The 230686-nt window shown below is 61.4% G+C and carries 200 protein-coding genes, 1 rRNA gene, 1 pseudogene and 1 riboswitch (1 of these 203 cut by a window edge); of the genes and pseudogenes, 84 read left to right on the top strand and 118 right to left on the bottom strand.

The genetic code is table 11. From position 1 onward, the window contains the following. On the top strand, positions 1-173 hold the final stretch of the coding sequence (locus tag KHO23_RS08340; protein WP_211610535.1) for a LysR substrate-binding domain-containing protein. The gene continues 715 nt to the left of window position 1, outside the view; the window shows 173 of its 888 coding nt (coding positions 716-888); its start codon lies beyond the left edge, outside the window; it ends in the stop codon at positions 171-173. A gap of 238 nt (positions 174-411) precedes the next feature. After that, a complete protein-coding gene (locus KHO23_RS35395; RefSeq protein ID WP_268963881.1) occupies positions 412-534 on the top strand; it encodes a hypothetical protein in 123 nt (40 codons plus the stop codon). 6 nt (positions 535-540) lie between these two features. Here the strand turns inward: KHO23_RS35395 and KHO23_RS08335 are convergent, their stop codons facing one another. After that, positions 541-2034 carry an MDR family MFS transporter gene (locus KHO23_RS08335; protein WP_211610534.1) on the bottom strand — a complete coding sequence of 498 codons (1494 nt, stop codon included), beginning with the start codon at positions 2032-2034 and terminating at the stop codon, positions 541-543. Between the two features lie 248 nt (positions 2035-2282). On the opposite strand from KHO23_RS08335, the gene KHO23_RS08330 reads away from it, so the two are divergent. The 8 genes from KHO23_RS08330 to KHO23_RS08295 all read left to right on the top strand — a co-directional run bounded on the left by KHO23_RS08330 (position 2283) and on the right by KHO23_RS08295 (position 9596). Then, a complete protein-coding gene (locus KHO23_RS08330; protein WP_211610533.1) occupies positions 2283-2543 on the top strand; it encodes a DUF1488 family protein in 261 nt (86 codons plus the stop codon). A 306-nt stretch (positions 2544-2849) separates the two neighbouring features. After that, the gene (locus KHO23_RS08325; RefSeq protein ID WP_211610532.1) at positions 2850-3353 is read left to right on the top strand and encodes a lipocalin-like domain-containing protein; all 504 of its coding nucleotides are present in this window, start codon (positions 2850-2852) and stop codon (positions 3351-3353) included. 254 nt (positions 3354-3607) lie between these two features. Then, positions 3608-4759: a porin gene (locus tag KHO23_RS08320; protein WP_211610531.1), complete on the top strand. Its 1152-nt coding sequence runs from the start codon at positions 3608-3610 to the stop codon at positions 4757-4759. Positions 4760-5007: 248 nt separating this feature from the next. Next, positions 5008-5316 carry a DUF4148 domain-containing protein gene (locus KHO23_RS08315; protein ID WP_211610530.1) on the top strand — a complete coding sequence of 103 codons (309 nt, stop codon included), beginning with the start codon at positions 5008-5010 and terminating at the stop codon, positions 5314-5316. A gap of 445 nt (positions 5317-5761) precedes the next feature. Further along, the gene (locus tag KHO23_RS08310; RefSeq protein ID WP_211610529.1) at positions 5762-6397 is read left to right on the top strand and encodes a carbonic anhydrase; all 636 of its coding nucleotides are present in this window, start codon (positions 5762-5764) and stop codon (positions 6395-6397) included. Positions 6398-6615: 218 nt separating this feature from the next. Further along, positions 6616-7299 carry a type 1 glutamine amidotransferase domain-containing protein gene (locus KHO23_RS08305; RefSeq protein WP_211610528.1) on the top strand — a complete coding sequence of 228 codons (684 nt, stop codon included), beginning with the start codon at positions 6616-6618 and terminating at the stop codon, positions 7297-7299. A gap of 123 nt (positions 7300-7422) precedes the next feature. Continuing rightward, positions 7423-8322: a DMT family transporter gene (locus tag KHO23_RS08300; RefSeq protein ID WP_211610527.1), complete on the top strand. Its 900-nt coding sequence runs from the start codon at positions 7423-7425 to the stop codon at positions 8320-8322. A gap of 326 nt (positions 8323-8648) precedes the next feature. Further along, complete coding sequence (locus tag KHO23_RS08295) at positions 8649-9596, top strand: DUF4148 domain-containing protein (RefSeq protein ID WP_211610526.1); 948 nt, start codon at positions 8649-8651, stop codon at positions 9594-9596. Between the two features lie 90 nt (positions 9597-9686). Here the strand turns inward: KHO23_RS08295 and KHO23_RS08290 are convergent, their stop codons facing one another. Then, complete coding sequence (locus tag KHO23_RS08290; protein WP_211610525.1) at positions 9687-10427, bottom strand: LrgB family protein; 741 nt, start codon at positions 10425-10427, stop codon at positions 9687-9689. Beyond that, positions 10424-10795 (bottom strand): CidA/LrgA family protein, encoded by a 372-nt coding sequence (locus KHO23_RS08285; protein WP_211610524.1) that lies wholly within the window; start codon positions 10793-10795, stop codon positions 10424-10426. Before KHO23_RS08285 ends, KHO23_RS08290 begins: the two co-directional genes overlap by 4 nt. 170 nt (positions 10796-10965) lie before the next feature. On the opposite strand from KHO23_RS08285, the gene KHO23_RS08280 reads away from it, so the two are divergent. Beyond that, positions 10966-12126, top strand: coding sequence for an epoxide hydrolase family protein (locus KHO23_RS08280; protein WP_211610523.1), 1161 nt, complete (start codon positions 10966-10968; stop codon positions 12124-12126). Positions 12127-12505: 379 nt separating this feature from the next. After that, positions 12506-13870: a sigma-54 dependent transcriptional regulator gene (locus KHO23_RS08275; RefSeq protein WP_407946039.1), complete on the top strand. Its 1365-nt coding sequence runs from the start codon at positions 12506-12508 to the stop codon at positions 13868-13870. A gap of 189 nt (positions 13871-14059) precedes the next feature. On the opposite strand, the gene KHO23_RS08270 is transcribed toward KHO23_RS08275, so the two are convergent. Together KHO23_RS08270 and KHO23_RS08265 are read right to left on the bottom strand one after the other, a co-directional pair. After that, the gene (locus tag KHO23_RS08270) at positions 14060-15145 is read right to left on the bottom strand and encodes a TIGR03118 family protein (RefSeq protein ID WP_211610522.1); all 1086 of its coding nucleotides are present in this window, start codon (positions 15143-15145) and stop codon (positions 14060-14062) included. 121 nt (positions 15146-15266) lie between these two features. Continuing rightward, entirely contained in the window at positions 15267-16670 is a 1404-nt protein-coding gene (locus tag KHO23_RS08265) for an aminotransferase-like domain-containing protein (protein WP_211610521.1), read from the bottom strand. Positions 16671-16976: 306 nt separating this feature from the next. On the opposite strand from KHO23_RS08265, the gene KHO23_RS35390 reads away from it, so the two are divergent. From KHO23_RS35390 to KHO23_RS08255, 3 genes are all read left to right on the top strand, one after another. Then, positions 16977-17099, top strand: a complete 123-nt coding sequence (locus KHO23_RS35390) for a hypothetical protein (protein WP_268963880.1) — start codon at positions 16977-16979, stop codon at positions 17097-17099. Beyond that, positions 17099-18328: an NAD(P)/FAD-dependent oxidoreductase gene (locus tag KHO23_RS08260; protein WP_211610520.1), complete on the top strand. Its 1230-nt coding sequence runs from the start codon at positions 17099-17101 to the stop codon at positions 18326-18328. Before KHO23_RS35390 ends, KHO23_RS08260 begins: the two co-directional genes overlap by 1 nt. A 131-nt stretch (positions 18329-18459) precedes the next feature. After that, the gene (locus KHO23_RS08255; protein ID WP_211610519.1) at positions 18460-19605 is read left to right on the top strand and encodes a branched-chain amino acid ABC transporter substrate-binding protein; all 1146 of its coding nucleotides are present in this window, start codon (positions 18460-18462) and stop codon (positions 19603-19605) included. Positions 19606-19637: 32 nt separating this feature from the next. Here KHO23_RS08255 and KHO23_RS08250 read toward each other — a convergent pair whose 3' ends face one another. The 3 genes from KHO23_RS08250 to KHO23_RS08240 form a co-directional block, all read right to left on the bottom strand. Next, positions 19638-20402: a YkgJ family cysteine cluster protein gene (locus KHO23_RS08250; protein ID WP_211610518.1), complete on the bottom strand. Its 765-nt coding sequence runs from the start codon at positions 20400-20402 to the stop codon at positions 19638-19640. 98 nt (positions 20403-20500) lie between these two features. Further along, entirely contained in the window at positions 20501-21403 is a 903-nt protein-coding gene (locus KHO23_RS08245; RefSeq protein WP_211610517.1) for a patatin-like phospholipase family protein, read from the bottom strand. A 125-nt stretch (positions 21404-21528) separates the two neighbouring features. Next, positions 21529-22479: a LysR family transcriptional regulator gene (locus KHO23_RS08240; RefSeq protein ID WP_211610516.1), complete on the bottom strand. Its 951-nt coding sequence runs from the start codon at positions 22477-22479 to the stop codon at positions 21529-21531. A gap of 136 nt (positions 22480-22615) precedes the next feature. On the opposite strand from KHO23_RS08240, the gene KHO23_RS08235 reads away from it, so the two are divergent. The 4 genes from KHO23_RS08235 to KHO23_RS08220 all read left to right on the top strand — a co-directional run bounded on the left by KHO23_RS08235 (position 22616) and on the right by KHO23_RS08220 (position 26670). Further along, on the top strand, positions 22616-22951 hold the full coding sequence (locus tag KHO23_RS08235) for an ArsR/SmtB family transcription factor (protein ID WP_211610515.1): 336 nt from the start codon (positions 22616-22618) through the stop codon (positions 22949-22951). Between the two features lie 78 nt (positions 22952-23029). Next, on the top strand, positions 23030-23677 hold the full coding sequence (locus KHO23_RS08230) for a glutathione S-transferase family protein (RefSeq protein ID WP_211610514.1): 648 nt from the start codon (positions 23030-23032) through the stop codon (positions 23675-23677). Between the two features lie 10 nt (positions 23678-23687). Continuing rightward, a complete protein-coding gene (locus tag KHO23_RS08225) occupies positions 23688-23924 on the top strand; it encodes a hypothetical protein (protein ID WP_211610513.1) in 237 nt (78 codons plus the stop codon). A gap of 571 nt (positions 23925-24495) precedes the next feature. Further along, entirely contained in the window at positions 24496-26670 is a 2175-nt protein-coding gene (locus tag KHO23_RS08220) for a M1 family metallopeptidase (RefSeq protein ID WP_211610512.1), read from the top strand. 167 nt (positions 26671-26837) lie between these two features. Here the strand turns inward: KHO23_RS08220 and KHO23_RS08215 are convergent, their stop codons facing one another. Both KHO23_RS08215 and KHO23_RS08210 read right to left on the bottom strand, forming a co-directional pair. Further along, positions 26838-27572, bottom strand: coding sequence for a hypothetical protein (locus KHO23_RS08215; RefSeq protein ID WP_211610791.1), 735 nt, complete (start codon positions 27570-27572; stop codon positions 26838-26840). Between the two features lie 120 nt (positions 27573-27692). After that, entirely contained in the window at positions 27693-27884 is a 192-nt protein-coding gene (locus KHO23_RS08210; protein ID WP_211610511.1) for a hypothetical protein, read from the bottom strand. A gap of 232 nt (positions 27885-28116) precedes the next feature. Here KHO23_RS08210 and KHO23_RS08205 point away from each other — a divergent pair, with 232 nt between their 5' ends. The 4 genes from KHO23_RS08205 (at position 28117) to KHO23_RS08190 (ending at position 31685) form a co-directional block, all read left to right on the top strand. After that, positions 28117-29073 carry a metallophosphoesterase family protein gene (locus tag KHO23_RS08205; protein ID WP_211610510.1) on the top strand — a complete coding sequence of 319 codons (957 nt, stop codon included), beginning with the start codon at positions 28117-28119 and terminating at the stop codon, positions 29071-29073. Positions 29074-29105: 32 nt separating this feature from the next. Further along, positions 29106-29450, top strand: a complete 345-nt coding sequence (locus KHO23_RS08200; RefSeq protein ID WP_211610509.1) for a cupredoxin domain-containing protein — start codon at positions 29106-29108, stop codon at positions 29448-29450. Between the two features lie 386 nt (positions 29451-29836). After that, positions 29837-30580 (top strand): hypothetical protein, encoded by a 744-nt coding sequence (locus tag KHO23_RS08195; RefSeq protein WP_211610508.1) that lies wholly within the window; start codon positions 29837-29839, stop codon positions 30578-30580. Next, entirely contained in the window at positions 30540-31685 is a 1146-nt protein-coding gene (locus tag KHO23_RS08190) for a GGDEF domain-containing protein (RefSeq protein ID WP_211610507.1), read from the top strand. Before KHO23_RS08195 ends, KHO23_RS08190 begins: the two co-directional genes overlap by 41 nt. Before the next feature lie 23 nt (positions 31686-31708). On the opposite strand, the gene KHO23_RS35545 is transcribed toward KHO23_RS08190, so the two are convergent. Beyond that, positions 31709-32011 carry a DUF1289 domain-containing protein gene (locus KHO23_RS35545; RefSeq protein ID WP_211610506.1) on the bottom strand — a complete coding sequence of 101 codons (303 nt, stop codon included), beginning with the start codon at positions 32009-32011 and terminating at the stop codon, positions 31709-31711. Between the two features lie 231 nt (positions 32012-32242). On the opposite strand from KHO23_RS35545, the gene KHO23_RS08180 reads away from it, so the two are divergent. After that, positions 32243-33082: a phytochelatin synthase family protein gene (locus KHO23_RS08180; protein ID WP_211610505.1), complete on the top strand. Its 840-nt coding sequence runs from the start codon at positions 32243-32245 to the stop codon at positions 33080-33082. 69 nt (positions 33083-33151) lie between these two features. Here the strand turns inward: KHO23_RS08180 and KHO23_RS08175 are convergent, their stop codons facing one another. From KHO23_RS08175 to KHO23_RS08165, 3 genes are all read right to left on the bottom strand, one after another. Next, positions 33152-33799, bottom strand: coding sequence for a glutathione S-transferase family protein (locus tag KHO23_RS08175; protein ID WP_211610504.1), 648 nt, complete (start codon positions 33797-33799; stop codon positions 33152-33154). 172 nt (positions 33800-33971) lie between these two features. Further along, positions 33972-35444: a sodium:solute symporter family protein gene (locus KHO23_RS08170; RefSeq protein ID WP_211610503.1), complete on the bottom strand. Its 1473-nt coding sequence runs from the start codon at positions 35442-35444 to the stop codon at positions 33972-33974. Beyond that, the gene (locus KHO23_RS08165; protein WP_120294974.1) at positions 35441-35656 is read right to left on the bottom strand and encodes a DUF3311 domain-containing protein; all 216 of its coding nucleotides are present in this window, start codon (positions 35654-35656) and stop codon (positions 35441-35443) included. Before KHO23_RS08165 ends, KHO23_RS08170 begins: the two co-directional genes overlap by 4 nt. Before the next feature lie 347 nt (positions 35657-36003). Here KHO23_RS08165 and KHO23_RS08160 point away from each other — a divergent pair, with 347 nt between their 5' ends. After that, positions 36004-36681 carry a MarC family protein gene (locus tag KHO23_RS08160; protein WP_120294975.1) on the top strand — a complete coding sequence of 226 codons (678 nt, stop codon included), beginning with the start codon at positions 36004-36006 and terminating at the stop codon, positions 36679-36681. A 135-nt stretch (positions 36682-36816) separates the two neighbouring features. Further along, the gene (locus KHO23_RS08155; RefSeq protein WP_211610502.1) at positions 36817-37650 is read left to right on the top strand and encodes a class II glutamine amidotransferase; all 834 of its coding nucleotides are present in this window, start codon (positions 36817-36819) and stop codon (positions 37648-37650) included. A 32-nt stretch (positions 37651-37682) separates the two neighbouring features. On the opposite strand, the gene KHO23_RS08150 is transcribed toward KHO23_RS08155, so the two are convergent. After that, the gene (locus KHO23_RS08150; RefSeq protein WP_211610501.1) at positions 37683-39434 is read right to left on the bottom strand and encodes a cobaltochelatase CobT-related protein; all 1752 of its coding nucleotides are present in this window, start codon (positions 39432-39434) and stop codon (positions 37683-37685) included. Between the two features lie 37 nt (positions 39435-39471). Then, positions 39472-40698: an AAA family ATPase gene (locus KHO23_RS08145; protein ID WP_211610500.1), complete on the bottom strand. Its 1227-nt coding sequence runs from the start codon at positions 40696-40698 to the stop codon at positions 39472-39474. 92 nt (positions 40699-40790) lie between these two features. Here KHO23_RS08145 and KHO23_RS08140 point away from each other — a divergent pair. Beyond that, positions 40791-41195: pseudogene (locus KHO23_RS08140) on the top strand (porin); the annotation flags it as partial. A gap of 318 nt (positions 41196-41513) precedes the next feature. Then, entirely contained in the window at positions 41514-43592 is a 2079-nt protein-coding gene (gene tkt, locus KHO23_RS08135) for a transketolase (protein ID WP_211610499.1), read from the top strand. Between the two features lie 32 nt (positions 43593-43624). Here the strand turns inward: tkt and KHO23_RS08130 are convergent, their stop codons facing one another. Further along, the gene (locus KHO23_RS08130; RefSeq protein ID WP_211610498.1) at positions 43625-45946 is read right to left on the bottom strand and encodes a PAS domain S-box protein; all 2322 of its coding nucleotides are present in this window, start codon (positions 45944-45946) and stop codon (positions 43625-43627) included. A 4-nt stretch (positions 45947-45950) separates the two neighbouring features. Beyond that, positions 45951-46073: a hypothetical protein gene (locus KHO23_RS35385; protein WP_268963879.1), complete on the bottom strand. Its 123-nt coding sequence runs from the start codon at positions 46071-46073 to the stop codon at positions 45951-45953. A gap of 554 nt (positions 46074-46627) precedes the next feature. Between KHO23_RS35385 and KHO23_RS08125 the strand changes: the two genes are divergently transcribed. Both KHO23_RS08125 and KHO23_RS08120 read left to right on the top strand, forming a co-directional pair. Then, positions 46628-47086: a response regulator gene (locus tag KHO23_RS08125; RefSeq protein WP_211610497.1), complete on the top strand. Its 459-nt coding sequence runs from the start codon at positions 46628-46630 to the stop codon at positions 47084-47086. Between the two features lie 621 nt (positions 47087-47707). Further along, on the top strand, positions 47708-49876 hold the full coding sequence (locus KHO23_RS08120) for a hybrid sensor histidine kinase/response regulator (protein ID WP_236066746.1): 2169 nt from the start codon (positions 47708-47710) through the stop codon (positions 49874-49876). A 64-nt stretch (positions 49877-49940) separates the two neighbouring features. Here the strand turns inward: KHO23_RS08120 and KHO23_RS08115 are convergent, their stop codons facing one another. Both KHO23_RS08115 and KHO23_RS08110 read right to left on the bottom strand, forming a co-directional pair. Next, the gene (locus tag KHO23_RS08115) at positions 49941-50960 is read right to left on the bottom strand and encodes a class I fructose-bisphosphate aldolase (protein WP_211610496.1); all 1020 of its coding nucleotides are present in this window, start codon (positions 50958-50960) and stop codon (positions 49941-49943) included. Between the two features lie 43 nt (positions 50961-51003). After that, on the bottom strand, positions 51004-51324 hold the full coding sequence (locus KHO23_RS08110; RefSeq protein ID WP_211610495.1) for a thioredoxin family protein: 321 nt from the start codon (positions 51322-51324) through the stop codon (positions 51004-51006). A 272-nt stretch (positions 51325-51596) separates the two neighbouring features. Between KHO23_RS08110 and KHO23_RS08105 the strand changes: the two genes are divergently transcribed. The 4 genes from KHO23_RS08105 (at position 51597) to KHO23_RS08090 (ending at position 55433) form a co-directional block, all read left to right on the top strand. Next, entirely contained in the window at positions 51597-51977 is a 381-nt protein-coding gene (locus KHO23_RS08105; protein WP_211610494.1) for a DUF2628 domain-containing protein, read from the top strand. Positions 51978-52132: 155 nt separating this feature from the next. Then, positions 52133-53455 (top strand): sugar efflux transporter, encoded by a 1323-nt coding sequence (locus tag KHO23_RS08100; RefSeq protein WP_211610493.1) that lies wholly within the window; start codon positions 52133-52135, stop codon positions 53453-53455. Between the two features lie 220 nt (positions 53456-53675). Then, positions 53676-54713, top strand: a complete 1038-nt coding sequence (gnd, locus tag KHO23_RS08095; RefSeq protein WP_211610492.1) for a phosphogluconate dehydrogenase (NAD(+)-dependent, decarboxylating) — start codon at positions 53676-53678, stop codon at positions 54711-54713. Positions 54714-54728: 15 nt separating this feature from the next. Continuing rightward, a complete protein-coding gene (locus tag KHO23_RS08090) occupies positions 54729-55433 on the top strand; it encodes an HAD family hydrolase (RefSeq protein ID WP_211610491.1) in 705 nt (234 codons plus the stop codon). Between the two features lie 37 nt (positions 55434-55470). Here the strand turns inward: KHO23_RS08090 and KHO23_RS35380 are convergent, their stop codons facing one another. After that, positions 55471-55596 (bottom strand): hypothetical protein, encoded by a 126-nt coding sequence (locus KHO23_RS35380; RefSeq protein ID WP_268963878.1) that lies wholly within the window; start codon positions 55594-55596, stop codon positions 55471-55473. Positions 55597-55909: 313 nt separating this feature from the next. On the opposite strand from KHO23_RS35380, the gene KHO23_RS35375 reads away from it, so the two are divergent. Together KHO23_RS35375 and KHO23_RS08085 are read left to right on the top strand one after the other, a co-directional pair. After that, on the top strand, positions 55910-56032 hold the full coding sequence (locus tag KHO23_RS35375; RefSeq protein ID WP_268963877.1) for a hypothetical protein: 123 nt from the start codon (positions 55910-55912) through the stop codon (positions 56030-56032). Positions 56033-56064: 32 nt separating this feature from the next. Next, entirely contained in the window at positions 56065-56271 is a 207-nt protein-coding gene (locus tag KHO23_RS08085; RefSeq protein ID WP_211610820.1) for a hypothetical protein, read from the top strand. A 126-nt stretch (positions 56272-56397) separates the two neighbouring features. Here KHO23_RS08085 and KHO23_RS08080 read toward each other — a convergent pair whose 3' ends face one another. Together KHO23_RS08080 and KHO23_RS08075 are read right to left on the bottom strand one after the other, a co-directional pair. Next, a complete protein-coding gene (locus KHO23_RS08080) occupies positions 56398-56667 on the bottom strand; it encodes a BON domain-containing protein (protein ID WP_211610490.1) in 270 nt (89 codons plus the stop codon). Positions 56668-56726: 59 nt separating this feature from the next. Beyond that, a complete protein-coding gene (locus tag KHO23_RS08075) occupies positions 56727-57938 on the bottom strand; it encodes a D-amino acid dehydrogenase (protein WP_211610489.1) in 1212 nt (403 codons plus the stop codon). 174 nt (positions 57939-58112) lie between these two features. Continuing rightward, a riboswitch (glycine riboswitch) is annotated at positions 58113-58206 on the bottom strand. Positions 58207-58366: 160 nt separating this feature from the next. Here KHO23_RS08075 and KHO23_RS08070 point away from each other — a divergent pair. Next, the gene (locus KHO23_RS08070) at positions 58367-58999 is read left to right on the top strand and encodes a LysE family translocator (protein ID WP_211610488.1); all 633 of its coding nucleotides are present in this window, start codon (positions 58367-58369) and stop codon (positions 58997-58999) included. Positions 59000-59085: 86 nt separating this feature from the next. Here the strand turns inward: KHO23_RS08070 and KHO23_RS08065 are convergent, their stop codons facing one another. Together KHO23_RS08065 and KHO23_RS08060 are read right to left on the bottom strand one after the other, a co-directional pair. Next, complete coding sequence (locus tag KHO23_RS08065; RefSeq protein WP_211610487.1) at positions 59086-59613, bottom strand: GNAT family N-acetyltransferase; 528 nt, start codon at positions 59611-59613, stop codon at positions 59086-59088. A gap of 12 nt (positions 59614-59625) precedes the next feature. After that, positions 59626-60198, bottom strand: coding sequence for a helix-turn-helix domain-containing protein (locus tag KHO23_RS08060; protein ID WP_211610789.1), 573 nt, complete (start codon positions 60196-60198; stop codon positions 59626-59628). A 236-nt stretch (positions 60199-60434) separates the two neighbouring features. Between KHO23_RS08060 and KHO23_RS08055 the strand changes: the two genes are divergently transcribed. Beyond that, positions 60435-61127 carry a YceH family protein gene (locus KHO23_RS08055; RefSeq protein WP_211610486.1) on the top strand — a complete coding sequence of 231 codons (693 nt, stop codon included), beginning with the start codon at positions 60435-60437 and terminating at the stop codon, positions 61125-61127. Between the two features lie 96 nt (positions 61128-61223). Here KHO23_RS08055 and KHO23_RS08050 read toward each other — a convergent pair whose 3' ends face one another. The 8 genes from KHO23_RS08050 to KHO23_RS08015 form a co-directional block, all read right to left on the bottom strand. After that, positions 61224-62147 carry a hypothetical protein gene (locus KHO23_RS08050; RefSeq protein ID WP_211610485.1) on the bottom strand — a complete coding sequence of 308 codons (924 nt, stop codon included), beginning with the start codon at positions 62145-62147 and terminating at the stop codon, positions 61224-61226. Positions 62148-62405: 258 nt separating this feature from the next. After that, complete coding sequence (locus KHO23_RS08045; protein WP_211610788.1) at positions 62406-63203, bottom strand: MipA/OmpV family protein; 798 nt, start codon at positions 63201-63203, stop codon at positions 62406-62408. 80 nt (positions 63204-63283) lie between these two features. Next, positions 63284-64171 carry an alpha/beta hydrolase gene (locus KHO23_RS08040; RefSeq protein WP_211610484.1) on the bottom strand — a complete coding sequence of 296 codons (888 nt, stop codon included), beginning with the start codon at positions 64169-64171 and terminating at the stop codon, positions 63284-63286. Positions 64172-64174: 3 nt separating this feature from the next. Next, positions 64175-64945 (bottom strand): DUF4118 domain-containing protein, encoded by a 771-nt coding sequence (locus KHO23_RS08035; protein ID WP_211610483.1) that lies wholly within the window; start codon positions 64943-64945, stop codon positions 64175-64177. A 448-nt stretch (positions 64946-65393) separates the two neighbouring features. After that, a complete protein-coding gene (locus KHO23_RS08030) occupies positions 65394-65912 on the bottom strand; it encodes an SLATT domain-containing protein (RefSeq protein ID WP_211610482.1) in 519 nt (172 codons plus the stop codon). 72 nt (positions 65913-65984) lie between these two features. Continuing rightward, positions 65985-67238, bottom strand: coding sequence for an acyl-CoA dehydrogenase family protein (locus KHO23_RS08025; protein WP_211610481.1), 1254 nt, complete (start codon positions 67236-67238; stop codon positions 65985-65987). A gap of 126 nt (positions 67239-67364) precedes the next feature. Further along, positions 67365-68408 (bottom strand): rod shape-determining protein, encoded by a 1044-nt coding sequence (locus KHO23_RS08020; protein WP_211610480.1) that lies wholly within the window; start codon positions 68406-68408, stop codon positions 67365-67367. A gap of 122 nt (positions 68409-68530) precedes the next feature. Continuing rightward, positions 68531-68941, bottom strand: coding sequence for a hypothetical protein (locus KHO23_RS08015; protein WP_236066745.1), 411 nt, complete (start codon positions 68939-68941; stop codon positions 68531-68533). Between the two features lie 288 nt (positions 68942-69229). Here KHO23_RS08015 and KHO23_RS08010 point away from each other — a divergent pair, with 288 nt between their 5' ends. Genes KHO23_RS08010 through KHO23_RS08000 form a run of 3 tightly spaced genes read left to right on the top strand, consistent with a single transcriptional unit; the run spans position 69230 to position 72731 of the window. Next, on the top strand, positions 69230-70393 hold the full coding sequence (locus KHO23_RS08010; RefSeq protein WP_211610479.1) for a GNAT family N-acetyltransferase: 1164 nt from the start codon (positions 69230-69232) through the stop codon (positions 70391-70393). 59 nt (positions 70394-70452) lie between these two features. After that, positions 70453-71130: a heavy metal response regulator transcription factor gene (locus KHO23_RS08005; RefSeq protein WP_153140771.1), complete on the top strand. Its 678-nt coding sequence runs from the start codon at positions 70453-70455 to the stop codon at positions 71128-71130. Continuing rightward, positions 71130-72731 (top strand): heavy metal sensor histidine kinase, encoded by a 1602-nt coding sequence (locus tag KHO23_RS08000; RefSeq protein WP_211610478.1) that lies wholly within the window; start codon positions 71130-71132, stop codon positions 72729-72731. The genes KHO23_RS08005 and KHO23_RS08000 overlap by 1 nt, the downstream gene beginning before the upstream one ends. Here the strand turns inward: KHO23_RS08000 and KHO23_RS07995 are convergent. The 3 genes from KHO23_RS07995 to KHO23_RS07985 are packed head-to-tail and all read right to left on the bottom strand — an operon-like array spanning position 72712 to position 78796. After that, on the bottom strand, positions 72712-74232 hold the full coding sequence (locus tag KHO23_RS07995) for an efflux transporter outer membrane subunit (protein WP_211610477.1): 1521 nt from the start codon (positions 74230-74232) through the stop codon (positions 72712-72714). The two genes, KHO23_RS08000 and KHO23_RS07995, sit on opposite strands and share 20 nt — an antisense overlap. A gap of 27 nt (positions 74233-74259) precedes the next feature. After that, positions 74260-75531 carry an efflux RND transporter periplasmic adaptor subunit gene (locus KHO23_RS07990; protein ID WP_211610476.1) on the bottom strand — a complete coding sequence of 424 codons (1272 nt, stop codon included), beginning with the start codon at positions 75529-75531 and terminating at the stop codon, positions 74260-74262. A gap of 19 nt (positions 75532-75550) precedes the next feature. Further along, complete coding sequence (locus tag KHO23_RS07985; protein WP_211610475.1) at positions 75551-78796, bottom strand: efflux RND transporter permease subunit; 3246 nt, start codon at positions 78794-78796, stop codon at positions 75551-75553. A 313-nt stretch (positions 78797-79109) separates the two neighbouring features. On the opposite strand from KHO23_RS07985, the gene KHO23_RS07980 reads away from it, so the two are divergent. After that, on the top strand, positions 79110-79409 hold the full coding sequence (locus tag KHO23_RS07980; protein WP_211610474.1) for a DUF4148 domain-containing protein: 300 nt from the start codon (positions 79110-79112) through the stop codon (positions 79407-79409). Positions 79410-79876: 467 nt separating this feature from the next. Here KHO23_RS07980 and KHO23_RS07975 read toward each other — a convergent pair whose 3' ends face one another. From KHO23_RS07975 to KHO23_RS07960, 4 genes are all read right to left on the bottom strand, one after another. Continuing rightward, positions 79877-80638 carry a cobalamin B12-binding domain-containing protein gene (locus tag KHO23_RS07975; protein ID WP_236066744.1) on the bottom strand — a complete coding sequence of 254 codons (762 nt, stop codon included), beginning with the start codon at positions 80636-80638 and terminating at the stop codon, positions 79877-79879. 180 nt (positions 80639-80818) lie between these two features. Beyond that, positions 80819-83320: a TonB-dependent siderophore receptor gene (locus KHO23_RS07970; RefSeq protein ID WP_211610473.1), complete on the bottom strand. Its 2502-nt coding sequence runs from the start codon at positions 83318-83320 to the stop codon at positions 80819-80821. 124 nt (positions 83321-83444) lie between these two features. Continuing rightward, on the bottom strand, positions 83445-84458 hold the full coding sequence (locus tag KHO23_RS07965) for a FecR domain-containing protein (RefSeq protein WP_211610472.1): 1014 nt from the start codon (positions 84456-84458) through the stop codon (positions 83445-83447). A 19-nt stretch (positions 84459-84477) separates the two neighbouring features. Further along, complete coding sequence (locus tag KHO23_RS07960) at positions 84478-84990, bottom strand: sigma-70 family RNA polymerase sigma factor (RefSeq protein ID WP_211610471.1); 513 nt, start codon at positions 84988-84990, stop codon at positions 84478-84480. A gap of 546 nt (positions 84991-85536) precedes the next feature. Here KHO23_RS07960 and KHO23_RS07955 point away from each other — a divergent pair. After that, positions 85537-86478 carry an alpha/beta fold hydrolase gene (locus KHO23_RS07955; protein WP_211610470.1) on the top strand — a complete coding sequence of 314 codons (942 nt, stop codon included), beginning with the start codon at positions 85537-85539 and terminating at the stop codon, positions 86476-86478. 8 nt (positions 86479-86486) lie between these two features. On the opposite strand, the gene KHO23_RS07950 is transcribed toward KHO23_RS07955, so the two are convergent. From KHO23_RS07950 to KHO23_RS07940, 3 genes are read right to left on the bottom strand one after another with little or no spacing between them, the layout of a single operon-like run. Next, positions 86487-87389 carry a metal-dependent hydrolase gene (locus KHO23_RS07950; protein ID WP_211610469.1) on the bottom strand — a complete coding sequence of 301 codons (903 nt, stop codon included), beginning with the start codon at positions 87387-87389 and terminating at the stop codon, positions 86487-86489. Between the two features lie 28 nt (positions 87390-87417). Then, on the bottom strand, positions 87418-89217 hold the full coding sequence (locus KHO23_RS07945; RefSeq protein WP_211610468.1) for an SDR family oxidoreductase: 1800 nt from the start codon (positions 89215-89217) through the stop codon (positions 87418-87420). A gap of 11 nt (positions 89218-89228) precedes the next feature. Beyond that, a complete protein-coding gene (locus KHO23_RS07940) occupies positions 89229-90101 on the bottom strand; it encodes a M24 family metallopeptidase (protein WP_211610467.1) in 873 nt (290 codons plus the stop codon). Positions 90102-90431: 330 nt separating this feature from the next. On the opposite strand from KHO23_RS07940, the gene KHO23_RS07935 reads away from it, so the two are divergent. Next, positions 90432-91073 (top strand): TetR/AcrR family transcriptional regulator, encoded by a 642-nt coding sequence (locus KHO23_RS07935; RefSeq protein ID WP_211610466.1) that lies wholly within the window; start codon positions 90432-90434, stop codon positions 91071-91073. Next, positions 91070-92317, top strand: coding sequence for a glycosyltransferase (locus KHO23_RS07930; RefSeq protein WP_211610465.1), 1248 nt, complete (start codon positions 91070-91072; stop codon positions 92315-92317). The genes KHO23_RS07935 and KHO23_RS07930 overlap by 4 nt, the downstream gene beginning before the upstream one ends. A gap of 194 nt (positions 92318-92511) precedes the next feature. Here KHO23_RS07930 and KHO23_RS07925 read toward each other — a convergent pair whose 3' ends face one another. Further along, entirely contained in the window at positions 92512-93345 is an 834-nt protein-coding gene (locus KHO23_RS07925; protein WP_211610464.1) for an oxidoreductase, read from the bottom strand. A 166-nt stretch (positions 93346-93511) separates the two neighbouring features. On the opposite strand from KHO23_RS07925, the gene KHO23_RS07920 reads away from it, so the two are divergent. Together KHO23_RS07920 and KHO23_RS07915 are read left to right on the top strand one after the other, a co-directional pair. Further along, positions 93512-94423, top strand: coding sequence for an AraC family transcriptional regulator (locus KHO23_RS07920; RefSeq protein ID WP_211610786.1), 912 nt, complete (start codon positions 93512-93514; stop codon positions 94421-94423). Between the two features lie 407 nt (positions 94424-94830). Continuing rightward, the gene (locus KHO23_RS07915; protein WP_211610463.1) at positions 94831-95319 is read left to right on the top strand and encodes an SRPBCC family protein; all 489 of its coding nucleotides are present in this window, start codon (positions 94831-94833) and stop codon (positions 95317-95319) included. A gap of 189 nt (positions 95320-95508) precedes the next feature. Here KHO23_RS07915 and KHO23_RS07910 read toward each other — a convergent pair whose 3' ends face one another. Continuing rightward, entirely contained in the window at positions 95509-96081 is a 573-nt protein-coding gene (locus KHO23_RS07910) for an AAA family ATPase (RefSeq protein WP_211610462.1), read from the bottom strand. A 602-nt stretch (positions 96082-96683) separates the two neighbouring features. Here KHO23_RS07910 and KHO23_RS07905 point away from each other — a divergent pair. Next, complete coding sequence (locus KHO23_RS07905; protein WP_211610785.1) at positions 96684-97346, top strand: dihydrofolate reductase family protein; 663 nt, start codon at positions 96684-96686, stop codon at positions 97344-97346. A 341-nt stretch (positions 97347-97687) separates the two neighbouring features. Here the strand turns inward: KHO23_RS07905 and KHO23_RS07900 are convergent, their stop codons facing one another. Continuing rightward, positions 97688-97945, bottom strand: coding sequence for a hypothetical protein (locus tag KHO23_RS07900; RefSeq protein ID WP_211610461.1), 258 nt, complete (start codon positions 97943-97945; stop codon positions 97688-97690). Positions 97946-98230: 285 nt separating this feature from the next. Between KHO23_RS07900 and KHO23_RS07895 the strand changes: the two genes are divergently transcribed. Beyond that, a complete protein-coding gene (locus KHO23_RS07895) occupies positions 98231-99397 on the top strand; it encodes a DUF4382 domain-containing protein (RefSeq protein ID WP_211610460.1) in 1167 nt (388 codons plus the stop codon). Between the two features lie 51 nt (positions 99398-99448). Then, the gene (locus KHO23_RS07890) at positions 99449-99616 is read left to right on the top strand and encodes a hypothetical protein (RefSeq protein ID WP_211610459.1); all 168 of its coding nucleotides are present in this window, start codon (positions 99449-99451) and stop codon (positions 99614-99616) included. A gap of 51 nt (positions 99617-99667) precedes the next feature. Here KHO23_RS07890 and KHO23_RS34970 read toward each other — a convergent pair whose 3' ends face one another. Further along, positions 99668-100072 (bottom strand): hypothetical protein, encoded by a 405-nt coding sequence (locus KHO23_RS34970; protein WP_236066743.1) that lies wholly within the window; start codon positions 100070-100072, stop codon positions 99668-99670. A gap of 1085 nt (positions 100073-101157) precedes the next feature. On the opposite strand from KHO23_RS34970, the gene KHO23_RS07885 reads away from it, so the two are divergent. Next, positions 101158-102531: a glycoside hydrolase 5 family protein gene (locus tag KHO23_RS07885; protein WP_211610458.1), complete on the top strand. Its 1374-nt coding sequence runs from the start codon at positions 101158-101160 to the stop codon at positions 102529-102531. A 527-nt stretch (positions 102532-103058) separates the two neighbouring features. Here the strand turns inward: KHO23_RS07885 and KHO23_RS07880 are convergent. Beyond that, the gene (locus KHO23_RS07880) at positions 103059-103664 is read right to left on the bottom strand and encodes a TetR/AcrR family transcriptional regulator (RefSeq protein ID WP_211610457.1); all 606 of its coding nucleotides are present in this window, start codon (positions 103662-103664) and stop codon (positions 103059-103061) included. Between the two features lie 173 nt (positions 103665-103837). Here KHO23_RS07880 and KHO23_RS07875 point away from each other — a divergent pair, with 173 nt between their 5' ends. Continuing rightward, the gene (locus tag KHO23_RS07875; protein WP_211610456.1) at positions 103838-104608 is read left to right on the top strand and encodes an alpha/beta hydrolase; all 771 of its coding nucleotides are present in this window, start codon (positions 103838-103840) and stop codon (positions 104606-104608) included. 231 nt (positions 104609-104839) lie between these two features. Here KHO23_RS07875 and KHO23_RS07870 read toward each other — a convergent pair whose 3' ends face one another. The 4 genes from KHO23_RS07870 to KHO23_RS07855 all read right to left on the bottom strand — a co-directional run bounded on the left by KHO23_RS07870 (position 104840) and on the right by KHO23_RS07855 (position 106918). After that, positions 104840-105082, bottom strand: a complete 243-nt coding sequence (locus KHO23_RS07870) for a helix-turn-helix domain-containing protein (protein WP_328821951.1) — start codon at positions 105080-105082, stop codon at positions 104840-104842. A gap of 208 nt (positions 105083-105290) precedes the next feature. Further along, positions 105291-105500, bottom strand: a complete 210-nt coding sequence (locus KHO23_RS07865) for a hypothetical protein (protein ID WP_211610455.1) — start codon at positions 105498-105500, stop codon at positions 105291-105293. A 2-nt stretch (positions 105501-105502) separates the two neighbouring features. Next, on the bottom strand, positions 105503-106348 hold the full coding sequence (locus KHO23_RS07860) for an urea carboxylase-associated family protein (protein ID WP_211610454.1): 846 nt from the start codon (positions 106346-106348) through the stop codon (positions 105503-105505). A gap of 75 nt (positions 106349-106423) precedes the next feature. Further along, positions 106424-106918 carry a GNAT family N-acetyltransferase gene (locus KHO23_RS07855; protein ID WP_211610453.1) on the bottom strand — a complete coding sequence of 165 codons (495 nt, stop codon included), beginning with the start codon at positions 106916-106918 and terminating at the stop codon, positions 106424-106426. Between the two features lie 368 nt (positions 106919-107286). Here KHO23_RS07855 and KHO23_RS07850 point away from each other — a divergent pair, with 368 nt between their 5' ends. Next, on the top strand, positions 107287-108207 hold the full coding sequence (locus tag KHO23_RS07850; protein ID WP_211610784.1) for an SOS response-associated peptidase family protein: 921 nt from the start codon (positions 107287-107289) through the stop codon (positions 108205-108207). 15 nt (positions 108208-108222) lie between these two features. Here the strand turns inward: KHO23_RS07850 and KHO23_RS07845 are convergent, their stop codons facing one another. The 5 genes from KHO23_RS07845 to betC all read right to left on the bottom strand — a co-directional run bounded on the left by KHO23_RS07845 (position 108223) and on the right by betC (position 115892). Further along, the gene (locus tag KHO23_RS07845; RefSeq protein WP_211610452.1) at positions 108223-109860 is read right to left on the bottom strand and encodes a methyl-accepting chemotaxis protein; all 1638 of its coding nucleotides are present in this window, start codon (positions 109858-109860) and stop codon (positions 108223-108225) included. Positions 109861-110135: 275 nt separating this feature from the next. After that, the gene (locus KHO23_RS07840) at positions 110136-111461 is read right to left on the bottom strand and encodes an MFS transporter (protein WP_211610783.1); all 1326 of its coding nucleotides are present in this window, start codon (positions 111459-111461) and stop codon (positions 110136-110138) included. 480 nt (positions 111462-111941) lie between these two features. Further along, a complete protein-coding gene (locus KHO23_RS07835; protein ID WP_211610451.1) occupies positions 111942-113090 on the bottom strand; it encodes a porin in 1149 nt (382 codons plus the stop codon). A 269-nt stretch (positions 113091-113359) separates the two neighbouring features. Continuing rightward, complete coding sequence (locus KHO23_RS07830) at positions 113360-114313, bottom strand: choline ABC transporter substrate-binding protein (RefSeq protein WP_211610450.1); 954 nt, start codon at positions 114311-114313, stop codon at positions 113360-113362. A gap of 40 nt (positions 114314-114353) precedes the next feature. Further along, complete coding sequence (gene betC, locus KHO23_RS07825) at positions 114354-115892, bottom strand: choline-sulfatase (protein ID WP_211610449.1); 1539 nt, start codon at positions 115890-115892, stop codon at positions 114354-114356. A 152-nt stretch (positions 115893-116044) separates the two neighbouring features. Between betC and KHO23_RS07820 the strand changes: the two genes are divergently transcribed. The 4 genes from KHO23_RS07820 to purU all read left to right on the top strand — a co-directional run bounded on the left by KHO23_RS07820 (position 116045) and on the right by purU (position 118687). Beyond that, on the top strand, positions 116045-116959 hold the full coding sequence (locus KHO23_RS07820) for a choline sulfate utilization transcriptional regulator (RefSeq protein WP_211610448.1): 915 nt from the start codon (positions 116045-116047) through the stop codon (positions 116957-116959). Between the two features lie 59 nt (positions 116960-117018). Further along, positions 117019-117336 carry a type II toxin-antitoxin system RelE/ParE family toxin gene (locus KHO23_RS07815; protein ID WP_211610447.1) on the top strand — a complete coding sequence of 106 codons (318 nt, stop codon included), beginning with the start codon at positions 117019-117021 and terminating at the stop codon, positions 117334-117336. A 3-nt stretch (positions 117337-117339) separates the two neighbouring features. Beyond that, positions 117340-117639: an addiction module antidote protein gene (locus KHO23_RS07810; protein ID WP_211610446.1), complete on the top strand. Its 300-nt coding sequence runs from the start codon at positions 117340-117342 to the stop codon at positions 117637-117639. Between the two features lie 172 nt (positions 117640-117811). Beyond that, positions 117812-118687: a formyltetrahydrofolate deformylase gene (gene purU / locus KHO23_RS07805; protein ID WP_211610445.1), complete on the top strand. Its 876-nt coding sequence runs from the start codon at positions 117812-117814 to the stop codon at positions 118685-118687. An 82-nt stretch (positions 118688-118769) separates the two neighbouring features. Here the strand turns inward: purU and KHO23_RS07800 are convergent, their stop codons facing one another. The 10 genes from KHO23_RS07800 to KHO23_RS07755 all read right to left on the bottom strand — a co-directional run bounded on the left by KHO23_RS07800 (position 118770) and on the right by KHO23_RS07755 (position 131337). Continuing rightward, the gene (locus tag KHO23_RS07800; RefSeq protein ID WP_211610444.1) at positions 118770-119627 is read right to left on the bottom strand and encodes a glycine betaine ABC transporter substrate-binding protein; all 858 of its coding nucleotides are present in this window, start codon (positions 119625-119627) and stop codon (positions 118770-118772) included. 137 nt (positions 119628-119764) lie between these two features. Further along, entirely contained in the window at positions 119765-121024 is a 1260-nt protein-coding gene (locus KHO23_RS07795; protein WP_211610443.1) for a hybrid-cluster NAD(P)-dependent oxidoreductase, read from the bottom strand. 33 nt (positions 121025-121057) lie between these two features. Further along, positions 121058-122368 carry an aromatic ring-hydroxylating oxygenase subunit alpha gene (locus tag KHO23_RS07790; RefSeq protein ID WP_211610442.1) on the bottom strand — a complete coding sequence of 437 codons (1311 nt, stop codon included), beginning with the start codon at positions 122366-122368 and terminating at the stop codon, positions 121058-121060. A gap of 73 nt (positions 122369-122441) precedes the next feature. Beyond that, positions 122442-123233: an electron transfer flavoprotein subunit beta/FixA family protein gene (locus KHO23_RS07785; RefSeq protein ID WP_211610441.1), complete on the bottom strand. Its 792-nt coding sequence runs from the start codon at positions 123231-123233 to the stop codon at positions 122442-122444. Then, entirely contained in the window at positions 123230-124408 is a 1179-nt protein-coding gene (locus KHO23_RS07780) for an electron transfer flavoprotein subunit alpha/FixB family protein (RefSeq protein ID WP_211610440.1), read from the bottom strand. Before KHO23_RS07780 ends, KHO23_RS07785 begins: the two co-directional genes overlap by 4 nt. Positions 124409-124412: 4 nt before the next feature. Further along, positions 124413-126326: a (Fe-S)-binding protein gene (locus KHO23_RS07775; RefSeq protein ID WP_211610439.1), complete on the bottom strand. Its 1914-nt coding sequence runs from the start codon at positions 126324-126326 to the stop codon at positions 124413-124415. Positions 126327-126328: 2 nt separating this feature from the next. After that, positions 126329-128392, bottom strand: coding sequence for an NADH:flavin oxidoreductase (locus KHO23_RS07770; RefSeq protein WP_211610438.1), 2064 nt, complete (start codon positions 128390-128392; stop codon positions 126329-126331). Positions 128393-128442: 50 nt separating this feature from the next. Next, a complete protein-coding gene (locus KHO23_RS07765; protein WP_211610437.1) occupies positions 128443-128979 on the bottom strand; it encodes a DUF5943 domain-containing protein in 537 nt (178 codons plus the stop codon). Positions 128980-129060: 81 nt separating this feature from the next. Beyond that, positions 129061-130032, bottom strand: coding sequence for a dipeptidase (locus tag KHO23_RS07760; protein WP_211610436.1), 972 nt, complete (start codon positions 130030-130032; stop codon positions 129061-129063). Positions 130033-130062: 30 nt separating this feature from the next. Next, the gene (locus tag KHO23_RS07755) at positions 130063-131337 is read right to left on the bottom strand and encodes a serine hydroxymethyltransferase (RefSeq protein WP_211610435.1); all 1275 of its coding nucleotides are present in this window, start codon (positions 131335-131337) and stop codon (positions 130063-130065) included. Between the two features lie 419 nt (positions 131338-131756). Here KHO23_RS07755 and KHO23_RS07750 point away from each other — a divergent pair, with 419 nt between their 5' ends. Continuing rightward, a complete protein-coding gene (locus KHO23_RS07750; protein WP_211610434.1) occupies positions 131757-132755 on the top strand; it encodes a GlxA family transcriptional regulator in 999 nt (332 codons plus the stop codon). Between the two features lie 141 nt (positions 132756-132896). Here KHO23_RS07750 and fdhA read toward each other — a convergent pair whose 3' ends face one another. Continuing rightward, the gene (gene fdhA, locus KHO23_RS07745; RefSeq protein ID WP_201080680.1) at positions 132897-134096 is read right to left on the bottom strand and encodes a formaldehyde dehydrogenase, glutathione-independent; all 1200 of its coding nucleotides are present in this window, start codon (positions 134094-134096) and stop codon (positions 132897-132899) included. Between the two features lie 252 nt (positions 134097-134348). On the opposite strand from fdhA, the gene betI reads away from it, so the two are divergent. The 3 genes from betI to betA are packed head-to-tail and all read left to right on the top strand — an operon-like array spanning position 134349 to position 138133. Further along, the gene (gene betI / locus KHO23_RS07740; protein ID WP_211610433.1) at positions 134349-134936 is read left to right on the top strand and encodes a transcriptional regulator BetI; all 588 of its coding nucleotides are present in this window, start codon (positions 134349-134351) and stop codon (positions 134934-134936) included. A 30-nt stretch (positions 134937-134966) separates the two neighbouring features. Next, a complete protein-coding gene (gene betB, locus KHO23_RS07735; RefSeq protein WP_211610432.1) occupies positions 134967-136436 on the top strand; it encodes a betaine-aldehyde dehydrogenase in 1470 nt (489 codons plus the stop codon). Between the two features lie 11 nt (positions 136437-136447). Then, positions 136448-138133, top strand: coding sequence for a choline dehydrogenase (gene betA, locus KHO23_RS07730; protein WP_211610431.1), 1686 nt, complete (start codon positions 136448-136450; stop codon positions 138131-138133). Positions 138134-138148: 15 nt separating this feature from the next. On the opposite strand, the gene KHO23_RS07725 is transcribed toward betA, so the two are convergent. The 7 genes from KHO23_RS07725 to KHO23_RS07695 form a co-directional block, all read right to left on the bottom strand. Beyond that, positions 138149-139567, bottom strand: a complete 1419-nt coding sequence (locus KHO23_RS07725) for an MFS transporter (protein ID WP_211610430.1) — start codon at positions 139565-139567, stop codon at positions 138149-138151. Positions 139568-139765: 198 nt separating this feature from the next. Then, positions 139766-140029, bottom strand: a complete 264-nt coding sequence (locus KHO23_RS07720; protein WP_211610429.1) for an SET domain-containing protein — start codon at positions 140027-140029, stop codon at positions 139766-139768. Between the two features lie 64 nt (positions 140030-140093). Continuing rightward, complete coding sequence (locus tag KHO23_RS07715) at positions 140094-140750, bottom strand: sarcosine oxidase subunit gamma (protein ID WP_211610428.1); 657 nt, start codon at positions 140748-140750, stop codon at positions 140094-140096. Beyond that, positions 140740-143742, bottom strand: coding sequence for a sarcosine oxidase subunit alpha family protein (locus tag KHO23_RS07710; protein WP_211610427.1), 3003 nt, complete (start codon positions 143740-143742; stop codon positions 140740-140742). The genes KHO23_RS07715 and KHO23_RS07710 overlap by 11 nt, the downstream gene beginning before the upstream one ends. Continuing rightward, positions 143739-144065: a sarcosine oxidase subunit delta gene (locus KHO23_RS07705; protein ID WP_211610426.1), complete on the bottom strand. Its 327-nt coding sequence runs from the start codon at positions 144063-144065 to the stop codon at positions 143739-143741. The genes KHO23_RS07710 and KHO23_RS07705 overlap by 4 nt, the downstream gene beginning before the upstream one ends. Before the next feature lie 37 nt (positions 144066-144102). After that, positions 144103-145347 (bottom strand): sarcosine oxidase subunit beta family protein, encoded by a 1245-nt coding sequence (locus KHO23_RS07700; protein ID WP_120295063.1) that lies wholly within the window; start codon positions 145345-145347, stop codon positions 144103-144105. 62 nt (positions 145348-145409) lie between these two features. Further along, complete coding sequence (locus tag KHO23_RS07695) at positions 145410-146804, bottom strand: L-serine ammonia-lyase (RefSeq protein WP_211610425.1); 1395 nt, start codon at positions 146802-146804, stop codon at positions 145410-145412. A gap of 303 nt (positions 146805-147107) precedes the next feature. Between KHO23_RS07695 and KHO23_RS07690 the strand changes: the two genes are divergently transcribed. Next, positions 147108-148190, top strand: coding sequence for a GlxA family transcriptional regulator (locus tag KHO23_RS07690; protein WP_211610424.1), 1083 nt, complete (start codon positions 147108-147110; stop codon positions 148188-148190). Positions 148191-148308: 118 nt separating this feature from the next. On the opposite strand, the gene KHO23_RS07685 is transcribed toward KHO23_RS07690, so the two are convergent. The 4 genes from KHO23_RS07685 to KHO23_RS07670 all read right to left on the bottom strand — a co-directional run bounded on the left by KHO23_RS07685 (position 148309) and on the right by KHO23_RS07670 (position 152455). Then, positions 148309-149244, bottom strand: coding sequence for a choline ABC transporter substrate-binding protein (locus KHO23_RS07685; protein ID WP_211610423.1), 936 nt, complete (start codon positions 149242-149244; stop codon positions 148309-148311). A gap of 122 nt (positions 149245-149366) precedes the next feature. After that, positions 149367-150365 (bottom strand): GlxA family transcriptional regulator, encoded by a 999-nt coding sequence (locus KHO23_RS07680; protein WP_211610422.1) that lies wholly within the window; start codon positions 150363-150365, stop codon positions 149367-149369. Positions 150366-150372: 7 nt separating this feature from the next. Further along, complete coding sequence (choW, locus tag KHO23_RS07675; RefSeq protein WP_211610421.1) at positions 150373-151284, bottom strand: choline ABC transporter permease subunit; 912 nt, start codon at positions 151282-151284, stop codon at positions 150373-150375. Then, positions 151277-152455 carry a quaternary amine ABC transporter ATP-binding protein gene (locus tag KHO23_RS07670; RefSeq protein ID WP_211610420.1) on the bottom strand — a complete coding sequence of 393 codons (1179 nt, stop codon included), beginning with the start codon at positions 152453-152455 and terminating at the stop codon, positions 151277-151279. Before KHO23_RS07670 ends, choW begins: the two co-directional genes overlap by 8 nt. Positions 152456-153215: 760 nt before the next feature. Here KHO23_RS07670 and KHO23_RS07665 point away from each other — a divergent pair. Continuing rightward, entirely contained in the window at positions 153216-153542 is a 327-nt protein-coding gene (locus KHO23_RS07665) for a hypothetical protein (protein WP_211610419.1), read from the top strand. A gap of 66 nt (positions 153543-153608) precedes the next feature. Here the strand turns inward: KHO23_RS07665 and KHO23_RS07660 are convergent, their stop codons facing one another. Then, positions 153609-154739 (bottom strand): VIT1/CCC1 transporter family protein, encoded by a 1131-nt coding sequence (locus KHO23_RS07660; protein ID WP_211610418.1) that lies wholly within the window; start codon positions 154737-154739, stop codon positions 153609-153611. Positions 154740-155068: 329 nt separating this feature from the next. Here KHO23_RS07660 and KHO23_RS07655 point away from each other — a divergent pair, with 329 nt between their 5' ends. Next, positions 155069-155350, top strand: a complete 282-nt coding sequence (locus KHO23_RS07655; RefSeq protein ID WP_211610417.1) for a hypothetical protein — start codon at positions 155069-155071, stop codon at positions 155348-155350. Between the two features lie 143 nt (positions 155351-155493). Here the strand turns inward: KHO23_RS07655 and KHO23_RS07650 are convergent, their stop codons facing one another. Together KHO23_RS07650 and KHO23_RS07645 are read right to left on the bottom strand one after the other, a co-directional pair. Further along, entirely contained in the window at positions 155494-156789 is a 1296-nt protein-coding gene (locus KHO23_RS07650; protein WP_211610416.1) for an MFS transporter, read from the bottom strand. A gap of 111 nt (positions 156790-156900) precedes the next feature. Continuing rightward, complete coding sequence (locus KHO23_RS07645; RefSeq protein ID WP_211610415.1) at positions 156901-157998, bottom strand: tartrate dehydrogenase; 1098 nt, start codon at positions 157996-157998, stop codon at positions 156901-156903. A gap of 161 nt (positions 157999-158159) precedes the next feature. Here KHO23_RS07645 and KHO23_RS07640 point away from each other — a divergent pair, with 161 nt between their 5' ends. The 7 genes from KHO23_RS07640 to KHO23_RS07610 all read left to right on the top strand — a co-directional run bounded on the left by KHO23_RS07640 (position 158160) and on the right by KHO23_RS07610 (position 165533). Beyond that, on the top strand, positions 158160-159071 hold the full coding sequence (locus tag KHO23_RS07640) for a LysR family transcriptional regulator (protein ID WP_211610414.1): 912 nt from the start codon (positions 158160-158162) through the stop codon (positions 159069-159071). A 485-nt stretch (positions 159072-159556) separates the two neighbouring features. After that, on the top strand, positions 159557-160648 hold the full coding sequence (locus KHO23_RS07635; RefSeq protein ID WP_211610413.1) for a porin: 1092 nt from the start codon (positions 159557-159559) through the stop codon (positions 160646-160648). A gap of 270 nt (positions 160649-160918) precedes the next feature. Beyond that, a complete protein-coding gene (locus KHO23_RS07630; RefSeq protein WP_407946045.1) occupies positions 160919-161782 on the top strand; it encodes a branched-chain amino acid ABC transporter permease in 864 nt (287 codons plus the stop codon). A gap of 8 nt (positions 161783-161790) precedes the next feature. Beyond that, on the top strand, positions 161791-162801 hold the full coding sequence (locus KHO23_RS07625; RefSeq protein ID WP_211610411.1) for a branched-chain amino acid ABC transporter permease: 1011 nt from the start codon (positions 161791-161793) through the stop codon (positions 162799-162801). Further along, positions 162794-163558 carry an ABC transporter ATP-binding protein gene (locus tag KHO23_RS07620; protein WP_211610410.1) on the top strand — a complete coding sequence of 255 codons (765 nt, stop codon included), beginning with the start codon at positions 162794-162796 and terminating at the stop codon, positions 163556-163558. Before KHO23_RS07625 ends, KHO23_RS07620 begins: the two co-directional genes overlap by 8 nt. Next, positions 163545-164252 carry an ABC transporter ATP-binding protein gene (locus tag KHO23_RS07615; RefSeq protein WP_211610409.1) on the top strand — a complete coding sequence of 236 codons (708 nt, stop codon included), beginning with the start codon at positions 163545-163547 and terminating at the stop codon, positions 164250-164252. Before KHO23_RS07620 ends, KHO23_RS07615 begins: the two co-directional genes overlap by 14 nt. A 96-nt stretch (positions 164253-164348) precedes the next feature. After that, the gene (locus tag KHO23_RS07610) at positions 164349-165533 is read left to right on the top strand and encodes an ABC transporter substrate-binding protein (protein ID WP_211610408.1); all 1185 of its coding nucleotides are present in this window, start codon (positions 164349-164351) and stop codon (positions 165531-165533) included. Between the two features lie 119 nt (positions 165534-165652). Here the strand turns inward: KHO23_RS07610 and KHO23_RS07605 are convergent, their stop codons facing one another. The 5 genes from KHO23_RS07605 to KHO23_RS07585 all read right to left on the bottom strand — a co-directional run bounded on the left by KHO23_RS07605 (position 165653) and on the right by KHO23_RS07585 (position 172063). Beyond that, positions 165653-166558, bottom strand: a complete 906-nt coding sequence (locus tag KHO23_RS07605) for an SDR family oxidoreductase (RefSeq protein WP_211610407.1) — start codon at positions 166556-166558, stop codon at positions 165653-165655. A gap of 86 nt (positions 166559-166644) precedes the next feature. Then, on the bottom strand, positions 166645-168201 hold the full coding sequence (locus KHO23_RS07600; RefSeq protein ID WP_211610406.1) for a class I adenylate-forming enzyme family protein: 1557 nt from the start codon (positions 168199-168201) through the stop codon (positions 166645-166647). After that, positions 168198-169913: a long-chain fatty acid--CoA ligase gene (locus KHO23_RS07595; RefSeq protein ID WP_211610405.1), complete on the bottom strand. Its 1716-nt coding sequence runs from the start codon at positions 169911-169913 to the stop codon at positions 168198-168200. Before KHO23_RS07595 ends, KHO23_RS07600 begins: the two co-directional genes overlap by 4 nt. Positions 169914-169975: 62 nt before the next feature. After that, complete coding sequence (locus KHO23_RS07590; RefSeq protein WP_211610404.1) at positions 169976-171193, bottom strand: acyl-CoA dehydrogenase family protein; 1218 nt, start codon at positions 171191-171193, stop codon at positions 169976-169978. Positions 171194-171289: 96 nt separating this feature from the next. Continuing rightward, the gene (locus tag KHO23_RS07585) at positions 171290-172063 is read right to left on the bottom strand and encodes an SDR family oxidoreductase (RefSeq protein ID WP_211610403.1); all 774 of its coding nucleotides are present in this window, start codon (positions 172061-172063) and stop codon (positions 171290-171292) included. A 265-nt stretch (positions 172064-172328) separates the two neighbouring features. On the opposite strand from KHO23_RS07585, the gene KHO23_RS07580 reads away from it, so the two are divergent. Then, positions 172329-174134, top strand: a complete 1806-nt coding sequence (locus KHO23_RS07580; RefSeq protein WP_211610402.1) for an acyl-CoA dehydrogenase — start codon at positions 172329-172331, stop codon at positions 174132-174134. A 42-nt stretch (positions 174135-174176) separates the two neighbouring features. Here KHO23_RS07580 and KHO23_RS07575 read toward each other — a convergent pair whose 3' ends face one another. Both KHO23_RS07575 and KHO23_RS07570 read right to left on the bottom strand, forming a co-directional pair. Further along, complete coding sequence (locus KHO23_RS07575; protein ID WP_211610782.1) at positions 174177-175010, bottom strand: IclR family transcriptional regulator; 834 nt, start codon at positions 175008-175010, stop codon at positions 174177-174179. 163 nt (positions 175011-175173) lie between these two features. Then, the gene (locus KHO23_RS07570) at positions 175174-176430 is read right to left on the bottom strand and encodes an MFS transporter (RefSeq protein WP_211610401.1); all 1257 of its coding nucleotides are present in this window, start codon (positions 176428-176430) and stop codon (positions 175174-175176) included. A gap of 238 nt (positions 176431-176668) precedes the next feature. On the opposite strand from KHO23_RS07570, the gene KHO23_RS07565 reads away from it, so the two are divergent. Continuing rightward, on the top strand, positions 176669-177031 hold the full coding sequence (locus KHO23_RS07565) for a BON domain-containing protein (RefSeq protein ID WP_211610400.1): 363 nt from the start codon (positions 176669-176671) through the stop codon (positions 177029-177031). A gap of 291 nt (positions 177032-177322) precedes the next feature. Here KHO23_RS07565 and KHO23_RS07560 read toward each other — a convergent pair whose 3' ends face one another. From KHO23_RS07560 to KHO23_RS07535, 6 genes are all read right to left on the bottom strand, one after another. Then, on the bottom strand, positions 177323-178471 hold the full coding sequence (locus KHO23_RS07560; RefSeq protein ID WP_211610399.1) for a DUF1501 domain-containing protein: 1149 nt from the start codon (positions 178469-178471) through the stop codon (positions 177323-177325). Between the two features lie 5 nt (positions 178472-178476). Continuing rightward, the gene (locus tag KHO23_RS07555) at positions 178477-180024 is read right to left on the bottom strand and encodes a DUF1800 domain-containing protein (protein WP_211610398.1); all 1548 of its coding nucleotides are present in this window, start codon (positions 180022-180024) and stop codon (positions 178477-178479) included. Positions 180025-180098: 74 nt separating this feature from the next. Then, positions 180099-180632, bottom strand: coding sequence for a periplasmic heavy metal sensor (locus tag KHO23_RS07550; protein WP_211610397.1), 534 nt, complete (start codon positions 180630-180632; stop codon positions 180099-180101). Continuing rightward, the gene (locus tag KHO23_RS07545; protein ID WP_211610396.1) at positions 180629-181048 is read right to left on the bottom strand and encodes a hypothetical protein; all 420 of its coding nucleotides are present in this window, start codon (positions 181046-181048) and stop codon (positions 180629-180631) included. Before KHO23_RS07545 ends, KHO23_RS07550 begins: the two co-directional genes overlap by 4 nt. After that, complete coding sequence (locus KHO23_RS07540; protein ID WP_211610781.1) at positions 181045-181647, bottom strand: RNA polymerase sigma factor; 603 nt, start codon at positions 181645-181647, stop codon at positions 181045-181047. The genes KHO23_RS07545 and KHO23_RS07540 overlap by 4 nt, the downstream gene beginning before the upstream one ends. A 251-nt stretch (positions 181648-181898) precedes the next feature. Next, complete coding sequence (locus tag KHO23_RS07535) at positions 181899-182219, bottom strand: YXWGXW repeat-containing protein (protein ID WP_211610395.1); 321 nt, start codon at positions 182217-182219, stop codon at positions 181899-181901. 368 nt (positions 182220-182587) lie between these two features. Between KHO23_RS07535 and KHO23_RS07530 the strand changes: the two genes are divergently transcribed. Both KHO23_RS07530 and KHO23_RS07525 read left to right on the top strand, forming a co-directional pair. Further along, complete coding sequence (locus KHO23_RS07530) at positions 182588-183277, top strand: HAD family hydrolase (RefSeq protein ID WP_211610394.1); 690 nt, start codon at positions 182588-182590, stop codon at positions 183275-183277. Between the two features lie 207 nt (positions 183278-183484). Beyond that, positions 183485-183733: a hypothetical protein gene (locus tag KHO23_RS07525; RefSeq protein WP_211610393.1), complete on the top strand. Its 249-nt coding sequence runs from the start codon at positions 183485-183487 to the stop codon at positions 183731-183733. Between the two features lie 87 nt (positions 183734-183820). On the opposite strand, the gene KHO23_RS07520 is transcribed toward KHO23_RS07525, so the two are convergent. The 10 genes from KHO23_RS07520 to KHO23_RS07475 all read right to left on the bottom strand — a co-directional run bounded on the left by KHO23_RS07520 (position 183821) and on the right by KHO23_RS07475 (position 201546). Continuing rightward, positions 183821-183991 (bottom strand): hypothetical protein, encoded by a 171-nt coding sequence (locus KHO23_RS07520; protein WP_211610392.1) that lies wholly within the window; start codon positions 183989-183991, stop codon positions 183821-183823. A gap of 108 nt (positions 183992-184099) precedes the next feature. Further along, complete coding sequence (gene cysS, locus KHO23_RS07515; protein ID WP_211610391.1) at positions 184100-185494, bottom strand: cysteine--tRNA ligase; 1395 nt, start codon at positions 185492-185494, stop codon at positions 184100-184102. Positions 185495-185884: 390 nt separating this feature from the next. Beyond that, entirely contained in the window at positions 185885-187312 is a 1428-nt protein-coding gene (locus KHO23_RS07510; RefSeq protein WP_211610390.1) for a mannose-1-phosphate guanylyltransferase/mannose-6-phosphate isomerase, read from the bottom strand. Positions 187313-187372: 60 nt separating this feature from the next. Then, entirely contained in the window at positions 187373-188056 is a 684-nt protein-coding gene (locus KHO23_RS07505) for a GNAT family N-acetyltransferase (protein WP_211610389.1), read from the bottom strand. Positions 188057-188083: 27 nt separating this feature from the next. Next, a complete protein-coding gene (locus KHO23_RS07500; RefSeq protein WP_211610388.1) occupies positions 188084-189421 on the bottom strand; it encodes an aminotransferase class I/II-fold pyridoxal phosphate-dependent enzyme in 1338 nt (445 codons plus the stop codon). 42 nt (positions 189422-189463) lie between these two features. Continuing rightward, positions 189464-190378, bottom strand: coding sequence for a UDP-3-O-acyl N-acetylglycosamine deacetylase (locus tag KHO23_RS07495; RefSeq protein WP_211610387.1), 915 nt, complete (start codon positions 190376-190378; stop codon positions 189464-189466). Continuing rightward, positions 190378-198027 (bottom strand): type I polyketide synthase, encoded by a 7650-nt coding sequence (locus tag KHO23_RS07490; protein WP_211610386.1) that lies wholly within the window; start codon positions 198025-198027, stop codon positions 190378-190380. The genes KHO23_RS07495 and KHO23_RS07490 overlap by 1 nt, the downstream gene beginning before the upstream one ends. After that, positions 198024-199559 (bottom strand): LTA synthase family protein, encoded by a 1536-nt coding sequence (locus KHO23_RS07485; RefSeq protein ID WP_211610385.1) that lies wholly within the window; start codon positions 199557-199559, stop codon positions 198024-198026. The genes KHO23_RS07490 and KHO23_RS07485 overlap by 4 nt, the downstream gene beginning before the upstream one ends. After that, positions 199560-200345: an SDR family NAD(P)-dependent oxidoreductase gene (locus KHO23_RS07480; protein ID WP_211610384.1), complete on the bottom strand. Its 786-nt coding sequence runs from the start codon at positions 200343-200345 to the stop codon at positions 199560-199562. Then, positions 200338-201546 (bottom strand): capsule biosynthesis protein, encoded by a 1209-nt coding sequence (locus KHO23_RS07475; protein WP_211610383.1) that lies wholly within the window; start codon positions 201544-201546, stop codon positions 200338-200340. Before KHO23_RS07475 ends, KHO23_RS07480 begins: the two co-directional genes overlap by 8 nt. Before the next feature lie 459 nt (positions 201547-202005). Between KHO23_RS07475 and KHO23_RS07470 the strand changes: the two genes are divergently transcribed. The 4 genes from KHO23_RS07470 to KHO23_RS35540 are packed head-to-tail and all read left to right on the top strand — an operon-like array spanning position 202006 to position 205924. Beyond that, entirely contained in the window at positions 202006-203160 is a 1155-nt protein-coding gene (locus KHO23_RS07470) for a hypothetical protein (protein ID WP_211610382.1), read from the top strand. Positions 203161-203170: 10 nt separating this feature from the next. Beyond that, the gene (locus KHO23_RS07465) at positions 203171-203962 is read left to right on the top strand and encodes an ABC transporter permease (RefSeq protein ID WP_268963876.1); all 792 of its coding nucleotides are present in this window, start codon (positions 203171-203173) and stop codon (positions 203960-203962) included. Next, on the top strand, positions 203959-204612 hold the full coding sequence (locus KHO23_RS07460; protein ID WP_211610380.1) for an ABC transporter ATP-binding protein: 654 nt from the start codon (positions 203959-203961) through the stop codon (positions 204610-204612). Before KHO23_RS07465 ends, KHO23_RS07460 begins: the two co-directional genes overlap by 4 nt. Before the next feature lie 22 nt (positions 204613-204634). After that, entirely contained in the window at positions 204635-205924 is a 1290-nt protein-coding gene (locus KHO23_RS35540; RefSeq protein WP_211610379.1) for a glycosyltransferase family 4 protein, read from the top strand. A 1-nt stretch (position 205925) separates the two neighbouring features. On the opposite strand, the gene KHO23_RS07450 is transcribed toward KHO23_RS35540, so the two are convergent. The 7 genes from KHO23_RS07450 to cysC all read right to left on the bottom strand — a co-directional run bounded on the left by KHO23_RS07450 (position 205926) and on the right by cysC (position 215726). Next, the gene (locus KHO23_RS07450) at positions 205926-207047 is read right to left on the bottom strand and encodes a glycosyltransferase family 4 protein (RefSeq protein WP_211610780.1); all 1122 of its coding nucleotides are present in this window, start codon (positions 207045-207047) and stop codon (positions 205926-205928) included. Between the two features lie 95 nt (positions 207048-207142). After that, on the bottom strand, positions 207143-208177 hold the full coding sequence (gene gmd, locus KHO23_RS07445; RefSeq protein WP_211610378.1) for a GDP-mannose 4,6-dehydratase: 1035 nt from the start codon (positions 208175-208177) through the stop codon (positions 207143-207145). A 90-nt stretch (positions 208178-208267) separates the two neighbouring features. Beyond that, positions 208268-209002 (bottom strand): hypothetical protein, encoded by a 735-nt coding sequence (locus KHO23_RS07440; protein ID WP_211610377.1) that lies wholly within the window; start codon positions 209000-209002, stop codon positions 208268-208270. Positions 209003-209005: 3 nt separating this feature from the next. After that, positions 209006-211243: a glycosyltransferase gene (locus KHO23_RS07435; protein WP_211610376.1), complete on the bottom strand. Its 2238-nt coding sequence runs from the start codon at positions 211241-211243 to the stop codon at positions 209006-209008. Then, complete coding sequence (locus KHO23_RS07430; RefSeq protein ID WP_211610375.1) at positions 211243-213111, bottom strand: DUF4214 domain-containing protein; 1869 nt, start codon at positions 213109-213111, stop codon at positions 211243-211245. Before KHO23_RS07430 ends, KHO23_RS07435 begins: the two co-directional genes overlap by 1 nt. 359 nt (positions 213112-213470) lie before the next feature. Beyond that, a complete protein-coding gene (locus KHO23_RS07425) occupies positions 213471-214637 on the bottom strand; it encodes a polysaccharide biosynthesis/export family protein (protein WP_211610374.1) in 1167 nt (388 codons plus the stop codon). Positions 214638-215087: 450 nt separating this feature from the next. Beyond that, complete coding sequence (cysC, locus tag KHO23_RS07420; protein ID WP_211610373.1) at positions 215088-215726, bottom strand: adenylyl-sulfate kinase; 639 nt, start codon at positions 215724-215726, stop codon at positions 215088-215090. Positions 215727-216184: 458 nt separating this feature from the next. Between cysC and KHO23_RS07415 the strand changes: the two genes are divergently transcribed. After that, complete coding sequence (locus KHO23_RS07415) at positions 216185-217333, top strand: glycosyltransferase family 4 protein (RefSeq protein ID WP_211610372.1); 1149 nt, start codon at positions 216185-216187, stop codon at positions 217331-217333. Beyond that, a complete protein-coding gene (locus tag KHO23_RS07410) occupies positions 217334-219388 on the top strand; it encodes a capsular polysaccharide export protein, LipB/KpsS family (RefSeq protein ID WP_211610371.1) in 2055 nt (684 codons plus the stop codon). 58 nt (positions 219389-219446) lie between these two features. Here KHO23_RS07410 and cyoD read toward each other — a convergent pair whose 3' ends face one another. The 5 genes from cyoD to KHO23_RS07385 form a co-directional block, all read right to left on the bottom strand. Then, positions 219447-219788 carry a cytochrome o ubiquinol oxidase subunit IV gene (gene cyoD / locus KHO23_RS07405; protein ID WP_211610370.1) on the bottom strand — a complete coding sequence of 114 codons (342 nt, stop codon included), beginning with the start codon at positions 219786-219788 and terminating at the stop codon, positions 219447-219449. Beyond that, entirely contained in the window at positions 219789-220394 is a 606-nt protein-coding gene (cyoC, locus tag KHO23_RS07400; RefSeq protein WP_211610369.1) for a cytochrome o ubiquinol oxidase subunit III, read from the bottom strand. Then, positions 220394-222382 (bottom strand): cytochrome o ubiquinol oxidase subunit I, encoded by a 1989-nt coding sequence (gene cyoB / locus KHO23_RS07395; RefSeq protein WP_211610368.1) that lies wholly within the window; start codon positions 222380-222382, stop codon positions 220394-220396. The genes cyoC and cyoB overlap by 1 nt, the downstream gene beginning before the upstream one ends. 3 nt (positions 222383-222385) lie before the next feature. After that, a complete protein-coding gene (gene cyoA, locus KHO23_RS07390; protein WP_211610367.1) occupies positions 222386-223285 on the bottom strand; it encodes a ubiquinol oxidase subunit II in 900 nt (299 codons plus the stop codon). Positions 223286-223657: 372 nt separating this feature from the next. Beyond that, positions 223658-225211 (bottom strand): NADH-quinone oxidoreductase subunit M, encoded by a 1554-nt coding sequence (locus tag KHO23_RS07385; protein WP_211610366.1) that lies wholly within the window; start codon positions 225209-225211, stop codon positions 223658-223660. Positions 225212-225899: 688 nt separating this feature from the next. Here KHO23_RS07385 and KHO23_RS07380 point away from each other — a divergent pair. The 3 genes from KHO23_RS07380 (at position 225900) to KHO23_RS07370 (ending at position 230498) form a co-directional block, all read left to right on the top strand. Beyond that, positions 225900-226649: an ABC transporter ATP-binding protein gene (locus KHO23_RS07380; RefSeq protein WP_211610365.1), complete on the top strand. Its 750-nt coding sequence runs from the start codon at positions 225900-225902 to the stop codon at positions 226647-226649. Continuing rightward, complete coding sequence (locus KHO23_RS07375) at positions 226639-229209, top strand: FtsX-like permease family protein (RefSeq protein WP_211610779.1); 2571 nt, start codon at positions 226639-226641, stop codon at positions 229207-229209. Before KHO23_RS07380 ends, KHO23_RS07375 begins: the two co-directional genes overlap by 11 nt. A gap of 221 nt (positions 229210-229430) precedes the next feature. Then, positions 229431-230498 carry a lipocalin-like domain-containing protein gene (locus KHO23_RS07370; protein WP_407946038.1) on the top strand — a complete coding sequence of 356 codons (1068 nt, stop codon included), beginning with the start codon at positions 229431-229433 and terminating at the stop codon, positions 230496-230498. 86 nt (positions 230499-230584) lie between these two features. Here the strand turns inward: KHO23_RS07370 and rrf are convergent. After that, a 5S ribosomal RNA gene (gene rrf, locus KHO23_RS07365) occupies positions 230585-230686 on the bottom strand; the annotation flags it as partial.

The following is a 230686-nucleotide window of genomic DNA, read 5'->3' as shown; positions in this document are numbered from 1 at the left end:
CCCGGCTCACCGCCGGGGACGCATTGACGAGCGGGCGCGTCGAGATCTTGCCGCAGGTGCCGGGATTCGCGCTCGCGCCGCTCTGGTTGATGCGTTCGGCCCAACCGGCGCGCTCCGCGGCGGTGGATGCGGTCTATGCGTGGATGATGGGGCTCTGCCGGGGCCGTGATTGACGCGCGGCCGTGCCATCCCGCGCCCGGAAAAATTTCTAAAGCTCTTGCACCATCTTCCGCCGCTGAGGCCGCTATCCTGGCGCCAAGATCAAGCCCGGCACCGAACGCGATGAATCGGATGCTCCCCATTCGCAAGGACTAACCATGCTTCGTTCATGCTGTGCCGCGCTCGCGTCGTGTTCGGCGGCGTTGTTGTGGGCGAGCGCCGCCGTGCCGGCAGATCCTGCTTCCCGGCGCGATGGAACGTCTTGCGACGATCTGCAAGGACAATCCGGGTGTCGATCGCGACGCGGTGCATGCGCAAACGGCCAAACGGGCGCTCGACTTCTTCGCCACCGCCTTGCGCGCGGGCGGCGCTTAGCGAAGCTCAGTCCTTAAGCGGCGACAACGTTTCTAGCGGGACCTTCTTCGCGGGTCCGATATTGACCGCAGGCACGAAGCCCAGCAGCACGACCACAAAAATCGCAATCGCGAAGATCGAGATGAAGGTCAGATGCAGCGACTGATGCAACACCATGCGAATCATGTCGCTGTCGGCGAGACTCGCCACCTGATTCTGCAGCAGCGCTTTCAGTTGATCCGAGGTGACCACGGCGACGTCCTTCGAGTGACTGAGCCCGAAGTTGAGCACCGCGCCGAACAGCGTCGCGCCCAGCGTGCTGCCGAGATTGCGCGAAAAGAGATTCGATGCGGTGGCGCTGCCGCGCTCGTTCATCTCGACGATTTCCTGAATCAGTACCAGCGAGCTGACACTCGACGTGCCCATGCCGAAGCCCATGATGAGCGAGCCGAACGCCGCGACGAGCGGCGAGCCGCCAGGCTGCAGGAACACGAGCAGAAACGCGCCGAGCGGCACGAATGCGCTGCCGCCGATCAGAATGCGCCGCAAGCCAATGCGGTGAAACGATTTCGCCGCGAGCGTCGCGCCCGCCGGCCAGCCCACCATCATCATCGTGAGTGCCAGACCGGCGACCACGGGCGAGCGGTGCAGCACGCCCTGAACATACATCGGCAGGAAGGTGGTGGCGCCCATCAGGATCATGCCGGACAGCACGGTGGCGGCATTGCACGCGGCAATCGGCCGGCGGCTCCAGAGTGCGAACGAGATCATCGGCTCGGCCGCGCGGCGCTCCTGGAATACGAACAGCAGCAGGCACAGCGCGAACGCGCCGCCCGCGAGCGAGGCACGGGCCATGTCGTCGTCGCCGGCGTAGGTCAGCGCCATCATCAGTGCCGCGATGGCCGCCATGAACAGCGCCGCGCCCGCGAAGTCGATCGACGGACGCGCATGCCGCTCCGATTCGCGCAGGAACGCAATGAAGCCGGCTGCGGAGGCAAGGCCGATCGGCACGTTCATCCAGAAGATCCACGCCCACGACAGGTTGTGAATGATGAAGCCGCCCACCATCGGCCCGACCACCGCTGAAATGGCCCACACGCTGGCAAGATAACCCTGCACCTTGCCGCGTTCGCGCGCCGGATAGAGATCCGCGACGATGGTCAGCGTGACCGGCTGGATCGCGCCAGCGCCGATGCCTTGAATGAGGCGGAACACGATCATGGCGGGCATCGACCAGGCGAAGCCGGCCAGCACCGAGCCGAGCAGAAAGATTGCGATGCCGGCGAGCATGACCGGCTTGCGCCCATAGAGATCGGCTAGCTTGCCGAAGACCACGGTCATGGCGGTTTGCGTCAGCAGGAACGACGAAAAGACCCAGCTGTACAAATGCAGATCGCCGAGTTGCGCGACGATCTGCGGCATCGCGGTGGACACGATGGTGGCTTCGATGGCGACCATCGCCATTGAGGCCATGACTGCGGCAATGACTAAAGGACGCGACAATTGCGGGCTGCGGGACATGGGGCGGTAGTATTAGGATGTTGGAAGCGTCCGGCGGTGTGACAGGTGACTGCCATGCCGGGACGCAAAAAGCGCGGCCGTCAGAAGGCGGCCGAGGTCGAGTATGCACCTTGCGGAGAATATGCGCTGAACGCGGACAGTGGTGGCCGGGCTAAAGCGCGAAGTTAAAGCGGAGTTAAAGCAACGCTAAAGCGCCCTGGCACAGGTTTCGCCCATTCAGCGTGAATTTCGCCAAATGGAGGGTCATTATGAGGATCGAATTCACCGGACGCCGTGAAGTGGTGGCAGCGGCGCGCGTCGCCTTCGAAGCCAATGTCGATGGGACTGACGTCTGGTGCAGCGTGTCGCTGGACGCGCTGAACGACCATTTTGGCAACGAGGGTCCCTCGGCCCACGATCTGGTCGGGACCTTTGAAGCCAATCGCACGCGGATTGAAAATGCGACGCGCCGGGTCCTCGAAAAAAATGGGGGGAAATCCGTGGAGCTGGAAACCGGGGATTTCAACTGAGGCCCGAGCGGCCTGGATCCTGACCTGGGAGGGCGGGCCGGCATGTGGGCGCCGGGCCCGCTCCCATAGCTTTTCGCCAGCAAACCACCTACGCTTCAAAGCACCCGGCCACAATCCCCATTTTATTTTGTCTCGCCCGACATCGTCGCCTCCACGCGAACGTGGACGCCGGTACGCGGTCGAGTCCCGGAACGGCGCGCCGTGCAATCGGACGGCGGATCGGCGGATCGGCCAATCTTTACGCAGGTGCTGGCGAAGCGCGACGGATTCGTCTGACTTCACGTCCTCGCGCGCGTGGAGAACGTCATGAAACCAACGCAGCAGTTTTTCGCCGCCATCGCGCTGGCGCTCGTAGCATTCTGCGTGCCGGTGCCAAAAGCTGTTGCTCAAGCGGCGGACAGCCTCGTGGGATCGTGGTCGCTCGTCTCGCTGACGGTGGCAAAGAGCGGCAACGAAATAGAATTGCTTGGCCCGCATCCGCAAGGGCAACTCATCTTCGGCAATGACGGCCGCTACGTGCTGCTCGTGCTGAGTGCCGACCTGCCGAAATTCACGTCCGGGGACCGGCAGCAAAGCACAGTGGAAGAGAACGCAAAGGTCGCCCGCGGCAATGTCGCGCATTTCGGCTCGTATACCGTGGACACGGCGGCGCAGGTTATCGTCTTTCACATTAAAAAGAGCACCTTCCCGAACTGGGACGCCGAGGTTCAGCGTCGCCCATTCACGCTCGACGGCGACCGGTTGACGTACTTCACGCCGGGCGCCTTCGGCTATGGATCCTCGAAAGTCGTGTGGCAACGCATGAAATAGCGCATCTCGCCGGCAACCCGGCGTGTTGTTCGCACGCAACCTGACCTGCGGCGCCAGCGCGCCGGTCAGGGCCTTCTGGTGGTCAAAACATCGCGCCCGGTCGCATCGCGTCTGGATTGCTGCATGTTGATGAACGATTGTTTCCCAATCTATAAAGGACTGCTCCAAAGCTCAGCCAGTCGTTTTACGGCTGCGGGTTTTTATACTTCGCGTCGCTGTTCAAAACCAGACCTCAGCTACGCAGGAGCATTACCGTGAAAAAGATTTCTGCCGCAGTCGCGGCGTTCGCAGGACTTGCCGCTACCGCGGCGAACGCACAAAGTTCGGTCACCCTCTATGGCCTCATCGATGCGGGCGTGATGTATACCAACAACGTCAAGAAGGGCGGCACGCAGGGTGCGCTTATTCAGGCGACGAGCGGCAATATCAACGGCAGCCGCTTCGGCTTGCGCGGCGGCGAGGATCTCGGCGGCGGCATGAAGGCCATCTTCGTGCTTGAAGATGGCTACAACGTGCAGAACGGCAAGCTCGGCCAGAACAACCGCATGTTCGGCCGTCAGGCGTTTGCCGGCCTGAGCAGCACGCAGTTCGGCACGCTCACGCTCGGTCGCCAATACGATTCGCTCGTCGATTTTGTCGCGCCGCTATCGGGCACGGCCGGTACCTTCGGCGATACAGGCTTCGCTCATCCGTTCGACAACGACAACCTGAACCACTCGGTGCGGATGAGCAACGCCATCAAGTACACGAGCGTGAACTACGGCGGGCTGACGTTCGGCGGCCTCTACGCGTTTTCCAACAACACCGGCTTCGCCATCAATCGTGCCTACAGCGCGGGGGTGAGCTATAGCAACGGTCCGTTCAAGGCGGCCGCGGGCTACCTGCAGATCAACGGTTCCAACTCGACGACGAACACCGGCGGCGCGGTCGATCTCGCGGAATCGACGGCCAACGGCACGGGCGGTTTCCAGCTCGGCGCCGATGTTCAGCGCACGGCCGGGGCTGCCCTGAGCTACGGTTTCGGACCGGTGACGACGGGGTTTGTCTACACGCATAGCCAGTTTGAGAATACGGCGTCGTTTGGCGCGACGCATGGGTCCATGCGTTTCGACAACTTCGAAGTGAATGGCAAGGTTGCGGTGACGCCTGCACTGAGCCTCGGTGCTTCGTACACGTACACGAACGCGCATGTGGGCGGCACGTCGACGTTTGGTTCGGATCCGAAGTGGAATCAGGTGAATCTGCAGGCCGTCTACGCGTTGTCTCGACGCACGGACGTGTACGCCGAGGCGATGGTTCAGCACGTGAGCGGCGAGGGCTACACCGCCTTCATCAATACGGCCGGCGGCGCGTCTTCGACCGGCAACCAGGTGGTGGGCACCGTGGGTCTACGCACGCGCTTCTGATTGCGGTACGCGCAATCATGCGGCGAGTTATGTAGCAATCGCGAAGTTTGCGTTATTCGTGCGGCCGTGCGCTGTCGATTCGAAACGGTGACAGGGTGCGGCCGGCGCGATTTCTCCAGACTCAACAACAATCCCTTCGATGTGCGACCGTTTTTCCCAGAGGAATCGGCGCCTATATTAGGTCTGCGGTCACGGAGCGCATCACGCGACAGACCGCAACCCATTACTCACCGGAGGTTGTTTTTATCATGAAGTCTTTGATCAAGGCTGTCGTTATCGTTGCTTCGCTCGCTGCTTCGGCCGCCGTTTTTGCGCAATCGAATTCCCGCATCACACGTGAGCAGGTGCGTGCCGAACTGGTTCAACTCCAGCAGGCGGGATATCGCGTCGGTGACGGCGACGAGGCGCATTATCCCGACGCGATCCAGGCCGCGCAAGCACGGATTGCCGCGCAAAACAGCAGCATGAGCGGCTACGGCGGCAGCGTTGCAGGGGCATCGCAAAGCGGACGCCCGGCGGTTTCCTCTGCCGACTGGAACGCGATGTATAGCCGTTAATCCGCTAGCTTTGCCGAAGGCGCAGTCAGTGGCGATCGACCCGGTTGTGTTGCGCTTATGCGTGCAGCGAAGTGACGGCGCGCATTAGCGCAACGCGATTGGGTTCGAGCCACGAAGCGGGCGAGCGGTGGAAAGGATTCTTCCAGTCTCGCGTATATATCCGCTTCGTCCGCGCAGGTACAGTACTGATGCACGCACGGTTTCCGGTGTGCGAGCGAGAGAGTTGGCCCCGGCTGGCAACAGCCGGGGTTTTTTTGTCTTCGGCGTTGGAATGTGCAGGCGTAAAGTTTGTGCTTCAGAATCGACCTCAGGTTTGACGTGTCGCCCGACGAAGGATGAAGCCGTGACCGCGGCTGCGGTATAGTCGCGCGAACCGATCGCAGACACGCCTTGGACCTTTGCCGAAGGGTCGGCTGGCTGAGGCTTTGACTATCCGGAGAACGTCGTGCAGGAAATCATAGAAGGGTTTATCCGCTTTCAACGCGAAGTCTTCCCGCAGCAGAGCGCATTGTTCAAACGTTTGTCGGCTGCGCAAAGTCCGCGCACGCTGTTCGTGACCTGCTCGGACAGCCGTGTCGTTCCCGAATTACTGACTCAGGTGGAGCCGGGCGCGCTGTTCGTCATCCGCAACGCGGGCAACATCGTGCCGTCATACGGTCCGGAGCCGGGCGGGGTATCGGCGACCGTCGAATACGCGGTGGCGGTACTGGGCGTGCGGGATATCGTGATTTGCGGTCACTCCAATTGCGGGGCGATGACGGCGATCTGCACGTGCAAGAACCTCGACCATTTGCCGGCGGTGGCGGGGTGGCTCCGTCACGCCGACGCGGCGAAAGCGATCAACGCGTCACGAACCTACGCATCGGATGCCGAGCGCCTCGACGCTCTGGTCAAAGATAACGTGATGGCTCAACTCGCGAACATTCGAACGCATCCGTCGGTGGCCGTGGGCCTTGCGAGCAAAACGCTGCGACTGCACGGCTGGATTTTCAACATCGAAAGCGGCACGATGCTGGCACTCGATGGCAGCACAGGGCAGTTCTTGCCCCTGGTGGAGAACCCTGAAATTTATGCTGGCTGACGCGGCGTTGTGATGTGACGCGCGCGGCCGTTCGGCGAATCTTGCTAGCCGCCGGCGCGCTGCGGCTGTTGGCTGCACGCCGCGAAGGGCGCGCGTAGCAAAACCGGAAAACATCTTCTGCGTTCTGGATAGCCGCCTATACTGCCAGAACGCCTTGCGCCGGAGACTCCGCTCGACGGCTCGATGCAGCGCGAATTGAACTTGCTCGCGAGGTTTCCATGAAGATTCTGGTGGTACTGACTTCACATGACCAACTCGGCAACACAGGCCGGAAAACCGGTTTCTGGCTCGAAGAGTTTGCCGCGCCCTATTACGTGTTCAAGGATGCGGGCGTCGAGATGACGCTCGCTTCACCCCAAGGCGGCCAGCCGCCGCTCGACCCGAAGAGCGACGATCCCGATGCGCAGACCGACGCGACCCGCCGGTTCAGGAAGGACGCACACGCGCAAGCCGCGTTGGCGAGTACGGCGAAGCTTGCCACCGTGTCGGCTGCGGACTATGACGCGGTGTTCTATCCCGGCGGTCACGGACCGCTATGGGATCTTGCCGAAGACCCCCATTCAATTGCCCTGATCGAAGCGATCTATGCCGCGGGAAAGCCCGTCGGCGCGGTGTGCCACGCACCAGGTGTGCTACGCCATGCCAAAGCGCCGGATGAAACGCCTCTCGTGCGCGGTAAGCCGGTTACCGGTTTCTCCAATGCCGAGGAAGCAGCAGTCGGTCTTACCGAGGTGGTGCCTTTCCTTGTCGAGGATATGTTGAAGAAGAACGGCGGCAGGTATTCGAAGGGGCCCGATTGGCAATCGCATATCGTGGTCGCGGGCAATCTGATCACGGGGCAGAATCCCGCGTCGTCGGAAGCAGCGGCCAACGCACTGCTCACGAAACTCGGCGTGACGTGAGCGCACAGTTTTTCCAGTCGATCAGTCGAGGCGCTACAGGCATAATCCGTTTTCCGATTACTTCACCCTTTCATTGGGGGTGATATCAAAGCGGCGCGCTGCTCCGCGCGCCCAGGAAAGCTTATGCCGCCCATCACCGCTGTCCGGAATACAGCCGTGCCGCAGCGCAGCGTCGCGCTGATCCTCGTTTCCATGTTCTGCTTCGCGCTCGTCGATGCGCTGGCGAAATCCGTGGCGCTCGCCTATCCGGCCAATGAAGTGACATTCTTCCGGATGGTGTTCGGCTTGCTGCCTGCGATTGCGGTTTGCCTGCGCGGCAAGCCGCTTATCGAGCGTCTCAGGCATATGGATGTACGCGGGCAGACCTTGCGCGCGCTGACGTTGCTCGGCGCCTCGGGGCTGTTCTTTGCAGGGCTGCCTTATGTCCCGCTGAGCGAGGCGGTGGCGATCGTCTACTCGGAGACCTTGCTGGTCATCGTTCTTGCACCGCTCCTTCTGAAGGAAACGCTCAAGCCGCGCGACGCGCTTGCTGCCGCGGCCGGTTTTGTCGGCGTACTTTTCGTGGTGCGCCCGGACGGTTCGCATTCGAGCTGGCTCGGTCCGGTGCTGCTGATGTCGAGCGCATTTTTCGGCGCGCTGTCGATCATTCAGATCAAGCGGATTCGCGCCACCGACGATTCGGGCACCACGGTGCTGTATTTCACGGTGATCGGCACCATCGTCACCGGGGCATCGCTGTTTTTCGCGTGGCGCACGCCTTCTATCCAGGCACTCGCGGTGATGGCGTTGCTCGGCGGATTTGCCACGGCAGGACAGTTGCTGATGACCATGGCATTTCGACAGGCCGATGCCGGGGCGCTCGCGCCGTATAACTACACCAGCATCGTGTGGGCTACGTTATTCGGCTATATCGTGTGGGGCGAGACGATCGGCAGCATGTCGCTGCTCGGTATCACGTTGATTGTCGGAAGCTCGATTGTGGTTGCCGTGCGCGGCAAGCAGACCGAGGGGCCACTTGTGTAGGCACGCGTTGCATGCGCCGAATTCAAACGCTGAATTCAAACCCTCTTTTCATTGATTCGCAGTTCAAACAATCGTCCTAGGAAGGCCAGGCCAGCAAGCAGGCTTTTTCGGACAACACGCCCATGCAAGCGGACGAATTGACGTTTGGCGACTATAAATAAAACATAGCACGCATCCAGCTTGCACTCTGATTCGTAGATGACTGTATCGGCCGAACTCGCGGTCGTTGCGGCGGCATCGATTGATTCGCTGTGAACTCTCTGATGAATTCGGGCACGTTTGCGATGCCGCGAACGCGCATGTCCGCGAATAGAGAGGGAGGCGTCATGGTCAGCGAACCCAGGAAGATCGTTCTCACGAGCCTTTTTGTCGGCGCGCTCGCGATCGCGGCGTATGTTTCGCAGTCGGGCAAAAGCGGGTTGCCGGCGGACGAACTCGGCCTGGAGCACGACAACGCGTCGGCTCATTACACCCGCGGCAACACGATAACCGGTTCGGTGAGTTCCGGGCCTGTCGTTGCAAGCAGCGAATCGGCAGCGGCCATTGCCGGGAATCTTCGGGCGGCGCGCCGAAGTTTGCAGCGCAACGATCTTGCCGCCGCGCAAGCGCAACTGGACGCGATACGACCGGCCCACCCGGACGACGAACAGGTTCTCGCGCTCCAGAAAGAGGTCGAGGCGCGCACGGAGCAGGCGCAGCACGCACCGGCTGCCATGCATGCGGAAAAGCTGGTGCAGCAAGGGGGGAAATCGGCACGGCTTGCGTCGCCGTCTTCCTCGAAAACGGGCCGGCTCCACGCAAACCACGTTGCAATTCGCGAGCACTCAAACCGTTACGCGAAGACCTCGCGAGCTCCCGAAACCGCTGTTAGCGCGGCAAGTGTGCCGGGCGGGAGAGCGAATGGTGTCGGCGCACCCGCTGTTGCGAGTTCGTCAGTCGCTGTGCCGGCCGAAGCGAAGGTCATCTCTAACGTAACCAGTGTATCGGCTGTCATCCAGCCGATACAGCCGATACAACAGGCGCCGGTAGCGCCGCCAGGCCCGCAAGCCCAGCCAAACCCGCAAGCCGCGCCCGCGCAGTCGACACCATGGCCACCTCAGTTCGCACCCGCCATCGAGACGCCTTTGAGGTCAGAGAGCGGCCCAAAAACACGCGCACAGGTGCGCGCGGAAATCGCCCGCGCTCGCGCCGATGGCAGTCTCCCCGCGTTCGGCAATCCGGACCCGGCTGGACCCGGCGGCGCACCGAGCCTGACCAACGCGCCGCGTCCGTGAAGCGGTGTAGGCCGCCGTTTAGCGCAACGCTTCAGCGAGCTGCGCATAAGTGGGTTCGTCCGTGCGACCGAACGCTAGCCCCTCAAGCTTTCAAGCCAACAACCAGCGCGCCGCGAGCGGGATCAGCACCGGCACGACGAATGCGGTAAAAATTCCGTTCAGGCCCATGCCGAGGCCGGCAAATGCCCCCATTTCTTCGCTGACCTGGAAAGCCCGCGCCGTGCCGATGCCGTGCGACGCAACCCCGAGTGCGAATCCGCGAACCTCCGGCTCGACGATGCGCAGCGCGTTCAGAATGAAACGCGCAAAAACGGCGCCGAATACCCCGGTGGATATCACGAGCACCGCGGTCAACGACGGAATGCCGCCAATCTCGGAGGCGACCGCCATCGCAATCGGCGTGGTCGCTGACTTCGGTGCAAGCGACGCGACAGTTTGATGCGAAGCGCCGAACAGCGCTGCCACGCCGACCGCCGAGACGATAGCCGTCAACGACCCGGCAACGAGGCCGCCGATCAGCGGCAAGGCGGACCGGCGCAGTTTGGGCCACTGCCGGTAGAGCGGCAGCGCTAGCGCGACCGTCGCCGGCCCGAGCAGAAAGTGGACGAATTGCGCGCCTTCGAAGTAGGTGGCATACGGTGTGTGCGTGATTTCGAGCAGCGCAACCAGCAGCGCCACGGCGATCAGCACCGGATTGGCGAGTGGATTGAAGCGTGCCTTCGCGTAGATGGACTGGGCGATCAGGTAGGCGACCAGCGTAATGGTCAGGCCGAGCAAGGGGCTCGCGGCGAGATAAACCCAGATGGCGCCGAGCTTGGGAATGGCGGTCACGACACGGCCTCCGAGGTGGCAGGATCCCGGCGTTGGCGCCGCATCAACGCACGGGTGACGAGCGCGGCGACGGCGATCGCCAGCGTCGTGCTGACTGCAATGGAGACGATCACTGCCACAGCGTCGCCGCGAATCTGGTTCGCCGACACCATGATGCCGACGCCTGCCGGCACAAAGAGTAAGGACAGATGGCGCAGCAATTCGAGCGCGGTCGGCTCGATCGCATCGGCGGCCCGCGGGCGCAGCATGAGGAAACCGAACAACAGCAGCATGCCGATCACCGGACCTGGCACCGGCAGATGGAACACATATGACACGCCTTCTCCAAGGCATTGAAAGATGAGTAGAGCCGCGAGCGCTGCAAGCATGGTGGTCTCCGGGACGCAAAACGGGAAATCCGCCCATTGTGTACCATGCAGAATTGCTGCGTACGCTCCGTGCCTGTTTTGAAGCTTCGCTCCCCCGCTGAATTGCCGGGACCGGCGCTATCGAATCCTGAGCGCCCGTTATCCCCACATCTTGCGCCGGATGAACTGACATGCAGATCGAACCGTTTCAGATTGCCGTGCCGGAAGCCGAGATAGACGATCTTCGCCGGCGTATTCGCGCGACACGCTGGGCACCGGCTACGCCGTCGCCCGCCTGGCAGCAAGGCACCGATTCAACCTGGCTGCGCGAACTCGCGCAGTACTGGGCCGAGCGTTTCGATTGGCGCGAGGCCGAACGCAGGCTGAATCTGCAACCGCAATTTCTCGCCGAGGTCGATGGTCAGCGCGTGCACTTCGTGCATCGGCGCGGCGTCGGCCCGACGTCTTATCCGCTCGTGATAACGCATGGCTGGCCGGGATCGTTTTTCGAGTTCCACGCGCTGCTCGAGCGCTTATGCAATCCGGCCGCCTTCGGCTGCGATCCGGCCGATGCGTTCGACGTCGTCGTTCCGTCGCTGCCCGGCTTCGCGTTTTCGGCGGCACCCGCGGCGCCTGCCACTTCGGCGTTTCAGGTGGCGGATTTATGGGCTTCGCTGATGCGTGGCCTCGGTTATGAACGCTTTGGCGCTCAAGGCGGCGATCTGGGCGCGGGTGTCTCGATCGCGCTCGCCGCACGGCATCACACGGTTGTCGACGGTATTCATCTCAACTTTCTGCCGAGCTCGTACGAGCCCGCAAGCGGCGCCGCGCAGATGCCGCTCACGCCCGCAGAGGAGGCCTATTTGCGGGAGAAGAGTGAGTGGGCGGCTCTCGAAGGCGGCTATGCGCATCTGCACGCCACGAAACCGCAGACTGTGGCGGCGTCGCTGAACGATTCGCCGGTGGGGCTTGCTGCGTGGATCGGCGAGAAGTTTCGCGCATGGAGCGATTGCGACGGCGAGATCGAGCGCGTGTTTTCGAAAGACGAGTTGCTCACCAACATTTCGCTTTACTGGTACACGCAGAGTATCGGCCCAGCGATGCAGATGTATTGGGAAAACCGCTTGCAGCCCATGCGCTTCGCCGAGGGGCAACGCGTCCTGCCGCCGGTCGGATTTGCGCAGTTTCCCAAGGAGATCCACCATCCGCCGCGCACTTGGCTCGAACGGACTTTCAACGTCGTGCAATGGACCGACATGCCGAGCGGTGGCCATTTCGCCGCGATGGAAAAGCCCGATATGCTGGCTGCCGAGATCCGCAAGTTCTTCAGAAAACTGAGGCGCGAGGCATAGTCTCAAAGGCCTGACCGGCTCTGCGACAGGTTTAACCAGCTAACGTGGGCAGAGGCAGCAGAGGCAGCAGAGGCAGCAGAGGCGGCAGAGGCGGCAGAGGCCATGCCGAACTCAATCATCAAATATAGTCAGGGCGCGTCGCAGCAAGCCGGCAGCCGCGTATGATCGGCTGTCGTTATCGCATCCGGCTTCTCTCCAGCCAACGTTCGCAGCGCTGTCGGCTTGATGGAACCCGATGCATCATGAAATGGCAGCCCCTGGTACGCGCCTGATTTGCGAGGACAGGCATCCGCGTTCACGGGGCAACTGGAACAACGCAGCGGCGAGGCACCTGAGCACAACGCGTCTCAGAGCGGGCTCTGCGGGAAAATAAAAAACAATGCACAAAATCAAGGCCATTACGCGGCGTGTCATCTACTTCACGCGCGACCCTTCGCCGGAGCTATTGGCGAGCTTCGAAGAGCGTGATTGGGAGGTTGAGGTCGCCGGTTCGGTTCGTGATGTCCGGCAAGCCGTGGATGACGGCTCGCTGGCTGGCGGACTGGTCGATCTGTCGAGCGTGTTCGATGGCCATGACATGGCCGCGCTGGAAGCCTGCGTGGCAATGCCGAACGTCGGCTGGGTGGCGATGACCGCGGCGCCGGAGTTCGATGACGCCGCCGTACGCCGACTGGTGCGCGACTACTGCTTCGACTACGTGACGCTTCCCGCCACGAACGCCAGGATTGTCGATACGGTAGGCCATGCCTGCGGCATGATCTCGCTCGGCGAACCCGCGTTAGTCGATACGTCCGCGGCGGAAGGCGAGATGATCGGCAACTGCGATGCCATGCTCGCGTTATTCCAATCGATCCGCAAAGTCGCGACAAACGACGCGCCCGTCTTCGTTTCCGGTGAATCCGGGACGGGCAAGGAGTTGACAGCGGCGGCGATTCACGCGCGCTCGGCGCGTCGTGACGCGCCGTTCGTCGCCATCAACTGCGGCGCGATTCCGCCGCACCTGCTGCAGTCCGAGTTGTTCGGCTACGAGCGCGGCGCCTTCACGGGCGCGAGTCAACGCAGAATAGGGCGCGTGGAAGCGGCTCACGGCGGCACCGTATTTCTCGATGAAATCGGCGATCTGCCGTTCGAGAGTCAGGCGAGCCTGCTGCGTTTCCTGCAGGGAAGCACCATCGACCGCCTGGGCAGCAACGGTTCGATTAAAGTCGACGTGCGCATAATTTCCGCGACTCACGTCGATATGGAGGCCGCGATCGAAGACGGACGCTTTCGCGCGGACCTGTACCACCGCTTGTGCGTACTGAGAATCGACGAACCGCCGCTTCGCGCGCGCGGCAAGGACATCGAACTGCTCGCGCTGTACACGCTGGATCGTTACAGAAAGGATGCAAGCCGCCGGCTGTACGGTTTTTCGCCGGGCGCGATCGCAGCGATGCATCAATACGATTGGCCTGGCAACGTGCGGGAACTGATCAACCGGGTTCGTCGCGCCATTGTGATGTCGGAAGGGCGAACGATCAGCGCGGACGACCTCGAGCTTTCCGCTTACGTCGCGGTTGTGCCCGTGACCCTCGCCCGGGCACGCGAGACGGCGGAGCGGCAAGCCATTGAACTCGCGCTGCTGCGGCACCGCGGGCGACTCGGCGACGCCGCGCGCGAGCTCAGCATTTCACGCACTACGCTGTACCGTTTGCTCAGCTCGCACGGCATGCGATACGAGCAGGACAGCACTGCTGAACGTTGACGCGAAAATTACACCGCGTCCAGCTAACGTACCCACTTAAAGCAGCCAGGTAAGAGATTCAGAGTGTGGAACGTCTCGCCACGCTGTCCGCTTACGCCTGGCGTAGCGTGAAGAGTTAGCCGTTCAGTTCATACCACAGTTGATGGCGCGCGTTCGCCGTTTCGCCGCCAACGCGCGCGCGGCCGCCGTTCACATTTTCACGTCGATGCGGCCATAAACCCCGTCTGCTTCGTCATTAGGTCCCGCAGCAAAAAACAGCGTGTTAACCGGCTGATTATCGAGCCCGTTGCCGAACGCGATACCCCAAAGCCCCGCTTGCACAAACGTGGTTCCGTTCTGCAGTTTGACGCTGCCGAGGGATAGCCCACTTGCCGGATCGAAGGCGTTGATCGTGCCGTCGCCAAAATTGCCGATCAATATGTCGCCGCTGAAGCGGCCAAAGTTGCCCGGCGCCTGGGCGACGCCCCACGGTGCGTTCAGCGCACCGGCCGACGCGAAGTGCTGCAGCAGATTCCCGCCCATATCGAATACGTCGACGAAGCCGAGCCCGGCACCGGCGAGATTGTCATGTGCAACCGCGTTCTGTTTGGCATAGGTCACGAAGAGTTTCGAACCGATCGCCTGAATGCCGAACGGCGCAAAGCCTGCCGGCAGCGAAGTGTCCTGAAACTTGCCGGGCAGCGCGACCTTCGCGAAGTTCTTGTCGAACACGTCGATCTTGTTGTTATGGAAGTCGGTGGCATAGAGAAAGTTCGCCGCGCCATTGCTGGCGAGCGCGAGCCCCTTGTAGACCGCGCCACCCGTACCGTCGTCGAACATGACGATCGCGGTCGTGGGCGCGACCGCCGGCGCCCACGTGGTGATCGTGCCGCCTTCGCCGGAAAAGATAAAGACGCCCACGCCGGTCTTGCCGCCCTGAGTGACCGAAAAATCCGTGGTGCCGTTGAACACGATGCCGGTCGGATTCGCCGGTCCGCTGATTCTATTCGGAATGCTGACGACTAGCGATTGCGGCACGCCGTTGCCATCATAGAGTGTGGCGACGGAGGTCCCGTTGTCGGCAACCCAGACAAAGCCCTTTGGATTGAACGCGATGCCCCACGGTTTTTTCAGATTTGCGTCGGTGTGGGGGGCGGAGACCGCGCCGTCGGAGACCAGCGCGCTGGCCGCATACGACTGAGCGGTGATCGATCCCGAACCGCCCCCGCATGCGACAAGACTCATCAATGCCACGCCGCCCGCCATGGCGCTCAACACGTTAAGCACAGACTTCATGACCGCACCTCGCTTATGACCGATGGTCGTTGCGGTGAATGAACGTGCCGCGTGGCGGGTTTATTCCTTTGGCCGTTGAAGAATTTAATTCGATTTGAAGCGGATTCGAGATGTCCTGATTTCAGATCGTACCGAACAGCGCGCGGGGACGATCCTTCAGCGTGCCCGTCAACAGTCGTAACGCACTCACGAGCTGATCGCGGCTCGTCGCGCATGCGAGGTTGATCCGTACGCCGTGCTCGATCTCCGACCTGTCCACGGCAAACGCAGACGAAGGCATCACCACCACGCCACGCGCTTTCGCATTCGCCGCGAAGTCGTCGGCACGCCACGGCGGCGGCAGCTTGAGCCACACGAACATGCACGCCGGATCGGTCTGCAGCAATTCCTGCGGCAGCAACTCGCGCGCCAGATCCTGCCGCGCGCGAATTTCGGCTAGCTGTGCGTCCATGATGTGGCGCGCCGTGCCGTCCTCGATCCAGATCGAAGCGATCAGCATCGACATCGGCGCGGGCATCCAGGCGGTGGTGCGCACCGCCTCCGCACACAGCGCGGAACTGTGCGGCGGACTCAGCAGGTAACCGAGCCGCAGGCCGGGCGCGAGAATCTTCGAGGTCGCCGCGAGATGGAACGTCAGTTCCGGGCACAGGCTCGCGATGGTGGGCAGCCGGTGCGAAACCAGGGGGCCGTATACATCGTCTTCGATGATCGCCACGCCATGCCGGCGCGCGATGTCGACGAGCGCCATGCGCCGCTCCAGACTCATCGTCGTCACGGTTGGGTTCTGCAGATTGGGTACCGTGAAGATGGCCTTGACCGGCATGCGCCGGCAGGCAAGTTCCACCTCGTCGGTCAGGAGTCCATCGCGGTCGCTCGGAATGCCGACGATCTCGAACTGGAACACGGGAGCGAGTGCTTTCAGCCCGTAGTAGGTGAGTTGATCGGCGAGGATCACGCCGTCCGTACCGATCAGGCTGTTCAGCACCGCATACAAGCCGTGCTGCGCACCGCTCGTGACGACCACGTGCTCGGGCGTCGGCGTGAAGCCCGGCGCGGCCATCCAGCGGGCGCCGGCGGCGCGCGCCCAGGCCGGTCCTTGCGGCGGCTGGTATTCCTGCAATTGCGGGTAACGCGGATCGCGCGGCAATTCCGCCAGCGTGCGCGCGAGGCAATTCAGGAATTCGCCGGTGGCCGGCCGGTTGACGGTCAGGTCGATCGCCGCGTTGCTGGCCGGCTGCGCCGGTTCGACGCTCGGCATCGCGCCGCCGGTGACGAGCGACCCGCGCCGTTTGCTGCCGATCACCAGCCCGCGCAACTGCAATTCCTTGTACGCGCGGGACACGGTCGACACGTTGATGCCCAGTTCGGTCGCCAGTTGCCGCTGCGGCGGCAGGCGGCTGCCCGGCGGATAGACGCCGCTGCGAATCTCGTTCTCGATCGAGCTGGACACCTCGACATACGTGGAGCGCTTCGTCTGCGCCGGCGCGCCATTGGCCCCACGCGCTATGTCTTTGCCAGAAGCCATAAGAACAGATGTCTCCATACAAAATCGACTTTGTCCGCGATTGTGCGGAATTTTGCCGATTCTATACCAGACAAGCGGCTGCGCCACGCTAAAAAACGCTGTGCCGGAACGACTAATCTCCGGCCCGCCGACGTCCGCAAGGATTGCGCCATAGACCATCCAGGGAAAATGCTAGGGCCACACAATGTGAGTTTTAATTGCACACAAAAAAATATTGTGTGATTCTGATTGCCAGAGTTTGTCTGGTGGCGTGCGTATCGCGGTGTCGCCGGACAGCGTCCAGAATCTGTCTGAAGGAGTGTCCCGATGCGTTTTCTTCCGTCCCCGCACGCCCCGTCCGCGCCGAAACCCGGCACGCAGGCAATGGGGCGGGATGTCGCGATGAGCGGGCCGTACGGTATCGGTGGCGCAATGGAAGGGCGCAAGTAATGTCGGAGATTGCCATCATCGGTGCGGGATTCATCGGCCTCGCGAGCGCTGCGGCGCTGATGCGCGACGGCCATCGAGTCACGCTGTTCGATCCGGCCGGTGTGGGGCAGGGCGCGTCCTTCGGCAACGCGGGGACCTTCGCGCACTATGCGTGCATTCCGGTCAACAACCCCTCCGTGTTCCGCGATTTGCCGCGCTTTCTGTTATCGAACGACAGTCCGTTCAGGTTGCGTTGGGGATACTTGCCGCACCTCGCGCCATGGCTTGCGCGTTTCATGATGAGCTCGCTGCCGCGGCGCTACGAAAAAAGCGCGGGCGCGCTCGCCGCGCTGCTCGATCGCGCGCATGACGGTTATGCGCCTTTGCTTGCGAACGCGGAACTGGCGCGTTTTGTCCGGTCCCGCGAATGTCTTTATCTCTATTCGAATGCTGCTTCTTTCGACGCCGCGCGTCCGGCACTCGATCTGCGCCGACAGCTAGGCGTTGCGTTCAACGTGCTCGGCGGCAGCGAGATCCGTGCGCTTGAACCGTCGCTCGCGCCGATATTCGAACGCGGCGTGCTGTTCGCCAATAGCTGGCATTTCTCCGATCCGCACGGTTTTCTGCAGACGCTTTACGGGCAGCTTGCCGCGCAAGGCTTGACACTTGTGCGGTCGAGCGTCCACGCCGTGGAACCTTCGGCTGACGGCGCGGCGCTGAGCGTCGACGGCGCCACGCGACGTTTCGCTCACGTGGTGATCGCAACGGGCGCGCGTTCGGCCCAGTTCGCCAAACAATGCGCCGACCCCGTTCCGCTCGATACGGAGCGCGGTTATCACGTCCGTTTTCCGGGCGCGCAGCAACTGGTTTCGCGGCCGGTCGGCTGGGCCGAGCGCGGCTTCTACATGACGCCGATGAGCGATGGCCTGCGCGTCGCGGGCACGGTCGAACTGGCGGGTTTCGGCGAGACGCGCAACCGCTCGCTGATCGATCTGCTGACGTTTTCGTCGAAGCGCGCCTTGCCCGCGCTAGATACGCCGGATAGCAGTTGGCTCGGCTTGCGCCCGACGTTGCCGGACGGCGTGCCGGTACTCGGACGCTCGCGCGCGAGCGAGCGCGTGATCTACGCATTCGGCCACCAGCACCTCGGCTTGACGCTAGCCGGGGTGAGCGGACGCATCGTCGCCGATCTGATCGCGCAGCGTGCGCCGCCGCTCGATCTCGCGCCTTATTCGGCAGCGCGCTTTTGACTTTCATAGAGGCTTTGACCGTGCCGGTTTTCTTGCTTCACGACTAGCATCGCAGGACGGATTCGACGCGTCGCGCATCGGATCGGCCAACCTACACATCGCGCGACGTTATCTCTCGCAAGGAGCGCATCATGAATCGCCGCTATTGGCTGTTGAGTGTCGCCGTTGGCGCACTCGTCACGACTCTGCCGTCCGCATGGGCGGCCGATCCTGAAGTCGTCAAGATCGGTTTCGTCGGACCGTTGACGGGCCCGGTTGCACGAGTTGGCAAGGACCTGCAGTACGGCGCTCAATTAGCGCTCGATGAAGAGAACGCCAGGCATCCGGTGATTGGCGGAAAGCCGGTCAAATTCGTGCTCGACGTGCAGGACGATCAGGCGGACCCCCGCGTGGCGATTCAGGTCGCGCAGAAACTGGTCGACGACGGCGTGGTCGGCGTAATCGGTCACTACAACTCGGGGTGCAGCATTCCGGCGTCGACGGTGTATCACCAGGCCGACGTCGCGATGATTACGCCGGGCTCGACCAATCCGCAACTCACCAAGCAAGGCTTCAAGAACGTGTTTCGCACCATGGGGCACGACGGCATTGGTGGCGTAGTGGCAGGGCATTTCGTGGTGGAGCAGATGAAGGCGAAGCGCATCGGCATCATCGACGACCGTACGGCATTCGGGCAAGGGCTCGCGGATGCGTTCGAAAAAGGCGCGAAGGAAGCGAACGGCAACATAGTGGACCGCGAGTTCACGAACGACAAAGCGGTGGATTTTCGCGCCATCCTGACAACGCTCAAGAGCAAGAACGTCGATCTGATTTTCTTCGGCGGTCTGGATGAGCAGGGCGCGATGCTGGTCAAACAGATGCGCTCGCTGGGCATGCAGGCACAACTGTTCGGTGCCGGCGCGCTGAAGAGCAATGCTTTCCTGCAAATCGCCGGCACCGCGGGTGACGGTACGCAGGATCTGGAACCCGGCCCGGCGCTCGACAAGCTGCCTGCCGCGCAGGAGTTCGGCAAGCGCTACAAGGCGCGTTTCAATCAGGATGTCGAACTGTATGCGCCGTTTGCCTATGACGCCGCGCTCGCCATGATCAAGGCGATTCACGGCGCCGACTCGCTCGATCGGGCGAAGATCGTCGACAGCCTGTCGAAAGTGAAGGTCACCGGCGTGACCGGCAACATTACCTTTGACCCGTACGGCGATCTGATCAAGCCGCCCTACACGCTGTTCCAGGTCCAGCAAGGGCAATGGAAGAGCATCAAGACTGTAGGCGGGGTCTGACTGTTTGCGAGAAGGCGCCGGTGGATTCGCGTCTATGAGGGCGCGAAAAAACCGTGATACCGGAAATTGCCGGCAGCGGTGGGCTCAGCGAGGTGACCAGTGGCGCCTACCGATAGGAGCGTTTCAACGGTTTCGGCACGGTTCGACACGAAGGTCCACTGTGCGGCTTCCTGCGATTGAGCGGTCGCGTGAATCCGGCGCAGAGCGCTCAACAGTGCTTCGCTATCTGGCGAATACATGACAAAGCCTTCGTTCGCGAGCGCAGCGGTAGTCAGTCCCAGCTCGAGGCATACCTGCATGCGCAGCGGCGCCTCGAGCTGATTCGCGCGACGCGACTGCTCGATCTGTTCGACAGTCGTCGCGTCGACGAAGATACCCTGCCTTTGCAGCGGTTTGTTCTGCCACGCCTCGGAAGGACAGGCCTTGTTTTCCGGCACCAGCTCGACGAACGGATTGATCTCAGCGGGATAAATCCGGCAGACCAGCGGTCTTTGTTCATAGATACCGCAACGCATGTCGGCGCGCAGATTGGGACATGCCCCGTTGAATGCCGCGGCGAGAACGATCGAAATGCGCACCGGCAGGCTTCCGCTCATTGCCGGTGAGGACCGCGCCCGTTTGTACCCGGCTTGCGCATTGCCGGGCTCGGGCTCGACGGGCCACGGTATGGCCTCGCAGATCACTTCCATTTTCCCGCCACGCGCAAGCCAGGCGACGGCTTCGGCAATCGTCAGCGCGAGGCGCAAGTCGTGGCAGCATTTGCCGCATTCAGTACATTCGAAATTGATGTCATTCACCCTGGATTCCTCGCTGGCAGAGTCTACGCTGGCTTTAGTCGAGGCAGATCCGAAATTCTTACAAGGATCCGCAAAAAAAATTGAGGAGGTGGCGGGCGTTACTGTGTCGCATGCGAATGCTCGCGTAATTCGCCGGGAATGAAGGCGCGTTCAAGACCGCCGTCATCGAGCCAGGCGCGTGTTGTCCCGGCGGCAAGGTCGATCAGGCGATCGCACTGCGTGTAGTCGTAAGGTGAAATGTCGAGCGGACAAACCGGGGGCACCACGAAAATCTCGGTGTGGCGGCCGTAGTGCTCCAGATCGCGAACCAGCTGGCGTGCAATGACGAGCGTGAGGGCGTGTGTGGCCTGAGCGATTGCGCTGGTGGGCGGCGCTTCGAGCGCGCAGGCGAAACCCGCGGGCAGAACGATAATTCGGGTCGCGCCAAGCGCGACTGCTACGGAGATCGGGGTGTTATTGGCAACACCGCCATCGACGAGATCCCTGCCGTCGATTCGTACGGGCGGAAACACCCCGGGAATCGCCGCGCTTGCCAACACGGCGTCGACCACCGGGCCGGACGATATCACGATTTCGTTACCCGAAAGCACGTCGGTGGCGACAATATGCAAGGGCAACACCGCTTGTTCCACGCGCGCAAATGAAAGGTTCTTTTCGAGCAGCCTACGCAGTGCGGCCGGTTCTACGAGATGCGGCCGGCGCCGTAGCACGATGTCGAGCAGCGCAAACATTGAGAACGGCATGATGTCCTGCCGGCGGATCCGGCACCACAACGCCTCGAGCATGGCCACACCGTCACGATTCGGCATTCCCGCGAAATAGGCGGCATTGATCGCCCCCGCGGAGGCGCCGACTACGAAATCCGGATGGGTGCCCCGATTGAGCAGTTCCCGCAACATGCCGACTTCGATGGCCCCCAGACTGCCTCCGCCGGAAAACACGAAGGCGGTTAGCGGAGCGCGCGGCGGCAGATCCGACAGGGTGGATTCGATTGATGACATGTTGGCCTCCGCTTCTGCTGGTATCCGGATTGTTCTCGCGGTTTTCGGCGTTCGCGCTGCTTCTGCCCTAAGTGTGGCACGTCCGCAGGAAACCCGTGCGGATGACGCCGGCTCAGCGCAGGTCTCTAGCGCGCGTAGGCCGCGCGAGATGCACCGCCCTCGGGCAATTCCTCGCCGTTAAGGTCCGGATTATTCTGTGCAAGTTCGTGAACCCACTCGCTGAATATCCGCACGCACGTGCTCAGCCGACGATGCGGATACAGCAAGGAGAGTGGCAAACACGGGCGTGGATAGGTGCAAAGGATTTCGCGCAACGTGCCGGCCTGGATCGCCTTCGCGACCATGAAGCGCGGAACCTGAATGATCCCCAATCCTTCGATCGCGGACATGACATACACCAGTCCCTCGTTGACGGCGAGTATCCCGTTCACTGGCTTTCTGATCCACGCGCCGTCCACTTCAAGCTCGAGGGGATAGAGACGCCCCGTGCGCGCGGAAAAATAATTCACGGCCCGGTGGCGGTCGAGGTCGTCGGGTGTGGTGGGCTCGCCCATCTGGTCGAGATACGCCGGCGAGGCGCAGACGGTCGTGCGGACACCGCCGATCGGGCGCGCGACGAGATTTGAATCGTCGAGAACGCCGATCCGGATCACGCAATCCACGCCTTCCTGCACGAGATCGACATTGCGGTCGGCGAGTCCGAGCTTCACGGTGATGTCAGGAAAGCGCGCATTGAAATCGCGCATGGCGGGCAGCAGCACGTTGGCGGCAAACGTAGCGGAGGTGTCCACGCGAATCGTGCCGCGCGGGTTTAGCCGCTTGTTCGACAACGCGGACTCGGCGTCGGAGACCTCGGCCAGAATGCGTGCGCAGTATTCGTAGTAGAGCGCGCCGTCGTCGGTGACCTGCACGCTTCGCGTGGTGCGGTTCAGCAGGCGCACCCCCAGATGGCTCTCCAGATTCTGCACGAGCGTCGACACCGATGCGCGCGGTATTTCCAGCGAATCTGCCGCCTTCGAGAAGCTCGACGCGTCGACGACACGCTTGAATACCGCCATTCCTTGAAGAAGGTCCATACCGGGTTGTCCTCTCGACTGTGGTCGAACCGCAGTCTAGAACGGACTGGCGATACGCCGCAAACAGGATTCTGCGTAGGGTGAGCCGCTCACAAAAAGTCTTGACAGCGCTCGCGCTCCGCCTATAGTTCACCATATGGCAAAGTATCCAGTCAGTCAACTCGATCGTACGTTTTCCGCCCTTGTGGATCCGACACGCCGGGCCATCCTCGCTCGTCTCGAGCGGGAGCCTGGCCTGTCGATCACGGAAATCGCGCGACCACTGCCGCTCAAGCTCCCCGCGGTCATGAAGCACCTCGACGTGCTGAGCGACGCGGGTCTGGTGTCGCGTACCAAGAACGGGCGGACCGTTTCGGTCGATCTGGTGGCCGGGCCGATGGAGGAGGCGATGGCATGGTTGAGGCGCTATGAGCGCTTCTGGTCCGCGAGCCTCGACCGGCTGACCGATTTTGTGGAGGGACACGAGGAATGACCCAGGGTCAGCCTGCGCCTGATCGAAGAAGGAAGCTGACACGCATCGGATCGCATTCAACTCATGACGAGGTCGACTATGAAGCTCTATTACGCCGAAACGCTGGCCCCACGAAAAACGTGCGCAGTTGCAAAATATTTAGGCTTACCGATTGAATATGCTTTCGTCGATCTGAAAAAGGGCGAACACAAGAAGCCGGACTATCTGGCGATCAATCCGAACGGCAAGGTGCCGTGTCTCGTGGATGGCGGGAAAAGCCTCTGGGAAGCCGACGCCATCATCTGCCATTTCGCGCAGCGGGCGGAATCCGACCTCTGGCCGCGTGATGGCCGGCAGATCGACGTCATGCGCTGGCTGAGCTGGAACAGCCATCATTTATATCCGCATGCCGGTTCGCTTTACTTCGAGTCCATCATCAAGCCGGTGTTGGGACTCGGCGAACCCGATCCGGCGAAAGTTGCCGAGGAGCAGGGTTCATTTCGCAAGCTTGCCGCCTTGCTCGATCAGCACCTCAAAGGCCGTAAATGGCTGCTCGGCGACGGCCTGACGATCGCGGATTTTTCCGTTGCCGTGTCGCTGCCTTATGCCAAAAGCGCGGCGATCCCGCTCGACGAATTTCCGGAGGTACGGCGCTGGCACGATCAACTGAATGCCTTCGAGGCATGGCGCAATCCGTTTCCGGTGCGGCCCGTGACGCCCTCCGCAAACGCTGCACGCAACGCCTGAGGGTACGGCCATGTGTTGTGCGATCGTTGCGCTTTCCATGGCGTTGCTCGCCAGTTGGCGCAGTGTGTCGAGCACGCTGACCGGCCGGGCCGGGTGGCTGCGCCGGATCGCAATCGTGTTGATTGCGATTGGCGCCGCAACCGGCTCCGCGTTGGCGGCCGATCAATTCGCCAATGTGAGAAGCGGCGAGTCGTCGTTCTATACGCGGCTCAGCGCAATGCCGATTTGCGGACATTTCATCCGCTAACGGTTTGATTTATTTCGTGAACTCAACGGCTAGTTCATTTTAGAAACGCATGACGGCCGTCCCATCGCTTATCACACTCCGCACCGCAATAAAATAAAGTTTCCCGTAGAAATGGGTGCGCGTTCGACTGTTAGAGCCTCTTAGAGTATTAACTCGGGCGATTACGCTATCCATTCGATCTGCATACACGGTGCACGCGTTAAAGAAAGATTGTGAAAGGAAGTTGACACGGGAACGTTTGCCAAACTAGGCTACGCACTGTCGCTAAAAACTGATCTTGTTCCTGTCCACCTGCCCGGAGACGCAGGTAAGCCGCTGCTTTGTCCGTCAGTTAAGCGATCGCATCAAAACGCAGGAAAGCGGCTGACACCGTCTTTTCTGAAAGCTTTGTAATGATTTGGTGGGTCAATTTAAAAATCAGCCACAAGTGCTGAGGTAGTAACACGTCCATATATTCTCGCTAGCAATCCGGCGCTAGTGCGGGAGACCTTTTCGCTGAAAAAACAGAGAAACACAGCTTAAGCACTCAACGCACTTTCTTTATGCCGATTTTGTCAGTCGAGGATTAATAATGCGTATAAATTTCCGATTGCAGATACAGTGCCTGGCGTTAGCCGGAATAATGGTTCTGGCAGGTTGCGGCGGTTCAGATGGCTCGCCTACGCCGACGGGCAAATCCGCCCAGACACCCGCCGCCGCTTCCGAAGTGGCGCTCGCGCCGCCTACCGCGCCGATCGTTGCGGACACATCGATCAACAAGAGCGTGCCGCCGGTCGAATTGCCGGACACGGTCACGCCGATCAACTACAAGCTGTGGTTCCGGCCGAACCCGGCGCTGTCTTCCTTTGACGGCCGCGCGGACGTCCAGATCAAGGTGCTGAAGGCCGTCAACGCAATCACGATTGCCGGGCACCGTATCAAGTTCACAAACGGCACGATCACGCTGCAACCCGGCAACATCCAGTTGATCGCCACGCCGCAGGATGACGGCGATTTCTACCAGCTTCGGCCCGTGAGCGGGCAGATCGCCGCCGGCAACTACTCGCTGCACATGGAGTGGAGCGGCATCATCAACTTCAAGACTTATGACGATCCTGTCGCCAAAACCGGCGGCAGTTGTGGCAACGATCCCTATCCGGGGTGTTCCGCTGCGGAAGGCGTGTTCCGCGTCGATCTGAAGTCGACCGACGGCACGACAAGCGGCGCGATTCTCACGCAAGGGGAATCGAACCTCGCGCGACAATGGTTTCCCGGCTGGGACGAACCGGCTTTCCGGCCTACGTATGAGGTAAGCGCGGAAGTCCCGCAGAACTGGAACGTGGTGTCGAACGCGGCCGAGAAGCCGGCGGTGAACGTGGATAGCGGCTACAAGCTGGTGTCGTTCGAAAAGACGCCACCGATGCCTTCGTATCTGCTCTTCTTCGGCGGTGGTCAATTCGACATTCTCGAAGACGACTTCGCGAGCCCGCTGCCCGACCACAAGGGTCTGCATCTGCGTATCTTCACGCCACCCGGCATGCGTGACTGGGCGAAACCGGCGATGCAGCAGACCAAGCAGGCGCTCGATTACTACTATCGCTACACCGGTATTCCGTTGCCGCTCACCAAGTTCGACACGATCGCCGCGAACGACGCGTTCAAGGAGCAAAAGGATCTGAACTTCGGCGGGATGGAGAACTGGGGTGCGATTCTCGAATTCGCCGACGACATTCTGCCGGCGCCAGGCACCACCATGTCCGACTATGGCGTGACGGTCTTGACGCATGAAGCCGCGCACCAATGGTTCGGCGATCTGGTCACGCTCGACTGGTGGGACGATGTGTGGCTGAACGAATCGTTCGCGACATTCTTCGAGAACAAAACCAAGGTGCGCTTCTTCCCGGACCGCTTCAGCTTGGTCGACGACGTGAAGAACAAGTACGCGGTGATCAACGCCGATCTGAAGTCCACCTCGTTCCCGGTACAGCCGAACTTCAATGGCTGGGCCTCGAACGACTTCGTGCTGAGCGCCAGCGCCTTTACGTATGACAAGGGCGGCCATGTGCTGAAGATGCTGGAAAACTATCTCGGCGAAGACGTGTTGCGCAAAGGGCTGCAGTCGTATCTGGCCGACTATGCGCTCGGTAACGGCACGCCGAAGCGGTTGTGGGACGAACTGGCGAAGGCAAGCGGCGAGCCGATGGTCGCGATCGGCGACAGTTTCGTGCGGCAAACCGGCGTGCCTTTGCTTTCGCTCGACACCCAGTGCGATCTGACGACCAATCAGACCGTGGTGACGTTGAAGCAGCAGCCGTTCCCGAACCAGAACCCGTATCCTGGCACGCAGTGGACTATTCCGTTGACGCTCGCTTACGGCGACGGACTGACCTCGCGCAAGACGATTGCGATGAAAGATACGCAAACGCAGGTACGCCTGAACGGCTGTTCCGCCGTGCTTGCGGACCCGAGCGGTCTCGACTACTACGTGACGAACTACAGCAACAACGCGTGGAGTCAGTTGCTGGCGCAGGGTAACGCGCTGAAGGATCCGGTTTTGCTGACCAGTCTGCAACTCGAGGCCAAGCTGCTGGTGAAGAACGGTCTGGCCGATCCGTCGCGTGAAAGCAGCATTGGTTCGCTTGGCGCAACGGCCACGCCGCTCGCACGTCAGTTGTTGATGACAGCGCCGACGACGCAATCGCTGCGTCCGACGATCCGCTATCAAGGCAAGTTCAAACTGAAGCCGCAAGCGCAGTCGACGCAATGAGCGGTGTCAGCGGTATCGAGTCGTAGCGAACCGCAGTAGCAGGCCGTGGCCCGCATTCTCAGCGATGCGGGCCACGGCACGTTTGCATGCATTCGCGCGACACAACGCAACCGTTGATCAACCGGCCACGTCCCAACTGGAACGAAGAGATCGCCGCCGCCGTCGGGTCACGCCGAACTCGGCCGACGCTCCAGCCAGTTCCGCAACAAGCCCGCCAGAAGCGCGCTAACGATCACGACGAGGTAAAGCGTGACGAGATTGTGACGCCACGTATCGAGCGCAAGCTGGTGCGTCAGCAATCTGGAATCCGGCGCGGGGAGGACAGCATGCATGGCGACAACCGCTCGCTTCATCCGCAGAAAACCCACCGCGGATAGCAAGGGCAAAAGGACGAGCAGAGCAAGCAGTGCGGGCTTCGCGCGTTGCGCTGCCGCATGGTGACGCAATCGAAACCACACGCCGAGACAGCCATGGATCCAGCCCGGCGCGAGCAGCGCAAGCTGCAGACCCTGCGTGCCGCTCGTAATCAGCGATATGACGATCCGCTCGTAGTTCGGCTCGAAGCCATACAGCGACGCCGCGAGGCGCGTCGCCACGGCATGGCGGATGAGCAGCAAGGGCAGGCTGAGTCCCGCCCACAACCGGATCCATTCGGCGGCCGGGAGCGCCCAGTGGCGGCGCCCGTAAATCGTGCGTACAGCCAGCGTGAAATGCAGAAGAGCCGCCCCGTACAGCAGGATCGTGCCGGGCACGCTATGCCAGATCCACAGCGCGAACGTCAGTCCGCGTCCGGCCAGGTCGAGCGACCAGATGCCGAGCGCGTGATTGACCAGGTGCAAAAATAGATAAATGAGCAGCACCACGCCCGATCCGAGTTGCAGACGGCGCAGAACAGGCCGCAAGTCCGGTCGCACATTACCCTCCTTTCAATTCGTATACGCCGAAAAGTAGCCTCGGAGACCGCGGTCGAGCGGCATCGTGCGTGCCGCCGCGCCGGCCTGGTTTCACAACCGTCGTGCTCCTCACGCTCGGCGAGCGGGTGTGGCGGCGCGCTTCTGACGTCCGTGCTTTTGCACCGTCCCCTGGCGCACCGCTTCGGCAAATCGCTGTAGCGCGGATAGCGAGCCGCACACGCTCTGGTATTCCTCGCGGCCAATCCGGCCGTCGAGGATAACCGCCATGCCCGAGGCACGGGCCATGTCGATGATGTCCATGTTGGCTACTCCTTTCAGGTTCGCTCATCTGCAAGACTGCCGCCGCGGCACGGCTATTCCCGTTTGTTCCTGCACGAGACAGGTCAGTCCAGGCTGCCGGATTCACCGGTCGGCACAAATTTTCTCTTCCGGGAATAAAACCGGCAGTGCGTCAGTCTTGCTGGTGAACCGAGTCGTGTGGCCCGCCGGATGATCCCGCGGATTGCCTGCGAATCCTTATCGTGAGGTCAACATGTCGTCACATCATTCATCCGATCCCGCATTTAGCCCATCACGCCGCGGCGCGCTGAAGTGTCTCGCTTTCGGTGGCGTCGGCACGGTCTTCGTTCTTGCAGGCGGCATTCTCACGCCCGTGGAGCTGGCCCTCGCGGCCGACGCGAAATCATCCTCGGCGTCCATGGGTGTGCCGCTTTTCCTGCAGATCAGCGATTCGCATATCGGCTTCAATAAAGAAGCCAACCCGGACGTGGCGGGCACGCTCAAGCAGACGATCGACTACGTCAATGCTATGCCGGTCAAGCCTGCGCTGACCATCCACACGGGCGACATCACGCATCTTTCCAAGCCGGCGGAGTTCGATCTCGCGCAGCAGTTGATGTCGGGTCTGAATATCACGGAACTCCACACCGTGCCGGGCGAACACGACGTGACGGACGGCCCTGGAACCGAATACTTCAGCCGCTTCGGCAAGGCTTCGGACAACAAAGGCTATTACAGCTTCGACCACAACGGCGTGCACTTCGTCGCGCTCGTCAACGTCATGCATTTCAAGCCGAACGGATTGGGTGGTCTCGGCGACGATCAACTGGCCTGGCTCGAAAACGACCTGAAGGGCCGCTCGTCGAGCACACCGATTGTCGTCTTTGCCCACATGCCGATGTGGACGATCTACGAGCCGTGGGGCTGGGGCACGGGCGATGCCGGCCAGGCCATGAGTTATCTGAAGCGCTTTGGCTCGGTGACGGTGCTGAACGGCCATATTCACCAGATCGTGTCGAAGGTCGAAGGCAATATCACGTTCCATACCGCCCGCTCGACAGCCTATCCGCAGCCGACCGCGGGCAATGGTCCCGGCCCCGGGCCACTCACGGTAGCGAGCGATCAGCTTCCAAAGATGCTCGGCGTGACCAGCATCAGGATCAAGCAGCACCCGCTCAAGGCGACGCTTGCCGACACGACACTCGTTTGATTTCGGGATTCTTTTTTCGCAGGAGATCAGCAATGCAAAATAATGCTATTTGCCGCGCGTTTTTCGTACTGCTCGGAAGTTCGGCGCTCATTGCGGCATCAGCCGGGCTTTCCGTTGCACGAGCGGAGACACCCAACGCGGTGGTCATCAAGAATTTCATGTTTTCGCCGATGGCGCTCACCGTTAAAGCCGGCTCGACGGTGACATGGAAAAATCTCGACGGCGAGCCGCACACAGTCGTGAACGACGCGGGCATGTTTCGCTCCGCGGCGCTCGATCAGAACGACACGTTCCAGTTCAAGTTCGACAAGCCGGGTGTGTACAAGATTTTTTGCGGCATTCATCCGAACATGAAGGAAACGATCACCGTGCAATAGGTGCCGGATCCGGAGTAGGGCGCCTTGCGCCCTACTGGCATGCACGGCGTTTCAATCAATGGCTGAGAGGCGCCTTCCATATTGGTGTGTTTTTTGCATAGCAAAGAACCGCGGTGCAGGATGGCATCGCCGTCGTCCCGACTGATCGCGGAAGTGGCTTGCCAGCGCGCGCGGCACGCCCGGCGAATATACGCCACGTTGAATCTTTTACCTGCTTGACCGATGCGCGGCGGACTCGCAAAGCGGGCGTTTAAAGCGCAGCATTGCGGTATTGCCGTTTCCCGGCGAGCGGGATAAATTCTTCCAGGGACTCCAGATCGACCCGCTGAATCGTATGCATAAAATCTGCCGACATGTCAGATGTAAGGATTCCGGAGAGTATTGCGATGTTCAACGATCCCGACTTGCCAAGGTCTGCTGAAGAGCGTCCAGATACCGAATTCGATGCTGGCGTTGAACCGTCGTTCGAGGCTGGCGCTGAGCCGTTGGCTACGGCGCCGCCCGTGCGATTTGGCCGTCTTGCGCTGTTCGTCGCGGCGGCAAGCGCGCTGGCTTTTGGCGTGGTGGGGACGGTCGCCTACGGCGTCTGGTTCAATCACGACCAGCAAGCGTATGCCGAGGCCATGGCGGGCGCGCGGCAGGCGCTTGGCACGGCTGCGTCAGCGTCGGTAGGACAGGCGGTGGCGAAATCGAGTGCACCGCCTGGGCCGGCCATTGCCGCGGCAGCGCAGCGATCGGCAGCGGCAACAGCAACGGCAACGGCGGCGACCGCGACACCATCGGATGGAGAAGAGGGCGGGAAAGACGCCTCCTGGACTGGCCCGGTTACGCGAGTCCCGGGGCTTGCGTCGCGCCAGACAAGCGTGGCCGACGCAACACCCGCAGTGGCCGCGTCGTCTGTGCCTGCCGCTCAACTCGCGGCGCCGCCATCCAATCCTGCGGTGCAGCAATTGGCGTCCGGCCGGCCCGGCAAAGACGCGCGTCTCGCGCAGCAGGATCGTCGGTCTTCTTCGACGGCAAATTCAAGGCACAAGGGCAGTCTGTTCGCCCGCATCGGTTCGTTCTTTCGTCGCGTGAGCTATCGTCAGCATGGCACCGGAAGCCAGCAAGACAACTATTCCCATCCCTGAGCGGATTCGTACCCCACGCACCGCTCGTGGGCGCGCTTTCGCAAGCCGCTTCAGACTGGGCCCGGCTGCGATCGCCGCCGCTGCGCTGGTTTGCCTGCTGATCGGCCTTCTGTATCTTGCGCTGCAGATCCGGACAATCCTTTCCGATCAGTTGAAGCAGGAATATGCGGGGCTCGTTCTCGACGCGGTCGAACGGGCGGATAGCGCACGGAGTCAGGTCGGCATCTGGCAGCAACTGCCCGACGCCACGCAAGCCCGCGCCGCCGGGTATCGGCTTGCGCGAAACGAACTCGCCCAACACCTCGCGACACTCGCGGCGCTCGTGAATGCGAGTCCCGCGGCGGCGCCGCGCCTGCCGTCATCTGCGCTCACGCCCGGCGCCGATCTACGCGAGACGGATGCGGTGCTCAGTACGGTGTCGGCCTGGTGGCGCGCGCAGCGCGACGCCGACAGCGCCGACGTGCATGAGCGGATTGCCCACGTTGCGCGCACACTGATCGCCTCGGCGGCGTTGCTGTTCTGCATGCTGATCACCGCGCTGGGGATGTATGCCAAACGGAATCGCCTGCTGGCAGGTCAGTCGCACAGATTCGAATGGGCGGCGCTGCACGACGCGATGACCGGTTTGCCGAATCGGCGCACGCTGTTTGCCACACTTGAAACGGCGGCGACGAACCCGTCCGCGCGCGCGGCGCATGGCAAAATTGCCGTGCTGTATATCGATCTGGACGGATTCAAGCAGGTCAATGACTCGCTCGGCCACCGCGTCGGCGATGAATTTCTGATTGCGGTGTCGAAACGTTTTCGGGAGTCGGTGCGTAAGGCCGATGTCGTCGCCCGGATCGGCGGCGACGAATTCGCCATTCTGGTCCGTGAATTTTCAACGAATGCGGAACTGGGCGAAATCGCGAGGCGGCTCATCGCCTGCGTGGTTCGAACGGACAAGGAAATCGGAGTCGGACGGGTTCGCGCCAGCATTGGCATTGCGAGTTTTCCTGAACCTGTCGACGATTACCGTCGCCTCGTGGCCGCGGCCGACGAGGCGATGTACCGGGTGAAACGCAGTGGGAAGAACAGCTACGCGTTCGCTGACGAGGCTAACTGATCCATGCGTCTGACAATGCGCCTTTACGGCGTCTGCGCTTTCTCGGTTTCGAGCTTCGCTTTGCGCAGCGATAGCTCATCGATCATCTGAACGCGCAGGTCGTCGGTCATGTTTTTCCATCCGCGAATTTCGTCGCGTGTGCGCAGACAGCCGATGCACAAGCCTGTATCTCCATCGATTTTGCAGATATCGACGCAAGGCGACGGAACCGTCGCAACCGGTGCTGGCGCATCGGTTGCGCTGGATTGATCCGGTTCTTTATCGAATGCGCCCGCAGAGACAAGGTCGCATGCTGCGCCACGCGCAGCGCTTGTTAAGTCACTCATTTTTGAATCCGGTCCCCATGAATTTGCTGTGAGCGACGTCGATAAGTTGTTCAATCGCGCTGTCCAGAATATGCCCGCGGGAGTATAGCAAGCGGGTGAATAACCGCGCACCTCGCGCTCAATCTCACGCGCCGGTTTATTTCGTGTTAAAAAATCAGGGCTTGCCGATATGGGCTGAAATGCGTCGGCACGGCTGAAATCGTTCGGACTTCATCCGCAACGGAAGGGTTAATGACCAGATATTCGTTGATGCGCGCCATGAAGCGCGCAAGCCGGCCCGAGTGGATCGTTGCCGTCCTCGCGGCGACACTGGCGGCCTGTGCGCCGCTGCCACCGGCTGCCAATCAGGCTGCGGATCAAACCCCGCATCAAGCCCCGTACCAAGCCGCTGCATCGGGCACGGCGCGCCCAGCCGACGGGCCGCTGCCCGTACCTCCGAACCTCCTTGCGTTGACGCAACCGGCAGGCCAGAAACGGTTGATGACCACTGCCGATAACCAGTCGTACTGGCCGCTCTCGGAGTACTTCGAAACGCAGCGAAACGAGGCTTACTGTTCGGTGGCGACCTCGGTGATGGTGCTCAATGCGCTCGGCATCCGTCGCCCCGAATCGACGCTGTACCCGGATTTTCCATACTTCTCGCAAGAAGATTTCTTTCGCAGCGTCAATCCGCAGGTGGCCACCGCCGCGGGGGTATCGAAGGAGGGGATGACGCTCGACCAGCTCAGCGCGGCCCTCAGCGTCTTTCCTGTCGAGGTGAGGGCATTCCATGCGGGCGATCTGACGCTCGATCAGTTTCGCGATCTGATTCGCGACACGACGGGCCAAAGCAACCGCTTTGCGTTATTGAACTTCAGGCGCATGGAAATCGGCGAAACGGGTGGCGGCCATTGGTCGCCGCTCGCCGCATACGACGCAGCAAGCGATAGTGCGCTGCTTCTCGATGTTGCGCGCTACAAGTATCCGGCGGTCTGGGTGCCGGTCACGCAACTGTACGCGGGTGCGCTCGCGGCCGATAGCGTGAGCGGACTGTCACGCGGCATTGTGATCGTCGGCACGCGAACGAACTAGCCAGCTAGCGCTTGCAACGACCTGTCGGTCCCGCCCATCGCAGCCGGCCGGCAATGCGCCAGGCGCGCATCAATCGTCCTCGTTGCGCCATTCGGTGAGTCGCTCGCGCGCATTCAATTCGACGAACGAGGGCAGCGCGCGCAGCCCGCGGATATAGCGCGCCAGATGCGGCCAGCCGAGCGCCGGCCGCGGCATATTGCGTGTCCAGCGCATCAGCATGACCGCAAGGAAGTCGGCGGTGCTGAGCCTGCCGCCAACCAGATAGTCGCGTCCGTCGGCGAGATCGGCGTCGAGCCGGTCGCAGGCTTCTTCAATGCGCCGCCGCGCAAGCGCCTGGACCGCTTCGGCGCCGGCAGGATCGCCGTCGACGTCCGCGTAAAACCAGTCGCGCATGGCGGGCAGCAGCGTGTTGGCCAGATAGACCATCAGCTCCAGCCACGCCGCGCGATCGGCGGTTCCCGGCGCAGGCGCGAGGGCGGTTTCAGGATGCCGCTCGGCCAGCAGCATGAGCAACGCGGCCGACTCGTGACGCGGTGCACCGTCGACCACCAGCGTGGGAACGCGGCCCGAGGGATTGAGCCGCAGATAGTCAGGGTTCCGCTGATTGCCGGCGTCAATGTCGACGAGTCGGGCGTTGAACGGGATGCCCGTTTCTAGCAGCATCCAGTGAACGGCCATGCTTGCCGCGCCCGGCGAGTAGTAAAGAAGGTAATCCATTGATTCGCTCCGCATGCTTGCTCGATTCGATCGGCTTCAATTCCGGGCGTAGTCTAACGCGATCCATGAAAGCCACGTGTCCGAGAGACGCATGAAAAAAGGGCTGGCGCTCAAGGCGACCAGCCCCTTCAACCTCTGCTTTCAACCGCTATTCAGTCAGAGTCGAAAAACCTTAATGCACCGATGCGTGAGTCTGCTCGACCGGCCGAGGTTGCGTCACGGCGCTCACCACAGCAAAAACAATCACGTTCACCGCCAACGCGAGGAAGCCGATATTGACGTCCTTTAGTGCGTCAGGCAAAAACGGCATCAACTGTGCAACAGTCAGATGCAGGGTGGTCGTCAGGGTCACCACCCCAACGCCCGCAAGAATCCCGCAGAACGCGCCGTACTTTGTCGCCCGGTTATGCGGCAGCAAACTGCAGATCACCGCCGGAAAAAGCTGGGTCACGAAGCTGTAGCCCATTAGCAGCAATGCCACGATCGTCTCGCCGCCGTGCAGCGTGAAACCCACCGCCACGAGTGCCACCACCGGCACGAGGAAGCGCGCGAGCTTGGCCACCGTCGCATCCGACGCTTTGCGGTTCACCATGCCGCGATACACGTCGTTGGCGAGCAGCGTGGACGCCGACGTCAGGATCATCGATCCCGGCACCAGTGCGGTCAGAATCCCCGCCGCGCCGATCACGCCGACGAACCACGGGTCGAAAGTCTGCAACGACAGGCGGAACAGCGACAGGTCGATGTCGCCACCCTTCAGGCCGGGTACCTTCAGCGTCGCTGCAAAGCCCACAAAGAACACGAACAGCAAAATGAGTTGATACAGCGGCAGCACCGCCGCGTTACGCCGGAAAATACGCTCGTCCTTCGCCGTGAAAATCGAACCGAACGTGTGCGGCCACATGAAGAAGCCCAGCGCGGTCAGCAGCACGGTGGACTGGAACCAGGTCACGCTCGATCCTTTGGCCGGGAAGGTCAGAAAGCCCGGGCGCGCGGCGTCGATGGCGTGGAACATGTTGCTCAAGCCGCCGTAGTAGTGCAACGGCAGGTAGATGCCGAGAAACAGCACAATCGCCAGAATCAGCATGTCCTTCACCACCGAATTCCACGCCGCGCCGCGCACGCCGGAGACGATCACGTATGACGTCACCACCGCGGCGCCGATCCAGATGGCGGCAGTCGAAGAAATCACGCCATACGAGGCGGTTGCCACGATGATGCCAAGGCCCTTGAGTTGCAGGACGAGGTACGGGATCAGCGCGGCCACGCCGACCAGCGCGACGAGCGTGCCGAGCGCCGGGCTGTCGTACTTGCGCGCGAAGAAGTGCGGCTGCGAGACGAGGCGGTGATTTTTCGCGTAACGCCAGATGGGTGGAAGCATCCAGTACGAGAGGATGTACGCGAGCGTGCCGTAGGCAAGAATGTAGTAGACCGGTGCGCCCTTGCCGTAAGCAAAGCCGCTGCCGCCGAGGAAGGTGAAGGTCGTGTAGATCTCGCCCGCCATCAGCAGGAACACGAACGCGGTGCCGAAACTGCGGCCGCCCACGGTCCATTGTTCGAGACTCATGTCGTGGCCGCGCCGTGCGCGCATGCCCAGGTACAGCGCAAACAGCGTAATGGCCGCAATGATGACGAGTGCGCTCATGATCGGACCTCCTCGCCGTCCACAGCGATCTCACGGTTGCTCGGGTCCAGACGATAGACGATCGCCATGATGGCCGCACTCAGCACCACCCACATGACGATCCAGGCCAGCACGAACGGCATGCCGAGCACCAGTGGCTCGACACGATTCACAAACGGGACGCCGAGCAGAATGCCGACGAACGGCAGCGCAGCGAGTACACGAAGCAACATGGGGGCAACTCCTCGAACCGGTAAGTACGTCTCGTTGAAAGTGCAGCTTCGCTGAGGACTTTATGCCTGATGCTTTGACTACGTAAAGTAAGTCAAAAAAGTGTAGGCTTTCCGAAAGTTGCGTGCGCATCTTTCTGCGCTCGTCTGCTGCAGTGCAACGCCGCGCGCTGCTTGCATCGCCCCCTTTTTTATCAATTTGCGTGCCGCGCCGCGATATCATCTGACCCACGCAACGCGAGCATCAATCTGGACAGCCCGATGGCGTCCGGCACTTCAACTTAGCGCGGCGACGCGGTGGGCAGTCAGTCAATCAGCCCGACCGAGCCGCTGCCCGAAACGGATCGCATATGGTCGAAAGTCTGATCTCGGACGTTCTTTTTGGCTTCACCGGGCTGATCAGCATCATCAACCCAATCGGCATGGCGTTCGTCTTTCTCGACCGTACAGCATCGCTCACCACGGAAGACCGTACCGCGCTTGCCAAGAAAATCGCCTTCAACGTCATGTGCGTGATGCTCGTCGCGTTCTTTGTCGGCACGCCGATTCTCCATTTTTTCGGCATCTCCATGGAGGCGCTGCGTATCGGCGGGGGGCTCGCGGTTGCTGTGGGCGGCTGGCAGATGCTCAATGCGCCCGACACGCAACCGGCCGAGCAGCCGGCGGTCAAGCGGGTGGATTCGGATAACGCCATGTCGAAGGCATTTTTCCCCCTCACCATTCCCCTCACCACCGGGCCGGGGTCGATCGCCACCGCGATCGCGCTGACCGCGAACCGTACGCACAAGCTCTCAGCGTTCGTGCTGTCGAGCATCGCGTCGGTGGTGATCTCGATCCTGGTGGCCTTCACGGTCTACCTGATCTACAGCCGGGCCGTGGTTTTTGCCAAGTATCTCGGCGTGGACGGCACGAAGGTCGCCATGCGTGTCTCGTCGTTTCTGCTGCTGTGCATCGGCGTGCAGATTATCCTGACCGGTTTCTCGGAGTTCCTGATACCGATCGCGCAGATGCAACCCGTGGTCAAATAGCGGACGGCGGCGCGCGAGCCTGGTCGAGGCTGGGCGGGATCCGTCAGACAGTTCGTCGCATTTCTTTGCGGTTCGTCGCGTCTGGTCGCGCCTGATCGCGCCTGATCGTATTACGTTGCGATAGGAGAGAAACCCATGTGCCGCTGGCTCGCTTATACCGGCAACCCGCTTCACCTCGAAACGGTGCTGTTCAACGCCAAACACTCCCTGATCGACCAGAGCCTGCATTCGCGGCTCGGCCAGACCACCACGAACGGCGACGGATTCGGCATCGGCTGGTATGGTCATCCGACCGACATCCCATTTCGCTACCGCTGCATCCAGCCCGCCTGGAGCGACCGTAATCTGCGCGAGGCCGCGCGGGCGATCCGCGCGCCGCTGTTCGTTGCGCACATCCGTGCGGCCACCGGCACGCCGTCGCAGGAAACCAACTGTCACCCGTTCCGCTATGGCCGGTGGCTCTTCATGCATAACGGGCTGGTGCGCGACTATCCGATGGTCCGCCGTGATCTGATGCTGGCGATCGATCCCGAGTTGTTTTCGTCGGTTGAAGGCTCGACGGATTCCGAGGTGCTGTTTTTTCTCGCGCTGACCTTCGGTCTCGAACTCACGCCGGTTACCGCCCTTGAGCGGATGGTGGGTTTCGTCGAAGACGTCGGGCGCAAACACGGTGTCGCCGAGCCGCTGAACATGACCGTCTGCGCCACCGACGGCGAGCAGATCGTCACGGTTCGCTATTCGAGCGAAAGGCGGTCGCGCTCGCTCTTTCACAGCACCTCGTTCCGGCATCTGCACGATCTGTATCCGGACGATCCGCGCATCGCGGCGGTGGGTGAAGACGCGTTCCTGGTGTTGTCGGAGCCGCTCTCGGATTTGCCGGGCTGGTGGGAGGAAATTCCGGAGTGCACGGCCGTGGTCGCACGGGGCGGCGAGATCGAACAGTATCCGTTCGAACCCAAACTGGTGTAGCGCGTATCGCGGCGCTTGGTACGCTTGATGCGCTAGCGCGTCAGCAGCATCGAACTCAACACCGAAAACACCGTCGAGGGCAATTCCGCCAGGCGGCTCACCACCACGTTGTGCGGATAGAAATCCTCGACCGCATCGGTCAGCACGCCGATCCCCAGCAGTTCGATGCCGCGTTTCTGGATCGCCGCGACGCGTTCGCGCAGGTCGTGGCGCAGCACCTGCGGGTCGCCGTCGCCGGTCGACGGATAGCCGTCTGAGAACACGATCAGGATGCGCCGCCCGGCCTGATGATCCGCGAGCCGCGTCGCGGCCCAGGCCAGCGCCTCGCCATCTGGATTCTCGTTGCCGCAATCGATCTTTTCAATGCCGCTCAGATCCGTCGCACCGAAGCGCTTGTAGACCTTCAGATCGAGCCGCTCAACGAAGCGGTTATAGCGCCGCAAATCCGCGCCGGCCGCCAGTTGCCGTTCATAGAGTTGCTTCATCGGCGCGGACTCGAGCGAACAGTAGCCGAGCACTTCGCAATCGAACGACAACTGCGTCAGCGCATCGCACAGCGCGGTCGCGCACAGGCGCGCAAGCTCGATCTTGCGCCCGGCCATCGAACCGCTGCGATCGATCAGCAAGGTCACGGCAACGTCGCGCCCTTTGGCCGCCCGCTGGGTGCGAAACGGCGTACGGTAACCGGGCGACGTGGCGAGCTTCGCCAACGCGGTGCGATCGATTTCGCCGCGCTCCTGCTCACGGCGCCAGCGGGTGCGTTCGTCGGCGCTTAGCGCCCGTTCGAGTTTCTCCTTGAGCGGCGCGGTATCCGCGCGGGCTTGCGCGCGAAGCTCGCGCCATGTCGCGCTGTCGCCCTGAGCGGTGAGGTCGGTGATTTCGTCGAATTCGGTGGCGAGCGGAATCGATAGTCGCGCGCGAGCGGCGTCTGACGCCGCGCCGGCAACGCCATCGGAACGTGCCGATGGCTGCCCCGCGTCGGCCAGCGATTGGCCCATGCCCACCGCATTCTCCGCTTGCGCGCCGCCGCTTTTGTCGGAGGGCGGTGAGGCGGCGGTGTCCTGGTCGGGCAGGGCCGTGTCGTCATCATTGAACGGCGTGGACAAAGATGCGGCGGTTTCCGTGTCGATGTCTTCAACCGGATCCGCGGTGAAGACCATGCTGTTGACGTCACCCGCCGACAAAGCCCGCACGCGCGCCACCAGGGCCTGCGCCGCCGCAATGCTATGGGCGGTTGAACGGCTTTGCCGTGCCTCGTCCAGCAGATCCTGCGCGGCGTGCAGCGCGGCCAGCAGTGAGTGGCTCGCTTCGGTGAGGGTAGGCTGTTCGTCCCACAGCGCGCGCTCCACCAGCCAGACCAGCCGGTCGCGCCAATGCAGCTTTGGCCAGCGTTGCCGCGCCTGATCGGCGGCATGCGTACGCAATTTGCCGATGAACCAGCGCGCGCCCGGATACTCATCGAGCAGTTGCGCAGAGACGCGGCGGTCTTCGATCACCTGCGCCAGATTCGCCGCAACGCCGGCCGGCAGCGCCTCTATCTGCGCGAGCGACGAATGCTTGGCGCGCGCCACGAGCAGATCCAGATAGCCGATCAGCACGTCGCGCTCGACGCCGCCGTTCAACTCATAGTCGGGAATCACGATGCGGCCGGGTTCGACACGCGGACCATCCGGACTGAAGGCGACCGTCACGCCGTATTGCCCGGTCAGCACGCGCGCCACTTTGCTGAGCGTCGATTCGAACGCGAAGCCTCGGGTGTCGCGCGTGGGGTGCATGGCGCTCATGATGATCGTTGTGCCCGCTCGTTGTGCTCGCCTGACCTCAGGCGGCCGGCGCAATGTGATGGCGAACGATGCCGCGAAGCAACGCCGCGTCTTCGGGACTGACCTTCGCGTAAATCGCGGGACCGGCGGCGCGTTCAGGGTCGCCGGTGCGCAGCATCAGTTCGGCCCAGTCAAGCAGGCGCCGCGTGGAGAATGCGCTCGACAGGTCTTCTCGCGCGAACGCCGCGCGGCAGTCGGCGGCAATCGCGGCGAGCGTGGTGGCAAGCGTGCGTGTCATATGCGGAGCGAGGGTACGCATCAGCACGTCGGCTTCTTCCGCCGGTGTCAGATAGTCCAGCAGGTAGACACGCCAGCGATCGAGAAACGCCTCGTTCATCAGATTCGCGCCCTGATACAGATGGCGGAACTGGCTCATCGCACCCACCGCGTTCGCCGTGGCGAACAGCCGGAACGCGGGATGCGGCGCGACGATCTCATTGCCTTTTTCTTTCAGCACGAGACGGCCGTGCGGTTCGAGCACGGCGGTGAGGGCAGCGAGAATCGACGGTTCGGCGAAATCAATTTCGTCGACGATCAGCCAGAGCCCTTCGCGCATCGCCGTGGGCAGCACGCCGTCCACCCAGATCGTTTCGCCGCCCTTGACTGTCCAGAAGCCGACAAAATCGCCGACCGTGGTTTGCCCGTTCATGTTCGAGCGCAACACGCCGTGATGCGAGCGCGCGGCGACCTGTTCGATCAGGCTGGTTTTGCCCGCGCCAGTGTGACCGATCAGCATCACGCGGCGGTTCTCCACGATATCTTCAACAATGTCGTTAAAGCGCTCGGAGAAGAGATACGCTGGATTGACGCGCGGCACGAGCGGCGTGTCCACGCCGCAAGGCACGTCGACATGGCCGATGCGCACGGTTTTGTCCGTGCTCTCTACCTGCGCATGGCTTTTCGCCGCCAAGGCCAGCGCCGCAACGCGCTGCAATTCCGGCATGAAGGCCACGCTTTGCGCCGTGCCTGTTTCATCCGAAATATCGGGCGTATCGATTGCAAAGCCCTCGCGGCGCCACTTCTTCAGCTTCGCGCGCAAGTTTTCCGCGTCGACCACCAGATCGATATCGACCGATCCGGCACCCGTGCCGTCGTCGACCCCATGCTCGAGCCGATAGTTTTCCGGCCGGTCCGCCACGCTGACGCGCCACCATTCCGCGCCGGTTTCGGTTGCGCGTTGGTAAAGGCCAAGGTTTTCGTCTTCGGTCAATTCAGGCGCATTCATGGCGAGTGGCAATTAATGAAGGATCAAATGACGATTAATGCGTTTCGATTTGGCTGTGGCCAAATGACCGTCTATCTTATCGTGAGTGTGCGAATGTGCATTTCGACGCGGTGAAGATCCAGGGCGCCTATACGCATTACGCGGCGCCCGATTCGCCGGTGGGCGTAGCCGACAGTGCCGATCACTACTGGCTCGGCGCCACGTACGACATCCAGTCGCGCTGGGCCGTGACGGCGGGTGGCTACTACATCAAGGTCGGCGACGGCGGCGGCGATGCCGCGCACGATCCGTCCGGCCACGCCATGTTGTACGAGCTCGGCACCACTTATAACCTGTCGAAGCGCACCTTCCTGTATGGCACGGTGGCCTACGTGCGCAACGGCAGCAATTCGAATTTTTCGCTCGAAGCGTCGCCGCGCGATGCCGTCAATAACACGAGTCCGCTCGCGGGCGAATCGCAAACCGGCGCGTATGTCGGGATGTTGCATCAGTTTTGACGCAGCTTGAGCGGCGCGTCCCATGGCTGCTATCCGCCGCTGCGGCACAACTTCAAAGGATGCGCTTACAACACGCCGAATCACCATCAAAACCGCAAGCCGCCTGAAAGGGCGCGCTCCGATCATCGGTACAACATGGCGACGGATGTAAAGCGCCGTGCAGTTTTGCGCGCATCGGCGCATCATCGATGGGCCTTGCGGTGCCTATGCGCTCCTCATGCGTTATTTCGACGTTCTTCCACGCGAACACGGTTCGCCGGCCAAGCCGATACCGGGCGTCCCGGCGAAATTCCCAACCGCCGAACAAGGAGTGTCCCCATGCAAAACGATCCCGCCCTCGATCAGTTGTGCATCAATACGATTCGCACCCTATCGATGGACGCTGTGCAAAAGGCCAATTCCGGTCACCCCGGCACGCCGATGGCACTGGCGCCGGTTGCCTATCATCTGTGGCAAAACCACCTTCGCTATGACCCGGACGAGCCGCTGTGGCCGAACCGCGACCGCTTCGTGCTCTCGGTGGGGCATGCGTCGATGCTGCTGTACTCGCTGCTGCATCTGGCGAACGTGAAGGCCGTGGACCACGACGGCAAACCGACCGGCTCACCCGCCGTCTCGCTCGACGACATCGAACATTTTCGCCAGATCGGCAGCAATACGCCTGGCCACCCCGAGTACCGCCTGACCTCCGGCGTGGAAACGACCACCGGGCCGCTCGGCCAGGGCCTGGGCAATAGCGTCGGCATGGCGATGGCGGCACGCTGGTACGAAAGCCGCTTCAACAAGCCGGACGCGCCGCTGTTCGATTACCGCGTCTACGCGCTTTGCGGCGACGGCGACATGATGGAAGGTATCTCCCACGAAGCGGCGTCGCTCGCCGGGCATCTGAAGTTGTCGAACCTGATCTGGATCTACGACAGTAACCGCGTGACGATTGAAGGCCACACGGATCTTGCCTATAGCGACGACGTGGAAAGCCGCTTTCGCGGTTACAACTGGCACACCCTGCGCGTGAACGACGCGAACGACGCCGCGGCGCTGGAAGCCGCGTTTGTCGAAGCGAAAAGCATCACGGACAGGCCGACGCTGATCGTGGTCCACAGCATTATCGGTTGGGGGGCGCCGCACAAACAGGACACCTCTGCCGCGCATGGTGAAGCGCTCGGCGTCGAGGAAGTCGCGCTTGCCAAGAAGTTCTACGGCTGGCCCGAGGACAAGTTCTTCTATGTCCCGGACGGCGTGCACGAACGCTTCGCTCAGGGCATCGGCGCGCGCGGCAAGGCGGCGCGTGAGCAATGGCAGGCGAAGCACGACGCGTACGGTAAGCAATATCCGGAACTGTCGCGCGAATTCGCGCTGATGGAAGCGCACGAGTTGCCGGCGGGCTGGGACAGCGACATTCCCACATTCGATGCCGACCCGAAGGGCCTCGCCTCGCGCGACTCGTCGGGCAAGGTGCTCAACGCCATTGCCGCGCGCGTGCCCTGGATGATCGGCGGTGCGGCCGATCTTGCGCCGTCCACCAAGACCAATCTGAAATTTGAAGGCGCGGGCAGCTTCGAGCACGACAACTATGGCGGGTGCAATCTGCACTTCGGGATTCGCGAGCACGGAATGGGTGCGGCGGTGAATGGCCTCGCGTTGTCGAATTTGCGGCCGTTCGGCTCGACCTTCCTGATTTTCAGCGACTACATGAAGCCGCCGATCCGTCTGTCGGCCATCATGGAAGTGCCGTCCATTTTCGTGTTTACGCATGATTCGATCGGCGTCGGCGAAGATGGCCCGACGCATCAACCGATTGAGCAACTGGCGTCGTTGCGCGCCGTGCCGGGGCTGACCGTGCTGCGCCCGGGCGACGCGAACGAAGTCGCCGAGGTCTGGCGTGTGGCGATGTCGGATCCGAAGAGGCCGTCATGCATTGTCGTGTCGCGTCAGGCATTGCCGACCTTGGACCGCACGCGCTATGCGTCGGCCAAGGGCGTGCAGAAGGGCGCTTATGTGCTCGCCGATGCGCCTGATGGGCACAAGCCCGAGGTGATCCTGCTTGCCACGGGCAGCGAATTGTCGCTCTGCGTCGATGCCTACGAGAAGCTCAGGAGCGAAGGGATTGCGGCGCGGGTCGTGTCGATGCCGTCGTGGGATATCTTCGAGCGCCAGGACGAAGCGTATCGGGACGCCGTGCTGCCACCCGATGTGGATGCGCGCGTCGCGGTCGAACAGGCGGCAACGCTCGGTTGGGATCGCTATGTCGGGCGGCTCGGTGCGCAAGTGGTGATGCATACGTTCGGTGCGTCCGCGCCGTTCGCCGAGTTGAAGAAGAAGTTTGGCTTCACGTCCGAGCACGTGTATGACGCGGCGAAGCAGCAGATTGCGCGGGTGAAGGGGGCGGGCGGCTAGGCGCGGGGCGCGTGTTTGCGGACGTGCGCGTCCTAGCGGCTCAGAACCCGCTGCAATTCCCGCGGATCGACCGGCTTGGTGAAGTGATGGTCGAAGCCGGCCTCTTCGGCGCTCTGCTTGTCCTGCTGTTGGCCCCAACCGGTGACGGCGATCAGCAGAATGCCGGTGTCCTGACGATCGCGACGAATGTGCCGCGCCACTTCATACCCGTTCAGGAGTGGCAAGCCGATATCGAGAATCACCGCCTGCGGCGCGAATTCGCCGATCAGCCGGAGCCCGGCGACGCCGTCGCCGGCCGTGCGCACCTCGTGACCTTCGAGCTCGAGCACCATGGCGAGGCTTTCGGCGGCATCCGCGTTGTCGTCGACGATCACCACGCGTAAGCGCGCTGAGCACGGCACTTCGGATAGCGAACTATTTGCCGGCTCTGGAGCCGCCTTTGATAGCGGCAGACGAATCACGAACTCGCTGCCGCTGCCTGGACCGCCGCTGAACGCGGCCACGGTGCCGCCGTGAAGTTCGGCGAGCCCGCGCACCAACGCAAGGCCGATGCCGAGACCGCCTTGCGAGCGCTCCAGCGCCGGGGCGAGTTGCGAGAACATTTCGAACACACTGTCCAGATGCTCGCGCGGAATGCCGATACCTGAATCGCGCACGACGATCACGGCCTCATCGCCTTCACGCGACGCGGCAAGCGAGATGCTGCCGCCGGGCGGCGTGTACTTGGCGGCGTTGTTCAGCAGGTTCAGGATCATTTGCGACAGGCGCGTGGGGTCGGCGTCGAGGTAGAGCGCCTCGCGCGGCAACGTCACGCTCAGATGATGCGCCGACGCCTGGACGGTGGGCCGCGCTGCTTCCATGGCGGCCTGCATCGCACGTGCGAGTTCGAGCCGCTGCTTGCGCAATTCGAGCTTGCCCTGCGTGATGCGCGACACTTCAAGCAGGTCGTCGACCAGATGAGTCATGTGTTGCAATTGGCGGTCGAACACGTCGCGGGACCAGCTCAGTTGCGGGTCGGCGAAGTCTTTCAGACGCAGGATTTCAAGCACATTGCGCATCGGCGCGAGCGGATTGCGCAACTCGTGCGCGAGCGTGGCGAGAAATTCGTCTTTGCGGCGGTCGGCCTTCGAGAGTTCCAGATTCAACCGCTGCAATTGCTGTTCGGCACGCCTGCGCCCGGTGATGTCGCGGCTCACGCTGACCGCGCCGTAGATGTCGCCGCGCGCATTCGCCAACGGCTTGACCACCGTTTCACAGACGCCGTGTGTGCCGTCGCGCCGCACGAACGTCAGTTCGCTGCGCCACGTACCTTCGGCGGCGAGTGCGGCGAGCGCTTCCCGGCGAATGCGCAATGCGTCTTTGGGCGGCGTGAACATCGCAATCGGCTTGCCGAGAATGTCGCGCATCCGATAGCCCAGCATGCGCTCGCCGCCGGCGTTGAAATCGGTGATGTTGCCTCGTAGATCCGTGATGACGATGGCGTCGCTCAGGTGTTCGAAAATGGCCGCCTGGCGCAGCAGAACGGTCTGCGCGTCCTTGCGTTCGGTGATGTCGATGCCGAGGCCGTAGATTGTCAGCGGCTCGCCGTTGCGGTCGTAGGTGGCGCGGCCGCGCCCCTCCATCCAGCACCAGTCGCCGCTTGCATGCATGAAGCGGAATTCGGCGACGTAGTCGTCACCGCTTGCCACTGCATGGTCGACGGCTTCGGCGAGCGCGATCAGGTCGCCGGGATGAATCAGTTCGAAAAAGCCATCGGGCATTTTCGCGAAACGTCCCTCGGCGTAGCCCGCGAGTGCTTCGAGTTCGCGACTCCACCAGAATTTGCCTGACTTCGGTTCATGCGACCACGCACCCATGCGTGCCCCGCGCATGGCGAGGCTCAGCACGTCACGGCTCTCCTGCAATTCTTTTTGCGCGAGTTGATGCGCGGCGACCGAGGCTTCGGCGTTGCGGCGCGCGAGCAGCAGTTCCTGTTCGTATTTGTGACGATCCGGGACGATCAGCACCGCCACTTCGTGGTAGCTGCTTTCCCCGTGTTGGCGGCTCACTGCGTTGAGCAGCATCGGCACCAGGTGGCCGTCCCGATGCATCATGTTCAGTTTGACCTCGGCCACCGAACCCTGCATATGCAGCAGCGGCGACCAGTGCGTCTGATAGAACGTCTTGCCGCCGGCGGTCAGCAGATCCTGAATGCGCTTCACGTCGGCGAGCTCCGCCGCGCTAAAGCCGAGCCAGCCACAGAAGGTGGCGTTGACGCGCAGGATCCAGCCGTCAGGAGTCGTTACAAGCAGGCCGCACGCGGCGTGCTCGAACAGGGCATCGGAGGACGGCAATGGACGGTGCGTACTCTGCATCGTCTTACAGGCAGAGCGGTTCGAAGTTGCGCCCCACGTTCTGATCGCGGCCGAAGCCATGCGCCAGCACCATGCTCCACTTGCCGCTATCGAAAATCTTTACGTTATTGCGCTTGCTGCAGCTCATCGTCGAGTCCTGTTACTTGCCGGGATCGGCGGCGAAAACGCCAGGCCCGGCATCGATGGGGCATGTTACCGCAGTCTCGCCACAAGGCCGGGTTTGCACGGAGTCATCGGGACGCCGTGTGTTCCGCTCGCACGCCCGGTTCGCTTCGACGGCCCTGGGTGTTTTCCCGAACTCGCTACGACTATATCCGTTCGTATACAGCGGTCGATGATGCGCGAGGTGGACATGAAGTTATGCGCAATGCACGCAGCAAGGGCGGCATGCACGACGGAAGTGCGTTTCATCGATATTTCAACGCAATATCCCGTGTTTGCGCACGATGTATCGGGAGGCGTCAAGACAGCATAAATCAGGAAGCGGCAGTCCGCCCGCTGCGCTATGGTGTTGAGGTAGCGCGTGTGTAGCGGTGGATCGGGCGCGGCGTGGCGAAAACCGAAGCGTATGCCTCGCGCGCGATGGGGTGAAACAGACGCTCGCCGCGCGGTGGAGCGAATCTTGCACGCAGGGTCCTCGGTGCCCAATAACGGCACCATGAAGCAGCCAGGGAGAAGAGGGTGACGTTCGACAACAGAATGGACGAGAACGATGACGTCGTGGTCTGGCGGCCTATCCCGTATGCGATGGCATCGAACCGCCGCGTGCTCGTGGTCGACGATTACCGGGAAGCCGCAGAAGCTCTGCAGATGCTGCTGAATGCCGATGGTTTCGAGTGCCGTGCGCTGATCGATCCGCTCGCCGTTTGCGGGATGGCCTGTGAGTGGCAGCCGTTCGCCGTCGTGCTCGACATCAAGATGCCTGTCCTGGATGGTCTCGAGCTGGCTCGCCGTCTGCGCGCCAACCCATCGACTTCGGACATGCTGCTGGTGGCCTGTACGGCTTTTGCTTCGCGCGAAGACCGGGCGCGTGCCAGGGCCGCGGGTTTCGACGCGCATTGTGCCAAACCCCTGACGCCCGAACGCCTTTTACGCTTGCTCGAGTCGGCCGCCGCGCTGCATGCAATCGGGCCGCCGTGAATCATGCGCGATGCGTTAATTCTGCTGCGATGCCCTCGCTGGACATTCCTATAGCCGGATGGCCGGTTCAGCGGACGCGCTCCTGTCCCACGTCATTCCCGTCCCTATTCATCTTGTTCATCTCCACGGCGCACACGTCACGCAACACGTCACACGTAGTGCTTGTACGCCGTATTCAAGCATATTCAAGCGTTTCTCCGCGATTGCCCAAAGGGCGTGTTGCGCTTTGCGCAACGCGTATTCGATCGACTGGAAGAACCACTTACCTCTGACGAAAGCGAACGCCCCCGGCAATCTGGCGAAGTTAGGGCCTGGCGCGAGCACCAGCGGCCAGGTATGGCGTTTGCGCGATTCCGGATAGCTTTGCGTTCACGAGCCTTCACGAGCCGCAGCGCGCCTTCGCCGCGCTGCAACACGCAGCGGGCGGCAAATCGGTGGACGCCCCATCGCCGGCAATCCGTGTGCCAGGCTAGAACCCGGCACGTGAGTCGCTTTCATTGCCCGGCACGCTATGGAGAACGGCGGAAGTGCGGTAAATTCCGGTAGATTCGGGGAAAGGAAATAGCGCACGAACAACGTGGGCGCGTTGCTCACTGCCGGCCCAACCTGTACTCATCCTTCATGGAGATTGTGACCGTGCAACGTGCGGAGCGTGTCGCAGTCGATTTCCCTATGCCGTCGCGTAATTTCGCGGCGACGCGGCGCATGCTTCTGATCGTGCTCGCCGTTTCGATTGTGTTTCCTCTGGCCTGCCTCGCGGGCTATGGGTATTTCGATTATCAGCGCCGGATTGCCGATTCGAACGACATGATCGACCGGCTCGCGCGCGTGACCGAGGAACAGGCCGTCAAGGTGCTGGACCTCAACCAGCAGATGGCCTCGCGCATCGTCGACCTGCTCGGCAATGACGACGATGCGCGGATTCGCGCGCAGGAAGCCGGATTGCACGACCGTTTGCGGCAAATCGGCGGCGACTTTGCGCAGGTCGCGTCGATTTACGTGCTTGGCGCGAACGGCGATTTGCTGCTGTCGAGCCGGGCTTTCCCGGCGCCGGTCATGTCGACGAGTCGGCGCGATGACTTCACGGCCGCCAAGGCAATGCGGCCGCAGCCCTATTTTTCCGAACCCATGTTCGGGCCGCTGTCGCAGACCAATGTGTTCAACACCGCAACCGGCCGCTCTGGCGAGAATGGGCAATTTCTCGGTGTGGTGGCCGTGGCGATGCGCACCGAGTACTTTTCGCGTTTCTACCGTGAGCTGACTAATGGCGATACGTCGCTCTCGTTGGGGCTGTACCGCCAGGACGGAAGTTTGCTGGTGCGCTATCCGGCGTGGCCGGCCGGCGCGAAGCCCAGCCAGCAGAGCGCGTTTACCGCGGCAATGCGTGACAAGCAGCTATTCGGTCACATCCGTCTGACTTCAACGGTTGACGGCGTCGAACGATTGCTGGCGTTTCGGCGGGTCGGCGACTATCCGCTCTACGTCTTGAGCGCGTATGCGACTGACGCGATCGACGCCGCCTGGCGCCGGCATTTCATGGCGATCGCGGCGGTCACGGCCGTGCCTTGCCTGGCGATCTGGCTGCTGGTGTTTTTCTCGCTGCGTCAGCTCGCCCGCGAGCGTCGCGCGTGGGAACGCTGGCAAGGCGAAGTGGCCATGCGTCTTTCCGCGGAGGCGTCGAGCCGGCAATTGCAGCGCATGGGTGCGCTCGGCAATCTCGTCGCCAATGTCGCGCACGACTTCAACAATCTGCTGATGGTGGTCGCGGCCAACACCGAACTTTCGCGCCTGAAGCGCTATAACAACCTGGAAAAAGAGGTGCAAGCCATTGAACGCGCCACCGCCACGGCGGAATCGCTCACGCGCCAGCTCCTCAGCGTGGCGAAGAAACGGCCGCTCAAGCAGGAACCGGTCAACCTCGCCACCTGGCTGCCGAGCGCCGCACCGCTGATCGACGCTGCGCTCGGCGACAACATCGAAATGGCCTTGAACATGGTCGAGAACGTCTGGCAGGTACTGGCCGATGCGACCGACCTCGAATTCGCGATCATGAATCTGGCGGTCAATGCGCGCGATGCGATGCCGCGCGGCGGCCGCTTCGTGATTCGTTGCCAGAACAACCGCCTGGTGGGCAGCGATACCTTGCTGCCCGATGGCGAATACGTGCTCATCGCCTGCTCCGACGACGGCGAAGGCATGCCCGAAGCCGTCTCCCGCCGCGCGTTCGAGCCGCTGTTCACCACCAAGCTGCGCGGCTCGGGCACCGGCCTCGGCCTCGCCCAGGTCCTCGCCATGTGCGAACAGGCAGGTGGCACGGCCAAAATCGATAGCGTGCCGGGCCGCGGCACGACGGTCAGACTTTATTTGCCGCGCCATCGCGATCGGCAGAAGGCGATGGTGCCGGAGGTCGAAACAACGCAACAGCCGGTGCTGGTGCCGAAGGGCGTCGTGCTGTTAGTGGAAGACAACGAAGACGTGGCGGCGGGCGTTGCCGCCGTGCTCGAAACCTTCGGCTGCGAAGTGCGGCACGAACCGACCGCCGACCAGGCGCTCGACGTGCTGAGCGGCGGCGCGAAGTTCGAACTCGTGCTGTCCGACATTCAGATGCCGGGCCGGCTCAACGGTATCGACCTCGCGGAGAAGATACGCAGCGCGTGGCCCGCGCAAAAGATCGCACTGATGACGGGCTACGCCGACGAGCTCGAACGGGCGCGCAGGCTCGGCGTGGCGATACTTGCCAAACCCTTCAATATCGACGAACTGCACGCCCTGGTGGTGTGCGAACCGTAAGGCGCGCACCTTCGGATGCTTACCGGCAAGCGGCGGCACGCGTGGGTTGTGCTGACCGTAGGGGCTAGCCCTTTTCGTGCGCCGCGTCGTACTTGCCGAGCGCAGCCGCGCTGTTCAAACGGGCGCGCTTGAGCAACGCCGCCTGGGCTTCCTTGACGTTACTCGCCTGACCCCTCCACGCTTGCAGCGGCGGTTCCTGCAACGCGCGCCCATACGAGAAGCTCAGATTCCAGGGCAGCGGCCCGAGGCGATTCATGGCGTCGAGATTGGCCGTTGCCTCTTCCGGCGTTTGCCCGCCGGACAGGAATACGATCCCTGGCACCGCCGTCGGCACCGTGCGTTTGAGTATCCGCACGGTATGCGCCGCGATATCCGCGGTAGACGATTGCTGCGCATGTTCAGCGCCCGCCAGCACCATGCTCGGTTTCAGCAGGATATGTTCGAGCACCACGCGATGCCGGTGCAGCGCGTTAAAGACCTCGTGAAGGACGGCCTCGGTCACTTCCGCGCAGCGTCCGATCGTGTGGTCGCCGTCCATGAGCACTTCCGGTTCGACGATCGGCACAATGCCCGCTTCCTGCGAGATCGCCGCGTAACGCGCGAGGGCGTCGGCATTCGCTTCAATGGCGAGGCGGCTCGGCAAGCTCGCTGTGATGTTGTAGACCGCGCGCCATTTCGCGAAGCGCGCGCCTTGCCGCTTGTAGTCGACGAAACGCTTGGCGAGGCCGTCGAGACCTTCGGTGATTTCGTCACCGGGAGCGAGCGCGAGCGGAATCTTGCCGAGGTCCACTTTGATGCCGGGTACGATGCCATTTTTGCCGGCGAGTTGCGGGAAAGGCGTGCCGTCGTCCGCTTTCTGCCCGAGCGTTTCTTCGTAAAGGATCACGCCGCTCACGAATGCGCCGAGCCCTGGCGTGGTGAGCAGCAGGTTGCGGTAGGCGCGGCGGTTTTCCTCGCTGGATTCGAGACCGATCGTCTTGAAGCGTTTGGCGATGGTCGGGCCGCTTTCGTCGGCGGCGAGAAGACCTTTGCCGGGTTGGACCATCGCGTTGACGGTGGCTTGCAGCTCGCTACGGGTGTCCATGAGGTGTACTCCCTTTAAGCCGGTTTGCAGATGAAGTCTTGGTTCAGAGCGACGCAAAAGCCTCGGCGATGTCCGTTGCGCTTGACGGGCGCACGATACGTGCGACTTCGGCGCCGTCGCGCAAGAAAATCAACGTGGGCCAGAGTTTGACCTTGAAAGAGCGGCCGAGCGGGCGGCCGGGGCCGTCTTCGACTTTGAAATGCCTGACGCCGGCATGGGGTTCGAAGGCTTTCGCAATCAAGGCTTGCGCGCCCTGACAGAAACCGCACCAGTTCGTGCCGAATTCTATGACCGTGGTGCCGGGCAGGGCGTTGACTTCGGCTCGCGAGGGCGCTTGCGGGGAATAGGGTGTTTGGGTTGCCATGGATGCGGTGCTCCGATTGATTGCGTAAAGAGTAGCAGCTATGGCCGGGATCGTCAGTGACGCGGGCGAGGACGTTTTTGCGTGCACTGTGGGCTTTCATTGGCCTTATGGAATCAAAGCGTCGGTCCGAAATGCCAGGGTAACGCGGCTATCTCGCGCATTGCTCAACAGTGCTTCGCCGCGCGAATTTCACAGAAACTCATGTTCTTGTCAGCGTGACATGTTAAACGTCATGCTTCGCTCTAGAGGCATCATCGCGCTCAGGAAAGGAAATGGCAGAAAAGATCTACCTCCGGCACCCCGGCAAGGACGAAACCGTCGCGGTCGCCACTGGCTTCAGTTGGGGCGCGTTGCTGTTGGGCTTCATCTGGGCCATGTCGAAGAAAATGTGGTTCGCCACTTTCGTCATGCTGGCGGTCAATACGCTGCTGTTCTTCTCTGGCTTGTGGGGTGAAACGATCGGCACGATCGGACTGGTGCTGTCCGTACTGTTCGGTGTTGCGTGTGGCGCCTATGGCAATCAATGGCACCGCTGGACGCTCGAAAAACGCGGATACGTTGTCGTGCAGCCGGCGGGCGAGGGCAGTCTGGCGGGCGTGGATAGTGCTAAACCTCAAGCCGCGCGTGTCCGTCCTCCTGAGCAAACTCCCTGATTGTTCACAACGGCGCGCAACACAAAATTGGGATGCAGGGGGCGCAGGTTTACGCGCTCGCAAGCCAGGTCGATAATGCCCCGGTTGTTCCGGCCACGAAGTCGGCGGCGCGCATCGCGCGTCGCGGACCCGCTTTCCCTGACCCACCGCCATCCGTGTTGAAAACCGCCCGCTTTTTCGACCTGCTGCACATCCCTGGCTTCAAGCCGCTGGCCGCCGCCACCCTCATGCTCGGTGTGGCGATGTCGTTCACCGCTCCCTATCTGTCACTGTTCGGCGTCGAGCGTGCCGGCATGACGCCGCTCAAGCTTGGCATCTTCATGACACTGATCGCCGCCAGCGGGGTGCTCGCCAGCACCTTCGCCGGGCGGTGGAGCGATGCGAGCGGACGACATCGGCCTTTGCTGCTGGCGGCACTGGTGGCCGCCGCACTGGGCTATCTATGTTTATGCGTGGTGCGTGACTACCGGCTATTGCTGGCGGTGGGCATTGTCTTTATCGGCGCGGGCGGCTCGGCCATCTCGATGGTGTTCTCGTTCAGCCGCGCGGCGCTGCCCGTGCCGGACCAGGCGGAGCGAGCGTTCGCGAGCGCCACCTTGCGGACCATCCTCTCGGCGGCGTGGGTGTTCGGTCCGTCGGTGGGCGCGCTGGTGCTCGCCGGTGCCGGTTTCTATGGGCTCTTCCTGTTCGCGGCGGCGAGCTTCGGGGCCTGCGCGGCCATTGTCTGGCGCATGCGGGAGCCGCAAGGCCATCTGGGCGATCACACGGTGGAAGACACGGCATCGGAACCGTCCGCCGCGATCACCGTGCCGCCGCTGATCGCGCCCGGCGACGAGGCGCACGAGGACCTGCCGGGCGTCGCCTCGGCGAACGACATCCGCCGTGCCGTGGCGGCGCTCACCTTGCTCGGTCTCGCCGCGAACGCCACCATGATCGTGCTGCCGCTTTACATCGTGCATGGCCTGAGCGGCACGCATCTGGACGTATCGGTCATGCTCGGCCTTGGCGCCTTGACGGAAATTCCGATGATGCTCGCGCTCGGCGCGAAGTCGTCGAGCCTGCATAAGCCCAACTGGCTGGCCGCCTGCGCGGCGGTTCATGCCGCGTATTTCGTCGCGATGTCGCTGGCGGGGAGCGTTCAGGTGCTGATCCCGATGCAGATACTCAATGCGTTCGTGGTCGCCGTGACCTCGTGCCTCGGCATGACCTATGTGCAGGATCTGATGCCGCACGCGCCGGGCCGCGCGACCGCGCTGTTCTTCAATGCGGCGCGGGTCGGCTCGATTCTCTCCGGCGTGTTGTCGGGTCTGCTGGTGCAGGCGTTCAGCTATCGCGGCACGTTCCTGTTCTGCGGTTTGCTGGCGCTTTGCGCGCTGGTGCTGTTCGCCGTGCCGGGTTACCGCTATCCGCAGATGTGGCACGCGGCGCGGCGTTTTGCGCGCACGCAATACAGGAAGGGGCAAGCGCAACGGCGCTAGGGGTTCGCCGTTCTTGCAAAGAAGCGTATCGTCGTTCATTGCAGGCGGGGATGCCCGATTCACTGCACGGACGATCCGGGGCTGCTACCGTGTGTCAGCCGGATCACGTCAAACGCACCTAAAGTCAGGAGAGCCGCCTGCCACGGATGAAGCGTGCGGCAGGGCCCCAGTACGGCGAACCGGCTCGAAGAGCGCAACGAGACACTTTCCGGAGCGAGAGATGCAGCTAGGCATGATTGGATTGGGACGTATGGGCGCGGACATGGTGCGCCGCCTGACGAAGGGCGCTCAGCAATGCATCGCTTACGACGTGCAACCGGCCGCAGTGGAAAGGCTGAAGCAGGAGGGCATCGCGGGCGCTGCCTCGCTGGAGGACCTCGTCGCGCAACTGCAAAAACCGCGCGCGGTGTGGCTGATGGTGCCCGCCGCGGTGGTCGACAAGACGCTCGAGAACCTCGTGCCCTTGCTCGAACCCGGCGACATCGTGATCGACGGCGGCAACTCGTATTACCACGACGACATTCGCCGCGGCGCTGATCTGGCAAAGCGCCAGCTTCACTATGTGGATGTTGGCACGAGCGGCGGTGTCGCGGGCCGCGAGCGTGGCTACTGTCTGATGATCGGCGGTGAGACCGAGGTCGTGAAACGGCTCGAACCGATTTTCTCGACGCTCGCGCCCGGGGCGGGCTCGGCGCCCGCCACGCCGGGCCGCACAGCCGGCACCAGTACGGCCGATCAGGGCTTCCTGCATTGCGGTCCGCAGGGGGCGGGGCACTTTGTGAAGATGGTTCACAACGGCATCGAATACGGAATGATGGCCGCGTATGCCGAAGGCCTGAACATTCTGCGCCACGCCGACGCCGGCAAACACGCGCGTGAGGCCGATGCCGAAACGTCGCCGCTACGCCGCCCGGAGCTTTACCAATACCAGTTGAATCTCGCCGAGGTCACCGAGGTCTGGCGGCGCGGCAGCGTAATTGGTTCGTGGCTGCTGGACCTGATAGCAGGATCGCTTGTCAGCGACGCCGATCTGCAAAGCTACGCAGGACGCGTATCGGATTCGGGCGAAGGGCGCTGGACAGTCGCGGCGGCGATCGACGAAGGCGTGCCGACGCCGGTGCTGAGCGCAGCGCTCTTCGCGCGTTTCAGTTCGCGCGGCGACGCGGATTTTGCGAATCGGGTGTTGTCGGCGATGCGGCACGACTTTGGCGGTCACGTCGAGAAAGCGGCCACGCCGACGAACGGACAAACGGGCTAATTCAAGGGAGCCGCGATGCAAGCTGCTGACGCTACGCCTCACGACGTCGTGTTTCTGTTCGATTGCGATAACACGCTGCTGGACAACGATCACGTGCTGGCGGATTTACGTGCACACATGATCCGCGAGTTCGGCGAGCAGAACAGCGCACGGTACTGGGAAATTTTTGAAGACTTGCGCGCCGAGCTGGGCTACGCCGATTACCTTGGGGCGTTGCAGCGCTATCGGTGGGAACACCCGCGGGACACGCGCCTGTTGTTGATGTCGTCGTTTCTGATCGATTACCCGTTTGCGAACCGGCTGTATCCGGGGGCACTGGATGCGATCAAACACGTATCGAAGCAAGGCCCCGCGGTGATTCTGTCCGACGGCGACGTGGTGTTCCAACCGCGCAAGATCGCCCGCTCGGGCTTATGGGACGAGGTCGAGGGACGGGTTTTGATCTACATCCATAAGGAGCAGATGCTCGATCAGGTGATGGAGTGCTATCCCGCCCGGCAGTACGTGATGGTGGATGACAAGTTACGGATTCTGACGGCCATGAAGAAGGCCTGGGGAGAGAGGCTGACCACGGTTTTTCCTCGCCAGGGGCACTACGCGTTCGATCCCAGGGAGATTTCCAGCAATCCGCCCGCGGATGTGACGATCGAGCGGATTGGGGAGCTGGCCGATATCGACGTCAATATGCTTCTGAGCGGCGGGACGGCAGGAGGCGCTTAAGGGCCCCAAACGGGCCCCAACGGCCCCCAACGGCGCGCTAGCCAAGCCCCAGCAGTTTGACCAGCAGGCCGAACACGCCCACCAGAACGGCGACGCCGGCACACAACAGCACGAGCGAAACAACAAGAATCAGAGGCGCTTTGAGGCGGCTGGGTGTCGACATGATGGCCGTTCGGATGATGGGCGAGCAGGACAGGAGCGCCACATGCGGTCCGCCGTCGCGCATTTAGCATGAAAAGCTTAATCGCATTCACTTAATGCTGGCTTAAAGTCTAACGCAAGATCGGCGGCCGCTGGCGCGCCAAAGGCCCAATGCTCCAACAGCGTACAGACACGGCGGTCAATTGAGCGCATGATCCTTGCTTAGGGTGCGTCGCAACCCGGTCTGTTCAAAATTAGCCGCGCGCACAATCGGATGCCCGTCGTCACGTCGCAGGCGATCAAGCGCTGTGCGGCGGGCGGGCCAAGGAAAAATCATGACATCCGCAATCTGGGGCATCGTGGCCGGCCTGGCGCTGATGGTCGGTGCTTCGATGTACTTGCGTCAGCTTCGTCTCCTAAACCGCCCGGACCATCGCTGGACCGGCAAGAAACGTTGATCCGTTCCACATCCTCGAAAAAGGGAGGCACCATGTCGCAAATACCTTCTCCGCGGCGTTCGTCGTCGCCGTTGCGTCAGGCCGATTCGCCAGCCGCCGTGCGCGACCGGCGCGCCGAACTGGGTCGCGCCGATGAGGCGCGTGCCGAACAACGCGAGCGCGACGATGCGCGCAACGACCCCAGCGCCAGTAAATGGCGGTACCAGCCACCACAACGCAATGAGAAAGAGCCGGCGTAGCGCGTTCAGGTGAACGCCAACGAAGCTACTGTTGTGGAAGATGAAGCCGGCTCATACCTGCGAGGCGAGGCAGATCGCGAGGCATTGTCGAGCGATGCGGGTGCAGGCCGGTTCCAGTTCATGCCATTACGCTTTGATCGTGGTGTGGTCGAAGACGCCTGCTACGCCAAACAGGCGGGTGACGTCTTCGAGTGCCGCGGTTCTTTGCTGGTCACGGTGAAGTTCGCCGAGCAGCGTGATGCGACCGTGGGAGACTTTTACCTGGATGGCATTTTGAGGGACCGCTGCGTCCCACGCTAACCGCGTTTTGGCTTCAGCGGCGATCTGGCCGTCGGTCAGGCGCGTGTTGCCAGTGGCATGGCCTGCTCTGTGCTCAGCCGGGCGCGATTTAGGCATGTGGGCTCCATCGAGGTGCCGGTGTCCTTGCGGACACCGGGGCCTGCGGCAAAAAAAGCTTACTGAATCGCCCCCGCCAAGACCTGGGCCGTCGCTGCCGACAACGTCCAGCCCAGATGTCCATGCCCGGTGTTATAAAAAACACCGCGCCGTTTTCCGCGCCCGACCTTCGGCAACATACTCGGCAGCATAGGCCGCAACCCCGCCCACGGAATCACCTTCGAAGTCGTTACCTCAGGAAAATACCGTCGAGTCCAATCGACCAAAGGCGCAATCCGGTCCGACCGGATATCCCGATTGAATCCATTGATCTCCGCCGTCCCGGCAACCCGAAACCGATCCACGCCGAGCCGGCTGGTCACAATTTTCGCGCTATCGTCGAGCAGACTTACCCACGGCGCGCGCTGCTGGCTCACTTCATCATCAAGACAAACGGTGATCGAATACCCCTTAACCGGGTACACGTTCACATGATCGCCAAGCATCGCCGCGAAGTCGCGACTCTTCACACCGGCACACACCACGATCCGGTCAAAAGCAAACTGCTGCGGCTCACCAGCCAGATTCACGCTCAGCGAGAATCGCCCCTCGGCCGGCTGCTCGATCGCGGTAATCTCCGCGTCGTAATGAAACTCCACGCCATGCCGCACGCACGCATCGGCGAGCCCGCGTGTGAACTTGTGAATATCGCCAGTCGAGTCCGACGGTGTAAAGAACCCGCCGAAAAAATCACCCTGCAGCGTGGGCTCGATTGCGTGCAACTCGCTCGACGTCACCGGATTGCGATCCAGGCCGCCTTCGCGCAGTATTTCATTCACTTTGCTGGCCGAATCGAATTCCTTGCGTGTCTTGTAGATGTGCAAGATGCCGCGCCGCTCCAGATCGAAGTCGATCCCCTCGCGCTCGGCGATCGAAAACAGATGCTCGCGCGCCGCAATCGCGAGCCGCACCGTTTCGACGGTGTTCGCGCGATAGCGCGGAATCTGCCGCAGAAATTCGCCCATCCACGAATACTTGTGCCACGTGGGCATCGGATTGAGCAGCAGCGGGGCGTCGCGCGTGAGCATCCAGCGCAGGCCTTTCAGCACGGTGGCGGCGCTGTTCCAGACTTCGGCATTGCTGGCGGACAACTGGCCGCCGTTGGCGAACGAGGTCTCCATCGCCGCATAGCGATGACGTTCGAACACGGTGACGTAGTGGCCGCGCTGCGCGAGGGCGTGAGCAGTCGTGACGCCGGTAATGCCGGCGCCGATAATGGCGATTCGTGACATGACATGATCCAGAGTAGTTGAGCATCACCGGTGTCGATTTCGTTTCGAAACCGGCGTCGATGCCCCATCTGTCCATGTACCTGAGAGTTTCTTCCCGTGAGCCTACGCGTGCGATGCAAGCGGTATGCGGGGAATCCCCTTCGGTGGGCGCGCATGGCGCCGCTCTCCAGATGTTCCAGCTGCGCGGTCCTTTTGCCTGAGAGTTTCCGGGGCGGTTGCTCCGTCGGCGTCGTCACAACCCTCTGACGATCTCTCCCGCGCTGCATTGCAGAACGGCTCGACGATACCGGGCAATAAACTTCCCTGCAAGTGTTTCCTGTGATGCAGCGCCGAATGCCCATTTTTTATGTCCGGACTGAAGGCTTGAATTGACGGCATCGGCTATATTGGGCGGCACTGCCCAACTTTAATTCACAGAGGAGACCGCCGTGCCCGCTGCTACAACGTTGCTCGCCTTCGCCCTTGTCTCGCTCGGCATGGTGCTCACGCCCGGCCCGAACATGATCTATCTGATCTCGCGATCGCTTTGCCAGGGGCGGCGCGCCGGGCTCGTGTCGCTTGGCGGCGTTGCGCTTGGCTACGTGTTCTACATGTTTTGCGCGGCGTTCGGCATCACGGCGCTGCTGTTGACGGTGCCCTACGCGTACGACGCATTGCGTTTCGGCGGCGCGCTTTATCTTTTGTATCTGGCATGGCAGGCGGTCAAGCCGGGTGGCCGCTCGCCGTTCCAGGTGCGCGACCTGCCGCACGACAGCCGCCGCAAGCTCTTCACAATGGGCCTCATCACGAACCTCGCGAATCCGAAGATCGCCGTGATGTATCTGTCGCTGCTGCCGCAGTTCATTTCGCCGGCGCACGGCAGCGTGCTCACGCAGTCGATCGCGCTGGGCTGCGTGCAGATCGTCATCGCCGTCACGATCAACGCGCTGATTGCGAGCATGGCGGGTTCGATCGCCGGGTTTCTCGCCGGGCGGCCGGTGTGGCTGCTGGTGCAGCGCTGGCTGATGGGCACCGTGCTCGCCGGTTTGGCCGTGCGGATCGCGTTCGACGCGCGCCGCTAAATTCACCTATTGAAGACTCGCCTGAGCCCGCATCGCGGGCTTTCCGGCTACGCATCGCTCATCGTGCGCGCTTGCCTGTGCCACCCTCATGGCGCCTTGTACATGATGGTGGTCGAATCAAGCCGCTCCGACAGCGTGTCGCGGCAAAACTGCGGAATCACACCGACCGTCCTATAACCCAGGGCGGCATAGAGCGGCTCGGCCTTGTCGCCGGTACGGGTATCGAGCGTCAGCAGACTGCGCTGCAAGTGATGCGCACGGCGTTCCAGTTCCGTCATCAGCGCTTTCGCGACGCCCTGGCGGCGAAGCGCGGGATGAACCAACAGCTTGCGCACCTCGGCGCGGTGCCGCTGGTTCGGCATCGTGTCGTAATCCAGTTGCACGGTGCCGGCGATCGACTCGCCATGGCGCGCGACGAGCAGCACAAGCCCGCCCGCGCGTAGCGACGGCAGCACCTTGCCGCTCCAGAACGCCTCACTCTCTTCGACGCTATACGGCAGGACGAAACCGACGCTCGCACCGTCATGAACGCAGGCGCGCAGCAGCGTGCCGAGTTCGGGCAGATGGCGAAGGAGATCGTCGGCGGAAAAGGTCGTGATGGTGGTCGCGCTCATGGTCGCTCGAACTCAGATGATGAAGAGGATGTAGCGGGCCGCGCTGTGCGCGGGCGTGACGAAGGCACTGGGACCGAACAACTGGTAGCGCAGGCAGTCGCCAGGTTGCAGGTCGTGGCTCCGGCCGTCGACGGTGATCTGCAGTTGCCCTTCGAGCAGGATCAGATGATGTTCGAGGCCGGCTTTCGGCGATGCGTCGTAAATGATCCGCGCGCCGGCATCGAGTTCGCACTCCAGCGCCTCGCCGCTCAGCGCCTGGGCCGGTGGCGACACGGAGCGGCGCCGGAAGCCGACGCTCGCGTCGGTCCAGACCACCTGTGCCTCGCGCGGCACCAGCGGCACAAAGTCTTCTTCGACCATGCGCATGAGGCGCGACATCGGCAAGCCGTAGGCGACGCAAAGCTTGCCTAGCACGCTCGCCGTGGGGCTCACGGCGGCATTTTCGAGGCGCGACAGGGTGGCGCGACTGACGTTGCTGAGCTTCGCGAGATGGTCGAGGGACCAGTTGCGCTCGGCGCGGAGCTCTCGTAGACGCTGGGCGATACGGCGGTCGATGGCGTTGTCGTCGGAAGATGTGTGTTCCATATTCGGGAAATTATCTCGCATATGGAAAGTCGTCAATGAAACAAAAATGCGCCACAAGGGACGCGCACGCGAGCGGGGCGCGGCTGGCCATTGCGGAGATTCGTCCACCGCGAGCGGCCGGGGCGTTTATCATAGTGGCCACAAACTAAAACCCGCCGCCCGGCTGTGCAACAGGGCTGTGCGTCGATCAGGCACACCCTCCACGAGACCCGGCGGCGCTTGCCGCGACATCTTCTATGAACTCCACTCCCGACGCTGTTTCCCGTCCCTCCATCCGCGCTTTGACCTTGCTTGAAGGGCGCGTCCTCGGCGTGTTGGTCGAAAAGCAGCACACGGTGCCGGACAGTTATCCGCTTTCGTTGAACGCGTTAACTTTGGGCTGCAATCAGAAGACCGGCCGCGCACCCGTGATGAATGCGACCGAAGCCGAGGTGCTCACCGCCGTCGACGGGTTAAAGCGCCTGAGTCTGGTGATGGAGGGCAGCAGCAGCCGTGTGCCGCGCTTCGAGCACAACATGAATCGCGTATTGGGCTTGCCGAGCCAATCGGCTGCCTTGCTGACCACGTTGCTGCTGCGCGGTCCGCAGACCGCGGCCGAATTGCGCTTGAACAGCGCTCGCCTGCATGGGTTTGCCGACATCTCGTCGGTCGAGGCATTTCTCGACGAACTGGCTGCCAACGATCCGTCGCGGGTAGTGAAACTGGCCCGCACGCCGGGCGAGCGCGAAAATCGCTGGACGCATCTGCTTTGCGGCGAAGTTAGCGCGAGTGATCTTGCACAGCCGGGCGGGGAAGATGAGGTTGTGCCGCTGTCGGCGTTCGAGGCCGTGAAAGCTGAGCAAAATCGGCTCGCTGACGAGTTGAGCCGGCTTCAGGTTGTGGTGCGAAGGATGGCTGCGGAATTGGGGATCGAGGTGGGGGAGCTTTGAGCGCTTAAGCACCTTCGCCGTTCCCAGGCATCCTGAAACACGGCCATTCGCCGCGGCAGGCGAGGCCGCCTCGCACCGGCGAAGTGACAGCAGGTTTTACCAGGCCCAGTACACGCAAGCGGGTGGGCGCAAATGGCCATACAGGTGCGCGTCAGCCCGCAGATTGGAGAAATGGTTATTGGCGGCGCCGATGACCGTGAGGTATCTGGCGATGTCGACAAGTTCGCTCAGGTTACGCGCCGTAGTGAACGTGCGGATCGCGCTCTTCACCTTGCCGTCATGGCTCACCATGCCGGGCTGATCTTCCGGAATCGGATGACTGTGTTGCGACGGCCCCCCGGGCGTATCGACCCGGATACTGGTGCTCTTCAACTGGGGACGCTGACCGTCGGTGCCGACGACGACATTGAACCGAAAGAATGACTCACCGGGGAAGTTCAGACCTTCGTTGATGGATTTTTGCTCCATGCCGGCAACGATGCGCTTGCGGACAGTCGGGTTAGCACCAATCGTGTACTGTGCCTCGGCGGGTTGCGCGCCGAAGTGTTTATCCAGATGACTGAAAATCAGGTCCCCCCCGAAAGTCATGTCAACCGTATTGTCACGCCCGCCTGGCGGGGTCCAATTGCCATCGAAAACAACCTGATCGGTATTGCTTACGGACCACGCGAAATAGTCCTGGAGTTGCACCGGTTGGCCGGCCCGCCGGCCGATCAGCAACAATTCCTTGGTGGCGCCGTTGTCCGACCAGTAGAGATACCAGCCGTCGTTGTTGATGCGAGCAGCACCGACCGCTTTCCACACCTGCCGCATGTCAAGGCGCTGGCAACGCTGGTAGATCGGTGTCCACTGCAACTGTGGCAAGCGATGAAGGTTGGCGTTCTGATCCGGCGTCTGCAATGTGGTGACCGCCGCCGCCGCCGCGATGACGTTTGTGGCGAGCCCGAGGTCCGTGGCGAATTGAATCGACATGGGCATTTGCATTTGCCGGTCGAGAAATTCAGAGGCATGAGTGGGCATTCCCTATCTCCGTATCTTCAAGAATTTCCGCATGCGGTTTCCTGGCGGCTAAACGCATCGCCATGGGCCCCGCAAGATTGATATTTCAATCTCCGGCTGCAACGAGTATTGGTGATAAATCTGCAAACTGCAACACGGCCACACACGTGTGCGAGGGCGGTACAACGGGATCGAGATGAGCCGGCTGGGTTCGCCGCTCATTCGATATGCATTCCGAATAAATCCAGCCTTGTCCAACAACGTCGTGCAGGTTAAAACCTAAAAACGATAATTCACCGAAGCGAGTGTATTGAGCTCGAATCTTTTTTCGGTAATCGGGCTATTGGCTGCATCGTGCTCCAGTCGTCCGAACGTAGCGGAAACCGACCCATTCCAGTGTTTGGAAAAGTCGTAGGTCACCATGGCGTTCATATGGATGTCCCGCACGCCGGCACTGGTGCTGTACGTGGGCAAGCCCGACGCCGCGCTCTGCTGCCCGGACACGCCGAAGAACGTCCGCGTGTACGTCCCATTCGCCCAGGTGAAGCCCGGACCCACCGAGAACAACCAGCCGCCAACCGGCGCGGAAGCCACGAAATCCGTGCTGACCTGCGTCCCCTGGTGATGCCCGGCGATATCCTGGTACAACGCCACCGACCCGGTAAACGCCCACCACGTGTAGTCGGCGAATAGCTTCAGTTTCGGCCCGCCATACACATTGCCTAGGCCATGCAGTCGCGGATCGTCGGACTCCTTGCGAGTCTGGAAGTCGAAACTCAACGCCGCGCCCACGTGATAGGCCGGACCGCGCAGCACGTTGACGCCAAGCACGTCAGGGCCCTGCGAGAAAATCCGGTCGTCGTATGAGATATCCAGCGCAGGGAACGGGAATACGGTCAGCTGTCGTGACCCCGGGTACTTGGGCGTGATCACCACACCAGGACCCACGCCGATTTTCCATTTGCTCTCGGTGGCCGCGCCCGTACCTGCATCTGTCGTCGCGGCCGGACCTGCATCGTCTGCGTAGGCCGCGCGTGCCGTGCAAAGGCCGAGTGCAGCGGCGAGCAGCAATGACATGCGTGCGGGTCGACCAAACCTGAGCGTGGGGCGCAGCGACGCGCACGCGGCCTGGCCGTTTCTCTGCCCGGAATGCGCCGTCATGCGCGCTCCTTGCCAAGCGCCGCGAGTTGTCTGAGGCGCCGCGCCAAAGCCTTCGAGACGACCTGCTGCTTGCCGCTGTCGTCGCCACTGTGGGCCGCTTCGCTCTCGCGCAAAAATAGCGCGGTTTCACGCGCGACGATTTCGCGCTCGTTGTCCGACGTAATCATGTGATACGAATCATCCAGCCAGATTGTGCGTAAAAAGGCAGCGTCGATATTCGCGGCGACAAACCGGGCATTGCGAGGGCTCGACGTCTCATCGTCGATCGCATGGACAATCAGGCAATCGGTCTTGATGTCGCGCACCTGAGTGCGCACGCTCGCGGCGAGGCGGCTTGCCTGATGCAAGGCCGGCAATGAAATCGTCGACGGACCGACTTCGCTGAAGTCGCTGCGCTGCATCGCGCGGGCGATCTTCGCCCTGAGCGCTTCGTTGCGCAAACCGAACGGCGCTGCCTCGCGGTAGCGCCAGCGATTGCGCATCGGTGTGAAGTACGCCCAGTTGAGCAGGAAACGATACCAGGGGATCGCCCAGCCGTCGTAAGAGAGCGTTAGCGACAACAGCACGAGCGATCGTGCCGCTGGACGGCGATGCGCCAGCGCCAGCGCTAACGCCGCACCGATCGATAGCCCGCAGATCGAGACGTGTGTGAAGCGCGCGGCGAGCGCATCGTACTCGCGCACGGCGGCCTCGATCCAGGCCTCCATGGCCGTTTCTTTGGAGCCTGCGCTATAGCCCGGCAGAACCGGCGTGCAGGTCGTGAAGCCTTCCGCGTTCAGATAGCGCGCAAGAAAACGTAATTCGAGCGGCGAGCTCGACAGGCCGTGCAGCATCAGCACGGCATGATTGTCGCCGGGTAAGAAGAGACTCGTTGGCTGGCTCATGGATCAGGTCCCGATCCGCAGCACGAGGAAATCGCCGGCATGGGTGGTGAACCGTTCGCACACGCACTCGGTCAGCTTCGACACGCCATCGCCGCTTTTCAGGTGCACGCGATGGCTGCCTGGCCACAGCGCCTTGCTGAGACGCTGGATATCTTCGGAATCGACATCCGCAAAGCGGGGGCCCGGTGCAATCTCGTTGGGCAGACGGGGCAGCACACCTTGCGGTTTGATGTCGTCCATCGGTTGCAACGCGTTGCGCTCGAGCGCCTGAATGAAAATGAAGGTCCTGTGATGGTGCGAGAGATGGCGCAGCAGCCGGTGTGTTTCGTCGACGGCGCGGCGTGCGAGCATGCGTTCGTTGTCGTGGCGCAGCAGCATTTCATAGCGCGACTGCGCGACCGATGCGATCAGCTCCGCACGGAACTGCGAGCGGCGCAGGCGTTCGATCAGTATGATCACGAGCAGCGTCACCAGCGGGTACGAGACCAGCAGAAGCAGGTCGGCGCGGTCGAATACGGCGATGCTGGCGTACGGCGGGACGAACAGGTAGTCGGCGATACCGAGGCCGAACAGCATGACCGTGAACGCCGGCGCCAGTCCGCAAAAATACTCGACCAATGCCGCCGCGATACAGAACGCGGTGCCCGGCATGATCGGTCCGAGAAATGGATGGAGCAACATGCGCACCCCGCTGGCGATCGCCAATGCGGCGGCCGCGGTGAGCCAGACGCGTGTTCCCCGTGGTGCCCAGTGACGGGCGTTTTGGACTTCCATGATCTTTTTTTTAGGGAGCGATTGCGCTTCCCGATTGAGTGTGGCAATGCGCTTGAAAGCGCACGCCGGACAATACCATAGTCGGGCAGATGTAAAGGCTCAGAAACGCGTAAATACCGGCAGACCGGGCGGCCATATCGTGCGTCGAATGCCTTGGGAAAACCTGCTTTTGAATAGGGGTATTATCCCCGGCGTGTATTATGCGGGCCGTGTGCTTAAGTGACCCTTAAATGGCTGGAAGCGATCTATACCGAACCTTCAGCCGCTACTGCCGGAGCTTCCGCCGCCTTGCCCGGAACCGCGGCCGAACGCTGCTAGGGAAATCGCATGGGCCTATGACATGCCGCCGGGCTCCGCGCCTTTACATCAGCGGCTACATTGCTTCAATTGAAGTTAATGCAATTTACAAATGACACAGAACATTTACGACAACCCCGCGTTCCGACGCTTATGCATCGCGACTTCGTCGCGGTTCATCGGACAGGGTTCGCTGAGTGCGATAAAAGACGCGCGGCGGCACGTTCGGTGAATCTTCAGCAAGCCGGTCGAGTTCGTCGCGGATCGCGGTGAGATAGTGGCCGTCGCGCGCGTCGGCGTCACCGGCAAAGATCGCTTCCAGCCTGCGCCGCACCGCGCCGTAGCGCGCCCCGGCCGCACGATGTTTTTCCGCACGCTCCGCGTATCTGAGGAAGGTTTGCAACGCGGCGGAGACCGCCGCCGCAACGCTGACGAAGCCCACGAAAATCCTGAGCGCCGGAGAGACGGCGGTCGAACTCAACGAAGCGAAGACCGCTGTGCCCACAAAGGCGGTCAATGCGGTCACCAGCCAGCCGACGCTGCGGTCCCGCGCGGACAGCAGGTCGGCCATGTCGTAGTGGCTCATCTGGGATTCACGCGCGCGCCGGATCCACTTCAGCAGAAGCTGGTCTTCGTCGACCGGGGGCTCGTAGGCAGTCGGGTTCTTCATGTCGCTCGTCGGGCTGTCCAGTATCGCAAGCGTAGTGCATGCGCTTGACGATACTGTGCCACATGCGAGCGATCAGCTGAACGCGCTGGTGTTCACGCTAAACCGCTCGCTATGCGCGTTGCCGTTCAGATAGAAGTCACCGATTGCCGCTTCGCGGATGATGGCCGGATTGTGCGACGCCAGCACGCGTGCATTGCGCCAGTAGCGATCGAATCGGCGCGTCTCGCTGGTGGCCGATGCGCCGCCCACTTCGAACAGCAGGGTTGCGGCTTGCAGCGTCTGCTCGATGACGATCTGCTGTGCCTGGAAGGTCTGGATGTCCAGGTGGATATAGGTTTGCTCGTCGGTACGGCCTTCCTGCCGCGCCGCTGACACCGCATCGATTGCACGTGCGAGCGACGCGCTGATGCTCTGCGCGGAAAAAGCCAGGCTCGCGAGACGGCCGACCACCCGATGGACCAGCGGATTGTCGCGGGGGCTCGATTCACCGGGGATACCGAAAGTTCTCGTTTTGCTTTGCGTGAACGCCACCGCATCGCGCAGTGCCGCGCGGCTGATCCCCGCCAGGTTTGCGACGTGCAGCGCCTGGTAGTAGGCGGTCAGGAGGCTGTTGCGGCGTGGTTCGGCGGCGTTATAGCGCCGATACAGATTGTCGGGCGAGACCGGCACATGGTCGAAACGCGCCGTACCGCTGCCGGTAAGACGCTGCCCGAAGCCATCCCAGTCGTCGATCCGGGCGAGACCGGGCGCATCGCTCCTGACGAGTACGCGCACGTCGCTTTGCCCGTCGTGCGCGGTGACGTCGACCCAGTCCGCGTAGAGCGTGCCGGTGGTGTAGTACTTCTCGCCGTCGAGATGCCACGCGCCGTTGGTTTGGGTGAGGCGCACGCTGTTGCTGGTGACGCTGGTGCGCTCGGACACGGCGCCGCCGACGATCTGGCCTTGTGCGATACGCGTGAACCAGCGGTCGCGCAGCGGTTCGTCGTCGGTTTCCAGCAGCGATTCGATGAAGCCGCCGTGCACGCGCAGGATTTGCGGCAGATTCGAGTCGGCTTCGCCGAGACGTGTGGCCAAGGCGAGAAACGCAGTCAGCGTGACACCTTCGCCGCCGTAGCGTTTTGGCACGCGCAGCCTGGTGTAGCCGGCTTCGCGCAACCATTCCACGGCAGCGTAGGGGAGTTCTCGATTCTGTTCGCGCTGGACGGCGCCTTCCGCGATGCGGGCGAATACAGGCGCGAAACGACGGGTCAGGTCGTCTTCAGCGAACAGGTTTGCTGCGTCCGCGGTCAGGTAATCTGGGTTGGGGCGTGAATCGGTTGCTGGCATAAGTTCTCCGTGGCGGGGCCGCAAACTGAGAACGGTACGGGAGGCTTAGGGGTGCCAGCAACCAAGTATTTGGTCGATTCTTAGAAGGTGTAGTGAAATAGTTTTTTTGCCTGCGCGGCGCCACATTCACTCGTAGGAGAAAGCTCCGCCGAATTTATCCATCCGCTCCAGCGCCATTCCCGAACCGCGCACCACACAGGTCAGTGGCGCCTCGGCGACGAACACCGGCAGGCCGGTTTCTTCCGCGAGCAGGCGGTCGAGATCGCGCAGCAATGCGCCGCCGCCCGCGAGCATGATGCCGCGCTCGGCGATGTCGGCGCCCAGTTCCGGTGGCGTCTGTTCCAGCGCGATCTTCACCGCGGAGACGATCTGATTCAGCGGATCGGTGAGCGCTTCGAGAATCTCGTTGCTGGACACCGTGAAGCTGCGCGGAATCCCTTCGGACATATTGCGGCCTTTGACCTCCATCTCCCTGATTTCGGAGCCTGGAAACGCGGAGCCGATTTCCTTTTTGATGGCTTCCGCGGTCTGTTCGCCGATCAGCATCCCGTAGTTGCGCCGAATGTAGTTGACGATCGCATCGTCGAACTTGTCGCCGCCCACGCGCACCGAGCCTTTATAGACGATGCCGCCGAGCGAGATCACCCCCACCTCGGTCGTGCCGCCGCCGATATCGACCACCATCGAACCAGTCGCCTCGGATACGGGCAACCCGGAACCGGTGGCCGCGGCCATCGGTTCTTCGATCAGATAGACCTGCGAGGCGCCCGCGCTATGCGCGGCTTCCTTGATCGCGCGGCGCTCGACCTGGGTCGAGCCGCACGGTACGCAGATAATGATGCGCGGCGACGGCGCGAACATCCGCGACTCGTGCGCCATCTGGATGAAGCGCTTGATCATCTGCTGGGTGATGTTGAAGTCGGCGATCACGCCGTCTTTCATCGGGCGGATCGCCTCGATATTGCCCGGCACCTTGCCGAGCATCTGTTTCGCTTCCTTGCCGACGGCCAGAATGATCTTCTTGCCGTTCGGACCGCCTTCCTGACGAATCGAAACTACCGAGGGTTCGTCCAGCACGATGCCCTTGCCACGCATATAGATCAGGGTATTCGACGTGCCGAGGTCGATTGCCAGGTCGTTGGAAAAATAGCCGCGCAGAAAACCGAACATGCAAATTCCTGTCTCGCTGATGCCGGGCGCGTAAGCGCGCCGCTCGGGAATGCCGCCCGAAGGCGGCAGGCGACCAGGTGGTGGTCGGAAGAGAGGGAAGAATAACAGCTTCGGGCGCGAGGCTACTTTTGCGGGCGTGCTCGCAACAGGTTGTCAGCCTGCCATTTGATGCGATCGCAATTGCCCTTGAGCCGCGCCGCGAATTCCGACGGGGAATTGAGTCGCAGCGAGCGCATCTGGGTCACGTCGCTATTCCCGCGCTGCCAACCTGCCTGCCAGCGCGTATCGAACTGGCTGGCTTCGGTGAGAACATTTCTCAGCTTCTCCTTGTAGTTGGCCACATCCTGTGCGGATTCTCCGCAGAGTTCCTGGTCAAAGCGGGCACGTTGGCCTGCGACTTCCGCGCTGGCGTTGGCGCTGTCCTCGCTGGCTAACGCGGGGCGTGGTTGTCCCAGCAACAGAAGCGACGAAAGCAGCATCAGCGTCGGCGCCCACGCAAGCAGGGCATGATGGCAAAACCGGTTTTTATTCACGATTGGCTCCTTGTGGCTGTCCTCCGGCGCCGCAACGAATCGGGCGAGTGCTGCCGCGTATATTACCGTGTCGTTACCGTGTCCGGCTGAAGCCTCGGGCAGCCTCTACCGCAACATTGAAAACGGCACTGCGCCGCATGGCAGCGTGCGCCGCCGCACACACCTTAAAGACGCGTGAGTGCATGCTCGTTGCATGTGCTTCAGTCCGCGCCGGCCGCTTCTGCCCGCGTTTTTCCGCATTGACCGGCATGAGGACGAAGCACACCGCTCGGCTTCATGTGAGGCGATATGGACCAGGCAACACCGGCGACGCCGACAACGCGACGCTACGACATCATCAGCGACGAGGCGGAATTTTGGGCCTTGCAGACGGAATGGAACACGCTGTGGTCGAGGGCAAACGGCTACTACTACCAGTCGTTCAGTTTTTGCTGGCTGGCGTGGAAGCACGCAGCGAAGCCGCATGGCCACAAGCTCCAATGCATCGTGTGCCGGGAAGACGGGCAACTGGTCATGATCTGGCCGCTCGAGACCTACCGTCGTTGGCTCTGGACGTATCTCGTAGCGCTTGGGCCTGAAGGCGGGGACTACACGAGCGTGCTGGTGGAAAACAGCGCATCCGCTCCGGCCTTGATCGCCGGCGCCTGGGAGACCGCGCAGCGGCGTTGCGGCGCCGATTTTATTCGCGTTCAGTTTGTGCGGGACACGCTGCATCTATACCGGCTTGCGACCCAGGCCCGCAGGGTGTTGTTTGCCAAACCCCACAGCGCGTCTGCCGTGGCGTTGCGCAGCGAGAGCGACTGGGACCAGTATTGCCAGACGCTGGGCACGCTGTTCGGCAAACGGCCCGGCACCTTCACAAAACGTCTCTCCAAGCAAGGCAAGGTCGCCGTGCGCATCGTCGACCCCGTCGACGAAAGCGAAACGGTGTCGATCATTGCGTGGATGTTCCGCTGCAAACGCCTGTGGAGCGAGCGGGTCGGCAAACGCAACCCGTGGATCGATTCGCCCGAGTTCGAGTGCTTCCTCGGCAAGCTGATCTACTCGCCCGACGTGCCCTCGATGGCGCGCCTGATCGTGGTGACGGTGGATGAAGCGCCGGTTGCCGGCATCATCGTCAGTCTCGGCAACCCTTGCGCGAGCGCGATCTTTGCGGGTTACGACCCGTTCTACAGCAAATGCTGCCCCGGTTTGATCGCGGTGGAGCAATGCGTCAAATGGGCCTTCGAGAACGGCTTCGACCTCGACTTCGGCGTGGGAACGGAGCGCTTCAAGTCGTACTGGTCCCGCGGGGAAGCGTCCACCGCGTGGACCGTGCAGACCATCAACTCGCCGTGGGGCCTGCTGGCGATTGGCGGGCGGGGACTGCTGCGCGAGTTCATCGCCCGCGTGAAGCGGCTGCGCCATGAGGGTGTCAGATCGCCGTCCACAGCCAACATTACCGGATCGTAATCATCGCGCGCTCCGCTTGCCGGTATGATTTGACGGTCAAGCACAGCGGAGCACTCCCCATGCGAATCCTGGTGATCGAGGACGAGCTCAAAACAGCGGCTTATCTGAAGAAGGGCCTGGAAGAATCCGGCTACGCGGTCGACGTTGCGAACGACGGCCCACAAGGGCTGATCCTCGCGCAGGAAGAAGAATACGACGTGATCGTGCTCGACGTGATGCTGCCCGGCATGGACGGCTGGACCGTCGTCAAGACCCTGCGCAGCACGCGTACCACGCCGGTGCTGTTCCTCACCGCCCGCGACGACGTCGACGACCGCGTGCGTGGCCTCGAACTCGGCGCGGACGATTACCTCGTCAAGCCCTTCGCGTTTGTCGAATTGCTGGCCCGCGTGCGCACGCTGGCGCGCCGTGGACCGCCGCGCGAAAGCGAACTGATCAAGGTGGGCGACCTGGAAATGGACGTCAATCGCCGGCGCGTGAAACGCGGTGGCACGCGTATCGATCTCACGCCGCGCGAGTTTTCGCTGCTGCAGTTGCTCGCGCGCCGCCAGGGCGAAGTACTGAGCCGCACGCAGATTGCGTCCTATGTGTGGGACATGAATTTCGACAGCGACACCAATGTCGTCGAAGTCGCGATCCGCCGGCTGCGCACCAAGATCGACGACAACTTTCCCGTCAAGCTGATTCACACGGTGCGCGGCGTCGGCTATGTGCTCGAACTGAAGGACGCTGCTTGATGCGCGGCCGCTCGCTTGCCGCAACGCTCGCGCTTGCATTCGGTGTCACCACACTCGCGGTTTTCGTGCTCGTCGGGAGTTTTCTGTACCTTGCGCTGGAGAAGCAGATCAAGGCGCAGGACGATCTCGACATCGTGCTTGCGGCACGCCATGCGCGGCGGCTCGCCCAGGAACTCGATACGGCGAATGGGATTCGCGAGCACGGTGAGCGCTTGACCAGCACCGTGCTGGGCAATCAGGCGATGTCGATGGAGGTGTTCGGTCCCGATGGGCGCATGGCGATCGAGCACAACGCTGGGAAGACATTCCCGGCAACGGGCGGTACGGCCAGCAGCGCCGCATCTACGGTGTCAAATACACCTGATGCTTCCACTGCGCTCAATGCGGCAAGCGAAGCAGGCGACGCAAGCGACGTAAGCGACGTAAGCGACACAGGCGACCTCCATGATCCCGGCGAGACCACCGAATCCGGCGGCGTCGAAACGATCGCCGCGTTGCCGCCGCTCCCGCGTATTGCAGCTTCGGCACGCATTACCGATGCGGCTATCGGCGCCTGGAGCGGCCGCAACGGCGCACCGATCCGCGGCATTCTCGCGGACGCGCGGTTGCGCAACGGCGACACGGCGACCGTGCTGATCGCGCGCAACATGAGCGACCGCTGGCGGCTGCTCGACCGCTATCGCGACAAGCTCAACATCGCAGGCGCGGCCGGTGTGATTCTGGCCATGTTGCTGGGCTATCTGCTGATTCGCGCCGCCCTGCGGCCGTTGCGCGATATCGCGGAGAGTGCCGGCCGCGTCACGGTCAATCGCCTGAATACGCGGATCACGGTGGCGCGTGTGCCGAGCGAACTCGAAGCGCTGGTGAAAGCACTGAATGCCATGCTCGAACGCGTCGATCACGGCTTTCAGCGCCTGTCGCGTTTCACCGCGGATCTCGCGCACGATATGCGTACGCCGCTGGGCAATATGCGCGGCGCCACCGAAGTCGCGCTTGCCCGCCCACGCTCCACCGACGAATATGAAGCGGTGCTCGCGTCGAATCTGGAAGAGTGCGATCGTCTTTCACGGATGATCGAAAACGTGCTGTTTCTCGCACGCGCTGAACATCCGCAGTTCGTCAAACACATGCGCAAGTTCGATGCGGCGCAGGAACTGACGCGCATCGCCGAATACTTCGAAGGTATCGCTGACGATGCGAATGTCAGGATGCAGGTCACCGGTTCGGCGACGCTGACGGCAGATCTTGAACTGTTTCGGCGCGCCGTCAGCAATCTGCTTGCCAATGCGATCCGCTATACGCCGCGCGGCGGCGAGATTGCGCTCGATGTTCGCGCTTTGGCCGACGCCGTGCGCGTCACCGTGTCGAACCAGGGGCAGCCGATTGCCGCCGAGCATCTCGAACGGATCTTCGACCGTTTCTATCGCGTCGACCCGTCGCGCAGCGCCTTGCCTTCGTCCGGCGTATCGCAAGGATCCCCGGGTTCGACAGGGCTCGGGCTTGCCATTGTCCGCACGATCATGGAGTTGCATGGCGGCACGGTGCATGCGGAGAGCGACGCGCAAAGCACGTGTTTCGTTCTTACGTTCCGGCGGGTGTAGAGGCTGGCGGAGTCGCCGCCACCTCCGGCGTCGCCGCGCCCTTGCTCTCGCCATGCCACGTTCCACCCAGCGCCTTCAGCAACAACACACTCGACTCCAACTGCCGCGCCGCGATCTGATCCGCGGTGCGCTGGTTCGTCAGCGCGATCGTCTGCGCGGTCACCACGTCGAGATAGCTGACCGCGCCCGCGTTGAAGCGGTTGGTCGTGAGCCGCAACGACAGATCGGCGGCCGTGGTGGCGCGCTGCTGGCTGGCGGCTTCGTCGGCGAGCGAATGCAGGGCGGACAGATTGTCCTCGACCTGCTGGAAGGCCACCAGCACCGATTGCCGGTAATCCGCGACCGCGCCGTCGTACTGTGCCGTCGCGCCGTGCAGGCTGGCCGTGCGCTTGCCGCCGTCGAACAGCGTGCCGACAAGCTGTGGGCCGAGCGACCAGAACAAACTCGGCGCGCTTAGCCACGGCGCGAAGAAGGTGCTCTCCAGGCCCGCGCTCGCCGACAGCACCAGATCGGGGAAGAAAGCCGCATGCGCCTCGCCGATCTGTGCGTTCGCCGAGGCCACGCGCCGTTCGGCGGCGGCGATATCCGGGCGCCGTTCGAGCAGTTGCGACGGCACGCCAACGGGAATCGCCGGCGGCGTTGCCGAGGAGCCGTTTGGCGGCAGCGTGAAGGTCGAGGCCGGCTCGCCGATCAGCGTGGCGATCGCATGCTGCATCTGCGCGCGCGTCACGTCGATGTCGGTGTCTTGCGTGCGCGTCGCTTCAAGTTGGGTGGTGGCCTGGGCAACCGCGGAGGCATCGATCGCGCCGTCTTTCAATTGCTGTTGCAGCAGCTTCAAGGCGGCGGCATAGGCGGTCACGCTGTCGTCGAGCAGCTTCTTTTGCGTGTCGAGCGAGCGCAGGGAGAAATAGTCGACGGCAAGATCGGCGCTCATCGACAGGCGCACGGCTTCGAGATCCGCCGCGCTCGCATCGGCATCGGCTCGCGCGCCGGTCACGCTGTCGCGCACCCGGCCGAACAGGTCCGGCTCCCAGCTCGCGGATACGCCGGCCGAATAATCCGGCACGGTCTTGCCCGCGAGCGATTTGCCCTCGACGTTCTGCGAAGTCCGCGAGCGGTCCTGTGCGGCGCCGGCGGTGATGGTTGGGAAAAAGCCGGCGCGCTGGTAATCCACCATTGAACGCGCTTGCTGCACCTGCGCAACCGCCTTGCGCACGGTCTGATTCGAGACGTCGACACGCGCTTCGAGTTGATTCAGCACCGGATCGTTGAAGATCGTCCACCAGGGGCCACGCGGTGTGGTGTCGGCAGGCGCAGCCTGGGCCCAGCCAGGCGCCGCGCCTGCGTATTGCGCGGGGATCTCGGCAGTAGGCCGCTGGTACGGCGGCAAAGTCGAGCAGGCGCTCAGCAGTGCGCCGATCAACGTGACGGCCAACGAGCGGCGCAACGAGAGGCGCAACGAGAGGCACAACAACCGGCGTGGAAGAGAGATGGGAAACATTCGGCACATCCTTTCGATGACTGGCGCTCAGCTATGCGCGGCCGGCGCGATCTGCACGAGCTGGCCGGTACTCAGCGAATCGCCGGGGTTATCGATCACGCGGTCGGTCGCGGCGAGGCCCGTGGTGATCTCCACATGCGTGCCGAAATCGCGGCCGATGTGCACCGTCCTGAGCGCCGCGCGGCCGTTGCCGTCGACCACGGCGACCGTCACGCCATTGGGGCGAAAGAGCAGCGCGCTCACCGGCAGATCGAGCGCCGGTGTGGTCGACTGCAACTGCAGATGCACCTGTGCGTAAGCCCCCGGCATCAGCGTGCCATCCTTGTTATCGACGTCCACCTCGACGCGCAGCGTGCGGCTCGACGGATCGATCGAGCCGGTCGTGCGCGCCACCTTGGCGGCAATATGCCGGCCGGGATACTGCTGGGCGGTCAGGTACACGCCTGTATCGGGCGTCACGTACGGCGCGTCGTCCTGCGGCACGTCGACGAACACGCGCAGTTCACCGGTTTGCTGAATATGAAACAGCTCGCCCGACATACCCGCCGTGCCGGGCGTACCGCCCGCCGTCACCAAGGCGCCGACATCGACGTTGCGCGCGGTGATCGTGCCGTCAAACGGCGCGGTGATTTTCTCGTACGACACCAGTTCGGCCAGATGTGCGACATTGGCCTGCGCCGACGCCAGCATCGCGCGGCGCGCCTCCATGTCGCTGACTTTGGTATCGGCGTCCTGTTGCGCGACCGATTGGGTCTTCAGCATCTCCTGCCAGCGCTGCGCAGTGGTCTTCGCGAAGTCGAAGTTGGCCTGCGCGGTGGCTTCGTCGGCACGGGCCTGACGCAATTGGGCGTCCAGATCGGGTGCGTCGATCGTGGCGAGCGTCTGGCCGCTTTTCACTTGCGCGCCGATGTCGGTGTTCCAGTGCGCCAGATAACCGCTCGTGCGCGCATAGATCGACGCTTCGGCGAACGGCGTTACCGCGCCGGGCAGCAGCAATTCGTGGACGGCCGGCGCGGGGCGCGGCGTGATCACGGAAACGTTGAGTATGCTTTGCGCCTCTGTCTGTTGGGTCAGCGCGGCGCTTGCGTGCAGACGCGGCACGATGCCGACGATTAGCAAGGCCGCGGCAAGTCCAGCCAATGCGAATGGCCAGACGTGGCGGCGCGGTTTTGCGGTTGCGCTCGTGTCGGTGGTGCGGAACGCCTCGTCAGCCTTGGCGGTCTCAGCGGTTCGATCAGCCTCGACAGCCGGTTCAGACCGGTCGTCGCCGAGGTCGGGCGGAAGTGATGGATTATTCATGGGCAGGCTCTTATCGGAGTCAAAGTGTGCGGGCGGGAACGCGGGATTCTTGTGCCTCGGTGCGAGCAGCACGGCGTTTGTCGAGCCATGCATGCACCATCCCGTAGACGACCGGAACAAACAGCAAGGTGGACACCGTGCCGATTGCAAGGCCGCCGATCACCGCGCGCCCAAGCGGCGCATTCTGTTCACCGCCGTCGCCAAGGCCGAGCGCCATGGGCAGCATGCCGATCAGCATCGCGAGCGCGGTCATCAGCACGGGACGGAAGCGGCTGAAGCCCGCCTCGAGCGCAGCCTGCAATGGCGGCTTCCCACCGTGATGGAATTCGCGTGCGGTGTTGATCACGAGAATACTGTTGGCCGTGGCAATGCCGATGCACAGAATGGTGCCGGTCAACGCCGGCACGCTCAGGCTCGTGCCCGTGCTGAACAGCATCCACGCGATGCCCGCGAGCGAACCCGGCAAGCCGCTGATGATGATGAGCGGATCGAGCCACGACTGAAAATTGACGACCATCAGCAGATAGACAAGGGCGATCGCGAACACGAGACCGCTGGCGAGGCCGCTGAACGAGTCGTGCATCGCCTGCACCTGGCCGCGCATCACGATCGATGCGCCTGGCGGCAATTGCGGCCGGATCTGATCGACGAGGCGGGTCACGTCGGTTGCCACGCCACCGAGGTCGCGCCCTTGCGCCGACGCGAAAATGTCGAGCACAGGCTGCACGTTGTAGTGCGAAACGACGGCTTGCTGGGTGCCGCGTGTCAGCGTGCTCAGCGCGCCGAGCAGGTTTTGCGGAGCGGGGCCGTTGCCGGTTGCCGCACTGGACGCCGCCGTCACGCCCGCACCTGCGCCAGCGTTCTGCGCGACCGGGATATTGGCCAGCGCCTGCAGCGAGTTGATGTCGTACTGCGGCATCATCGCCATCAGCGGATAGCTCACGCCGTTGCTCGGATCGAGCCAGAAATTCGGCGTGGTCTGCGAACTGCCCGAGAGCGCGATCAACAGATTCTGCGACACGTCGCGTTGCAACAGGCCGGCCTGAATCGCTCGCGTGCGGTCGACATTCACGTTGATCGCGGGTTCGTCGCCCGGTTGCTGGATGCGTGCATCGACGAGGCCGCGCACGCCGCGCAGTTGTTCCAGCAAGCGGTTGGCCACCACACGATTGGCGTCGAGTTTGTTGCCGACGATCTGGATATCGATCGGTGCGGGCAGGCCGAAGTTGAGAATCTGGCTGACGATATCGGCGGGCAGGAAGGCAAAGGTGACGCCGGGGAAATCTTTTGAAAGCGTGGTGCGCAGCGTCGCGACATAGGCGGCGGTTGGCTTGTGTCCGGCGGCGAGCGTGATCATCACGTCGGCGTCTTCCGGGCCGATCGGGTCGGATGAATCGTAAGTCAGGTTGATGCCGCTCACTGGTACGCCGATGTTGTCGAGCATGGCCGCGAGTTCCTGCTTCGGGATCACGCTGCGTACACGGGCTTCGACCTCATCGGTGATGCGCGCGGTGTCTTCGATACGCGTGCCGGTCGGCGCACGCAGATGCAGGCGAATCTCGCCGGTATCGACGGCGGGGAAAAAATCGCGGCCGGCGAACGGCACGAGAGCAAGCGAGCCGATGCACAGCAACAGGAAGATGGCGATGAACCGGCGCGGTTTCGCGATTGCCGAGCCGAGCACGCCGCGATAGCGTTCGCGTAGCATCTCGAAGCGATGCTCAAAGGCGGCCTGGAAGCGGATCAGGCGAGCAATCGGGCCGTTGCCCGTGACTGGCGCGTGACTGCGCGCACGCATCAGATACATCGCGAGGGTCGGCACCAGCGTGCGCGAGAAAAAATACGACGCGATCATCGCGAACACCACCGCTTCGGCGAGTGGCACGAACAGATAGCGGGCAACGCCGGAGAGCAGAAACATCGGCACGAACACAATGCAGATCGACAGCGTCGAAACAAAAGTCGGCACGGCGATTTCACCCGAGCCGTTCAGAATCGCGTCGTGCAACGGCTCGCCGTTTTCCAGATGGTGCGTGATGTTTTCGATCGCTACAGTGGCGTCGTCGACGAGGATCCCCACCGCGAGCGCGAGCCCGCCGAGTGTCATGATGTTGATGGTCTGTCCGAGCGCGGAAAGCGCGATCAGTGAGGTCAGCACCGCGAGCGGAATCGATACCGCGATGATCAGCGTGGCGCGCCAGCTGCCGAGGAACAACAGGATCATCAACGCAGTCAGCGCCGCCGCGATCACGGCCTCGCGCGCCACGCCTACGACCGCCGATTTGACGAACACCGATTGATCGGACAACGCGGTGATATGCAACGCGCTCGGCAAACCCGCCGCGATATGCGGCAGCATCGCCTTGACCTGCTGAATGATGGTCAACGTGGACGTGCTGCCGGATTTTTCGACGGTAAGAAGCGCGGCACGTTTGCCGTCGCTGCGCACGATGTTGGTTTGCGGCGCATAGCCGTCGCGCACGTGGGCCACGTCGCGCACATACACCACGCCGCCGGCTACCGTCTTGATCGGCAGGTCGTTCAACGCGGCCACCGTGTCGGTGCTGCCGTTCATCTGCACGTTGTATTCCTTCGTGCCGATCTTGGCGGTGCCGCCCGGCAAAATCAGGTTCTGCGCGTTGACGGCGTTGACCACGTCGAGCGGTGCAAGGCCTTTCGCCTGCAGCGCGCGCGGATCGATATCGACCATGATCTGCCGCACCTTGCCGCCGAACGGCAGCGGAACCGATGCGCCTTGCACGGTTGCCAGTTGCGTGCGGATCTGGCTGTTGCCGAGGTCGTAAAGCTGCTGTTCGGAGAGCGTGTCGCTCGAGAGCCCGAGTTGCAGGATCGGCACCGTCGACGCGTTGTACGTGATGATGTTCGGCGGCAGCGTGCCAGGCGGCAGCACACGCAGGATCGATGCGGAATTCGAGGCCGCCTCGGCGATGGCGCGATTGATGTCCGCGCCCGGGTGGAAAAAGATCTTCACCACCGAGACGCCGTTCAGCGATTGCGACTCGATATGCTCGATATCGTCGACGTCGGAGGTCAGCGCACGTTCGTAGTTCGACGTGATGCGGTTGGCCATGTCCTGGGCGGAAAAGCCGTTATACGTCCAGACGATGCTGACTACCGGGATGTCGATGTTCGGGAAGATATCGGTGGGCGTGCGCAGGATCGCGAGCGGGCCGACGATGAAGATCAACACGGCGAGAACCACGAAGGTATATGGGCGGCGCAGCGCGAGCTTGACGATCCACATGACGGTTTCCTGAAAAGAGGCGGGTGGAGGCGCGGGGCTTGTTTCTGCGCCTGGCGGCGCGAGGCGCGGGCTTCTTTGTGAGTCAGGAGTGTGGGGGGTGGGCGCTTACCAGGCGTGGTCCGGTAGATTACGGTTCTGTTATCTGGTGGTTCTGGCTTTTTTGGTTTTTGGTTTTTGGTTTGGGTTTTGATTTGATCCCGGTGCGTAGATAACAAAACGGTAATCCACACGTCAGTGCTCCGACAGCTGAAATGACAAGAATGAGAAGCGTGGTTCAAGCCACTCATTTCTTACTCATCATCGGAGAGACATCATGAAACGCTTTATCGCTTTGGCTGTTGCCGTTGCTTCGCTCGGTTTGTCGTTTGGGTCGACCGCTTTTGCTCAGTCCAATTCGTCAGGGTTGACGAGGGCTGAAGTCGTGGCCCAGTTGCAGCAGGCCCAGGCTGAGGGGCTCGTGCCGGCGCCTAAGGATGACTATCCGCCTAGTGAGGCTACTATTGCCCGGAATCGGGAGATTTATGCTATTCAGCATCCGGGGGAAGCAGCGGCTTTGAAGACGGCTGGAGCGGGTGGGGTGGGTGGGGTGGGTGGCGCGGGGGCTTCTAATTGAGGTTGGGGTTGGGGTTGTTCGCCCGTGGCGTTGGCCTTTCCTTGTTTTGCTATTGGACTATTAGCGTCGCCCCTGTGCGGGGCAGCACCTACTTTTCTTTGCCTGCCGCAAAGAAAAGTAGGCAAAAGAAAGCGGCTCAACCCGCTAGCTCATAAGCGGGTCCCCTGGCTTGGAGGAGGTAGTGGCGCATCTGGAATCGGTGTTCTCGCACATTCGGCCTTGGTGACAAGGCCGTCATTCTTCCGGCGACGCTGCGCGCGCCGTAGCGGTGCTTCAGAAAACCGCCCATCGCGTTTTCTCGCTCGGGTGCTAGCCGGCAGGTGGTTTGCGTTGTATTGCTCCCGTCTCTTTGGGTGTCGCCGAGTCCATTCAACGGCGCCCAAGATCGCGCTCGTTGGCGGAACCTATCTTTCCGTTTATGGCGTCTTCTCTTCGCTCGTCCTGTCACGTCAGCCAGGCTGCATCCCTCAAATTAACCCCGCCGCCCAATCCACCGCCGCATCGAACAAGCTGTTGCCGGCGGGCGAGAGGTTGCCGAACGTGTCGTTGTTCAGAAAGAACATCACGCGCCGAGCCGGCGCCAAGGACTCGTAGTCCATCGTCGCACCTTTCTCATACGCAAAGATCGCCGCCTTCTCCGGTTGGCCATACAGCGTCGCAATCGTCGTCGCACCAAGCCCCGGTTTGCCCCAGCTCATTGCCGCCTGTTTACCGTAGACGTTCGTTACGCCTGCGGGTAAGCCAGCTGCAATCGGGTGCGGGGCGTTGACCAGCCACAAGTAGCGTTCCTTCTCCGCTTCGCCAAAATCGACGTCGTGACGCTTGCCCGTCATCGCAAAGTCGTCAAGCAAATCGTTTTCCCAAGTCAACAACGGCTTGGTCAAATAACGCCAGCCGCCCACCACCTGTTTCGATGAAACCGTCGATGAAATCACCACAAGATCCGCATCGCCAACAGCCTCAGGAGGTTGCGCCTGATCCACCATCCGTACGCTATAGCCACGCGCGTCAAGGTGTGCCGCGATCTTCTGATCGATAGCCAGGTCCGGCCCCTTCAGTTGTACAACCATCACGACTTTTTTGCCCGCGCGCAGCCCACTCGACGCAGCACGCGCAGCCGGTGTCGTGACTGTCAGCAAGGCGCCGAGGCCCGCAGCAGCAGTGAGAAATGTCCGGCGTTTGTTTGCGGGCAACAAGCCCTTGTCTGCGTAACGGTTCCAAAGCTTCATAACGGCTCCAATCTCATGTTGATCATTTGAACGCGTGTTTTCGTACGCGCAGCGACAGCGCAGGCGCCCAGAACTCGAGCGTCGACAGCAAGGAGACCTGACGTGCGTCGCCAACCGATACGAAGTACTCGTGTGTCGTGCGCGCAGTGTCGGTGTCAGTGTCGCCGCGGCCCTGGCCGCCTAGAACTCGAGTGTCGACAGCAAGGAGACCTGACGCGCGTCGCCCACCGAGACGAAGTACTTGTTCACGCTCGACGGGTAGTAAGTCTTGTTGAACAGATTCTTCACGTTGAGCTGGAACGACAAGTGGCGATTGCCGAGTTTCGTCTCATACGTAGCAAAGGCGTCGGCGACGGTGTAGGCCGGCAGCGTGAAGCTATTGGCCGAATCGCCCGGTCGCACACCAACGTAATGCGCACCGGCGCCAACGCGCAACTGGTCACCGCCAAAGATCGTGCCGAAGTCGTACACGGCGGCAAGCGATGCCGTGTTCTGCGGCGCGTTCCACAGGCGCTTGCCAGCGTAAAGCGGATCCTCAGTGGTCTTCGCGTCAATGTACGCATAACTCGCGATCACGCTCCAGTGCTGGCCGATCTGGCCGGACACGTCGAGTTCGACGCCGCGCGAACGCGCCTTGCCTGCCGTGCGCCAGTCGGTCTGCCTGGTGACGTCGTTGTACTGCTGAACCAGCACGTTCTTCTTGTCGATATTGAAAATCGCCAGCGTGCCGCTTACGCCGTTGGGCATCGCCACCTTGGCGCCAAGTTCCCACGAGGTGGCCTGTTCAGGCTGCACCGACGAATCGATCACCACACCGGAGGCGAGGGGCGCAATCGTCGAGGTCGGTTTGAGCGACTGCGTATAGCTGCCGTACAGCGATACGGTGTCAGTCCATTTGTAAACGACTCCCGCGCGCGGCAGCCATCTGGTGCCGTTGATGTCCGTGTTGACGACGAATGGACGGCCCTTTCCCGCGATCTGGTTGTAGCTCAGCAAACGCGCGCCGCCGATCAGAATCCACTTGTCGGTGAGATGCAAACTGTCCTGGAAGAAGAGCGAGCGGTCGTGCAGCGTGTCGGTCTGATCGCTGTCGCTCGCCGATACCGTGGTCGACGGGCTCTCCCGGCCGTAGATCGGGTTGAAATAGTTGAACGGATATTTCGTGGCCTGGCGCAGCAGGTCCTTGCGATAGATACCGCGGTATTCGTCGTCCACGCCGATCTGCAGGTCGTTGCGCAACCCGGCAATGTCGAAATGGCCGTCCACATAAGCGATCGCGTAGCTGTCCGTGCTGAGCGCGCCATGCGTCGCGTCGTTGCTGCGCGACACGGCGCCGGTCGTGCTGTTGATACCCTGCACGCGCAACTGGCCCGCGTCATAGGTCTCGCGGTTGTAGCTGTAGCCGAAGTGAGCCTTCCAGTTGGCGTTGATCTGATGATCGACGCTGACCTGCGCGAGGCTGGATTCGCCGTCCATCTGGTTGAACGGTTCGTCGAGGCGTTCGCGGCTCGAGATAGCGAGCGGTTTGTTGGTCTTCGGGTCGAGCGCCGTGCCGCGGTCGAACGGATAGTTAAACTTACGATATTCGTACGACACCACCACCTGCGTATCGCGTCCGTACCACGCGAGCGACGGCGCAACGAGCGTCTCGCGATGCTCGCCGAAATTGCGCCAGTATTGCTCCTCGGTCTGGTCGACCACGAGCCGGTAGGCGAGGCCGGAGTCGCCGATCGGCCCAGTCGTATCGAACGTCGCGCCGGCCCCATTACGGCCATGTCCGTAGGTCGAGCCGAGCACTGAGATCGCGTGATAGGGTTTGAGCATGGGCTGTTTGCTGACTACGTTGACCACACCGCCCGGGTCCATGATCCCGTATAGCAGTGAAGTCGGACCCTTGAGCACTTCGACGCTGTCGGCCGCCGCGTTCAACGCGCGCCCCTGCACGAGTGGCATGCCGTTGTGCATGATCGAACCGTCGCGATTGCCGCCGAAGCCGCGCTTGAGCAAGGTGTCCTGCGTGCCCGCCAGCGTATTGCCTTGCACGATGCCGCTCACGTTCGCGAGCGCATCGTCCAGGTTGCGCGGACGCTGGTCGCGTAGCACCTGCGCCGGCACGATGCTGACCGCCTGGGCCGTGTCGAGCACAGGTGTGTCCGAACGCATCACCACTGCATCGGCAGGTGGCCGGTAGCTACCGGCTTTCACGGTCGTCGAATTGACCGTCACGGCGGGGAGGGTGGTGTCGTGCGCGCTTCTGTTGTCCATTGCCGAATCGGCGTGCGGCACGAGCGTATAGCTGCCATTGGACTGCTGCACCGCGCCGAGTCCCGTGCCACCCAGGATTCGATCGAAGCCTTGCTGTACGTCGTAATCGCCGTGCAGACCTTCACTTTTGCGTCCGTCCGTCAGTGCAGCCGGAAACGACAGCAGCAGCCCGCTCTCGCGCCCAAATCGATTGAGTGCCGCTTCGAGCGGGCCGGCCGGAATGTCGTAGCTCTTGCGCGCCGGTGCCTCGGCGGCGGACGGTGCATCGGCTGCGAGCGCCACGTTGAACGGCAGTCCCGCCGAGATCAGCGCAGCCGTTGCAAGATGCCGAGCGAAGTGTGCCGGCTGTCGCGCGCGCAATGCGCCACGGCTGCGGTAGCCGTCATTGCCGGCGCCGGTCTTTCGATACTGTCCCATGTTCAAAGCTCGCAGGAAGATAGACGATGTGTTGCTCTCATCTCCCTTGTCACGCGAGATTCGAAAACAGCTCACAACAGACGAAAAAATTTTTAGCGCCGTAAGGCGTGCCGGTTTCAGGATTTCAGGCGCGAGACGCGCGCACGGTGCCCCAGTAGCGCGTGATGAAGACGACTTCGACCGGCAAGGTTCGGGTCACGGTGTCGAGCACGCGATCCGTGTCGGCGAGCGGGAAGGTACCCGAGAGCCGCAAGCCGGCCACTGAGGGATCGCAACTCAGATGCCCCGCGCGATAGCGGTCGAGTTCGGTCACGAAATCGCCGAGCCGCATGCCGCTTGCGACGATCAGGCCATCCGTCCATGCCGCGTCGTTCTCGCTGATCGACTCGAGTGCGCTGACGTCGTCGCGCGTAAAGCGGGCGCGCTGGCCGGCACGGACGACCGGCGTGAGGCCGGGCGCAGCGAACGGACTGATCCGCACGGCGCCTTCGAACACATCGAGGCGGCAGAGTGCGCTCTGCTGCCTGACGGCGAAGCGCGTGCCCAAGGGTTGCAACCTGCCTTGCGCGGTCTCCACGACGAACGGCCGCTGCTCGCCAACGCTGTGGCCGGTCGCGATCATGATTTCGCCTTTGATCAGGCGCACGCGCCGCTCGGTGCTGCTGAAGCCGATATCGATGGCGCTGTCGGTATTGAGCGTGACGCGGGTGCCGTCGGCGAGGGTGATGATGCGGCGCTCGCCGAGTGCGGTGTGCACATCGGCGCTCCATGCACGCCACGGCACGTGTTCACCGGCGATCCATGTCGCGCCGCCGGCGAAGAGCAGGGTCGTGAGAACTTTGACACTCGCGCGGCGTCTCGCCGAGCCGGTGCGGGTCAGCGCAGTGCGGGCGGCTGCGGCGCCGCCTGTGTCCGCATTGCCTGCGGTTTTCGCGGAGGCTTGGGCGAGGTCTCTAAAGCGGCTGCTTACGCTCCCGATGTGCTGCCATGCGCGCTCGTGATCGGGATGCTCGGCGCACCAGCGCGCCAGCGCGAGTTGCTGCGCACCCGTGTTTTCGCCGGATTGCAGTTCCATCCACCACTGCACGGCGCGCAGGGCGATGTGTTGAGGAATATCCGGTCTCGCGCTTGCGTTCATCCGTCGATCCGTCGATCCGTCAGGCCGCGCTCAGCGCGAAGAAACACTGCGCCCCGGCGCGCACCAGATGGCGCTTCACCGTCGAGATGGAAAGCTTCAGTTGTGCGGCAATCTCGGCATGGCTCAAGCCGTCGAGTTGGGCCAGCAGAAAGGCTTGTTTGACGGCGACCGGCAGCCGCTCCAGCAGACTATCGATTTCGCACAGCGCTTCCAGCAGCAGCGCGCGTTCTTCAGGCGAGGGCGCGAAGCGCTCGGGCACGAGCGCCAAGGCTTCCAGGTAAGCGCGCTCGATCTGCTCGCGACGCCAGTAGTTGGCCATCACGCGTTGCGCGACTGTCGTCAGGAACGCACGCGGCTCTTCCAGACCAAGCGGTTCATCACGGGCAAGCAGACGCACGAATGTGTCGTGCGCGAGGTCGGCCGCGCGATGCGCGCAGCCGAGCTTCTTGCGCAGCCATGCATGGAGCCAGCCGTGATGATTGCTGTAGAGCACCTGCATTTCGTGATGCAGGGCCGATTCGTTTGCCGCCATGGCCGACTGGGCGCGTCGGATCGGTGGATGCGACGCTTTTGTAAATGAGAATGATTCGCATCATAACATGTCAAAATGTAAGGTGGAAATGTTCGATCGCTCTGTAGCGGACCGTGAAACGCGGGTGCGAATGAGCCGGATTTTCCATTTCGCCGGTAGCGGCTGCGTTGATTCAGATGGGCGGCAGAACCGCCGAACGAGGTCAGGCCGAGTGGTAGAAAAATGAAGAAGATCGTTCACGGTGAACTGTGCGCAGCCAGGTCGCGGGGCGTGTCGGAATCGGTATTGCGCTTGGCGATGTTTCAACTGTTGTGCCGGAATCGCCCCATGAGGCCGGCGTCACGAACGATCTCGAGCAAACACCTGCAACTTTATCGAACGTATTCATCGGGAAAGTCGTACGGCAAATGCGCACGGGCAGTCCACCCTGTCACTACGCTATCTGAAGCTTGATGCAGCACGCACAGGATCGCCAGTCTGTCGTCGAATCCCACGCGGTACGTCGAAGCATCGCGCAAGCGCAACCGTCCAACAGTGGAGAAGTGCATGAACATTATCCGTAAGGTCTCTCGACAACTCGGCGCGGCGCTCGTGATTGCTGGAGCGTTGCAAGCCGCGGCACACGCCACACCAGGTCCGCGCATCGAGTCCCATTCGATCAATGCGAATGGTATCGAACTGCACTACCTGGAAGCCGGGCATGGCGCCGACACACCCGTCGTGCTGCTGCACGGCTATGCAGAATCCAGCCACATGTGGCTGCCGCTGATCCAGAAACTCGACGACCGGCGCGTCGTCATTGCGCCTGATCTCCCCGGTGCTGGCGCTTCAGCCATGCCGGAAACCGGGTACGACAAGAAGGCGATGGCGCAGGATATTCACGCGATGGTGCACGCGCTTGGTTATCGCAAAGTGAAGATCGTCGGGCACGATATCGGGCTAATGGTGGCTTACGCCTACGCCGCTCAGTATCCGGACGAAGTGGAAAGCATCACGTTGATGGATGCATTCCTCCCTGGCGTGGGTGACTGGCAGAAAGTATGGTTGTTGCGCGACAAATGGCACTACAACTTTTACGGCGAGACGCCCCTGAAACTGGTGGCAGGGCGCGAGCGGATCTACTTCGAACACTTCTGGAACGACTTTGCTGCCGACCCGAAACACTCGATGCCGGAGGCCGACCGTGAGCTGTACGCCGCGACCTACGCCCAGCCCGGACGCATGCGCGCGGGCTTCGAATACTTCCGGGCGTTCCCGCAAGACGCGCAAGACTTTGCGGAGTTCGCGAAAACCCCGCTGACCATGCCGATGCTGGTGCTGACCGGGGAAAAAGCCTCGGGCACCTTCCTGATCAATCAGGCTCGTCTGATCGATACGAACGTGCAGGGGATCGTCATTCAAGGCTCGGGACACTGGCTGATGGAAGAAGCGCCCGCGCAGACCATTCAGGCAATCGTTCCGTTCATCAATACGCCGTCAAGCCGATAGACCCCGCATCAACTCGCATTACGAACCCAGTTGCCTCCATGCGCGGCGGCCTGCGCCGCGGGCGAGGTGGCAAGATAGGCCAGCGCCTGTTCGGTGGAGCCTTCGTGATGCGGCGTATAGCGCGGATTGAAATAGCGTAGCGCTGCCGCGATCATTTTCCAGAACGACGGCAGGCAACGGCGCCGCGCTCCGGCGCGCCAGCCGAGGATAAAGCCTCGGTATTTGCCGGCATCGGGATCGCGCTCGTGCATGAAACGCGCGCCGCGCGTCAGAAAGTACAGGAGAAGCAGTACAGTCGAAAGCATGTGGAAGCAGCGTTCGAAGTAGGTGCCGCCCATATGCCGGAAGATGTCGAAGGCAACGGTGCGATGCTCGACCTCTTCGGCGCCGTGCCACCGCAGCAGGTCGAGCATGGTTGGGTCGGCGCGAGCCGCGTCGAGCCCGTCGGCATTGAGCACCCAATTGCCGAGGTACCCAAAAAAGTGCTCCAGCGCGGCGATGACGCCAAGCTGCTGACGCAGCCAGAAGCGCGTTTTGCCGATCTTCAGCCCAAGCGGTTGTTCGCCAAGCAGCTTGCCGAACAGCCAGTCGAGTTGTTTCGTGAAGGGCTGCGTATCAATACCGTGGGCCTTGTAGTAGTGCGTGAGCACACCGCCGTGCGAGCGCGAATGCACCGCTTCCTGCCTGAGAAACCCCTCTGCGTCGTCCCTCAACGCCGGGTCGGTGATAAGCGGCATTGCCTTGTTGTAGACGCGGCAGAACCATAGTTCGCCGGCGGGAAACAGCAGGTTCAGCACATTGATGATGTGCGTGCTCGACGGGTCGCCGGGAATCCATTGAATCGGCGTTTGGCTCCAGTCGAACTTCACATGGCGTGCCTTGATCTTGTGTTGGCTTTGCTCTTGGGTCATAACGGTCTCCGGCGTCCGGTTGGTGAGCTCAGCGCGGCGCCATGCTGATGCGCGCGATCACGCGGGAAAGCCAGGGCATAGAGCGCGAAATAAATCGCATTGAATGCGCCTCGATGCCGATGGCGACGACAGGCTTGTTGCGCAATACCGCGCGGAGCGCGGCTTTCGCCACCGTCTGGGGTTGCAGGCCGCGTAACTGGTAAAGCCTCGTGGCCTTCTGGCGCATGCGCTCCTGGTCCTTAGCGCTAGCGCCGACGTATTGAGTGGCGGCCATGATCCCGGTTTCGGCAAAGCCCGGACAGATTGCGCTGACGCCGATCCCTTGACCCGCGAGTTCGCCGCGCATGCATTCGCTGAGCATCAGCACGGCAGCCTTCGTAGTCGCGTAGGCGGGCAGATCGCGCGAGGGCGCGAAGGCAGCGGCTGACGCGGTGTTGACGATATGGCCGCCATTGCCGCGCTTCACCATCTGTCGGGCGAACAGGCGTGAGCCGTGAATCACGCCCCACAGGTTGACGTGAAGAATGCGCTCCCAGTCCTGGGCGGAAGTATCGAGTACGCCGCCTGCCATGCCAATGCCGGCGTTGTTGACCACGAGGTCGGCGCCACCGAGTTCTGTGCCGATCCAATCGGCTAATGCTTCCATCTGTTCGGCGCTGCCGACGTCGACCTTGCGCGCGTAGGCGCGATGGCCTAATAACCTGACCAGCGTAGCGGTACGTTCGGCGGCGGCGAGGTCGATATCAACCGCGACGACAGCCGCGCCTTGCTTCGCGAATTCCAGTGCGATGCAGCGTCCAATGCCGCTGCCGGCGCCCGTCACGACCGCCAGCCTGCCACTGAGCGGTTTGCGTGCCGAGTCCATACGGGCGCGTTGCAAAGTCTCCGGTTCGTCACCGCCTTCGGTGTGCTCGACGAGTTCACGCACCATCCGGGCCATCTGTTCGGGGTGGGTGACCGGCACCCAGTGCCGCGCGGCCAGTTCACGGCGCCAGTACTTGGGCACCCATCGAGAAAGATCTTCGGACAGCGCCGGGCTGACGTATTTGTCCAGCGTCGGCACGATGACCTGGACGGGCGCGTGCGCGTAGCGCTTGCGCGGCGTGAACAGGCAGCGGATGAAATTGGCGCGGTACAGCGATACCCCGCGCACACCGTCCTGCGTTTGCGTCGGGCGAGGCGCAATCCCGGTCTTTTCCACGCGACGCAACACCCGCGGCCACGCGCGGCCGAGCCATAACCGCCAGGTCAATCCGGGCAGCACCGGCAGGTGAAATAGCAGCACATACCAGGAGCGCACCAACTGGCCCAATACCTTGCCGATCGACCGCGGCGTAGGACGCCGCAACCTCGCTCGCAGCCAGTAAGCGACATGGTCGAGGCAGGGGCCCGAGCACGATGTGTATGAGGCAATGCGCCCACGCAAGCGCTCTTCGGTGACGAATTCCCATCCCTGGATCGAGCCCCAGTCGTGCGCGACCAGATGGACTGGGCGGCGGGGGCTAACAGCATCGATGACCGCCACAAAGTCGTCGGTGAGTTTTCCTAAGCGATATGCCTTCATACGGGTTGGGGCCGTGGATTGCCCAGCGCCGCGAACATCGTAGGCAACCACATGGAAATCGTGTGCCAGCAAGCCGGCGAGCGCGTCCCACACTTCGCTGTTGTCGGGATAGCCATGCACCAGCATCACGGTGGGCCGGGCAGGGTCGCCCCATGCCTTGGCGGCAAGCGTCACGTCGCCCGAGCGCACCGTGAAATGGGTGCACTGTATGGCGGGCGGCAACGCGTATAGCGTGGGCGGGACGGGTTCGGTCAGGAGCTGCATGGGCGCCTCCGTCATGCCGCGGCCAACACGCGTCCGCGCTGCGCCCAGCGGCGCACATGCGGCAGATCGTCGTCGAGCCAGTAGGCGTCGTCATCGGTGATGACCAGCAACTCTTCGAACTTGGCGCCCACACCCTGAAAGCCGAGATGCGGCTCGACGGCCCACAGGCCGGGCGTCGGTGCGTGTTCGGAACGGCGATCGATCGACCACAACGGCGACCAGCCTTCCTTCTTGCCCGCACTAGTCTGGTCGAGGATCAGATTGCGCGTGGCGTTCAGGCCGAAACGCGCCACGAAGCGCGGCTTGGCGGGGTTGTGCAACTTCGCGACACGATGTGCAAGTACCTTGAACGGATAGGCCTTATGGCGCGGCTCTACGCCCTGTTTCCTGCACAACTGGTCGACCGAGCGCGCCACATCGGCAAGCGTGCGCCGTTGCCTGACCATGCTGACGATCAGTTCGCGGTGTTCGGCGAGGTCGTCTTTCAGCTGCTCGAGAATGGGATTCGTGCCAATGCAGGTGGCGTAGCCGACATCGGCTATCACGCCATTCAGTACGGGCGCCACGTCGAGAATGACCGGCATGTTTTCTTCCAGGCGGCGTGAGCTCGGGAAGAAAGCCAGGTTAAAGCCGGCCATGTGCGACAGCCCGGAAAAGCCCTCAAAAGCGGTGCGATCGCCAAACCAGGCGAAGGGTTTGTGCAACCAGTCACGCACCCCGTGATCCTGCAACCATTCGGTCAGCAGCCGGGCAGCGTCTTTTTCCGTCATGCCCGGCCGGAGCATCTCGCCGACGCTCTCGACGCACCGATAGGCCAATTGCTGGACTTCGCGGAACTGCGCCAGTTCGTCTACGTTGACGTGTGGAATGGCCGTCTCACCCATACCTGCCTCCGAGTAGGTTGTCCGACGGGCGTGCGGCGGCCCATCACGATGACATTTTTTATTGTTACATTAAGTGATGTAACGATTGGATCCTACACCCTGAGGATGGCCAGTCCACTGGTTTTTTCCCTGGGGTAGGTTGGGATGCGTGCGCGTTTATCACGTTCCAGGAGAACGTGCGCAATAACGCTCAATGGGAGATTGCGGTTGCCGGGCTGCCGACGCCGGGCCGATGCGGCGACCGCTTCCCGCTTGACAGACGCGGGTACACTGCCCTATATTTAATTGAACGATGTTCAAATATAATCGTAGTTCAATCTGACGAGTAGCATGACTGATTCGGACACACCCGATCGTCGCGCGAAGAAGCGTGCGAGGACACTGGATCTCCTGGCGGAGACCGCCATCCGTCTATTTAAATCGCACGGCTACGAAGTAGTGACGATGGAGCAGATCGCAGTCGAAGCCGACGTGGCCAAGGGAACGCTCTACAACCACTTCCCGACCAAAGAGGCCGTGCTGGCGCACTGGATTCACGCCCAACTTGCAATCGATAGGGTGCATCTGCAACCTCTTATCGAGCGGCAACCGGACTTCGAGGCGGCTATCTCCGTCATGCTCGATGCGTCCGCCGCCTGGTGCGAAGCGCACCGCGCCTGGATCGCACCCTATCTTCGATTTCGCCTGCTGAGTTTCGAGGCGACAGAGCGCGAGGACGGCGCTCCGCCCAGCGACCACGTTGACGGTTTTGTCATGCTGATCAGCCGAGGGCAGCACACGGGCGAGTTGCGCGACGATCTCGCTGCCTCCCATCTCGCGACTTTGTTGCATCATCTTTATTTCGGCGCACTGATGCGCTGGCTTATCACGCCTGGACTCGTGCTCCGGGAGGAATTCGCGGCGATCGTCAAACTGTTCGTTGAGGGTGCCGCCCGCCCGCGCACGCCCACCGTCAAGCGCCGAAAATCATGAAATTCGTCGCTGCAACCTACGGCACGGAAGGCGATACACGCCCGCTGGCCGCACTGTGCCGCGCGCTGATGGATGCCGGCCACGAAGCGCTTTTGCTGGCCGACAGCGCGACGCTTGGCGCGGCCAGCGCGTTAAATGTGCCGTCGGTTGCGCTGGCGGGAGACATCAAGGGGACGCTGCAGCCGACGCTTGCCATTTCCGGCGTCGTAGCAGGGGAACAAGGTTTTTCAGGCACGGCGAATGCGCTAGCGCGCATTGCCAATACGAATGCCGAGGCATGGCTGCGAGAAATCGTAGCGGCCGGCAAAGGTTGTGATGCCATTATCGTCTCGGGGCTTGCCGCTTTCGCTGGTTTATCGGCCGCCGAACATCTCGGCGTCAAAGCCATTGGTGCGGGGTTCATTCCGATTACGCCAACCGCGGCGTTCGCTTCTCCCTTTCTTCCTCCAAGGTACATACCGGCCATTTTTAACCGCGCAAGCCATCACTTTGTCAACGGCATGTTATGGCGAGCCTTTCGAAAGAAGATCAATGCTGCGCGGACAGCCGTGTGCGGGCTGCCGCCCCGGCATGAGCTGTGGACCGATCATCCGATGCTCTTCGGCGTATCGCCCAGCTTGCTGACTGATTCTGGATGCCAACCAGCCGACTGGCCCGTGAATGCACACGCCTACGGGCAATGGGTGCCTCCTTCGTCGATCAACTGGTGCGCACCGAAGGCACTGGCAGATTTCCTTGAAGCTGGCGAAGCGCCCATGTATATCGGCTTCGGAAGCATGATGGGTTTCGACAGGTCGAAGTTGCTGAGCGACGTCATTGAAGCGGTGGCCGGGCGCCGGGCCCTGTTCTATCCCGGCTGGAGTGGAGTGGATAGGTCGGCGTTGCCGGTCAATTTCCACGTGATCGACGAAACGCCTCACGACTGGCTATTTCCACGGACATCGCTCGTGGTTCATCACGGTGGCTCCGGCACCACGCATTCTGCGGCCCGATCGGGGGTGCCATCCGTTGTGGTGCCGTTTGCGGGTGACCAGTTTTTTTGGGCCGATCGCCTCCGGCGTGCCGGAGTCGCCGCCGATCCCGTGGACGGTAGGCGGCTTCGAGCTTCATCGCTTGTGCAGGGCATTGAATTCGCCGAAAGGGCGGAGGTACGCGCGCGTGCACAGACGCTTGGCATCCGGATAAGGGCCGAGCATGGACTGGCAAATACCGTGTCTACGATTGAGAAGCTGATGTCCGTTTGAAGGCCGCTTTCCAGACCATTCCATCTATAAAGCGCTGACATGGCCGTTGGCGACAGGCAAAAAAACGGCCCGCCAAGGAGAAGCCCGCTTCGAACTTCCTCAGATTCATCGGGCGCTGTTTGTTGCCTGCTTATGGCCTGTTTATTGCCAACGAGCCGCTTCACATCGTTTCCAAATGCGGGCGCTATGCGCACTCATCCGTCCGTCGATCGGCTAACACCTTCCCACGCATCAAATTCTGCACTGAGTGACGAGAGCTTTTCCCGGACCAACCCGAGCGCATCACTTCCGAGCAGAAGATGCGATGGCGGTTCGTCGTTTTCGATCACGGACAACATGGCACGTGCAGCTTTCACAGGGTCCCCGAGTTGCCTGCCGCTTTTCTCTTCCCGTCCTTTTCTAATTGGGTCGAATAGCGCGTCGTAGTCCGGGATCGAGCGCGGCGTTCGAACCATCGAACCACCGGCCCACTCAGTGCGAAAAGACCCTGGGGCCACTGCGGTCACGTGGATACCGAACGGTTTGACTTCTTTGCCAAGGACCTCGGAAATTCCCTCCAATGCGAATTTGCTGCCGCAGTAGTAGGCGATTCCCGGCATGGTCATAAAGCCGCCCATCGATGTGATGTTGAGAATATGTCCGCGCCGTCGCTCGCGCATATACGGCAACACACTCTTCATGACGGCAACAGCACCGAACACGTTCACGTCGAATTGCCGACGCATTTCAGCAAGCGGCGACTCTTCCATGACGCCCTCGTGACCGTAACCGGCGTTGTTCACCAGCACGTCCAGGGGTCCCACGCTTGCCTCAATTCCGTTGACGACATCTTCGATTGAATCGAAGTCAGTTACGTCAAGTATTCGACCGAATGCGTTTGCGGAGTCAAGCGATTCAAAGCTCTGTTTTGCCTGCTCGCTTCGTACCGTGCCGACGACTCGATACCCCGCGGCGAGCGCTTCTTCGGCCAATGCGCGTCCGAAGCCGCTACTGACACCCGTGATGAGCATGGTTTTGGTTGATGGCATTGCGAACGCTCCTGGGTTGGTTTGGAGAGTTGCATGTTATTCTGAATATTCCACGTAAATCAGACTCAATTCTCTATATTTATTGCCTATTTCTATGAGCAAAGCAGCCCGCAAGGGGAGCATTGAGCAACGTGTTTCTTCTGCAAGCGCACGTGAACAGCGCCGGATGGTGGCCCTGCTGGCCGCGCTGGCTCCTCAGGAAGGCTACAACCTGACTGCGTTGCGCGATGTGCGTATCCTGCGTTCGGACCGGGCGTTGTCTCGCACACCGGTGCTATACGATCCCGGCATCGTGATCGTTTGCCAGGGTAGAAAGCGGGGATTTTTTGGCGACCGGGTCTATGTGTATGACGCGCAGCACTATCTCGCTGTTGCAGTGCCGGTCCCCTTCACGATGGAGACCGACGCGACACCCGAGTGTCCGCTACTGGCCCTATACCTGCATCTGGACTTTCAGGTGGCGGCCGAACTCATGATTCAGATAAATCATCATGGTTTGCCATCGGCTGGCGACGTGCCAGAGACCATGATGTCGAGTCCAATGGATGCGAAGATGCGAGCGTCCGTACTGCGCTTTCTTGAGGCAATGAACCAGCCACTTGACGCGGCTATCCTTGGTCCTGGTCTGGTACGTGAATTGTATTTTCGTGTTCTTACCGGCGGACAAGGCAACGCAATGCGTGCGGCTTTAGCGATGCAGGGGCAATTTGGCAAGATTGGGAGAGCGCTGGAGCGTATCCATGCGACCTATGCAGAGCCGCTCGACCTCCCCGGCCTGGCAAGCCAGGCCGGGATGAGCGTTCCTACGTTCCACAGCCACTTCAAGGCCATCACGAGTACTTCGCCGATGCAGTACGTGAAATCCACCCGATTGCATCAGGCTCGCTTGCTAATGGTGCGCCAAAGCATGACTGCCGAGGCGGCGTGTCATGCAGTCGGCTATGCCAGCTCCTCTCAATTCAGTCGGGAATTCAAGCGACTTTTTGGGCGAACGCCTGCCGCAGAGACGAAGCGCCTTCGCGAGAGCTTCGCGCTGCCACCGGCGTTTCCAGAGTCAAAGTTCGTCTCGTCGCATTGAGGGGCAGGTGACTGCGGCTCACTGACACGATTCTCAATGGCGGTTTCGTTTCACCCGTTGGTCGCACCTGAAGCGTACTGCGATCGAACGCTTAACCTGGATGGGTGTCGGACTGCTCGATGGCCGAAGAGTCCGTTGTACTTCGCAAGCGGTCAGCGGGATACAGGTGTATCGATCGGTCGAATCGGGTCGACATGCGGCGGTCGCATCAGGCGGCAGTCGGTCGGGTTTGACGCCCTCGGCCGTCGGCCCTCGTAGACTGCCCGGATGCCTCTAGCTGTCCTACGTTTTGTTGCAGAGGGCTCGACAAGATCGAGGGGTGGAAACGCGGTGCTGTTTCGCCGGTGATGGCAAGTGCAGTGAGCATCTGACAAAATCTCTGGAAGAATATTAAGAATGGAGGGCGCTTGCGGACGGTCAAATACCGCTTTTCCACCATTTGGCGCATTGATGCGCCGGTGCAGGACGTTTGGGCGGCAATCCACGATTCGGCGCGCTGGCCCGAGTGGTGGAATAACGTCGAGCGCGTGGACCAGCTAGAGCCGGGTTCCAATCAGGGCGTGGGCGCTGTACAACGCTATACGTGGAAGGGCTGGTTACCCTATCGCCTCGTGTTCGATATGCGGGTGACACGCGTTGACCCGTTGGTCGCGCTGGAGGGAGAAGCGAGTGGTGACGTAGAAGGCACCGGCCAGTGGAGCTTTTCGACCGACGGACGCAACCTTACCGTGGTCCGCTATGACTGGTGCGTGCATACGAACCGCGCATGGATGAATGCATTGGCGCCGTTGTTGCGACCGGTCTTTCAGTGGAACCACGATGCGGTGATGCGCGAAGGCGGCGCCGCGCTAGCGCGGCGGCTGGATGCGCGGCTGCTTGACATCAAGCATGGATGAAGCAATCGCGGCAATGGATTGAGCGCTCTGCAACGTTTCCCCTTTACCTCGAAGGTATCTCTTGGCATCAAGGCAGATGGTGCGCTTGAGATTGTGAAGCAGACTGACGTTTGAACCCAGGGGCCGCCGGATGGCGATCAACCGTCAGTCGGTCGCTGTCCGGCCAGCAGCAGCCATCGGGATTTGTTTCTATCTGGACAATCCAGTGTCTTGCGCGCTCCGGCAACGGACATTCCCTGTCTCGTCGTACACCGTGATGTTGAATCCTTCGCTTGGCACGGGCGGGACGAAATAGCGAGTGATCAGTTCATACTGAGCGTCGGACGTCTGGAACGGATGCTCGCCTGACGCGTTTCTCGCCCTTAGCCTGGATTTGCAAGTCTCATCGCTCACATCCAGATAGTGAAGCTGATGTTCGCAGCCGGCGGCTTGAAACAAGGAGTGCCCCCATGCACGAGTGTTTGTCGTGTTAAATGGGAAGTCCAGTACCACTGATATCCCTGCCGAGAGGAGCGATTGAATGTGCTCGGTGATGAGCGTCTTGAGGCGTCCCGCGTAGCGCACATAGTCGGCCAGTGTATGAATTTCACCCGGATAAAGACGCGCGATCCATACGTCTTCGCTGATCAGGACCATCCGCTGAGAATTCACCAGACGAGCCGTTAGCGTGGACTTGCCCGAGGCAATTTTGCCACAGACCATATGGAGAGTGGCTGTGTTAAAAGATCCAACACTGTCAGGAAACCTGCTCTCACTCGTCATTTCCAGGCGCTCCAATTTGGGCCCAGAAAGCAAAAACCCGCCTTCTGGGCGGGTTGTGATTGCGTATTGTCAACTCAATAGCTATCCCGCCGAGACTGTCGCGGCGTTAATAATCGAGTTGATGTGGGATCGGTTCATGTGCCAAAGCATAATGCAGCGCACGGAATGAGACAAGTCAGTGTCGCTTTGAACAATCCAGTCACCGGGGAATGACAACACCTCGTTGGACGGCAGCTAAAGCTCGAAGAGGCCCATGCGGTGCCAGAAGTCCGAAGGGCGGCTTCACGTCCTGAGCCGGTCGTCGTTGGGCTCCGTGCGGCCATTTTGCGACATTCCCGCATCGGACCTATTCGATGCCGTATCGCAACTTTTGATTGGCAGGCGGCATATTTCATTGCAATACTACTGCCGGATTACGCGTTGTTGAGTGCGGGGTTTCACGGGCGTTCTTTTAGCTGAATTTTTACAATGAACGCTGAAGACCAAGCTGGTAAGGCATTTTTTAGGATTCTTATGGCCAATGTATACCGCAGTGACTGATATAAGTCGCAAGTCTTGCGGTTGACATTACGTTAGGCGTCGATCGAAAGGAGGGCATGAAAATGACACGCGTCCGAGTTAATGGCTTTACCATCTCGCTTGACGGATACGGAGCTGGTCCGAATCAGGACATGAGTAATCCGCTCGGCGTGGGCGGGACAGATTTGCACCAGTGGTTAGTCCCGACACGCACGTTCCAACGGACCCTGTTTGGCGCCGATGGTGGCACAACGGGGATCGATGACGACTTCGCTGCGCGGGGCTTCAAGAATGTTGGCGCCTGGATTCTCGGAAGAAACATGTTCGCGCCGATTCGCGGTTCGTGGCCCGACATGAACTGGAAAGGCTGGTGGGGGGACAACCCACCCTATCACGTTCCAACTTTCATCTTGACTCATCACGCGCGCCCGCCGATCCAGATGGAAGGCGGAACGACATTCTACTTCGTCACGGGCGGTATTCACGAGGCGCTTGACCGGGCGCGCGAGGCAGCCAACGGAATGGATGTGCGCATTGGCGGCGGCGCTAACACTATCCAGCAATATCTTCGTGCGGGCCTCATCGATGAGCTGCACGTCGCTATCTCGCCGGTCCTGCTGGGTGGGGGAGAGCGACTGTTCGAGGGGATTGACGTACGCGCTCTGGGATACGAATGCGTTCAGTTCGTTGCGTCGGAGAAAGCCACCCATGTTGTACTCCGGCGCCAAGGGCACAATGACGTCTAACAAGCGGTTGCAGCGGACGGCGCTGCCGCGTCGCCGCTGAACCGGAACGTTGTGGGTTTTCTTTGATTGAGGCGCCAATGTTCTTGCTGGATTCCGAGGTCGTATTACCGCGAAAACGGACATTACAATTTGGCCTCCGCAATCCATGTGAAGGCCATTCTGAAGTGTCGTAGCGGCAACAAAATGAACAGGACGGGAATCGCGATCAACAGAAATCCCCCGCCGAGATCGACACCGTCTGCCGCAGGATGCTGTGGCTGGACGAGGCTGTGATACACGAACGAGTTAAACAGTGAGCCTCAGGCAGTGGAGTAAATCTCCGCACTTCTCCATTCAGATGATCAGCCCCGTTGGCCCATGCGGTCAGTGACCAGGGTCCCGGTATTATTCGCGGCCCGGGCTTCGAGTTCATCCAGTTGCAGCAGCAGGCTGTCCAGCGAGCGCAATTGCGCATTGGTCAGGTGCTGTGCATCGAGCAGGTGATGAAGCCGCTCGCGCCAGTAGGTGGCGGGCAGAATCGGTCCCGCGAGATCCCCGATCATTGATGCGCCCATCACACGCGCAAGATGTGCGATTTCGAGGTCGAATAACGTGACCATGGCTTCCCTCGCAGCGTTCGTTTTTGTTATGTAACGAAGAGCTACTACAACCCTAGACCAAATCCCGCGGATTGACAATTGCGTCGGCTATCAGTCGCCTCGTTAAGGCCGGTAACTCGCCGCTCCAGAAATCCACACCGCATCACATGCAAGCTGGCGGCCAGAGTTTCTCCCGGCATGACAGAACATGTTAAAGACTTAGGTTACTGATCGTTGCAATTTACTCGATCTACTTACAGGGCGTTTCCGTATTCTTCAGCACACAACAATGAAGGAGGATTCGCCATGAAAACGATACTTAAAACGCTGACGGGCGTGCTGGCGTTGCCGCTCGCGCTTGCGGCATGTGGAGGCGGAGGCGGAGGTGGCAGCAGCACTGCCACCGGCACGCTCCATGTCCAGATGACAGACTCCCCGTCATGCGGTTTCGATCACGTATATGTGACGGTCAGCAAGGTTCGTGTCAACACGAACGCGCAGGCTGCTGACACTGACAGCGGCTGGACCGACGTGGCATTGTCGAGCCCGCAGAAGATCGACCTGCTGTCGCTGACCAACGGCGTGCTGGCCGACCTGGGACAAACCGCGTTGCCCGCCGGCCAGTATCAGCAGGTTCGTCTGGTGCTCGCGCAGAATCAGGGCAATACGCTGGCAAATTCGATTGTTCCGACTGGAGGCAGCGAACAGCCGCTCGACACGCCAAGCGCCACACAAAGCGGCTACAAGATCATCCGGCCGTTCACGGTTCAACCCGACACGCTGGTCGATCTCGTACTCGACTTCAACGCGTGCAAATCGATCGTCCAGAAAGGTAACGGCTCGTACAGTCTGAAGCCGGTCGTGACCGCGACGCCGACAGTCGTGAGCGGCACGATCTCCGGCTACGTCGCGCCGGCCGAAGCCGGAGCTGCCGTTTATGCGGAGCAGAACGGCCAGGTCATCAAGGGCACCGTTGCCGACAGTAACGGACAGTTCGTGCTGACGCCGCTCGAGCAGAGTTCAACCAACGGCAACTACGATGTCGTCATCGTGCAGAATAACGTTGCAACGGGTATCGTGCGCTCGGTGCCAGTCGTTGTGAATACATCGACAGTCGTGGCCACGTCGTCGGCACCGATCGCGCTGCCGGCTTCCGTGATGCACGTCGCAAGCGGAACAGTTCTGCCTGTCAGTGCGCAAGCCATCGTTCGGGCACTGCAATCGATCAGTGGCCTTAACTACGAAATCACCAGCGCGAACGCCAATCTGGATACCGGTAACTACGCGCTGAATCTGCCCGCGGCTGCGCCATTGACCGGCACCTACACGGGAAGCCTGCCGGTCGCGCTGTCGCCGGTCGCAAGTGCCGCCGGCCAGTACACCGCAGAAGCCGATAACGTGAGCGGGGCGACCCAGTCGTCCGCAGTCAATGTATCGACATCCGATCAGGCCAACGTCAACTTCAGTTTCTAACTGATGACCACACGACGAGGGAAGGGCGCAAGCCCTTTCTCGGGGATCCTCATGAAAAAAATCTTCTGTCTTTTGATGGCCGGTGCCGCCTTGTTGGGCGGATGTGCGCTGTATGTGCCCGATTCGCCAGGCGTGGTTGTCGTGCCGCAAGGCGGGCCCCAGGGTGGTCCGGGCAACGGCTTCTGTCCGCCGGGACAGGCGAAAAAGGGGAATTGCTGACGAGAAGAAAATGGACCACAGGGGGCGCCTGCGAGCGCCCTCTGTGTTCTATCAAGTCGAATGGCTGATTGCGAAGTGCTGGCTGTGGTGGAGCTTCGCGCTCACCCGCGCATGCGAGTGTGAACGCGCGTGATCTGTTTGAGCCGCATGAAGATTCTGACGGCTCGTTTGCGCGTCGGAACGGTCTGCCTGCGTGTCCGATCGATCCGCCGCGCGGGCAAGGCCAGCATCGCGGTCGGCTGAACTAAAGCCATTGGTATTGCTGACGCCCTTGCTGCTCATGTGGCCGGCCGACATGCCGCCCGCGTTGCCGCCCAGACCACCGTGTCCGGCACCTCCGCTGCCTCCCGCTCCGCCGCTTCCGCCGTTTCCGCCTCCATTGCCACCCGCTGCCGCAAGGGCTGACACGGACGCAAGTGCCACGAGGCTGGCAGCAATCCATTGCGCTGTTTTCATTTTCGCTATCCCGAAGTCCACCTGAATGCTTCGATTGTACGAACGGCGCGCGCCGGTAACCCCGAACACTTGTAATCAACTGTAAGTTGCGTGGTTCCGTAGATGCGGATCAACTCGACTTTCGCGGCTTATCTGGCGAACTACATTACGAAGTACTTTCTCGGCGTGCGATTGAGAAAAAGCGCTATTGGACCAGTCGCTGGGTCGTTGTCCCAGAGCGCACGTTGATTGACCACATTCTGTCCGACGATCCGACGGAAGCACAGAAAATCGCTTTTGCAGCGGCGAAGTGGGGCGGGGCGACGCTCGGCCGGTGTCAGACGTTCTGGAGACAGGAATTGGGTGCTTGTGGCTGTCCACCCGGGAACTGTAAATGCAGGTCCGGGGACCATGGATACATTCAGCATCAAGAATTAAACAAGCAGGCAGGTAATCAAGGCTTTTGTTTAGCTAAACAAACTAAAAATTAGTGAAACTACTCGTTGTCAGTAGATCCTCATTAAGAGACCCTTGGTCGGCGCGTTGCTGGCGCTATGGTTGGGGCGCTTTTCGTGGTGGCGACCTAGATTTGGCGCCCCGGACGCGGACTGGAAAATTCCCTTCCGTAGTCCAAACATCGACAGCGCGGAAGAGGTGAAAGCGGCGGCCTACTGGTTGGATATGACACGAAGTTTCCATCACAATAAGTAGTACGTAATAAATAAATGACGATAATTCTGAAGGAGATACAGTATGCCAACGATTGCACTTGAATCTGTCATAGGAAGCCCAGTGCGAGCAATCAAGTACGTGGGCGCCGGAGCGATTCTCGTCTTGCTTGCTGCGTGCGGTGGCTCATCTTTAGATTCATCCCCTGCCGATACAGCCGGCACTGCCGCTCAACGATCGAATGTGCCTGGCGTCAGCGCTGCGCAGTATGCGAATTCATTCGTGACGCGGCGCGGCGCGGCTCGCAATTGTTGGTGGCAGGACAGAATTTTCGGTTCTCGGGCGCGAACGTTGAGTATCTGGGGTTGAAGAACTATGGGCCCGCACCGTCGACGTCGATACCTGTTGGGAGCTATAGCTATCCGACGCAATACGAGGTGGACGATGCGCTCGCGACCGCGCATGAAATGGGCGCAACCGTGATCCGTGCGCAGACACTCGGCGATACGGTCGGATGTCCGCTGTGTATTGAACCAGCTCAAGGCGTGTTCAACGATGCCGCGTTCGCGCACATGGATATGGTGGTTGCCGAGGCGCGTAAGTATGGAATAAAGCTGATCGGCGAATTCGATGGTGACGCGGGCGGGACTGGAGCAGGTGAGTCCTACAATTGGTATTGCACGTGGCGTAACATATCCAATTCCAGCTGCGCGGCGGCATTTCTAACCGATCCGAATTTGATAGATGATTACAAGCAACATATGCAGGCGATACTGACCCACGTCAATCCGCTGACAGGGCTTGCATATAAGGATGATCCAACCTTCCTCGGATGGGTAGATGGTAATAATCTCAATCTCGATCTTAGTGCCATAACTTTTACACCCTCCGGCGTGGTCGTCCCTCCCGCGGTATCCGACGCACAAATGACGGCGTGGTTGAACAACGTATCGACCTATTTCAAATCCATCAGCAACAAGCAACTGTTTATCGACATCAGCCAGAACGGAGCAGCCAGTCCGGCATCGTCTGTACTCAGCGCATCCAATGTCGATATTTTTGCGAGCGAATGGTATCCGCACTGGACGCCTTCAGCGGCGAACGCGAAGGTTACTGGCAATACACCTCAGGTTCATACAATAGCTGCGCAAGTCGCCGACGCCGGCAAGGTTTACGCCATGATTGAATACGGCTGGGACCAGACCGATTACCAGACCACTGCGGCCCTGCAGACATTTTTGGATAGCGTCGCTTCCGATTCCAATATTGCGGGCGACAATTTCTGGGCATTGGTATCGCATGCAAGCGGACAGGGCTGGCTGCCGATCCCCGCCAATGAAGGATGCCAACCGAATTGCGAATCGACCGAAGACGGCAACTGGTGGGCGCTGTATTACACGGGCATTACCACGCTCTCCAATACCGCCGCAGACATGGCCCAGCGAGCTCAAATGCTGCGCAAACACGGTTACGCAATGAATGGATTTAGCGTTGCGCCTTCGCATGAATTCGTGGGATCTCCGGCGATTACATCCACTGACGGCGGACATGTCGAGTTTGAAGGTGCAGCAGGTTCCCCCACTTACTCGGTGCAGATGCAGCAGGCGAACGGAAGCTGGACGACGCCGTGCCAGAATTGCACGAGCGATGCAGGAGGCGGCTGGGTCGATACGACCGGACAGTCAAAGTCATGCTATCGCGTCGTCGGAGTGAATCTGGATGGTGTTCCTGGCACTCCTTCCACGCCCGCAGGCAGTGGATGTTCAACGTCCGTGGCAAATCGCCAGCAGCAGCCAACGAGCGGTACATAATGTTTGCGCTGCACCCGGCTTCGGCCGCCAAGACCGTGTAAATCCAACAGCGCGACTTTGTCACCGGACATTCAAAGTCGCGCTGCGGATCCGACCTCTCTCCGAAAGATATCAACCGTGATCAAGAATGTCGGTCGATATTTCCAGGCCCATTGGTGTTTTCGAGCAGCTGGGATGGCTATTAGGACTGGCTCAGGTGCTGGGACAAAATCAAACGAGCAGATATGGTCGCAGCCTAGAATTTTGAACGGTTGCTTCCCGCAAAATCGAGCATCCCTTCAAGGGCGGGAAGGGAAGTTCGCGCCGAGGTTGGGTGGATGATCGACAGGTGCCAGCCGAACTTCCGAATCGGCCAGGAAGAGACGTTCGCCGGTCGCGATGCACAGATGCTCAGACGTCGGCACCGCCCCACTAAACAGCCGTTCGATTGACAAGGATGAACGTCGCTTCATCGACCTTCGCTGATGTCAACAAGCGCTCTCAATCAGGAGGTGATGAACGCACGCCAGTGCGTGGCACCGCGTACTTCAGGCGGAACGGGTTCGCCTGCGCGTTTTCACAAGTCTTTCGACTGCGCCTTCGGTGACGTCCTTAAAGAGCGCGACGCCGCCATAAGCCCGCGCTGCAAGCATGGCACCGTAGACCACTGACACGAACGTTGCGGCCTCGGTTTGAACCGACGAACCCAGTTTGACGAGGTCGTTTTTCGCGCCCGACTCGAGCACCTGCTCAAGCCACGCAGTGAGGTTGTCGAAAAACGGTTTCACCTCACTCGCCACTTCCTCGGGCAGCGACGGAAGTTCGACACCGAGCATGCCGGCAACGCAGAACGGAGCGCTATCGTCCGCAATGCAGCGTTCCCAATGGGCGACGTAGGCGCGCAACTGCGCAAGGGGGGCGGCACCGCTCGCCTGAAGTGCCGCCATGTCGGCGTCAAACACTGCCCGCCACTCTTTCAACACCGCGATCACGAGATCTGTTTTCGAGGGAAAGTGGTGATGAATGCTCGCCTTACGAATGTTGATTGCGTCGGCGACGTCGGCATAGCTAAACCCGCTATAGCCGCGACGTATGAGAAGTTGCCGTCCCGCTTCAATGATCCGGTTCGCCGTTACGTCCCCAGTTGCTGTCATTTTGCCTACCATCTAGTCGGTTGAATTCCGACAGTCTACGCGGAGCGGGCACCGATTTCCAGCTTTCAAGATTTTCTTGCATTTTAGCCATCCTACTAGTAGGATGGCTACATAGACGAGGGAAATGCCCTGAGTCGACATCTCTAGTTATCCAACTTTTTGGAGCATGAAAAATGAAGACTTCCTCATATATAAGCCGTGTCGCCGCCGTAATCGCTCTCTCCGCCGCGGCCTTGGCATCACACGCAGCGGTTGCTGCACCCGTCAAGAACATCGTCTTGGTGCATGGCTTTTTCGCCGATGGCTCGGGCTGGCAGGCGGTGTCGAAAATCCTGACGCGCGACGGCTACAAGGTCTCCGTCGTGCAAGAGCCGGAGACGTCGTTCGAAGATGACGTGAAGGCGACCACGCGAGTGGTCGATGCGCAGGACGGCCCGAGCATCCTCGTCGGCCACAGCTACGGTGGCGCGGTGGTGACCGAGGCCGGCAACGACGCGAAGGTGGCCGGCCTGGTTTATGTGGCTGCGTTTCAGCCCGATGCTGGCGAAAGCCCGATGGATCTGACAAAAAAAACGCCGCCCGCGACCAAGGCGATCAAGGCAACCGCAGACGGCTACCTGTATCTCGACCAGGCCCAGTTCCATACGGATTTTGCCGCCGACGTACCCGCCGCCGAAGCGAAGTTCATGGCGATCTCGCAGGTGATACCGGCCGCCCAGTCGTTTGGCGTGCCGATCACAAACCCGGCATGGAAAACGAAGCCGAGTTGGGCAGTCGTGGCGACGGCAGACCGCGCGATCAATCCCGATCTCGAACGCTTCATGACGAAGCGCGCCAGAAGCACGACCGTCGAGATCAACTCGAGTCACGTGGCCTACATTTCGCATCCGGCCGAAGTGGCGAAACTGATCGAGCAAGCCGCAGCAAAGTCCAGCAAGGAATGATCGAACACGATACGCCGTCTGCGATTGTGGTGATTGTCAGGCGGCGTTCACGGCGGACTCAGGGTGAACGTTGTCGTCGCAAAACCATGCGCCTGTGGGGCACGACGCCCCCTGACTTCCGTCGATATCCCGGCGACCCAGTCGTGAGTCGCGTTGCTTTGACCGGCCTTTGACACAGTACGGCATTCAAAGAGTGCAACGGGTCGCAAGCGGTCTGTCAACAAGGGGGGGCTATTGTTCGTCGGCGAGGCCGTCTGCCAACTGGTAGTTGTTCGGGTGTCCACGATGCCGTGACAGCAGTCCCGAAGCGCCTTGGCTGCGATAGCGCACCGTCAGCCGCTCAACCTGACGCACGGTCAGGCCCAGCCGTTCGGCCGCTCGGCCGGGCTTCAGTCCCGTGTCCACCGCGGCCTGGATCACCTTCAGTCGGTCGAGTTCTCGCATGTTCAATGTCACCAGTGTGGCTGGACACATGGCCGACTCCGAAATCTCGCAACGGGCCGACCAGCATGCCAGCGTTCAAAAACACGACATTTCTATCTGGCTAGAACACGACATTTACATAAAGCCGCTACACCGGGTATGTTGATAATTTATCTTATGTCAAATAGCCTCGCTAACACCGACTATGAACCACAACACGGGCAACTCCTGCCCGCCCTTGCGAAAGTAACCGTGCCGGTCACCGCTCGCGCCCGTTCTGTTGAGAACGCCGAACGCCTTGCCGCTTACCGTCTTGCCCGAGCCCGATCTTTTCCCGCTGCCCGCGCATTTCGTTCTTCATCGAGCCCGAGCGGGCGCGCACGATGATGACATCTGGCGTGCCGCTGTCTTCGGCTTCGTCCCCACGTAACTCCGAAACAGACAGCGATATCAGGCGCGGGCCGATCAACCTCATTTCCATTCTGGCTGCTGCAGCGTCATTCCATGCAGCCCCTTGTACGCAGCGACGGCCGGCGGCGCCCAGCCATCCAGCATCTGCGGTGCAAGCCGGTAAATCTCGATGCCGAGTGGTCGGCACACCTCCAGTGGATCGCGCGCGTCTGGCCCCCACATTGGCAACGAGAGATCGCCGCCCGGACACGTCGACAGCGCGCACAGTAAGTCGATCTCAGCGAAGAATTCCAGGTAGTCGCCCTTCTTTGCCGGGCATGCTTTCATGAAATATTTGTCTTCCAGATTCAGGCCAGTGCACTGGAAGACGTTGAGTACGTCGTGCACGTCGTATTCGGTCAATCCGTACGGAGCGATCGCGCGTGTGAGGTTGGAATGGCAGTGAAAATGGAAATCCTCGCCCGTCAGCATCCGGTTCACGTAGGGATCGCAGCGCGTGCCGAGCAGATCGTGGACGCGGCCGCCATGCAAGTCGACGCCGTATCCGGCGAGGCTGTCATCCGTGATCGTCACCATCGGGCGCAGGAACGGCAGCGTCGACCACAGACGGTCGAACGTGCTCACGTGCGCCTGCTGCAACTGGCGCGTGCGCGAAGCCCACATGCGCTCGCGCGGATTGTGCAGGCTCCACATATTCAGGTCGGCCACCTGCGGACCTTCGATCGTCACGATGCGAAACACTTGACCGGCCAGCACGGTCCGCGCCTGACCCGAGCGGACCGGCACGACGATCGATTCGACCAGCGTGCGGGTGTCGTGCTGTGAGGCGACGCGTTGATAGAACGCCTTATCGACATCAAGCGCGGAACCCTTGGTGGATTGATAGGCGGCAGGATAGCTCAACATGCTGAATGCTCCTTCATGAGACTGACAAACAGCCCGCACCTGAGCACGCGCGCAGACTGTGTCCTGATTTGACGGTCAACGTCGGGATGCGCCCGCGAGGGCAAACGAGTATCCCACCATGGCATTGGCGGGTCCCGAATCGTCCACCCCTTCGGTCCCACCGACCGATGAGTAGAGTGCTCTGGCGGCCACGTTATTTTGATGGGTCAGGACCCAGGCGACCGTACAGTTTCTGGTCCGGCCCAGTTCAAAAAGGGCCTCCAGCACGGCCTTGCCCAGTCCGCGATGTCGATGCGTCGGCGCAAGCGCAACCTCGTTGATCCACATCTCCGCCGGTTTGTCCGGGTGGATATAGTGAACGCCAGAGGCAAAGCCGACGACCACCCCATTGTCGATCGCAACAGCAATGTGATGACGGGGGTCCCCAAGAAATTCCCTGGTCAATTCCGCATCCACAGGATTGTCGAATACCTCTGCTGCGACGTTCGTGAGGATGTACTCATCACCGTGCTGTAGAACCTTGATTTCGATGCCCATAACGCCGCCCCCCCACTCATCCAGGAACATCATCAAAACAACGCCAGCCGATGCACCCTCAATGGTATTGACCTGTAACCGCGCGCATCTTTCAGACACTACACCTTGGCACACCCCTGTGCTTGTGCTGCAGTTCGAGCACGTTGACGGACAGCCGCCAATTCGTGCTCCTTTCTCCCGGCGGACTGGGCGTGGTTCAATCCCACGTTAAACTCGACACGCCGAATCCGTTTGCCAGCGCGGCTCCATCGATTTTCCGCGTGGCCGCCAACCTGGGCAGTGGCCGTCACTTCCGGCGAGACCTGGACCACTATGGCGCAACCGTTCCGGGCACTGCCGGCGCTCGCGAACTTCGCCCGTTCCATCGCGCACTATCATTGGAAGATTCAATGGAGGTTTTCATGTGCTATTCGGCCCAGATTGAGGCGGACTACCGGAAGTACGTAAAGATGTTCGGCGCTGCCATGAGTCTTCGCGAGTTCGCGGAGTTGTACTGGGAACACGGCGGTCGGGATCTGAAAGCCCCAATGGCAATGGAGGCGGCGTTTTCGGCCCCCCAGACCGATGATGAGCGCCGCATCCAGGCGCTGATTGCCGAAAACAATACGCTTCGGACGACGAAGCTCGAACAGGAGCTTTTCAGGCAACGCGCGCGACTCGCTGACGCAGAGCGCAGTCTGGAAACGAAGACAACAAAAGCGGCCGCCGAAAGCAAGCGGATCGCGACCGAGAAGATCGACGCCACGGTCCGTCGGCTGGCCGACCTGAAGCGCACTTCCTTGAAGGATGCCGATTCGCGGATCTATCCTGGCTGGTATGCCCCAATCATGATTATTCAGGACGGCCGCCGCGTGGTTGTCCCGATGCGTTATCGCTGCCGGTTACCTGGCTGGACCGAGCAGATGGAGAAGGAAAAACCGGGAACATACAATGCCCGGCGAGGCAACCTGCGACGGGTGTGGGGGAAGTTGTTCGGCCATCATCACGGCATCATGGTCGTCAATCGTTTCTACGAGAACGTTGAACAAAACGGAAAGAATCTCGTTTTGCAATTCGATCCGAGTCCGCCGCAGCAAATGCTGGTGGCCTGCCTGTGGTCGCGCACAACGATACCGGGTGAGCCTGACCTTTGGTCTTTTGCCGCGATCACTGACGAGCCGCCGCCAGAAATCGCGGCTGCCGGTCACGATCGCTGCATCATCCCGATCAAGCCGGAGAACCTCGACGCGTGGCTCAATCCGAATCCGTCCGATCTGGCGGCTCAGGACACAATTCTCGATGACCGCGAGCGGCCGTACTACGAACATCGGATAGCAGCATGATGCGCGTACGGCGGTTCACCGCACCGCAGCCAACCGGGGCGATATGCGGCTCTCCGCCCGAGTCATGGCCGCCGGCCGACATTCTCCACTCACGCCATCGTCCTGCAGTTGAAACTTGCCTGTCGAGACTTGCAGCAGCTGCGCCAGCTCAGTCAGCGACTGCGCCGCGGCCGCCGCCTGTTCGACGAGCGCGGCGTTTTGTTGCGTCATGCTATCCATCTGCGTCACGGCAATGTTGACCTGATTAATGCCGGCGCTCTGCTCTGCGGCAGCAGCTGTGATCTCGCGCACGACCCCCGACACTTTCGCGATCGCTTCTCGTGCAGCCTCGATCGTCAAGCCGGTTTTATCAACGAGTTCAACACCGTTTTCAACCTTTCCAACCGCGCGGTTGATCAGAACCCGGATCTCTTTTGCAGCGCCTGCACTACGCTGCGCCAGCGTACGAACCTCACCGGCCACGACAGCGAAACCGCGCCCTTCGTCCCCTGCCCTTGCAGCTTCTACCGCGGCGTTCAGCGCGAGGATATTGGTCTGAAACGCAATACCTTCGATCACCGAAATGATCTCCACCATTTTGTGCGATTCACTCGACACCTCCTGCATCATCGATGCGGCTTCAACTGCCGTCTCACCACCGCGATTGACGATCTGCTCCGCATTCGCAGCCAGTTCACGGGCCGTCTGAGCGTTCTCAGCGGTCTGTCTGACCATGGCGGTCATTTGCTCCATGCTGGCAGCGGTTTCTTCGAGCGAGGCCGCCTGATTCTCGGTGCGTGCGGACAGGTCTCCGTTTCCGGCAGCAATCTCGCGCGCCCCCGCCGCCACTTTGCTGGCGGTGTCCTTGATCTGTCCGATCGTGCCGGCGAGCCCGTCGCGCATGCGTTGCATGACATGCAGGAGACTTGAATTGTCGGTCTTCCGGGTTTCGATGGCGATGGCGAGATTACCCAACGCGATCTCACCGGCCACCTGGGCAGCATAGGCCGGATCGCCGCCGATCGTGCGTTGAATGCTGCGATTAGTGAGCGAGACGAGCGTGGACAGCAACACAGCAAGTCCGGCAAAAATCCCACCGACGATATAGAGCGATTCCTTGAATGCCGCGTCGATATCGTCCACATAGGCGCCTGTAGCGATTATCCAGTCCCATGGCGCATAGCGCACGACATAACCGATCTTGCCGACCGCGGCGCTCGCCGGGTCGTGCGGATGCGGGAACACATAATCGACGAAGCCGCCATTCGGCGCCTGCGCGACCGAAGCGAACGTCACATAGTGGTGCCGGCCATCGGCATCGGCTGTTCCAGCGAGGTCCTTTCCGTTCAGTGCGGGCTTGACCGCATGCATGATCATTCGCGGCGTGGAATCGATCACGAGAAAATAACCGTCTTCGCCATAACGGATATTGCGCAGCCGCTCAAGTGCCTGGTGGCGAGCATCTGCGTCGGTGAGCACGCCGTTTTGCGAAAGTGTCGCGTACTCCTTCACAAGGCTGAGCCCGACATGGGCGACGTTCACCAGATCGTTCTTGCGTTCATCGATGCGAGTCTGCCTGGACAACCACGCCGCCGAGACGGACACCGCAAGCAGCGCTACCAGACTGACGACCAGAGGCAGCCAGAGCTTTTGTGTGAAACTGAATCGGTGCATGCGCACTCCACATCTCTATCGAGGGCTCGCCCCCCCCGATTCGCTATGGCCGTGCTACCGCGATTCGGGGACTGGCGAGTCGTTGCCTGAACACGGCTACCCGATCTGTTTATCGACCTTGGCGGCGCCGAGGTTTCTAGAGAAAAACCCTTGCCGGACGCCGCCAGGCGACCTTTTCTGTTCGTTTGAGCGCTGACAGATCCGTCGCGTCCGACAGTCGCCTGCGTCGCTTGACGACGCAGGGATGTCGATCATGGGAGGAAGAGAACCGAAACTCAGTGACTGATCGCTTCCAGAGAGAGGCCTCGAGTCGGCGGTCCAAGCAGAATCATGCAAACGGCGACGAGCATCGAAATGCCGATAAAGACCGCGACGCCGGGCACGCCATAGCCGTGCAGCAGAATCCCGATTGCGAGGCCTGCGAAAGCAGCGGAAATCCGGCTCCATGAGTAGACGAATCCGATGGCCCGGGCACGAACACGGGTTGGATAAAGCTCTGCCTGGTAGCCGTGATACGCGTAGGACATAATGTTCGACGAGAGCGTAAATAGCACGCCGAGGGCAATCAGCAGCCACGGCTCAGAAGCTTGTGAGAAGAGCGCGATCACGACCGCCATGGTGAGAAGACCGCCAATGATCTGAACCTTGCGCTCTACCCGGTCCGCAAACCAGGTGCCGAGCAGCGGGCCAAAAGGGTTGGCAATAGCGATAACGAACGCATAACCGAGGCTGGCGGTCACGTGAATACCGCGGTGAATCAACAGCGTCGGCACCCACGCGGCGAACCCGTAGAAGCCGATCACCTGCGCCATGTTGAAAATCGACAGAATGATCGTGCGGCGGCGATACTGGGGCGCAAAAATTTCTCCCAACGTGCCCGCCCCTTTGCTCTCCGGCATGACGGCCTGCGGTGCGGCCAGCGGAATGCCCTTTTCCGCGACCACCCGGCGCTCGATATCCGCAACGATACGCTCGGCTTCGTCGATTCTTCCATGGCGTGCCAGCCACCGCGGGCTTTCCGGAATGTGGCGCCGCAGGATCCAGACGACGATTGCGCCCACGGAGCCAATCAGGATCACGACCCGCCAGTAGTCAAGCCCCAGTGGCCGGGTGCCTTTCAATGCAAAAGCAAGGAACGCCACGACCGGCACAACGCAGAACGTGATGAACTGATTGACGGCGTAGGCGCGGCCACGCTGCTGACTTGAAATCAGTTCGGAAATGTACGTATCGATCGTTACCAGTTCGACGCCAATGCCAATTCCCGCAATGAAGCGCCAGATATCGAGTCCCAACCCCGATGTCTGGAATGCCATGATGATCGTGCACACCATGTACCAGATCAGCGACCACGTGAAGATCATCCGTCGGCCAAACTGGTCAGCGACATAACCGAATACCAGCGTGCCGACCCACAGACCGGCGAACGTGGCGAAAACGAAGGTTCCGAAGCCGGAGACGGCCAGAGGTTGAAGAGACGCAAGAAACCCCAGCGATTCGGGCTTGAAAAGCCCTGACTGGGTCATACCCGGAGCAACGTACCCGGTAAAGAAGAGGTCATAGAACTCGAACACGCCGCCAAGCGAAATCAGGATCACCATCGTCCAGATGGTGCGCGACGGCGGCAAACGGTCGAGCCGTGCTGCAATTTCGGCTGCTTTCTCTTGGGACATAAAATCTCTCGCTTAGCGTGATCGGCACAATCGGCGTCGACACCACAGGACTTTCGTCGGGCTGCGGCAACAGTTCCGCAACGCCATTCGCCGCCGGGATCTGGAACGCAATCTCGCACATATTAGCGACCGAACGCAATGCGTGTCAGTACCGACGTGCGTCCGGGGCAGCCGGATCGCCGCCAGGACTGCGCGTTACATGACGGATGATCAGGATGAGTGCCGTTGAACGGGGTGCGCCGTTGTAATGATCATGTAACCCGTGTTTGGATAACGCATTGCGGAGAGTCGCACTTTCGGCTGCTCCTGCGGTAAGGAAAGTGCGGATGCATCAAAGGGGCCGCCGTAACGGCAGCGGGCGGCTCCCGTTATTCGGGAAACCGCCCGCGTCCATACGCTGAAAATGTGTCAGAACGAATGCCGCATCCCGATCCGCACATCGGATTGCGTATTCGACGTCGATGGCGTGAAGCTGTAGCCGATCACCGCATTCACGCCACTCGAGGCTCTCAGATAGTCGCCGGAAACATAGACGTCGGTACGTTTTGACAACAGGTAGTGCAGCCCGAGCGAGCCCTGGTTCCAGTGATTGCCTTCGAAGCTCGTGTGCTGATAGCCGCCGTACAGTGCCAAAGCGGGCGTGAAGTTGTACGACGCGCCCCCTTCATAAACCTGCATGTGCGAGGTTTGCCCAAAGCCCTTGATTGTCGAGTAGGTGAAATCGCCGGTGAGCATCAGGTCGCCGATCGTATAGGCGGCGCCGACCGCAAACGCGCCTTGCTTGTCCACCGGGAATGCCGACGAGCTGTACAGATCGGTCACCGCGCCGGTAGCCGGATCGACAGAAACGGTCGGCTGGCCGAGGAAGGTTCGCGTGCCGATCATCGCGTACGGGTCGAAAGCGTAGATGCCGTTCGGATTGTTCAATTGCGTATACGCCGCACCCATGTTGAACGGACCATGGTCATAATGCGCGCCCACGCTCCATGCGCTCTTTTGATGGAAGTCGCCGGCGGTGTTGCCGAACGAGTACATACCGCCGAAGGTGAAGCCGGCGAAATCGTTCGAGAGGAACTTCACCGAGTTCGGCAGACGGTCGCCGTTCATCCGGTCGAAGTCACCCTGGTGAATCGCGTAGCCGCTCGCCCATGCGGAGATGTTGTACAGATAGACAAACTCTTCGGTCATATCGAGCTGGTTACCGAACGAGAAAGTCCCCCACCCGTTCTTGATGCCCACATAAGCCTGGCGTCCGAATTCAGCACCGCCGAATCCCAACTGCCCATTGCTCAGGTGGAAACCCGATTCGAGCACGAAGACCGCTTGCAGGCCGCCACCGAGATCTTCCACGCCTTTGAAACCGATCCGGTTGCCGTACGAAACGCCGTCGTCGAATTTGAACTGGTGCGCGCCACCGGCATTGTTCACGTAGGTGATGCCGGCGTCCAGAATCCCATACAGCGTGACGCTGCTTTGCGCATGGGCCGCCGTCGGCGCGCATACAGCGCTTGCCGCGAGAGCGAGTCCAGAAAGACTGACGGCATTTTTCTTTTTCATCTAATTATCCCCTGCTCTTTGCCTGCGTATTTCGATGGATAAAGCGATCCCCGCCGCGCGCGGTCTTCCAACGCGCGGCGCTTCTCGCATGACGGGCAGTTCGAAACCGGTTGAGGCCGGTTGAAACGGATTGAAGCTATCGGCAGTGCGTACAATCAGTTGCGATGCCTGCATCGACGGATCAAGAATACGAGTCCAGATTTATGAGGATTCGACCGGATGCGACATGAATCTGTCGAGTAGCGACCTCGACGTCTGGAACGCCGGGGTTATTTCACGCCGAGTGCGGTTTGAACCGCTTGCAAGCCATTGGCACCACTGGCGGTGTTCACGCCGTCGAGCCACGACTTCAACAATTCCGGGTGGCGCTTGAGGGCTTCGGTGGCGGCCGCATCGAGGCCGGTCTTCTTCTCCAGCACCTCGGTGATCACGCCGTTCTCCAGATCGACATTGAACGTGAGTTGCCTGAACAGGCGGCCGACATTCGGACACTGCTCGGCATACCCGCTGCGTGCAACGGTATTGACCGTGGCGCCGCCGTAATTCGGCCCGAAGTACCTGTCACCGCCGTCCAGATAGGTCAGCTTGAACTTCGTATTCATCAGATGCGGCTCCCATGCAAGGAACACGATCCATTTCTTTTCTCGCACCGCGCGTTCGACCTGGGTGAGCATGCCGGTCTCACTCGATTCGACGAGCTTCCAGTTGCCGAGTTCGTATGCCTTGTCGTCCACCATCTTCTTGATGTTCTGATTGGCCGGCGCCCCCGGTTCGATGCCATAGATCTTGCTGTCGAACTTGTCGGCGTTCTTCGCGAGGTCCGCGAATGAATGCACGCCCGCGGCCGCCACGTAGTCGGGCACCGCGAGTGTGAATTTCGCGTTGCTCAGATTCGGATGCACGACCTCGATGGACTTTTCGTCTTCGAACGGTTTGACGACCGGCGCTTGCGCCGGCATCCAGTTGCCGAGAAACACGTCGATCTGCCCTTTCTTCAGGCCTTGATAGGTAATCGGCACCGACAGGTTCGCTACGTTCTGATGGTAGCCGAGCGCCTTAAGCAACACGCCGGTCATTGCATTGGTGGCGTCGATGTCGGTCCAGCCGGGGCCCGCCATGTTGACCTGCGTGCAGGACCGCGGTTCGGCAGCCGCGGCAAAGGTGACCGCCGCGCACAACAGCGCGACGCCGGATACAGCCTGTTTGAAGAGCTTTTTCATCATGTCGGCTTCCTGGAGGTGGGATGAATCGTCAGCGGAGACATCAACGCGTCACGGCGGGAAAACGTGCCATGGCTTCGAGCGTGTCGAGATCGATGTGATTGCGCATGTAGCGCTGGCTTGCATCGACATGCGGCTGCCAGTCCCATGACGCGACCGTGCCTTGCGTCGTGGCCTCGAAATGGAAACGGCGGCGGCGCTGGCTTCGCAGTACTTCGTTGTGCAGTGCGGCGAGGTCCCAGTGGCGCGCGATCTCTTCACGAAATGCCGCGACCTGTGACATATATCCGGCGCGCGCGGCGAGGTTCTCGCGTTCGAGTGGGTCCGCTGTTACGTCATAGAGCTGGTCGGGATCGGCCGGCGTGTGAATGAACTTGAAGCGCCCGCGCCGCAGCATCACAATCGGCGCGATAGCGCCTTCCGCCAGATATTCGCCGATCGCTTCGTCGTGGGCACCAGGGGCGCCACGCAGATGCGGCACGAGACTTTGACCGTCGAGCGAATCCGGCCAGGCGGACGGCTGATCGCCGCGCGCCATTTCCACTAACGTGGGCAGCAGGTCCAGATGCGAGACCGATTCGCGCACCCGATGCGCGTCGAATTGCTGCGGCGCATGCACGATCAGCGGGACGCGGCAGCCGCCTTCAAAGAACGTCATCTTGTACCAGAGCCCGCGCTCGCCGAGCATCTCACCGTGGTCTGACGTCACCACGATGACAGTATCTTGTGCAAGCCCCGCCTGTTCGAGCGCTTCGAGAATTGCACCGAACTGGTCGTCGACGTAGGAAATCGCGCCGTAATAAGCGCGCCGTGCATTGCGGATCTGCTGATCGGTTGGCGGCGTGCGGTCGGTTTCGCACACATGCCGCAAACGCTTCGAATGCGGGTCGGCTTCGGCGAGCGAATCGCGATGCGCGGGCAACGCGATGTCTTCATCCGCGTACATGTCCCAGTACTTCTGTGGAATCGCGTACGGGTCGTGCGGATGCGTCAGCGAAGCGACCAGGCAGAACGGCCGTTGATCTTTACCGGCATGCCGCTCGCGCGCGATATCGAAGAGCTTCTGGCGTGTGGTGAAGGTGACTTCATCGTCGAAGTCCAGCTGGTTCGTGCGCACGCAGGGGCCTGCGTCGATCACCGAACTCATATTGTGATACCACGTAGGGCGTGTTTCGACATCGTCCCAATTCGGTGTCCAGCCGAAATCAGCGGGATAGATGTCGGTGGTGAGCCGCTCTTCGAAACCATGCAACTGATCGGCGCCGCAGAAATGCATTTTGCCGGACAGGATCGTGCGATACCCTTCGGCACGAAGATAATGCGCGAACGTCAGCGTTTGCGACGGAAATTCCGCTGCATTGTCATAGGCGCCGATCGCGGACGGCAGCTTGCCCGACAACAAAGAAAAGCGCGACGGCGCACACAGCGGGCTCGCGCAATACGCCGAGTCAAATACCACCCCCTGTTTCGCGAGGCGATCGAGATTGGGCGTCTTCGTTAGACGATGTCCGTATGCAGCAAGCGCAAACGGTGTCATCTGATCGGCCATCAGAATGAGAATATTCTGTTTCGTGTCAAGCATTGGAGCGCGCCTCGAATAGAATCGCAATGAGTGGTTCGGATGTCGTTGCAAGCGGGAAATGCCGACGTGCCGGCCCTGCATGAACGCCACTATTGCCGTCCAATTCGCCGCTGTGAAGACGGCAAATCGTTATATGCCTATAAGGGGGCCTTATGTCGAGGCAGGATCGCTTGCCGCCAATGCAGGCGCTAACGATGTTCGAATCCGCGGCGCGTCTCGCGAGCTTCACGGCGGCGGCGCGCGAACTGGGCTCCACGCAGCCGGCGGTCAGTCAACGCGTGGTGCAACTCGAAGAAGCCCTGGGCGCACCGCTGTTCGAACGGGGCCATCGCGGCGTCACGCTGACGGAAGACGGTGTGCGCCTCTTCGAAGCGGTACGCAGCGCCCTCGACACCATTCGCCTCGCCACCGCCGAGATCCGTGCGCGGCGCACGCCGCAAACTCTCACGCTCTCCACCGACTTCGGCTTTGCAACCTACTGGCTGATGCCGCGCCTGTCGCAGTTCAAGGCGCTGATGCCGGACGTCGACGTCAAGATCATCACGTCGCAGAACGTTTTCGATCCATCGCACGATCAGGCGGACATTGCGATTGCGTTCGGTGACGAGAACGCGGACTGGACCGCGCGAGGGGCGCTCAAGCTCTTTCCGGAGCGGGTCACGCCAGTGTGCAGTCCGGCTTTTCTCGCGGCCCATCCGCAATTACGCACGCCGTCGGACCTGTTGTGCTTGCCGCTGCTGCATCTGGAGCCCACCCAGCCGGCACGCTGGCTATCGTGGGCCGACTGGTTCACGGCTCACGGTCTGGAAGCACCTGCCGCGCATCGCGGCATCACGTTCAATAGTTTTACGCTCGTGGCCCACGCGGCGATCATGGGCCAGGGCGTCGCGCTCGGCTGGGCGCCGCTGGTCGACGAACTGCTCGCCACAGGGCAACTTGTCGAACCGTTCGACACACCCGTGGTCACCGAGCGCGGCTATCTGCTCGTCACACAGCGCGCGGCGACACCGGCGGTGAGCGCATTCCGTCACTGGCTGCTCGGCGAATGCGGGCTCGATGCTGAGTGAGGTGTCTCCTCAGAAAGGTGAGGATGGCCTGTGAACCGCAGTTGACATGCGTGTAATCTATGGATTACACTTTCTGCATGTTGAATATCCGCACCACCGAGACATTTGATGCCTGGTTCGACGGCCTGAAAGACCGGATCGCCAAGCGCCGCATTCAGGCCCGCATCGACCGTCTGGCGATGGGCAACCCCGGCGACACGAATTCCGCAGGTGCGCCCATTACCGAATTGCGGATCGATCACGGTCCCGGCTATCGCGTCTACTACGTGCAGCGCGGCGCAGTGCTGGTGATCCTGCTGTGCGGTGGAGACAAGTCGACTCAACCCGCAGATATCAAAGCCGCACACAAGATGCTGGCGAACCTTGAATCGGAGTGAACGATGGAAAAGATCAAAACCCGGCAGTGGGATTCAGCCGAACACCTGAAGACCGAAACAGACATGGCTGAATACTTCGAGGCCTGTCTGCTTGAAGGCGGCGACGACCCTGCATTCCTTGCACATGCGTTAGGTGTGATCGCACGTGCGCGTGGCATGTCGCAGCTCGCCCGCGACACCGGAATCTCGCGTGAAGGTCTCTACAAGGCGCTGTCCGAAGATGGCAATCCCAGCTTCGCGACGATCATCAAGGTGATCCGCGCCCTCGGGCTGGAGCTGCACGCGGCGCCTGCCCACGCCTGAGATTGATTTGTGCCTGGCGCGCGCTGCTCCTCCGCCGTCTCGGCTTGACCTGACGTTCCCATTCCAGCGCGACGGCGGTTAGCTTCTATCCCCACAACCCGCTGATTTGCTCTACTGCGATGATGCATGCCGCGCCCCGCGGCGTTGCCCTATCGTCTTATGTGGAGAGCGCATGTCCGTCGATTCCCGTCCCGATCAACTGGTTCTCACCGTCGCCTGTCCGAGCGCGGCGGGCCAGGTTGCCGCCGTCGTCGGCTTTCTCGACCGGCATCATTGCTATATCGACGAACTGACCGTGTTCGACGACGACCTCAGCGAGCGCTTCTTCGTACGCTGCGTGTTTCATGGTGCCGACACCAACGAGCCCCTTCACATCGCGGCACTCAAGCGCGAATTCGACTCGATCGCCGCGCGTTTTCAGATGACATGGGCAATGCATGACGTCAACATGCGCCCGAAGGTGTTGATCATGGTGTCCAAACTCGAACACTGTCTCGCCGATCTGCTGTTCCGGTGGCGCATGGGCGAGTTGAAGATGGATATTGTCGGCATTGGCTCGAACCATCGCGACTTCGAGCCGCTCGCGCAACAGCACGGCTTGCCGTTCCATCATCTGCCGATCACCGCGGAGACCAAGCCGCAACAGGAGGCGCGTCTGCTCGACCTGTTCGAAACATCAGGCGCTGAATTGATGATTCTTGCCCGCTATATGCAGATTCTCTCCGGCGAAACGAGCCGTGCGCTCGCGGCCCGCGCGATCAACATCCACCATTCCTTTCTGCCCGGCTTCAAAGGTGCGAAGCCTTATCACCAGGCGCATGCGCGCGGCGTGAAACTGATCGGCGCCACCGCGCATTTCGTCACCGACGATCTCGACGAAGGTCCGATCATCGAGCAGGTCGTGGAACGCGTCGATCACTCGTATAGCCCGGAGCGGTTGCTTGCGACAGGACGCGACGTCGAATGCATCACGCTTGCGCGGGCCGTGAAGGCGTTTATCGAGCGACGGGTATTTATCAACGGCGATCGGACCGTCGTGCTGCAATAAAAAAACGCCGCTTGAAATAGCGGCGTTTTTGTCGAAGTTGCCGCTCAAAAGAAGCGGCAACTCATTCAGGCGAAACACGAAGTCACTTCACCCAGCTATCCACGCGGTCTCCATGCGCACTGATCCACGCATCGGCAGCCGCTGTCGGCTTCTCGCCGTTTTGCGTCGCCAGCATCACGCTATCGATTTCGCCCGGTTTCCATTGAAACTTCTTGAGGAACGCGACAACCTGCGGCGCCTTCGTCTCCAGTCCAGGATTGATCACGCTATCCACGTGCTCCGCTTCGCCGAATACCTTCTTCGGATCTTCGAGGAATTTGAGCTTGTACTTCGCGAACATCCAGTGCGGTTTCCAGCCGGTCACGATGATCGGTTTGCTCGCCGCTTCCGAACGCGCCAGTTCCGCTGTCATTGCACTGCCCGAGCTCGGCATGAGCTGATAGTCGAGCCCGTATGCCTTGATCGCTTCGCTGGTTTTCTGCATCACGCCTGCGCCGGCATCGATACCGACAATACGCGAGCCGAATTCCGCCTTCTTCGCTTCCAGATCGCCGACGCTTTTCACGTCGAGGTTATCGGGCACGATCAGGCCGATTTTCGCATCATTGAAGTTGGGCCCGAGATCGACAACCTTGTCCTTGAAGTTGTTCCAGTACGCGCCATGCGTAACCGGCAGCCACGCGGACAGCGTCGCGTCGAGGTCGCCGCGCGCCACGCCTTGCCACATCACACCGGCCGCGACCGGCACGAGCTGCACCTGATAGCCGAGGCGCTTTTCGATTACGCGCGCGGCCACGTTCGACGTCGCGACGCTGTCGTCCCACCCTTCCACGTAACCGATTTTGATGGTCGGTTTCGTATCGGCCAGTACACTCACGCCGCTTGCCGCCAGCGCCATACCTACCGCGCTCAACATCACTATCTTTTTGATCAGTCTCATCGCCGTTCTCCCGTTCGCCGTCCAAACTACCCAATGAGCATTTAGAATCGCCAACCAGAATTGCCGGGTAGCGTTGTTTTCCGACATCCAGTTGTCCGCAGGCGACTTCGACCGCGAGTCCGAGTCCCGGTCTTGTCTTACTTATCGACGACGAGATCGCTCAACGGCTTGCTGCAGCACAGCAGCACCATGCCCTGATCGATTTCGCGCTGGCGGATGCCGCCCGCGTGTTTCATTGCGACTTCACCGGACACCAGCTTCACCTTGCAGGTGCCGCACATGCCCTGCGTGCATGAGGCGGCAAGGCGAACACCGGCCTTTTTCGCCGCGTCGAGTACATGCTGAGCGCTGCTGCATTCGATCTCGCGATTGCTTTTGGCGAAGCTCACCTTGAATGTCGTTTCCGTCTCAAGCGGCACCTGCGCAGGTGTGAACCCAGCCGCCTGTTCACGCGTTTCGGCAAAGCTCTCCGCCGTGGTGGTGGGTGCCTGTAACGCATCGGCGACATGCGCGGTCGTCAATTGCGCGGCCACTTCGCTGATCGTCTCGAACGAGAAGCTTTCTTCGTGGTAATGGCTGCGATCGAAGCCGCCTTCATCCAGCAGATGACGGACAGCCTGCATGTACGGCGCGGGACCGCAGGTGAAAATCTCGCGATCCAGAAAATCCGGCGCAATGAGTTTAAGCAGCGGCAAGGTCAGAAAGCCGGTGACGCCAGGCCAATTCGTGCGCGCGCCAACCCGTTCACAGACAAACGCCGTGCGGAAGTTGGCCTGATTCGACGCAATCAGATCGAGCTCCCGCGCGAAGATAATGTCGTCCGGCGTGCGGGCGCTGTGCACGAATACGATGTCGCTATCCTCGCCGAGTTCGTGATGCGCGCGGCTCATCGACATCAGCGGCGTCACGCCTGAACCGGCCGACAAAAACAGAAACTTGCGCGCCGGATGCCGAGCACAGGTGAACTCGCCTGACGGTCCGAGTACACGAACCTGCGTCCCCGCATGCAGATTGTCATGCAGCCAGTTCGACACCTTGCCGCCCGGCACGCGCTTCACCGTGATGGAGAGGGTGTGCGGGCGCGTGGGCGGCGAAGAAATCGTATAGCAGCGATTCACCGCCTCGCCGTCGATCTCCAGCTCCAGCGTAATGAACTGCCCGGGCTCGAACACGAAGGCCCGCTCGGACGGCGCACGAAAGAAAAAGCTCTTGACGTCGTGAGTTTCCTGGCGGACCTGGCAGCACACCAGGGTGTCGTCGGTATCGCTGTTCCAGCGCGCCGGCAACGCCTCCCAGAACTGCGGCCGCGTCACTCGGCTTGACGGCTCACCGCCAGAAGTCTCGCGGTTCGGAGCCGGCTCGGCGCTCAGCTGAAGCGTCGCCTGATCGCGCATCATTATTTTCTCCCGCTCCTGGTTGCGATATCGCGCTCAGCGCATGAAAGACACGACTTTTTCGCCGTGAGAAACCGGCGTATCGCCGGCATCATGGGTTTGGGGTGCATTGCTGTACTCCGCAATACGGCCGATATACCACTCGCAGAATTTTTCGACGAGCCCTTCGGTGAACGGCGAATACGGACCCGGCTCGTAAGCGCTGCTGGTTGCGCCGCGTTGCGAGTACTCCACAAGCGCGCGGTCCTGGTCATTGGTGGCGCGCCACACGGCCGTGAGATTGTTCACGTCGTAGTCGATGCCTTCGCGCGCGTCCTTGTGAACGAGCCACTTGGTGCGGACCAGCGTCTTGCCCGCCGAGAGCGGAATCACCGAAAAGCTGACAATGTGATCGCTCATGAAGTGATGCCACGAATTCGGCTGTGTCCAGAACGAAAGGCCGCCGAGATCGGCCTGCTCGAAACCGCCGAGCAGTTTCTTCGAGGCCACCTTCGCGTCCATGGTCTGCGATTCGCCGTCGCGATCGAGCGGCAGGCGTTGCGTGCGGAAACCCGTGACCAGATCGGCCAGACGGTCGATTTCTGCCGACGGCAATTTCATCGCTTCCCATTGCGCGGTGCGGCGCGCCACGGTGGCTTCGAATGCGGCCATGCCCTCTTCGTTGGCGGGCGTGCGCTGATAGCCAAAACCGTATTCGTAAAGCGAAATCGTCAGCTCGGGATGGTTCGCGACGCAGTGGTAGCACTCGCGATTGTTCTCCATCGTGAGCTTCCAGTTGCCCTCTTCGATGATGTCGATCGACGCCGCGATCTTGCAGCCGGCAAGATCGTGCGGCAACAGATACGGTTCCATCGCGGCGCGCATCACGGCGAAGTCGGCGGGCGGTTCGTCGGCGAGACAGATGAAGATCAACCCGGCGAGATTCTCGACGCGCACCGCTTTCAGGCTGTGCTTGCAGCGGTCGAACTGGTCGCCCATATGCTCGGCGAACATCAGATCGCCGTTCAGGTTGTAGGTCCAGCTGTGATACGGGCAGACGATATTGCCGAGCGAACCTTTGTCGGTATTGCACAAACGTGCGCCACGATGACGGCAAACGTTATGAAATGCCCGCACCTGCATGTCGTCGTCGCGTACGATCAGAATGGAATCGTTGCCGATTTCCACTGTGATGTAGTCGCCCGGCTCCGGGACATCCGGTTCCACGGCGACCTGAATCCAGTGCTTGCGGAAAATCGCCTCCATGTCGAGCGCGAAAATTTCCTCGCCCGTATAGAACGGCGCCTCCAGCGTGTGATTCTTTTTACGGCGTTCGACCATTGCGCGAACGTCTGCCGAAACTTTCATTGTGTGCTCCGTTGCATGTCACGTCTGGCGCCGCGCCAGGCCCTCCTGGCCGCAGGCTCGCCCGAACCGGAAATCAGTAATCCACGAGTTGATGCTCGCGCAAATACGCGAGGATCACTTGTGCTTTTTCGACGGAACTCCCTTCAATTACGACGCTGCCGCCGCGGCTTTCAGTGGTTGTCGCCGAGAGCATGCGGGCATGGCCTGAGCGCTTCTCGGCAGCGGCGAGGCGCACCGGTTTGGCCGTTGCGGGACGGATCGTCCAGGCGAGGTCGTCTCGGGTGGCCGTGTCCGGGCTACCGGACGTTGCAGTTGCGACCGGACGAATCGTGCCTTCGCGCAGCCGTGCATAGGCATAGCTGGGCGCCGTATTGGCCATCGGATGCACCGCGATCAAAGCCGGCAACTGCACGTCGACGCGCCGGCGCAAGCCCTTCGGCATGAATTGCCGGACTTCGGCGCAGCCGTCACGGAGCGTCAGATCGACGGCTGCACCAACCAGCGGCATATCCAGCGCACTGGCGACGCGATACGGCAGCATGCCGCTATCGAATGCGCCTTCGGCGCGCGTGCCGGTCAATACAAGGTCGTAACCCCGCAGACGTGCGGCGAGCGGCGCGGTCGCATCACCTTGCGATTCAGATGATGAAGGCACGCTCAGCACCTCGACGGTGCGTGCGCCAAGCGCGAGATACTCCTTCAGCGCCGGGTTCGACGGATCGCCCGCATGCAGCACGTCGAGCGTCGCGCCGTGCGTTTTCGCAAGCGAAAGCGCGATCGTCAACGCGGCGGCGTCATTGCGGCTATAACGCGCGGTGCCGCTGACCGGGTGCCGCCCCACGGAAACCAGTACGGCGATCTTCATGCAAGCGCTCCTTCCGCAACAGCCGTTGAATTCAAAAGCGCAGCACCGGTGCCGCGTGCCGTGCGCGCAGCCGCCGCGGCTTCGTTCAGCGCCGCGATGGTCTCCTCTGCATCGGCGACCACGGTCAGATTCGCGCGTTTGGCGATCGGCGCGCTGGCGTCGAGGTTCACGGCAATCACGTGCCGGCAATCCTTGATGCCTTGCAGATGCTGAACCGCACCGGAAATACCGAACGCGATATAAACGCTCGCTTCAACGGTTTTGCCGGTGGCGCCGATCTGCTTGTCGCGAGTGAATTTGCCGTCGTCCACCGCGACGCGGCTGGCGCCAATCGCGGCGCCTAACGTGGCCGCGAGGCGTTCAAACGCGGGGATATCGCTGACGCCATTGCCTGCCGAGACGATGAAATCCGCCTCTTCGAGCGCAAGCTGGGCGGCGTCGATTTCCTCGATGCCAAGATCGCGCACGCTGCCTTTGGACGAAGCCGGTTCGCCATCGAAACGCCACACCACGCGCTCACCCGCGCCGACAAACGGCAACTTCGGATCGACCGCATTCGGTGCGAGCAACACAACCTCGGGCAGCGCACGCACAGCGAACGCCGTATTCGTGTGAATATAAGCCGCGACGTGCGCCGCATCGATTTCAACGACATGTGTCGCGACGCTCGCGTTCGCGGCTGCCGCATAACGGCGGCCGAGATCACCGTCGCCGGTGGCGTTGTCGGGCAGGAAAATGTGCGCCGGTGCATAGGCGGCAACGCACGCGGCCAATGCGTTCATTTCGTCCAGAGGCGCAAAAACGCGCCGATCGAACATCGGCAACTCGATCAGCTTGTCGGCGCCGAGCGCGGCGGCGTCACCGGTGAACTCCCCGAATACGAGCAGGACGACTTCGGTTGTCGCGTCCGCGATCAGCGCGGCGGCGGCCAGAGTCTGGCGCGCATGATCGTCCAGCGCGCCACGGTCCGCGTGAGCGGCCACCAGCAGCACACGCTTCGCTTCAGCGCTTGTGCGGCGCGGTTTCGCGTGTTCGCGATGCGCCGACCCTGTGGCGCCGTGCGCTGCGGATTCCATCGAGCCGGCGACACCCGTCATGCCAAGCGTGATGCGCTTGAGACCATCCGCCGTGATCGTGAACGGCCGGCGCGGGTCGATTCGTTTGAGTGTGTTCATCGCGTTACTCCAGCGCCGCGGCAACCAGTTCGGCGACGTCCAGCACCTCCGGACGCGGGCCGACCACGCCTTCGAGCATCGCCGTGCAATTCGGGCAACCCACCGCCACGATCTCGGCGCCTATCTCGCGGGCGTCGTCGATACGGATATCCGGAATGCGCCGCTTGCCGGGGATATCGGTCAACGGCGCACCGCCGCCACCGCCGCAGCAGCGGCCGCGCATGCCGTTGCGTTCCATCTCGACCACCTTGATGCCGATTGATTTCAGCAAACGGCGCGGCGCTTCGGTCTCACCGTTATAGCGGCCCAGATAGCACGGGTCGTGATACGTGATCTTCCGGTCCGCGAACGCGGCGACCGCCTTTGGCGACAGCTTGCCGCTCGATACCAGTTCTTCGATCAGCGCCGTGTGATGCTGCACCTCGTAGAATCCGCCGAGCGCGCGATATTCGTTGCGCAGGCTGTGCAGCACGTGCGGATCAGGAGTAACGATTTTGCGGAACGCGTACTGCGAGAGCGTGCCCATCAGCTTGGTCGCGAGTTGCTGGAAGGTAGCCTCATCGCCCAAACGCCGTGCCGTATCGCCGGTATCGGTCTCGACGCCGCCGAGCACCGCATAGTCGATGCCCGCGCGATTCAGCACCTTGACGAGCGCGCGCAGCGTGCGCTGATAGCGCATGTCGAACGCGCCTTCGCCAGCGATCAGCAATACGTCCACCGGGCGGCCCGGCTGGGCGACCTGCACTTGCAGATCGACCGCCCAGTCGTAACGCGCGCCGATGTCATAACCGTTCGAACTGCCAGTCTCACGCAGATTCGCGAGCGTGATCGGACCTTTGCCCGGTACGCTGCCTTCCACCAACGTCTGGTTGCGGCGCATATCCACGATCGCGTCGACATGTTCGATCAGCATCGGGCATTCCTGCACGCAGGCGCGGCAGGTGGTGCAGGACCAGAGCGTGTCCGCTTCGATCAGGCTCGAGACGAGCGGCTTGCCCGGCGCACCGCTATGTTTGCCGAGCGCAATGCCAGGCGTCGGGCTGCCCGCATACGCCTCGTCCGTGCCACCCACCATGCCCGTGACAAGATCCTGAATCAGCTTCTTCGGATTCAGCGGCTGCCCGGCGGCGAAAGCGGGGCATGCCGCTTCGCACTTGCCGCACTGCACGCAGGCGTCGAAGCTCAGCAACTGGTTCCAGCGAAACTCCACCGGCTTGCCGACGCCGTATTCCTTCGCGTCGAGCAGCGGCGCCTTCAGCGCGGTCGGTGGCACAACATCGTTGTCGTTACGTTCGGCAAAACGCTCCTGACGCGGATGAAACGCGAGGTGCAGCAGACCGGCGAGCGCATGCTTCATCGGACCACCGCGCGCCGCGCCGAACGTCATCGTGAAGGCGCCCACCGCGATCAGCAGCGCGACGATGATCGCCAACACACCCGACATCGCCGCGGCCGGCAGCGCGATGAACAGCGCCAACCCGAGCGCGAACGAGCCGAGCAGGAGCGGCAGATGATCCCACGGTCCGCGCGAGAGCCTTGCCGGCACGGCCTTCGCGCCATGCCGCCGACGCCAGACGAACACCGCGCCGACCAGCATCACCAGCGCGGCCAGAAAGATCAGCTTGTCGAGCCACGGTGAATAAATCGCGAGACCGTAGTTGACGAACACCAGCGCCATCGCGAGGATCGCACCGCCGGCTGTGGCCACGTGCGTCTTCGCGATGTACGGGTCACGCGCAACCACATGGTGCAGGTCGACGAAATAGCGCTTCGGAATCGCCAGCAGATTGGTCCAGCCGTACGCACCCGCCGCCGTGGCGCGGCCTTCGCGCCAGTACGCAGCGCGTTTGACGAGCGCGAACGCGAGTCCCGCCACCGACAACCACAGCAGGACGGTGATGACAAACACGGGGCTCATCGTCAGAAATCCTTGCAAAGGCGCAGCGCGTCGTAGATCGCGCCGTGAATGTTGTGCATGGAAATGCAGTCGCCCACGCGGAACAGCAGGAAGCGGCCGTTACCGAGTTCTTCGCTGAGCGACGGTTGCGGCTCGGACGCGAAGAGCTTGTGGACATCCACCTGGCCGCGATTCACCGACTCGGGCTTGAGCGTCCAGTAAAGCTGGTCGTTCGGCGTGCTGCCGTTCTCGATCACCACCTGATCGACCACGCGTTCTTCCTGCTCTTCCGTGTACTCGTTACGGATCACGGCGATCTTCTTGCCGTCTTCCTCGTAGACCTTGTCGAGCCAGTAATTCGGCGTGTGAATCACGCCTTGCGCGTAGAGACGGCGATAGAAAATCGGGAACGTGGTGCCGCCTACGTCGTCGGCAACCTTCACGTCAGGCGTCACGATCTCTACGTTCGAGCCGCGGCTCGACATGAAATCCGCGACGCCCGCGCCGGCGTGCGTGCTGACGCCGTCGTACACCAGCACGTTCTTGCCCGGCTCGACATTGCCCGAAAGAACGTCCCATGAACTGACCGCGAGCCCTTCTTCGACGCCCCACGCCGCCACTTGCGACGTGAACGACGAGCCGCCCGTGGCGAGCACGACGATGTCCGGCTTCTCAGCCATGATGGTCTTCTCGTCGGCTGCAACGCCAAGACGTCGATCCACGCCGAGACGCTTCGTCTCCATATCGAACCAGCGCACGATGCCCGCCATCTGCTCGCGCTGCGGCGCTTTCGCGGCCAGCATGATCTGACCGCCCACGGTGTCGTTTTTCTCGAACAGCACCACGTCGTGGCCGCGCGATTTCGCCACGCGCGCCGCTTCCAGTCCGGCCGGACCCGCGCCGACCACGACCACCTTGCGCTTCGGCCCACGCGTCTTCGCGATCACGTGCGGCATGGTTTCTTCACGCGACGTCGCGGCGTTCTGCACGCACAGCACGTCCAGCCCGTTGTACTGTCGATCGATGCAATAGTTCGCACCGACGCACTGCTTGATCTCGTCTTCGCGACCGTCGCGAATCTTGATGACCATATGCGGATCAGCGATCTGCGCGCGTGTCATGCCGACCAGATCGACCATGCCGCTCGCCAGCAGGCGCTCGGCCTGGCCCGCGTCGCGAATGCTTTGCGCGTGCATCACCGGCAGCTTCACCACCGACTTGATACCCGCCGCGAGATGCACGAACGGCTCGGGCGGCAGGGCCATCGGCGGCATGCAGTTCGCCAACGTGTTGTGCGTATCGGCGCCGGAACCGATCACGCCGAGGTAATCGATCAGGCCGGTTTCGCTCATCGCCTGCGCGATTTCTTTCAGTTGTTCGTGATCGAGTCCGTCTTCATGGAATTCGTCGCCGCACATGCGCAGACCGATGCAAAAATCCGCGCCTACCGCTTCACGCACTGCCTTCAACACTTCCGTGCCGAAACGCAGGCGGTTTTCGAGCGAGCCACCCCATTCGTCGGTGCGGAAATTCGTACGCGGACTCCAGAACTGATCGATCAGATGCTGGTGCGCCGCCGAAATTTCGATGCCGTCCATGCCGGCATCCTTCACTCGCTTCGCCGCCGCGGCAAAGTCTGAAATGATGCGGCGAATCTCTTCCACTTCGATGATCTTCGCGTTGCCGCGGTGAACCGGCTCACGCACGCCGGAGGGCGACATCAGATGCGGCCAGTGCTCGCCATGAAACGCCGAGCGTCGGCCCATGTGCGTGGCCTGGATCATGATCTTCGCGCCGTGCCGATGCATCGCTTCGGCGAGCCGCGCGAGCGGATCGATGATCTTGTCGGTCGACAGATTCACCGATTTCCACCAGCCCTGCGGGCTGTCGATCGACACCGGGCTCGACCCGCCGCACACGGCGAGGCCGACCCCGCCCTTGGCCTTCTCTTCGTAGTAACGGATATAACGGTCGCCCGGCAGACCGCCCGGTTCCGCATACACCTCCGCGTGCGCGGTGCTGACAATGCGGTTGCGCAAAGTCAGCTGATTCAGCGTGAGAGGCTTGAAAAGGTTTGGGTAACGCATCGCGATCGACCTCGGAATGGATAGGCTGTGTGCGGCTATGTGCGTTGCGGTTACGACGCGAGCGGCGACACTTCGAACACGCAATGGTCGTGGCCTTCAGCCGCGCATCGCGCTTCCTTCGAATGGGACGGCGGACCCTTGCGCTGTCCGTCCGGCGCGGTGTCGTTGACCCAGTCCATCGCGCCTGCGAACCAGCCGGCGAACATGTAGCACAGCTTGCCTTCCTTACCCGGCTGCGCAAGCACGAACGACGAATGGTGCAATTCAATGCGGGCATGCGAGCTGGACGGATCGGCTTCCGCGATCGTGAAGATGCCCCAGCCGCGCTGCGACAGGCGTTTCAGGTAATGCTCGAACACCGCCATACCGGCAATGCCGTGCTGTTTCGCCTCCTTGTCGCACCAGAAATACGCGGACTTGTAGCCGGCTTTATAGAGAATCTCGGCATACGCATCGCGACCGAGTGCTTCTTCGACCGCAGTGTGATTGTTCGTGAAGAAATGACGCGGCACGTAGAGCATCGGCAGTGCGTCGGTAGTCCAGACGCCGGTATTCGGATCGACGTCGATAGGCAGTTGGGGTTGCATGGGGAGACTCCGTTTTCTATGAGGTGACGTTCGGGTTGACGTTCGGGTTGACGTTCGGGTTGAAGTTCGATCGCGCGAAAATCAGACTTTCCACACGTCGCCAAACACCCGCACCCAGTTTTCACCCATGATCTTCCTGATGCGCGTCTCGCTCCAGCCGGCGCGTTCCATCGCCGCTGTCAGGTTCGGAAACTCGCCGATCGTACGAATGCCTTCCGGATTCACCACCTTGCCGAAGTTCGTCAGTTGGCGATAACGGCCCTTGTCGTGCGTGATCCAGTCGAAGAACTCCGTGCTATAGCCCTGCGTGAAGTCCGTGCCAATGCCCACCTGGTCCTCGCCGATCAGATTTACGACGTATTCGATTGCTTCGATATAGTCTTCGACCGTCGCGTCCGGGCCGCGCTTGAGGAACGGTGCGAACATTGTCACGCCGACGAAACCGCCTGCATCCGCGATCTCTTTCAGTTGCTCGTCGCTTTTGTTGCGCGGATGCTCTTTCAGCCCCGACGGGCAGCAGTGCGAGTAGCACACCGGCTTGTTCGACGCGGCGATCGCTTCGGATGAAGTCTTGCCGCCCACATGCGAGAGATCGACCATGATGCCGACGCGATTCATCTCCTGAATCACTTCGCGGCCATAGCCCGACAGGCCGCCATCGCGTTCATAGCAGCCCGTGCCGACCAGATTCTGCGTGTTGTAGCAAAGCTGCACCACGTTCACGCCGAGGTCCTTGAAGGCCTCGATATAGCCGAGGTTGTCTTCGAACGCATGCGCGTTCTGGAAACCGAAAATGATGCCGGTCTTGTTCTCTTTCTTTGCGCGCAAGATGTCGTCGGTGGTGCGCACAAGCGTCAGGATTTCGCTGTATTCGCGGATCTGCTGCTTCATCTCGGCGATGTTGTCGACGGTCTTCTGGAAGCTCTCCCAGACTGACACCGTGCAGTTCACCGCGGTCACGCCGCCCTTGCGCATGTCTTCGAACACCGATCGTTCGAACTTCGAAATGTTCAGACCGTCGATGATGATGCTGTTGTCGTGCAGAGTGCTCATCGTGTGCTCCAGGCGTGCTTGGTAGAGTGCTTAGTAGATGGGAAAGCGTTCGCACAGCGCAAAAATCTCGCGGCGCACGCGTTGTTCGGTTGCGGCGTGGCCGTCCGGATGATCGCGCAGCGCATCGAGCACCTCGACGATCAGCCGCCCGACTTCGCGGAACTCGCTCGTGCCGAAGCCACGCGTCGTGCCCGCCGGCGTGCCGAGGCGAACGCCGGACGTCACCGTCGGTTTTTCGGTGTCAAAAGGAATGCCGTTCTTATTGCAGGTGATGCCTGCGCGTTCCAGCGCCTGCTCGACCTGATTGCCCTTGAGGCCTTTCGGGCGCAGATCGACCAGCAGCAAATGGTTGTCCGTGCCGCCGGTCACAAGGTCGACGCCCCCTGCTTTCAGCACGTCGCCGAGTGCCTGCGCATTCGCGAGCACGTTATCGATGTAGGTTTTGAAACCCGGTTGTAGCGCCTCGCCGAACGCCACCGCCTTGCCGGCGATCACATGCATCAGCGGGCCGCCCTGCAAGCCCGGGAACACCGCCGAATTGATCTTCTTGGCGATGTCCTCGTCATTCGTCAGTACAAAGCCGCCACGCGGACCGCGCAGTGTCTTGTGGGTGGTCGACGTCACGACGTGCGCGTGGTCGACCGGATTCTGATGACGCCCGGCCGCGATCACCCCGGCGATATGCGCCATATCCACCATCAGTTTCGCGCCCACGCCATCGGCGATCGCGCGCAGCCGTGCGAAGTCCAACGCGCGCGGATAAGCCGAGAAGCCGGCGATCAGCAGCGCCGGTTTGTGCTGCTGCGCGAGTTCCTCGATCTGCTCATAGTCGATCAGCATCGTGTCGCGATTGACGCCGTATTGCACCGCGTTAAACCACTTGCCCGACATCGCCGGCTTGGCGCCATGGGTCAGGTGGCCGCCCGCGTCGAGCGACATGCCGAGCACCGTGTCGCCTGGCTTCACAAGCGCGAGCATCACCGCGCCGTTGGCCTGCGCGCCGGAATGCGGCTGTACGTTGGCGAATTTCGCGTTGAACAGTTGCTTGATACGATCCAGGGCCAATGTTTCGATCACGTCGGCGTATTCACAGCCGCCGTAATAGCGCTTTCCCGGATACCCTTCCGCGTATTTGTTGGTCAGCACCGAGCCCTGTGCTTCGAGCACCGCGCGCGACACGATGTTTTCCGACGCGATCAATTCGACTTGCGACTGCTGGCGCTCGAGCTCTTTCAGAATGGCGCCGCGCACTGCCGCGTCACGCGTGGCGAGCGATTCTTCGAAGAAAGGATTCGGGTTCGACATGGGAGGTCCGTGGAGTGGTTGGCGAAGGGCCGGGAGCGGCTGGAAAGCCCTGCTGCCACCGGTCTGCATTGCGTCTATTCTTGACGTTCGCCCCGCGCGCCAATTTACGAATTCAGACGTGTTCTTTGCCTTTTCCGCCATCCGCGTCCTTTTTCGACAAGTCGCGATGGCAAGTTTCGAACGATCGTTAGCCGCTGGCGCTCATGCTGCACTGCAGCTGAACGTTGTGCGCGGTTCGGGTGCGTGCGCGGGCGCCGATGGCGCCGTTCTGGTGCCGCCCGTCTGGCGATTCGACCGTATCGACGGGTAACCGAGGGTTTAGCCTGATGGCACGCTAGTTGCGCTCGTCCTCAAAATTGCAGGAGTCGCCGCACCCCACGGCGACGCGACATTACAGATTCGAAGGAATCATCTCCCCCATGTCCACCGATCGCACGGCGTCGCTGTCGCATTTCGCATTCATGCCGGTTCCGAACTTCACGATGATCGCGTTCACCAACGCGATCGAAGTTCTCCGCATGGCGAACTACCTGACAGGACAAACGCTTTACCGCTGGTCGATCGTGAGCCCCGAAGGCGGCCCGGTGACGGCGAGCAACGGCCTCGCGGTCGATACCGGTCCCGTTGAATGTGTCGGTCAGCCGGACATCGTGTTCGTGGTCGGCGGTATCGACGTGCAACGCGCCACCACCCCCGCCCATCTTTCCGCGTTGCGCCGCTTCGCCCGCATGGGTTGCGTGCTCGGCAGCCTGTGCACCGGCACTTATGCGCTGGCGCGTGCCGGCTTGCTCGCTGGCTACGCGTGTGCGATTCACTGGGAGAACATGTCGGCGCTCAAGGAAGAGTTTCCCGACACGCGCTTTCTGAAAGAACTGTTCGTGATCGATCGCGATCGCGTCACATGCACCGGTGGCGTCGCGCCGCTCGATATGATGCTCAATCTGATCGCGCCGCGTGTCGGCACCGCACGGGTCACGCAGATCGCCGAGCAGTTCATCGTCGAACATGTGCGCGATACGAGCGCCCAGCAGAAAATGCCGCTGGTGGCGCGGCTTGGTTCGGCCAACAAGTCGCTCTTCGAAGTGATCGCGCTGATGGAGAACAACATCGAAGAACCGCTTTCACGCGAGGAGCTCTCGCGGCTCGCCGGCATGTCGCAACGGCAATTGCAGCGCCTGTTCCGCGAGCATCTGGGGATGACGCCCACGCATTACTATCTGACGCTGCGCTTGCGGCGCGCCCGCGAGTTGCTCTTGCAGACCGACATGTCGATCATGCATATCACGATGGCTTGCGGCTTCCAGTCGGCTTGCCACTTCTCGAAGAGCTATCGCGACGCGTTCGGCACCGCGCCCACGCGCGAGAGGCGCAGGCAGGCGCCGTCGCTGGCTTCCGTCACGCCTGTGATGGCGGCCTGATTCGATTGCCTCACTGACAACTTCGCCGCCTGAAAACACAACGCGTTGAACGGGAGCCCGCTCAACGCGTACGTTGTGATCACGCTGTTCAGCCTTGCGTGACAGTCTGGGACAGGACCGCGAATGCGGTCCCTTCGTGCGTCAAGCCGCCTTCAACAGTCCGTGCGGGTCGATCACAAACTTTCTCGGCGCGCCGCCGTCGAACTGGCGGTAACCCTCAGGGGCCTCGTCGAGCGAGACAACCGTCACATTCACGATGTCCGCAATCGGCAACCGGTCCCACAAGATCGCCTGCATCAGATTGTGGTTGTACTTCATCACCGGCGTCTGTCCGGTATGGAACGAGTGTGACTTGGCCCAACCGAGACCGAAGCGGATGCTCAGGCTGCCTTTGCGGGCGGCGGCATCGGTAGCGCCCGGATCGTCCGTCACGTAAAGGCCTGGAATCCCGATCGCGCCCGCGGCCCGGGTGATTTCCATCAGCGAATTGAGCACCGTGGCTGGCGCTTCCTCATGCGAACCGCTACTGCCGTGGCCGTGCGCCTCGAAGCCGACGCAGTCCACCGCGCAATCCACTTCGGGTTTGCCGAGAATCTGCTCGATCTGCTCGCCGAGCGTGGCGTCCTTCGACAGATCGATGGTCTGGAACCCCATCTTGCGCGCATGCGCGAGGCGCGCCTCATTCATATCGCCGACGATCGTGCAGGCCGCGCCCAGCAAGCGCGCCGAAGCGGCCGCGGCCATTCCTACCGGCCCTGCCCCTGCAATGTAGACGGTAGCGCCTGGCTTCACGCCCGCCATCACTGCGCCGTGGTAGCCGGTCGGCAGAATGTCGGACAAACACGTGAGATCGCGGATTTTCGACATCGCCTGGGCGTGGTCGGGGAATTTCAGCAGATTGAAGTCGGCGTACGGCACCAGCACGTATTCGGCCTGACCGCCGATCCAGCCACCCATGTCGACGTAGCCATAAGCGCCGCCCGCCCGCGACGGATTCACATTCAGGCACACACCGGTGTGCTGCGCCTTACAGGTCGGGCAGCGTCCGCAAGCAACGTTGAAGGGCACCGACACCAGGTCGCCGATCTTCAACGTTTCAACATCGCGGCCCACCTCGATCACCTCGCCGGTGATCTCGTGGCCGAGTACGAGGCCGACCTCGGCGGTCGTGCGGCCGCGCACCATGTGCTGATCGGAGCCGCAAATATTCGTGCTGACCACCTTCAGGATCACGCCGTGGCCGATTGACCGGCCACGCGGATCGACCATCTTCGGAAAGTCGATCGACTGCACTTCCACCTTGCCCTGCCCTAGATACACGACACCGCGATTGCTGCTCATTTGCCTGTCTCCATGTCTTGTGAGCGGCGCGCCCGACTCGATGTGGCACGCCGTTCAACGAGCGTAGCGCCCGCTGAAACAAAGGACATGTACTGAACACGACACCGGTTTGGCAGGAACCGACACGCAAGGTGCAACCCGCGTCCACGCTGATTCCTTTCATTTTTTATTGATTGACCGTTCAATATAAAAAAACTAACATGGCCCATCGAACACTTGGGCGGCAAGCCTGCGCCTGCCACCCCTAGCACCATGCCCAAACTTGGAATGCGCGAAATCCGCCGCGCCCAGCTGATCGACGCAACCCTGCTCACCATCGACCAGACCGGCCTGGCCGGTGCCACGCTCGCTTCGGTCGCACAGCGCGCGAGCATTTCCACCGGCATCGTGAGCCACTATTTCGGCGACAAGGACGGTTTGCTCGAAGCCACCATGCGCCACGTGCTGCGCGACCTCTGGCAAGCCACGTCGAGACGGCGCCGTGCGGCGAAAGCGGATCCCCGCTCGAAACTTCGCGCGGTCGTAGCGGCGAATTTCGACGCCGAGCAGACCAGCAGCACGGTCATGAAAACGTGGCTTGCGTTCTGGTCCGAGAGCATGCACAAGCCGCAATTGCGGCGGCTTCAGTACGTGAACACGCGCCGGCTGAACTCGAACCTGTGCGCGGATTTTTCTAAAGCACTGCCGCGTGCGGCGGCGCGCCGTGCGGCAAGCGGCTTGGCGGCGTTGATCGACGGACTGTGGTTGCGCGGCGCTTTGTCCGGTGAGCCCTTTGATACCAAGGCTGCACTGCGCGTGGCGAATGAATACATCGATCTGGTGCTGGAAGCACGCAACTAGTCCGGCGACATTTATAGAAAGGAGCAAGTCATGGCGGTATTCGCAACGCAACGTCTCTATATCGGCGGCGCCTATGTCGATGCAACCGGTGGCGAGACTTTCGACACGCTCGACCCCGCCACCGGCGAAACACTTGCGACCGTGCAACAAGCCTCGGCCGCTGACGTAGATCGCGCAGTGCAATCCGCGCGCGACGGCCAACGCGAATGGGCCGCGCTCACGGAGATGCAGCGCTCGCGCATCTTGCGCCGCGCGGTCGATCTCCTGCGCGAGCGCAATGACGAACTCGCCGCGCTCGAAACCCGCGACACCGGCAAGGCGATCGCGGAGACCCGTGCGGTCGATATCGTCACCGGTGCGGACGTGATCGAGTATTACGCGGGGCTTGCGACCGCGATTGAAGGGCAACAGATTCCGTTGCGGCCTTCGTCGTTTGTTTATACGCGGCGTGAACCGCTCGGCGTGTGCGCAGGTATCGGCGCGTGGAATTACCCGATCCAGATCGCCTGCTGGAAATCGGCGCCCGCGTTGGCGGCCGGCAATGCGATGATCTTCAAGCCGAGTGAAATCACGCCGCTGTCCGCGCTGAAACTCGCCGAGATTTATACCGAAGCCGGAGTGCCCGCCGGCGTGTTCAATGTCGTGCAAGGCGACGGGCGCGTTGGCGCGATGCTCGCCACCCATCCCGACATCGAAAAGATTTCGTTCACCGGCGGCGTTGAAACGGGCAAAAAGGTCATGTCGCTGGCCGGCGCTTCGTCGTTGAAAGAAGTGACGATGGAGCTGGGCGGCAAGTCTCCCCTGCTCGTCTTCGACGACGCCAACCTGGAACGCGCCGCCGACATCGCGATGAGCGCCAACTTCTTTAGCTCCGGTCAGGTTTGTACAAATGGCACACGTGTCTTCGTGCAGCGTAGCGTGCTGGAACGGTTCGAAGCGCTGGTGCTTGCGCGCGTCAAGCGGATTCGCGTCGGCGCGCCCACTGACGCTGACACCAATTTCGGCCCGCTGGTGAGCGCCGCGCAATTGCAGAAAGTGCTCGGCTATATCGAAAGCGGCGTTCAGGAAGGCGCGCGGCTCATTGCCGGCGGCAAGCGGCTTACGGAAGGCCACTTCCGCAACGGCCAGTACGTCGAACCGACGGTTTTCACCGGTTGTCATGACGACATGCGTATCGTGCGCGAAGAGATCTTCGGCCCGGTCATGAGCATCCTCGTTTTCGACGACGAAGACGAAGCGATCCTGCGTGCCAATAGCACCGCTTATGGTCTCGCTGCGGGCGTGGTGACCGAGAACCTGGCGCGTGCGCATCGCGTGATTCATCGCCTCGAAGCGGGTATCTGCTGGATCAATACGTGGGGCGAGTCGCCCGCGGAAATGCCGGTGGGCGGCTACAAACAATCGGGCGTCGGCCGCGAGAACGGCATCACCACGCTCGAACACTACACGCGCATCAAATCCGTGCAGGTGGAACTCGGCCCCTATCAACCGGTGTTCTAAGGAGTGTGGCGATGGCTTCGAACGAATACGACTACATCATCGTCGGCGCGGGTTCGGCGGGCAACGTGCTCGCCTCGCGCCTGACCGAAGACGCAAACGTGACCGTGCTGCTCCTCGAAGCAGGCGGCCCCGACTACCGTTTCGATTTTCGCACGCAGATGCCCGCGGCACTCGCCTATCCTTTGCAGGGGCGGCGCTATAACTGGGCGTACGAAACCGATCCCGAGCCGCATATGAACAACCGCCGCATGGAGTGCGGACGCGGCAAGGGGCTCGGCGGTTCGTCGCTGATCAACGGCATGTGCTACATCCGCGGCAATGCACTCGACTACGACGGCTGGGCAGGACGCGCCGGCCTGGAAAACTGGACCTATCTGGATTGCCTGCCGTATTTCCTCAAAGCCGAAACACGCGATGTCGGTGCGAATGCGTATCACGGCGGTGACGGCCCGGTTCATGTGACAACGAGCAAACCCGGCAACAATCCCTTGTTTGCCGCGATGGTCGAGGCCGGCGTGCAGGCCGGTTTTCCGCGTACCGACGATCTCAACGGCTATCAGCAGGAAGGCTTCGGCCCGATGGACCGCACGGTCACGGCGAATGGAAGACGCGCCAGCACGGCGCGCGGCTATCTGGATCGCGCGAAGGCGCGCCCGAATCTGACCATCGTGACGCATGCCATGACCGATCGCGTGCTGTTCTCGGGCAAGCGTGCGATTGGCGTCGCGTATCTGCATCACGGCCATGCCGTGACTGCGCAGGCACGCCGCGAAGTGCTGGTGTGCAGCGGCGCGATTGCCTCGCCGCAATTGCTGCAACGCTCAGGCGTGGGCCGCTCGACGTGGCTGCGTGAACTCGACGTGCCGCTCGTGCACGATCTGCCTGGCGTCGGCGAAAACCTGCAGGACCATCTGGAGATGTATATCCAATACGAATGCAAGGAGCCGGTTTCGCTGTATCCCGCGTTGCAGTGGTGGAATCAGCCTGCAATCGGACTTGAGTGGATGCTTAACGGCACGGGTATCGGTGCGAGCAATCAGTTCGAGGCGGGCGGCTTCATCCGTACGCGCGACGACGATCTGTGGCCAAACATCCAGTATCACTTCCTGCCGGTCGCGATTAACTACAACGGCTCAAACGCGATCAAGATGCACGGCTTTCAGGCGCACGTCGGATCGATGCGTTCGCCAAGTCGTGGCCGCGTGAAGCTCACGTCACGCGATCCTGCCGCACATCCGAGCATCCTGTTCAACTACATGGCCGATCCGCTCGACTGGCGCGAATTCCGCGACGGTATCCGCATTACACGCGAGATCATGCAGCAACCGGCGCTCGATCGTTATCGCGGCCGCGAGCTGAATCCGGGCGCGGAACTGACCACGGATGAGCAACTCGACACGTTCGTGCGAATGCGTGCGGAGACGGCGTTTCACCCGTCGTGCTCGTGCAAGATGGGCTATGACGATATGGCTGTGGTGGATAACGAGGGCCGCGTGCATGGAATGGAAGCGCTGCGCGTCGTCGACGCGTCGATCATGCCGCAGATCACCACCGGCAATCTGAACGCGCCGACGATCATGATGGCGGAGAAGATTGCCGACCGGATTCGCGGGCGCGACGCGCTGGCGCGGGTGGAGACGCCGTATTTTGTGGCCCGCGGCGTGGCGTCGAGAAAACGCGAGGCTGCGGCGGTTTAACACCCGCCGCTGGCCTCACTCGCGCGCGGGACTCAACACCCCGTGCGCGTCCGTCTCAACAGCCTCGGACACCAGGGTCTCCAGCGCCAGCCCACGCGTCTCGATCCCCATGATCCATACCGCCGCGGCCGCGATCACAAAACACATCGCGCCAAGCGAAAACACGCCGCCTTGCCCGAACATCGGAAGCACGACACCGACCACGTAAGGGCCGATCAAGGACCCCACGCGGCCAATCGCCGACGCAAAACCCGATCCTGTGGCCCGCGCACCCGTGCCGTAAAGTTCAGGCGTATAGGTGTAAAGCACCGCCCACATCGCGAACATAAAGAACTGCATGGCGAGCCCGGCGCAGATCAGCAGCGTCGGCGTTTGCGCGTGCAGCGCGGTTTGTCCGTAGACGTAGGCCATGACCGCGCTGCCGGCCAGCGACGCGATACAGGTCGGCTTGCGTCCCCAGCGTTCGACCAGCCACGCCGCGCAGATGAAGCCCGGAATCCCGCCGAGCGAAATCAGCACCGTGTACAGCACCGACTTCGTTACCGCGAAACCCGCTTGCTGCATCAGCGCGCCGAGCCACGAAGTCAGCCCATAAAATCCCAGCAGCGCGAAAAACCACAGCGTCCACACCATGATCGTGCGACGCCGATAGGCCATGCTCCATATCTCGCGAAACGCACTCGTGCCCTTCGCGGCCGGCGGTTCCTGCAACATCACCGGCGCGCGCAACTGGCTCAGGCCGGCCGCTTTCATGACCTTCACTTCGACGTCGGCAAGGATCTTGTCCGCTTCGGCGAGGCGCCCGCGATGTTCCAGCCAGCGTGGCGATTCCGGCACGACGCGGCGCACGATCAGCACGAATACGGCAGGAATCGCCAGCAACGCGAACTCCATGCGCCAGCCGAAAGTCGGCAACACGAAGTACGACACCACGCCCGCCGTAATGAAACCGAGCGGCCAGAAGCCGTCCATCAGCGCGATCAGTCGTCCACGCGACGCTGTCGGCACGAATTCGGACAGGAGCGTCTGCGCAATGGGGAACTCCATGCCCATGCCGAAACCGAGCAGCACGCGATAGAAGATAAGCGCTTCGACACTCTGCGCGGTCGAACACAGATACGACGCGAGTCCCCACAGCACCATACTCCACTGAAACACGGGGCGTCGTCCAAAGCGATCAGCCAGCAATCCAGCGCCGGCTGCGCCGATCACCATGCCAAAGAAGCTCGCACTCGCGACCAGCCCCGCTGTCGCGCTCGACAAATGAAACTCGCTCTTGATCGAGCCGAGCACGAAGGTCATGGTGCCGAGATCGACCGAGTCGAAAAAGAACGCGATCGCGATGATGATGAAGATGGTCCGGTGATATCCGGAGAACGGCAGTCGTTCGAGTCTGGCGGCTGCGCTCGCGCGAGGCTGAAAAGCGGTAGACATGTGATCCCCTCGTTGATGCGGCGGCTGCCGCGTGGACGTTCCGATCAGTGCATTTCAGTAGACGCCGACATAATTCGGCCACATAGAAGAAATACGTCATGGGGATGGAACGGGGGCGTCGTTCCGTCAATGCATGCGCTCATGAGCGCGCACGAAGCAGGCTTCAATGTCGAAGCCGTGCCAACGCGAAACCGACCCTTACGGTCGATGCCGCGCACGCGCAGCACCAACAATGCGTGCGAGTGCATCCGCGCTCAGGCGAGCAGCAATCTTCTCAACGTATTCATGATGCCGCGACTGCAGCGGTGCGCCCAACTGCTGCGCGAGGAGATAGCGAATCAGCGCAATGCGCCGATGCCGCAACGTGATGCTCTGATCGAGCAGCGCGAGCGCGGCATGGGCATCGCCCTGTTGGCACGCGCGCTCGGTGAGACGCGCGGTGGCTAGACGTGTCGACGTCATGTCAGTCGGCGGCCGGTAGAGCCGCGGGCGGTGCCTCAGCAAGCAAGGCACCGCCCGCCGCATGTCACGACATTAGCGGCTCGGCCGCATCAAGCATCATCTTGACGAAATAGTCCGCAAAGCTGCGGCGCACAACGATATCGAAACTATCCGCGCCGGTGGGCAACAGCGTCATCGATGCCTTGAAAAAGTGACTCTGCGCACACTGCCCTTCGCCGAACAGTTTCGGGTGCAGATCGAGCGGGCAACCGCGCGCCAACACGTCACGCGTGCGCGTACCGCTGATTTCGAGCACCGTATAGCCGCTGCCGATATCCACCGCCGAAGCGAACACGCCAGCAAATGCCGCGCCGAGTTTCGGCTGCAGCGGCGCGGTGCGGGTTGCGTCGTGCGCCGTAGCCGAGCGCACCAGCCACTCGTCCGGACCGAGCCACAGCATGTCGTAGCCGTTGCCGCGCGCAAGGGTGTTCGCCTTCTCCGGCGGCCGGCAGCCGATCACACTTTCCACCGCGCTCACGAACGCGGCGTCACGCGTATCGCCACGTACGTTCACCAGTTCCAGAAACGGCCGCTCGCTCAAGCGGAACGCCGCCGACGCTGTCGCCTGATGCTTCTTCAGCAATGCATCCGTACCCACCAGCGGCGACTCCTGCCACACGCCGGTTTGCTGGCCGACAGCGCGATCCACCGCCGACACCGTCCCTCTAGTTTCATTCCACATGTTGACGTGCTCCTTCGCTGTCGTAGAACACCGAACTGGTGACCTTGGCTGCAATCTGCTTGCCGCTCGCCAGCGGAATCGTGACTGTTTCGCCGATCTTGTCTAGACCGCCCTTCACTACCGCCATGGCAATCGAACGCTTCAGGATCGGGCTGTAATAGCTCGATGTAACATGGCCGAGCATCGGTGCGGTATCGCCCTGGAACGGACCGGCGACAATCTGCGAGCCTTCGGGAATCACGAACGACGGATCGTCCGCGAGCAGCCCGACCAGTTGCTTACGCCCCGCCTTCGCGGTGTCCGAGCGAGTCAATGAACGCTTGCCGAGAAAGTCCTTCGATTTCGCGACCAGGCCGCCCATGCCAATGTCATACGGCGTCATCGAGCCGTCCGTATCCTGGCCGACGATGATGTAGCCCTTCTCCGCACGCAATACGTGCATGGTTTCCGTGCCGTACGGCGTGATGTCGAATTCCGCGCCTGCGGCCATCAGCGCCTCCCATACCGCGCGCCCTACGTTCGCGGGAACGTTCACTTCATACGCCAGCTCGCCCGAGAAGCTGATCCGCATCACGCGCGACGCTGCGCCCGCCACGGTGCCTTCGCGATAGCTCATGAACGGGAACGCCGCGTTGGCAAAGTCGATGTCCTGGCAGACCTTCTGCAAAACTTTGCGGCTATTCGGACCGACCACCGCGAAGGTTGCCCAATGATCCGTCACGGAAGCAAGCCGCACGCGCATGTCCGGCCACTCGGTTTGCAGCCAGCGCTCGAGCCACGTGAGCACACGCGCGGCGCCGCCCGTGGTGGTGGTCATCATGTAATGCTGGTCGGCGAGACGCACGGTCACGCCGTCGTCGAAGATCATGCCGTTTTCGTCGAGCATCAGGCCATAGCGGCACTTGCCGACTTCCAGCTTGCTCCACGGATTCGTGTAGACCCAGTTCAGCAGCTTCGCGGAATCGGGGCCCTGAATGTCGATCTTGCCGAGCGTCGAGGCGTCAAGAATACCGACGCTCGTGCGCACCGCCAGCGACTCGCGCGCCACCGCCGCATGCATGTCTTCGCCCGCTTTCGGGAAGTACCAGGGGCGCTTCCAGTTACCGACGTCCTCGAACGCCGCACCGTTTTCCACGTGCCATTCGTGTACCGCCGTCTTGCGGACCGGGTCAAGAAACTCACCCAGCTCGCGGCCTGCAAACGTGCCGAACGTAACGGGCGTGTAGTTGGGACGGAAGGTCGTGGTGCCCGTCTCGGGAATCGTCTTGCCGAGTGCCTGCGCGAGAATCGCCATGCCGTTGATGTTGCCGAGCTTGCCCTGATCGGTGCCGAAGCCCATCGCCGTATAGCGCTTCACGTGCTCGACGGATTCAAAGCCCTCGCGCGCCGCGAGAAAAATATCGGCCGCGGAAACGTCGTTCTGGAAATCGACGAACTGCTTGGGCCCACGCGTCGCGAGTTCGCGGCCGCCGACGAGCCACAGCGGTTGCATCTTCGCTTCGCTGATCTCAGCCACCTGTACCGGGTTCGGCCGCGCGACGATGTGCCCGGCGGCACGCGCCGCCTCGACACCGGCGTCGACGGCGAAGCGAATACCCTGTCCCAGCGTGAAGTCGCCGGCACACGCACCAACGCTCGTCTCCGGCTGCATCGCCTTGCCCGGCACGAAGCAGGCCTTGTCGTCATGCCAGTGCGCCTTGCCGCCCGATTGCGCGAACAGGTGCAGCACCGGGCTCCAGCCGCCGGACAGCGCGAGCAGATCGCAGGGCAGCGCGCTCTGCTTCGCACCGACCTGTCCGTTCGAATACGACGCTATGTCTACAGAAGACACGCGCAGCTTGCCATGCGCAGCCGTAATGGCGACACCGTTCATCACCTTGACGCCGTAGCGGCGTGCGAGCGCGGGCAGCGTGCCTTTCGATTCGGCCGCGCGCGGATCGATGACGGTCACCTGGGCGCCGGCCGCTTTCAGATCGAGTGCGCATTGATAGCCGTCGTCATTGTTCGTGAACACCACGGCATTGCGTCCCGGCAGCACCGCGTAGCGATGCAGATACGTCGACACGGCCGACGCCAGCATCACGCCCGGCAGATCGTTGTTGCCGAACACGATCGGCCGCTCATGCGCGCCCGTTGCGAGAATCACGCGTTTCGCGCGGATCTTCCACATCAGCTCGCGCGTGCCCTTTCTCTGCGACACCGGCAGATGCTCGGTGAGCCGCTGCGTAACGGTGATGAGGTTATGGTCCTGATAACCGAACGCGGTGCTGCGGCACAGGATCTTCACATTGGGCATCTGCCGCAGTTCGTCTTCGATCTTCTGGACCCATTGCAACGCCGGTTTGCCGTCGATCTCCGCGCGGCACGACAGCAGCGAGCCGCCGAGTTCCGGCTGATCGTCGATCAGCGTCACGCGTGCGCCCGACAAGGCCGCCGCATGCGCGGCCGCCAGACCCGTCGGGCCGCCGCCGACCACCAGCACGTCGCAATGCGCAAAGCACTTGTCGTAACGGTCCGCATCGGTTTGCTCGGGCGCCTTGCCGAGACCCGCCGCATCGCGGATCACTTCTTCATACTTCGGCCAGAACTTGCGCGGCCACATGAAGGTCTTGTAGTAGAAGCCCGCCGGAATGAAGCGCGCGAACTTCTGGTTGATCGCCATGCGGTCGTTCTCGATGCTCGGCTTCGCGTTCACGCTGGTCGCGACGAGCCCCTGATACAGCTCCACCTCCGTCGCGCGCGCGTTCGGCACCGTGTACGCGCCGGTTTCGAGCTGCACGATTGCATTCGGCTCTTCCACGCCCGCCGTCACGATGCCGCGCGGCCGGTGGTACTTCCAGCTACGCGCAACGAAATGCTCACCGTTCGCGAGCAGCGCGGAGGCGAGCGTGTCGCCCTGATAGCCCTGATACTTGCGCCCGTTGAACGTGAAGTTCAGTACGATCGCGCGGTTGATGCGCCCGCCGCTGGGGAGTCGGTCTTTCTGGCTCATGGTGCCTTACCCTCTTGTGCCTTGCCTTGTGCGTCAGCCTGATTGCTGTCCATGGTGAGCAGCGGACGTTCGAACGTCTCGTAGCCCTGGATTTCGTAGCTCACCGTGTCGCGCTGCGCCTTGAACCAGCGGCGGCACCCTTGCGTGTGCATCCATTGCTCGCGATGCACGCCGCGCGGATTCTTGCGCATGAACAGGTAGTCGCCCCATTCCTTGTCGGTGAGTTTCTCGGTGTCGAGCGGACGTGCAATGTCCGCTTCGCCGCCACAAGAAAATTCGGTTTCGGCGCGTGGCCCGCACCACGGGCATTCGATCATCAGCATCTGGTTCTCCCTCGCAATTCGTTGTGGTGCGTCAGCGTTAGTGAGCAACGGCGGCGGCGCCATGCTCGTCGATCAGGTGACCGGTGTAGAAACGGTCCAGCGAAAACGGCGCATTGAGCGGATGCGGCTCATCTTTCGCAATCGTGTGCGCGTAAGCCCACCCCGAACCAGGCGTCGCCTTAAACCCACCCGTGCCCCAACCGCAGTTGAAATAAAGCCCCTTCACGTCGGTCTTGCTGATAATCGGGCACGCATCCGGCGACACGTCGACAATACCGCCCCACTGCCGATTCATCCGCACGCGCGAGAACACCGGGAACATCTCGACGATCGCTTCGAGGGTACCTTCGATGATGTGGAAACTGCCGCGTTGACCAAAGCCGGTGTATTGATCGACACCCGCGCCGATCACCAGATCGCCCTTGTCGGACTGGCTGATGTAGGCATGCACCGCGTTCGACATCACGACGGTATTGACGACCGGTTTGATCGGCTCCGACACCAACGCCTGCAGCGGATGGCTCTCCAAAGGCAAGCGGATGCCGGCCATATCGGCGAGCGTGGACGTATTGCCCGCCGCCACTACCGCAACCTTCTTCGCCTTGATGAACCCCTTGGTGGTATCCACGCCGACGACCTGACTGCCGTCCCGGCGAATGCCCGTGACCTGACAGTTCTGCACGATGTCGACACCATGTTGATCTGCACCGCGTGCAAAACCCCACGCCACCGCATCATGCCGGGCCACACCGCCGCGACGCTGAATCGATGCGCCGAGCACGGGATAGCGGCTATTCAGATTGATGGTCGGCTCGATTTCCTTAATCTGCTCCGGCGTGAGGAATTCGGCATCCACGCCGTTCAGCCGGTTGGCGTTCACGCGACGCTCGGTGTCGCGCACGTCCTGCAACGTGTGCGCGAGGTTCATCACGCCGCGCTGGCTGAACATGACGTTGTAGTTCAGGTCTTGCGAGAGACCTTCCCACAGCTTCATCGCCTTTTCGTAGAGCGCGGCCGATTCGTCCCACAGATAGTTCGAGCGCACGATCGTTGTATTGCGTGCGGTATTGCCGCCGCCGATCCAGCCTTTCTCCAGCACGGCGATATTGCGTACGCCATGCTCCTTCGCGAGGTAATAGGCAGTGGCGAGACCATGCCCGCCGCCGCCGACGATCACGACGTCGTATTCACGCTTGGGCTCGGGGCTCTTCCACTGACGTTCCCAGTTCTCGTGATACGACATCCCGTTGCGCACCAGGCTGAATATCGAATAGCGGCTCATTGTTGGTCCTTTGGGTCCTGTTGTTACGCGTTGCTTCCTGACTGCTTCAACTCAACTTCAGTTCAACACTCGATGACGTTCACGGCGAGGCCGCCGCGCGACGTCTCCTTGTATTTGGTCTTCATGTCCGCGCCGGTTTCGCGCATGGTCTTGATCACGTTGTCGAGCGACACGTAGTGCTGGCCATCGCCCTTCATCGCCATGCGCGCGGCGTTCAGCGCCTTGATCGCGCCCATCGCGTTGCGTTCGATGCAGGGAATCTGCACGAGGCCGCCAACCGGGTCGCAGGTCATGCCGAGGTTGTGTTCCATGCCGATTTCGGCGGCATTTTCCACTTGTGTCGGCGTGCCGCCCATCACGGCGGCGAGCGCCGCCGCGGCCATCGAACAGGCCACGCCCACCTCACCCTGGCAGCCCACTTCCGCGCCCGAGATCGAAGCGGTTTCCTTGTAGATGATGCCGATCGCCGCCGCTGTCAGCAGGAACGTGACGATGCCCTCGTCGTTCGATGCATGCATGAACTTCACGTAGTAATGCAGCACGGCGGGAATCACGCCGGCTGCACCGTTGGTCGGCGCCGTGACGACGCGCCCGCCGGCCGCGTTTTCTTCGTTGACGGCCATCGCGTAGAGATTGACCCAGTCGAGCATCGAAAGCGGATCGCGCAGCGACTCTTCCGAACGGAAGCGCAATTGCGCGCACAGGTCGGCGGCGCGGCGCTTGACGTGCATGGGGCCGGGCAATTCGCCACGCACCTTGCAGCCACGTTCGACGCAGGCGGACATGACGCGCCAGATCGTCAGCAACCCGTCGCGCACGTCCTGTTCGGAACGCGACGCACATTCGTTGCGCAACGTCACCTCGGCGATCGACAAACCGGTCTCCCGGCACACGCGCATCAGATCGTCGCCGGTGCGAAACGGATAGGGCACTTCCGCACCGGCCCGCAGCCCGTTCACGCGGTCGCCTTCGCGATTGATCACAAAGCCGCCGCCGATCGAGTAATACTCTTTCTCCACCAGCAGTTGGCCGTTCTCGTCGAAAGCCTGAAAACGCATGCCATTCGGATGCACGATGCTCGAGCCCGGCGCGCCCGGCATCAGCTTGCGGAAGAAACCGAGTTGTTCGCGCTCGTCGAATTTGACCGGGTGCTTGCCGAGCAGAACCAGTTGCTTCGAGTCGCGAATCTCCCGCAGGCGCGGTTCAATGATGTCCGGGTCGATCAGATCGGGCAGATTGCCTTCCAGGCCGAGCAGCACCGCCTTGTCCGTGCCGTGCCCCTTGCCGGTCGCGCCGAGCGAGCCGAACAGTTCGACCTTGACGCGGCGCACGAAGCCAAGCAGATTGGCGTCCTCGATGTGCGAGGCGAAGCGGCATGCAGCGATCATCGGCCCGACGGTGTGCGAGCTGGAGGGACCGATGCCGATCTTGAACAGATCGAAGACGCTGACGTTCATGGCATGCCTTATACGTTGCGAGACCAGAATCAACCAGGATTAGCTGGGTTGCCGGGTTGGCTTGAACTAGTCCCTATTGCACCGCACGTCAAATTTGGCCGATAGAATAAAAACGGCATGACAGTGGGATAGTGGCGTCAAACGGGCCGCGCCCCAAGGGTGGCGGCGGATTTTCGATGACTTCTGACGCATTTGCGACAGGCGCCCAGGTTGCGGCTGGCGATGCTGATGCCAGCGCTGACTGGGCCACTTTTCCCCTGGTGCTATGCTTGATTCAACTCTTCTCCCTTGCTGGCTGCATGCATGAATTCCGCTGAACCGCGTCCCCTTCAATCAATCGACGGCCCCTCGAAGCAGCGCATCCGCTTCGGCATCATCCTGCTGCCGAACTTCACGCTGACGGCGTTCTCGGGTTTCGTCGACCTGCTGCGCCTGTCCGCGGATGAGGGCGACTTCAGCAAGCCCGTGCGCTGTTCGTGGAGCGTGATAGGGGAAACCCTCGCCCCCGTGCGTGCGAGTTGCGGCATTCAGATCACGCCGTGGGAGACGTTCGACAACGCCGAGCCGTTCGATTACGTCGTCGTGGTGGGCGGCCTGCTGCATTCCGGGCCGGCCGCGAACGACGCGACGCTGGCCTTCATCCGTCGCGCCGCCGCCACCGATGCCACGCTGGTCGGCATGTGCACCGGCGTGTTTTCGCTGATGCGCGCGGGCGTGCTGGAAGGCCACCGCATCTGCGTGAGCTGGTTTCACTATTGGGATTTCATCGAGCGCTTTCCGGCGGTCAATGAGGAGGCGCTGGTGGCGGATCGGCTCTTTGTGATCGACCGTCGGCGCATTACGTGTTCGGGCGGACGCGCGTCGATCGACGTGGCCGCGGCGATTCTGCTGCGGCACTTTGAAACGGCCACGGTGCAAAAGGCGCTGCGGATTCTGCTGGTCGACGATATGCAGAAAGGTAATGCGCCACAGCCGCACCCGCCGGGATTGGCGCCCGCCGCGCATCCAAAGGTGAAGCGCGCGATTCTGCTGATGGAGCAGCATGTGGGGCGTTCGTTGTCGCTCGATGAACTGGCGCGCAAGCTCGATCTGTCGCCGCGTCAGCTTGAAAGGCTCTTCAAGGCGCAAACCGGTAAAGCGCCGCAGGCGTATGCGAAGCAGGTGCGTTTGCGTACCGCGGCGTGGCTGCTGACCAGTTCGGATAAAACGGTGGCGGATATCGCATCGAGCTGCGGCTTTTCCGATGCCTCGCATCTAGGCCGCGAATTCCGCAAGCAGTTCGGCCTGCCGCCCATGATGTACCGTGAGCAACGCGGAACGGCGGCGGAAGTCGATAACGGCTCGGGTTATGACGAAACCTTCCCCGGGCGCGCTCAGGCGATTTGATCGCGGCGTTTGTTGTTCCGTCTTTACTGCCCAAGCTGGCCCGCCGACATGACAGGTCAGCTTTTTAGCAAGCCGCTTTCGCGCCGCCGGAGCAACGCGAAAGCTTGAGCCTCAACGCTCACTGCCCCGCAACATAAGCCTTCACCGCCGGCAAACCATCCTTCCCATCAAAGGTCTTCACGCCCGCAAGCCACTTGTCGAGCACCGCCGGATTCGCCTTTAGCCAATCCTTCGCCGCCTTGTTCGGATCCGTCTTGTTCATGATCGGCAGCATCACGTGGTTCTCGATATCGGTCGTGAAGTGCAGATTCGACACCAGCTTCGCGACGTTCGGGCAACGGGCCGAGTAATCGGTCGGCACGACCGTCATCACTTTGGCTTCACCGTAGTTGGGGCCGAACACGTCGTCGCCACCGGACAGATAATCGATCTTCATCTGCACGTTCATCGGGTGCGGCTCCCAGCCGAGAAACACGATCGGCTTCTTCTCGCGAATCGCGCGATTCACTTCGACCAGCATGCCCGCCTCGCTCGACTCCACCATCTTGAACTTGCCAAGGCCGTACTGGTTGCTGTCGATCATCTTCTTGATCAGCGCATTGCCGTCGTTACCCGGTTCGATGCCATAGATCTTGCCATCGAGCTTGTCGTAGTTCTTCGCGATGTCGGCGAAGGTTTTGATGCCAGCCTGATACGCGTAGTCCGGCACGGCCAGCGTGTATTTCGCCCCGGTCAGGTTCGGCGTGGGCAGCACAGTGAGCTGACCGGCCTTCCTGAACGGATCGATCATTGGGTCCATGGTCGGCGACCAGTAACCGAGGAACACGTCGATCTGCTTGCTCTTCACACCCGCGAAGGTGATCGGCACCGAGGCGATGGTTTTGGTCGGCTTGTAGCCGAGCCCTTCGAGCACCGTCGAGGCGAGACCGGTCGTTGCCGCGATATCCGTCCAGCCGACGTCGGCGAACCGGACGTCCCGGCAGGTGGCAGGTTCCGTGGCAAAGACAGACGAGACCGACAGCGCGCACAACGACGCAGCCCACAAACGTTTCATGGCATTCCCTTTGGGTGATTGAAGCTTGACTGGTTTGACTGACCGGATTTTCCAGGCGCGATCGTTTACGCCGACTTCATTGATGCCAACGCATTGATGCCAACTCGTTCACACTGACTTATTCACGCCGACAGCCGCCGCTCGACGCTCGGTGCGTGGCCGAATTGCGCGCGGTAAGCCTTACTGAAATGACACGGCGAATGAAAACCGCACACGGCCGTCACCCGCGCGATCGACGCGTCCGTATTGCGCAGCAGTTCGCGCGCACGACGCAAACGCAGGGTCAGGTAATAGTGCGTCGGTGACACGCTTAAAAACATCTTGAACATCCGCTGCAAATGCCGCTGCGACAGATTCACGAGCCGCGCGAGTTCATCGAGCGACAACGGTTCTTCGATATTCGCTTCCATCAGGCGCACGACTTCGATCAGTTCCGCACGCGAGAAACCCACCCGCGCGTCGACGGGAATATGCTGATAATCGGTCGAGCCGCGAATCCGCTCGACAATGAACTGCTCCGACACTTGCGCCGCGACCGCATGGCCGAGACGCATGCCGACGAGGTTCAACATCAGATCGAGCGGCGCGGTGCCGCCGGTGCACGTCATCCGGTCACGGTCGATCACGAACAGTTCATCGGCGAAACGCACGTGCGGATAACTTTTGTGCAGGGGCGACATGTCTTCCCAATGCACGGTACAGCGATAACCGTCGAGCAGGTTCGCGGCCAGCAGCGCGTACGGTCCCGTACAGATGCCGCCAAGCGGAATCCCTTTCGACGCCACGTCCTGCAGCAAGGCGATGACCGTATCGTCCACGTAATTTCGCACATGCCAGCCGGCGCAAACGATCAGCACGTCCGGCATGCCGGCTTCGGCCAGCGTTGTGGTCGGCTTCACGGTGATGCCGTTGCTCGCGCGCGCCGGCTCGCCGTCCGGCGTAATCACCGACCAGGTGTAGTGCTGCGCGCGGCCCACGTAGTTGGCCATGCGCAGCACTTCGACCGCGCTCGTAAAAGCGATCATCGAAAAGTTCGGCAGCGTCAGAAAGCCGAAGTGCGCGAGCCCGGACAGCGGCGAATCGGTTGGGGCCTCGACAGGGGGAAACGCGTCGCGCTTCATGGGCGGTTCAGCCGTGCTGCGCCGCCGGCGCCCGGCGCACCTTCCGCACCTTCATCAAGCTGCGCAAGCCCGACAGCAGCGGCGCCCGCGCCGTGCCCGGCGAGCGGCCGAAACTCTCCGTAATGCGGTCGAGAATGATCGCAAGCATCACCACCGAAAGCCCGCTTTCGAAGCCGAGACCGATATCGAGCCGCTGAATACTCGCCAGCACGTCGTTGCCGAGGCCGCCCGCGCCCACCATCGAGGCGATGATCACCATCGAGAGCGCCATCATGATGGTCTGGTTCACGCCGGTCATGATCGACGGCAGCGCGTTCGGAAATTGCACCTTGTAGAGCAACTGCAAGGGTGTGCAGCCGAACGCCTGCCCGGCTTCGACGATTTCGCGATTCACATGCTTGATACCGAGCGACGTGAGACGCACAGCAGGCGGCATGGCGAAGATCACCGTGGAAAGGATCCCCGGCACGCGGCCGAGACCGAACAGCATGGCGGCCGGAATCAGGTAGACGAATGCAGGCATGGTCTGCATCAGGTCGAGCACGGGGCGCACCATCATCTCGACGGTGCGGCTCTTCGCGGTCCAGATGCCGAGCGGCACGCCGAGCAGCAGGCTGATCAAGGTCGATGAGAGCGTGAGGCCGAGCGTGATCACCATCTGATCCCAGAAGCCGGTGCCGTAGATCAGCAGCATGGCCAGCAACGTGAACAGCGCGAAACGCCAACCCACCCGCCACAAGCCGACGCCCACGAAAAACGCCATCAGCGCCCACATCGGCACCGCTTGCAGCCCATGCTCGATCAGGGCGGCAAAACTCTCGATGACCTTGCCAATGGAATCGAATGTTTTGGCGTCGTGGTCGAGCAGATAGTGAACGCCGTGATCGACCCAGGCGCCAAGTGGAATGACTTCAGACATGGGAACCTCGATGGCGCGTGAGAACGTTCAGCACGTTCGTCTTGTTGACCGAACCGCAGTAGGAGCCGTCCGCTTCGACGACCGGCAGCGGCGCACGGCTCGCCACCACGCGTTCGACGACGTCGTCCAGTGGCGTAGTACGGCGGATGCATTCGATGTGATTGAGCTTGGGCGACGCGCTGCCCATTGCGTCGCGGCACACGAAGCCGCGGATCTTGCGCTCGGCGTCGAGCACGAACGCGTAATCGGCGCTGCCGTTGAGCGTCGCGGCCACGCTCGAAGCGTCGATCTGCGGCGAATGCTGCATGAGCGGCACCGCGTCCGTCTGCATCAGATCGCCGGCCGTCAGATAGCGGCTCGTGTCAATGCCTTCGAAGAACGCGCGCACATAGTCGTCGGCGGGATTGGTGATGATTTGCTGCGGCGTGCCGACCTGCACCACCTTGCCGCCTTCCATGATCGCGATCCGGGTGCCGATCCGCATCGCCTCTTCCAGGTCGTGCGAGACGAACAGGATGGTGCGCTGCTGCTCGCGTTGCAGATCGAGCAGCACGTTCTGCATTTCCTTGCGCTTGAGCGGATCGAGCGCGGAGAACGCCTCGTCCATGATCATCAGCGACGGATTGACCGCCAGCGCTCGCGCAAGACCCACGCGTTGCTGCATGCCGCCGGACAACTGGGCCGGCAACTTCTGTGCGAACGGTGCGAGGCCGACCTGTTCGAGCACCGTCATGGCGCGCTTTTCACGCTCCTTCTTGCCGATACCCGCCACTTCCAGCCCGAAGGCCGCGTTGGACAGCACCGTGCGCTGCGGCATCAAGGCGAAGGACTGGAACACCATGCTCATGTCCTTGCGGCGCAGCGCCGTCAGTTCCGCGCGCGGCACGCTGGCCACGTCGCGGCCGTCGATCAGCACCTTGCCGGCCGTCGGCTCGACCAGACGGTTGATCAGGCGAATCAGCGTCGACTTGCCGGAGCCGGACAGGCCCATCAGCACGAAGATCTCGCCTTCCTTGACTTCGAACGATACGTTGTGGACACCGACTATCTGACCGGTGCGCGCGAACACTTCTTCTTTCGTCGCACCGCCTGCCAGCATGCCGATCGCCTGTTTCGGGTTAGTGCCGAACACCTTGCACAACCCTTCGACCACGACCTTGGGGGAATTCATTGAATGCTCTCCTCGCGTGGCGGACGTCCGTCCGCGCTGTGCATACATAGTTGCCAGAAAAAAGTACGCCTAGCCGACTATTTGCGACAACCACATGTGGAAATGCGACACCACCGCCGCGCGGATCTCGGGAGGCGGCGGCTAAAGCCCTGTTGGATAAGGGTTTGCGGGGTGTTGGGGTGGTCGGCCTGGCGTGTCGCGCCAGAGCAAGTTTGGGGGATCTGGCGGAAAAAACGGCTGTGTGGGGAAGCAGCGATCGAACTTGCGGCGGTGCAGCAAGCGCACCGTTGCCCAGCGGCCGTCGTGACGGAGCCGCGCGATGGCTCCGCTGGCCGACGCGCGCTATCGCGCGCGAACAACCTGCAACAGACGGTCGGCCCGCGAGAAATACCAGATTGCAATGCCGGCCAGAACCGGAGACATGCACCACAAGCGCGCAAGCGACCAAACTTCAGCAGAAAAACCCATTGCTCCCCCGTTCCATCGTGGATGCCCGTCGGCAAAATTTGAAACGGCGCGACCTGGCTATTGATTGCCGGTTCGAGCCGAAAACAGCGTCGCTGGTTGCACGCAACGCAAAGAAAACCGGAGGTCTAGCCGGTTCATGGTGCACGGGAATCATTAGGGGAACCTTAAGGCTGCCCCCCGTTACTCCGTGTTACCAATCTCGCATCCTTCTTGCACCTGCAAATCGCGGCCCTGCCTACACTGCGCACCATCTTCACTGTCATCGCCCGCAACTGTCAGGCGAAAAGAAAACATGCGCAAGAACCTATTATCAGTGATTCTCGGCGGCGCGACACTGGTAGCCTCCACGCTCGCTTCCGCCCACGTCGACGTGGGCATCGGCATTGGCATTCCCGGGCCGGTTTTCGTGCCTGCCCAGCCGGCCTACATCGAGCCTCCGCCGGTCGTCTACGCGCAGCCACCGGTCGTGGGATATGGCTACGGTTACGGCGATGGCGACGACTGGCGCGCCCGTGAATGGCACGAGCGGCAGGAATGGCGTGAACGGCAGTGGCGCCACCACGAGCACGAAGAGCACCAGCGCGAATGGCGCGAGCGTCATGGTTGGGATGAGGACTAAGGCAATCGAAGTTGCGGCATCGTGAGGCAAACGTGGCGCCGGTACCGGACGACGCCACGATCCCTGTCACGAGATCGACACGCCCAGTAGCTTGCCGATTCCGAACGTAAACCCCGCGGCAACGAGACCGATCACCACCTGCCGCATGGCGGAGAACCCCGCGCCGCGTCCGTTGAATAGCGAGGTAAAGACGCCAATCGACGCGAGCGCAAGCGTGCTAAGTACGATGCATTGCACGATCGCGTTCAGCCCGTGCGTCCACAGGAACGGCATAACCGGAAAAATCGCGCCAAGCGAGAACAGGCAAAAAGAGACACCCGCAGCGGACCACGGATTGCCGCCCAACTCGGCGGGGTCGAGCCCGAGTTCCTCACGCGTCAGCGTATCGAGCGCCTTGTCCTTGTCACGCATCATCTGCGATGCCACCCGTTTGGCTTCGACCGCGTCGAGCCCCTTGGCGCGATAGATCAACGCCAGCTCGTGCTCCTCCGCTTCTGGCGACATTTCCAGTTCTTCCGCTTCTTTCGCAATCTGGGTGCTGGCCAGCTCGCGCGCATTGGTCACCGACAGCCATTCACCCAATGCCATCGAACACGCACCGGCGATCAGGCCGGCGAGCCCCGTGAGCAGGATCGCCTTGTTGCCGGTTCCCGCACCGGCCACGCCCATGATCAGGCAGAAGTTCGACACGAGGCCGTCGTTCGCACCGAGGACGGCCGCGCGCAGATCGTTACCCGACGAAACACCCTTGTGCCACGATTCCGCCGCGGCAATGCGCGCCCCTGGCGCCTGGTCAGGGTTGCCACCGCCGTGAGCCAGGGTCTGGACCACCGCCGCGTGGTGATGCTCGTCGGCCGACATGCGGCCCGCGTCCGGCTGCCCGTGATATTTGTTACGGTCGGCGTATTCGGCCGCAGCGAGCGTGGGCAGCACAAAACCCGCGCCGAACAGGTGTACTAGTGCTTTCATCAGCCGCGTTTTGACGGCCTGGCCGGCGCCCTTCGGCTCGATGCCGTTAGCTCTCAGCTTATCGGCCCACACCTGCGCATGATCGCGCTCCGACTTCGCGAGATCGCTGTAGACCTGCTTGCGCGTGTCGTCCTTCTCGGTTTTCGCGAGCGTTTCATAGAGCGCGGCGCTATGGAGCTCATCGGAGAGATTGGCCCGGTATCGCTTGACTTCGTGTCTGGATGCCATGGTGACGTACCTGCATATCGGATCACTAATAACGAAGCGTAATCGATTCAGGAACGAAAATCATAAAGCCCCTAAAGCGCGTTGTTAGCGAGAACGCCAACGGTTCTCATCCCCATCCGGTTCAGCACAATTTTCCTTAAGACATGCTTAGACGTGGGCTTATCGGGCACCTGTGCCTGGCACCGTTGCTTTCTATTTTCAGTGCTTCGAAATACGGAATAAATCTGTTTGAGCGCCCCTAAGGAGAAGTTAAGGAAAACTTCTTATTCTGTGAGTACGCACCGACCCGAATGGTCGGCGCGGCACCGTCACTCTATTGGAGAACCATCATGAAAGCACTCAAACACATCATGCTTATTGCGTCGATCGTCGCCATCCCGACGCTGTCGTTTGCCCAGCAAACGAACACACCGATGAACGACACAACGCCGGCACCCGCGGTCTCGATGCACGACACGCAGAACAATCAACCGGGTACGCAATATCAGCAGCCTTCGCACAAGGTGTCGAGTAACGGCGACAGCTCAGGTTACGGCGCGCCTGCGACAAGCTTTTCGCAATCTTCAACGATGCATTTCGCGGGCAAGAACTCGGGCTTGTTCAAGCATTGAATACGCGCGATAACGCCTCGCACTTCCGCACTTCCGTGCTGTCCGCTACACACAGCAAGTCAGCGGACAAAAGGCGGCGCGGGAGCGAGGCGCATCGTCGATCGCGAAGCCGATCAGAAGGGTCAATCAGACAACGAGCGAGATCATTGCGGCGCCGGTGCTGCCCGATATCCTCGCCGGCCGACAGCCAACGCGAGCGCGGCGGATACCGCAAGACTCGCCGCCACCACATAGAGTCCGGCCGCATACCCCCCAGTCACACTCTTTAGCCAGCCGATTGCAAACGGGCCAACGAAACCGCCGAGATTGCCGATCGAGTTGATCATGGCGATACCCGCCGCCGCACCGGCGCCCGAGAGGAAGGTGCTCGGCATGGCCCACAGCGGCGCCTTGGCCGCGCTAATGCCTACGTTCACGAGGATCAGCGCGAGCACCACCGCCACGATGGTATCCGCAAAGCCGGCCCATGCGAGCCCAACGCCCGCTGCCACGCACGGAATCACCACATGCCACGTGCGCTCGCCAGTGCGATCCGAATGACGGGCCCACATCACCATGCCGATCACAGCCAGCACGCTGGGAATCGCATTCAATGCGCCCGTGCCGAGCGTGCTAAAACCGAACTGACGAATGATCAACGGTGCCCAGAGCCCGAGCGTATAAAGGCCCGCAGACGTGCCGAAGTAAATCATCGACATGATCCACACGCGCGGATCGCGCAGCGCGGCGAGTGCACCTGCCGCATGGCCTGCCTGCGATTCGCGTCCCGCCCGTTCTTCGCGCAACGTCGCAATGAGCCATGATTTTTCATCCGCCGCAAGCCATGCCGCCTTTTCTGGCGAATCGGTGAGCGCTTTCAAAACCACGAAGCCGAGCACGACAGCCGGAATCGCTTCGATGATGAACAGCCATTGCCAGTCTTTCAATCCGAGCAGAGCCGGCATCTGCATGATGGCGCCTGAAATGGGCGATCCGATTGCCGTCGACAAAGGTGCGGCTGCCATGAACGCCGCCGCTGCGACTGCACGCTGCCGCGCGGGAAACCACTGGCTGAGATAGAGAATGATGCCGGGAAAGAAACCGGCTTCGGCCACCCCGAGCAAAAAGCGCAGCACATAGAACGAGTTCGGCCCAACCACAAACGCGGACGCCGCCGACACCAGCCCCCATGTCACCATGACGCGTGCAATCCAGATACGCGCGCCGACCTTGTTCAGGATGAGGTTCGAGGGCACCTCGCACAGAAAGTACCCGAGAAAGAAGATGCCGCCGCCTAGCCCGAACATGGTCGGCGAAAGTCCGAGGTCCTTGTTCATCGTAAGCGCGGCAAAGCCGACGTTCACACGATCAAGAAAGCTGACAAAGTAAAGCAGCATGACGAAGGGCAAAATGCGCCACGTCAGCTTGCGAACCACGCGGGCTTGCAATTCATTGGCCATGCGAGTCTCCATTCTTTCAATCGCCCGTGACGTGTTCGTCCGGGCGCTTTGTTTTTGTCTAATGCGCGTTGCGTATTACGTATTGCCTATTACGTATTACGCGTCGCGAGTTCAGGCCGCCTTGAATTCCGCCGCCGGTTCCGCCGCAGCGAGGATCGTGCAGACCGCGTCGGTTACCTGCGCTGTGGTGGCCGTGCCGCCAAGGTCCCCGGTGTGCAGCGCCGGGTCAGCCGTGATGCGTTCGATCGCGTTCATCAATTGCTGCGCGGCGCCCGCCTCACCAAGATGCTCGAGCATCATCACCACCGACCAGAACGTGCCGACCGGATTGGCGAGACCCTTGCCCATGATGTCGAAAGCGGAGCCGTGAATCGGTTCGAACATCGAGGGATAGCGGCGCTCGGGGTCGAGATTCGCGGTCGGTGCGATGCCGAGGCTGCCGGCCAGTGCCGCTGCCAGATCGCTGAGAATGTCCGCGTGGAGGTTTGTCGCGACAATCGTGTCGAGCGTGGCGGGACGATTGACCATGCGCGCGGTGGCGGCATCGACGAGTTCCTTGTCCCATTTGACGTCGGGAAACTCTCTCGAAACTTCGAGCGCAATCTCGTCCCACATCACCATGGCGTGGCGTTGCGCGTTGCTCTTGGTGATCACCGTCAGCAGCTTGCGTGGCCGCGACTGGGCGAGACGGAACGCGAAGCGAAGAATGCGCTCCACACCCGCGCGGGTCATCATCGAAACGTCCGTTGCCACTTCGATCGGATGGCCCTGGTGCGCGCGTCCGCCCACGCCGGAGTACTCACCCTCCGAGTTCTCGCGAACGATGACCCAATCGAGATCCGCCGGCCCACAGCGCTTTAAAGGGGCGTCAATGCCGGGAAGAATGCGCGTGGGGCGCACGTTCGCGTACTGGTCGAAGCCCTGGCAGATCTTCAGGCGCAGCCCCCAGAGCGTGACGTGATCGGGAATATGCGGGTCGCCTGCCGAGCCGAACAGAATCGCGTCTTTGCCGCGGATGGCATCCAGCCCGTCGGCCGGCATCATCACGCCGTGCTGGCGGTAGAAATCGCCACCCCAATCGAAATTCTCGAACTCGAACTGGAAGGCGTCGCTTCGTGCCGCGATGGCTTCGAGCACCCGTTGGCCTGCGGGCACGACTTCCTTGCCGATGCCGTCGCCGGGAATGGTTGCGATGCGGTAGGTCTTCACTTGCGTCTCCATGATGTTGAACGTATGGCTGCATCCTAGAACGGAGACCGCTCGCGAAAACGCTGCTAGACTCAAAGCATCCTTAACCTGAAGTTAACAATGAGTGACTCATCAGTCTGCTCATTGGCTCACTCATTGGCTGACTCATTGGCCCGTTTAGCATGACCTCATCAATCCAGCCGGACGACCTCGCCTTCTTCTCCACGCTCGCCGCCAGCGGCAGCCTGACGGCGGCTGCGCGCGAACTCGGGTTGAGTACCGCGGCCGTGAGCAAGCATCTGGCGCAAATGGAATCGCGTGCGAGCGTCTCGCTTGTCAATCGCACAACGCGACGCATGAGCCTCACGCCGGAGGGCGAGCTCTATCTGACACGCGCAAGGCGCATCCTGAGCGAAATGGACGACCTGGCCCAATTGCTCGGCGGCTCGCAAGCGGCACCGAAAGGCCTGCTGCGCGTGAACGCGACGCTCGGCTTTGGTCGTAGCCACGTGGCGCCGCTGATTTCCCGGTTTGTGCGGCGCTTTGCCGAAGTAGACGTGCAGTTGCAACTCTCCGTCGACCCTCCCCCGATCAGCGACGACGCCTTTGACGTGTGCGTGCGCTTCGGCGAACCGCCGGATGCTCGGGTGATTGCGCGACGGGTCGCGTCCAACCGCCGGTTGCTTTGCGCTTCGCCCGCGTATTTCGTCAAACGTCGCGCACCACGCAGTCCAGCGGAGCTATCGCAACATAACTGCATCGGCATTCGTCAGGGCGACGATGGCTACGGGCTATGGCGTCTGACCAGCGGACGCGGTTCGGCCGAAAAGACCGAGACAGTTCGCGTGCGCGGCAACCTCACCACCAATGACGGCGAGATCGCAGTGAAGTGGGCGCTGGACGGCCACGGCATTCTGATGCGGGCGGAATGGGATATCGCTGAGTATCTCGCCGACGGCCGCCTGATTCACGTACTGCCGGAATACCGCACGCCGGGTGCCGATATTTACGCGGTGTACCCGCAACAGTTGCAAATGACGGCACGGGTCAAGGCATTCGTCGACATGCTGATAGAGACGCTTGGCGCACGTTGAGCCACCCCTTCACAGTTCTGCAATGCAGAATGCCAGTATCGCGCGGCCGATCGGTAATTCAAACCGGATAATTCCAGCAATTCCCTTGTATTACCGGGCCTTACGGCGTAAATCAAGCGCGCCCGCAATGCCAGGTGTTTTCCCTATTCTGGCCTGCATTGCAGTCCAAACAAGCGATTCCCCCCGTTGACACAGAACGAACGGTCGTGCCAAATTGCGCCTGCATCCTGTGCGCAAGCACGCGATCAATGAGTTCATAGCAGCGCCGAGCCGCCCCAGCGAATCAGGAGACAACCCAGCAGGCAACCGGACCCAAGGCGCCCACCAGCAGATCCATTATTTCGCATCCCTTACGAGATTGCGAAGGCTCGTCATTGTCACTACGGCCTCTTTAAATCGCATTGCGCAACAGATCGCCAGAGCCTTGCAGCACACGCATTACTTCGCCAGTTCAATCGATTCCAAAAAACCAGGAGACACGAAGCATGCCGGCAAGTCATCGCAGTCGGGTTGGAGCCATTCTCGGATTAGCAGGTGCGTGCGCACTCGGCGCCGTGCAGAGCGCCCATGCGCAAAGCAGTGTCACGTTATACGGTATCGTCGACGGCTCTCTGCTCTACACCAGCAAAACACTTAATCCGACCACCGGCCAGAGCGCCGGCCATCAATACTCGTTCACCGACAGCGGCCTCTCGGGCTCGCGCTTCGGCATGCGTGGCGCCGAAGATCTCGGCGGCAGCATGCGCGCGATCTTCGAACTCGAAAGCGGCATCAGCATCGCGAACGGCGCGTTCAGCAATTCGAACGGCAACGCATTCGGGCGGCAGGCGTGGGTCGGCGTGGACAGCCGCTACGGTACGGTCAAAGCCGGTTTGCAGTTCTCGCCCTTCTTCCTTGCGGTGTACGACTTCGATCCTCGCGAGATGTCGTATTTCGGCAGCGGCCTCATCACCTACCTCAATAACGTCTATGTGACCGGCCTGTTCAACCCGAACGGCATTTCGTACACGTCGCCGGAACTCGCTGGCTTGCAAGCCAGCGCGATGATGGCGCTAGGCGGCACAGCCGGGAATTTCCAGGCGGGCCGCCAGTATTCGGCAAGCCTGCGCTACCACCTTGGCTCGCTGACCGTCGATGCGGCGCTCTACAGCGGCAACGCGGGTGGTAGCGCTGCATCGATCGCGATTCCGAGTGTGGTCGAGTTCGACGGCCGTGCAATCGGCGCCAGCTACGTGTTCAACAGCCTGACCGTGAAGGCTTCATACGTGCAATACAAAGTGGCGGGGTCGTTCAACGATCGCGTCTATTCAGGCGGCGCCAGCTATCGCATCACACCGGCGCTGAACGTCGATGCCGGTGTGTGGGTCACGCGCGACGGGAATAACTCGTCGAACAATTCGATACTCGCGTCCACGGGGCTCGAGTATTCGCTGTCGAAGGCCACCGTGGTGTATGGGCAAGCAGGCTTTGTCACCAACCACGGCGCGATGCACACCGGACTGTCCGTCAACAACGCACTGAACGAAGCGACCGGCACCACCGCCGGCGTGAACATCGGCATGCGGCACATGTTCTAGCAATCTGCAATGCAGAACAATCAAAAGGGAAAAACCTATTGACGCAAAGTGAACGCTCGTGCCAAATATCGCTCGTGCCACCGCACATCACTTGTGTTGTTTGCGCCAATGCGTGCGCGTTTCAAACCGTCGACAACCGTCGATAACGGCCGCCGGATTCGAGAGAGCGGCTGTTGTCCCGTCCGTAGTCAGGCGTGCGGCGATGCGTCTTCCTGAACAAGGGTGACAATTGCACAGCGCGCCTCCGTTGGAGGGCGTAAAAGCGTGGATATGTTTTTGCAGCAGGTTCTCAACGGGTTGACGCTGGGTGGCATCTACAGCCTCGTCGCGCTCGGCCTCACGCTGGTCTACGGCATTCTCGCGGTGCCGAACTTCGCTCACGGCGCGTTCTACATGGTTGGCGCGTTCGTTTCGTTCTACCTGATGAGCCGGCTCGGCTGGAACTACTGGCTCGCCATGATCGGCTCCGGCTTCGCGGTCGCGCTACTTGCGATCCTCGCCGAGCGGCTGGTGTTCCATCCGCTGCGCAAATCTTCCGAATTGCATCCCATGATCGCCGCGATCGGCCTTCTGCTATTTCTCGAAGCCGGTGCGCAAGCGATCTGGGGCGCGGACTTTCATCGCATGGCCACGCCCTATGCCGGAATCATCGACCTGGGCGGCGTGACCGCGCCGTTGCAGCGCTTGCTGATCATCGGCGCCGCGTTCGCCCTGGTGGTGGTGCTGCAACTCTTCCTCAGATACACGGTGATCGGCTCGAGCATCATCGCGATGGCGCAGGACCGCGAAGGCGCCTCGCTGATGGGTATCGACGCCAACAAGGTGACGATGCTGACCTTCGGCATCTCGGGCCTGCTCGCCGCCGTGGCGGCCACCTTGTACGCGCCGATCAACCTCGTCTATCCGGCGATGGGCCAACTGGTGATCCTGAAGGCCTTCGTGATCATCATTCTCGGCGGCATGGGCAGCGTGCCGGGCGCGATCGTGGGCGGCCTGATCATCGGCATGGCGGAGAGCTTCGGCGCCTTCTACATTTCGACCGACTACAAGGACATCATCGCCTTCGTGCTGCTGGTGGTGATTCTGTCGGTTCGTCCTCAGGGGCTGTTCACCAGGGAACTGCGCGCATCGTGAAATCAGTCATGAAATTATTCGAGGGCAAGCTGGGGTGGACGCTGCTCTTCGTGCTCGGTCTCGTGTTCCCGTTTCTGGCCACCAACGACTACATGCTCACGGTAATGTCCACCGCGTACATCTTCGCGCTGGCCACCGTCGGGCTGAATCTGATCACCGGCTATACGGGGCAGTTCAATCTTGCGCACGGCAGCTTTATGGCGGTGGGCGCGTACACGGTGGGCATTCTCACGGTGGATCATCAGGTGCCGTTCTGGCTCGCGTTCGTCGCCTCGGGCGTTGTCGTCGCGATACTGGGTGTGCTGGTGGGCCTCGTGTCGTTGCGTCTGCGCGGCCATTACTTTTCTATTTTCACGCTGTGCGTCGGCTACATCATGTTTCTCGTGATCGAGAAATGGGACAGTCTCACGCACGGTGTCTCGGACATTGTCGGCATCCCGGCGCCTTCGGGCTTCGGCATCGTTTCGTTTGACAATCCGCGGCCGCTCTATTACCTGGTGTTCGCGTTTCTGGTGCTCGGCGTGTGGCTGATGCATCGCATCGTCAACTCGCTGCTCGGCCGGACCTTCATGGCGATCCGCAATAGCGACGGCCTCGCCCAGTCGCTCGGTATCAACCTGATGCGCAACAAGGTGCTGGCCTTTGTCCTCTCGGTCGTCTATGCGGGGCTCGCGGGCGGTCTGTATGCAGGCTCCGTACGCTTTCTCGCACCGGATCTGGCCGGCGTCGAGCATACCTTCGATATGACCATGTACATGCTGGTGGGCGGCATCGGCACCCTCGCCGGTCCGCTCCTCGGCGCGCTCGCCATTCCGTGGCTCACACAGTATCTGCAATTTTTGCAGGAGTACCGCTTCGTCGTGTTCGGTCCGATCCTGATTCTGCTGGTGATCTTTCTGCCGAACGGGATCGTCGGTTTGTACATGGCAAGACAAAGCCGTCGCGTGAAACATGCGGCGCCGAACGGCGGCGTTGTCGCGCGTCAGTCGCAACCCGCGCGCGGAGACCGTCATGCTTGAAATCGACTCGCTCAGCAAACACTTCGGCGGTCTCGTCGCGGTGGACGACGTCAGCACGCATATCGAAGCCGGCAAGATCAACGCGATCATCGGTCCGAACGGCGCGGGCAAAACCACCTTCTTCAATCTGATCAGCGGCACCCATTTGCCAAGTTCCGGGCGCATTCTCTTCAAAGGCGAGGACGTGACGAAGCTGAGCGCCGATCAGATGGCGCGCCTCGGTGTCGCGCGTACATTTCAATCCACCGCGCTGTTCGACCGCGCCAGCGTGCTCGACAACCTGATCGTCGGACACCGGCTGCGCACCCGCTCCGGCCTGTGGGACGTGCTGACGCATTCCGCGCGGCTCAAGCAGGAGGAACGCATCTGCCGCGAGAAAGCGCGCGAGGCGTTGGACTTCGTCGGCCTGTCGGCGATTGCGGAACGGATGGCCGGTGACATCTCGCAGGAAGAGCGCAAACGCGCCGCGGTGGCGCTCGCGCTCGCCACTGAACCAGGCCTGATGCTGCTCGACGAACCGGCGGGCGGCGTGAATCCCGAAGAGACCGAAGGCCTGGCCGAACTGATCCGCAAGCTGGTGAAGCACGGCGTCACGGTTTGCCTTGTCGAACATAAGATGAACATGATCATGAAGCTTGCCGACCGCATCATGGTGCTGAACTACGGCAAGAAAATCGGCGAGGGCACACCTGCCGAGATTCGCGCGAACCCGGCCGTGATCGACGCCTACCTGGGGAGCGAGCATGCTGAAGTTTGAGAACGTCTCGCTCGATTACGGCAGTTTCCGCGCGCTGGACGGCATCACGCTGCACGCGGACGATGGCGAACTGGTGGTGCTGCTCGGCGCCAACGGCGCGGGCAAGAGCTCGATCTTTCTCGCCACGAGCGGCTTGCGGCGCGCCGCGAGCGGCAGTCTGCGCCTCGGCCCGCGCGAGCTGCTCGGCATGACGCCGGCGCAGATCGTGCGCAGTGGTGTGATTCAGTGTCCCGAGGGCCGCAAGCTGTTCCCCGGCATGTCGGTGCTGAAGAACCTAACGCTCGGTGCCTATGTGCATCGTGGCGACAACGCCGGCAATCAGCGCAATCTCGAGCAGGTGTTCGCGCTCTTCCCGCTTCTTGCCGAGCGCAAGGAACATCTGGCTGGCTCGCTGTCCGGTGGACAGCAACAGATGGTAGCGATCGGCCGCGCGATGATGGCCCGGCCCAAGGTGCTGCTGCTCGACGAACCGTCGCTCGGCCTCGCGCCGCTGGTAGTCAAGCAGGTGTTCGAGGTGATCCAGCAGATCAATCGCGCGGGCACGACGGTGCTGCTCGCCGAACAGAACGCGTTCGCGGCGTTGAAAATCGCGCACCGTGCCTATGTGATCGAGAGCGGCCGTATCGTGCTGGAAGGCGATCACGCGAGCCTGATGAACAACGAAGCGATCCGGCGCGCCTACGTCGGCGGCTGAACGAATTTGACGCACGGCGGCACGCGCGGACTGCAGCATGACCTGACGCATAACCCAAGGCACCGGCCCATTCGAACAATCCCAAAGGAGACACGTATGACGATCAAACGCTTGTGCGGACGCGCCGGCCTGTATGCGGCTGTCGCCACGACTGCGATGCTGGGCGCGGGCGCCGCGATGGCGCAGCAGGTGGTGCATATCGGCTACTCCGGTCCGTTGAGCGGCGGCGCGGCGAAGTACGGCCAGGAAGTGCTCGAAGGCATGCAGATGGCTGCCGCCGACGTCAATCAGGCCGGCATTGAAGTGGCCGGCAAGAAGATCAAGCTCGAGATCGTGCCGCTCGACGACAAGTACAACCCCGCCGAAACCGCGATTAACGCGCGGCGCCTCGCGCAGGAACAGCAGGCCGCCGTGGTGCTCGTACCGCATTCGGGCGGCGGCTTCGCCGTGCAGACCAGCAACGAGCAACAGAAATTGCTCCTGCTCTCGTACACCAGCGTGCCGCAGATCAGCGAGCGCGGCAACAAGCTCACGGTGCGCATTCCGCCCGCGTTCACGTCGTATCTGAACTCATTCATCAAATACGAAATGGCGACGTATGGCAAGAAGGTCGCACTCGCCGCCACCGATACCGACTACGGCAAGGTCTGGGTCGCCGCATTCAAGCCCGCATGGGAAGCAGCAGGCGGCACGATCGTCGCGGACAATTCGATGTCGTATAACCGCGCCACCGATTTCTATAGCGGCGTGAGCCGCGTGCTGGCGGCCAAGCCGGATGTGATGTTTATCGGCGGCCCGTCCGAGCCGACCGGCCTGATTGCGCAGCAGGCGCGCGAGTTGGGTTTCAAGGGCGGCTTTATCGTCATGGACCAGGCCAAGCTCGACGAAGTGGCCAAGGTCACCGGCGGCTATGCGCCGCTGAACGGTGCGATCGGTGTATTGCCCTTAGCCAACGATGACACGCCGAACGCCAAAGCATTTGTGGACCGCTTCCGCAAGAGCCACGGCGGCCGCGATCCTAGCCAGGAGGTCTCGCTGAATTACACCGCGGTCTACGCAACGGCACTCGCCATGAAGCTGGCCGGCAGCGTCAGCGACGCGACCGCGATCCGCAATCAGTTCGATAAGGCTGTGAAGGCGCTGCCGCCGCAAGCCAATCCGCAAAGCGTGACGGGCGTCGACGACCATGGTGGCTTCGTGATCGGCAATCCGCTCGCGGCGGTGGTTCAGGGTGGACAGTTGAAGCCGGCGGGATTGAGTTCGCTGACAGTGGCGAAGTGACGACGCGATCGGGAAAGGCTTAAAAAAGGCGCCGTGATTTTCACGGCGCCTTGTGCTTTAAAGGTCTTGCGTATTTGATGCCTCTTGTTTCTGGAGCCGGCGCTTCCGCCGACTCGCGATTATCCCTTCAACGCTTCGATAATCTGTACACGCACTTCAGGGCGTTCGGCAAACGGATCGGTCGGATTGCGCGGCGCGACGATATCCTCAGCACGCGTTTTCACGGCGCCTAGCGCGTGCGGATGCGAAAAGATATAGAACTGCTCTTCGCGGATCGCATCGAACACCATTCCCGCGACCTCTTGCGCACTCACCTTCCCCGAACTCACTGCCTTCTCGCTCATCGCGCGCGACACGCGTTGCGACAAGGTCGGCGGCGTCTCGTTGGCCAGTTCGGACGGACGGTTGCGATGCGCCTTCGCGATACCGGTCGGCACGAAATACGGGCACAGCACTGAGCATGCCACCTGTTGCGTAACCAGCGAAAGATCCTGATACAGCGATTCCGTGAGCGACACCACGGCATGTTTCGACACGTTGTACGGCCCCATCATGGGCGGGTTGAGCATGCCCGCCATCGACGCCGTGTTGACGATGTGCCCGCGATATCCCGCATCGCGCCTGGCGGCGTCGAGCATCAGCGGCGTGAAAACCCGCACGCCGTGAATCACGCCCCACAGGTTGACGCCGAGCAGCCACTGCCAGTCGCGTTCGGTGTTCTCCCACACGAGCCCGCCGCTGCCGCCCACGCCTGCATTGTTGAAGACCAGATGCACGCCGCCGTAGGCGTCGAGCGTGGCGCGCGCCAATGCGTCGATTTCCTCGCCTTTCGCGACATCGACGCGACGCGCGATTGCCTGCGCGCCGGCCGCGCTCACCTCGGCGAACGTTTCGTCGAGTGCGTCCTGCTGCACGTCGGCGAGTACGAGGCGCATGCCCAGCTTCGTACCGAGCCGTGCGAATTCACGGCCGAATCCGGAGCCGGCGCCGGTGATCACCGCGACCTTGCCTTCAAAATTGTCCATGCCTTGTCCCATTGCCAGTTGGTGTGTTCAGTCAGATGTCCAGGCGCCTTGTTACACCGCGTTTTTTCACCGCGCTGTTTTCCGAGTTAACGCGCGGCGGGATAGTACTGTTCGCGCAATTCCCGTTTCAGTACCTTGCCAATCGGACTGCGCGGCAAGGTATCGATGAATGTCAGCGCGGAGAGCCGCTGCATTTTTCCCAGCCGCGCGTTGACCCACGCAAGGAGCGCCTCGGCGTCGATCGGTGCATGTGCCCGGCGCACCACGAAGGCAACCGGTGTCTCGCCCCACTGCTCCGACTGCGCGCCCACCACCGCCACATCCGCCACGTCGGGATGCGTGCGCAGTTCAGCCTCGAGATCGCTCGGATAGACGTTGAAGCCGCCCGAAATGATCATGTCCTTCTTGCGATCGAGCAGCGTCAAAAACCCGTCTGCATCGAAGCGCCCCATGTCGCCCGTGCGGATAAAGCGCTTACCGCTCGGGTCGTACCACTCCGCCTCGGCGGTCTTGTCCGGTTGACGGTAGTAGCCCGTCATCATCGCGGGCGAATGGCCGACGATTTCGCCCACCTCGCCTGCCGCCACCTCCTTGCCGGACTCGTCGATCAAACGGATATCGTGACCTTCCATCGGTTTGCCCACCGTATGCAGCTTGGTCGGCCATTCGTCGGCCTCCAACTGGCACGAGCCGCCGCCTTCGGTCATGCCGTAGTACTCAGTGAGCCTGCCCGGCCAGCGGCGCACCACGTCCGCCTTCACGCTCGCCGCGAACGGCGCGCTGGTACAGAACTTGGCCCGGAAGCTGGAGAGGTCGTAACGGTCGAAGTCCGGATGCGCCATCAAACGCTGATACTGGAGCGGCACCAGCATTGTGTGCGTGACACGGTACTGTTGCGCGAGCTCGAGATAGCGTGTGGCGTCGAATTTCGGCATCAATACAACCGTGCCGCCGAAGGTCAGCGTCGGCATGAAACTCACGAGCGTCGTGTTCGAATACAAGGGCGTGGAGATCAGCGTCGCGGCCTCAGGGCCATAGCCGCGCTGAATGCTGCGCACCGCATAGGCCCAGCGCATGCCGTGCGACTGCACGATGCCCTTTGGCGTACCCGTAGTGCCCGACGAATAGATGATGTTGAACGGCCACGCCGGATCGATCGTCACGGCTTCAGGCGTGGCCCCCGTGGGGGCGAGCCACGCTTCAAGTGCGGTGCTGCCTGCATGCGCATCGAGCGCGACGGGGATTGCGCTGACCTCGTCGGCCACCGGTTCGAGCAGGCGCTTGACGTCGGCGTCGAGGAACAGTAGCCGCGCCCCCGAGTTGCCGATCATGCTGACGAGACTCGCCGCGCTCGACGAGGGCGCGAGTGGCGCCACCGCCGCCCCCGCCCGCAGGCCGCCGAGAAATGCCACGGCATAGTCGACCGAGCCGGCCGCGCACAAGGCAATCGCGTCGCAAGGCTTGATGCCGTCGCGCTGCAACGCGGCGGCAAAGCGATCGACTCGTGCGTCCAGCGCGGCGTATGTCACGATCTCGCCGTCGCAGATCAGCGCCGCCTGCTCAGGGCGCTCTTTGGCAAAGCGGCGCAGCATGTCGGTGATGCAGACGAACGGTTCCTCCAGTAACGCTTCGAGCCATGTCATGACGAGGCGCCTCCTTGGCTGCCGCTCTCATTGGCTGCGACCCCGCGCGCCGCTTCCTCTTCCTGCAACTTGCGCCACAGAATCTTGCCGCTGCCCGACTTGGGCAAGGACGTCACGAACTCCACGATGCGCGGCGCCTTGTAAGACGCCATCTGATCGTGCGACCAGTCGATAATCTCCTGCTCGCTGATCGTGCCGGCATGCGCCGCGGCGGGCACCACCAGCGCCTTGACGGTTTCGCCGCGCTTCGCGTCCTTCACGCCGATCACACACACCTCCTGGATCGCGGGATGCCGGTACATGAGCGCCTCGACTTCCGCGGGCCAGACCTTGTAGCCTGATGCGTTGATCATGCGCTTGAGGCGGTCCGTCATGAAAAAATACCCGTCCTCGTCGATATGACCGAGGTCGCCGGTCCGCAAGAAACGCTTGCCGTCGAGTTCGATGAATGCTTCTTCAGTTGCCTTGGGATTGCGCCAGTAGCCCCGCATCACCTGCGGCCCGTTCACCACGATCTCGCCGGTTTCGCCTTGCGGGAGTTCCTGCAGCGTGACCGGATCGATCACGCGCGAGTCCACGTCGAACACCGGTATGCCCAGACATTGCGGCTTCGGCCGATGCGGCGGATTGATGTGCGTGGCAGCAATCGTCTCGGACATGCCGTAGCCTTCGACATAATCGAGCCCCGTGAGCGACTTGAGCTTTTTCGCAATGGCGTCCGGCATCGCCGCGCCGCCGCCGCGAGCGCCTGTCAGGCTCGACAGGTCGTATTCGCCGAGCTTCGGGTTCGACAGAAAGTCAACCATCATTGCCGTGATCGACTGCCACGAGGTCACGCGATATTTCTGCATGCATAGCGCCGCCGCTTCCCGATCCCAGCGCGGTAACACGACAATCGTTGCACCGGAGAAGATCGCGCTGTTCATGCCGCCTTGCATGCCGGTCACGTGAAAGAACGGCAACACCGCTAGATACACACCGTCCGAGGGCGCCGAGAACCACGCACAACCGCCGAGCAGCGTGCTCATCACGCTGCGATGGGTATGCATGCAGCCCTTCGGTTTGCCGGTGGTGCCGGACGTGTACGGCATCACGCACAAGTCGTCTGGACCGGTGGTCAACGGCCCCGCCGCGATACGCCGCTCGAGCACCTCGCGCCAGGGCACGACACCCGGAATAGTGAACGTCTTGCGCGGCGCCGCTATGAATTCGGGCACGGGAATCGGCGATGGCCGCTCCAGGTAATCGCTATACGTCGCAACGATAACGTGCTCGATACCCTGCCCCGGCCCTTTACCGATCAGCGGCTCGACGTTCGCGAACAGGCATTGCGGCGCGATGACCGTGGTCGCCTCGGTGTCCTCGACGTAATGCGCCAGTTCACCGCTCATGTTCATCGGATTGACCGGCACGACGACGGCGTTCGCCCGCAGAATCGCGTAGTAAGCAATGATCCATTGCGGGCTGTTCTGCATGTAAAGCAGCACGCGGTCGCCCGCCTTGACGTGGCATTCCTGCTGAAGAAATCCCGCCATGCGCTCGGTTTCGTCCTTGAACCCGGCGAACGTGATCGGCGTGTCGTAGAAGATAATGAACGGCTTGTCGGGAAAGCGCGCCGCCGACACCTCGGCGTTATAGAAAATATTGGTTTCGGGCAGTGTCAGATGCCTGGACACTTGTGGCGGCCAATTCGGGTGATGGCGTTCGTTCATAGGCGTCTCCTGCCTTACTGTCTGTGTATGTTTCACACCGGTGGTGCGTACTTCGTCTTTGTTTAAAGGTAGCGCCCAAGCTCCATCTTCGCGATGGCATTACGGTGCACCTCGTCAGGTCCGTCCGCGAAACGCAGCGTGCGCGAACTCGCATACGCGCGTGCGAGCCCGAAGTCGTCGCTGACCGCACCGCCGCCATGCACCTGCATGGCCCAGTCGATCACCTGGCACGCCATGCTGGGTGCGGCCACTTTGATCATGGCGATCTCCTGACGCGCGTCCTTGTTGCCGACCGTATCCATTTTGTGAGCCGCGTTCAGCACCAGAAAACGCGTCTGGTCGATCATGATGCGTGCGTTGGCGATTCGTTCACGCGTGACGCCCTGATCGGCGATCGGCCGGCCAAACGCCACGCGTTCGAGCGAGCGGCGGCACATTGCCTCGAGCGCGCGTTCAGCACGCCCGATCAGGCGCATGCAGTGATGGATCCGGCCCGGTCCGAGCCGCCCTTGCGCAATCTCGAAGCCGCGCCCCTCGCCAAGCAGCATGTTGCCGGCCGGCACACGTACGTTTTCAAAGGCGATTTCGGCGTGGCCGTGCGGAGCGTCGTCATAGCCGAATACCGGCAGATGGCGCAGCACTTTCACACCCGGTGTGTCCATCGGCACGAGAATCATCGACTGCTGCTGATGCCGGTTCGTGTGATCCGGATTGGACTTGCCCATGAAGATGAGGACCTTGCAGCGCGGATCGTTGGCGCCTGAAGTCCACCATTTGCGGCCGTTCAGGATGTACTCATCGCCGTCGCGTTCGATACGCGCTTCGATATTGGTCGCATCCGAAGAAGCCACGTCCGGCTCCGTCATCGCAAAGGCCGAGCGGATCGTGCCGTCGAGCAGCGGCAGCAGCCATTGCTGTTGCTGCTCGGGCGTGGCATAACGCACCAGCGTTTCCATGTTGCCGGTGTCCGGCGCCGAGCAGTTGAACGGCTCCGCGCCGATATGCGAGCGCCCCATGATTTCGCACAACGGCGCGTACTCCAGGTTGGTGAGCCCCGCCCCGTATTTCGACTCGGGCAGGAACAGGTTCCACAAACCCACGGCCTTCGCTTTTGCTTTCAATTCCTCGATCACCGGCGCGGGCTGCCAGCGATTGCCGGATTCACGCGCGGCGTCCATCTGCGCATCGAAAACCGCCTCGGCCGGATAGACGTACTCGCTCATGAAAGCGTTCAGGCGTTGCTGCAAACTCTTGACCTTGTCCGAGTACTGAAAATCCATGCGGCGTCTCCATGTTATGTACGTGCGCAGGGCGTGCCTGGGACCTCGCGCCGCGCTTCAAACCGCTTAGTTAGACTGATCAGTTAGACTGATGAATCAGACAATGATCGAGCCGCCGTCTACGGCGAAATACTGGCCTGTGATGTGACGCGACGCTTCACTCGCGAGGAACACGACCGGGCCTTTGAGGTCCTCGTCGCCGCCGAGACGCTGCAAAGGCGTGCGTGAGACGATCGTGCCTTCGAGTTTGTCGAGCAAGCCCGCCGACATCTTCGAGGGGAAAAAGCCTGGGCAGATCGCGTTGACGTTGATGTTGTACTTGCCCCATTCCGCCGCGAGCGCCCGCGTGAAGTTGATGGCCGCAGCCTTGGACGTGTTGTACGCAATCGTGTTCATGCCGGGCGGCGAACCCTTCAGGCCCGCCACCGAGGCAATGTTGATAATCTTGCCGGCACGGCGCGGGATCATGCTGCGCTTGCCGACTTCGCGAGCGACGAAGAATGGCGCGTGGACGTTCAGGTTCATCACCTTGTGCCAGGCCTCGTCGGGGTAGTCCTCGGCGGGGGCGCCCCATGTCGCGCCCGCGTTGTTCACGAGAATGTCGACGCGGCCATGCACGCCGAGCACTTCATCGACGAGACCAGGAATACCCTCGAAGCGCTGTAGATCGTTGACCACTGTCTGCACCTCGATCCCCAGGCTTTGCAGATGCGTTTTCGCCTCGGCGAGTTCATCGGCCTTGCGCGCGGTGATCGCCACGCGGCAGCCCATTTCCCCCAACGCTTCGGCCATTTGTAGGCCCAGCCCGCGGGAGCCGCCGGTAATCAGTGCAACCTTGCCGTCCAATTGAAACAGGTCTTTCACAGACATGACGCCGCTCCTCCAGGTTGTTCTGCAATGCAGACTTCCATTCCAGATTTTCTGACCATCATACGTGCCGAAAATCGCCGTGTAAATAAAAGCACGCTCATTCACTTTTGATTTAAACTGACACGCATCGCTGATGGGCGGATCATCGGGACTTACCCGAATGCCGCTCTTCTTAATCGGGCCGCGTCCGCGCGATTTCGTGTGTTTCCGCGTGTGTCGCGCAGTTGTTCTGCATAGCGGCTCACCTTTAGACGGGTCTTCTCCCATGCAAGATGCGCTGATCATCAACTCGCGTGATCTGGAATTCCAGTTGTTCGAAGTGCTCGAGGCCGAGACGCTCACGCAGCGCGCGCGCCATGCCGACCACAGCCGCGAGACCTTCAACGCGGCACTCGAAACCGCTCATGCAGTCGCCACCGAAAAATTCGCGACGCACAACCGCCTCTCGGACGAACACGAACCGCAATTCGACGGCCAGCGCGTGAGCATGCCCGCCGAGGTAAAGGAAGCGCTCGACGCGTTCCGCACGGCCGGTTTTCTCGCTGCGGGCAAAGACTACGAATGGGGCGGCATGCAGTTGCCCTCGGTGATTTCCTTTGCGTGCCTGTCGCTCTTCAAGAGCGCCAACATCGCCACCTCGTCGTACGCCATGCTGACCACGGCGAATGCGAACGTGATCGAACGTTTCGGCAGTGCCGCGCAAAAACGCAAGTATTTGCAGGCCTTATTCGAAGGCCGCGCGTTCGGCACCATGGCGCTGACCGAGCCGCAAGCGGGCTCGAGCCTCTCCGATCTCGTCACGAGTGCGACGCCCAACGAAGACGGCACCTATTCGATCCGCGGCAACAAGATTTTCATTTCGGGCGGCGATCACGAACTGAGCGAGAACATTGTCCACCTGGTGCTGGCGCGTATTCCCGGCGGGCCGCCGGGCGTCAAGGGCATCTCGCTCTTCACCGTGCCGAAGTTCCACGTGAATGACGACGGCAGTCTCGGCGCGCGCAACGACGTCGCGCTCGCGGGGCTGATTCACAAGATGGGCTGGCGTGGCACCACGTCGACGATGCTGTCGTTCGGCGAACGCGGCGAATGCATCGGCGAACTGGTGGGCGAAGCGCATCAGGGTCTCGCTTACATGTTCCACATGATGAACGAGGCGCGTATCGGCGTTGGCCTCGGCGCGGTCATGCTCGGCTACCGCGGCTACCTGGCCTCGCTCGATTACGCGCGCGAACGCCCCCAGGGACGGCGCCCTGACAACAAGAACCCCCTCGATCCGCAATTGCCGCTGATCGAACACGCCGACGTGCGCCGCATGCTGCTCGCACAAAAGGCCTATGTGGAAGGCGCGTATGCGCTGTGCCTGTATGCGGCGCGTCTGGTCGACGAACAAAACACTGGCGAGAACGACACCGCACGTGCCGAAGCGGGCCTGCTGCTCGATCTGCTCACGCCGGTGGTGAAATCGTGGCCGTCGCAGTGGTGCCTCGAAGCGAATAGTCTGGCGATCCAGATTCACGGCGGTTACGGCTATACGCGCGAATATCCGGTCGAGCAGTTTTACCGTGACAACCGCCTGAACATGATTCACGAAGGCACGCACGGTATCCAGGCGCTCGATCTGCTTGGCCGCAAAGTCGTGATGAAACAGGGTGCCGCGCTCAAGCTGTTGGGGCGTGAAATCCAGCGGAGCGTCGAATCGGCGCGGGTTCATCCGGCGCTGCAAGCGCATGCCGATTCGCTCGGCAAGGCATGGACCGAATTGACCGGGACGGTTGAAGCGTTATTGCCGACGCTGGCGAACGAAAGCGAACGCGCGCTCGCCAACGCGAATGCGTTTCTCGAAGCATTCGGCCATATCGTGCTTGCATGGACGTGGTTGCGGCAGGCGATCGTTGCGAGCGCTGCGCTACCCGAGGTGAAAAGCGAAACCGACGGTGATTTCTATCGCGGCAAGCTGCATGCGTGCCAATGGTTCTTCCGTTGGGAATTGCCACGCGTTTCGCTGATGCTTGCCACGCTGCGCGATCTCGACGATACGACGCTCAGCATGGCGCCTCGGTGGTTCTAGGTGCGAGCGCAGCGCCCCAGCGTTCTGAACGCTGTCGCTCAATCAATGCGACAGCGCGCTTTCCAACTGGGTCACCACGTCGATCAGGCGCGGCCGCACTTCTTCGAGCAGGAATTCTTTCGAGAGCTTGAATGAGGGGCCGCCGACATTGATCGCCATGACCGGCAGCTCGCCGCCCGGCTGGAAAGCGCGCGCGATGCCGTTAACGTCTTTCTGCCACTCCCCGAACGAAGTCGCGACGCCGAGCGTGCGGTAATCTTCGAGCGCGTTCTCAATGCCGCGGCGGGTTTTCGGCCACGACACGTGATCGAGTTCACGCACCTGCTCCATGAAACTGAGGCGATCGTGTTCTGGGATCGCCGCGAGCCATGCGCGCCCAATCGCCGACGTAGCAACCGGAATACGCGAGCCGACTTCCAGCGTCACCGCGAGCGCAACCGAGCCCCGGCAATTTTCCACGTAGATCATCGAGAGCCGGTCGCGTGTACCCAACGACACCGTTGCGCCGGAGATGTCGGCCAATTCCTGCATCACCGGCCGGGCGATCTTGCGTACGTCGAGCCGCGCCAGCATCGCACTGCCTAGCGCGAGCGAAGCCGTGCCAAGCCGGTATTTGCCGCTCTCTTTCAAATGAATCAGATAGCCGAGCAGCGTGAGCGTATGAGTCAGGCGCGATACGGTCGATTTCGGCAGCTTGCAACGCAGCGCGAGTTCCTGGTTGCTCAGCGCTTTGTCGCCCGAGCGAAAACACGCCAGCACCTCGAGCCCGCGCGCGAGCGCGGTGACGAAATGCCGGTCGTCCTTGTGCGCCTCGTGGGCCGTCCGGCTCGCGAGGACCGGATTTGCCCTCGCGGATGCAACGGGTGTTTGCGCAATATCTCCGCTGCCCGTGCCGTCGGCCGGATTATCGATCGGGCTGTGATTGGTTTTGCTCAAAATGAAATGCGCTCCTGCGAAACGGCACCATCCGAATGACAAACCGTGGCCCGGATCAAGGGTGATCCGGGCTGCGGAATTATAGACACATGCAAACAGTCGCTCAGGCTTCTTCTTTCGGCGCCACCACCGGGCTGAAAAAATAGACGGCCGCGCCGATTGCAAGCGGCACGACGGTCACGGCGAACAGCGCCGAGTAGATTCCCACGTTCGATCGATGCGCCTGTTTTGCGGCGCCCGCGATCCAGCCGAAACAACTGCTGGTCAGCGCCACGCCGAGAAAAACCAGGCTGTTGAGCAGCCCCAGGCCGAGTCCAAGCCGGCGCGGCGTGATGATGGCGCGTGCTTGCGACATCACGAGCGGGTGGATCGAGCCGACCGAGAACAACACGCATATCAGCGCGACACTGACCACCCAGTTGCCGTCCGGGCTGAGCGCGAGCACGAGTGCCGCCAGCACGCCGGCGATCAGCCACAGCAGCGAAATCAGCTTGGGCGCGCAGAACCGCACGGCTACGGGAATACAGAACGATGCGGCGATGCCGATCACACTGGTGACGGTCATTGCATTACCGCGCGCAATGACGTCGAATCCGTAGACGTCGGCAAGATACGGGCCGCCCCACGAGGTACGAAACGTGCTGCCGACCGAGAGCGCGAGACAGGCCGGCATCAAGGTCCAGAAACCGGTGCGCCGTTTCGCGGCGCCTGCCGCGTGTTGCGGCGCAGCGAGGCTGCGTTCATGCGCGGCGGCATCACGCCGGCGCACAAGGCATACGACACCAAGCGTCGCGCATAGCATGGCAAGCGCAGCGGTGACCATGACCGGACGCCAGCCGAAGCTGGCCGTGGCCCGGCTCAACGGCAACGCGGCCAGCAAGGCACCCGCCATGCCGATCGCACTTGCCGTCGTGACGGCGCGCACATTGTGCGTGCCGTGGCCGGTACGCAATACGTAATTGAGCAGCCCCATGAAGATGGGCGCGCAACCCAGTCCGATGCCGGCTTGCGCGGCGAGCGCAACGGTTGCGCTCGTGGTCATCGACAGAATGCCGGCGCACGCGGCGCCGATGCCCATCAGAAGCGCGGTGGGTCCGCGCACGCCATAGCGGTCGAACATGATGCCGACGGGCAGTTGCGCGATGGCGAACACGAGAAAGAACGAGCCCGCGAACCAGCCGAACATTTGCGGCGAGAAATGGAAATCGCCGATCAGCTGGGTGGAGATCACCGCGATATAACTGCGGAAAAACTGGCTGAGCACGTAGCTGAACGTCAGGGCCCACAAGCCGTAATCGATTGACGATGCAGCGGCATCCGTGCCTGGTTCGAGTAGTTCTTGTTGTACGCCATCAGACATCTGCGCTGGACCTTTAAAGATCGAAGCCGCCATGATAGGCGAATCGTGAGCCAGGCGGTCTGGTCAGTTTTTTCGACACTCTCGCGTTTGCTGGAGTATTGTTTAAGCGCGCTGGGAGCGTCACAACGTCACTCTTCTATAAGACAGGGGGCTCCATGCAGGCGCAAATGTGCTTACAGGCGCGTGGTTTTTTGCATGCAACGATGCGAAATCAACTTTTTCGAGGAATGGAGAAAACGTGAAAACAGTCAATCTATTGAAGACGCTCGGCATCGCATTGTGTTTGGCGACGGTGTCCAGTGCCTACGCCCAGTCGAGCGACGCGATGGCATCAGGCACCATGGCGGCGCCGAATTCGAAAGCGATGAAGAGCACGGACCGCAAGTTGGGTCTGGCCGTGCGCAAGGCGTTGGGGAAAGCGCAGGGTTTTGATGTGTCGAACGTGTTCGTCCGGGCCCGTAGCGGCGCAGTGACGTTGACTGGAACGGTGCCCGATGGCGCGCAGATCCCGCAAGCGGAACAAGTGGCCAAGGGCGTTGCAGGCGTGACATCAGTGAACAACAAGCTGACGCTCGGCACGCAAGGCGGCGGTGGGGGTTGATCGCGGCTCGCGATTGATTCGCGATTGATTCGCGCTTGATTCGCGATTGATTCGCGCTTGATTCGCGATTGATTCGCGATTGATTCGCGATTGATCAATGAAGACGGGTTGCGATGGGCGGCGCCGCAAGAGCCAATTTGCGGCGCTGCCTTTCGTTCTGCTTTTCGTTCTGCTTTTCGTTCTGATACGTCCTGACGCTGTCCTGCCATCGTCCTGGTATTTGAAACGGTCTACCTGGCGCGATTGCACGCTAGCTGATGTTCCTTTGCTCTCCCTGGTGATTTTTTTGGGTTATGCGCGCACGAGGCCTGTCATCGGCCGCATGCCGGCGGTCTGGCCGAATAGCGTGGCGGCCGTACGCTGCGGATCGAGTCCGAGGCTTTCGCTCGCGGCACCGGCGATCAAAGCATCGAGCGACTGGGTCGGCTTGAGATCGCGCGCTTCGTAAAGGTCGCCCGGTTTCAGGCCGGGCCAATCGGCAAGCACGCGCCCGCCCGCCACCGATCCGCCCAGCACCATCGCCACCGAACCGGTGCCGTGATCGGTGCCCCCCGTGCCATTGGCGGCGGCGGTTCTGCCGAACTCGGTTGCCACCACCACGGTGGTCTTGTTCCACAACGGCCCCATGCCGTCGCGCAACGCCGCGAGCATTGTGTCGAGCGATTTCAACTGATTGGCGAGGCGTGCGTTCTGCGCCGTATGCGTGTCCCAGCCACCGGTTTCGATCATCGCGATACGTGGACCGTCGTCGCGCGACAGAAATCCGGCGGCAAGCTTGCCGAGGCTCGCCGGGTCCTGGCGCGCACCGGCGTCGCCCGCGAGACCGCGCGCGGTCATGGCCGATTCCCAGAGCGGGCGCAATTGCGCGTCCTGGTCGTACAGTTGCGAGACCCGCATGAGCAGATCGTCAGGCGCCTGCGGCAACCCAGAGGGCGCGTACGACGTCACCGCGGCCTTGCCGCGCAGCGCCATCGGCACGGTCGGCGCGAAGGCGATCGCGTTCTCGCGCGTGGCGGGCATTGAGGCGACGAGCCGATTCAACCAGCCGTCCTTCATCTGATACGGTGACGTGCCGCCGGTCTCCAGCACGTTCTGCCCGTCGAAATGCGAACGGTCGCGATACGGCGACGCCACCGCGTGCACGAACAGCGCCTGATGATTCGCATACATCGCGGCGGTCTGCGCGAGCGAAGGATGCAGCGCGAAGGTGCCGTCGAGCCGGGTCGCACTGGAGACGTCGATCGCCAGCGCGCCGCGCAGTGTCGCGTACGCGGGCTCGGCATACGGCACGACGATGTTCAGACCGTCGGCCGCGCCGCGCTGGATTACGAACACGAAACGGCGATCGGTTGCGACGCTTGCAAAAGCGATCCGCGGCGACACGAGAATCGCGCCCGCGCCTGCAGCGGCAACACTTAGAAACTTGCGGCGTGAAAGCATGGCATTCATCTCCGTTGAAAATCCGGCGAGACCAGCAGCAGCGCGATCGCCGTCGATGCGCTGTCGGCTCGCGCCACAGCCGTGGCAGTCGGCGCGCTGAGCGAGCCGGCCAGCAGGGTCTGCCCGAGCGAACGCGCATCGAGCCGGTCGCCGACGCGCGATGCGAAGCGCTGCGCCACTTCGACCCGGCGCACCAGCGCGTCGGGCGCCGCCCAACTTGCGGCAATGTCGTCGTAACCGGCGGGCGAACCTGGGCGCCATACCGGCTGGCCGAGTTGCGTCAGAATGGGAGCGGCCTGCAAATTGCCCAGGTCCTGCCAGCCCAGCCCGCGCATCGAGGAAAGGGTCCATTCCCACGGCGTCTTGAACTTCACGGCGGCCGGCGACCACGCCTGCGGCATGTCGATCAGCGTTCGGTACACGGTTGGCAGATCGCCGCCGCTGCGCTCGAACGCGCTCGCCAGCCGCTCGCTCACTTCAGGCGGCGGATTGTCCGCGACGAAGTGACGGGCGAGCTTGCCGCCGATGTGCTGCGCCGTCGCGGGCGCGCTCGCGAGATCGTGCAGAATCGCCAGCGCCTGCGCTTCTCCCGGTTGGTCATAGCGGCGGCCCATAATGGTTCTCGAGTCCGGCTCGTGCAGCGCGACGCGAAACACGAAAGTGCCTGGGGCCGCGTTCGGCTGCATGCCTGGGCGGCCCGGATTGCCGGCATTGCCAGGGTTGCCAGGGTTGCCGGCGAGACTCCAGCCGGTCAGCGCACGGGCGAATTCGGTGACGTCATCCTGGGTATAACCGCTGCGCACGCCGAGCGTGTGCAGCTCCATGATTTCGCGCGCCAGATTCTCATTCAGACCGCGTTTGACGCCCGGATTGCGTTCCGCGGCGCGCATGGCCGCCACGCTGTCCGGTCCGACCGAGCGCGTCTGATCGAGAAACAACTGCATGGCCGGATGACGTTCGACCGCGACCAGCATGTCTTCGAAACGGCCGAGCACGTGCGGGCGGATCGCTTCCGCTTCGAACGCGCCGGCCAGTGCCGCGACGGCGGGCTTTTCCGTGGACACCGCGAAATGGTTCGCCCAGAAATGAACCAGCCGTTCGACGAAAGGTGTCTGCGTAGTCAGCGCGCTTGCAACACGCGCGTTCACCGAGGAACGATACATGTCGAGAATTTCGCCGCGCAGTGCTTTTCGTTCGGCTTGCTTAGTAGTTTGAGCGGCGGTGTCCGATGCACCTTGCGCGGTGTTTTGCCCGGTGTTTTGCGTGCTGGTTTGCGCATTCGCCTGATTGGCCGCGCCTTCGCTGACACCCTGCTGATTCTGCTGATTCTGCCGGTTCAGCTGGTTGATCTGCATGCGCTGCTGCGCCAGTTCGGTGGACAGCGCCACCGAATCAGGCTGGCTCGCCCATGCGGCAGGCCGCGGCTGATACTGCTCGAACTGCGCAAGCAGCCATCCCTTGGGGTCGGCAGGCGGCGTGTCGTCGGCACGCGCGCCGAGACCGAAGCGATTCAGCGCAATCGCCGCGGCATTCATGTTCGGTGATGTAGCCATACCGTCCTCTTCGGCGTTGGATATTTCTTTAAACGGCCGTCACGATGCAATCCGTCGCGCCCGCCCAGAAATATTTATTCGCCCGACGCTGCACTCGTCGCGTCACTTGCGGCCGGCTGCGGTGGCTTTTTCGCGTTGGCGGATGGCTGCGGTTCTCGCCACTGGCCGCGCAGCTTCAGGCTGTCGGCGAATTCGACGCGCTCCTCGGGCGACAGCGTTGCCGCAAAATCCGCCACACTGCCCTCCACTTGCGCGCGCAGGCTGCTGTCGGCTGCACGCGTGCGGGCCAGCGCTGCGTCCAGCGCCGCGCGATCGAATTGCGGCGCGGCGAGCAGGCGCAACACTTCGTGACGCCCTTCGCGTCCCTCGCGGGCAAACTGCCGGCCTTCACGGCGCGCATTCTTCAGACCGTCGACAAAGGCCTTCTGACGCTCAGGCGGCAGCGTTTCGGCGGCGAAGCGTAGCGCCGTTCGCTGCTGCCCCAGCATCGGGATCATCGCGCCATGCGCCGCGAACCATTGATAAGCACCACCGCAAATCGCGCCCAGCAGAAACACGTTGAGCACCAGCGAAGCCACCAGCACGATTTTCCATGACCGGCCGTTCATTCGCCGCTCCAATCGGCGGATGAACCACCGAAACTCGAAGTTGAATAGGAGAACTCGTGCGCTGGCGGAACCGTCCCCGTCAAAACGAAGAACGACACCGCAAAAGCGCCGGCCGCGCCGCCCAGCAATCCGACGCCAGCCACCGCCGCGCCCGACCACCACCAGCGCCGGCGCGGCACGATCGGCTGCCGTACGGGTGCGCTGCCGATAATGCGCTGCTTGAGCGCCGCGCCCGGCGGATCGACCTTGTCGGCCGCCAGCCACGCATCGATACCGGCCGCGTCCGCCAGCACGGCAGCGGCCTCGGCACGATGGGCCGCGGCCCAGGCCTCTGCCGCTGCGCGTTCCTGTTGCGGCCAGCGGCGCGGATCGGCGCCGTAGGCTTCGACGATCTGATGGAATCTTTCGGGCGTCATGACTTGTCCTTGCTAAGGCCGCTGCCGGCCAGTTGGGCGCGCAGATTGCGGCGCGCACGTGCCAGCAGACTTTCCAACGCATCGACCGTGATGCCCATCAGGGCGGCAGCGTCGATGTTCGACATCTCCTGGTAGTAATTGAGCACCAGTGCCTCGCGCTGCCGTGCCGGTAACGCGGCGAGCGCCTCGCGAACACGTTCGTCCTGGGCGCGCGCTTCGAGGGTGGCGTCAGGCAATGCGGCCGGGTCGATCTCGTCGGGCATCTCGTCGTGCGGGACCTCGCGACGGCCGCGCAAGCGGTCATAGCAAAGATTGAGCGCGACGCGATGCACCCACGTATCGACCTTCGCCTCACCTTCCCGCCAGCGCGAAGCCTGTTTCCAGATTCGCACGAAGACCTCCTGCGCCACGTCTTCGGCTTCCATCCGATCTCCCAGCATGCGCGTGGCGAGCGCGAGCAGACGCGGCAACTTGCGCGCGACAAGCGAGCGGACGGCGGCCGGGTCCTGCCGGGCAACCCCCGCCAACAGCTCCGCATCGGGATCGCGTTCGCTCAAGGCATGCGGCTCCACAGCGCGCGCGGCACGCGCAGCGCGGATCGACTGGTTGTGCGCGCACCGATTCGAAGGGCGCGCACCGGACGGATTGCAGCATGCATACCAATCAATATACGACGACCGCCGGCCGATAGTAGGCCGGCCGCGCCGGGTAGACGACACAGCCGGCGAGTGTAGCCGCAAGCAGAATGATCACGAGCGTTTTCATAAGAACCTGTCCGGTTGGGTTGCAAAGTTGCAATGCGCGCCGAAGCGCGCCCACGCGCGCCACGGCGCGCCACGGCGCGCAACGTTCAGGCCCAATGCCCTTCAACCCAGCGCCAGTTCGGACCGCGCTGCACCCAATGTCCCGGCACCCAGCGATACCCGACGCGAACCGGCTGCCAGTGGCCGGGCACCCACACGTAACGGCCATGGTCCCACCGCCAGCGGCCCTGATCCCAGACATAGCCGGCACGCGGCGCCGGCATCACTTCGACGCGCGCCGGTGGCGGCGCCATGGGCGCCACGATCACGGCTTGTGCGAAGGCAGGCGCGGCGGTCAGCGCAGCGGCGCACGTGATCGCGGCAGCGAGCACGGAAGTCAGAAAGCGGACCGGTTTGGTCGATGTCATGCTGGTTTCTCCCCTAAGAGCCGAAGCCAGAAGCGGCTCCGTTTCTCCTTTAACGCAACAGCCTGAAAAATCCGTCGCTTTTATTTGTATTGAAAGAAACGCGCTGAAGCATGCGAGTCGTGACAGACAGAGCGGCCTCCACGCCGCGGCCCAACGAAAGCAAAACGATAGCAAACGTTATTGAAATGAATGGAAATGGATAGACGGCGCAATGTTCGCCCCTCGAATCCTAACCAGCTGATGTTTCAATGCGCATAGAACTTCTGCGATGACGCTCGCAGCGGGCGGCCACCAGGCCTTCGCGCGGCGTCGCGCGAGCCGGTGAGGTATCCTTGCCGGTTCCGCGACCTCTATCCGTTCCCTGCCCGATGGCCGATTTCCCTTTCGACGCCGTACTCTTCGACTGCGACGGCGTGCTCGTCGACTCCGAACCCATCACCAACCGCGTGCTGACCGAGATGCTCGGCGAGTTGGGCTGGCGCTTGAGCGTCGAAGAGACGATGCGCATTTTTGTCGGCAAGGCCGTCAAGGATGAAGCGGCACTCATTGAAGCGCGGACCGGCTTCGCAATCACGACTGAGTGGCTTATGCAGTTTCGTGCGCGCCGTAACGAGGCGCTCGATCAGGATATGGTGGCGATTGACGGCGCCGCGTCGGCGGTGCGCACGCTCTACGCGGCACTCGACGGACGCATTGCCGTTGCGTCGGGCGCAGATCGCCTCAAGGTGGAATTGCAACTGGCGAAGGCCGGCATTCTCGACTGCTTCGAAGGGCGCATTTTCAGCGGCCACGAAACACCGCGCAGCAAGCCCTATCCCGATGTCTACCTCGCCGCGTCCGCGGGGCTCGGCGTGAATCCGCAACGTTGTGCGGTCGTTGAAGATACCGTCACGGGCGCGACTGCAGGCGTGGCCGCCGGCGCTACGGTGTTCGGCTATTGTCCGGAAGAATTGGGCCACAGCAGCGCAACGGCCTTGCATGGCGCGGGCGCGGTGCATGTCTTTCGGGACATGGCCGAACTGCCCGCCCTCCTTGCCGGATGGCGGGCGGCGCGCTAGCCGCGGTGGTTCGTCACGCACGCTGTTGGTAGCGCACCGACACCGTGGCGTCGCGAGTCTGTCTATCCCGATCACCTTGCGCTCGCAAGATCCGTGGATGTGGACGGCACGCCGCTTTGCGGTGGATGGCATGGTGTGTGCGATTGGAATGAATGAGCGCGGCGATGTCCGGGCTCGCTGCCAATCCAACCTTGCCGGAGATCCATCATGAAAAATCTCATTCTCAAGGATTTGCCCCGCGCCGATGAACTCGACCAGTCAGCGTCGCAATCCGTTCGCGGCGGCGTCGCCTACCTCACGCGGGAACCACCTCCTTGCCCCGGAGAAATGATGCCGCCTATCGTCATTCGACGCGGCTGGTATCAATGCCCGCCAATTCATTGGGGTTGCGGGCCTGTCTTTTTGCCGTACGGCAAGCCGCTTTCGCACGCCGAACCTGGAGTGGTGCCGCTCTAAGGCGGGCGAGAAACCGCATGAAAATAGACGGGCCAGTACGGCGGTTCGTCTATCTTCAATGCGGTTTTTCTACGCGCCGATCGACGTTCAATCGTATCGATGCTCCTTGAGCCCCGCAAGGCTGCTGAGATCCACCGCTTCGCCGTTGATCGAGTTCAGCGAGATATCCGGCAAGCGGGATCCTTCCAGATGTCTGGCGGCGCCATCGTCAATGGGTACCGGCAGGGCCGACCAGTCGATCACAATCGTGTCCGTCATGTACTGCTCCTTCGGTGAGTAGCGTGTTGGACTACTTACTGCTCGCGTTATCCGGCGATCGCAGTGGAAATCGTCGAATGTGTCTTCCACCGTCATGCCCTAACAGCGTTATTGCGTTTTATCGAGCCGACGCAGTGCCTGACCACTCGAGCTGTCCTCAACATGCCAGCCTTCGGCTCTTAACTGGTCACGCAGACGGTCGGCCTCGTTCCAGTCTTTCGCCGCACGCGCCCTTTCACGCTCATCGGCAAGAAGCGCGATATCCACGGGAATCGCGGGAATCGCGGACACGTCCTTCTTCCAGTCGGCAAGCCGAAAACCGAGCACGGCGTCAAAGCGGTCAACCGTCGCCCGCCGCGTCGCCGCCGGAAGATCGCTTCTCACCACGTCCCACAGCACAGCGAGCGCACGCGGCAGATTCAGATCCTGATCGACCTCAACCTTGAAACGAGCGACGCTATGCGTATCGGGCATGCCTCCTTCCGGCCATTGCACATAGACTCTGCGCAAACGGTCCAACGCGGATTGCGCGGCGTCCAGTGCGTCCAGATTGAAGCGCAAGCTGCTCCGGTAATGGGCGCTCAGGCATAAGTAACGATATGCAAGCGGATCGACGCCGCGCCCGGTCAACGTCCGCAGGCGCACGAAGTCGCCGCCCGACTTCGACATCTTGCCGGTGTCCAGCGTGAGGAAATGGCCGTGCATCCAGAAGTTCGCGAGGCGGGTTCCATGGCGTGCCTGAGTCTGCGCGATTTCATTGCTGTGATGCACCGCGATGTGATCTTCCCCGCCGCAATGAATGTCGAACCACGGGCCCAGGTATTTCGCCGACATTGCCGAGCATTCGATATGCCAACCGGGAAAGCCTCTTCCCCATGGGCTATCCCACTCCATTTGCCGCAGGGTATCCGGTGGACTGAATTTCCACAGCGCGAAATCCGTCGCGTGCCGCTTCTCTCCCAGTGCAACGCGTTTTCCGGCCTGCAGGCCCGCTACATCGAGACGTGCCAGAAAGCCATATTCGTCCTGTTTGCTCGTGTCGAAGTAGATGCCGTCGATTGTGCGGTACGTGTAGCCCTTGCGTTCGAGTTCGGCAATGAAGTCGATCTGTTCGGCAATGTGGTCGGTTGCGCGGCACCACACGGTGGGCTCCAGCAGGTTCAGCGCGCGCCAGTCGTTCATGAACGCCGCTGTATAGCGTTCTGCGATTGCCCACGCCGATTCGCCCGTACGCCGGCTGCCCTTCTCCATTTTGTCTTCGCCTTCGTCCGCATCGGAGACCAGGTGGCCGACGTCAGTAATATTGACGACGTGCCGCACGGTGTAGCCGTTCAACGCCAGCACGCGTCGCAGCACGTCTTCGAACACGTAGGTTCGAAGATTGCCGATATGCGCGTGGTCGTACACGGTAGGGCCGCAGCAATACAGGCCCACATGGTCCGCCTGAATCGGCGTGAAAGCGCGCAAGGTGCGCGACCAGGTGTCGTACAGGGCAACCGGCATGTGAACTCCTGTGGTATTGAGCGCGGCAGTGAGCGTAAAAGAGACCGTAAAGCCCACGCCAGATACGAAAACGGACAGACCAAAACAAAAAGGCCACCGGTCTTGTAACGGGTGGCCTCAGGGATACGGACAGGTACAGATCGACTCGCTAGACGCAAGCTCCCCTTGGCAGGCTGCAACAGCATGCGTGCAAAGAATGCGGACGGGAGAAGATAGATGCAATCATGGAAACGATGCTAACGCGTGTTTCGAGGCGGGTCAATCCCGAGCACGACGGTGACTCCGCATACCGGGCCGCACGGAACTCACGCGTGGGTGTGCTGGCGAAGGCCGATCGTCACACGGCAACGAGGTCGCCACCGTGTGCACTGCGAGCAAACGCGATTGCTGTTAAGCCTTCGCGACACGCCCATAGGTGTCTTCGAAACGGACGATATCGTCCTCGCCGAGATAGGCGCCAGACTGCACCTCGATCAACTCGAGCGGAATCTTGCCCGGATTCAGCAAACGGTGCGTAACCCCGAGCGGAATGTACGTCGATTGATTTTCAGTGAGGATGACTTCTTTATCGCCGTTGGTGACGAGTGCGGTGCCCTTGACGACGATCCAATGCTCCGCACGATGATGATGCATCTGCAGGCTCAGTTGCGCGCCGGGGCTGACGACGATCCGCTTGACCTGGAACCGGTCGCCGCTATCAATGCCTTCGTACGATCCCCACGGCCGCACCACGCGACGGTGTGTGACCGACTCGTGACGTCCCATGGTATTCAACTGCGCAACGATCTTCTTGACGTCTTGTGCCTGGTCGCGATGCGCCACGAGCACCGCATCAGCCGTCTCCACGATCACGACGTTATCCAGCCCGATTGCGGCCACCAACCGGTGTTCAGCGCGGATGTACGAATTGGTCACCGCATCGGTTAGCACGTCGCCGATCAAGGCATTGTCCTGCGCATCGCGCTCCGCAATGTCAGCAAGCGCGGTCCACGAACCGATGTCGTTCCAGCCGAGATCCGCTACCGCGACCACGGCGGCGCGCTTCGTTTTTTCCATCACGGCATGGTCGACCGAGATGTTGGAACAGGCCGAGAAGCTTTGTGCTTCGAGACGGACGAAATCACGGTCGCGTTGCGCCCCCTCCAGCGAAAGCTCCGCCTGCTTCGCGATTTCTGGCTCGTAGCGGCGCAGTTCCTCCATGTAGGTGGAGGCTTTCAGCATGAACATGCCGCTATTCCAGTAGTAGCGCCCATCAGCGAGAAAACGCTGTGCCGTTTCCGTATCCGGCTTTTCGACGAAGGAATCGACCACAAAGCTCTCCGCACCTTCGAGCGTCGAGCCCGCACGGATGTAGCCGTAGCCGGTGTGCGGCTCGGTTGGCGTAATGCCGAAAGTGACCAGATAGCCGTCTCTGGCAATCTGCGCGGCAGTTTCGGCCGCTTTGACGAAAGCCGCTTCGCCGGCAATCACATGATCGGACGGCAGAACGAGCAACAACGAGTCCGGGCTTTCGCGCAAAGCCAGCAACGCCGCTACCGCGATAGCCGGCGCCGTGTTGCGGCTGGCCGGCTCGAGCACGATTGCCGATGAAACGACATCGACCTGGCGCAACTGCTCGGCAACCAGAAAGCGCTGTTCATTGTTTGTGACGACGATCGGCGATGCGATGTCGGCGATGCCTCGCAGACGCAATGCGGTTTGCTGAACCAGCGTGTTTTCGCCCGTCAGCTTGAGATACTGCTTCGGATATCCGCCACGCGACATTGGCCACAACCGCGTGCCGCTCCCGCCGCAAAGAATCACTGGATGAATATGCATGGTCTTATTTCCTCTCTACGTACTTTTTTAGATTTGCGCAACCTGCCCCTCGAATTCCGATCAGGCTCGACGCATCAGTTGCATCCGCACCGACTCAAGTTCGCGCGGCAAGCGGCGCGAAATCGGCGCTCGGCGCGGCAACTCGACAAAGCCCAGGCGTTCATACAAATCGTACGCACGCCGATTGCTCACCAGGACGTCCAGAACGACCTGCCGATCGGGTTCATGGTGCGTCGGACCCGCGCGCAACGCATGGGTCAGCAGCGCGCTGAACACACCGGTACCCCTCAGCGGTTCAACGGTCGCACAATGCGCAATCAGCGTCTGCGACGACTTAGGCGCGGGCAACTCACTCTCCAGCACCAGCCCGCGCAACAACATTCCAACGGTGCAGCGCACGCCAAAAAACACGAACAGCATCAGCGCGACATGAGGATCGTCAAACCAGATGTTCCGGCCGTCATGCACGGCAAGCACGGCCACCACCTTATCGTGACCCGTCACAGCGACGCGGTGCCGCTGATAGGAGAAGCGGCCGTGCTTCGACGTGAACGCGAATTTCAGAAACGCGATGCACCGGTCGTCGGTTTCACCGAGGAAGAACCCGAACTCACGCACGCCCGAGGCGAAGATCAACGGCGCACACGCCTCGGCGTCTTCGGCTCGCGCAGGACGGAACTGCAGCGCGCCGGATTCGCGGCCCTGAGATGGTGCGCGAGCGCGCTCTGATTGAACGGCGTACATGGCGAGTGATCCTCTGAGTGTTCCTCGTTAACGAGGCAGGCGTTTGAGCGCCGCAATGGTTCGGCTAATCTGTTCCGGCTCATGCGTCGAACAGATGAAAAACCGCAAACGCGCCGCCTTCTCTTCGACAGCAGGATAGAAAATCGGCTGCACGTTGATGCCTTCCGCAAACATCGCGTTGGCCCACTGCGCCGCCTTCAAGGTGCTGCCGGTAATGATCGGTACGACCGCATAACCCGCGCTTTTGCCGGTGTCGAGACCGGCGGCTCGCGCTTCATCCAGAAACTGTTTGCCACGCGCGCGCAGCAGCGCCACCCGCCCCGGTTCCGCAATCAGCCGTTCGAGCGCCGCGAGCGACGCCGCCGCCAGTGCAGGCGCGAGGCCAACGCTATACAGAAAGCCAGGCGCGAGATGCCGCAGGATATCGATCAGCGCCTGCGAGCCGGCGATAAACCCGCCGCATCCCGCCAATGTTTTGCTGAGCGTGCCCATCCAGATATCGACATCGCCACTCGCCACGCCGCAATGCTCGCGAACGCCCTTGCCCTGCTCGCCCAGCACGCCGAGCGAGTGTGCCTCGTCGACCATCAGGAACGCGGCATGCCGGCGTTTGATGTCGACGAACTGCGCCAGATCGGGGATGTCCCCGTCCATGCTGTACAGGCCTTCGATCGCAATCAGCACGCGCCGGTAATCGTGCCGCACGCGCGCGAGCAGCGCGTCGAGCGCCTGCCAGTCGTTGTGCGGAAAACTCAACCGTTTCGCGCCGCTCAATTGCGCACCTTGCACGATGCTGTTGTGCGCGAGCGAATCGTGCACAATCAGATCGCCGGGGCCGAACAGCGAGCCGATCACCGTCACGTTGGTTGCATGCCCGCTCACGAACACAACGCAATCGTCCACCTCGTACAACGCGGCGAGCGCCGCTTCGAGGTCGCGCTGCACGGGCCGTTCGCCCGCCACCATCCGGCTCGCCGACGCCGACGTGCCATAACGGTCGATCGCCTCTTTCGCGCGCGCGGACACGAGCGGATCGCCGGCAAGGCCGAGGTAGTTATAGTTCGCGTAGTTCAGATACTGCGCGCCGCCGATCTGGGTGGTCGCCCCCGCAATGCCTTCGTGCACGCGGAAAAACGGCGACTGGACCTGCAGCTTCTCGCCCATCTGCCGCAATATTTCGACCTGCTGATAACCCGGCATGGTCTCGAAGCTGCACAGCGCGGCGCGCGACGCGTCCTGCGCCGCGCGCGTGCCGCCAGTAGGCAATGGCGCGCCCGGCGTCTGCGCCTCTTCGGAGACGCGTTCCAGTTGCCGCATCAACGCCTTCGCGGCGAGTTGCTGGCGGATGTGATCACCCAATCCCATGCTGTTCAATTAACCCTGTGAGGTGCCGGCCCGATGTCGATATCAAGCCGGAAATTCGGCCCATTCCCACGCGTCGCGCGTGGCGAGCAGTTCGGCAACCAGCCGGTAGTTCATTTCATGACTCGGCCGCAAAGCCGTGACACGGCCAAGCAACGGCGCGCCGGCCATGGCCATGTCGCCGACCAGATCCAGCACGCGGTGCCGCACGAACTCGTCGGGTACGCGCATCCCGCCCAGCACGCGATTACCGACGATCGCAGCCGTACACGACAGGCGCGCGCCACGCAGAATCGGCATGCCGCGCACATAGCCGGCGAGAATGGCGGGGATCGCCCATTTGACGCGTCCGTATGAACGCGACGGGGCGATCTCTTCGGCAAAACTCGCAGGCGTCACCGCGCCGTCCCAGCGCAACGCGCCGAAGCCTTTCAGGTCGTTACGCACGGCCATTTCATAGGCGGACGACGGTTCGATCGAGATGCTGCGTTCGTCGCGCGTACCTTCGCCGTCGGCAATCTTCACCGGACGCAGCACGCGAATGAAGCGTTTCGCATGCGGCAATTCGGTCCGCCCGCATGCGCGGATCGCCTCGATCCACGGCTGCGCGCTGCCGTCCAGAATCGGTACTTCCTCCGCATCCAGCTCGACCGTTGCGCGATCGATTTCGCAGGTCAGCAGCGACGCCAGCAGGTGTTCGACAGTGCGCACACGGACGCCACCGGTGCTTTCGAGCATCGTGCAAAACGGCTGGCCGCGTCGCAGCGACGGACTCACCGCGAACTCAGCCAGCACGCCGGCGCCCTGCATCCGCCGGAACACGATGCCACGCGGGCCATCGGTATCGTGCGGGAGGATCCGCACGTTCACGCGCCGTCCAGTATGCAGACCGTGGCCGCTTAGCGCCAACGGCCGCGCGAGGGTCCCTTCACGGCGGCTCCAGCCTGCGGGGGCGTTCATCAGGCGAGCTCCGTCGCGGCTTGCGTCGAGACAGGCGTTGCCGTGTCCGATTGCCCCGACAACGCACCGGCGACATCGGCCAGCGCATGAGCGCCGACATCGAGCGCATGTTGCGCGGCGACCGCCGCCACCTGCGCCGCGACGCCGTTCGGCTCCGCCGCATCGTCCTGTGCCTGGATCGATTCGACGATCCGCTGCGCCAGCGAATGCACCGTTGCGCCTTCGGCCATCGTCATGATCGACAGCTTGACCTGGAAGCTCTCCTCGACAGCCATGCCGAGCTCCATGCCCATCAACGAATCCATGCCCATATCGAGGATCGAGCGGCCGGTTTCGATTTTTTCCGGCGACATGTGCAGGATGCGTGCAATCTGCGCCTGCAAGGTTTCTGCGACCAGTTGCAACGCATCGGCGAATGCCAGGCCAAGAATCTGGTCGCGCATCTGCGCGCCACCCTGACGTGCCGGTTCGTGACTGCCGCGCGCATGAAGTTCGGTGTAGCGGCGAGCGCGCGCCGCCGGCATGCCGAGGGACAGCGCCTGCCAGTCGAGCCGCACCACCGCTTCACCTGCGTTCATGTCGACGATCGCACGCTCCAGCGCCGTGAGCGCTTCGGCCGATGTAATCGACAAACCGCCGATCCGTGCCTGCAGCGCTTCGCGCGTTTCGGCATTGCGCGCGAGGAAGCCGACGTCGTCCAGCGGTCCCCACGCCATGTAGGTGCCTGGCAAACCGGCCGCACGACGTTGGGCGATCAGCGCCTCGAGGAAGGTATTGGCCGCCACGTAACTCGACTGCCCCGGATTGCCGAGGAAAGTCGTCGCCGATGAATACACGACGAAGAAATCGAGTTTCGTGCCACGCGTGGCGCGGTGCAGGTTCCATGCGCCGGCCAGTTTCGGCGCGAGCACCGCGGCGAAACGCGCGTCGTCGAGATTCCGTACGAGGCCGTCGTCGATCACCATCGCCGAATGAAGCACGCCCTTGAGCGGCATGCCGTGCGCGGCGATATCGGCGAGCAAGGCGTTGAGCGCGGCTGAGTCCGTGACGTCGCACGCTGCCGTGCGGACCTGTGTGCCGTTTCCTTCGCGCCAACGCGCGGCCTCTGCGGCGAGTTCCGGTGCGAGGGCGCCTGAACGGCTTGCGAGCGTCAGATTTCGCGCGCCGCGCGACATCATCCAGCGCGCGGTGGCGAAACCGAGCCCACCCGTGCCGCCGACAATCAGATATGCCGCGGCCGGATCGAGTTGCAGCGCGTCAGCGCCGGCCGTCGCGCGTGATGGACTGGGCGTGCCTGCCGGATACGTCACGAGGATCTTGCCGATCTGACGCGCCTGCTGCATGTGGCGGAAGGCTTCCTCGACGCGTTCCGCCGGGAACGCACGATACGGCAGCGGATGCAGCACGCCGCCCGCGAACAGTTGCATCACCTCTTCGAAAAGACGCGAGGTCAGATCCGGCAACGCGCTCATCAACTGGTCGGCATCGATACCGAAATAGCTGATGTTGTTGCGGAACGGCCGCAAGCCGATGCGGCTGTTCTCGTAGAAGTCACGCTTGCCGAGTTCGAGGAAACGGCCGAACGGACGCAGCGTGTCGATGCTGCGCACCATCGCTTCACCGGCGAGCGAATTGAGCACGATATCGACACCCGCGCCTTGTGTACGCTCGCGGATTTCATCGGCAAATGCGAGGCTGCGCGAATCGAATACGTGATCCGCGCCGAGCAGACGCACGAATTCGCGCTTCTCACGGCTGCCCGCCGTTGCAAATACCTCCGCACCCAGGTGGCGCGCGAGCTGGATCGCCGCGATCCCGACCCCGCCGGCCGCACCATGCACCAGCACGCGCTCGCCGCGGCGCAGCCGCGCCAACTCGCACAGCGCGTAGTACGCCGTGAAGAAGGTGGTCGGCACCGTGGCCGCCTCTTCGAAGGTGAGACGTTCGGGCTTATGGGCGATGGCCTCGGCCTTTGTGCGCACGTGGCTCGCGAACGAAGCCGGTGCGAAACCGAGTACCGCATCGCCCGGTGCGAAACGCCGCACGTCCCGGCCGACGCGCGCGACGCGCCCCGACAGCTCCATGCCGATCGTTGCGCCCGCAAAGCCGTTTTCGACGGCCTCGTCGGACAGCAGGCCCATTGCGTACATCACGTCGCGGAAATTCAGACCGGTTGCAACCGGTTCGATTTCGACTTCATCCACCGCGAGTTCGCGTTGCGGCAGCGCGAACCATTCAAGGTTGCGCAACGAACCGGGCGAAGCAAAACCGAGCACCGCCGCTTCGTTCTGCGGACGACCCGCAGCAGCGGATTCGCGGCGCAGTGCGGCGCTTGCCGCAGACAGCATGCGCGGCACGTAGCGGCCCTGTGAAGTGAGCAGTACTTCTTCCTCGCCGTCGGATGCGAGCAGCTCGCGCGCCAACTCGGCGCCTGCATCGCGGCACGCCGGCGATACGTCGATCAACCGGCACGACAGTTCCGGATGCTCGTTGGCCAGGACACGGCCGAGACCCCACATCGCCGCTTGCTCGGGACGCAGCGTCGCGGCATCGGCAAACGGTGTGGCGACCGGCGCGCCGCCGCGCGTCACGATCCACAAGTGCGGCTGCATCAGCCCGGCAACCGAGGTGAGATCACGAACGAGTTGCGCCAACGCGAGCGTGGTCTGCTGCTGGACCTGCATCACCTCAGTTCCATCCGCATCGGCGGACATGACGTGATCCGGCGCGATGAATACGACGTGATGCGGACACCCTGCCGGCGCGGCCAGCTTGCTCATGTCGTGACGCAACGCCGTGAGCGTGCTGCTCGACGCCGTGTGGCCGGCAGCCTGCAAGGCAGCAGCCAGGGTCTCGTCGATCTCGGCTTGCGCTGCGTACAACAAGGACCAATGCGCGGACGGCGTCTGCGCTTCACCGTCCTTGCCAGCAGAAGCGAGCGCGGACGGCTCGCGTGCAACGATCAGCGTCGGTGCGCCTTCAAGATCCAGGCCCTGTTCGGTATGCCGCGTGACCTGTTCGAAGCCTGCTTCTTCAAGGTGTTTCGTCAAAGATACTGGCGATAGCCATGCCGCGCGGCGTGCGTTGGCGTGCGCGGCATCCGTGTCGAGATCGAACACGATATCGGCGAAGCGGCTATTGCGCGGCTCTGCGATCACGACCAGCGCGCCCGGCGCGAGCCAGCCGCGCAGCGCGGCGAGCAGCGCACGGGGTTCGGTCTGTGCGGCCAGCACGTGGCTCGCCACGACGATGTCGTAACGCTCGCCGGCTTCAATGCCGGACAGGCGCGGTGCATCACCGAACTCGACGTTCGCGATCCGGATGGACGGATGCTCGCTCGCGTCGAAGCCGCTCAACTGCTCATGGGTGCCCGCAATCGTGTAGTCGCAGCGCGACACCGGCATGTGAATCGCAAGCGGCTGCAGCACATCACTCGACGGCGAATCCAGTTCGAGCACGCGCAACCGGCGCGGTTCGCTCCACGCTTCGATCGCGCGATGCAGGCAGGCGCCGGTCAACGCGTTGACATGCGCCCACGTCGGCGAAGCTTCAAAGAAGTGCTCGACCAGACTGCTGCGCGACGGCGGCAGAATCTGCGCGCCGCTCACTTCGCCACGCAACACGGCTGGCAGCGCCGCGCCGCAATGCGCGAGCAAGGTCAGTTCGGCCACGTGCGCGGGAGACTGGGCAAGCAGGTCGCGCCACAGTTCGTCGATTCCCGGCAGATTCGCGCAAGCCGCTGCGTCGCGCACCAGATGCGTTCCATCGCGCCGCGCCAGACCGTCTTCAACGGCAATCTGCACGAGACGCGCCAGCAGTGCCGGATGCGCGCAGTCCGGCAGCGACGGTTGCGCAAAAACGTTCATCGCATCGAGCGCGTTCAGTGCGTAGGCGCTAGCGAGCACGTCGAGCAGCGGCAGCATTTCAGTCAGATGCGTTTGTCTGCGCGGTTGATCTTCTTGCGCAGACAATGCCGCGGCGGCATCTTCCAGCAGTGTAGCCGGCTCGGGCAACATGCGTGCGTCGAGGTCGGCGACAAGCGGCCTGGCCTCGGCGATATAGGCGTAACGCGCTGGCGGATGCTGACGGCGTCCCATCAGATCGACGCGGCGGAAGCAGCACGCGCCGAGCCGCGCAACGATTGCACCGTGCTCATCGGCGAATTCGAACGATGCCACCACCGAATGCGGGCTGCGCCGTTCGATCCTTGCGACCACGTAGCGGATCGCGTCGCCGCGCAGATAGTCGATGCGTCCGATTTGCACCGGCACATAGGCGGCGTGTTCGATCTCAGCCTGATCCGCCGAGGCGAGCAAGGCGAACAGCGGATGAAAACCGCTGTCCATCAAGGCCGGATGAAGCGCATAGGCGCCCAGTTCGGCTTCGGTTTGCGCGAGTACGGCGGGGACGTCCACTTCCGCCAGCGCCATGTCGGCTTTCACGTCGACGTGCACCGCGCGCACCCACTGGAATGCCGGGCCGTAGCTCAAGCCGATCGCCGCGGTGTTCGCATACAGCGTTGAGCCGGACATGGCCGGTTGCGCGAAAAGATCGGTAAGCGTGGTGGCCGGCAGTGCGCTCGCATCGCCTTCCTCACTCAGCGCGCAGCCGCTCGCCAGCAATCGGCCGGTCACGTTGAGCGACCACGCTTCGTCGGACATGCGCTCGCGTGTTTCGATCGTGAAACTCGCGGTGCGCACGTCGACCGTGAAGCGGAACAGCTTCGAATGCTGCGGCTGGAATACAACCGGCAGACGGATTTCGAGGTTCTCGACGGCGCAGCTTTGCGTGCCGAAATGCACGCGCGCGGCGGCGAGCGCCATTTCGACGTAACCCGCCCCAGGGAACGCCACCCCGCCGTCGACCACGTGATCGGCCAGCATCGGCAGACCGGCCGGATCGAGCTGATTTTCCCAGGCGAGCGCGTGTTCGCGCAGACGGTAGCCGAGCAGTGGATGTTCGCGACGGCGATTGACCAGGTTGTACGCTTCCGCAGTTGGGCCGAGCCAATAGCGTTCGTGCTGCCACGGGTAGGACGGCAGCGCCACGCGTGCGCTCTTCGGCGCGAAGCGTTCGACGTCGACGCGCGCGCCGTTCGCGAGCATCGCGTAGATCGCGTGGTGCAGCATCTGCGCGCTGTCGTGATTGCGCTTGAGCGTTGGCAGCGAGCGGCCCGGGATGCGGGCGTCGTCGAGTGTCTGCGTCACATAGGTGCGCAAAATCGAATGCGGGCCGATTTCAAGGAACAGGCGCACGCCCGTTTGGGCAACCTGAGCCACGGCATCGCCGAAACGCACCGGTTCGCGGATGTTGCGCCACCAGTACTGCGCGTCGAGTTCGGTGCCTGCGAGTTCGGCGCCCGTCACCGTCGAAACGAAGCTACGCGTCGTGGCGTTCGGTGCGAGCGCCGCGAGGCCCTGCAACACGGCCGGCTCAATCGGGTCCATCTGACGGCTGTGGAACGCGTAGTCCAGTTCCAGCATCTGGAAGAAGCGGCCGCTATCCTTCACCGCGGCTTCAAGCACCTGCAATGCGCCAAGCGGACCGGCCAGCGTGACAGCTTGCGGACTGTTCACACCCGCGACTTCCACCGCGGTGTCCACGCCGAGTTGCGCCATCAGCGCACGCATGGCGGCTTCGCCGAGCCCGGCGGCGGCCATTCGCCCCGTGCCGCGCGTGCTTGCCTGAGCGCGGCTGCGAATCTTGATCACATGGACGGCCTGCTGGAGTGTCAAGGCACCCGCCGCCCACGCTGCGGCAACTTCGCCGACGCTGTGGCCGAGGCACACGTCATAGCAGACGCCACGCGCTTCGATGACTCGCACCACGCCCACCTGAATCGCGAACAGCAGCGGTTGTGCGTGCTCGGTGGCCTCCAGCGTGGTGGCGGTGACGCCTTCGCGCAGCACCTCGACCAGCGAAGCGCTGCCGTCGGCGCGCCAGAGCGCGTCGAGTTCGTCGAGCGCCGCACGGAACACCGGCTCCTGTTCGAGCAATTGCTTACCCATGCCGGCCCACTGAGAGCCGTTGCCCGAGAACACCAGCGCGAGACGTGTATCGTCACCCGGCGTTTCGCCGTGCACGAGCGACGGTTTCGTCTGATCCTGCGTCGGCATGGCGAGCGCGGCGAGCGCCGCCCGTGCTTCGGCTGGGGTTGACGGTGCGACGATTGCGCGATGCTTGAGCCACTCGCGGCGATGCGCCGCGTTCGATGCCAGCGTGCTCCACGGCGTGCCGCTCTCGAGCCTCGACAGATAGCGTGCGGCCAGTGCGGGCAAAGCGGCTGCGGTACGGGTCGAGAGGATCAGCGGCGACAGTGCCGTTGCGTCGTTTCCGGCGCGTGCGGTGGCATCGGCTACCGGTGCTTCCCGCAAGACGATGTGTGCATTCGTGCCGCCGAACCCGAACGAATTGACGCCGATCACCAACGGTTCCGCCCCCCCATCGAGCGGCGTCAGACGATCCACGACACGCAGCCGGCCGCCGACGAAATCGATCGCCGGATTCGGCGTTTCGAAATGCAGCGTCTTCGGCACCGCGCGGTGCTTCAGGCACAGAATCGCCTTCATCAAACCGGCCATACCCGAGGCCGTTTCGAGGTGGCCGACGTTAGTCTTCACCGAGCCGATCAACAACGGTTGATCGACCGGCCGCCCCGCCGACGCGACTTCCATCAAGGCACGCGCTTCGATCGGATCGCCGACCGCCGTGCCTGTGCCGTGCGCCTCGACATAGGCGAGCGAGCGCGGGTCAACGCCTGCGCGTTCATAGACCGTGCGCAGCAATGCCGCTTGCGTGGCCGCGCCCGGCACGCTGATACCGCCTTGCGAGTAACCGTCCGAGTTGACGCCGGAACCTGCGATGACTGCGTGAATTGTGTCGCCGTCAGCCAGCGCACGGTCGAGCGTCTTAAGCATGACCAGTGCGCCGCCTTCCGAGCGGACGTAACCGTCGCCGGTTGCGTCGAACGCGCGGCAGCGTCCGCGGGGCGACAACATCGACGCTTTCGAGAATGTCACGAAGCCGAACGGATGCAGCAGCAGATTGACGCCGCCCGCGAGCGCCATCTCGGCGTCGCCCGATTGCAGCGCCTGACACGCCTGATGCAAGGCGACCAGTGACGACGAACACGCCGTATCGACCGACACGCTCGGTCCGCGCAGATCGAACAGATAGGACAGGCGATTGGATGCGATGCTGAGCGTGTTGCCGGTAGCCGAATACGGATCCACCGCGTTGAGGTCGTCGACGAAACGATTGCCGTAGTCCGGGCTCGCCACGCCGATATAGACCGCGCAATTACTGCCTTCCATGTCGCGCGGACGCACACCCGCGTCCTCGAAGGTTTCCCACGCGAGTTCGAGCAGCAGACGCTGCTGCGGATCCATCTGCTGCGCTTCGCGCGGCGAGATGCCGAAAAAGGCCGCGTCGAAACCGGCGACGTCGTCCAGCACGCCGGCCGAGAACGTGTAGCTCTTGCCGGCTTCCCGTTTGGACGGATGCTGATAGAACTCCGTGCCGAAACGGTCCGCGGGCACTTGTGTGACCGCGTCTTTTTCGTCGCGCAGCAGCGCCCAGAAATCGTCAGGGCTCTCAACATGGCCGGGGAAGCGGCAGGCCATCCCCACAATTGCAATCGGTTTCGTCATCGTTCTATCGTTGGGTGCAACGTGCGCGCCGGCACTCCGCCCGGCAGGCCTGGTTCGAGTGCTCGAATCAGGGCGGGGCCGAGTGCTTCGGCGCGCAGATCTTCGTTCGTGGCGGGCGCTTCGCCGTAATTGCGCCAGATAAAGTAGTCGCTGCGAACCGGTTCACAGCCCAGTTCGCTGAACACGTGCGCAAGCGCCGGCACGTGATCGCCGTAGAAGCACAGCACCGTGTCGCGGCGCCGTGCGCGCAGCGCTGAAAGCAGGCGGCCGAGCATGGCATCGGCGTTGGCGAGGTGGCGCAAATAGGCGGTCAGATCGCGCCAGCGCGCATCGTCGCCGAGCGTGTGGAAGGCTGCGCCCTCGCCTGCCTGTACCGGTTCGAGATGCAGCGGCCCGTGGTTTTCCATCGTCATCGCGAAGAGGAAGGCGGGCTTGTCGCGCGGTTCGTCCAGCGCGCTGAGGATCGACTCGGCTACCGCCATATCGCCGACGTATGGGCCGGCGCGCTGAGCATCGGCGAACGAGGCGATATCGAGGAACCGATCGATCTGAAGATGCTTGAAGGCGCGTTCGCGGCCGAAGAAATCCGCGTAGTACGGGTGGATTGCCTGAGTCTGATAGCCGCCACGTTTGAACCAGGACGCCAACGATTCGCAGGCGCGGCGCACGAATGCATAGGGATAGAAACGTGCATAGCCGAGTTGCCCGCCTCCGATACCGGTCAAGACCGCGAACTCCGTGCGCATGGTATTGGCGCCCCATGCAGGCACCGTCAGTTCGCCGTGCTGGACGGACTCGCGGCGTGCCGCGTCGAAGTGATGCAGGATGCCTGGGGCGATCGATTCGGTCAGGCGACGCGCGTCGAAGAACGATTCGCTTTGGATCAGGATCACGTCGGGTGTGGATTGCGGCGCGCCTTTGGCGAATGGACCTGTGGCCAGCGCGTCGCGCAACTGGCGCGGCGTAGCCGGTTTCATGCCGTTTAGCAGATAGGCGATGAAGACCGCGACGAAACCGTGACGCTTTTGGTCGTCGGACGGATTCAGCGTGAGGGGTAAGCGTGCGGCCAGCAGATAGGCAGTGGCGAGGCAGGCCGCGGCAGCGAAGGCGATAGCGCCGACCGGCCTGCCGGCCATTGGCGTGTCCACGACGAAACCGCCGATCACGACTGCGATGCCAACGACGATCGCCGTCACCGTCCCTGCGCTGAGAAACGGCAAGTACAAACGCGGATGCGCGAACAGTTGACTGAAAAGGCTGAGATCGGTGAAGACAAACGGCTCGCGCAGGGATGCATATTTTGCGTTGCTCACACCGGCAAGCAAGGCGACCAGCGCGATCGCGACAAATGCGGAAAACTTGACGCGCCCCGTGACCAGCAACAGGCACAGGCAGATGAAAACGATTGAGGCGGCATGCAGAGCCAAGGCGATCGGCGAGCGGCGCAACGACGCGCGCGGCACTGCGATCGCTTCAGGCAGAAGCGCGAGACCGGCGGCGGCCGCGAAACTGAGCGCGAGCGTCGTTTCCACTCAGCGCTCCTCGCGTGGCAAATAAGACAGCCCGCCCAGAATCGCATCAGCCATGACCGCGGGCAGCAACGGCAGGAGGCGCATGCCGAAAGCGAGCAGACCGGGGAAAGCGATTTCTGCGCGCCCTGCTTTCAGTTTGCGCTGGATATGCTGGGCGGCTTTGTCGGCGGACCAGAGGAATGGTTTGTCGCCAGGGAAGACGTCGCTCATTGCCGTCTTGACGAAGCCCGGCAAGACGACCGACATGCGGATACCGTCGCGCGACAGGATCGGGCGGACTGAATCGCCGTAGGCCTGGATCGCTGCCTTGCTGGCGCAGTAGGCCGGTGAGATCGCCATGCCGCGCAATGCGGCAAGCGAGCTGATCAGCGCGATCTGACCGCAGCGACGCGGGCGCATGCGGGCGATGACCGGAAGGGCCGCGTGCATTGCGCCGTAGAAGTTTGTGTCGACGATGGCGGCCGTGCGTTCGAGTTCTTCCCAGTCCTGTGCGGACGCGAGCGTGCTGGCCGCGCCGGCGTTGGCGATCAATAGGTCGATGGGGTGAGCGTCGTCGAATTGGTGCAGCCAGGCTTGCATGGCGGCGTCGTCGCGGACGTCGATCTGGGCGGCTTCTACCTTTGCGCCTTTTGCGCGGCAGGCGCTGGCCGATTCTTCGAGCCTTTTCCCGTCGCGGCCGATAAGACCGAGGACGACGCCCGGCGCCGCATACGCCTGCGCGAGCGCGCGGCCGAGCCCCGCGCTCGCGCCGGTGATCACGATGTGGCGCAAGGCGGCTTTATGCATGTGCTACCGCCTCGAGACGCTGCACTGCGCCGGCGGTTGCCATGGCAATGCCGGTGCGGGTGTAGAAGTCGCCGTTGATCTGCGTGTGGTGGACGACGTAGTCCAGAAAGGCTTGATACAGATGCATGTCCGGCTGCTCACCGTGCTGCCAGAAATCGTCCAGCGAGCCCTGCCAGGTCAGACCCGGCATGCTGTAGATCGCCGTGCCGAGCGCGATTAGCGGACGGCGGTGATGCAGTGCCGACAAACCGACCGTGCTATTCACCACCACGGCACCGCGCGCGTGGTCGAGAAGCGTCGGCAGATGGCCGGCGTCGATGAAACGCAGGCGATCGGCGATGCCGAGTTCGCGCGCGAGTTGTTCGGAATGACGGCGGTAGTCGATCAGGCCGGTATCAAGGGGGTGGTTCTTGATGACGAGCCAGCTTTCGGCCGGGGCATGCTGCGCGAATGACCTGAGTACTTTTGTTATGGCTTCACGCACGCCGTCGAACGGTGAATGGACGACGATCTGCGCGTCCGAGTTCAACTGCAGCGGGAATATGTAATACGCATGGCCTGCTTCCAGCAGATCACGAGTGACTTGATCGGAGTCGCGATGGTGCTGACGTTGACGCAATGCGCGAGCCGCAAGTCCTGAGTACTCGAAAAAGCCGTTTCTCGGACGATGGCTGCGGTAATGCGGGAAACGGGTGGCGAAAAGCGTATTCGCGCTGCGATAACGGATGTCGTGGAATGCGCGTTCGTAGAGGTTATAGCCGGTGGGCTGACCCATTGGACTTGGCGGGGTAAAGCGACGGTGATCCAGATACCAGGCGGGGTCACGCGGCAGTTTAGAGCGACCATTCACACCGTGATTTTCTAGCGTCAGCCAATGCGGGCGGACGTAGCCTTCTTCAAATACATGTACATGCAAGCCATTTTCTCGCGCAATGGGATGCATGTGGCGATGAATTTCGCGGCAATCGCCAAACATTATGATGTCGGTAAAGCTGCCCGCCTTTACTCGATTGACATACCAATCAGTCAATTCGCTTGCCTGTCCACGGAAATTCCATGCATCACCATTTCCGGCGTATGCCAGATCGCCACCGCAGAAATTAACTCGACGTACAGCATGGCCACGCTCGCGCAATGTAATGGCAAGCCGGCTAAAGAACGGGGAAGCCGTGCCTTGCAGGGCGAGAAAGGAACGGTGCATGTGAGAACGTCGAAAAGCGGCCCGGGCGCGACCAATAGAACGCCGAACCCATGCGCCCTTCCCCCCGAGACCTCGGAATCGTTTGAATAGTTGCTGCTGGTCTTAAGCAAGGAGCGAAGAATACAACATTACGGGATAAAAAATACGACACATTAAGAAAAATTAGGAAATTTGTTGGAAGGATACGAAGGTGGATGGCGCCTGCATTATCGGGTGGCTATAATCGGCCGCCCCTGGACCATTGACTGGGTATGCGTCACCGATAGTCTTGTAAGGATTGCAACGCTCAGCCTTACGTCATAAACCCGGTAAAACGTCGCATAAGTATTCGTATTGGCTCACGCAAAACGTTTGCGCCCATCGTGGCTGCACACTTTTGTGGGTGCTTCCGCTCTTCCTTTGGATTCGCCGAACGGGAATCAAGGGAATTGAAAGAACTATTTCAAGTTGGATAAAACGTTGGAAACAGTATCTAGCAACAACGCGGCGCTGCCGCCGCCGGGGAAGAAGAAAGGGCTGGTCGAGCGCGTCAGGGGGATCAATCGACTTTTCACATTGACCGTGGCTATACCAACTGCCGTAGCCATTGTGTACTTCGGATTGGTTGCATCTGACGTGTACGTGTCGGAGTCACGTTTCGTAGTTCGTAGCCCACAACGGCAAAACCAGACTAGTGTCGTAGGCGCGCTGCTTCAAGGAACTGGCTTTTCGCGAGCGCAAGACGACACCTACCCTGTAATCGACTATATCGAGTCACGGGACGCCCTCACGGAGTTAAACCGGGGGAGCTACATTGCCGACGCCTACAGCAATCATGGTGACTTCGTCAGCCGTTTCCACACACACCTCGACAACAGCTTCGAGGCGCTGTGGAAATATTACGGCAAACACATTGTCTCAGTGGATCTTGATCCGACGTCGGCCATAACGACTTTGCAAATTCGTGCTTATACCGCAAAGGACGCGGAGAAGATCAACGAGGCGCTTTTGCAAATGAGCGAACATTTGATCAACCGAATGAATGAACGGGCTGCGGCCGACACTGTGCGATTCGCTCAGGAACAAGTCGATACTGCAACGGCAAAGGCGAAAGATGCTGCGGCGGCGCTAGCGCTGTACCGAAATTCATATACAGTTTTCGATCCGGAAAAGCAATCGGCGCTGCAATTGCAACAAGTGACGGCCCTACAGACGCAGATGTTTGCAGCGCAGACGCAATTGATCCAATTGCAGTCGATTGCGCCACAGAATCCTCAGATACCCGTCTTAAAGGCGAGTATTGCCTCGCTTGAAAAACAGGTCCAGGAAGCAACGGGAGGTGTAACGGGAAGCTCGAACTCCCTGTCCGCCAAAGCAGTTGCTTATGCCCGACTGCAACTCGATTCGCAGTTCGCTGACAAGCAACTGGCTTCCACAATGGCTGCATTGGAAAACGCCCGCGCGGAGGCTCAGCGCAAACAGCTCTATTTGGAAAGACTTGTTGAGCCGAATACGCCAGACGTCGCGATCGAACCGAAGCGTCTCAAATCTATTTTCGAAGTATTTGCTTTGGGCATGATGATCTGGGGTGTTTTGAGCCTGCTAGTCAGCGGCGTGCGTGAGCATCACGACTAGGGCGCGCTCGGTGCAATACACGACTCCATTCCTGCGCTCCCTGCAAATCCAGTTACGTGTAGTAGGCGCGCTTCTCATGCGCGAAATCCTGACGCGTTACGGGCGCCACAACGTGGGTTTCCTGTGGGTTTTCTTCGAACCCATGATGTTCACACTCGGCATTACCGTTCTGTGGACCGCATCGAAGGCAACGCACGGCGACCATGTACCGATAACGGCGTTTGCCGTCACCGGATACTCGTCAGTGCTTCTCTGGCGCAACGCCGTAGGACGCTGCGCTCTCGCGATCGTTCCCAATCAGAGCCTCCTCTATCACCGCAACGTACGAGTGATCGACCTGTTCCTGTCAAGAGTATTGCTGGAAATTGCTGGCGCCAGCATGTCGTTTTTCTTTCTCAGCATACTTTTCATCACCACCGGTTTGATGAAGCCGCCCGCCGACATCTCACTGATTGTGGCCGCATGGATTTACCTTGCGCTGCTAGGAACCGGATTGGGTTTCGCCGTCGGTGCGCTTTCCGAGCGCAGCGAGACAGTCGAACGCGTGTGGCATACCATTGCATATCTCCTCTTTCCGCTTTCCGGTGCCGTCTTCATGGTCGAATGGCTACCCCCAACATTCCAGAAAGTGGTGCTCTATATCCCCATGGTTCACGGCGTAGAAATGCTGCGCGCCGGCTACTTTGGTCCAATGGTCAAAGCCCATTACAGCGTTCCATACATGATCGTCTCAGACCTATTGCTGTTGGTTGTAGGTCTTGCACTGGTTCGGGACGCAGGTCAGCGGGTAGAGCCTGAATGATCGAACTAAAGAATCTTTCGAAGGTATATACGACGCGCCAAGGATGCAGAACTGTCCTCGACGGAATTGACCTATGTGTTCGGAAGGGCGAGAAAGTCGGTATTCTCGGCCGCAATGGCGCAGGCAAGTCGACGATGATTCGTATGATCAGCGGCGCGGAATTACCCACAGCAGGAACAGTAAAACGCAAAATGAGCGTGTCTTGGCCGCTAGCCTTTGGCGGTGCATTTCAAGGCAGCCTCACCGGCATGGACAATCTAAGATTCATCTGTCGAGTCTACGGTGTAGATCCGAAAGACTCAGAGCAGTTCGTCCAGGAGTTCTCGGAATTAGGCTACTACCTCCGGGAGCCGGTAAAAACCTATTCGGCGGGAATGCGCGCGCGGCTCGCATTCGCCATATCCATGGCAATTGAGTTCGACTGCTTTCTAATCGACGAAATTATTGCCGTTGGCGACAGCCGGTTCCACACCAAATGTCACAATGAGTTATTCGAGCGCCGCCGCGACCGGGCTTTGATCATCGTCAGTCACGACGCCGGCTACATCCGGGAGCACTGCGATCGCGCTGCCGTTCTCGTCCAAGGAAGGCTACACTCATTCGAGCAAGTCGAAGACGCCTACACCTTCTACCAAGAAAGCGTGGGCTAAAGCCATCTGAATCCTATTCCGGATGCTCGACATTTTTCGAACACTCAGAGCCGCAGCCCTGCAGTTCGCGGCCATATGGTGCTCGCCGCGCTATGCAAGAAGCGCCAGAAGAGCGGTGATGAGGCTACAGCCCACAATTGACAGCGAGCGGCCACGCACCCGTCAATTGCTTGTCGACGTCTCCATCATCGCATCGCATGACGCAGGCACTGGTATCCAGCGCGTTGTCAGGTCGTTGCTCCTGCAACTGCTCGCTCACCCACCCGTCGGCTTTGAAATCCGCCCCGTGCAAGCGACGCGGAAACGACCATATCGATACGCAGACGCCTATCTTCATTTGCTGACGTCATCCGCACCCGCGTATGGCGGAGATAAAGTGAGCGTAGCAAACGGTGACATCTTTCTGGGGCTCGATCTCGCGAGCCGTATTATGCCGCGCCGACAGCTTGACTTGCTTCGGTGGCGAACCAAGGGCGTTCGCTGCGCCTTCGTTGTCTACGACCTACTGCCGGTCCTCCACCCACACTGGTTCACGCCACGTGCGCGCAGGTCATTTCGCCATTGGCTATCTACTCTCGCCGTCCATGCGGACACCCTTCTCTGCATATCTAATTCGGTCTCTTCTGAAGCGCGGAGCTACATGAAACACCATTTTGGCGCGATGGCGAGCGATTTTTCAACTCACTGGTTTCATCTTGGTGCGGACTTACAGTCGAGCCAAACCTTGACGCCGAGTACCCCATTCTTTTCGAATGACTCGCACGCGGCGTCGGACCACAGCACAGTTCTTATGGTCGGTACGATTGAACCACGCAAAGGTCATGCGCAGGTCCTAGATGCCTTCGAGCTACTGTGGACTGATGGCGTGAACACCATGTTGGTCATTTCAGGAAGGCAAGGCTGGCACGTCGATAGCCTGGTCGAAAGATTGACCCACCACCCCGAACTCGGGAAGCGGCTGCATTGGCTTGTCGGCATCGCCGACGAACAACTTGCGTGCCTCTATCGCGAACTCGACGGTCTGATCATGGCTTCAGAGGCCGAAGGGTTCGGCCTGCCGCTAGTGGAGGCCGCGCAATATGGAATGCCTATATTTGCCCGCGAACTCCCCGTATTCCGCGAAGTGGCTTCCGAACACGCAACCTACTTTGACGCAAAAGATGGCGGGGAGCTAGCACCGCAGCTTGCCGACTGGATAGAGAGTCTGGAAAACGGAAATGCGCCACGCAGCGACGCCATGTTGCCACTCACGTGGTCCGCCAGCGCCGATCGGTTAAAGACGTTGATAGCAATTCTCGACCATTCCTCATAGCTCACGCGAAACGTCGACAGACATCTAGCGTATTTTTCGCGCATTGCTCCCAGCTAGCGACATTAGCAACTTGCAGACCACGCTGAATCGCTATCTCCCGCCACCCCTCGTCGCACAGCACATGCTCGATTCCATCGCGCAGCGCACAATGGTCGTCAGGTTCAACCAACCAGGCCGCGCCACCCGCGACTTCTGGGAGCGACGAGGAGTTTGACGTCAGCGCAGGCACTCCACTCGCCATAGCTTCAAGCACAGGCAGGCCAAACCCTTCGTAAATCGAAGGAAACAGAAACGCGCGTGCACCAGCGTAAACCAACGGCAGCAGTGTCTCATCAACGAACCCCAAATACCGCAACCAGCCGTCCTGCTCTCCGCGCTTGATCTGCTCCTGCAAGGCTTCGCTTAGCCATCCTGAGCTACCCACGAGCACCAAAGGATAGCGTGCGCGCAATGTCGGCGCCAGATCAAGATAAGCTGCAAGCAGTCTATCGATGCGCTTACGAGGTTCAAGCGTCGAAACACAGAGGGCATAGCCGCCGGAAGCAAGGCCTAACTCACGCAAGGAGACTGCAACCTCCGACGTTTCTCGCGGGTGAAACTCCTGGCGCACCCCTAGGCCAATGGCAGTGATACGCTCGGGAGACCAGCCAAAATAATCAATGACCTCGCGACGTATCGCTTCCGAATCTGTAATCAAATGGGCGGCGCGCGCCAGCGTCGATGCAAAACCTTGCTCAAAATGCTTGATACGCGCGATCGGATGCGTCTCCGGATACTTGAATACGGACAGGTCGTGCACTGTTACGACTCCGCTTTCGACCGAGTCAGGTAGGAAATAATTCGGCGAATGGAACACATGCCCACGCATCTCACGCCGCGTGCGCCATCGGTACCAGCTTTGCGGTGGCCTTAAAAACCGCCGTTTTCGCTTTGGCGCATGTCCTTCTGACGTGTGAAGCTTCAGCAGATCTGCAGGATTACCCACCCAGCGCCCCGCAAGAAAGAAACGCATTGAGTCGAGCGCTTCGAGCGACGTCTGATAGTGCGCCGCCAGTTCCCACGTGTACCGTCCAATACCAGTAAGGGGAGGCACAATCGAATCAACTGCAAGGATCAACTTCAAGGCGCTTCCCCCGAAAAACAGCGCATTGGAATTGTCCACAGCGGCCATGACCTTGCGAGATAATTCATGCGGTTAACGTCTGCCGTGGCCACGATCTAGAAGGAAAAGCCGGCCTCATTGCGACGGACGTCAGCCTCTACCATCATCTGGCAAAGCTGCTCGAGTGTAGTGTTCGGCTCCCAACCGAGTTCCAGGCGGGCCTTCGTGGGATCACCGATCAACAGTTCGACCTCTGCGGGACGATAGAAGGCGGGATTGATCTTCACAATAGTCTTGCCGGACGCGACATCCACGCCAACCTCACTTTCGCCACGGCCTTCCCACATGATCTGGAAGCCGGCCGCTTTGCCCGCCATGCTCACAAAATCGCGGACGGTTTCCGTGCGATTGGTGGCAAGTACATAGGTATCGGGTTTGTCCGCCTGAAGCATGCGCCACATACCCTCGACGTATTCCTTCGCGAACCCCCAATCCCGCTTGGCATCGAGGTTACCCAGCTCGAGAACATCGAGTTTCTGAAGCCGTATTTTCGCAATGCTATCGGTAATCTTGCGGGTAACAAACTCTCGTCCCCGCAGCGGAGATTCATGGTTGAAGAGAATGCCACTACTGCCGAAGATGTTATAGCTCTCGCGGTAGTTCACCGTGATCCAGTGAGCGTACAGTTTGGCAACCCCATACGGACTGCGCGGGTAGAACGGCGTTGACTCCACTTGTGGAATGGCCTGTACCTTGCCGAACATCTCCGACGTGCTGGCTTGATAAAAGCGAATCGCAGGGTTCACGATACGAATCGCCTCGAGCAAATTCAACGGACCGACGCCCGTAATTTCGGCGGTGGCTACCGGTTGATCGAAAGACACGCCTACGAAGCTCTGGGCCGCAAGATTGTAGACCTCAGTAGCCTCGGTCTTCTGAAGCAACCTGATGCTGGAACTGAGATCCGTCAAATCGTACTCAATCAGATGCAGATTCGGGTGTCCGGTCACACCGAGCTCGTCGATCCGCCAGAAATTCACGGAACTGGTCCGACGGTAAGTGCCGTAAACCATATATCCCTGATGCAACAGGAACTGGGCGAGATAGGCACCGTCCTGACCCGTAATGCCCGTAATAATTGCTTTTTTCATGACTGTTTATCGTTGGTTTGATTTGAGACTCGCTTGGCCGGAGAGTCTCTTCCCCCCGCCCCCCGAAATCCATGCCTATGCGCTCCTTGCCTAGCGCTTGACACTCTCGTTGTGTTTGAATCCGAGTGAGTGATAAAGATAATAGTCCGCAAGGTTTTGCGCGACAAAACGATCCTTATACATCTCCAAACTATTGTGCCCAAAGACATCGCGCAAATGTGCAGGCGGCGGGTTTTCCGCGTGCCGGTTTGAATGCTGCCCCGGCGCGATTTCGATACCCACCTTGCGAAACTCCCGGCGTAGATCGCTGGTTTCCAAACAGCAGGCGACATCCATTGCCGCTATGAATTTCGCACAATACCCGATGTGCCGCGGCCCCACTTCCACGTCTCGCCCGTACAATCCACAGATACTTCTCACATAATAGTTGTGGGAGCGATGCTGAGCAGAGCAATCAAAATAGTCCTCGAAATCGAAAACCCGACCGTAGAGCCAATCGTTCGAGCTGTCCATCTTGAAGTTTGAAACCGCGCGTTTAAATGGATCCCGCAGGACCGTACACATCTTGAGGTCTTCGATGTCAACAAGATACTCAAACTGCGGAATATCCCATTCGAGCGCCAGGAATTGCACACCCTGCGATTTGATACTTTCGAAGTACGAGTGAACATCCGCACGGCTTTTCCCAGCTAGTACCACTGGAGACCCATCGTCCTGAAGAGGGTGCCCATTCTGATGCAACGCGGGTAGCCGCAACCCCATCGCCCGAGCCGCATCAATGACCGTAGTCCCAGCAGCCTTATGGAAATGAAAGAAAAGAATCATGCTTCAATGAACAAGATGAGCTGCAAGAGCGGCATGCTTGTGCGTTGCACGCCGATAGACGTCGATCAGTTGGCTACAGATAACCGCTGGCGAGAATCGTTGGTCGTAGGCGCGCCGCCCCGCTTGGCCGAGCGTACGGCGTCGCTGCGCATCCTTGAGCAGGTCAGAAATCGCATTTGCGAGACCAGGAGCATCTTCCGGTTCCACAAGCAGTCCACAATCGCTTTCACTAACTACCTCGGGAATACCACCCGTATTGCATCCAATGCAAGGCACGCCGAACATCATGGCCTCTACGTAAATCAAACCAAAGGATTCAAAACGCGACGGAGCAACAAATAGTGAAGCACTGCGGAATTGTGCGTCCACCTCCGCATCGCTGAGCTTGCCGAGAAAGGTCACACGATCCATCAGGTCAGGGTGCTTTCGCACAAATATCTGGCGGAAAGTCTCTGTTGAATTTGGTGCGAGAATCTTGTCATCACCGGCGAGATTGAAACGTGCATGCGGCACGCGATTAAGCACGGCTGGAATAGCGTCCAACAGAACGTCAATGCCCTTCCGAAGCTCGAGTCGTCCGAGGAAAAACACCTCTAGCGACTGTCGAGCAGCACGAACAGCATTGGATGCCCGATCTTCCAAGGCCAGATTGCAAATCTCGATGTTTTCGCCCGGCATAGTTATTTTGTTGCGGCTCGATATCTCATCCACTATCGCGCGACTGATGCCGCGAATTGAGTCGCAATTAGACAGGATGTAATTTTCGGCCTGCAGTGCCGGCAGCACGAACCCTTCCATGTGAGCTTTGTCATCGCGCCACTCGGGGTGCGACTCGAGGGCAATCCCAAGCGAGGTCTGCAAGCTAACGACGACAGGAAACTCCCCCGAACAGACAAAGGCAATCGCCTCGTTATCCCAAATCGGTGCCTCAATGACGTCGACCTTGTGCCGCACATTGATGCGTCGAACTTCGTCCAGCATGGCTCGGGAATAACACCACTGGCTCGGATGAACACGGAAAGGCAGCGTTGCAGGCTGATCGTCGTACCAGCCTGCGGTGAGCCGATGAACCCACACGCCGTCTTCCCAGTCAATCCGAGCATCGCTTTGGACGAGAGTCAATACGTGAACGGTATGGCCCAGCGCAGCCAAAGAGCGTGCCTGTACGCCTATGAAACGGGCAATGCCCGAGTCGACTGCGTCATATTGACGACACAGCAGAACGACGCACAAGGGGTCTGCGGCCATGACCGAGTTGCGATTACTTGGAAGGAACTCGGCCGCATGCGTCCGCAACAAATCCGCCGTCAGATATCGAGGCGGTCTCTGGTAGCGTTCCAGTGCATCGTTACGGGCCCTGGCATAGACGCCGGGCAGCGCAGAGAGTTTTTCGGGCGGTAACTCGCCGTGCTCGACAAACCATTTCGCATCCCGCAAGTGGGCCTGATAGACGTTTTCACCGTGCTGCAAAGCAGCGTCGACACCGACTTGCGGACTTGCATAGCGCAACGCAAAGTACAGAGTATTCTTCAGGATCGGATAATGGTGCACCGTAGCCTTGCGCGCGTTCCGCATATGGCTAGGTAGAAACTTGTGATGCACCAGTGCGTGATCGATTTGCACAACTTTGTAGCCTGCATCGATTATCCGAACGCAGACGTCTGTTTCATCGAGAAAATACTCATATTCTTCGTCGAATCCACCCGTCGCCAGCAGCAAATCGCGACGAAACGAGCTATTGGTCCCGATCAGCGCACTGAACTTGAATGCTTGCGGAAAGCTATAGAGATCCGACGGATCATGCATTTCTTTCGGCCACGCGCTTCCGTAGCGATCACAGATGATATTGGTTGCCTGATAGTCCATGCCAGTCTGATCAAAAACATGGCTGCCCACTGCCCCAACTTCTTCACTGTTATACGCGTCCAACAACCGCTGGGCCCAGAACGGCTCAGGAAAAGCGTCATCATCAATAAATGCGACTACATCTCCTGTCGCTGCTGCAATACCGATGTTTCTTGATATGGAGAGGTTGAAGTCCGCACATCGCAAAATCTTCACCTGACCAAGATATTTGGCCAAAACATCTTCTGTCCCGTCGGTGGACGGACCGTTTACAACGACAATTTCGATATTCGATGCGGCCTGCTGAAAGAGTGAACGAATTGTCTTATCCAGACTCGCCGCTCGGTTGCAAGTATTAACGACGACGGAGAGTGTCGTCGGTTTTGCCCAAGTCATTATTCGGCCTCCAGTTCCATTTCGAAGCACTGGCCGTTGACGCGGCCTCGTGCGAGCCATCGAACGGTCTTAAAGCCGGCTTCGCTCAACAACATAGCTAGTTGGGACGGCATGAACATGTTGTAGTGGAAATCTCCGCCGTACTCCTGGCCACCAAACAGCACTTCACGAAAGTTCTCGTATGGATAGGTGCCTCGATAATATTCCGTGAACATATGCTCAACATCGGGAACAATGAGATTCAGCTTGCCGCGTTCTTTGAGGAGGTGGCGCCAGTGTGGCAGCACCTCACGTCGCAATTGTTCTTGAGGAAAGTGTTCGATCAGATGAGCCGCACGTATGACGGAAACCTCATGTCGCGCAAACGGAATCTTTGTTGCCTCTGCGATCACGTCTATGCCAACCACTTCACGACGATCGATGTTGATATAGTCATCTATCGGCAGGTGACCGCAACCTACGTTCAGTTTTAATATGCCGGCACGCGCAACGTCCACTCGCTGAACGTTAACAATACGTGCAGCAACTTCTGGAGCTTTGGCAAAGGCACCTGCTGCGCCATATTTCATTTCGAACAGCGCTTCCTTGCGACTAAACTCGATCCGGTTGTAGGCGGCGTCCAACGAGGTATGGATTTGGCCGATATCACGCCCCAACCCGCCGATTTCATCCCGCAGCTTCTGAGTGCAAGCTGCGAGCGCTGAAGACTGCTCGATGCGTTCTGCCTGTTCATCGACCAGCGATCGACGCAAAACCTCAAGGTCATCGCGCTGCGCCGCGGCACTTTCGACGGCATAATTAAAGCGGGAAGTAAGTTGATATCGCTCTACGCGTTCAGACTCGACACTCTCTATGATTTGCGTATGGGAAACGCGTAGTGCTTCAATCGCTTCGCAGACGACATCCATGCGTGCGCTGTGTGCTGCCATGCTCTCGATGGACCGGTCAATGCGCTGAGTATCCAAGCCCGCACGCTGAGCCTGATCAGCCAGTCGCAAGCTCATCGCTTCGATTCGTGATTCGACCGCATGCAGCAGCGTGAGGTAGTGGTTTAGACGCTCAAATGAATTGTCGAGAACCGCTGGTTCATTGCCGGGCATGTCGGTCGCAAGTTTGGCCAAACCATCTTCCTGCCTGCCAATCGCGGCGAGCGCCTGCTCGAGACGCCCTTCAAGGCTACTCGCCCAATCGGGCGCCCCTTGTTCCCCAACCCTTTGGCGTATCGTGGCCAGCTTGATCGAATGGTCGCGCAACGCCGCCGGCACCGACGCAACCATATTAGCGAAAGAGTCAAGAGTGCGTGGCATCTCCTGTACAGAATTTGCAAGACTCGCAATTTCACGTTCGAGAGCATCGACACGTGGATCCAGTGCGTCAGCGTTGAGCGGCGAAGCCTCTAGAAGACTCAGTCGCCGCTGAACTTCACGCATATAGTGATGATTTGACGCAACACTATTAAAAACCGGGTCGAGGTCTCGTTGTCTCTCCATCAACTTTTCCAGAGCCTGAATCTTGCGCTGGCTGCTTAGAGCAAGTTCTCGGCTTGCGCTAATTTCACGCAAAGTCGAAGAAGCGGTAAAAAGAATCCGGACCGCAGAATAAAGCCCGCCGAATACGGGGAGTTGCGTCGTGGTTTCTGAAATTGCTTTTAACCATAATCCGTCAACGCGAACACCCAGCTTACGAGCTTCCTTACTCTTAAGGATACTTCTAATAATTGCAACCTTGCTTTTGCCACTCTCGAGCATCGATCGATAGTGCTGCTTCCCTTCGGAGTCCGGCTCGCGCGAAAGAAGCTTGAGATAGCACTGTTCGATAAATTGTTCACCGTTAAACGGTGCGAGATCCCGGAGGGTGACGGTCTGCATGTTATGACGTAATCCCAAAGATGTCATTGCCAAAAGGTAGCAAGGCAACGGTATTCAGCTGAACGTGCCAGTTACCATAAATTTTATTCAACACTAATTGGACGCGAGTCCGACGATCAGTCCACTCGGGACGAGTCGCACCATCGCACCATTAATGTCATCATTTGCCTGATCGCTACACCCGGCTAAGAACCCGCGCCGACTTTCTAGTGCTCCGGCCCTCATACAACCAGATCGAGGTGGAACCGCACTCTCGGCTGCGACGCTGTCCAAGCGGTTTTCCGCCAACTCATTCGCCGATCGCCATCGCCGATGGCGACCAGTCTCGCGACGAGTCGGAGGATCAATAAATAGACCTTCTACCTAAACGTCTGAACCCCCGTAATCACCGGATACGCCACCGAGAACACCACATTCAAGAACTTCTGCACCTCGGCGATCGGCGCATTCGACACATACAGCAGATCCTTGTTATCCATCATGAAGCTCTGCGCGACGAAGAACGAGTTCGGGTCACGCAGATTCACGCGATAAACAACCGGCACCTTACCGTCGGCGGTCGTACGCACAGGCGTATTCGGCCACGGCAATGCCTTCGCATCTTCAAGACGGAAAATAAACACGCCCTGCGCGTCCGAACGGGAATCTTCCAGCCCACCGGAGCGAGCCAAAGCCTGCGCAAGCGTGATCCCCTGCGCTTCAAAATTGATTTCTTGATTCTTGCCAGTCGCACCAAGCGACGTAAAACTGAACGGCTGAAACAGGGCCGTCACCACATCGCCCGCATGCAGCGGCACATTCTGATGCGGGTCCCGAATAACCGTTTCGAGCGGCAGCGATGCCACGGTGTCACCGCGCGTCACCTGAATCGTGATCTTGTCGACCGGTTGTTTTACGCCGCCGGCCGCAGCCAACGCATCAAGAAGGCGTTCGCCGCGCGCGCTCAACGGCATCCGGTTGCTATTAGCGACATCACCCACAACCGTGACATACGAAGTCGCATTGCGCGAGAGCTTCACCAGAACTTGCGGATCGTGGGCAATATTCTTGAGGCGGGCAGTGATGTCACGCTGCAACTCAGTCGGTGTGCGCCCCACCGCTTTCAATTCACCCGCAAAAGGCACGTTGATTTTTCCGCTGCCGTCGATCGTCTGGTCGGGCAGCACGGTTACGCGCGCGTTACTGGTGCCGCCCTTCGAGTCCAATTGCGCGGCACCAAACAGCGTTGCGGGCGGCGCCTCCCAAATCGATACTTCGATCGTGTCGCCCACGCCAAGTTGCTGCTGGAACGAAGTGCTATTGCCCAACGTAGCGGAAAAATCGCCAACGCTACGCTCGGCGAACAGCTTGCGCGCGACATCGTCCGTCACGTCGACGATCTGAATGCCGGCGGGATTGGCTGGGGCTGCGGCCTTGCTTATCTGCGAGCTGCTAGGCCCAGATGTGGGGATACTCGAGCAACCGCTAAGCGAAAGCGCGCCAAAGGCAACCGCGGTAAAAATAACACCAGGAGACAGACGCGACATTAATTGCAAGAGTTAGTAAGTAATTTAAGTTCGGCGCGAATTGTCTCATGCTGTTGGGCGAAATGGCGCAGTGTGAAAAAAAATCCACACATCACGGACCCGAAATTCATCGAAAGCGCACTGATCTGCGCCTCGCTTCAGAGGCAAACTACGTGACTGCACATCGGACGGGGGCCAGGAAGGCTCGATCTTTTAACGAGGCGAAGCCACTTGACATACGATCATCACAGAGAAGCTGATCTAAAAAAAATCCTTCCAAATGGCAAACGTTTGCACTTCCCCGGAGCGCGATGAACATCGCCTCTTTAGCTTCTATGCATAGCGATTCATTGCCGGTCACTCAATTAGCCAATACCATTCCTTACAAAAAGATCTGGTATTGGCACACTTCGCATTTCCACTGAGGGCCCATCGGCACTAACGCGCGAGGCAAATCTTGCGAGTGCGTATTTACGCGTAGAGTCGTTGCGCGAGCGCCTCGCCGGCATCAACTCCGAGCGCATCCATCGCAAGAAGAATCCGCTGCAGTGCCTCTTGCGGCGTAAGCTCAGCCGTATTCAACCGTAATTCCGGATCAATCGGAGGCTCGTAGGGTGAATCAATTCCGGTGAACTTCGGCAGCAACCCCTCTCGCGCCTTTTTATAAAGCCCCTTGACGTCCCGCGCCTCAACAACGCCAAACGGCGCATCCACATGCACCTCAAAGAATTGCCCACGCCCGAACAACGCCCTTGCCGCGTCTCTATCCGCACGAAACGGAGAAATGAACGAAGCAATAACAGTGATGCCCGCATCGACCATCAATCGAGCCACTTCGGCGGCTCGCCTGATGCTTTCGTGACGGCTGGCATCGGAAAAGTCCAGATCGTTGTTCAAACCGAGCCGCAACTGGTCGCCGTCGAGGAGAAACGTACGAACACCACGGGCTTGCAACTCGTTCTCAAGCATGCCTGCCAACGTCGACTTGCCGGCGCCAGACATACCGGTAAACCAGACGACTAGCTGCCGCTGCTGCTTTATTGATGCCCGGCTGTCCCCTGCAATCTCGGTTGCTGCAGGAACAACGAGGTCGTTGTAACTTGTTTCCATCACTCTCAGATATATATATGTTTTAACTGCTATCTATTGCGCATACCGCCTGAATGGCACTCGACCAATCGACACACAGAATTCAAGCCGACGGCACATCGGCGGCCTCAGGCCTAGTACCTACGCTTCTGTAAAAGTCACACTGAATTGACTGCAAATCGGCTACCAACTATCTAGTTAGCACATGCCTGCCCAAGGCTTACCCCATGCGAACGCGCCTTTGCATCCCGGGAGAAGCTATCTGCAAGCGCCACTGCACACGGCGGCAAACACCCTAGTACTTTTCGGAATTGGGAAACAACTTCGCGCCCACCCGGCCAACTAACGCCTTACCAAGATGTTACAAAAGGTCAACACGAATTCTCTCACGCACTCGGGTAAAATGTCTCGTTGTAAAAAAAAAGCCACACTCGATGGACTAAACAAAGTCCGTACGACAGCAGAGAAAAAACACCTCAGTGTCAACCATCCATCTGGACGTCACGCGCCTCCTCACGCGCCTTTACGACGGGCTTTTGCCTACCGGCGTAGATCGCGTCGGCCTCCAATACATTCAAAAGTACGGCGTTCGAGCGCGCGCAATCCTTAGCGAGCGCGGTTTCTCCACGGTTTTAACCGAGAGAGATTCACAGCAAACGTTTGCGATGCTTCTCGCATCGATCCGCAATAAAAACGCAATCCGCGCTTTAGTCACACGCGCGTGCCTTAATCGCTTGCGAGAAACAAGACTTAATGGCGTGCTGTTGCATACCAGTCACAACGGGATGGAGTTCGGCCGTTATTACAGGGCAATGACAAAGCGCGATATTCGCCCCGTATTCATGGTCCACGATTTAATTCCATTGACCCATGCCGAATACTGCCGCCCGGGAGTCGACGCAACTCACCGGCATCGCATGCACACCGCTCTCAGGCACGCGAGCGGCCTGATCACCAACTCGCAAGCCACACTCGATTCGCTCGCGGCAGAAGCCCAGCGCGCCGGTCTCAAGCTCCCGCCAAGCGTAGTCGCACGTCTGGCCTCAGGCGTCACTCAGCGTCCACTCGCACAGCGCCCGCTGCCCTCACCCTACTTCGTGATGCTCGGCACCATCGAGCCGCGCAAGAACCACTGGTTCATCCTGCACGTGTGGCGACGTCTGGTCGAACAACTCGGTGCAGGCGCACCAAAGCTGGTCGTGATCGGCCGACGCGGCTGGGAATGCGAAAACGTCCTGGATATGCTGGAACGCTGCGAAAGCCTCAAAGGCGTCGTAATAGAAGAAGCACACTGCTCTGATGAGCAGCTTCACGCCTATTTGCAACACGCTCAGGCGCTACTGTTCCCGTCATTCGTCGAGGGCTATGGCATGCCGCTCGCCGAAGCGTTCGCGCTCAAGGTGCCGGTGCTCGCCAGCGACCTCGACGTCTTTCACGAAATCGCCGACGACATTCCAGACTATCTCGACCCGCTCGACGGTCCCGGCTGGCTCGCCCGCATCCAGGCCTATGCCCAAGCCCACAGCCCAGCGCGCGACGCGCAATCGATCCGCATCGAACGCTTTCGCGAACCGACATGGGCGGAGCATTTCGAGCATGTCGACAGCTTTCTCGAGACGCTGCGCTAGATGAAGCAACGCGTCATTGATCAGCTGGCTCCGACAAACCCGGCCATCAATCTGCGCAGCATAACGCGCGGATTCCGCTCACAAAATTGGCTAACCGGGCGCTCGGAACATCTATGGATCGATCGATGGTTCGGGCGCCTCGCATTGCGCCTCGCCTGCGTTGGCGGCAAGCGCTTCAGCGTCGCGTGGCCAGGGCCGGTCTGGTCGCGCGGCGTATCCGGTGCCCCCCTGTTGTCGTGGTTCAGTGCACCGGTAACCGATGCCGGCGCCGATGCTTTCGCTGTCGCGATCAATTCGGCACTCGCCGCCGCGCTCGAACACGAGCATAGTGCCGACGCGTCGCCCGAAGTCGAGCGCCTGATGCAAAGGTTCGCGCGCAGCCACGCCTCGACAAAGCGTCGATCGCAATCGGACTGTCCCGCCGCGCTATTCGAAACCAAACGCATGACCCGGGTCATGCTGATTGACGAGCGCGCCCGTTCTCATGGACTCGGCGCGATCGCGGCTCGCAACTCAGGTCGAGCCTTCATGCGGATGGTGCAAGCCGCGTGCTCCGCCCATCCGCAAGCCGAATTCTGGATCGCGCGATCGGATGACAAAGGCGCGGGGCGCTGGCTTTCGTCGTCGGTTAGCGATATGCCGCCTGGCGCCCGGCACCTCGCCGATCACGAATCGCTGTGCGCCGCATTACCTCATATCGATCACGTCTATACGTTAGGCGCCTCGGAGGGCATGCATGCGCTGCTGGCCGGCGTGCCGGTGCACGTATTCGGTGCGCCCTATTACGCGGGCTGGGGATTGACCGATGACGATCTGCACCTGTCGAACCGCAGCGCACGGCCCACGCTCGCCGCGCTATTCGACGTGGTCTTCCTGCGCTTCACACGCTATCTGAATCCGGCCACGCACGCGCTTGGTACGCTCGACGATCTGCTCGACAGCATCGAGTTGCAGCGGGCAGTTCAGCATCGTTTCGCAGATTTGCAGGACGTAGCGGGGATACGCTTTCAATGGTGGAAGCGCCCGTTTGCGACGCCGTACATCACCGCTGGCGGCGCCGCGTTGCGTTGGACGCGCGAGCCACAATCCGTTCAGACGCACGAATGCGCAGTACTGTGGGGCGCGCGCAGTGCGGAAGGTCTTGCGCCCGAGGTTTGCCGCGTCAGAATCGAAGACGGCTTCTTTCATTCGACAGGCCTCGGTTCCGACATGATCGCGCCGCGCAGCCAGGTGATCGACCGCCGCGGCCTCTATTTCGACGCGAGCCAGCCGAGCGATCTCAGCGTGCTGCTCAACGAGACCGAATTCAGCGCAACCGAACTGGCACGCGCCGCGGCGCTGCGCGATCAGGTTGTGAGGCTCGGGGTCACCAAATACAACCTTGGCCGGCGTCGCCCTGCGTGGACCGCACCGGAAGGCAAGCAAATCGTACTGGTCCCAGGCCAGGTCGCGGACGATGCGTCGATCCGTCTCGGCACACGCGCCATTGGCACAGCCGACGCATTGCTGCGCGAAGTACGCAGGTTGCGTCCCGATGCGTTCGTGGTCTACAAGCCGCATCCGGATGTTCTGTCGGGCAATCGAAATGGGTTGATTGATGCACAGCAACTCGCTGATATTGTCGACACGGAAGCGGACTTGCTGTCGCTCGTCGACGTGGCGGACGAGGTGCACACCTTGTCGTCGCTCGCAGGCTTTGACGCATTGTTGCGCGGCAAAGCGGTCTTCACCTACGGGCTGCCTTTCTATGCAGGCTGGGGACTGACGCACGACGCGCTCGCGCCGATACCATGGCGCCATCGCACGCTGACGCTGGACATGTTGTGCGCGGGCGTGCTGCTGCGCTATCCGCTCTACTGGGACTGGCGCACGCGTCTTTTCACAACGCCTGAAGCGGTAGTCGAGCAGCTCGCACCACAAGCTGCACGACCGCTCGAACAGGTCCGCGGTAACCGGATGCGGCCATTGCTCAAAGCAATCCGCTGGACCCGCAATGGAATCTGCCATGCATCATGGCGTTTCCAGCAAAGCCTCACGCCTCGCCAGAGAACGTAAAAGGCCCCGCAAGACTTTCATCTTGCGGGGCCTTCTATCAACCTGCGACGTTGTCCCTCTAGCGGGACATCATATGCATGCTGACGTTATGCATGATCCACAATGACCCGACGATCAGAATCACGGCCGTGAGCACGGTAAAGCCGAACGCCATGACGTTCCAGCGCTGTGCCGACGAAGCATTCATGTGCAGGAAGAAAATCAGATGCACGACGATCTGCACGAACGCGAGCCCCGCAATCGCGAGCAAGGCGTTCTCACCCGTCAACACGCCGGTCAGCACGAGGCCGAACGCTGCGGCAGTCAACACGACGGAGAGAATGAAACCAATCGTATAGCTGCCGATGCTGCCGTGACTTTCACCCGAGTGTGCCAGGTGTGAGTGGTGGCTATGGTCCATTTAGATCACGCTCGCAAGATAAACAAAGGTGAAAACGCCGATCCACACGACGTCCAGAAAATGCCAGAAAAGGCTCAGGCACGTCAGACGGATCATGTCGCGTTCGGTCAGGTCGCGATGACGCATCACCTGCACGGCGAGCACCGCCATCCAGATCAGGCCGCACGTCACGTGCAAACCGTGTGTGCCGACCAGCGTAAAGAACGACGACAGGAACGCGCTGCGGCTCGGGCCTGCGCCCTGTGCGATCAGGTGCGAGAACTCGCGCATTTCCAGAACGAGAAACGCGAGACCCAGCAGGAAGGTCACACCGAGCCAGAAGAGCAGCACGCCCTTCCTGTTCTTATGCGCACCCAGCATCGCAAAACCGTACGTGATACTGCTCAGCAGCAGCATCGACGTTTCGAGCGCGACGCCCGGGATCTCGAACAGATCCTTGCCGGTCGGACCACCCGCGAACTGGTGGCCCATCACCGCGAACACGGCGAACAAAGCGGCAAAGATAATGCAGTCGGTCATCAGGTATAGCCAGAAACCGAATACCGATTGCGACGGCACATGATCCGGCGCGAGATGCGGTTGAACCGCAATAGTCTTCTGTAACATCAGTCCACCTCCAACGCGACCCGGGCACCCGCACCGGCGCGTTTTTCTTCAATCAACGCGACCGTGTCGGCCGGGATGTAATAGCCGTCGTTGTCCATGAAGCTGTAGACGATGACCGTGCCGATTGCGCCAACCAGGCCCACGATCGCCAGCCACCAGATGTGCCATACACCGGCAAAGCCGAGCGCCAGCGAGAACAGACCCACCAGCAGCCCCGCCGACGTGTTCGACGGCATATGAATGTCGCGATACACCGGCTCCGCTTGCGGCGCTTTACGTGACTTCATATCGGTAAACGCATCCAGCTTGCGCACTGTCGGGATGATTGCGAAGTTGTACACCGGCGGCGGCGAGCTCATTGCCCATTCCAGCGTATGGCCATTCCACGGATCACCCGAGACGTCGCGATTCTCCGGCAGATTGCGGTCGCGGATACTCACGTACAACTGCACCAACTGGCAAGCAATGCCGATCGCGATCAACCCTGCGCCGAACGCGGCGAGGATCAACCACGGATGCCATGCCGGATTGTCGTAATGGTTCAGACGGCGCGTCATGCCCATGAAGCCGAGTACGTACAACGGCATGAACGCGACATAGAAACCGACCAGCCAGAACCAGAACGCAGCCTTGCCGAGTTTTTCGTTCAGCTTGAAACCGAATGCTTTCGGGAACCAGTAGTTGAAGCCGGCCAGATAACCGAACAGCACGCCACCGATAATCACGTTGTGGAAGTGAGCGATCAGAAACAGGCTGTTGTGCAGCACGAAGTCGGCGCCCGGGATCGCCATCATCACACCGGTCATCCCGCCGATCGTGAACGTGATCATGAAGCCGATCGTCCACAGCACGGGCGTGGTGAATTCCAGACGGCCCTTGTAAATCGTGAACAGCCAGTTGAACACTTTCACGCCAGTCGGAATTGCAATCACCATCGTCGCGATACCAAAGAAGGCATTGACGTCGGCGCCCGAACCCATCGTGAAGAAGTGATGCAGCCACACGAGGAACGACAGCACCATGATCGCGCAGGTTGCCCATACCATTGTCTTGTAGCCGAACAGCGGCTTCTTGGCGAAGGTGGCCACAACTTCCGAGAAGATACCGAACGCCGGCAGGATCAGGATGTACACCTCCGGGTGACCCCATGCCCAGATCAGGTTCAGGTACAGCATGGCGTTGCCGCCGCCGTCGTTCGTGAAGAAGTGCATGCCGAGGTAGCGGTCCAGACCCAGCAACGCGAGCGTCACGGTCAGGATCGGGAACGACGCCATGATCAGCACGTTGGTGCAGAGCGCGGTCCACGTGAACACCGGCATCTTCATGAACGTCATGCCCGGGGCGCGCATCTTCACGATAGTAGCGAAGAAGTTCACGCCGGTGAGCAAGGTACCGATACCGGACAGCTGCAAACTCCACAGGTAATAGTCGACCCCCACACCCGGACTGAACTGCAATTCCGACAACGGCGGATAAGCCAGCCAGCCCGTCTGTGCGAACTCACCGATCACCAGCGACACGTTGATCAGAATCGCGCTGACCGCGGTCATCCAGAAGCTCAACGAGTTGATGAACGGGAACGCCACGTCGCGCGCGCCGATTTGCAGCGGCACGATCAGATTCATCAGGCCGATCATGAACGCCATCGCCATGAAGAAAATCATGATGACGCCGTGCGCCGTGAACACCTGGTCGTAGTGATGCGGCGGCAGATAGCCCGGGCTCAGGTAGCCGAGCGCCTGTTGCAGACGCATCATGATCGCGTCCGAGAAGCCGCGCAGCAGCATGATCATCGCGACGATGATGTACATGATGCCGAGCTTCTTATGGTCGACGGAGGTCAGCCACTCTGTCCACAGGTAGCGCCATTTGCCGAGATACGTGACTGTGCCGAATACGGCTAGCCCGACGAGCGCCATGAAGATGCCCGCGCCCACGATGATTGGCTCGTGATACGGAATCGCATCGAGCGTAAGTTTTCCGAACATGCGTTACCCCTTACCCTTAGGCGCACAGTTAACGTCTTTTATGTTGTCGAGGACGTTACCGTTGTTGTATCGGGCAATGATGTTGTGAAAGAGCTTCGGATCGACCGACGAAAAGTACCGCACCGGCTCCTTCTCCGTAGGCGCCGATACCGCGTGGTAGCGATCCATGTCGAGACGGTCGGATGAAGCGCGTACCTTGGCGACCCACGCATTGAACTCTTCAGGCGAGGTAGCGAGTGCACGGAACTTCATGTCCGAGAAACCTTTGCCGCTGAAATTCGCCGCGGTGCCTGCGTAGTTGCCGGCTTCGTCGGCGATCAGATGCAGACGCGTTTGCATACCCGCCATCGCGTAGATCTGGCCGCCGAGTTGCGGAATGAAGAAGGAGTTCATCACCGTGTCGGACGTGATGACGAAGTTCACTGGCGTGCCAACCGGGAACGCCAACTGGTTCACCGATGCAATGCCGAGGTCGGGATAGATGAAGAGCCACTTCCAGTCGAGTGCCACGACTTCGACGTTGATGGGCTTCACCTGCGACTCGAGAGGCTTGTACGGATCGAGCTCGTGTGTGCTCTTCCACGTCAGCACGGCGAGGAACAGAATGATCAGCGTCGGAATGGTCCAGATGGCGATTTCGATACCGGTCGAATGCACCCAGCCCGGACGGTATTCGGCGTTCCTGTTCGACGCGCGATAGCGCCATGCGAACAGCAGCGTGAGCGCGATAACCGGAATGACCACAATCAGCATGGCCCAGGTCGACGTGGCAATCAGCTCACGTTCGGCCAGACCCACACTCCCCTTCGGATTCAAAATATCGAGGTTGCCGCAACCCGAGAGCAACAACATGAGGCCGGCGGAAAGGAAACTTATCGACCCTCGCAGCGTCTTTCCTTTCATATCCCTTGCCTTTCTTCTACGACTTCAACGAACGTCATTCGACCGCTCTCCCTTAGTAAGCGATCGCATAATAGGGGGTCGTCAAGGGGATATAAACACTCGATTTAGCAACGATCTATTGCGTCGCAACACCGTGTGACACGTTGCCGCACACCTGTGCGCGCGCGAGGGTCCGCAATGCTCTTTTCCAGGCACCTGGTGGCATCGCCAGATCGCGAAAGTCCCTTTAAACAAGCGTTAAAACGCGGCACGACCGGAATGGTCGCGCCGCGTCAGATGCTCGAAAATGGATGTGTGTCGATGCAAAAAAGCACGTCGGCCGAGGCAGCATCCGTGCGACGAATGCTGCCTTAGCTCCGCGCTTCGTTTCGATCAGCCCGGCGTGCGTGCCGCGACGGCAGCAGGCGCCGCCGCCTGCAGGTGCTCGCCACCGTCAGCCGGTGCGGAGTCCGAAGGATGCAGGCTTCGTTCCGATTGAGCCAGCAGCGTGCCGACCGACGGGTCGATGGCATCGGTGAAAGGCTTCGGATTGATGCCGATGGCCAGCACCAGCAAAGCCATCGCGCCGAGCAGCGCGAACTCGCGTTTGCCGAGGTCCTGCAGTTTCGCGACGCGTGCGTTGGCAATCGCGCCGAAAATCACGCGCTTATACATCCACAGCGTGTAAGCGGCGCTCAGAACCAGCGTCGAGGCCGCGATTGCACCGATCCAGAAATTGAAACGGATCGCGCCCATCAACACCATGAACTCGCCGACAAAACCCGAGGTGCCCGGCAGGCCGATATTGGCCATCGAGAACAGCATCACGAACGCGGCGAAGCGCGGCATCGTATTGGCGACACCGCCGTATTCGGCAATCGAAGCGGTCTTCGTGCGATCGTAGAGCATGCCCGTGCACAGCAGCATCGCGCCGGAAACCACCCCGTACGAGAGCATCTGCACAATCGCGCCCGCCTGGCCGATGCGGTTGAAGACGAACAGGCCAAGCGTCACGAGACCCATGTGCGCAATCGTCGAATACGCGAGCAAACGGCGCATGTCGGTCTGCACGAGTGCCAGCAAGCTCGAATAGATCACCGCGATCAGCGACAGCGTGATCATCATCGGCGCGAAGAAATGGCTGGCCTGCGGGGCGATCGGCAGCGCGAAACGCAGCAGGCCATAGCCGCCCAGCTTGAGCATGCCGATCATCACGGCGGCACCGGTCGGGCCGTCGAGGTGGACATCCGGCAGCCACGTATGCAGCGGCCACATCGGCACCTTCACACCGAACGCAGCAAGGAAGCCGAGGAAAACCAGAACCTGCGCCCAGGTGCCGAGGTGCGTTTCGCGCCACAAGGCGAGATCGAAGCTGTGCGTCTGGCTGTACAGATACAGCATCGACATCAGCATCATCAGCGAGCCGAGGAACGAGACGAAGAAGAACTTCACCGCCGCGTACGAGCGGTTCGAATTACCCCACGTACCGATCAACAGGTACAGCGGAATCAGGGTCGCTTCGAACGAGATGAAGAACAGCATGCCGTCCATCGACGTGAACACGCCCTGCATGAAACCCGACAGCATCAGGAACGCACCGAAATACTGCGCGGTGCGCTCGGTGATCGACTCCCACGAAGCGACCACGATGATGATCGTGGTCAGCGCCGTCAACGCGACGAGCCACAGCGAAATGCCATCCACGCCGACATGCCACGCGATATCGAACGTGGGCGACCAGCGGACGTTCTCGACGAACTGCATCGACGTCACGTCGTTACGGAAATTCGACACCAGCGGAATCACCGGCAAGAAACCCGCTACCGCGCCGATCAGCGCGAGCCATCGCGTGCGACTACGTGCCGCGTCGGATCCGGCACGCAAAACCACCAGGCCGGCGACAATAGGGATCCAGATGAGTAGGCTAAGAAGCGGAGGCAATGGCATGTGTTCTGTTGAAAACTTGAAATACAAAACGCCGCGTCAACGCCTTCAAAACGAAAGCATTGAAATGGACATGTAAGCTGAATTTCGCTGAAATTGACGTCGAAGCGGCGCTGCTTGCTTCACGTTTACCCGCAGTCGAATGACCAAGGGTGGGAGATTACCAAGATAAGAATACTTTTGCATCGCAACAATGCTGCAACGCCCTCGGCAATGCATTGTTGCCATGTCTGCCCTTGCGAAACGCTAAAAAATGTGCAGATGCACAAACCCATTCGAGCAGGATTTCTGCCATGCTTTTTGCATGCAAAAGAAAACAATTGCGGGGCAGTTAGCCGCTCTTGCACAAGCGCTTCCGCGTGACGGTTGCACTGGAATAGTTCATGCAGGTGCATGACGCGTCATCAAGGTCAATTTCGAGCCACCGTCGAAAATTTAGCGCGTCCGCGAACAGAAATTTTTTTTGATCCGGCACTCTAAAGGGGCCTCAGTGCGTGCCCGAAAAGGCCCCGCGCGATCCCTTCATCAGCCCGTTTTCAGATGGCTATCGGGCGATGGCGGCATGCGCCTGCGAGCCTTACAGAACCCGAATATACTTCGGCGGTTCAGGGGCCGATGCTCGTGCGCAGCACGGTCGTTTCTTCGCACGGGCAGGACGCCGCCCTCACCGGCCAGACTTATCGGATACCGCATGGTGCTTCGTGAAGAAGGAGTCGTTCCCGCGCTCGAATGCCGCGAGCTTGGCAAATCCTACGGCGCCGGCCGCATCGTGCTGGCGCACCTCGATTTCACGCTCGCGCCGGGTGAATTCGTCGCGATCATGGGCGACTCCGGCGTCGGCAAATCGACGCTGCTGAATCTCATTGCCGGGCTCGACAGCTCGGATAGCGGCGATGTGATCATCGACGGCAGCGCGGTCTCGCGTCTGGATGACAACGCGGCAACGCGTTTGCGCCGGCAAAAACTGGGCTTCGTGTTCCAGGCGTTTCACGTATTGCCCCATCTGACACTTGCTCAGAATGTCGCGCTGCCGCTGCTGCTAAACGGCTTACCGACGGCCGGCGCGCTCGATATGCTCGCGGCCGTCGGCTTGAGCGGCCGTGGCGACGATTTTCCGCGGCAGTTGTCGGGCGGCGAGCTGCAGCGCGTCGCCATTGCGCGGGCGCTCGTGCATCGTCCGAAACTGATTCTCGCCGACGAACCCACCGGCAATCTCGATCCCGATACCGCACACGACGTACTCGGCCTGTTCCGCGCCCAAAGCAAGGCAACGGGTGCGGCCACCATCATGGTTACGCACTCGGAGGCAGCCGCGGCCGTAGCGGACCGCATCCTGATTCTGAGCGAAGGCGGTTTGCACGCATCGTCCGGACACAACGCCTTTTCCGGCCCCTCTCCCGACTCGCGATCCACCGCGCGCTCAGCCGATGATGCACGCTGACCCACTCCCGCTGCAGCGCATGCGAGGTCATCGCATGCTCGCGCGCTGGCTGTTGGGCGCGGAGTGGCGCAGTCACCGTGGACGTGCACTGGTAGCAATCGCAACGATCGCGCTCGGTGTCGCGCTTGGCTACGCCGTTCAGTTGATCAATAGCGCGGCCTTCACTGAATTCTCGGCGGCTGCACGCAGCCTATCGGGCGAGGCCGATCTGCAGGTGCGCGGCGCGCAACCTTTATTCGACGAGTCCATCTATCCGCGTCTGTCGACCGAGCCAGGCGTAACGCTGGCGAGTCCCGTACTCGCTCTCGATGTCACCGTACCGAATCAGAGCGCCGCACTGCCTATGCTCGGCATCGACGTCTTCAAGGCAGGCCGCATTGCGCCCGACCTGATCGGCGTGCCGTCGCCGCAACGGCCGTTCGATACGCTCGCGGCTGATACGGTGTTTCTCTCCGTAGCGGCGCAGCAATGGCTGAAGGTGAAGATCGGCGATGACGTGGCATTGAGAAACGGCACGTCGATCGTGCACTTGCGCGTGGCCGGCGGTCTCGTGAGAACGCGGCCGGGACAGCGGCTGGCGGTGATGGATATTGCCGCCGCCCAATGGAAGTTCGGCAAGGTGGGCAAGCTGTCGCGCATCGACGTGCAACTCGAACGCGGCGTCGATCGCGAACGCTTCAAGCGTGACCTGCAAGCGCGGCTCGGCAGCCGGTGGGTGATCTCCGAAACACGCGACGCGGAAAGCCGCACCGATCGGCTGTCGCGTGCCTATCGGATCAATATGAATGTGCTCGCGCTAGTGGCGCTTTTCACCGGTGCCTTCCTTGTGTTTTCGACGCAGGCGCTGGGTGTCGTGCGGCGCCGTGCACAGTTCGCGATGCTGCGCGTGCTTGGACTGACGCGCGGCCAGTTGTTGCGCCAGATCCTCATGGAAGGTGCGCTGCTCGGACTGCTCGGTTCGCTGTCCGGACTCGCGCTCGGCTATGCGTTGGCAAGCGGCGCGTTGCGTTTTTTCGGCAGCGACCTGGGCGGTGGCTACTTTCCTGGAGTGCAGCCGCACGTTGGCTTCGAGCCGCTGGCGACCGCACTATTTCTGATGCTCGGCATCGCCGTGTCCGTATTAGGCAGTTTTGCCCCTGCATGGGAGGCGGCGCGCGCGCGACCCGCGGTGGCGCTCAAAGCCGGCGCCGAGGAAGGCGCACTGGCACGGCTCGCTACACCCTGGCCCGCTTTGGCATGTCTGCTGATTGCCGCCGTCCTCACCCAGGTGCCGCCACTGTTCGATACGCCCATCGGCGGCTACCTGGCGGTTGGGCTATTGCTGGTCGGCGGAATTGCGCTGATGCCGCGCGTGACTGCTTTGATCTTTGGTGCAGCGAGCCGTGCTCTCAGCGCGCGGCGTCGCGCCGGCGCGGCCAGCACGCTCGCGCTGGCGCGTCTCGCGAATGCGCCGGGGCATGCATCGATCGCAATGGGTGGCGTGTTGTCGAGCTTCGCGCTGATCGTTGCAATGGCCATCATGGTGGCCAGCTTCCGTGTTTCCGTGGAAGACTGGCTGGGTCACCTGCTCTCGGCCGATCTGTACGTTCGCGCGGCGCCGAACGGCGACACCGGTGGCATGCGCCCCGATGAACAGACTCTGCTGCGTAGCATGCCCGGCATCAGGACCGCTGCATTTGCCCGCATCTCGCATCTCACGCTAGACCCCGCACGGCCTGACATCGCCTTGCTCGCGCGTGAAATCGACGCCGCCGATCCGGGTGCGAATCTGCAGATGACCGGATCAGTATTGCCTCCCTCCCAACTTCACGATGGGGAGACACCTGTTTGGGTGTCCGAAGCAATGGTCGATCTGTATGGATATAAACTTGGCCAGCGCGTGCAGTTGCCGCTCGGCGAGCGCGGCCATGTGTTTGTTGTGGCCGGCATCTGGCGTGACTATGTTCGTCAGACCGGCGCGATCCAGATACGGCTTTCGGATTACCGGCGCCTGACCGCCGATACAAACGCAACGGACGTGGCTGTCACCGTTCAACCGGGAACGAGCGTCGAACGCGTGATAGCCGGCCTGCGGGCGCTGCCCTTCGGTGCATCGCTGGATCTGTCGCAACCGGGCGAGATTCGCGCGCGCACGCTGGTTATTTTCGATCGGAGTTTTGCCGTCACCTATCTGCTCGAAGCTGTCGCGATCGTCATCGGCCTGTTCGGCGTCGCGGCGACATTTTCCGCGCAGACACTCGCGCGGGCCCGTGAGTTCGGCATGCTGCGGCACGTGGGCGTAACCCGCTCACAGGTTCTCGCGATTCTCGCACTCGAAGGTGGGATGCTCACCGCTTGCGGTATCGCGATGGGCTTCGTTCTCGGATTCGCGATCAGTCTGATCCTCGTGTTCGTCGTCAATCCGCAGTCGTTTCATTGGAGCATGTCGCTGCATGTTCCATGGAGCGTGCTCGGCACGGTCGCGTTGGTGATGCTGGCTTCGTCGTGTTCGACGGCGGTGATTGCGGGACGAGGCGCGGTGTCGGTGGACGCGGTGCGCGCGGTGAAGGAGGATTGGTGATGGGTGAATTGCCGCGCGAGATGGTGCGAGAGTCGGTGTATGACCTGGCGCATGGATCGGCGTATCAAGCCACGCATCAAGCGACGGCGCGCTCTTATCGAGTCGGCAGCAGTTGCCTGGCGCGCAGCATGGGAGGCAATTCTTCGGCTTCGCTGCATCGCCTGGCAAGTGCATGTCGACTGAGCGCTACGATTCATGCAGCGTTGCTTTGCATGGGTTTGATGGCTACCGCGTCTGTGGTAGCCGCGACACCTGAGTTCGCAGCGGTCGAGCCGGGCCATCCGATCGTGCTCCCGCAGGACACCGGCGCACACCCGGCCTTTCGCACCGAGTGGTGGTATGCAACAGGCTGGCTCACGACGCCGGACAATCAGCCGCTCGGTTTCCAGATCACCTTCTTTCGCTCGGCAACCGGTCACGACTCTGCCGATCCGAGTGCGTTCGCTCCGTCGCAATTGATCATTGCGCATGCCGCATTGAGCGATCCTGCACTCGGTCATCTTACGCACGATCAGCGCATTGCCCGCCAGGGATTCGGGCTGGCGTATGCGAAGCCGGACAATACCGACGTCAAACTTGATGCCTGGAAAATCACCCGTGCCGGCGACGGCCACTACGACGTTACCGTGGACGCGAACGGATTTTCGCTGCACCTTGCTCTGACGCCGACACAAGCGCCCCTGGTTCAGGGCGAGCGCGGCTATTCCCGCAAAGGTCCACGGCCTGAACAGGCGAGCTATTACTACAGCGAACCGCAATTGCGCGTAACCGGCAGCGTAGTTCGGCCGGTTGTGGCGGGCAGCAAATCGACGGGCGAAACGGCCGTTACCGGCGCGGCGTGGCTCGATCACGAATGGTCAAGCACGCTGCTCGATACCGATTCGGTCGGATGGGATTGGCTCGGCGCTAACTTGACCGATGGTTCGGCGTTGATGGCTTTTAAGATCCGCGGTCGCGATGGACACGCGGTATGGACCCATGCAGCACTCAGAAATCGCGACGGTCAAGTGACGACGTTCAGCCGTGATCAGGTCGATTTCACGCCGGTTCGCACATGGCGCTCGCCACGCACGAACACGTCGTATCCCGTCGCGATGACGGTCAAAACCGGCGCGTTCACCTGGCGCCTCGATCCGCTGATGGACGATCAGGAACTCGATTCCCGTCAATCGACCGGTGCAGTGTATTGGGAAGGTGCGGTGCGAGTGAGCCGAGACGGTGCGGACGTCGGACGGGCTTACCTGGAACTGACGGGTTACGCGAAAGCGCTGCGGCTTGGGAAGGAGTGACGTGCCCGTTTTTTTGCCGCTGTTTTACGGCCGTAAACGCAGAAACCCCACCTTTGCGGGGTGGGGTTTCTGTCTGCTGCTAGGGAGCCTGACGATTACCTACTTTCACACGGGAATCCGCACTATCATCGGCGTGGAGTCGTTTCACGGTCCTGTTCGGGATGGGAAGGGGTGGGACCGACTCGCTA

The sequence above is a fragment of the Paraburkholderia haematera genome, assembly GCF_905220975.1.
Classification (GTDB): domain Bacteria; phylum Pseudomonadota; class Gammaproteobacteria; order Burkholderiales; family Burkholderiaceae; genus Paraburkholderia; species Paraburkholderia haematera.
Note: the sequence above shows the minus strand (reverse complement) of the source record. Positions and strands in the feature narration are given on the sequence as shown.

Bases quoted from the DNA above. Each gene is read 5' to 3' on its own strand.
- KHO23_RS35395 (WP_268963881.1), top strand. From the start codon at position 412: ATGGAACGTCTTGCGACGATCTGCAAGGACAATCCGGGTGTCGATCGC.
- KHO23_RS08335 (WP_211610534.1), bottom strand. From the start codon at position 2,034: ATGTCCCGCAGCCCGCAATTGTCGCGTCCTTTAGTCATTGCCGCAGTC.
- KHO23_RS08330 (WP_211610533.1), top strand. From the start codon at position 2,283: ATGAGGATCGAATTCACCGGACGCCGTGAAGTGGTGGCAGCGGCGCGC.
- KHO23_RS08325 (WP_211610532.1), top strand. From the start codon at position 2,850: ATGAAACCAACGCAGCAGTTTTTCGCCGCCATCGCGCTGGCGCTCGTA.
- KHO23_RS08315 (WP_211610530.1), top strand. From the start codon at position 5,008: ATGAAGTCTTTGATCAAGGCTGTCGTTATCGTTGCTTCGCTCGCTGCT.
- KHO23_RS08305 (WP_211610528.1), top strand. From the start codon at position 6,616: ATGAAGATTCTGGTGGTACTGACTTCACATGACCAACTCGGCAACACA.
- KHO23_RS08300 (WP_211610527.1), top strand. From the start codon at position 7,423: ATGCCGCCCATCACCGCTGTCCGGAATACAGCCGTGCCGCAGCGCAGC.
- KHO23_RS08295 (WP_211610526.1), top strand. From the start codon at position 8,649: ATGGTCAGCGAACCCAGGAAGATCGTTCTCACGAGCCTTTTTGTCGGC.
- KHO23_RS08285 (WP_211610524.1), bottom strand. From the start codon at position 10,795: ATGCTTGCAGCGCTCGCGGCTCTACTCATCTTTCAATGCCTTGGAGAA.
- KHO23_RS08280 (WP_211610523.1), top strand. From the start codon at position 10,966: ATGCAGATCGAACCGTTTCAGATTGCCGTGCCGGAAGCCGAGATAGAC.
- KHO23_RS08275 (WP_407946039.1), top strand. From the start codon at position 12,506: ATGCACAAAATCAAGGCCATTACGCGGCGTGTCATCTACTTCACGCGC.
- KHO23_RS08270 (WP_211610522.1), bottom strand. From the start codon at position 15,145: ATGAAGTCTGTGCTTAACGTGTTGAGCGCCATGGCGGGCGGCGTGGCA.
- KHO23_RS08265 (WP_211610521.1), bottom strand. From the start codon at position 16,670: ATGGCTTCTGGCAAAGACATAGCGCGTGGGGCCAATGGCGCGCCGGCG.
- KHO23_RS35390 (WP_268963880.1), top strand. From the start codon at position 16,977: ATGCGTTTTCTTCCGTCCCCGCACGCCCCGTCCGCGCCGAAACCCGGC.
- KHO23_RS08260 (WP_211610520.1), top strand. From the start codon at position 17,099: ATGTCGGAGATTGCCATCATCGGTGCGGGATTCATCGGCCTCGCGAGC.
- KHO23_RS08255 (WP_211610519.1), top strand. From the start codon at position 18,460: ATGAATCGCCGCTATTGGCTGTTGAGTGTCGCCGTTGGCGCACTCGTC.
- KHO23_RS08245 (WP_211610517.1), bottom strand. From the start codon at position 21,403: ATGTCATCAATCGAATCCACCCTGTCGGATCTGCCGCCGCGCGCTCCG.
- KHO23_RS08240 (WP_211610516.1), bottom strand. From the start codon at position 22,479: ATGGACCTTCTTCAAGGAATGGCGGTATTCAAGCGTGTCGTCGACGCG.
- KHO23_RS08235 (WP_211610515.1), top strand. From the start codon at position 22,616: ATGGCAAAGTATCCAGTCAGTCAACTCGATCGTACGTTTTCCGCCCTT.
- KHO23_RS08230 (WP_211610514.1), top strand. From the start codon at position 23,030: ATGAAGCTCTATTACGCCGAAACGCTGGCCCCACGAAAAACGTGCGCA.
- KHO23_RS08225 (WP_211610513.1), top strand. From the start codon at position 23,688: ATGTGTTGTGCGATCGTTGCGCTTTCCATGGCGTTGCTCGCCAGTTGG.
- KHO23_RS08220 (WP_211610512.1), top strand. From the start codon at position 24,496: ATGCGTATAAATTTCCGATTGCAGATACAGTGCCTGGCGTTAGCCGGA.
- KHO23_RS08210 (WP_211610511.1), bottom strand. From the start codon at position 27,884: ATGGACATCATCGACATGGCCCGTGCCTCGGGCATGGCGGTTATCCTC.
- KHO23_RS08205 (WP_211610510.1), top strand. From the start codon at position 28,117: ATGTCGTCACATCATTCATCCGATCCCGCATTTAGCCCATCACGCCGC.
- KHO23_RS08200 (WP_211610509.1), top strand. From the start codon at position 29,106: ATGCAAAATAATGCTATTTGCCGCGCGTTTTTCGTACTGCTCGGAAGT.
- KHO23_RS08195 (WP_211610508.1), top strand. From the start codon at position 29,837: ATGTTCAACGATCCCGACTTGCCAAGGTCTGCTGAAGAGCGTCCAGAT.
- KHO23_RS08190 (WP_211610507.1), top strand. From the start codon at position 30,540: ATGGCACCGGAAGCCAGCAAGACAACTATTCCCATCCCTGAGCGGATT.
- KHO23_RS35545 (WP_211610506.1), bottom strand. From the start codon at position 32,011: ATGAGTGACTTAACAAGCGCTGCGCGTGGCGCAGCATGCGACCTTGTC.
- KHO23_RS08180 (WP_211610505.1), top strand. From the start codon at position 32,243: ATGACCAGATATTCGTTGATGCGCGCCATGAAGCGCGCAAGCCGGCCC.
- KHO23_RS08175 (WP_211610504.1), bottom strand. From the start codon at position 33,799: ATGGATTACCTTCTTTACTACTCGCCGGGCGCGGCAAGCATGGCCGTT.
- KHO23_RS08170 (WP_211610503.1), bottom strand. From the start codon at position 35,444: ATGAGCGCACTCGTCATCATTGCGGCCATTACGCTGTTTGCGCTGTAC.
- KHO23_RS08165 (WP_120294974.1), bottom strand. From the start codon at position 35,656: ATGTTGCTTCGTGTACTCGCTGCGCTGCCGTTCGTCGGCATTCTGCTC.
- KHO23_RS08160 (WP_120294975.1), top strand. From the start codon at position 36,004: ATGGTCGAAAGTCTGATCTCGGACGTTCTTTTTGGCTTCACCGGGCTG.
- KHO23_RS08155 (WP_211610502.1), top strand. From the start codon at position 36,817: ATGTGCCGCTGGCTCGCTTATACCGGCAACCCGCTTCACCTCGAAACG.
- KHO23_RS08150 (WP_211610501.1), bottom strand. From the start codon at position 39,434: ATGAGCGCCATGCACCCCACGCGCGACACCCGAGGCTTCGCGTTCGAA.
- KHO23_RS08145 (WP_211610500.1), bottom strand. From the start codon at position 40,698: ATGAATGCGCCTGAATTGACCGAAGACGAAAACCTTGGCCTTTACCAA.
- tkt (WP_211610499.1), top strand. From the start codon at position 41,514: ATGCAAAACGATCCCGCCCTCGATCAGTTGTGCATCAATACGATTCGC.
- KHO23_RS08130 (WP_211610498.1), bottom strand. From the start codon at position 45,946: ATGCAGAGTACGCACCGTCCATTGCCGTCCTCCGATGCCCTGTTCGAG.
- KHO23_RS35385 (WP_268963879.1), bottom strand. From the start codon at position 46,073: ATGAGCTGCAGCAAGCGCAATAACGTAAAGATTTTCGATAGCGGCAAG.
- KHO23_RS08120 (WP_236066746.1), top strand. From the start codon at position 47,708: ATGGAGATTGTGACCGTGCAACGTGCGGAGCGTGTCGCAGTCGATTTC.
- KHO23_RS08115 (WP_211610496.1), bottom strand. From the start codon at position 50,960: ATGGACACCCGTAGCGAGCTGCAAGCCACCGTCAACGCGATGGTCCAA.
- KHO23_RS08110 (WP_211610495.1), bottom strand. From the start codon at position 51,324: ATGGCAACCCAAACACCCTATTCCCCGCAAGCGCCCTCGCGAGCCGAA.
- KHO23_RS08105 (WP_211610494.1), top strand. From the start codon at position 51,597: ATGGCAGAAAAGATCTACCTCCGGCACCCCGGCAAGGACGAAACCGTC.
- gnd (WP_211610492.1), top strand. From the start codon at position 53,676: ATGCAGCTAGGCATGATTGGATTGGGACGTATGGGCGCGGACATGGTG.
- KHO23_RS08090 (WP_211610491.1), top strand. From the start codon at position 54,729: ATGCAAGCTGCTGACGCTACGCCTCACGACGTCGTGTTTCTGTTCGAT.
- KHO23_RS35380 (WP_268963878.1), bottom strand. From the start codon at position 55,596: ATGTCGACACCCAGCCGCCTCAAAGCGCCTCTGATTCTTGTTGTTTCG.
- KHO23_RS35375 (WP_268963877.1), top strand. From the start codon at position 55,910: ATGACATCCGCAATCTGGGGCATCGTGGCCGGCCTGGCGCTGATGGTC.
- KHO23_RS08085 (WP_211610820.1), top strand. From the start codon at position 56,065: ATGTCGCAAATACCTTCTCCGCGGCGTTCGTCGTCGCCGTTGCGTCAG.
- KHO23_RS08080 (WP_211610490.1), bottom strand. From the start codon at position 56,667: ATGCCTAAATCGCGCCCGGCTGAGCACAGAGCAGGCCATGCCACTGGC.
- KHO23_RS08075 (WP_211610489.1), bottom strand. From the start codon at position 57,938: ATGTCACGAATCGCCATTATCGGCGCCGGCATTACCGGCGTCACGACT.
- KHO23_RS08065 (WP_211610487.1), bottom strand. From the start codon at position 59,613: ATGAGCGCGACCACCATCACGACCTTTTCCGCCGACGATCTCCTTCGC.
- KHO23_RS08060 (WP_211610789.1), bottom strand. From the start codon at position 60,198: ATGGAACACACATCTTCCGACGACAACGCCATCGACCGCCGTATCGCC.
- KHO23_RS08055 (WP_211610486.1), top strand. From the start codon at position 60,435: ATGAACTCCACTCCCGACGCTGTTTCCCGTCCCTCCATCCGCGCTTTG.
- KHO23_RS08050 (WP_211610485.1), bottom strand. From the start codon at position 62,147: ATGCCCACTCATGCCTCTGAATTTCTCGACCGGCAAATGCAAATGCCC.
- KHO23_RS08045 (WP_211610788.1), bottom strand. From the start codon at position 63,203: ATGTCATTGCTGCTCGCCGCTGCACTCGGCCTTTGCACGGCACGCGCG.
- KHO23_RS08040 (WP_211610484.1), bottom strand. From the start codon at position 64,171: ATGAGCCAGCCAACGAGTCTCTTCTTACCCGGCGACAATCATGCCGTG.
- KHO23_RS08035 (WP_211610483.1), bottom strand. From the start codon at position 64,945: ATGGAAGTCCAAAACGCCCGTCACTGGGCACCACGGGGAACACGCGTC.
- KHO23_RS08030 (WP_211610482.1), bottom strand. From the start codon at position 65,912: ATGAAGAACCCGACTGCCTACGAGCCCCCGGTCGACGAAGACCAGCTT.
- KHO23_RS08025 (WP_211610481.1), bottom strand. From the start codon at position 67,238: ATGCCAGCAACCGATTCACGCCCCAACCCAGATTACCTGACCGCGGAC.
- KHO23_RS08020 (WP_211610480.1), bottom strand. From the start codon at position 68,408: ATGTTCGGTTTTCTGCGCGGCTATTTTTCCAACGACCTGGCAATCGAC.
- KHO23_RS08010 (WP_211610479.1), top strand. From the start codon at position 69,230: ATGGACCAGGCAACACCGGCGACGCCGACAACGCGACGCTACGACATC.
- KHO23_RS08005 (WP_153140771.1), top strand. From the start codon at position 70,453: ATGCGAATCCTGGTGATCGAGGACGAGCTCAAAACAGCGGCTTATCTG.
- KHO23_RS08000 (WP_211610478.1), top strand. From the start codon at position 71,130: ATGCGCGGCCGCTCGCTTGCCGCAACGCTCGCGCTTGCATTCGGTGTC.
- KHO23_RS07995 (WP_211610477.1), bottom strand. From the start codon at position 74,232: ATGTTTCCCATCTCTCTTCCACGCCGGTTGTTGTGCCTCTCGTTGCGC.
- KHO23_RS07990 (WP_211610476.1), bottom strand. From the start codon at position 75,531: ATGAATAATCCATCACTTCCGCCCGACCTCGGCGACGACCGGTCTGAA.
- KHO23_RS07985 (WP_211610475.1), bottom strand. From the start codon at position 78,796: ATGTGGATCGTCAAGCTCGCGCTGCGCCGCCCATATACCTTCGTGGTT.
- KHO23_RS07980 (WP_211610474.1), top strand. From the start codon at position 79,110: ATGAAACGCTTTATCGCTTTGGCTGTTGCCGTTGCTTCGCTCGGTTTG.
- KHO23_RS07975 (WP_236066744.1), bottom strand. From the start codon at position 80,638: ATGAAGCTTTGGAACCGTTACGCAGACAAGGGCTTGTTGCCCGCAAAC.
- KHO23_RS07970 (WP_211610473.1), bottom strand. From the start codon at position 83,320: ATGGGACAGTATCGAAAGACCGGCGCCGGCAATGACGGCTACCGCAGC.
- KHO23_RS07965 (WP_211610472.1), bottom strand. From the start codon at position 84,458: ATGAACGCAAGCGCGAGACCGGATATTCCTCAACACATCGCCCTGCGC.
- KHO23_RS07960 (WP_211610471.1), bottom strand. From the start codon at position 84,990: ATGGCGGCAAACGAATCGGCCCTGCATCACGAAATGCAGGTGCTCTAC.
- KHO23_RS07955 (WP_211610470.1), top strand. From the start codon at position 85,537: ATGAACATTATCCGTAAGGTCTCTCGACAACTCGGCGCGGCGCTCGTG.
- KHO23_RS07950 (WP_211610469.1), bottom strand. From the start codon at position 87,389: ATGACCCAAGAGCAAAGCCAACACAAGATCAAGGCACGCCATGTGAAG.
- KHO23_RS07945 (WP_211610468.1), bottom strand. From the start codon at position 89,217: ATGCAGCTCCTGACCGAACCCGTCCCGCCCACGCTATACGCGTTGCCG.
- KHO23_RS07940 (WP_211610467.1), bottom strand. From the start codon at position 90,101: ATGGGTGAGACGGCCATTCCACACGTCAACGTAGACGAACTGGCGCAG.
- KHO23_RS07935 (WP_211610466.1), top strand. From the start codon at position 90,432: ATGACTGATTCGGACACACCCGATCGTCGCGCGAAGAAGCGTGCGAGG.
- KHO23_RS07930 (WP_211610465.1), top strand. From the start codon at position 91,070: ATGAAATTCGTCGCTGCAACCTACGGCACGGAAGGCGATACACGCCCG.
- KHO23_RS07925 (WP_211610464.1), bottom strand. From the start codon at position 93,345: ATGCCATCAACCAAAACCATGCTCATCACGGGTGTCAGTAGCGGCTTC.
- KHO23_RS07920 (WP_211610786.1), top strand. From the start codon at position 93,512: ATGGTGGCCCTGCTGGCCGCGCTGGCTCCTCAGGAAGGCTACAACCTG.
- KHO23_RS07910 (WP_211610462.1), bottom strand. From the start codon at position 96,081: ATGACGAGTGAGAGCAGGTTTCCTGACAGTGTTGGATCTTTTAACACA.
- KHO23_RS07905 (WP_211610785.1), top strand. From the start codon at position 96,684: ATGACACGCGTCCGAGTTAATGGCTTTACCATCTCGCTTGACGGATAC.
- KHO23_RS07900 (WP_211610461.1), bottom strand. From the start codon at position 97,945: ATGGTCACGTTATTCGACCTCGAAATCGCACATCTTGCGCGTGTGATG.
- KHO23_RS07895 (WP_211610460.1), top strand. From the start codon at position 98,231: ATGAAAACGATACTTAAAACGCTGACGGGCGTGCTGGCGTTGCCGCTC.
- KHO23_RS07890 (WP_211610459.1), top strand. From the start codon at position 99,449: ATGAAAAAAATCTTCTGTCTTTTGATGGCCGGTGCCGCCTTGTTGGGC.
- KHO23_RS34970 (WP_236066743.1), bottom strand. From the start codon at position 100,072: ATGAAAACAGCGCAATGGATTGCTGCCAGCCTCGTGGCACTTGCGTCC.
- KHO23_RS07880 (WP_211610457.1), bottom strand. From the start codon at position 103,664: ATGACAGCAACTGGGGACGTAACGGCGAACCGGATCATTGAAGCGGGA.
- KHO23_RS07875 (WP_211610456.1), top strand. From the start codon at position 103,838: ATGAAGACTTCCTCATATATAAGCCGTGTCGCCGCCGTAATCGCTCTC.
- KHO23_RS07870 (WP_328821951.1), bottom strand. From the start codon at position 105,082: ATGTGTCCAGCCACACTGGTGACATTGAACATGCGAGAACTCGACCGA.
- KHO23_RS07860 (WP_211610454.1), bottom strand. From the start codon at position 106,348: ATGTTGAGCTATCCTGCCGCCTATCAATCCACCAAGGGTTCCGCGCTT.
- KHO23_RS07855 (WP_211610453.1), bottom strand. From the start codon at position 106,918: ATGATGTTCCTGGATGAGTGGGGGGGCGGCGTTATGGGCATCGAAATC.
- KHO23_RS07850 (WP_211610784.1), top strand. From the start codon at position 107,287: ATGTGCTATTCGGCCCAGATTGAGGCGGACTACCGGAAGTACGTAAAG.
- KHO23_RS07845 (WP_211610452.1), bottom strand. From the start codon at position 109,860: ATGCACCGATTCAGTTTCACACAAAAGCTCTGGCTGCCTCTGGTCGTC.
- KHO23_RS07840 (WP_211610783.1), bottom strand. From the start codon at position 111,461: ATGGTGATCCTGATTTCGCTTGGCGGCGTGTTCGAGTTCTATGACCTC.
- KHO23_RS07835 (WP_211610451.1), bottom strand. From the start codon at position 113,090: ATGAAAAAGAAAAATGCCGTCAGTCTTTCTGGACTCGCTCTCGCGGCA.
- KHO23_RS07830 (WP_211610450.1), bottom strand. From the start codon at position 114,313: ATGATGAAAAAGCTCTTCAAACAGGCTGTATCCGGCGTCGCGCTGTTG.
- betC (WP_211610449.1), bottom strand. From the start codon at position 115,892: ATGCTTGACACGAAACAGAATATTCTCATTCTGATGGCCGATCAGATG.
- KHO23_RS07820 (WP_211610448.1), top strand. From the start codon at position 116,045: ATGTCGAGGCAGGATCGCTTGCCGCCAATGCAGGCGCTAACGATGTTC.
- KHO23_RS07815 (WP_211610447.1), top strand. From the start codon at position 117,019: ATGGATTACACTTTCTGCATGTTGAATATCCGCACCACCGAGACATTT.
- KHO23_RS07810 (WP_211610446.1), top strand. From the start codon at position 117,340: ATGGAAAAGATCAAAACCCGGCAGTGGGATTCAGCCGAACACCTGAAG.
- purU (WP_211610445.1), top strand. From the start codon at position 117,812: ATGTCCGTCGATTCCCGTCCCGATCAACTGGTTCTCACCGTCGCCTGT.
- KHO23_RS07800 (WP_211610444.1), bottom strand. From the start codon at position 119,627: ATGAGACTGATCAAAAAGATAGTGATGTTGAGCGCGGTAGGTATGGCG.
- KHO23_RS07795 (WP_211610443.1), bottom strand. From the start codon at position 121,024: ATGATGCGCGATCAGGCGACGCTTCAGCTGAGCGCCGAGCCGGCTCCG.
- KHO23_RS07790 (WP_211610442.1), bottom strand. From the start codon at position 122,368: ATGAAAGTTTCGGCAGACGTTCGCGCAATGGTCGAACGCCGTAAAAAG.
- KHO23_RS07785 (WP_211610441.1), bottom strand. From the start codon at position 123,233: ATGAAGATCGCCGTACTGGTTTCCGTGGGGCGGCACCCGGTCAGCGGC.
- KHO23_RS07780 (WP_211610440.1), bottom strand. From the start codon at position 124,408: ATGAACACACTCAAACGAATCGACCCGCGCCGGCCGTTCACGATCACG.
- KHO23_RS07775 (WP_211610439.1), bottom strand. From the start codon at position 126,326: ATGAGCCCCGTGTTTGTCATCACCGTCCTGCTGTGGTTGTCGGTGGCG.
- KHO23_RS07770 (WP_211610438.1), bottom strand. From the start codon at position 128,392: ATGCGTTACCCAAACCTTTTCAAGCCTCTCACGCTGAATCAGCTGACT.
- KHO23_RS07765 (WP_211610437.1), bottom strand. From the start codon at position 128,979: ATGCAACCCCAACTGCCTATCGACGTCGATCCGAATACCGGCGTCTGG.
- KHO23_RS07760 (WP_211610436.1), bottom strand. From the start codon at position 130,032: ATGAGCACTCTGCACGACAACAGCATCATCATCGACGGTCTGAACATT.
- KHO23_RS07755 (WP_211610435.1), bottom strand. From the start codon at position 131,337: ATGTCGAACCCGAATCCTTTCTTCGAAGAATCGCTCGCCACGCGTGAC.
- KHO23_RS07750 (WP_211610434.1), top strand. From the start codon at position 131,757: ATGTCCACCGATCGCACGGCGTCGCTGTCGCATTTCGCATTCATGCCG.
- fdhA (WP_201080680.1), bottom strand. From the start codon at position 134,096: ATGAGCAGCAATCGCGGTGTCGTGTATCTAGGGCAGGGCAAGGTGGAA.
- betI (WP_211610433.1), top strand. From the start codon at position 134,349: ATGCCCAAACTTGGAATGCGCGAAATCCGCCGCGCCCAGCTGATCGAC.
- betB (WP_211610432.1), top strand. From the start codon at position 134,967: ATGGCGGTATTCGCAACGCAACGTCTCTATATCGGCGGCGCCTATGTC.
- betA (WP_211610431.1), top strand. From the start codon at position 136,448: ATGGCTTCGAACGAATACGACTACATCATCGTCGGCGCGGGTTCGGCG.
- KHO23_RS07725 (WP_211610430.1), bottom strand. From the start codon at position 139,567: ATGTCTACCGCTTTTCAGCCTCGCGCGAGCGCAGCCGCCAGACTCGAA.
- KHO23_RS07720 (WP_211610429.1), bottom strand. From the start codon at position 140,029: ATGACGTCGACACGTCTAGCCACCGCGCGTCTCACCGAGCGCGCGTGC.
- KHO23_RS07715 (WP_211610428.1), bottom strand. From the start codon at position 140,750: ATGTGGAATGAAACTAGAGGGACGGTGTCGGCGGTGGATCGCGCTGTC.
- KHO23_RS07710 (WP_211610427.1), bottom strand. From the start codon at position 143,742: ATGAGCCAGAAAGACCGACTCCCCAGCGGCGGGCGCATCAACCGCGCG.
- KHO23_RS07705 (WP_211610426.1), bottom strand. From the start codon at position 144,065: ATGCTGATGATCGAATGCCCGTGGTGCGGGCCACGCGCCGAAACCGAA.
- KHO23_RS07700 (WP_120295063.1), bottom strand. From the start codon at position 145,347: ATGAGCCGCTATTCGATATTCAGCCTGGTGCGCAACGGGATGTCGTAT.
- KHO23_RS07695 (WP_211610425.1), bottom strand. From the start codon at position 146,804: ATGAACGTCAGCGTCTTCGATCTGTTCAAGATCGGCATCGGTCCCTCC.
- KHO23_RS07690 (WP_211610424.1), top strand. From the start codon at position 147,108: ATGAATTCCGCTGAACCGCGTCCCCTTCAATCAATCGACGGCCCCTCG.
- KHO23_RS07685 (WP_211610423.1), bottom strand. From the start codon at position 149,244: ATGAAACGTTTGTGGGCTGCGTCGTTGTGCGCGCTGTCGGTCTCGTCT.
- KHO23_RS07680 (WP_211610422.1), bottom strand. From the start codon at position 150,365: ATGAAGCGCGACGCGTTTCCCCCTGTCGAGGCCCCAACCGATTCGCCG.
- choW (WP_211610421.1), bottom strand. From the start codon at position 151,284: ATGTCTGAAGTCATTCCACTTGGCGCCTGGGTCGATCACGGCGTTCAC.
- KHO23_RS07670 (WP_211610420.1), bottom strand. From the start codon at position 152,455: ATGAATTCCCCCAAGGTCGTGGTCGAAGGGTTGTGCAAGGTGTTCGGC.
- KHO23_RS07665 (WP_211610419.1), top strand. From the start codon at position 153,216: ATGCGCAAGAACCTATTATCAGTGATTCTCGGCGGCGCGACACTGGTA.
- KHO23_RS07660 (WP_211610418.1), bottom strand. From the start codon at position 154,739: ATGGCATCCAGACACGAAGTCAAGCGATACCGGGCCAATCTCTCCGAT.
- KHO23_RS07655 (WP_211610417.1), top strand. From the start codon at position 155,069: ATGAAAGCACTCAAACACATCATGCTTATTGCGTCGATCGTCGCCATC.
- KHO23_RS07650 (WP_211610416.1), bottom strand. From the start codon at position 156,789: ATGGCCAATGAATTGCAAGCCCGCGTGGTTCGCAAGCTGACGTGGCGC.
- KHO23_RS07640 (WP_211610414.1), top strand. From the start codon at position 158,160: ATGACCTCATCAATCCAGCCGGACGACCTCGCCTTCTTCTCCACGCTC.
- KHO23_RS07635 (WP_211610413.1), top strand. From the start codon at position 159,557: ATGCCGGCAAGTCATCGCAGTCGGGTTGGAGCCATTCTCGGATTAGCA.
- KHO23_RS07630 (WP_407946045.1), top strand. From the start codon at position 160,919: ATGTTTTTGCAGCAGGTTCTCAACGGGTTGACGCTGGGTGGCATCTAC.
- KHO23_RS07625 (WP_211610411.1), top strand. From the start codon at position 161,791: ATGAAATTATTCGAGGGCAAGCTGGGGTGGACGCTGCTCTTCGTGCTC.
- KHO23_RS07620 (WP_211610410.1), top strand. From the start codon at position 162,794: ATGCTTGAAATCGACTCGCTCAGCAAACACTTCGGCGGTCTCGTCGCG.
- KHO23_RS07615 (WP_211610409.1), top strand. From the start codon at position 163,545: ATGCTGAAGTTTGAGAACGTCTCGCTCGATTACGGCAGTTTCCGCGCG.
- KHO23_RS07610 (WP_211610408.1), top strand. From the start codon at position 164,349: ATGACGATCAAACGCTTGTGCGGACGCGCCGGCCTGTATGCGGCTGTC.
- KHO23_RS07605 (WP_211610407.1), bottom strand. From the start codon at position 166,558: ATGGACAATTTTGAAGGCAAGGTCGCGGTGATCACCGGCGCCGGCTCC.
- KHO23_RS07600 (WP_211610406.1), bottom strand. From the start codon at position 168,201: ATGACATGGCTCGAAGCGTTACTGGAGGAACCGTTCGTCTGCATCACC.
- KHO23_RS07595 (WP_211610405.1), bottom strand. From the start codon at position 169,913: ATGAACGAACGCCATCACCCGAATTGGCCGCCACAAGTGTCCAGGCAT.
- KHO23_RS07590 (WP_211610404.1), bottom strand. From the start codon at position 171,193: ATGGATTTTCAGTACTCGGACAAGGTCAAGAGTTTGCAGCAACGCCTG.
- KHO23_RS07585 (WP_211610403.1), bottom strand. From the start codon at position 172,063: ATGTCTGTGAAAGACCTGTTTCAATTGGACGGCAAGGTTGCACTGATT.
- KHO23_RS07580 (WP_211610402.1), top strand. From the start codon at position 172,329: ATGCAAGATGCGCTGATCATCAACTCGCGTGATCTGGAATTCCAGTTG.
- KHO23_RS07570 (WP_211610401.1), bottom strand. From the start codon at position 176,430: ATGTCTGATGGCGTACAACAAGAACTACTCGAACCAGGCACGGATGCC.
- KHO23_RS07560 (WP_211610399.1), bottom strand. From the start codon at position 178,471: ATGCTTTCACGCCGCAAGTTTCTAAGTGTTGCCGCTGCAGGCGCGGGC.
- KHO23_RS07555 (WP_211610398.1), bottom strand. From the start codon at position 180,024: ATGGCTACATCACCGAACATGAATGCCGCGGCGATTGCGCTGAATCGC.
- KHO23_RS07550 (WP_211610397.1), bottom strand. From the start codon at position 180,632: ATGAACGGCCGGTCATGGAAAATCGTGCTGGTGGCTTCGCTGGTGCTC.
- KHO23_RS07545 (WP_211610396.1), bottom strand. From the start codon at position 181,048: ATGACGCCCGAAAGATTCCATCAGATCGTCGAAGCCTACGGCGCCGAT.
- KHO23_RS07535 (WP_211610395.1), bottom strand. From the start codon at position 182,219: ATGACATCGACCAAACCGGTCCGCTTTCTGACTTCCGTGCTCGCTGCC.
- KHO23_RS07530 (WP_211610394.1), top strand. From the start codon at position 182,588: ATGGCCGATTTCCCTTTCGACGCCGTACTCTTCGACTGCGACGGCGTG.
- KHO23_RS07525 (WP_211610393.1), top strand. From the start codon at position 183,485: ATGAAAAATCTCATTCTCAAGGATTTGCCCCGCGCCGATGAACTCGAC.
- KHO23_RS07520 (WP_211610392.1), bottom strand. From the start codon at position 183,991: ATGACGGACACGATTGTGATCGACTGGTCGGCCCTGCCGGTACCCATT.
- cysS (WP_211610391.1), bottom strand. From the start codon at position 185,494: ATGCCGGTTGCCCTGTACGACACCTGGTCGCGCACCTTGCGCGCTTTC.
- KHO23_RS07510 (WP_211610390.1), bottom strand. From the start codon at position 187,312: ATGCATATTCATCCAGTGATTCTTTGCGGCGGGAGCGGCACGCGGTTG.
- KHO23_RS07505 (WP_211610389.1), bottom strand. From the start codon at position 188,056: ATGTACGCCGTTCAATCAGAGCGCGCTCGCGCACCATCTCAGGGCCGC.
- KHO23_RS07500 (WP_211610388.1), bottom strand. From the start codon at position 189,421: ATGGGATTGGGTGATCACATCCGCCAGCAACTCGCCGCGAAGGCGTTG.
- KHO23_RS07495 (WP_211610387.1), bottom strand. From the start codon at position 190,378: ATGAACGCCCCCGCAGGCTGGAGCCGCCGTGAAGGGACCCTCGCGCGG.
- KHO23_RS07490 (WP_211610386.1), bottom strand. From the start codon at position 198,027: ATGACGAAACCGATTGCAATTGTGGGGATGGCCTGCCGCTTCCCCGGC.
- KHO23_RS07480 (WP_211610384.1), bottom strand. From the start codon at position 200,345: ATGCATAAAGCCGCCTTGCGCCACATCGTGATCACCGGCGCGAGCGCG.
- KHO23_RS07475 (WP_211610383.1), bottom strand. From the start codon at position 201,546: ATGCACCGTTCCTTTCTCGCCCTGCAAGGCACGGCTTCCCCGTTCTTT.
- KHO23_RS07460 (WP_211610380.1), top strand. From the start codon at position 203,959: ATGATCGAACTAAAGAATCTTTCGAAGGTATATACGACGCGCCAAGGA.
- KHO23_RS35540 (WP_211610379.1), top strand. From the start codon at position 204,635: ATGCTCGACATTTTTCGAACACTCAGAGCCGCAGCCCTGCAGTTCGCG.
- gmd (WP_211610378.1), bottom strand. From the start codon at position 208,177: ATGAAAAAAGCAATTATTACGGGCATTACGGGTCAGGACGGTGCCTAT.
- KHO23_RS07440 (WP_211610377.1), bottom strand. From the start codon at position 209,002: ATGATTCTTTTCTTTCATTTCCATAAGGCTGCTGGGACTACGGTCATT.
- KHO23_RS07435 (WP_211610376.1), bottom strand. From the start codon at position 211,243: ATGACTTGGGCAAAACCGACGACACTCTCCGTCGTCGTTAATACTTGC.
- KHO23_RS07430 (WP_211610375.1), bottom strand. From the start codon at position 213,111: ATGCAGACCGTCACCCTCCGGGATCTCGCACCGTTTAACGGTGAACAA.
- KHO23_RS07425 (WP_211610374.1), bottom strand. From the start codon at position 214,637: ATGTCGCGTCTGTCTCCTGGTGTTATTTTTACCGCGGTTGCCTTTGGC.
- cysC (WP_211610373.1), bottom strand. From the start codon at position 215,726: ATGGAAACAAGTTACAACGACCTCGTTGTTCCTGCAGCAACCGAGATT.
- KHO23_RS07410 (WP_211610371.1), top strand. From the start codon at position 217,334: ATGAAGCAACGCGTCATTGATCAGCTGGCTCCGACAAACCCGGCCATC.
- cyoD (WP_211610370.1), bottom strand. From the start codon at position 219,788: ATGGACCATAGCCACCACTCACACCTGGCACACTCGGGTGAAAGTCAC.
- cyoC (WP_211610369.1), bottom strand. From the start codon at position 220,394: ATGTTACAGAAGACTATTGCGGTTCAACCGCATCTCGCGCCGGATCAT.
- cyoB (WP_211610368.1), bottom strand. From the start codon at position 222,382: ATGTTCGGAAAACTTACGCTCGATGCGATTCCGTATCACGAGCCAATC.
- cyoA (WP_211610367.1), bottom strand. From the start codon at position 223,285: ATGAAAGGAAAGACGCTGCGAGGGTCGATAAGTTTCCTTTCCGCCGGC.
- KHO23_RS07385 (WP_211610366.1), bottom strand. From the start codon at position 225,211: ATGCCATTGCCTCCGCTTCTTAGCCTACTCATCTGGATCCCTATTGTC.
- KHO23_RS07380 (WP_211610365.1), top strand. From the start codon at position 225,900: ATGGTGCTTCGTGAAGAAGGAGTCGTTCCCGCGCTCGAATGCCGCGAG.
- KHO23_RS07375 (WP_211610779.1), top strand. From the start codon at position 226,639: ATGCACGCTGACCCACTCCCGCTGCAGCGCATGCGAGGTCATCGCATG.
- KHO23_RS07370 (WP_407946038.1), top strand. From the start codon at position 229,431: ATGGCTACCGCGTCTGTGGTAGCCGCGACACCTGAGTTCGCAGCGGTC.